Source organism: Pseudomonas sp. BRM28 (assembly GCF_002939405.1).
Taxonomy (GTDB): Bacteria; Pseudomonadota; Gammaproteobacteria; order Pseudomonadales; family Pseudomonadaceae; genus Aquipseudomonas; species Aquipseudomonas palmensis.
In genome coordinates, this window is the sequence record NZ_PEFV01000001.1 from 1947507 (window position 1) to 2175107 (window position 227601).

General features: G+C 64.4%; 203 protein-coding genes, 2 tRNA genes, 1 other RNA gene, 2 pseudogenes and 1 riboswitch (2 of these 209 running past the window's edge). Of the genes and pseudogenes, 122 read left to right on the plus strand and 86 right to left on the minus strand.

Features of this window, described 5'->3' with window-relative positions; genetic code table 11:
* From flgK to CR917_RS09455, 12 genes are all read left to right on the plus strand, one after another.
* Nucleotides 1-1164 carry the 3' portion of a flagellar hook-associated protein FlgK gene (flgK, locus tag CR917_RS09400; RefSeq protein ID WP_104572206.1) on the plus strand. It extends 876 nt beyond the left edge of the window, so 1164 of the gene's 2040 nt are visible here — the last part of the coding sequence; the start codon falls outside the window, past its left edge; its stop codon occupies nt 1162-1164.
* 13 nt (nt 1165-1177) lie between these two features.
* On the plus strand, nt 1178-2761 hold the full coding sequence (locus CR917_RS09405; RefSeq protein WP_104572207.1) for a flagellar hook-associated protein 3: 1584 nt from the start codon (nt 1178-1180) through the stop codon (nt 2759-2761).
* Nucleotides 2762-2831: 70 nt separating this feature from the next.
* On the plus strand, nt 2832-6386 hold the full coding sequence (locus CR917_RS09410; protein WP_104572208.1) for a glycosyltransferase: 3555 nt from the start codon (nt 2832-2834) through the stop codon (nt 6384-6386).
* Nucleotides 6387-6441: 55 nt separating this feature from the next.
* Entirely contained in the window at nt 6442-9171 is a 2730-nt protein-coding gene (locus tag CR917_RS09415) for a glycosyltransferase (RefSeq protein WP_104572209.1), read from the plus strand.
* A 138-nt stretch (nt 9172-9309) separates the two neighbouring features.
* The gene (locus CR917_RS09420; RefSeq protein ID WP_104572210.1) at nt 9310-10497 is read left to right on the plus strand and encodes a bifunctional 2-polyprenyl-6-hydroxyphenol methylase/3-demethylubiquinol 3-O-methyltransferase UbiG; all 1188 of its coding nucleotides are present in this window, start codon (nt 9310-9312) and stop codon (nt 10495-10497) included.
* Entirely contained in the window at nt 10494-10730 is a 237-nt protein-coding gene (locus CR917_RS09425; protein WP_104572211.1) for a hypothetical protein, read from the plus strand. Before CR917_RS09420 ends, CR917_RS09425 begins: the two co-directional genes overlap by 4 nt.
* A 447-nt stretch (nt 10731-11177) precedes the next feature.
* A complete protein-coding gene (locus tag CR917_RS09430; RefSeq protein ID WP_104572212.1) occupies nt 11178-12110 on the plus strand; it encodes a ketoacyl-ACP synthase III in 933 nt (310 codons plus the stop codon).
* A 268-nt stretch (nt 12111-12378) separates the two neighbouring features.
* On the plus strand, nt 12379-13227 hold the full coding sequence (locus tag CR917_RS09435; protein ID WP_104572213.1) for a flagellin domain-containing protein: 849 nt from the start codon (nt 12379-12381) through the stop codon (nt 13225-13227).
* A 72-nt stretch (nt 13228-13299) separates the two neighbouring features.
* Entirely contained in the window at nt 13300-13665 is a 366-nt protein-coding gene (locus CR917_RS09440; RefSeq protein WP_043861796.1) for a flagellar protein FlaG, read from the plus strand.
* 72 nt (nt 13666-13737) lie between these two features.
* On the plus strand, nt 13738-15147 hold the full coding sequence (gene fliD, locus CR917_RS09445) for a flagellar filament capping protein FliD (RefSeq protein ID WP_104572214.1): 1410 nt from the start codon (nt 13738-13740) through the stop codon (nt 15145-15147).
* A gap of 133 nt (nt 15148-15280) precedes the next feature.
* Nucleotides 15281-15676 carry a flagellar export chaperone FliS gene (fliS, locus tag CR917_RS09450; protein WP_043861798.1) on the plus strand — a complete coding sequence of 132 codons (396 nt, stop codon included), beginning with the start codon at nt 15281-15283 and terminating at the stop codon, nt 15674-15676.
* 9 nt (nt 15677-15685) lie between these two features.
* On the plus strand, nt 15686-15982 hold the full coding sequence (locus tag CR917_RS09455; RefSeq protein WP_043861799.1) for a flagellar assembly protein FliT: 297 nt from the start codon (nt 15686-15688) through the stop codon (nt 15980-15982).
* A 94-nt stretch (nt 15983-16076) separates the two neighbouring features.
* Here CR917_RS09455 and CR917_RS27670 read toward each other — a convergent pair whose 3' ends face one another.
* On the minus strand, nt 16077-16265 hold the full coding sequence (locus CR917_RS27670) for a hypothetical protein (RefSeq protein WP_229590459.1): 189 nt from the start codon (nt 16263-16265) through the stop codon (nt 16077-16079).
* Between CR917_RS27670 and fleQ the strand changes: the two genes are divergently transcribed.
* The 35 genes from fleQ to CR917_RS09630 all read left to right on the plus strand — a co-directional run bounded on the left by fleQ (nt 16212) and on the right by CR917_RS09630 (nt 50182).
* Nucleotides 16212-17630 carry a transcriptional regulator FleQ gene (gene fleQ / locus CR917_RS09460; protein WP_235384250.1) on the plus strand — a complete coding sequence of 473 codons (1419 nt, stop codon included), beginning with the start codon at nt 16212-16214 and terminating at the stop codon, nt 17628-17630. The genes CR917_RS27670 and fleQ overlap by 54 nt on opposite strands.
* 206 nt (nt 17631-17836) lie before the next feature.
* Entirely contained in the window at nt 17837-19045 is a 1209-nt protein-coding gene (locus tag CR917_RS09465; protein WP_054915635.1) for a PAS domain-containing sensor histidine kinase, read from the plus strand.
* Entirely contained in the window at nt 19042-20427 is a 1386-nt protein-coding gene (locus CR917_RS09470) for a sigma-54 dependent transcriptional regulator (RefSeq protein ID WP_104572215.1), read from the plus strand. The genes CR917_RS09465 and CR917_RS09470 overlap by 4 nt, the downstream gene beginning before the upstream one ends.
* A 116-nt stretch (nt 20428-20543) precedes the next feature.
* Nucleotides 20544-20870 (plus strand): flagellar hook-basal body complex protein FliE, encoded by a 327-nt coding sequence (gene fliE / locus CR917_RS09475; RefSeq protein WP_043861803.1) that lies wholly within the window; start codon nt 20544-20546, stop codon nt 20868-20870.
* 15 nt (nt 20871-20885) lie between these two features.
* Nucleotides 20886-22664 carry a flagellar basal-body MS-ring/collar protein FliF gene (gene fliF, locus CR917_RS09480; protein WP_043861804.1) on the plus strand — a complete coding sequence of 593 codons (1779 nt, stop codon included), beginning with the start codon at nt 20886-20888 and terminating at the stop codon, nt 22662-22664.
* Nucleotides 22657-23676, plus strand: a complete 1020-nt coding sequence (gene fliG, locus CR917_RS09485; protein WP_043861805.1) for a flagellar motor switch protein FliG — start codon at nt 22657-22659, stop codon at nt 23674-23676. The genes fliF and fliG overlap by 8 nt, the downstream gene beginning before the upstream one ends.
* 131 nt (nt 23677-23807) lie before the next feature.
* Nucleotides 23808-24590, plus strand: coding sequence for a flagellar assembly protein FliH (fliH, locus tag CR917_RS09490; protein WP_058542054.1), 783 nt, complete (start codon nt 23808-23810; stop codon nt 24588-24590).
* Complete coding sequence (fliI, locus tag CR917_RS09495) at nt 24580-25938, plus strand: flagellar protein export ATPase FliI (RefSeq protein WP_043861807.1); 1359 nt, start codon at nt 24580-24582, stop codon at nt 25936-25938. Before fliH ends, fliI begins: the two co-directional genes overlap by 11 nt.
* 6 nt (nt 25939-25944) lie before the next feature.
* A complete protein-coding gene (gene fliJ, locus CR917_RS09500) occupies nt 25945-26397 on the plus strand; it encodes a flagellar export protein FliJ (RefSeq protein WP_043861808.1) in 453 nt (150 codons plus the stop codon).
* A 90-nt stretch (nt 26398-26487) separates the two neighbouring features.
* Nucleotides 26488-26793 carry an STAS domain-containing protein gene (locus CR917_RS09505; protein WP_043861809.1) on the plus strand — a complete coding sequence of 102 codons (306 nt, stop codon included), beginning with the start codon at nt 26488-26490 and terminating at the stop codon, nt 26791-26793.
* Complete coding sequence (locus tag CR917_RS09510) at nt 26790-28505, plus strand: fused response regulator/phosphatase (protein WP_043861810.1); 1716 nt, start codon at nt 26790-26792, stop codon at nt 28503-28505. Before CR917_RS09505 ends, CR917_RS09510 begins: the two co-directional genes overlap by 4 nt.
* A 25-nt stretch (nt 28506-28530) precedes the next feature.
* On the plus strand, nt 28531-28896 hold the full coding sequence (locus CR917_RS09515) for an Hpt domain-containing protein (protein WP_043861811.1): 366 nt from the start codon (nt 28531-28533) through the stop codon (nt 28894-28896).
* A 71-nt stretch (nt 28897-28967) separates the two neighbouring features.
* Complete coding sequence (locus CR917_RS09520) at nt 28968-30284, plus strand: flagellar hook-length control protein FliK (RefSeq protein WP_043861812.1); 1317 nt, start codon at nt 28968-28970, stop codon at nt 30282-30284.
* Between the two features lie 173 nt (nt 30285-30457).
* Nucleotides 30458-30955: a flagellar basal body-associated protein FliL gene (gene fliL, locus CR917_RS09525; protein ID WP_054915630.1), complete on the plus strand. Its 498-nt coding sequence runs from the start codon at nt 30458-30460 to the stop codon at nt 30953-30955.
* Nucleotides 30956-30964: 9 nt separating this feature from the next.
* Nucleotides 30965-31933, plus strand: a complete 969-nt coding sequence (gene fliM / locus CR917_RS09530) for a flagellar motor switch protein FliM (protein WP_043861814.1) — start codon at nt 30965-30967, stop codon at nt 31931-31933.
* A 48-nt stretch (nt 31934-31981) separates the two neighbouring features.
* Complete coding sequence (gene fliN, locus CR917_RS09535; RefSeq protein ID WP_088515603.1) at nt 31982-32452, plus strand: flagellar motor switch protein FliN; 471 nt, start codon at nt 31982-31984, stop codon at nt 32450-32452.
* A 24-nt stretch (nt 32453-32476) separates the two neighbouring features.
* On the plus strand, nt 32477-32908 hold the full coding sequence (gene fliO / locus CR917_RS09540; protein ID WP_370409109.1) for a flagellar biosynthetic protein FliO: 432 nt from the start codon (nt 32477-32479) through the stop codon (nt 32906-32908).
* Nucleotides 32908-33660, plus strand: coding sequence for a flagellar type III secretion system pore protein FliP (fliP, locus tag CR917_RS09545; protein WP_104572216.1), 753 nt, complete (start codon nt 32908-32910; stop codon nt 33658-33660). Before fliO ends, fliP begins: the two co-directional genes overlap by 1 nt.
* Nucleotides 33661-33678: 18 nt before the next feature.
* A complete protein-coding gene (gene fliQ, locus CR917_RS09550) occupies nt 33679-33948 on the plus strand; it encodes a flagellar biosynthesis protein FliQ (protein ID WP_043861818.1) in 270 nt (89 codons plus the stop codon).
* 7 nt (nt 33949-33955) lie between these two features.
* Nucleotides 33956-34732, plus strand: coding sequence for a flagellar biosynthetic protein FliR (gene fliR / locus CR917_RS09555; RefSeq protein ID WP_054915627.1), 777 nt, complete (start codon nt 33956-33958; stop codon nt 34730-34732).
* Nucleotides 34733-34734: 2 nt separating this feature from the next.
* A complete protein-coding gene (gene flhB, locus CR917_RS09560) occupies nt 34735-35871 on the plus strand; it encodes a flagellar biosynthesis protein FlhB (RefSeq protein WP_104572217.1) in 1137 nt (378 codons plus the stop codon).
* A 164-nt stretch (nt 35872-36035) separates the two neighbouring features.
* Nucleotides 36036-38165 carry a flagellar biosynthesis protein FlhA gene (flhA, locus tag CR917_RS09565; protein WP_043861821.1) on the plus strand — a complete coding sequence of 710 codons (2130 nt, stop codon included), beginning with the start codon at nt 36036-36038 and terminating at the stop codon, nt 38163-38165.
* Between the two features lie 11 nt (nt 38166-38176).
* On the plus strand, nt 38177-39487 hold the full coding sequence (gene flhF / locus CR917_RS09570; protein WP_043861822.1) for a flagellar biosynthesis protein FlhF: 1311 nt from the start codon (nt 38177-38179) through the stop codon (nt 39485-39487).
* Between the two features lie 119 nt (nt 39488-39606).
* Nucleotides 39607-40440, plus strand: a complete 834-nt coding sequence (gene fleN, locus CR917_RS09575; protein WP_054915624.1) for a flagellar synthesis regulator FleN — start codon at nt 39607-39609, stop codon at nt 40438-40440.
* Nucleotides 40437-41177 carry an RNA polymerase sigma factor FliA gene (gene fliA, locus CR917_RS09580; protein WP_043861824.1) on the plus strand — a complete coding sequence of 247 codons (741 nt, stop codon included), beginning with the start codon at nt 40437-40439 and terminating at the stop codon, nt 41175-41177. Before fleN ends, fliA begins: the two co-directional genes overlap by 4 nt.
* Nucleotides 41178-41281: 104 nt before the next feature.
* Nucleotides 41282-41656, plus strand: coding sequence for a chemotaxis response regulator CheY (locus tag CR917_RS09585; protein ID WP_043861825.1), 375 nt, complete (start codon nt 41282-41284; stop codon nt 41654-41656).
* A gap of 20 nt (nt 41657-41676) precedes the next feature.
* A complete protein-coding gene (locus tag CR917_RS09590; protein ID WP_104572218.1) occupies nt 41677-42465 on the plus strand; it encodes a protein phosphatase CheZ in 789 nt (262 codons plus the stop codon).
* Nucleotides 42466-42477: 12 nt separating this feature from the next.
* Nucleotides 42478-44721, plus strand: coding sequence for a chemotaxis protein CheA (locus CR917_RS09595; protein ID WP_104572219.1), 2244 nt, complete (start codon nt 42478-42480; stop codon nt 44719-44721).
* A gap of 45 nt (nt 44722-44766) precedes the next feature.
* On the plus strand, nt 44767-45888 hold the full coding sequence (locus CR917_RS09600) for a chemotaxis response regulator protein-glutamate methylesterase (RefSeq protein ID WP_054915622.1): 1122 nt from the start codon (nt 44767-44769) through the stop codon (nt 45886-45888).
* A complete protein-coding gene (locus CR917_RS09605; protein ID WP_043861829.1) occupies nt 45888-46628 on the plus strand; it encodes a flagellar motor protein in 741 nt (246 codons plus the stop codon). The genes CR917_RS09600 and CR917_RS09605 overlap by 1 nt, the downstream gene beginning before the upstream one ends.
* A gap of 3 nt (nt 46629-46631) precedes the next feature.
* On the plus strand, nt 46632-47519 hold the full coding sequence (gene motD / locus CR917_RS09610; protein ID WP_043861830.1) for a flagellar motor protein MotD: 888 nt from the start codon (nt 46632-46634) through the stop codon (nt 47517-47519).
* Nucleotides 47520-47562: 43 nt separating this feature from the next.
* Nucleotides 47563-48351, plus strand: a complete 789-nt coding sequence (locus CR917_RS09615) for a ParA family protein (RefSeq protein WP_078480275.1) — start codon at nt 47563-47565, stop codon at nt 48349-48351.
* Nucleotides 48351-49244, plus strand: a complete 894-nt coding sequence (locus tag CR917_RS09620) for a CheW domain-containing protein (protein ID WP_043861832.1) — start codon at nt 48351-48353, stop codon at nt 49242-49244. The genes CR917_RS09615 and CR917_RS09620 overlap by 1 nt, the downstream gene beginning before the upstream one ends.
* A gap of 64 nt (nt 49245-49308) precedes the next feature.
* A complete protein-coding gene (locus tag CR917_RS09625; RefSeq protein WP_043861833.1) occupies nt 49309-49788 on the plus strand; it encodes a chemotaxis protein CheW in 480 nt (159 codons plus the stop codon).
* 1 nt (nt 49789) lies between these two features.
* Complete coding sequence (locus CR917_RS09630; RefSeq protein ID WP_043861834.1) at nt 49790-50182, plus strand: DUF2802 domain-containing protein; 393 nt, start codon at nt 49790-49792, stop codon at nt 50180-50182.
* A 25-nt stretch (nt 50183-50207) separates the two neighbouring features.
* On the opposite strand, the gene CR917_RS09635 is transcribed toward CR917_RS09630, so the two are convergent.
* Both CR917_RS09635 and CR917_RS09640 read right to left on the minus strand, forming a co-directional pair.
* Nucleotides 50208-50543, minus strand: coding sequence for an EscU/YscU/HrcU family type III secretion system export apparatus switch protein (locus CR917_RS09635; RefSeq protein ID WP_043861835.1), 336 nt, complete (start codon nt 50541-50543; stop codon nt 50208-50210).
* Nucleotides 50540-52111, minus strand: a complete 1572-nt coding sequence (locus CR917_RS09640; protein ID WP_104572220.1) for a flagellar hook-length control protein FliK — start codon at nt 52109-52111, stop codon at nt 50540-50542. The genes CR917_RS09635 and CR917_RS09640 overlap by 4 nt, the downstream gene beginning before the upstream one ends.
* Before the next feature lie 182 nt (nt 52112-52293).
* On the opposite strand from CR917_RS09640, the gene ccmA reads away from it, so the two are divergent.
* The 12 genes from ccmA to CR917_RS09700 all read left to right on the plus strand — a co-directional run bounded on the left by ccmA (nt 52294) and on the right by CR917_RS09700 (nt 61118).
* Nucleotides 52294-52926, plus strand: a complete 633-nt coding sequence (ccmA, locus tag CR917_RS09645) for a cytochrome c biogenesis heme-transporting ATPase CcmA (protein WP_104572221.1) — start codon at nt 52294-52296, stop codon at nt 52924-52926.
* Nucleotides 52923-53591 carry a heme exporter protein CcmB gene (gene ccmB, locus CR917_RS09650; protein WP_104572222.1) on the plus strand — a complete coding sequence of 223 codons (669 nt, stop codon included), beginning with the start codon at nt 52923-52925 and terminating at the stop codon, nt 53589-53591. The genes ccmA and ccmB overlap by 4 nt, the downstream gene beginning before the upstream one ends.
* Before the next feature lie 43 nt (nt 53592-53634).
* Complete coding sequence (locus tag CR917_RS09655; protein WP_043861839.1) at nt 53635-54411, plus strand: heme ABC transporter permease; 777 nt, start codon at nt 53635-53637, stop codon at nt 54409-54411.
* The gene (gene ccmD, locus CR917_RS09660) at nt 54408-54584 is read left to right on the plus strand and encodes a heme exporter protein CcmD (protein ID WP_043861840.1); all 177 of its coding nucleotides are present in this window, start codon (nt 54408-54410) and stop codon (nt 54582-54584) included. The genes CR917_RS09655 and ccmD overlap by 4 nt, the downstream gene beginning before the upstream one ends.
* Entirely contained in the window at nt 54581-55036 is a 456-nt protein-coding gene (gene ccmE / locus CR917_RS09665) for a cytochrome c maturation protein CcmE (RefSeq protein WP_058542048.1), read from the plus strand. Before ccmD ends, ccmE begins: the two co-directional genes overlap by 4 nt.
* A gap of 11 nt (nt 55037-55047) precedes the next feature.
* Complete coding sequence (locus CR917_RS09670) at nt 55048-57021, plus strand: heme lyase CcmF/NrfE family subunit (protein ID WP_167400228.1); 1974 nt, start codon at nt 55048-55050, stop codon at nt 57019-57021.
* Entirely contained in the window at nt 57018-57554 is a 537-nt protein-coding gene (locus tag CR917_RS09675; protein WP_043861843.1) for a DsbE family thiol:disulfide interchange protein, read from the plus strand. Before CR917_RS09670 ends, CR917_RS09675 begins: the two co-directional genes overlap by 4 nt.
* A complete protein-coding gene (locus CR917_RS09680) occupies nt 57551-58027 on the plus strand; it encodes a cytochrome c-type biogenesis protein (protein ID WP_043861844.1) in 477 nt (158 codons plus the stop codon). The genes CR917_RS09675 and CR917_RS09680 overlap by 4 nt, the downstream gene beginning before the upstream one ends.
* A complete protein-coding gene (gene ccmI, locus CR917_RS09685) occupies nt 58020-59204 on the plus strand; it encodes a c-type cytochrome biogenesis protein CcmI (protein ID WP_100634349.1) in 1185 nt (394 codons plus the stop codon). The genes CR917_RS09680 and ccmI overlap by 8 nt, the downstream gene beginning before the upstream one ends.
* A gap of 10 nt (nt 59205-59214) precedes the next feature.
* The gene (locus tag CR917_RS09690; RefSeq protein WP_104572223.1) at nt 59215-59625 is read left to right on the plus strand and encodes a hypothetical protein; all 411 of its coding nucleotides are present in this window, start codon (nt 59215-59217) and stop codon (nt 59623-59625) included.
* 49 nt (nt 59626-59674) lie between these two features.
* Nucleotides 59675-60613, plus strand: coding sequence for a 2-hydroxyacid dehydrogenase (locus CR917_RS09695; protein ID WP_104572224.1), 939 nt, complete (start codon nt 59675-59677; stop codon nt 60611-60613).
* Between the two features lie 91 nt (nt 60614-60704).
* Nucleotides 60705-61118, plus strand: a complete 414-nt coding sequence (locus CR917_RS09700) for a GFA family protein (RefSeq protein ID WP_043861848.1) — start codon at nt 60705-60707, stop codon at nt 61116-61118.
* Here the strand turns inward: CR917_RS09700 and CR917_RS09705 are convergent.
* Complete coding sequence (locus CR917_RS09705) at nt 61111-62004, minus strand: LysR substrate-binding domain-containing protein (protein WP_054915613.1); 894 nt, start codon at nt 62002-62004, stop codon at nt 61111-61113. The two genes, CR917_RS09700 and CR917_RS09705, sit on opposite strands and share 8 nt — an antisense overlap.
* Nucleotides 62005-62160: 156 nt before the next feature.
* On the opposite strand from CR917_RS09705, the gene CR917_RS09710 reads away from it, so the two are divergent.
* The 5 genes from CR917_RS09710 (at nt 62161) to CR917_RS09730 (ending at nt 65684) form a co-directional block, all read left to right on the plus strand.
* A complete protein-coding gene (locus tag CR917_RS09710; protein ID WP_043861850.1) occupies nt 62161-63093 on the plus strand; it encodes a DMT family transporter in 933 nt (310 codons plus the stop codon).
* 91 nt (nt 63094-63184) lie between these two features.
* On the plus strand, nt 63185-63523 hold the full coding sequence (locus tag CR917_RS09715) for an FKBP-type peptidyl-prolyl cis-trans isomerase (protein ID WP_043861851.1): 339 nt from the start codon (nt 63185-63187) through the stop codon (nt 63521-63523).
* A gap of 80 nt (nt 63524-63603) precedes the next feature.
* Nucleotides 63604-64215 (plus strand): hypothetical protein, encoded by a 612-nt coding sequence (locus tag CR917_RS09720; protein WP_043861852.1) that lies wholly within the window; start codon nt 63604-63606, stop codon nt 64213-64215.
* A gap of 13 nt (nt 64216-64228) precedes the next feature.
* Nucleotides 64229-64816 carry a hypothetical protein gene (locus tag CR917_RS09725; protein ID WP_043861853.1) on the plus strand — a complete coding sequence of 196 codons (588 nt, stop codon included), beginning with the start codon at nt 64229-64231 and terminating at the stop codon, nt 64814-64816.
* A 205-nt stretch (nt 64817-65021) separates the two neighbouring features.
* Nucleotides 65022-65684 (plus strand): hypothetical protein, encoded by a 663-nt coding sequence (locus CR917_RS09730; RefSeq protein WP_058542044.1) that lies wholly within the window; start codon nt 65022-65024, stop codon nt 65682-65684.
* Nucleotides 65685-65687: 3 nt separating this feature from the next.
* On the opposite strand, the gene CR917_RS09735 is transcribed toward CR917_RS09730, so the two are convergent.
* From CR917_RS09735 to CR917_RS09745, 3 genes are all read right to left on the minus strand, one after another.
* Nucleotides 65688-66365: a hypothetical protein gene (locus CR917_RS09735; protein WP_043861855.1), complete on the minus strand. Its 678-nt coding sequence runs from the start codon at nt 66363-66365 to the stop codon at nt 65688-65690.
* Nucleotides 66365-67261 carry a hypothetical protein gene (locus CR917_RS09740; protein ID WP_143516676.1) on the minus strand — a complete coding sequence of 299 codons (897 nt, stop codon included), beginning with the start codon at nt 67259-67261 and terminating at the stop codon, nt 66365-66367. The genes CR917_RS09735 and CR917_RS09740 overlap by 1 nt, the downstream gene beginning before the upstream one ends.
* 98 nt (nt 67262-67359) lie before the next feature.
* Nucleotides 67360-67797 carry an Lrp/AsnC family transcriptional regulator gene (locus CR917_RS09745; protein WP_043861856.1) on the minus strand — a complete coding sequence of 146 codons (438 nt, stop codon included), beginning with the start codon at nt 67795-67797 and terminating at the stop codon, nt 67360-67362.
* A 131-nt stretch (nt 67798-67928) separates the two neighbouring features.
* On the opposite strand from CR917_RS09745, the gene CR917_RS09750 reads away from it, so the two are divergent.
* On the plus strand, nt 67929-68834 hold the full coding sequence (locus CR917_RS09750) for a DMT family transporter (RefSeq protein WP_054915609.1): 906 nt from the start codon (nt 67929-67931) through the stop codon (nt 68832-68834).
* 81 nt (nt 68835-68915) lie between these two features.
* Nucleotides 68916-69836, plus strand: a complete 921-nt coding sequence (locus CR917_RS09755; protein ID WP_088515613.1) for a class I SAM-dependent methyltransferase — start codon at nt 68916-68918, stop codon at nt 69834-69836.
* Nucleotides 69837-69918: 82 nt separating this feature from the next.
* Here CR917_RS09755 and CR917_RS09760 read toward each other — a convergent pair whose 3' ends face one another.
* From CR917_RS09760 to gcl, 12 genes are all read right to left on the minus strand, one after another.
* Nucleotides 69919-71370, minus strand: coding sequence for a PepSY domain-containing protein (locus CR917_RS09760; protein ID WP_104572225.1), 1452 nt, complete (start codon nt 71368-71370; stop codon nt 69919-69921).
* A 48-nt stretch (nt 71371-71418) separates the two neighbouring features.
* Nucleotides 71419-73572 carry a TonB-dependent siderophore receptor gene (locus tag CR917_RS09765; RefSeq protein ID WP_104572226.1) on the minus strand — a complete coding sequence of 718 codons (2154 nt, stop codon included), beginning with the start codon at nt 73570-73572 and terminating at the stop codon, nt 71419-71421.
* Nucleotides 73573-73662: 90 nt separating this feature from the next.
* Nucleotides 73663-74049 carry a DUF2946 domain-containing protein gene (locus CR917_RS09770; RefSeq protein ID WP_043859887.1) on the minus strand — a complete coding sequence of 129 codons (387 nt, stop codon included), beginning with the start codon at nt 74047-74049 and terminating at the stop codon, nt 73663-73665.
* Between the two features lie 54 nt (nt 74050-74103).
* The gene (locus tag CR917_RS09775; protein ID WP_043859888.1) at nt 74104-76143 is read right to left on the minus strand and encodes a mechanosensitive ion channel family protein; all 2040 of its coding nucleotides are present in this window, start codon (nt 76141-76143) and stop codon (nt 74104-74106) included.
* Nucleotides 76144-76381: 238 nt separating this feature from the next.
* Complete coding sequence (locus tag CR917_RS09780) at nt 76382-77383, minus strand: sulfate ABC transporter substrate-binding protein (RefSeq protein WP_043859889.1); 1002 nt, start codon at nt 77381-77383, stop codon at nt 76382-76384.
* 92 nt (nt 77384-77475) lie between these two features.
* The gene (locus CR917_RS09785) at nt 77476-78300 is read right to left on the minus strand and encodes an ion transporter (protein ID WP_043859890.1); all 825 of its coding nucleotides are present in this window, start codon (nt 78298-78300) and stop codon (nt 77476-77478) included.
* Between the two features lie 31 nt (nt 78301-78331).
* Nucleotides 78332-79210 carry an urea transporter gene (locus CR917_RS09790; protein ID WP_058542041.1) on the minus strand — a complete coding sequence of 293 codons (879 nt, stop codon included), beginning with the start codon at nt 79208-79210 and terminating at the stop codon, nt 78332-78334.
* Nucleotides 79211-79379: 169 nt separating this feature from the next.
* On the minus strand, nt 79380-80795 hold the full coding sequence (gene pyk / locus CR917_RS09795) for a pyruvate kinase (protein WP_043859892.1): 1416 nt from the start codon (nt 80793-80795) through the stop codon (nt 79380-79382).
* Nucleotides 80785-82065 (minus strand): glycerate kinase, encoded by a 1281-nt coding sequence (locus tag CR917_RS09800; RefSeq protein WP_054915605.1) that lies wholly within the window; start codon nt 82063-82065, stop codon nt 80785-80787. Before CR917_RS09800 ends, pyk begins: the two co-directional genes overlap by 11 nt.
* 183 nt (nt 82066-82248) lie before the next feature.
* Complete coding sequence (locus tag CR917_RS09805; RefSeq protein WP_104572227.1) at nt 82249-83142, minus strand: 2-hydroxy-3-oxopropionate reductase; 894 nt, start codon at nt 83140-83142, stop codon at nt 82249-82251.
* Between the two features lie 119 nt (nt 83143-83261).
* A complete protein-coding gene (hyi, locus tag CR917_RS09810) occupies nt 83262-84044 on the minus strand; it encodes a hydroxypyruvate isomerase (protein WP_054915603.1) in 783 nt (260 codons plus the stop codon).
* Nucleotides 84045-84101: 57 nt separating this feature from the next.
* A complete protein-coding gene (gene gcl / locus CR917_RS09815; protein WP_043859896.1) occupies nt 84102-85877 on the minus strand; it encodes a glyoxylate carboligase in 1776 nt (591 codons plus the stop codon).
* 257 nt (nt 85878-86134) lie between these two features.
* On the opposite strand from gcl, the gene CR917_RS09820 reads away from it, so the two are divergent.
* Complete coding sequence (locus tag CR917_RS09820) at nt 86135-86575, plus strand: heme-binding protein (protein ID WP_054915601.1); 441 nt, start codon at nt 86135-86137, stop codon at nt 86573-86575.
* 90 nt (nt 86576-86665) lie between these two features.
* On the opposite strand, the gene CR917_RS09825 is transcribed toward CR917_RS09820, so the two are convergent.
* Complete coding sequence (locus CR917_RS09825; protein ID WP_043862341.1) at nt 86666-87274, minus strand: TetR/AcrR family transcriptional regulator; 609 nt, start codon at nt 87272-87274, stop codon at nt 86666-86668.
* 155 nt (nt 87275-87429) lie between these two features.
* Here CR917_RS09825 and CR917_RS09830 point away from each other — a divergent pair, with 155 nt between their 5' ends.
* The gene (locus CR917_RS09830) at nt 87430-88338 is read left to right on the plus strand and encodes a DUF808 domain-containing protein (RefSeq protein WP_054915600.1); all 909 of its coding nucleotides are present in this window, start codon (nt 87430-87432) and stop codon (nt 88336-88338) included.
* A gap of 83 nt (nt 88339-88421) precedes the next feature.
* On the opposite strand, the gene CR917_RS09835 is transcribed toward CR917_RS09830, so the two are convergent.
* The 7 genes from CR917_RS09835 to puuE form a co-directional block, all read right to left on the minus strand.
* Entirely contained in the window at nt 88422-89207 is a 786-nt protein-coding gene (locus CR917_RS09835) for an outer membrane protein OmpK (protein WP_104572228.1), read from the minus strand.
* A 353-nt stretch (nt 89208-89560) separates the two neighbouring features.
* A complete protein-coding gene (locus tag CR917_RS09840; RefSeq protein ID WP_043862345.1) occupies nt 89561-90346 on the minus strand; it encodes an outer membrane protein OmpK in 786 nt (261 codons plus the stop codon).
* Between the two features lie 136 nt (nt 90347-90482).
* Nucleotides 90483-91838, minus strand: coding sequence for a nucleobase:cation symporter-2 family protein (locus CR917_RS09845; protein ID WP_043862346.1), 1356 nt, complete (start codon nt 91836-91838; stop codon nt 90483-90485).
* Nucleotides 91839-91955: 117 nt separating this feature from the next.
* The gene (locus tag CR917_RS09850) at nt 91956-93281 is read right to left on the minus strand and encodes a urate hydroxylase PuuD (RefSeq protein WP_104572229.1); all 1326 of its coding nucleotides are present in this window, start codon (nt 93279-93281) and stop codon (nt 91956-91958) included.
* 47 nt (nt 93282-93328) lie between these two features.
* The gene (locus tag CR917_RS09855; RefSeq protein ID WP_043862348.1) at nt 93329-93832 is read right to left on the minus strand and encodes an ureidoglycolate lyase; all 504 of its coding nucleotides are present in this window, start codon (nt 93830-93832) and stop codon (nt 93329-93331) included.
* Nucleotides 93833-93907: 75 nt separating this feature from the next.
* The gene (uraD, locus tag CR917_RS09860) at nt 93908-94423 is read right to left on the minus strand and encodes a 2-oxo-4-hydroxy-4-carboxy-5-ureidoimidazoline decarboxylase (RefSeq protein ID WP_043862349.1); all 516 of its coding nucleotides are present in this window, start codon (nt 94421-94423) and stop codon (nt 93908-93910) included.
* Complete coding sequence (gene puuE / locus CR917_RS09865) at nt 94420-95349, minus strand: allantoinase PuuE (protein WP_043862350.1); 930 nt, start codon at nt 95347-95349, stop codon at nt 94420-94422. The genes uraD and puuE overlap by 4 nt, the downstream gene beginning before the upstream one ends.
* 383 nt (nt 95350-95732) lie before the next feature.
* Between puuE and uraH the strand changes: the two genes are divergently transcribed.
* Nucleotides 95733-96086, plus strand: coding sequence for a hydroxyisourate hydrolase (gene uraH, locus CR917_RS09870; protein WP_043862351.1), 354 nt, complete (start codon nt 95733-95735; stop codon nt 96084-96086).
* A gap of 162 nt (nt 96087-96248) precedes the next feature.
* On the opposite strand, the gene CR917_RS09875 is transcribed toward uraH, so the two are convergent.
* Nucleotides 96249-97598, minus strand: a complete 1350-nt coding sequence (locus tag CR917_RS09875) for an NCS2 family permease (RefSeq protein ID WP_054915598.1) — start codon at nt 97596-97598, stop codon at nt 96249-96251.
* A gap of 352 nt (nt 97599-97950) precedes the next feature.
* Here CR917_RS09875 and CR917_RS09880 point away from each other — a divergent pair, with 352 nt between their 5' ends.
* Both CR917_RS09880 and aqpZ read left to right on the plus strand, forming a co-directional pair.
* Nucleotides 97951-98718, plus strand: a complete 768-nt coding sequence (locus CR917_RS09880; protein WP_054915597.1) for a GntR family transcriptional regulator — start codon at nt 97951-97953, stop codon at nt 98716-98718.
* 204 nt (nt 98719-98922) lie between these two features.
* Nucleotides 98923-99621, plus strand: coding sequence for an aquaporin Z (gene aqpZ / locus CR917_RS09885; RefSeq protein ID WP_054915596.1), 699 nt, complete (start codon nt 98923-98925; stop codon nt 99619-99621).
* On the opposite strand, the gene guaD is transcribed toward aqpZ, so the two are convergent.
* From guaD to xdhA, 4 genes are all read right to left on the minus strand, one after another.
* Entirely contained in the window at nt 99618-100922 is a 1305-nt protein-coding gene (gene guaD / locus CR917_RS09890; RefSeq protein ID WP_058542039.1) for a guanine deaminase, read from the minus strand. The genes aqpZ and guaD overlap by 4 nt on opposite strands.
* Before the next feature lie 10 nt (nt 100923-100932).
* A complete protein-coding gene (xdhC, locus tag CR917_RS09895; protein ID WP_104572230.1) occupies nt 100933-101778 on the minus strand; it encodes a xanthine dehydrogenase accessory protein XdhC in 846 nt (281 codons plus the stop codon).
* A 103-nt stretch (nt 101779-101881) separates the two neighbouring features.
* A complete protein-coding gene (gene xdhB / locus CR917_RS09900) occupies nt 101882-104281 on the minus strand; it encodes a xanthine dehydrogenase molybdopterin binding subunit (protein WP_078480256.1) in 2400 nt (799 codons plus the stop codon).
* Nucleotides 104274-105728 carry a xanthine dehydrogenase small subunit gene (xdhA, locus tag CR917_RS09905; RefSeq protein WP_104572231.1) on the minus strand — a complete coding sequence of 485 codons (1455 nt, stop codon included), beginning with the start codon at nt 105726-105728 and terminating at the stop codon, nt 104274-104276. The genes xdhB and xdhA overlap by 8 nt, the downstream gene beginning before the upstream one ends.
* A gap of 279 nt (nt 105729-106007) precedes the next feature.
* On the opposite strand from xdhA, the gene CR917_RS09910 reads away from it, so the two are divergent.
* The 6 genes from CR917_RS09910 (at nt 106008) to ffs (ending at nt 115217) form a co-directional block, all read left to right on the plus strand.
* Complete coding sequence (locus CR917_RS09910) at nt 106008-106667, plus strand: GntR family transcriptional regulator (protein WP_043862359.1); 660 nt, start codon at nt 106008-106010, stop codon at nt 106665-106667.
* Between the two features lie 2 nt (nt 106668-106669).
* Nucleotides 106670-110158 carry a chromosome segregation protein SMC gene (gene smc / locus CR917_RS09915; RefSeq protein WP_104572232.1) on the plus strand — a complete coding sequence of 1163 codons (3489 nt, stop codon included), beginning with the start codon at nt 106670-106672 and terminating at the stop codon, nt 110156-110158.
* 203 nt (nt 110159-110361) lie between these two features.
* Nucleotides 110362-111231, plus strand: coding sequence for a cell division protein ZipA (zipA, locus tag CR917_RS09920; RefSeq protein ID WP_043862361.1), 870 nt, complete (start codon nt 110362-110364; stop codon nt 111229-111231).
* Between the two features lie 120 nt (nt 111232-111351).
* The gene (gene ligA / locus CR917_RS09925; RefSeq protein ID WP_054915589.1) at nt 111352-113706 is read left to right on the plus strand and encodes an NAD-dependent DNA ligase LigA; all 2355 of its coding nucleotides are present in this window, start codon (nt 111352-111354) and stop codon (nt 113704-113706) included.
* A 159-nt stretch (nt 113707-113865) separates the two neighbouring features.
* On the plus strand, nt 113866-115023 hold the full coding sequence (locus CR917_RS09930; protein ID WP_104572233.1) for a putative zinc-binding metallopeptidase: 1158 nt from the start codon (nt 113866-113868) through the stop codon (nt 115021-115023).
* 97 nt (nt 115024-115120) lie between these two features.
* An RNA gene (ffs, locus tag CR917_RS09935) (signal recognition particle sRNA small type) lies at nt 115121-115217 on the plus strand.
* Nucleotides 115218-115373: 156 nt separating this feature from the next.
* Here ffs and CR917_RS09940 read toward each other — a convergent pair.
* Nucleotides 115374-115700, minus strand: coding sequence for a hypothetical protein (locus tag CR917_RS09940; protein WP_104572234.1), 327 nt, complete (start codon nt 115698-115700; stop codon nt 115374-115376).
* 362 nt (nt 115701-116062) lie between these two features.
* Here CR917_RS09940 and CR917_RS09945 point away from each other — a divergent pair, with 362 nt between their 5' ends.
* On the plus strand, nt 116063-116395 hold the full coding sequence (locus CR917_RS09945; RefSeq protein ID WP_043862365.1) for a hypothetical protein: 333 nt from the start codon (nt 116063-116065) through the stop codon (nt 116393-116395).
* A 53-nt stretch (nt 116396-116448) separates the two neighbouring features.
* Here the strand turns inward: CR917_RS09945 and CR917_RS09950 are convergent, their stop codons facing one another.
* The 9 genes from CR917_RS09950 to bcsQ are packed head-to-tail and all read right to left on the minus strand — an operon-like array spanning nt 116449 to nt 131357.
* Complete coding sequence (locus CR917_RS09950; protein ID WP_146094996.1) at nt 116449-117612, minus strand: cell division protein FtsQ; 1164 nt, start codon at nt 117610-117612, stop codon at nt 116449-116451.
* A complete protein-coding gene (locus tag CR917_RS09955; protein ID WP_043862367.1) occupies nt 117612-119027 on the minus strand; it encodes an MBOAT family protein in 1416 nt (471 codons plus the stop codon). The genes CR917_RS09950 and CR917_RS09955 overlap by 1 nt, the downstream gene beginning before the upstream one ends.
* A gap of 18 nt (nt 119028-119045) precedes the next feature.
* The gene (locus CR917_RS09960; RefSeq protein WP_054915585.1) at nt 119046-119717 is read right to left on the minus strand and encodes an alginate O-acetyltransferase AlgF; all 672 of its coding nucleotides are present in this window, start codon (nt 119715-119717) and stop codon (nt 119046-119048) included.
* A complete protein-coding gene (locus tag CR917_RS09965; RefSeq protein WP_043862368.1) occupies nt 119714-120373 on the minus strand; it encodes an SGNH/GDSL hydrolase family protein in 660 nt (219 codons plus the stop codon). Before CR917_RS09965 ends, CR917_RS09960 begins: the two co-directional genes overlap by 4 nt.
* An 18-nt stretch (nt 120374-120391) precedes the next feature.
* Nucleotides 120392-124369 (minus strand): cellulose biosynthesis protein BcsC, encoded by a 3978-nt coding sequence (locus CR917_RS09970; protein WP_104572235.1) that lies wholly within the window; start codon nt 124367-124369, stop codon nt 120392-120394.
* The gene (gene bcsZ, locus CR917_RS09975) at nt 124345-125583 is read right to left on the minus strand and encodes a cellulose synthase complex periplasmic endoglucanase BcsZ (RefSeq protein WP_104572236.1); all 1239 of its coding nucleotides are present in this window, start codon (nt 125581-125583) and stop codon (nt 124345-124347) included. Before bcsZ ends, CR917_RS09970 begins: the two co-directional genes overlap by 25 nt.
* A 4-nt stretch (nt 125584-125587) precedes the next feature.
* A complete protein-coding gene (gene bcsB, locus CR917_RS09980; RefSeq protein WP_043862370.1) occupies nt 125588-127921 on the minus strand; it encodes a cellulose biosynthesis cyclic di-GMP-binding regulatory protein BcsB in 2334 nt (777 codons plus the stop codon).
* Complete coding sequence (gene bcsA, locus CR917_RS09985) at nt 127918-130146, minus strand: UDP-forming cellulose synthase catalytic subunit (RefSeq protein WP_043862371.1); 2229 nt, start codon at nt 130144-130146, stop codon at nt 127918-127920. Before bcsA ends, bcsB begins: the two co-directional genes overlap by 4 nt.
* Nucleotides 130143-131357: a cellulose biosynthesis protein BcsQ gene (gene bcsQ / locus CR917_RS09990; protein ID WP_104572237.1), complete on the minus strand. Its 1215-nt coding sequence runs from the start codon at nt 131355-131357 to the stop codon at nt 130143-130145. The genes bcsA and bcsQ overlap by 4 nt, the downstream gene beginning before the upstream one ends.
* Before the next feature lie 493 nt (nt 131358-131850).
* On the opposite strand from bcsQ, the gene dnaX reads away from it, so the two are divergent.
* The 3 genes from dnaX (at nt 131851) to recR (ending at nt 135007) form a co-directional block, all read left to right on the plus strand.
* Nucleotides 131851-133914 carry a DNA polymerase III subunit gamma/tau gene (gene dnaX / locus CR917_RS09995; RefSeq protein WP_104572238.1) on the plus strand — a complete coding sequence of 688 codons (2064 nt, stop codon included), beginning with the start codon at nt 131851-131853 and terminating at the stop codon, nt 133912-133914.
* A 65-nt stretch (nt 133915-133979) separates the two neighbouring features.
* On the plus strand, nt 133980-134306 hold the full coding sequence (locus CR917_RS10000; protein ID WP_010226011.1) for a YbaB/EbfC family nucleoid-associated protein: 327 nt from the start codon (nt 133980-133982) through the stop codon (nt 134304-134306).
* A 98-nt stretch (nt 134307-134404) separates the two neighbouring features.
* The gene (gene recR, locus CR917_RS10005; protein ID WP_043862374.1) at nt 134405-135007 is read left to right on the plus strand and encodes a recombination mediator RecR; all 603 of its coding nucleotides are present in this window, start codon (nt 134405-134407) and stop codon (nt 135005-135007) included.
* Between the two features lie 98 nt (nt 135008-135105).
* On the opposite strand, the gene CR917_RS10010 is transcribed toward recR, so the two are convergent.
* Both CR917_RS10010 and fnrA read right to left on the minus strand, forming a co-directional pair.
* Complete coding sequence (locus tag CR917_RS10010; RefSeq protein ID WP_058542026.1) at nt 135106-135654, minus strand: adenine phosphoribosyltransferase; 549 nt, start codon at nt 135652-135654, stop codon at nt 135106-135108.
* Between the two features lie 54 nt (nt 135655-135708).
* A complete protein-coding gene (fnrA, locus tag CR917_RS10015) occupies nt 135709-136443 on the minus strand; it encodes a Crp/Fnr family transcriptional regulator FnrA (RefSeq protein ID WP_043862376.1) in 735 nt (244 codons plus the stop codon).
* Between the two features lie 159 nt (nt 136444-136602).
* On the opposite strand from fnrA, the gene CR917_RS10020 reads away from it, so the two are divergent.
* Nucleotides 136603-137067, plus strand: coding sequence for a hypothetical protein (locus CR917_RS10020; RefSeq protein WP_043862377.1), 465 nt, complete (start codon nt 136603-136605; stop codon nt 137065-137067).
* 1 nt (nt 137068) lies between these two features.
* Here CR917_RS10020 and hemN read toward each other — a convergent pair whose 3' ends face one another.
* The 7 genes and pseudogenes from hemN to CR917_RS28030 form a co-directional block, all read right to left on the minus strand.
* Nucleotides 137069-138451: an oxygen-independent coproporphyrinogen III oxidase gene (hemN, locus tag CR917_RS10025; RefSeq protein ID WP_058542025.1), complete on the minus strand. Its 1383-nt coding sequence runs from the start codon at nt 138449-138451 to the stop codon at nt 137069-137071.
* A gap of 82 nt (nt 138452-138533) precedes the next feature.
* Nucleotides 138534-139217 (minus strand): sulfite exporter TauE/SafE family protein, encoded by a 684-nt coding sequence (locus CR917_RS10030; RefSeq protein ID WP_043862379.1) that lies wholly within the window; start codon nt 139215-139217, stop codon nt 138534-138536.
* Complete coding sequence (gene ccoS, locus CR917_RS10035) at nt 139210-139425, minus strand: cbb3-type cytochrome oxidase assembly protein CcoS (RefSeq protein WP_054915579.1); 216 nt, start codon at nt 139423-139425, stop codon at nt 139210-139212. The genes CR917_RS10030 and ccoS overlap by 8 nt, the downstream gene beginning before the upstream one ends.
* Nucleotides 139426-139437: 12 nt before the next feature.
* Nucleotides 139438-141891, minus strand: a complete 2454-nt coding sequence (locus CR917_RS10040) for a heavy metal translocating P-type ATPase (protein ID WP_104572239.1) — start codon at nt 141889-141891, stop codon at nt 139438-139440.
* Between the two features lie 112 nt (nt 141892-142003).
* Nucleotides 142004-142540: a FixH family protein gene (locus CR917_RS10045; RefSeq protein WP_043862382.1), complete on the minus strand. Its 537-nt coding sequence runs from the start codon at nt 142538-142540 to the stop codon at nt 142004-142006.
* 12 nt (nt 142541-142552) lie between these two features.
* Nucleotides 142553-143968, minus strand: a complete 1416-nt coding sequence (ccoG, locus tag CR917_RS10050) for a cytochrome c oxidase accessory protein CcoG (protein WP_058542067.1) — start codon at nt 143966-143968, stop codon at nt 142553-142555.
* Between the two features lie 293 nt (nt 143969-144261).
* A pseudogene (locus CR917_RS28030) lies at nt 144262-144360 on the minus strand (hypothetical protein); the annotation flags it as partial.
* On the opposite strand from CR917_RS28030, the gene CR917_RS10055 reads away from it, so the two are divergent.
* The 3 genes from CR917_RS10055 to CR917_RS28035 all read left to right on the plus strand — a co-directional run bounded on the left by CR917_RS10055 (nt 144325) and on the right by CR917_RS28035 (nt 146432).
* Nucleotides 144325-145503, plus strand: a complete 1179-nt coding sequence (locus tag CR917_RS10055; RefSeq protein WP_173925041.1) for a hypothetical protein — start codon at nt 144325-144327, stop codon at nt 145501-145503. The pseudogene CR917_RS28030 and the gene CR917_RS10055 overlap by 36 nt on opposite strands.
* Nucleotides 145500-145808 (plus strand): DUF3630 family protein, encoded by a 309-nt coding sequence (locus CR917_RS10060; RefSeq protein ID WP_054916223.1) that lies wholly within the window; start codon nt 145500-145502, stop codon nt 145806-145808. The genes CR917_RS10055 and CR917_RS10060 overlap by 4 nt, the downstream gene beginning before the upstream one ends.
* A gap of 354 nt (nt 145809-146162) precedes the next feature.
* Entirely contained in the window at nt 146163-146432 is a 270-nt protein-coding gene (locus tag CR917_RS28035; protein ID WP_353229557.1) for a toxin glutamine deamidase domain-containing protein, read from the plus strand.
* A gap of 490 nt (nt 146433-146922) precedes the next feature.
* On the opposite strand, the gene CR917_RS10070 is transcribed toward CR917_RS28035, so the two are convergent.
* From CR917_RS10070 to CR917_RS10110, 9 genes are all read right to left on the minus strand, one after another.
* Nucleotides 146923-147429 carry a GNAT family N-acetyltransferase gene (locus CR917_RS10070; RefSeq protein WP_054916224.1) on the minus strand — a complete coding sequence of 169 codons (507 nt, stop codon included), beginning with the start codon at nt 147427-147429 and terminating at the stop codon, nt 146923-146925.
* Nucleotides 147430-147707: 278 nt separating this feature from the next.
* Entirely contained in the window at nt 147708-149015 is a 1308-nt protein-coding gene (locus CR917_RS10075) for a carbohydrate porin (RefSeq protein ID WP_104572242.1), read from the minus strand.
* Between the two features lie 156 nt (nt 149016-149171).
* Nucleotides 149172-149864, minus strand: a complete 693-nt coding sequence (locus CR917_RS10080) for a sensor histidine kinase KdpD (protein ID WP_054916226.1) — start codon at nt 149862-149864, stop codon at nt 149172-149174.
* Nucleotides 149861-151468, minus strand: coding sequence for a tetratricopeptide repeat-containing response regulator (locus CR917_RS10085; RefSeq protein WP_043864364.1), 1608 nt, complete (start codon nt 151466-151468; stop codon nt 149861-149863). Before CR917_RS10085 ends, CR917_RS10080 begins: the two co-directional genes overlap by 4 nt.
* Before the next feature lie 251 nt (nt 151469-151719).
* Nucleotides 151720-154440, minus strand: a complete 2721-nt coding sequence (locus CR917_RS10090; protein ID WP_104572243.1) for a LuxR C-terminal-related transcriptional regulator — start codon at nt 154438-154440, stop codon at nt 151720-151722.
* Between the two features lie 252 nt (nt 154441-154692).
* Nucleotides 154693-156057, minus strand: coding sequence for a DUF1329 domain-containing protein (locus CR917_RS10095; RefSeq protein WP_043864362.1), 1365 nt, complete (start codon nt 156055-156057; stop codon nt 154693-154695).
* 25 nt (nt 156058-156082) lie between these two features.
* Entirely contained in the window at nt 156083-157966 is a 1884-nt protein-coding gene (locus tag CR917_RS10100) for a DUF1302 domain-containing protein (protein WP_043864361.1), read from the minus strand.
* A gap of 337 nt (nt 157967-158303) precedes the next feature.
* Nucleotides 158304-159986, minus strand: coding sequence for a fatty acid--CoA ligase (locus tag CR917_RS10105; protein WP_054916228.1), 1683 nt, complete (start codon nt 159984-159986; stop codon nt 158304-158306).
* A 132-nt stretch (nt 159987-160118) separates the two neighbouring features.
* Nucleotides 160119-160748, minus strand: coding sequence for a LysE family transporter (locus CR917_RS10110; RefSeq protein WP_043864359.1), 630 nt, complete (start codon nt 160746-160748; stop codon nt 160119-160121).
* A gap of 188 nt (nt 160749-160936) precedes the next feature.
* Here CR917_RS10110 and CR917_RS10115 point away from each other — a divergent pair, with 188 nt between their 5' ends.
* The 3 genes from CR917_RS10115 (at nt 160937) to CR917_RS10125 (ending at nt 163775) form a co-directional block, all read left to right on the plus strand.
* The gene (locus CR917_RS10115) at nt 160937-161899 is read left to right on the plus strand and encodes a 2-hydroxyacid dehydrogenase (RefSeq protein WP_104572244.1); all 963 of its coding nucleotides are present in this window, start codon (nt 160937-160939) and stop codon (nt 161897-161899) included.
* A gap of 42 nt (nt 161900-161941) precedes the next feature.
* Nucleotides 161942-162940: a class I SAM-dependent methyltransferase gene (locus tag CR917_RS10120; protein WP_043864357.1), complete on the plus strand. Its 999-nt coding sequence runs from the start codon at nt 161942-161944 to the stop codon at nt 162938-162940.
* Nucleotides 162941-162979: 39 nt separating this feature from the next.
* Nucleotides 162980-163099, plus strand: a riboswitch (yybP-ykoY riboswitch).
* An 88-nt stretch (nt 163100-163187) separates the two neighbouring features.
* Nucleotides 163188-163775 carry a TMEM165/GDT1 family protein gene (locus tag CR917_RS10125; RefSeq protein WP_043864356.1) on the plus strand — a complete coding sequence of 196 codons (588 nt, stop codon included), beginning with the start codon at nt 163188-163190 and terminating at the stop codon, nt 163773-163775.
* A gap of 87 nt (nt 163776-163862) precedes the next feature.
* Here CR917_RS10125 and CR917_RS10130 read toward each other — a convergent pair whose 3' ends face one another.
* The gene (locus CR917_RS10130) at nt 163863-164678 is read right to left on the minus strand and encodes a M48 family metallopeptidase (protein ID WP_043864476.1); all 816 of its coding nucleotides are present in this window, start codon (nt 164676-164678) and stop codon (nt 163863-163865) included.
* Nucleotides 164679-165915: 1237 nt separating this feature from the next.
* On the opposite strand from CR917_RS10130, the pseudogene CR917_RS28040 reads away from it, so the two are divergent.
* Nucleotides 165916-166119, plus strand: a pseudogene (locus CR917_RS28040) (HAMP domain-containing protein); the annotation flags it as partial.
* A 111-nt stretch (nt 166120-166230) separates the two neighbouring features.
* Nucleotides 166231-166974, plus strand: a complete 744-nt coding sequence (locus CR917_RS28045) for a methyl-accepting chemotaxis protein (protein WP_370409190.1) — start codon at nt 166231-166233, stop codon at nt 166972-166974.
* 85 nt (nt 166975-167059) lie between these two features.
* On the opposite strand, the gene CR917_RS10140 is transcribed toward CR917_RS28045, so the two are convergent.
* Genes CR917_RS10140 through CR917_RS10150 form a run of 3 tightly spaced genes read right to left on the minus strand, consistent with a single transcriptional unit; the run spans nt 167060 to nt 168132 of the window.
* Entirely contained in the window at nt 167060-167680 is a 621-nt protein-coding gene (locus CR917_RS10140) for an SOS response-associated peptidase (protein ID WP_043864354.1), read from the minus strand.
* 9 nt (nt 167681-167689) lie between these two features.
* Nucleotides 167690-167950, minus strand: coding sequence for a putative signal transducing protein (locus CR917_RS10145; RefSeq protein ID WP_043864353.1), 261 nt, complete (start codon nt 167948-167950; stop codon nt 167690-167692).
* A complete protein-coding gene (locus CR917_RS10150) occupies nt 167950-168132 on the minus strand; it encodes a CPXCG motif-containing cysteine-rich protein (RefSeq protein WP_104572245.1) in 183 nt (60 codons plus the stop codon). The genes CR917_RS10145 and CR917_RS10150 overlap by 1 nt, the downstream gene beginning before the upstream one ends.
* A gap of 123 nt (nt 168133-168255) precedes the next feature.
* Here CR917_RS10150 and CR917_RS10155 point away from each other — a divergent pair, with 123 nt between their 5' ends.
* Nucleotides 168256-169419 (plus strand): 1-acyl-sn-glycerol-3-phosphate acyltransferase, encoded by a 1164-nt coding sequence (locus CR917_RS10155; RefSeq protein WP_043864351.1) that lies wholly within the window; start codon nt 168256-168258, stop codon nt 169417-169419.
* A 107-nt stretch (nt 169420-169526) separates the two neighbouring features.
* Here CR917_RS10155 and CR917_RS10160 read toward each other — a convergent pair whose 3' ends face one another.
* Nucleotides 169527-169787 carry a hypothetical protein gene (locus CR917_RS10160; RefSeq protein ID WP_054916233.1) on the minus strand — a complete coding sequence of 87 codons (261 nt, stop codon included), beginning with the start codon at nt 169785-169787 and terminating at the stop codon, nt 169527-169529.
* A 163-nt stretch (nt 169788-169950) separates the two neighbouring features.
* On the opposite strand from CR917_RS10160, the gene CR917_RS10165 reads away from it, so the two are divergent.
* On the plus strand, nt 169951-170157 hold the full coding sequence (locus CR917_RS10165) for a hypothetical protein (protein ID WP_043864349.1): 207 nt from the start codon (nt 169951-169953) through the stop codon (nt 170155-170157).
* 72 nt (nt 170158-170229) lie between these two features.
* Here the strand turns inward: CR917_RS10165 and CR917_RS10170 are convergent, their stop codons facing one another.
* Nucleotides 170230-170814, minus strand: coding sequence for a YajG family lipoprotein (locus CR917_RS10170; RefSeq protein WP_043864348.1), 585 nt, complete (start codon nt 170812-170814; stop codon nt 170230-170232).
* Nucleotides 170815-171605: 791 nt separating this feature from the next.
* Here CR917_RS10170 and mqo point away from each other — a divergent pair.
* On the plus strand, nt 171606-173111 hold the full coding sequence (mqo, locus tag CR917_RS10175) for a malate dehydrogenase (quinone) (RefSeq protein ID WP_043864347.1): 1506 nt from the start codon (nt 171606-171608) through the stop codon (nt 173109-173111).
* 54 nt (nt 173112-173165) lie between these two features.
* On the opposite strand, the gene CR917_RS10180 is transcribed toward mqo, so the two are convergent.
* From CR917_RS10180 to CR917_RS10190, 3 genes are all read right to left on the minus strand, one after another.
* Nucleotides 173166-173453, minus strand: coding sequence for a PA4642 family protein (locus tag CR917_RS10180; protein ID WP_054916234.1), 288 nt, complete (start codon nt 173451-173453; stop codon nt 173166-173168).
* Nucleotides 173454-173524: 71 nt separating this feature from the next.
* On the minus strand, nt 173525-173992 hold the full coding sequence (locus CR917_RS10185; RefSeq protein WP_054916235.1) for a hypothetical protein: 468 nt from the start codon (nt 173990-173992) through the stop codon (nt 173525-173527).
* A gap of 154 nt (nt 173993-174146) precedes the next feature.
* Complete coding sequence (locus CR917_RS10190) at nt 174147-174704, minus strand: hypoxanthine-guanine phosphoribosyltransferase (protein ID WP_043864344.1); 558 nt, start codon at nt 174702-174704, stop codon at nt 174147-174149.
* 165 nt (nt 174705-174869) lie between these two features.
* Here CR917_RS10190 and upp point away from each other — a divergent pair, with 165 nt between their 5' ends.
* Together upp and CR917_RS10200 are read left to right on the plus strand one after the other, a co-directional pair.
* Nucleotides 174870-175508, plus strand: a complete 639-nt coding sequence (gene upp / locus CR917_RS10195) for a uracil phosphoribosyltransferase (RefSeq protein ID WP_054916236.1) — start codon at nt 174870-174872, stop codon at nt 175506-175508.
* Between the two features lie 2 nt (nt 175509-175510).
* On the plus strand, nt 175511-176785 hold the full coding sequence (locus CR917_RS10200; RefSeq protein ID WP_043864342.1) for a uracil-xanthine permease family protein: 1275 nt from the start codon (nt 175511-175513) through the stop codon (nt 176783-176785).
* 87 nt (nt 176786-176872) lie between these two features.
* On the opposite strand, the gene hemH is transcribed toward CR917_RS10200, so the two are convergent.
* Both hemH and CR917_RS10210 read right to left on the minus strand, forming a co-directional pair.
* The gene (hemH, locus tag CR917_RS10205; protein ID WP_104572246.1) at nt 176873-177889 is read right to left on the minus strand and encodes a ferrochelatase; all 1017 of its coding nucleotides are present in this window, start codon (nt 177887-177889) and stop codon (nt 176873-176875) included.
* A gap of 12 nt (nt 177890-177901) precedes the next feature.
* Nucleotides 177902-178804, minus strand: a complete 903-nt coding sequence (locus tag CR917_RS10210) for a TIGR01777 family oxidoreductase (protein ID WP_058540648.1) — start codon at nt 178802-178804, stop codon at nt 177902-177904.
* Nucleotides 178805-178989: 185 nt separating this feature from the next.
* Here CR917_RS10210 and CR917_RS10215 point away from each other — a divergent pair, with 185 nt between their 5' ends.
* The 5 genes from CR917_RS10215 to CR917_RS10235 all read left to right on the plus strand — a co-directional run bounded on the left by CR917_RS10215 (nt 178990) and on the right by CR917_RS10235 (nt 184093).
* Nucleotides 178990-179976 (plus strand): NAD(P)/FAD-dependent oxidoreductase, encoded by a 987-nt coding sequence (locus tag CR917_RS10215; RefSeq protein WP_043864339.1) that lies wholly within the window; start codon nt 178990-178992, stop codon nt 179974-179976.
* A gap of 112 nt (nt 179977-180088) precedes the next feature.
* The gene (locus tag CR917_RS10220; RefSeq protein ID WP_054916238.1) at nt 180089-181045 is read left to right on the plus strand and encodes a DUF523 and DUF1722 domain-containing protein; all 957 of its coding nucleotides are present in this window, start codon (nt 180089-180091) and stop codon (nt 181043-181045) included.
* On the plus strand, nt 181035-181925 hold the full coding sequence (locus tag CR917_RS10225) for a MerR family transcriptional regulator (RefSeq protein WP_104572247.1): 891 nt from the start codon (nt 181035-181037) through the stop codon (nt 181923-181925). Before CR917_RS10220 ends, CR917_RS10225 begins: the two co-directional genes overlap by 11 nt.
* Before the next feature lie 28 nt (nt 181926-181953).
* Complete coding sequence (gene phrB / locus CR917_RS10230; protein WP_104572248.1) at nt 181954-183381, plus strand: deoxyribodipyrimidine photo-lyase; 1428 nt, start codon at nt 181954-181956, stop codon at nt 183379-183381.
* Between the two features lie 10 nt (nt 183382-183391).
* Nucleotides 183392-184093 carry an SDR family oxidoreductase gene (locus CR917_RS10235; protein ID WP_158255585.1) on the plus strand — a complete coding sequence of 234 codons (702 nt, stop codon included), beginning with the start codon at nt 183392-183394 and terminating at the stop codon, nt 184091-184093.
* 57 nt (nt 184094-184150) lie between these two features.
* On the opposite strand, the gene CR917_RS10240 is transcribed toward CR917_RS10235, so the two are convergent.
* The 6 genes from CR917_RS10240 to hemA form a co-directional block, all read right to left on the minus strand.
* On the minus strand, nt 184151-184669 hold the full coding sequence (locus CR917_RS10240) for an acyloxyacyl hydrolase (RefSeq protein ID WP_043864335.1): 519 nt from the start codon (nt 184667-184669) through the stop codon (nt 184151-184153).
* 114 nt (nt 184670-184783) lie between these two features.
* Nucleotides 184784-185575 (minus strand): glutamate racemase, encoded by a 792-nt coding sequence (gene murI / locus CR917_RS10245; protein WP_104573154.1) that lies wholly within the window; start codon nt 185573-185575, stop codon nt 184784-184786.
* A complete protein-coding gene (locus tag CR917_RS10250; protein ID WP_054916242.1) occupies nt 185568-186323 on the minus strand; it encodes a molybdopterin-synthase adenylyltransferase MoeB in 756 nt (251 codons plus the stop codon). The genes murI and CR917_RS10250 overlap by 8 nt, the downstream gene beginning before the upstream one ends.
* A complete protein-coding gene (gene prmC, locus CR917_RS10255) occupies nt 186317-187147 on the minus strand; it encodes a peptide chain release factor N(5)-glutamine methyltransferase (RefSeq protein ID WP_058540645.1) in 831 nt (276 codons plus the stop codon). Before prmC ends, CR917_RS10250 begins: the two co-directional genes overlap by 7 nt.
* On the minus strand, nt 187148-188230 hold the full coding sequence (prfA, locus tag CR917_RS10260; protein ID WP_054916244.1) for a peptide chain release factor 1: 1083 nt from the start codon (nt 188228-188230) through the stop codon (nt 187148-187150).
* Complete coding sequence (hemA, locus tag CR917_RS10265; RefSeq protein WP_043864331.1) at nt 188227-189504, minus strand: glutamyl-tRNA reductase; 1278 nt, start codon at nt 189502-189504, stop codon at nt 188227-188229. Before hemA ends, prfA begins: the two co-directional genes overlap by 4 nt.
* A gap of 177 nt (nt 189505-189681) precedes the next feature.
* Here hemA and CR917_RS10270 point away from each other — a divergent pair, with 177 nt between their 5' ends.
* The 9 genes from CR917_RS10270 (at nt 189682) to CR917_RS10310 (ending at nt 198881) form a co-directional block, all read left to right on the plus strand.
* Entirely contained in the window at nt 189682-191412 is a 1731-nt protein-coding gene (locus CR917_RS10270) for a tetratricopeptide repeat protein (protein ID WP_054916245.1), read from the plus strand.
* Nucleotides 191413-191416: 4 nt separating this feature from the next.
* Nucleotides 191417-192034, plus strand: a complete 618-nt coding sequence (gene lolB / locus CR917_RS10275; RefSeq protein WP_043864329.1) for a lipoprotein insertase outer membrane protein LolB — start codon at nt 191417-191419, stop codon at nt 192032-192034.
* Nucleotides 192034-192882 (plus strand): 4-(cytidine 5'-diphospho)-2-C-methyl-D-erythritol kinase, encoded by an 849-nt coding sequence (ispE, locus tag CR917_RS10280; RefSeq protein ID WP_043864328.1) that lies wholly within the window; start codon nt 192034-192036, stop codon nt 192880-192882. Before lolB ends, ispE begins: the two co-directional genes overlap by 1 nt.
* 34 nt (nt 192883-192916) lie before the next feature.
* Nucleotides 192917-192991: transfer RNA gene (locus tag CR917_RS10285), tRNA-Gln, on the plus strand.
* Nucleotides 192992-193038: 47 nt separating this feature from the next.
* On the plus strand, nt 193039-193980 hold the full coding sequence (locus tag CR917_RS10290; RefSeq protein ID WP_010225730.1) for a ribose-phosphate pyrophosphokinase: 942 nt from the start codon (nt 193039-193041) through the stop codon (nt 193978-193980).
* Between the two features lie 138 nt (nt 193981-194118).
* Nucleotides 194119-194715 carry a 50S ribosomal protein L25/general stress protein Ctc gene (locus CR917_RS10295; protein WP_043864327.1) on the plus strand — a complete coding sequence of 199 codons (597 nt, stop codon included), beginning with the start codon at nt 194119-194121 and terminating at the stop codon, nt 194713-194715.
* 75 nt (nt 194716-194790) lie between these two features.
* Nucleotides 194791-195375: an aminoacyl-tRNA hydrolase gene (gene pth, locus CR917_RS10300; protein WP_043864326.1), complete on the plus strand. Its 585-nt coding sequence runs from the start codon at nt 194791-194793 to the stop codon at nt 195373-195375.
* A gap of 21 nt (nt 195376-195396) precedes the next feature.
* Nucleotides 195397-196497 (plus strand): redox-regulated ATPase YchF, encoded by a 1101-nt coding sequence (gene ychF / locus CR917_RS10305; RefSeq protein WP_054916246.1) that lies wholly within the window; start codon nt 195397-195399, stop codon nt 196495-196497.
* A 179-nt stretch (nt 196498-196676) separates the two neighbouring features.
* Entirely contained in the window at nt 196677-198881 is a 2205-nt protein-coding gene (locus CR917_RS10310; protein ID WP_058540633.1) for an OsmC domain/YcaO domain-containing protein, read from the plus strand.
* 99 nt (nt 198882-198980) lie between these two features.
* On the opposite strand, the gene metE is transcribed toward CR917_RS10310, so the two are convergent.
* Nucleotides 198981-201269, minus strand: a complete 2289-nt coding sequence (gene metE, locus CR917_RS10315) for a 5-methyltetrahydropteroyltriglutamate--homocysteine S-methyltransferase (RefSeq protein ID WP_078481513.1) — start codon at nt 201267-201269, stop codon at nt 198981-198983.
* A gap of 208 nt (nt 201270-201477) precedes the next feature.
* Between metE and CR917_RS10320 the strand changes: the two genes are divergently transcribed.
* The 5 genes from CR917_RS10320 (at nt 201478) to CR917_RS10340 (ending at nt 208090) form a co-directional block, all read left to right on the plus strand.
* The gene (locus tag CR917_RS10320; RefSeq protein ID WP_078481512.1) at nt 201478-202854 is read left to right on the plus strand and encodes a cystathionine beta-synthase; all 1377 of its coding nucleotides are present in this window, start codon (nt 201478-201480) and stop codon (nt 202852-202854) included.
* Complete coding sequence (locus CR917_RS10325; protein WP_104572250.1) at nt 202851-204017, plus strand: PLP-dependent aspartate aminotransferase family protein; 1167 nt, start codon at nt 202851-202853, stop codon at nt 204015-204017. The genes CR917_RS10320 and CR917_RS10325 overlap by 4 nt, the downstream gene beginning before the upstream one ends.
* 101 nt (nt 204018-204118) lie before the next feature.
* A complete protein-coding gene (locus tag CR917_RS10330) occupies nt 204119-204649 on the plus strand; it encodes a sigma-70 family RNA polymerase sigma factor (RefSeq protein ID WP_043864320.1) in 531 nt (176 codons plus the stop codon).
* Nucleotides 204646-205614, plus strand: a complete 969-nt coding sequence (locus tag CR917_RS10335; protein ID WP_256589645.1) for a FecR domain-containing protein — start codon at nt 204646-204648, stop codon at nt 205612-205614. The genes CR917_RS10330 and CR917_RS10335 overlap by 4 nt, the downstream gene beginning before the upstream one ends.
* Nucleotides 205615-205699: 85 nt before the next feature.
* Nucleotides 205700-208090 (plus strand): TonB-dependent receptor, encoded by a 2391-nt coding sequence (locus tag CR917_RS10340; protein WP_104572251.1) that lies wholly within the window; start codon nt 205700-205702, stop codon nt 208088-208090.
* Nucleotides 208091-208097: 7 nt separating this feature from the next.
* On the opposite strand, the gene CR917_RS10345 is transcribed toward CR917_RS10340, so the two are convergent.
* Both CR917_RS10345 and CR917_RS10350 read right to left on the minus strand, forming a co-directional pair.
* Nucleotides 208098-209453, minus strand: a complete 1356-nt coding sequence (locus CR917_RS10345) for an amidase (RefSeq protein WP_104572252.1) — start codon at nt 209451-209453, stop codon at nt 208098-208100.
* A 13-nt stretch (nt 209454-209466) separates the two neighbouring features.
* Nucleotides 209467-210798 (minus strand): MFS transporter, encoded by a 1332-nt coding sequence (locus CR917_RS10350; protein ID WP_043864317.1) that lies wholly within the window; start codon nt 210796-210798, stop codon nt 209467-209469.
* A 247-nt stretch (nt 210799-211045) separates the two neighbouring features.
* On the opposite strand from CR917_RS10350, the gene CR917_RS10355 reads away from it, so the two are divergent.
* From CR917_RS10355 to CR917_RS10370, 4 genes are all read left to right on the plus strand, one after another.
* A complete protein-coding gene (locus CR917_RS10355; RefSeq protein WP_229589130.1) occupies nt 211046-212044 on the plus strand; it encodes a LacI family DNA-binding transcriptional regulator in 999 nt (332 codons plus the stop codon).
* Between the two features lie 110 nt (nt 212045-212154).
* Complete coding sequence (locus tag CR917_RS10360) at nt 212155-212670, plus strand: sigma-70 family RNA polymerase sigma factor (RefSeq protein ID WP_043864315.1); 516 nt, start codon at nt 212155-212157, stop codon at nt 212668-212670.
* Nucleotides 212657-213613, plus strand: a complete 957-nt coding sequence (locus CR917_RS10365; RefSeq protein ID WP_104572253.1) for a FecR domain-containing protein — start codon at nt 212657-212659, stop codon at nt 213611-213613. Before CR917_RS10360 ends, CR917_RS10365 begins: the two co-directional genes overlap by 14 nt.
* 91 nt (nt 213614-213704) lie before the next feature.
* Nucleotides 213705-216161 (plus strand): TonB-dependent receptor, encoded by a 2457-nt coding sequence (locus CR917_RS10370; RefSeq protein WP_104572254.1) that lies wholly within the window; start codon nt 213705-213707, stop codon nt 216159-216161.
* A gap of 9 nt (nt 216162-216170) precedes the next feature.
* Here CR917_RS10370 and CR917_RS10375 read toward each other — a convergent pair whose 3' ends face one another.
* Together CR917_RS10375 and CR917_RS10380 are read right to left on the minus strand one after the other, a co-directional pair.
* Nucleotides 216171-217328: an MFS transporter gene (locus CR917_RS10375; protein WP_043864312.1), complete on the minus strand. Its 1158-nt coding sequence runs from the start codon at nt 217326-217328 to the stop codon at nt 216171-216173.
* A gap of 300 nt (nt 217329-217628) precedes the next feature.
* Nucleotides 217629-218849 carry an MFS transporter gene (locus CR917_RS10380; protein ID WP_078481506.1) on the minus strand — a complete coding sequence of 407 codons (1221 nt, stop codon included), beginning with the start codon at nt 218847-218849 and terminating at the stop codon, nt 217629-217631.
* A gap of 234 nt (nt 218850-219083) precedes the next feature.
* On the opposite strand from CR917_RS10380, the gene CR917_RS10385 reads away from it, so the two are divergent.
* From CR917_RS10385 to CR917_RS10400, 4 genes are all read left to right on the plus strand, one after another.
* Nucleotides 219084-219605: an RNA polymerase sigma factor gene (locus tag CR917_RS10385; RefSeq protein ID WP_054916253.1), complete on the plus strand. Its 522-nt coding sequence runs from the start codon at nt 219084-219086 to the stop codon at nt 219603-219605.
* The gene (locus CR917_RS10390; RefSeq protein ID WP_104572255.1) at nt 219602-220528 is read left to right on the plus strand and encodes a FecR domain-containing protein; all 927 of its coding nucleotides are present in this window, start codon (nt 219602-219604) and stop codon (nt 220526-220528) included. The genes CR917_RS10385 and CR917_RS10390 overlap by 4 nt, the downstream gene beginning before the upstream one ends.
* Nucleotides 220529-220624: 96 nt before the next feature.
* Nucleotides 220625-223036: a TonB-dependent receptor gene (locus tag CR917_RS10395; RefSeq protein WP_104572256.1), complete on the plus strand. Its 2412-nt coding sequence runs from the start codon at nt 220625-220627 to the stop codon at nt 223034-223036.
* A gap of 92 nt (nt 223037-223128) precedes the next feature.
* Nucleotides 223129-223205, plus strand: a tRNA-Met gene (locus CR917_RS10400).
* 116 nt (nt 223206-223321) lie between these two features.
* On the opposite strand, the gene CR917_RS10405 is transcribed toward CR917_RS10400, so the two are convergent.
* The 4 genes from CR917_RS10405 to CR917_RS10420 all read right to left on the minus strand — a co-directional run.
* Nucleotides 223322-225778, minus strand: coding sequence for a TonB-dependent receptor (locus CR917_RS10405; RefSeq protein WP_043864307.1), 2457 nt, complete (start codon nt 225776-225778; stop codon nt 223322-223324).
* Nucleotides 225779-225854: 76 nt separating this feature from the next.
* Nucleotides 225855-226796, minus strand: coding sequence for a FecR family protein (locus CR917_RS10410; protein WP_054916256.1), 942 nt, complete (start codon nt 226794-226796; stop codon nt 225855-225857).
* Nucleotides 226793-227308 (minus strand): sigma-70 family RNA polymerase sigma factor, encoded by a 516-nt coding sequence (locus CR917_RS10415; protein WP_043864306.1) that lies wholly within the window; start codon nt 227306-227308, stop codon nt 226793-226795. The genes CR917_RS10410 and CR917_RS10415 overlap by 4 nt, the downstream gene beginning before the upstream one ends.
* Nucleotides 227309-227420: 112 nt before the next feature.
* On the minus strand, nt 227421-227601 hold the end of the coding sequence (locus CR917_RS10420; protein WP_104572257.1) for a LysE family translocator. Its footprint extends 437 nt past the window's final position; only the last 181 of its 618 coding nucleotides appear in the window; its start codon lies off the right edge, out of view — the gene reads right to left on this strand; the stop codon is at nt 227421-227423.

Sequence of the window (227601 nt, forward strand, 5' to 3'; positions counted from 1 at the left end):
CTCGGCCGTGTGGCCCTGGTGGTGGCCGACCGGATCAACAGCCAGCTGGCGCAAGGTATCGACAAGAACGGTGACTTCGGCGCGACCCTGTTCAACGATATCAACAACGCCACCATGATGGCTCAGCGCAGCATCGCCAAGGCGGGCAACAACGCCGCCACCGGCAGCCTTAACGTCAACATCAAGGACACCGGCAAGCTGACCACCAGCGACTACCAGGTGACCTTTACCGACGACAACAACTACACCGTCACCCGGCTCCCGGGTGGTACTGCGATGGGCCCCTACAAGCTGGACGAAACCCCACCGCCGGTGATCGACGGCTTCACCCTGGAAATGAACGGCGGCCTGCCCAGCAAGGGCGACTCGTTCAAGATCACCCCGACCCGCGGCGCCGCGGGCAGCCTCGACACCGTGCTCACCGACCCCAAGCGCATCGCGCTGGCGGCGCCGCTGACCGGCACCAGCGGTGCAGGCAACCAGGGTACCGGCATCATCGGTCAGCCCAACCTGACTTCGATGATCGACATCTACGACTCGGCCCAGCGCATCGAGCTGCAGAACGGCCTGAAGTACTCGACGCCGGTCAAGCTGGTGTTCGGTGATGAAAGCACCAACCCGCAGACCTACAAGATCCACAACGCCCAGGGCGATGAAATCGGCAGCGGTACTATCATTCCGGGCCAGGAAAACAAGCTGCAGATCAACGTGCCGATGGTCGATGCCAGCGGCAACCCGGTGGGTACGCCACAAAAGAACATCACCTTTGAAATGACCGTGGCCGGTTCGCCCAAGCAGGGCGACAACTACACGGTGGGCATGACCGGTGCCGGCTCGGCCGACAACCGCAACGGCCAGGCGGTGATCGATCTGCAGACCAAGGCCACCGTCGACGTCGGTCCCAACGGCAAGGGCATCAGCCTGACCGATGCCTACGGCAAGCTGGTGGAGAACGTCGGCGGCAAGGCGGCCCAGGCCAAGCTCGATACCGAGGCCACCGGAGCCCTGCAGAAGTCTGCGGTAGCCGCCAGCGCTTCGGTGTCCGGCGTCGACCTGGACGAAGAAACCGGCAACCTGATCAAGTTCCAGCAGTACTACACGGCCTCCTCGCAGATCATCAAGATCGCGCAGGAAATTTTCACCACGCTGATCAACAGCCTTTAAGGAGTCGTAGATCGTGCGCATTTCCACCGCCCAGTTCTACCAGACCAGCACCTCCAACTATCAGGCTAACTTCGCCAAGGCCGTGGAGTCCCAGCAGCAGGCCAGTGACCAGTTGCGCGTACGTACCGCCGCGGACGACCCGGTCGGTGCCGCGCGCCTGCTGCAACTGGAACAGCAGAACAACCTGATCACCCAGTACAGTGGCAACATCTCCAGTGCACGCTCCAGCCTGGGCACCTCCGAGGCCACCCTCAACAGCATCACCAATGTGCTGTCGCGGGTGAAGGAGCTGGCGATCGGCGCCGGCAGCGGCAACATGACCGACAACGATCGCAAGGCCAACGAGCAGGAGTTGTCGCAGCTCGAAGAGCAACTGTTCAGTCTGATGAACAGCCGCGACGAGAACGGCAAGTACATCTTCTCGGGTTCGCGTGGTGACACCCAGCCGTTCGAACGCAATGCCGATGGCACCTACTCGTACAAGGGCGACCAGAGCACCACCAACCTGCAGGTCGGTGACATGCTCAGCGTGGCCACCAACGAGACCGGCTACGACGTGTTCCAGAAGGCGCTAAACACCAGCCGCAGCCAGACCACCATGACCGCGCCTGCCAACCCGGCCGACGTGCGTGTCAACCTGTCCAATGGCCAGGTCTCCGGCAGCTCGACCTACAACGACCTGTTCCGCAGCGGCGAGCCGTACAAGATCGAGTTCGTCAGCGCCACCGAATTCAAGATCACCGACGTCAACAACGTCGACCGTACCCTGGAAGCCACCAATGGCGGGGTCTTCAACCCGAAGGGCGGCAACACCACCATCAATTTCCGCGGCGTCGACATCCGCATGGAAGTCGGCCTGCAGGGCGACGAATTGACCGACCCCACCGCCGCTGACGACGCGGTGCGCGGGCACGAGTTCACCCTCGCTTCCAAGCCCGACGAAATCACCGGCACCCGCAGCCCCGGCAACGTGTCGCCCGACGGCCAGCTCAGCGGCCTGTCGATCGCGGACAAGGCAAAATACGACGCTGCGTTCCCCGGTGGCGGTGCGATCGTCAAGTTCACCAGCGACACCACGTTCGATGTCTATGCGCAGCCGATGACTGCCGACAGCCGTCCTGTGGGCAGCGGTGATACCACCGTCAGCCCGACCCGTGTGGCCGGCGTCGACTTCACCTTCACTGGTACTCCGAAAGATGGCGACCAGTACTCGGTGCAGGTCAACAACCACCAGAACCAGAACGTGCTCGACACCATCCATCAGTTGCGCACCGCGCTGCTGACACCTGTCGACAACGATCCGGCAGCCCGCCGCAACTTCCTCGCGTCGATGGATTCGGCTATCTCCAACCTGGCCAGTGCAGCGGACAAGATCGCCGAATCCATCAGCTCCATCGGTGGGCGCGGTGCGGCACTGGATGTGCAGGCAGAAACCAACGAAGCCTTGCAGTCGGCCAACACCATCACGCAGAACTCGATCCGTAACGCCGACCCTGCCGAGACGATGATCCGTCTCACGCTTCAGCAGAACATGCTGCAAGCCTCGCAACTGGCCTTCAGCAAGCTGGCCGCGCTCGGGCTGTTCAACCGGCTCTGATTGACCCTTTCTCGCACTACCCACCCGGGGGCGCTCAGCCGCCCCCGGGGTTTTCTCCAGGTCCAGCCCAATGAACGAACTGCCGCTCGTCAGCATCGCCATCCCCGCGTTCAACCCCGAGTTCTTCAGTCGTGCCCTGCACAGTGCCATTACCCAGCGTTATGCCAACGTGGAAGTGGTCGTGTGCGACGACAGCCAGGGTGACGAGATCAAGGCGATTTTCGACCTGTGGGCAGGCCAGGCCACGTGCGCGCTGCGGTATGTGCGCAACCCGTCGACGCTTGGCTTTTCGCGCAATGTGCTGATGTGCCTGGAGCAGGCGCAGGGTGAATTCATCAAGTTTCTCTGCGACGACGACTGGCTGGTGAGTGACTGCATCGCTCAGTCGGTACAGGTGATGCTCGACTGCCCGGATGTGAATGTGCTGGTTCACCATCGGCTGATCTGCGCGGCGGACGAGACGCTGCTGCCCATGCGCCCGGCCAACTGCATGATTTCCCCCAGCAGTGCGGTGATCAACGGCGGCGATTTGCTGGAGGCGCTGGAGAGCAGCCTGCCGAACCTGTTCGGTGGCATCAGCCATGCCCTGGTGCGCCGCGCCCAGGTTCAGGCATTGCTGCCGCAACTGGTGCAGGACGGCGAGGGCTTTCGCGCGCGTCTGGTCGAGGCACTGTTCATCTGCCTGCTGCGCCATGGCCATCTGGCTTATCTGAACACCATGCTCAGCCTGGAGCGCGTTCACCCCGGGCGCTTGAGCCATCACCCCAGCATGACCCTGGCTTTCGCTACCGAAAGCGAGTGGTTGCGCCAGATGCTCGCCTCGCGCACCAGTGAACCGGCGCCGGCCAGCGGTTGGGTGCGGCACATTCCACTGGAGCTCTACACCGTCGGCGCAGACAAGGCCTGGGAAGAGTTCGAGCTGACGCGCCTGTATGCGCGCCAGGTCGCCAGCTTTCAGCAACAGGTCGGCACCAGCAGCCTGAGCTTCACCGAGCTGTACGGCGAGTGGCTGGGGTGTCGGGTATTGTCGGCGGCGCAGCTTGACCTGCTGCCCAAGCGCATTGCGCAATGGCCGCGTCGCCCGCGCATCGACGTGCTGGTGCTCGCTGCCCAAGACGATGGCGTGGCACTCAAGGCCACGCTGGACAGCCTGGAGCAACAGTCCTATGCCGCTGCGGCCATTTGCGTGCTGGGCCCGGCAGCGCTGCAACCGTTGAACCCCAAGTTCGTGCAGGTGCACGCCCAGGGCCACGCCATCGAGCAGCTCAATGACTGCGTGGCCCGCGATGGGGCGGGTGACTGGGTGTTCCTGCTGCGTGCAGGCGACTGCCTGCACCCGCATGCGCTGGTCATCATGGCCGAGCGCATGGCATTGCAACCCGACTGCGCGTGCCTGTACACCGATGAAGGCACCCACGACAACCTGCAGCCCAGCCAGCCGATCTTCAAGCCGGACTTCAACCTGGACCTGATGCGCAGTGTTCCCTACGTAGGCAGGCTGCTGGCCTTCGATACCGCCCGGGTGCGTGAGCAGGGCGGTTTCGACCCGCAGTTCGAGTCGCTGGCTCCCCACGACATGCTCTGGAAACTGGTCGAGAGTCAAGGGTTGGGCGCGGTGGGGCATGTCGCCGAGCTGCTGGTGCAATGTCGCTACGGCTATGAGGCCTGGCAGCGGGAAGCGGCCTGTGCCGCACAGGCACCCAGGGTGCTGCGTGCGCATCTGGCACGCCTGGGCGTCGAGGCCGAGGTGGTCAGCGAAGGCTCGATGTTTGCCCATGTGCAGTATCGACATGCCGATACGCCGGCGGTGTCGATCATCGTTGCCGCAGGCGATGACGTAAAGGCACTGACGCGCTGCGTCGAATCGATTTTCGAGCACACCGCCTACCGCAACTACGAGATCCTGATTGCTGTCAGTGGTCGTGAGTCGATGCCGGTACAAGGCTGGCTGGCTGCAATGCAGGGGCTTGGCAGCGAGCAGTTGCGCATTGTGCCGGTAGCCTCGGCGAATGGCCCGGCGCTTTACAACCAGGCCAGCCTGCAGGCACGTGGCAGCTACCTGCTGTTGCTCGATTCGGACTGCGTGTTTTTCGACGCGCAATGGCTTGATGAACTGGTAGGTCAGGCCCAGCGCCCGGAGGTCGGCATCGTCGGGCCAAAATTGTGCAACCAGACTGGCAACGTGACCGGAGCAGGCCTGGTGCTGGGGCTGCACGGCCTTGCCAGCAGTCCGTTTTTCGGCCTGCCCGCAGACGCCAATGGCTACATGAATCGGTTGGCTTGCGTGCAGAACTACAGCGCTGTGAGTGGCGTCTGCCTGATGGTACGTCGCGAGCTGTTCGACCAGCTTGGCGGTCTGGACGGCGAAACCTTCTCGGCCGGCTTGAGTGATGCCGACCTTTGCCTGCGTATGCGCGACCATGGCTATCTGATCGTCTGGACTCCCTTTGCGGTGGTTGCCAAGGCCACCTCGCAGACGGTGGCCCTGGACGAGCAGCACAAGGACAGCTTCTACGAGCGCTGGCTGCCGCGCGTGGCCAATGACCCGGCGTACAACCACAACCTCAGCTTGCGCATGGCCAGTTTCAATCTGGAGCCGGGCCTGCGCGAGGGGTGGGTACCGTTCATCCAGCCGGTGCTGCCTTTTGTCATGGCCTTGCCAATCAACACCACTGCGGTCGGACACTATCGCGTCAGCCAGCCGTTCAAGGAGCTGGAACGGGCCGGCTGGATACAGGGACAGTTGAACTATGTGCTGCCGAACATGGTGGAGCTTGAGCGTTGCAAGCCCGATGTGATCATCCTGCAGTGCCGCTATACCACCGGTTCGATCGAGGAGATGGCGCGTATCCAGCGACTTTCTTCGGCTCGGCGCATCTACGAGATCGATGACTACATCATCGATGTGCCCGAGAAGAATGAACACCGGCGCAACATGCCCGGCAACATGCGCGAAATGGTCAGCCGCGGTATCGCACTGTGTGATCGGGTGGTGGTCTCCACCGAGCCGCTGGCCGACGCGCTGTCGAGCATGCACCGGGATATTCGCGTGGTCCCCAACATGCTCTCGCGCTCGTTGTGGGGCGGCCTGAAGGGGCGCCGCCAGACGTCGGCGCGTCCGCGTGTCGGCTGGGCGGGCGGCACCAGCCACCGCGGCGACCTCGAACTGCTGGCCGAGGTGGTCAAGACCTTGGCCAATGAGGTCGACTGGGTGTTCTTCGGCATGTGCCCGCAACTGCTGCGTCCCTACATCAAGGAGTTTCATGCCGGCGTGCCGCTGCACCTGTACCCGCAGAAGCTGGCGGGCCTGAACCTCGATCTGGCGCTGGCGCCGCTCGAGCAGAATCTGTTCAACGACTGCAAGAGCAACCTGCGCCTGCTGGAATACGGTGCTTGCGGTTTCCCGGTGATCTGCACTGAGACCAAGGCCTACGGTGGTTACCTGCCCTGTACGCGGGTACGCGAGAATTCGACCGAACAGTGGCTGGAGGCAATTCGCATGCATCTGTCTGACCCACAAGCCAGCTACCAGCAGGGTGATGCCCTGCGTGAAGCGGTACTGCGAGACTATCTGCTTACACAGCGGCACCTCCAGCATTGGGCAAATGCCTGGCTGGCGGACTGAATCCTGGCACTCGGTCACGCCGGGCGCCGACTCCATCATTTGAAACAGGTACGTTATGAACACAATTGGAACCGGGTCGCGCAGTGATGTAACGGTCGTTCTGCTTGGACATGAGCAGGTCGATCACCGTGCACGGGCACAGCACTTCTACCAGCAGGCCGGTGTGCCTTGCTTGCCATTGGAGTCATTGCTGGTCAGCAGCAGTCAGACCTGCAGCCAGAGGTTGGCTCAGGCACTGCAGCAGGTGACTACCCCATGGGTGGTGCTGTCGCTGGATTCCGATTTCATTTTGCCCGCAGCCCTGGATAACGCTGCAGTGTGTTTGAGCGCTACATCGCATTCAATTGGTGCTCAGGGTTACGCACTGGCGTATGCGGTAGCTAATGGGCAAGTGGCCTATCACAAGCTGGGTGCTGCTTTGGAACCCGTGTCTGCCGAGAGTGCCACCGCGCGCCTGGGCCAGTACGCTCAAGCCGCACAGTCTGCCTGGCGAGCGGTACTACAGGTCAGCGCCTTGCAGGTGGCACTGGCGCAGTTACCCGAGCACCTGGACTTTTCCGGCTGGAGGGTGGCGTTATCCTATGCATTGCTGGCGCAAGGTACGATCCAATCCCTTGATCAGACCGACGTAGTCTCGGAATACGCGCCTAGCGTGCTGCCACTTGCTGCTTTGGAAGAGCGCTTCACTCGAACTGCTCGCGCATTGCGGCAGTGGGATGCCGCCACCTTCGGGCTGTGCGTCGATGAGGCAGGCTTTGCGCTGCTCGATCGTTTTGTCCGCAACACCTATGCTCCACTGGAGCAACCGCTGCTCTTTACCTCATCCTGGATGAGTGTGACAGAGGCCCCAGAGCGTCTGTTTGAGCCGCGTCAGTTTGTCGAGCTGCCGTACTACAATGGTGCATTGTTCTCGTTTCTGACCGGGCTGGAGTTTCTCTGTCATGCCTGGCCTGTGGGTGAGCAGCAGCACAACACGCTGGAAGGCAGTTGGGTGCGCCAGCGCGAACTGTTGCTTGCTCACCCCAACGATGCACCCGAAACCCTTCAACATCGTTATTGGGAGGCGCTGGAACTGGGCCTTTTCAATCGTGAGGTCTGTCAGCGGCTGGCTGCTTCGTTGACCGGTGAAGACGATCAGGCCAGTGCGGCCGAAATGAATGACTGGTTGGAGCGGCTGGCCCAGATCCCTGCGCTTGATCCGCAGAAGGGGTTTGCCGCCACGCCCTCGGGCAAGGTGCTTGCGAAGCTGGCTGCCGCAACGCCGGATGATGCCGCGCGTGCGCGTGTCCTGGCGCGCCTGAAGCCTTCGCCGGCGACTCAGATTGCCTTTGTGGTGTTGGACCTGGCCGATAACGATATCGCGTTGCAAGCTACTTTCGACAGCCTGCTTGCCAGCGGCCTGCGCAATTTCAAGCTGCTGGTCCTCAAGGCTGGCAAGCCGCCGGTTATCACTACCGCGCGTGACACTTTGCATTTCATTCAGGTTACGCAGGACAACTGGGTCGCCCACCTCAATCATGCGGTGCGCCAGTTGCCGAGTGAGTGGCTGTTGCTGCTGCAGGCTGGCGAGCAACTGCTCGCGGGGGGCTTGCTGCATCTGTCACTGGAGTTGGCCGGCGCTTCGGCTTGTCAGGCTATTTGTGCCAACGAGGTTCAGCGCGATGAGCAAGGACGCCTGAACAGTGTGGTACGTCCAGGTGCCGACCTGGACCTGCTACGTGGGCAACCTGCACTGATGTCGCGCCACTGGCTGATGCGACGCCAGGCGGTGCTCGAGCTGGGAGGCTACAGCGACGCCCAGCGTGATGCCGTCGAGCTTGACCTGCTATTGCGTCTGGTCGAGACCCATGGTCTGGCTTGCCTGGCTCATCTGGATGATTATCTGGTGCTTGGCGAACAATCTTCGCCGGCATTGACTGCCCAGGCCAAGGTGGTGCTCGAACGGCATCTGGGGCAGTTGGGCTATCGTGGGCACGTTAGTGAAGGCAGCGTATCCGGCCTGCAGGTCGATTTTCGTCATGCCGGCACGCCATTGGTCAGCATCCTGGTGGCGGGCGAGGAGGGCAGTGCGTCCTTGCAGGCAAGTGTGGCCAGTGTGCTGCAACGTACGCGCTACCCGCGTTACGAAGTTATCGTAGCGTGCTCTGGCGATCAGATTACTCAAGAAGCGGCCGAGTTCCCCGGGTTGGGCAACCGGGTACGGGTGGTGAACGCATCCCCCGGCGCCTCGCGCAGCGACTTGCTCAACCTGGCAGCGAGCCAGGCCAAGGGCGAATATCTGGTGCTGTTGTCGGCGGGTGCAGATGTCATCAGCCCAGCCTGGCTAGAAGGGTTGCTCAACGAAGCCCAGCGCCCGGAAGTCGGCGTTGTGGGCGGCGCGCTGTACAGTGACGATTCGATCCTGGTCCATGCCGGTTATGGTCTACTGAGCGGCCCGCGGGTTGGCGCGCCTTGGCTGGGCACCGCGGATCAGTGGCAATCGGCCGTGCGTGGTTGCGCGGCTGTTTCCGGTGCCTGCCTGATGGTGAGCAAGGTTCTGCTGGAACAGTGTGGTGGATTGCAGGCAATGCCGGGGGCGGATATCGAGTTGTGCCTGCAAGTGCAGAGCGCAGGATTGGCGGTGGTGTGGACACCACAGGCCCAGGTGCGCGTCGTAAAGCAGTCGGTACCGGATACCAGCGTTGCCCTGGGGTTGGCTGAGCGGTGGCCGCAGGCTTTCACCGGTCGTGCATTCGACGAAGAGTTGAGCCCTGGGGGAGAGTTGGCCTGGGTGGCGAAGCTGTAAGCGTGTTGGTGTGATTTGCCCTGGGTCTCTCTGTGCTTGGAGGGGCTCGGATCGTGCTTCACTCGGTACCCGGTTCTGCGGATGCTGGTGCGTCGCTTACCGGGCAGCCTTGTCATAATTAAATAACTAAGTGCCTGCATGAAACCTATTCGAGTTGTATGTGGAACGCGCGTTTCCGAGCAGGAGTTCTCCACAAAGACCGCTCTTGGCCGATCCTTGCAGATCCACCAGGCGGCCAATCCTGTGGATATCCGGCTGTTTGCAGAGAATACCCAGGGGCTTTCGACGATTTACAACCGCGTCATTGATGAGGCCAGGGGCGATCCCGCCATTCTGGTGTTCGTTCATGACGACGTACACCTGTGCGACTTTATGTGGAGCGAGCGTGTACGCGAAGCGGTTGCAGCCTTCGATATTATCGGGCTGGCTGGTAACACTCGGCGTGTCGAGGGGCAGTCCGCGTGGGCTTTTATTGATGACAAGTTTACCTGGGATCAGAAGTGTTTCCTGAGCGGGATCGTCGGGCATGGCAAGGGTTTCCCTTGTGCGGTCTCCAATTTCGGGCCAGTGCCCCAGCCCTGCAAACTGCTCGATGGGCTGTTGCTTGCTGCGGACAGCGAGCGGCTGGAACAGGGCAATGTGCGCTTTGACGAGCAGTTTGAATTTCACTTTTACGACATGGATTTCTGTCGCTCGGCGGAGCTGAGCGGGTTGAGCATGGGCACGTGGCCGTTGAGCGTCGTTCATGAAAGCGGAGGGGCATTTGGCTCCCCCGCGTGGCGCGAGAGCTTTCGGCGCTACCAAGACAAGTATGCCGTAGCAGGCACTCGCAAGCCCCAGGAGGCCACTGTGCAAAAACAAACCCCGGTTCATCAGTTTCATAACCCGGACCTGCTCAAGCTGATGCCTGTCAATGCCAGGCGAGTTGTGGAGATCGGATGCAGTTCGGGTGCGCTCGCACGCGAATATAAAAAACTCAACCCGCACGTACATTACACGGGAATCGAGATCGATCCGAGCTATGCCGAGCTGGCCCGTGAACACTGTGATCGTGTTCTCGACATGAATATCGAAAACGCCTGCACTGAATTGCTCGCTGGCGATCTGGCGGCAGACTGTTGGGTCTTCGGGGATGTACTTGAACATCTGTACGACCCATGGCACCTGCTGCAGAAAATCCGTGAAGCCAGTGCGCCGGGCAGTTGTGTGGTGGCATGTATTCCGAATGCGCAACACTGGAGCGTGCAGGCTCGACTCAGTGTCGGTGACTTCCGCTACGAGGATTCCACCAAGATGTATGGAACGACTTCCTGGCGGTTTTCGTGAAAGATGAACGTTTCCTGCATCAGTACCCCAGCAGAATGATCAAGGCTGTCGAAAAGTTCGAGAACGGCAAGGTGTCAGGCAGTGATCAGATTTACAGCTTCACCCAGTTTCCGGAGGACATCCGTCGATTGAATGATGCCGTGCAGCGGTTGGCAGCTATGGAAGGGCGTGAAGCTGTGGTGAATGATGTGCTGGAGAAGTTGTTGACCTTCACCAAGGGGCAGGCGAGCTAGTAGCCGATGCTTCACGTTACCCGCTGCACCACAGGTGCGCGGTTGATTGCCGTCACTTCATTGAGGCCGGGCAATCTGTAATGGCCGCAACGAATCGATCGATTGCGGGTGCCAAGGGCGCTCCTATGCGCCCGAGTCGTGTATTTGTCATAGATGGGCACCCTTCCCGCTGGGAGATCAGGCTGGCTTCAACAGCACTGTTTCTCCCGGCGTACCCGGCGCCTGCACATACCCGGCTTCGGATGAGCCGCGTGCGGTATCTGATCGTATCGGCAACCGATTCGATAAAAGCGCGTGACTTGTGAGTCACGACGGGCATCTTCACTGTTATCATTCCCGTAACCGGGAGCAACTGAGCCTGCGGGTGGCACTGCCAGAAGCTTGGAATAGCTGGCGGGTCTTCGTGGAACACAGTGGAAATCTGCTTTTTCTGAATTGGGAAGCCATATGATTGGCATTAAAAGTATCGCCAGTTACGTGCCGGCTGAAGGGCTGGACAATTACGCTCAAGGCGCGAAATTCGGCAAGGATCAGGATTTCATCTTTGGCAAGATCGGCTCGACTTTCCTGCCGCGCAAGGGTGCTGGCCAGGAAACTTCCGATTTGTGTGTCGAGGCCGTCAAGGCCCTGTTCGCCAACAATCCCGCACTGACCCCGGCCTCTGTCGACGTCGTGATCGTTGTCACCCAGAATGGCGATGCTGAGGGCCTGCCGCACACAGCTGCCATCGTCCAGCACAAGCTGGGTCTGCCGACCAATGTCGCTGCTTTCGACATCTCTCTGGGATGTTCCGGCTATGTCTACGGCTTGTATGCCATGAAAGGCTTCATGGAGGCTGCCGGCTTGAAGAACGGGCTGTTGATCACTGCCGACCCGTATTCGAAGATTGTCGACCCCGAGGATCGCAATACCACCATGCTGTTTGGTGATGCTGCAACGGTGACATGGATGGGGGAGGAGGCAGACTGGCAGTTGGGCAAGTCTCTTTTCGGCACGGATGGCGCAGGCGCCGAGTTTCTGCGTACCACAGATGGCAAGTTCTTCATGAACGGTCGTCAGGTCTACAACTTCGCTCTGGTCAAGGTGCCTGCTCACTTGCAGCAGTTGCTGGACGTCAGCCATCTGCAGGCCGACGATATCGACCTGTACTGCCTGCACCAGGGAAGTGCCGCCATTGTCGATGCCGTTTCCCAGCGGTTCGAGGGCGGGGAGCCTGAGCGCTTCGTCAAGGACATGGCTGAGACGGGCAATACCGTTTCATCGAGCATTCCGCTACTGCTTGAAAAGCATGTGCTGGGTTCGCAGCACAAGCGCGTCGCACTCAGCGGCTTTGGTGTGGGCCTGTCGTGGGGTTCGGCTATCATCGAGCGTCAGGACTGAAAAGGCTTGCTGTACGCAGAAGCGCTGCCTTAAGGGTGGCGCTTTTTTTTGCCTTGAAGGGTTGCCACTGCTTGGGCTCTGGCGTAGTGGCCAGAAACCCGGCGTCAAACCCTTGATTTCATTGGAGTGGCAGGGTGCCAGTAAAAATTTTCAAAAAACCCCTAAAGCAACCTGCACAGACGACGATAACTATTACGAAGGTTCTCTAGGCCACACCCGGCGCTTGCCAGGGCCGGAAGCCGCAATACCCACAAACGAGGAATTCGTCATGGCATTAACCGTAAACACCAACGTCACGTCGCTGAACGTTCAGAAAAACCTGAACCGCGCTTCCGACGCCCTGAGCACCTCGATGACTCGCCTGTCTTCCGGCCTGAAAATCAACAGCGCCAAAGACGACGCCGCTGGCCTGCAGATCGCTACCCGTATGACCTCGCAGATCCGCGGTCAGACCATGGCGATCAAAAACGCCAACGACGGTATCTCGATCGCCCAGACCGCTGAAGGCGCGATGCAAGAGCAGGTCAACATCCTGCAGCGTATGCGTGAACTGGCTCTGCAAGCACGTAACGACTCGAACGACGCGGACAACCGTGTCTCGCTGAACGCTGAATTCGTTCAAATGCGTGACGAGCTGACCCGTATCGCTCAGTCCACCCAACTGAACGGCAAAAACTTGCTTGACGGCAAGGCCGGCGAAATGACCTTTCAGGTTGGTTCGGAAACTGGTGGCATTAACCAGATCAAAATCGACCTGACCCAAGAATACTTGGCCAGCGACCTGGGTATCACCGACGCCATCACCATCGTCGGTAGCGACAGCGCCGCTGCCGAGACCAACTTCTCGGCCGCAATGGACGCGATCGATGCCGCGGTCAAGACCATCGGTGAAGGCCGTGCTGCACTGGGTGCCGTTCAGAACCGTCTGACCAGCACCATCAACAACCTGCAGAACATCAACGAAAACGCCGACGCTGCCCGTGGTCGTGTACAAGATACCGACTTCGCTGCCGAGACCGCTCAGCTGACCAAGCAGCAGACTCTGCAACAAGCTTCGACTTCGGTTCTGGCCCAGGCCAACCAACTGCCATCCGCCGTACTGAAACTGCTTCAGTAATCGCCTGATGGTTATCGGCGGGGGAGTGCACCTGTGGCGCTCCCCCGCCTTTTGCATTGAGAGGTGGTTGGCATGGATATGAGCGTCAAGCTGAACCTGTCCTACCAGGCTGCAAAGCCTGTGGAGCAGCCCACCGAGCGCCCTGCGGTCAAGCCCGTGGAGGCTGTCGAATCCATCAAGCCAGCGAAGGAAAGCGCCGACAGCGGCCTGACCGAAGCTGAGAAGGTCAAGAACGCGCTCAAGGACATCGAGAAGTTTCTCGCCTCGTCGCGTCGCAATCTCGAATTTTCCACGGATGAAGAATCCGGCCGAATTGTAGTTAAAGTCATCGCCAGTGAAACCGGTGAGCTGATCCGCCAACTTCCTTCGGAAGAGGCGTTGAGAATTGCCCACAGTCTGAGCGATGTTAACAGCCTGCTGTTCAACGCCAAGGTCTGATGCTGGCGTCCGAGCAGCACGTTCGCTAGCCTTGATCGGCTAGGGGCGGCGCGCAACCAAGAGGGAATAGCAATGGCGAGTTCAATTTTACCGGGCACCGGTCTGGGTTCTGGGGTCGATATCAACAAGATCGTCAGCACGCTGGTGGCGTCTGAAACCGATCCGAAAGCCAACCAGATCAAACGCCAGACTGCCAACAACTCGGCCATGCTTTCTGGTGTCGCATCGCTCAAGAGCGCGCTGTCTGTCTATCAGGCGGCGATGAAGAAGCTCAATGATCCCCTCGCGCCGTCGTTCAATGCCTATGCGGCAACGTCCAGCAACGACGCCGCGATCAAGGCAACCTCTAACAATACCGCGGTGCCTGGTACCTACACGATCCGTGTCGACAACCTGGCCACCTCGTCCAAGGTGGCCAGCCAGAACTTCGACACCGGCGCCACCACGCCGATTCCCGAAGGCGACCTGCTGATTACCCAGGACGGTGTCACCCACACCGTCAAGGTCGGCCCTGGTGCAACCTTGCAGTCCGTGCGCGACACCATCAACTCGTCGCTGTCCGAGAAAGGCATCACTGCCAACCTGGTCAATGGTGCAGACGGTTCGCGCCTGGTGTTCAGTTCGACCAAGACCGGTGAGGGTACGGACATTTCCGTCGACGGCACCATCGACGCGCTCAAGATTGCGCCGGGCGTGGAGATGAATGGTGACGGTGCCGGCTACATCGGTAAGCCGGCCCAGGATGCAAAACTGTACGTCGACGGCCTGCCGGTCACGAGCAAGAGCAACACCGTCACCGGTGCCATCAGTGGCATCAGCCTGGACCTGCTTCAGGCAACCGGCACCGACGACAGCAAGGCTGTACAGGTTACGGTGGGCGAGAACACCGATGGCCTGAAAAAATCGGTGCAGGCCTATGTCGATGCCTATAACACCCTGATCAAGGCGGTCACCAACCTGACCTCCGTGAGCAAGGATGCCGATGGCAACACAGTGCTGGGCCCGTTGACCAACGACCCGACCACCCGTTCGCTGCTGAGCGACCTGCGCAGCCAATTGGCGACCGAGTCGGACGGTACCCGCCTGACCACCCTCAGCCAGCTGGGCATCAACACCCAGAAGGACGGTACCCTCGAGTTCAACTCCGTCAAGTACGACGCAGCGATGAAGGACAAGAAGCTCGGTGCCGACGTGCAGGAGCTCTTCACCGGTAAAAATGGCGTGTTCGCGCACATGAACAAGGCGATCGAACCGTACCTGCAGACCGGTGGCATTCTCGACTCGCGCAAGAACGGCCTGGACAGGCTGCAGAAAGACCTCGAGAACCAGCAGGAGGCCCTGGATCGGCGCATTGCGTCGCTGACCGAGTCGCTGACCAAACGCTACGTGGCCATGGATACCCTGGTCGGCAAGCTCGAGGCGCAGCGCAAGAACATTGCCTCGATGTTCGCCTCGATCGAAGCGCAGCAGAAGAACTCCTGATAGCAGGGGCCGCAAAAAAGCCCGGCAGCACCCCTTCGGGTGCTCCGGGCTTTTCGTTTTCGGGGTTAAAGTTTTTTGACCCGCAGGCGATACAGGCGGTATATGAACCTTTTCGTTTGTTACGAGGTAGAACATGAACCCTATGTTGGCCCTTCGGCAGTACCAGAAAGTCAACGGCGTGGCGCAGACCTCCGAGGCCAGCCCGCACCGTCTCGTGCAGATGCTCATGCAGGGCGGGCTGGATCGCATCGCGCAGGCCAAAGGTGCAATCGCGCGCAATGACCTGGCCCAGAAGGGCATCCTGATCGGCAAGGCCATCGGGATCATCGGCGGTCTGCGCGAAGGGCTCGACCTCGAAAACCAGGCCGAGGCGCTGGCCGACATCGATGGGCTGTACGCCTACATGAGCAGGCGCCTGGTCGAGGCCAACGTGCAGAACGACCCGGAGATCCTCAATGAAGTCGCACGCCTGCTGATTACCGTCAAGGAAGGTTGGGACGCGATCGGCGATCAGGTCGCCGACGTCTAGGAGAACGCCATGAGTGCCGTGCTCGAACGTATCGAACAAACCCGCGAAGCCCTGCTCGGGGCATTGGCCAGCCGCGACTGGGAAACGATCACCGAACTGGACCTGAGCTGCCGTGTTTGCGTCGAGGACGTACTGGCCGAGGCATCGACCAACGAACAGGTTCTGCGCACCAGTCTTGAGGAATTGCTCGACGTCTACCGCCAACTAATTGATGTTGCAAGTGGTGAACGTCAAACAATAGTCGACGAGATGACGCAGATCCGCCAAGCGAAAAACGCCGCAAAGGTATACCATCTGTTCAGCTGACGCTGGACGGTTCGAAAATGCAGTGCGCCATAAATTTGACTGTGTACGATTTTTTGACTTAACTAGTGGCTGTTTTCTAATTTCAGACGTCCGATCACTGACCGCTCCAGTCGGAATGGATGTCGAGCATGCCCACATTGGGTGTCGAGTTGACTAGGGAAGTTTCGATTGCATGTGGCGTGAAACCAAAATTCTCCTGATCGATGACGATGACGCTCGCCGCCGCGACCTGGCGGTGGTGCTGAATTTTCTTGGCGAAGAAAATCTTTCCTGCTCCAGCCACGATTGGCAGCAGGTCGTTCAGTCGTTGTCATCCAGCCGTGAAGTACTCTGTGTCCTGGTCGGCACCGTGAACGCTCCGGCAAGCCTTTTGGGCTTGCTTAAGACCGTGGCTGCCTGGGATGAGTTCCTTCCGGTATTGCTGTTGGGTGAAATATCTTCTGCCGAGTTGCCCGAGGACCTGCGCCGCCGGGTGCTTTCCAACCTGGAGATGCCGCCCAGCTACAGCAAGCTGCTCGATTCGCTGCACCGTGCCCAGGTGTATCGCGAGATGTACGACCAGGCCCGCGAGCGCGGTCGTCAGCGCGAGCCCAACCTGTTCCGTAGCCTGGTCGGTACCAGCCGCGCCATCCAGCATGTGCGCCAGATGATGCAGCAGGTGGCCGACACCGACGCCAGCGTGCTGATCCTCGGCGAGTCGGGTACCGGCAAGGAAGTGGTCGCGCGCAACCTGCACTACCATTCCAAGCGCCGTGAAGCGCCGTTTGTGCCGGTCAACTGCGGCGCGATCCCGGCCGAGCTGCTCGAAAGCGAACTGTTCGGTCACGAGAAGGGGGCGTTCACCGGCGCCATCACCAGCCGTGCCGGGCGTTTCGAGCTGGCCAATGGCGGCACCCTGTTCCTCGACGAAATCGGCGACATGCCGCTGCCGATGCAGGTCAAGCTGCTGCGCGTGCTGCAGGAACGCACCTTCGAGCGTGTGGGCAGCAACAAGACCCAGAGCATCGATGTGCGCATCATCGCCGCCACTCACAAGAACCTCGAGAGCATGATCGAGGTGGGCAGCTTTCGCGAAGACCTGTACTACCGCCTCAATGTGTTCCCGATCGAGATGGCCCCGCTGCGTGAGCGGGTCGAAGACATTCCGCTGCTGATGAACGAGTTGATCTCGCGCATGGAGCACGAGAAGCGGGGGTCGATCCGCTTCAATTCCGCCGCGATCATGTCGCTGTGCCGCCATGGCTGGCCGGGCAACGTGCGCGAGCTGGCGAACCTGGTGGAGCGCATGGCGATCATGCACCCGTATGGCGTGATCGGCGTGTCCGAGCTGCCGAAGAAGTTCCGCTACGTCGATGATGAAGACGAGCAACTGGTCGACAGCCTGCGCTCGGACCTGGAAGAGCGCGTGGCAATCAACGGCCATACGCCCAATTTCAGCAACCATGCGATGTTGCCGCCCGAAGGTCTCGACCTCAAGGACTACCTGGGCAGCCTCGAGCAGGGCCTGATCCAGCAGGCGCTGGACGATGCCAACGGTATCGTGGCGCGTGCCGCAGAGCGCCTGCGCATCCGCCGCACCACGCTGGTGGAAAAAATGCGCAAGTACGGCATGAGCCGTCGCGATGGAGACGAACAGGCGGAGGATTGACGCCTGCTTCCTGCCGGCAGGCCCCGACCGGGGCCTGCCGAACGCAATACCCCTATTTTCCACAGGGCTGTAAAGCCTGCCCTTGCTGGCTTTGGGCGGCGCGCCGCTGCTGCTGGCAACCCCCCGTCAAAGTATCCGGCACGTCTATTGCTATACCGCTGGCAACATACCGTTTTATGACGGTGAGCCATGCGAGAGAGCAACCCATGCCCCACGCCGCCCACATCCCCGCCGCCGAGCCCAGGCGTTCTGACGCCGCCGAACAGCAGAGTCGTCAGGGGCTCGAGCAGGCGTTTGCCCTGTTCGACCAGGTGTCGACCCAACTGAGCCAGTCCTACAACCTGCTCGAGGCCCGTGTCACCGAGCTCAAGGGGGAGTTGGCCGTGGTCAGTGCGCAGCGCATGGCGGAGCTGGCGGAGAAGGAGCGACTGGCCAACCGCCTGCAGAACCTGCTGTCGCTGTTGCCCGGCGGGGTGATCGTGATCGACGGCCAGGGCCGCGTGCGCGAGGCCAACCCGGCCGCCGTCGAACTGCTGGGTCAGCCGCTGGTGGGCGAGCTGTGGCGTCAGGTGATCGCCCGCAGCTTTGCGCCGCGCGAGGACGACGGCCACGAAGTGTCGCTGCGCGATGGTCGCCGCCTGTCGATCGCTACCCGCTCGCTGGATGCCGAGCCGGGCCAGCTGGTGCTGTTGACCGATCTCACCGAAACCCGCCACCTGCAAAGCCAGCTGGCTCGGCACGAGCGCCTGTCGACCCTGGGGCGGATGGTGGCCTCGCTGGCGCATCAGATCCGCACGCCACTGTCGGCCGCCTTGCTGTATGCCAGTCACCTGGCCGAGCAGGACCTGCCGCTGGACACCCGTCAGCGTTTTGCCGGCAGCCTTAAGGAGCGTCTGCACGAACTCGAGCACCAGGTACGCGACATGCTGGTGTTCGCCCGCGGCGAACTGCCGCTGACCGACCGCGTGACCCCCAAGGCGTTGTTCCAGGCGCTGCAGCAGGCCGCGCAGGTACATGTACAGGGGCATGCTGTGCGCTGGCAGTGCGACAGCCACCTGGGCGAATTGCTGTGCAACCGCGACACCCTGGTGGGGGCGCTGCTCAATCTCATTGAAAACGCCCTGCAGGCCGCGCCCGGCGCTGCTCGGCTCAAGGTACACCTGTATCGTCGCGGGCAAAGCCTGCGCCTGTGCATCAGCGATGCCGGGCCGGGCATCGACAGTGCATTGCTGGCGCGCCTGGGCGAGCCGTTCCTGACCACCAAGGCCACTGGCACCGGGCTTGGCCTGGCGGTGGTGATGGCGGTTGCCCGAGCACACCAGGGCACCGTGCAGCTACGCTCGCGCCCCGGGCGCGGTACCTGCGCGCTGGTGACCCTGCCGCTGATCGGCGCACCGCTGGAGGCAACGGCATGAGGGCGATCAAGGTTCTGCTGGTCGAGGATGACCGCGTACTGCGCCAGGCCCTGGCCGATACCCTGGAGCTGGGCGGTTTTGCCTATCATGCAGTGGGCTCGGCCGAAGAAGCGCTGGAAGTGGCGGCCAGTCAGCCCTTCAGCCTGGTGGTCAGCGACGTCAACATGCCGGGAATGGACGGCCACCAGTTGCTGGCCGCGTTGCGGGCCCGCCAGCCGCAGTTGCCGGTGCTGCTGATGACCGCGCACGCTGCCGTTGAGCGTGCAGTGGATGCGATGCGCCAGGGCGCTGCGGACTATCTGGTCAAGCCCTTCGAGCCACGCGCATTGCTCGACCTGGTGGCCCGTCATGCCCTTGGCGTTGCCAGCGGCGCGGACGCCGACGGTCCGGTGGCGCGCGAGCCTGCCAGTGCGCAGTTGCTCGAACTGGCCGCGCGGGTGGCGCGCAGTGATTCCACCGTGCTGATTTCCGGCGAATCGGGCACCGGCAAGGAGGTGCTGGCGCGCTACATTCACCAGCAGTCCCTGCGTGCCGACCAGCCATTCGTGGCCATCAACTGCGCCGCCATCCCCGACAACATGCTCGAAGCCACGTTGTTCGGACATGAAAAGGGCTCGTTCACCGGGGCGATAGCCGCCCAGCCAGGCAAGTTCGAGCAGGCCGACGGTGGCACGCTGCTGCTCGACGAGATTTCCGAAATGCCGCTGGGGCTGCAGGCCAAGCTGCTGCGAGTGCTGCAGGAGCGCGAGGTCGAGCGGGTAGGCGGGCGCAAGCCGATCGCGCTGGACATCCGCGTGGTCGCTACCACCAACCGCGACCTTGCCGGCGAAGTGGCGGCGGGGCGGTTTCGCGAAGACCTGTTCTATCGCCTGTCGGTGTTCCCGCTGGCCTGGCGACCGCTGCGCGAGCGCAGCGCCGACATTCTGCCGCTGGCCGAGCGTCTGCTGGCGCGACACGTCAATAAAATGAAGCATGCCCCCGTGCGCCTGTCGGCCCAGGCCCAGGCCTGCCTGCAAGGCTATCCGTGGCCGGGCAACGTGCGCGAGCTGGACAACGCCATCCAGCGGGCGCTGATCCTGCAGCAGGGCGGGGTGATCGAGGCGGCGGACTTCTGCCTGGCCGGGGTGCTGCCGCTGCTGGCGACATCGCCCGTAGAGCCGGTGCCGGTGCTGGCCGAGCCGTCCGAACCAGCCGGGCTGGGGGATGACCTGCGCCGCCACGAGTTCCAGGTGATCATCGATACCCTGCGCGCCGAGCGCGGGCGCCGCAAGGAGGCTGCCGAGCGTCTGGGCATCAGCCCGCGCACCTTGCGCTACAAGCTGGCACAGATGCGTGATGCCGGCCTGGATGTGGAGGCGAGTCTCTACGCCAGCGGCGTGTGACGCCGTAACCGGTCGTTTTTGTTGGTCCTGTGGGTAGAGCTGGCACTCTTGTTGCTAAGTTCTGCCTGTCCGCTGCGTAGTGTCAAAAAAATGCGGGTCGTCGGAGAGAAGAGTCAATGAGCCAAGGTGTTGAATTTAATCGATTGATGTTGGACATGCGGGCCATGCAGGCGGACGCCATGTCGATGTCGAAGGCTGCCCCTGCGCCAGAGCTTGGCTCGAGCGGTTTTGCCGACATGCTTGGCCAGGCCATCAACAAGGTCAGCGATACCCAGCAGGCGTCCACCCAGTTGGCCAACGCCTTCGAGATCGGCAAGAGCGGCGTCGACCTTACCGACGTGATGATCGCCTCGCAGAAGGCCAGCGTGTCGTTCCAGGCCTTGACCCAGGTGCGCAACAAGCTGGTGCAGGCGTATCAAGACATCATGCAGATGCCGGTATAAGGGCGAGATTGAGTCATGGCCGAAGCAGTCGTTGATAACGTGCCCGCCAAAGGCAGCCCGGCGCCCAAGCCGCCGCTGTTCGGCATGTCCTTTCTGGAAAACATCGCAGAGATGCCCATGCTGCGTCAGGTCGGCCTGCTGGTCGGGTTGGCGGCGAGCGTGGCGATCGGCTTTGCCGTGGTGCTGTGGTCGCAGCAGCCCGACTACCGCCCGCTGTACCCAAGCCTTGCCGGCATGGACACCAAGCAGGTCATGGACACCCTGTCCGCCGCCGACATCGCCTACAACGTCGAGCCCAGCTCCGGGGCGCTGCTGGTCAAGTCCGAAGACCTCTCCCGTGCGCGCCTGAAACTTGCCGCGGCCGGCGTGGCGCCAGGCGACGGCAACGTCGGCTTCGAACTGCTCGACAAGGAGCAGGGGCTGGGCACCAGCCAGTTCATGGAGGCCACCCGTTATCGTCGCGGCCTGGAAGGTGAACTGGCGCGTACCATCTCCAGCCTGAACAACGTCAAGGGTGCCCGCGTGCACCTGGCCATCCCGAAAAGCTCGGTGTTCGTGCGCGACGAGCGCAAGCCCAGTGCCTCGGTACTGGTCGAGCTGTATTCGGGGCGTGGCCTCGAGCCCGGCCAGGTGGCGGCCATCGTCAACCTGGTGGCGTCCAGCGTTCCGGAACTGAACAAGTCCCAGGTGACCGTGGTCGACCAGAAGGGCAACCTGCTGTCCGACCAGGGCGAGAACTCCGAGCTGACCATGGCCGGCAAGCAGTTCGACTACAGCCGCCGCATGGAAGGCATGCTCACCCAGCGCGTGCACAACATTCTGTTGCCGGTGCTGGGCAACGACCGCTACAAGGCCGAAGTCTCCGCCGACGTCGACTTCAGTGCGGTCGAGTCCACCTCCGAACAGTTCAACCCCGACCAGCCTGCCTTGCGCAGCGAGCAGTCGGTGAACGAACAACGCTCCAGCAGCATGGGCCCGCAGGGCGTGCCTGGTGCCCTGAGCAACCAGCCACCCGGCCCGGCCACTGCGCCACAGCAGACCGGTCAGGCACAGGCTGCCGCGGGCATGGTGCAACCAGGCCAGCCGCTGCTGGACGCCAACGGCCAGCAGATCATGGACCCGGCCACCGGCCAGCCGATGCTCGCACCGTACCCGGCCGACAAGCGTCAGCAGTCGACCAAGAACTTCGAACTGGACCGTTCCATCAGTCACACCCGCCAGCAGCAGGGGCGCCTGAGCCGCCTGTCGGTCGCGGTGGTGGTCGACGACCAGGTCAAGCTCGACCCGGCCACTGGCGAGTCGACCCGCGCCCCATGGGGGGCCGAAGACCTGGCGCGCTTCACGCGCCTGGTGCAGGACGCCGTCGGCTTCGATGCCAGCCGCGGTGACAGCGTCAGCGTGATCAACGTGCCATTCGCCGCCGACCGTGGCGAAGTGTTCACCGAGATTCCGTTCTACCAGCAACCGTGGTTCTGGGACATCATCAAGCAGGTCATGGGCGTGCTGTTCATCCTGGTGCTGGTGTTCGGCGTGCTGCGCCCGGTGCTCAACAACATCACCGGCAACGGCAAGCAGGGCGCCGGTGCCGATGGCGACATGGAACTGGGCGGCATGCTCGGTCTGGATGGCGATCTGGCCAACGACCGCGTCAGCCTGGGTGGTCCGCAAAGCATTCTGTTGCCTAGCCCGAGCGAGGGTTACGACGCTCAGCTGAACGCAATCAAGAGCCTGGTGGCCGAAGACCCGGGTCGTGTGGCCCAGGTCGTGAAAGAGTGGATCAACGCCGATGAGTGATAATCGAGCCCTTACCGCCAAACTGACCCGTGTCGACAAGGCGGCCATCCTGCTGCTGTCGCTGGGTGAAACCGATGCGGCGCAGGTGTTGCGCCACATGGGCCCCAAGGAAGTGCAGCGGGTCGGCGTGGCCATGGCGCAGATGGGCAACGTCCATCGCGAACAGGTCGAGCAGGTGATGAGCGAGTTCGTCGAGATCGTCGGCGACCAGACCAGCCTGGGTGTCGGCTCCGACGGCTACATCCGCAAGATGCTCACCCAGGCCCTGGGCGAGGACAAGGCCAACGGCCTGATCGACCGCATCCTGCTGGGTGGCAACACCAGCGGCCTGGACAGCCTGAAGTGGATGGAGCCGCGTGCCGTGGCCGACGTGATCCGCTACGAGCACCCGCAGATCCAGGCCATCGTGGTGGCCTACCTGGACCCCGACCAGGCCGGTGAGGTGCTGGGCAACTTCGATCACAAGGTGCGCCTGGACATCATCCTGCGCGTCTCCTCGCTCAACACCGTGCAGCCGGCGGCGCTCAAGGAGCTCAACCAGATTCTGGAGAAGCAGTTCTCGGGCAACTCCAACGCGGCGCGTACCACCCTGGGCGGTATCAAGCGCGCGGCCGACATCATGAACTTCCTCGACAGTTCGGTCGAAGGCCAGCTGATGGACGCGATTCGCGACGTCGACGGCGAGCTGTCCGAGCAGATCGAAGACCTCATGTTCGTCTTCAACAACCTGGCCGATGTCGACGACCGCGGTATCCAGGCGCTGTTGCGCGAAGTGTCCTCGGACGTGCTGGTGGTGTCGCTCAAGGGCGCCGACGAGAAGGTCAAGGACAAGATCTTCAAGAACATGTCCAAACGGGCTTCCGAGCTGCTGCGTGACGACCTCGAGGCCAAGGGCCCGGTGCGGGTCAGCGACGTGGAAACGGCGCAGAAAGAGATCCTCACCATTGCCCGGCGCATGGCCGAAGCCGGCGAGATCGTGCTTGGCGGCAAGGGCGCCGAAGAAATGATCTAAAGCCGTTCGCCGGTTCCGGCTCCTCCACAGGAGCCGGCCTTGCCGGCGGATGCCTCAACGCGGTACACGCCGGTGCCTGGCGGCCGCATCGCCGACCACCCCGGCGCCTACCCAATTGAACGCGTGGAATCATGTCGACCAACGAGCACCTGAGTGAACTGATCCCCGCCCGCGACGTCGAGGGCTTCGACCGCTGGGCGCTGCCCAGCTTCGACCCGGAGCCGGAACCCGAGCCCGAACCCGAGCCGGAAATCGTCGAGGAAGTCGAAGAAGTGCCGCTGGAAGAAGTCCAGCCGCTGACCCTCGAAGAGCTCGAAAGCATTCGCCAGGAAGCCTACAACGAAGGCTTTGCCACCGGCGAGCGCGAAGGGTTTCACAGCACCCAGCTCAAGGTCCGCCAGGAGGCCGAAGTGGCCCTGAGCGCCAAGCTGGCGAGCCTGGAGCAGTTGATGGGCCACCTGCTCGACCCGATCGCCGAGCAGGACAACCAGATCGAGAAGGCCCTGGTGCACATGGTCAGCCGCATCACCCGCGAGGTGATCGGGCGTGAGCTGGCCACCGACTCCAGCCAGATCACCCACGTGCTGCGCGAGGCCCTCAAGCTGCTGCCGATGGGCGCCGAAAACATCCGCATTCATGTCAATCCGCAGGACTTCGAGCTGGCCAAGGCCCTGCGCGAGCGTCATGAGGAAAACTGGCGCCTGCTCGAAGACGACGCACTGTTGCCCGGTGGTTGCCGCATCGAGACGTTGCACAGCCGTATCGACGCCACCGTCGAGACCCGCATCGAAAAGGCCATGACCCAGTTGTTCGACCAGTTGCATGACCAGGGCCTGCACCCTGCCGCACCAGACTTGCACGTCGACCTTGCTGGCGACCCGGGCACCCGCGAGGCCACGCCCGATGCGCCTTGACCGCACCAGCTTCGGCAAGCGCCTGGGCACCTATGCCGAGGCCGTGAGCCTGCCGGCGCAGCCGGTGGTGGAAGGGCGGTTGTTGCGCATGGTCGGCCTGACCCTGGAGGCCGAGGGCCTGCGCGCTGCCGTCGGCAGCCGCTGCCTGGTGATCAACGATGACAGCTACCATCCGGTGCAGGTCGAGGCCGAGGTCATGGGCTTTGCCGGTGACCGGGTATTTCTCATGCCGGTGGGCAGCGTTGCCGGCATCGCGCCCGGTGCGCGGGTGGTGCCGCTGGCCGAAAGCGGCCGCCTGCCGATGGGCATGAGCATGCTCGGTCGCGTGCTGGACGGTGCCGGTCGGGCACTGGATGGCAAGGGCGGGATGAAGGCCGAGGACTGGGTGCCGATGGATGGCCCCACCATCAACCCACTCAACCGCGACCCCATCAGCCAGCCGCTGGACGTGGGCATTCGCAGCATCAATGGCCTGCTGACGGTGGGCCGTGGCCAGCGCCTTGGCCTGTTCGCCGGTACCGGCGTGGGCAAGAGTGTGCTGCTGGGCATGATGACCCGTTTCACCGAGGCCGACATCATCGTGGTGGGGCTGATCGGTGAGCGGGGGCGTGAGGTCAAGGAGTTCATCGAGCACATCCTGGGCGAGGAGGGCATCAAGCGTTCGGTGGTGGTGGCATCCCCTGCCGATGATGCGCCGCTGATGCGCCTGCGCGCCGCCATGTACTGCACGCGGATCGCCGAGTACTTTCGCGACAAGGGCAAGAACGTGCTGTTGCTGATGGATTCGCTGACCCGTTTCGCCCAGGCCCAGCGGGAAATCGCCCTGGCCATCGGCGAGCCGCCAGCCACCAAGGGCTATCCGCCTTCCGTGTTCGCCAAGCTGCCCAAGCTGGTGGAGCGCGCCGGCAACGGCGAGGCCGGTGGTGGCTCGATCACCGCCTTCTACACCGTGTTGTCCGAAGGCGACGACCAGCAGGACCCGATTGCCGACTCCGCGCGGGGCGTACTCGACGGCCATATCGTGCTGTCCCGGCGCCTGGCCGAAGAGGGGCACTACCCGGCCATCGATATCGAGGCTTCGATCAGCCGGGTCATGCCGCAGGTGGTCAGCCCCGAGCAGATGACCCAGGCCCAGCAGTTCAAGCAGCTCTGGTCGCGCCTGTCGCAAAGCCGCGACCTGATCAGCGTGGGTGCCTATGTGGCTGGCGGCGACCGCGAGACGGACCTGGCGATTTCCCTGCAACCCAAGCTGGTGCAGTACCTGCGCCAGGGGCTCAATGAAAACGTCAGCCATGAGCAGAGCCGCGATGAACTGGCGGCGGTGTTCGCCCCAGCGGCTTCGGGCTGATAACCGATGGCCCTGCCAAGTCGTGCCGCGCGCCTGGTGCCGGTGGTGGAGATGGCCGAGGAGGCCGAGCGCAAGGCTGTGCAGCGCCTCGGGCATTTCCAGCAGCAGGTGAGCATGGCCGAAACCAAGCTCCGGGAACTGGACCAGTTTCGCAGCGAGTACCAGAACCAGTGGATGGAAAAGGGCGGCCAGGGCGTTTCAGGCAGCTGGCTGCTGGGCTATCAGCGCTTTCTCAGCCAGCTGGACACCGCCGTGGCCCAGCAACACCAGAGCCTGGTGTGGCACCAGACCAACCTCAACAACGCACGGGCCACCTGGCAGCAGGCCTACGCCCGGGTCGAGGGCCTGCGCAAGCTGGTACAGCGCTACCGCGATGAAGCCCGCATGCTCGAGGACAAGCGCGAGCAGAAGCTGCTCGACGAATTGTCCCAGCGATTGCCGCGCCACGATCGCTTCTAGCACGGCATTGGTCGGCGCAGGTTGCCCAGGGGCGGGCGGGCTGCTAAACCTGTGGTGTCTGCAATCGCCATGATCGAAGGAGTCGAGCATATGGCCGTGGAGCACGATCTATCGCCGGATGGGAACAGCCTGACGATCAGGGTCAAGGGACGGTTCGATTTCGGCAAGCACCAGGCGTTTCGTGAATGCTACGAGCGCGAGCCAGTACCTTCCAAGGGCGTGGTCGTCGACTTGAAGGACGCCACCTATCTCGACAGCTCCGCCCTGGGCATGCTCCTGCTGCTGCGTGACCACGCCGGCGGCGACGATGCGTATATACGGGTGATCAACGCCAGCTCCGACGTTCGCAAGATCCTCGCCATCTCCAATTTCGACAAGCTGTTCGAGATCACTTGAGCGACCTCGTGAACGAGCAGTCGTCGCTGACCGTGCTGATTGCCGAAGATGGCGCCACCGACCGCCTGTTGCTGGCGCGCATCGTGCGCGAGCAGGGGCATTCGGTGATCACGGCCGAGAACGGTGCGCAGGCAGTGGCGCTGTTTGCCGAGCTGCGTCCGCAACTGGTGCTGCTCGACGCGCTGATGCCGGTGATGGACGGCTTCGAGGCGGCTCGCCAGATCAAGCTGATGGCTGGCCAGGCGCTGGTGCCGATCATCTTTCTTACCTCGCTGAGTGAGGAGCAGGCCCTGGTGCGTTGCCTGGAGGCTGGTGGCGACGACTTTCTGCCCAAGCCTTATCGCCCGGTGATCCTGGCCGCCAAGATCAAGGCGATGGATCGCCTGCGTCGCCTGCAGGCGACCGTGCTGGAGCAGCGCGACGAGCTGGCGCGCCACCACGGTCACCTGCTCAACGAGCAGCGGGTGGCCAAGGCGGTGTTCGATCAGGTCACGCATTCGGGGTGCCTGAATGCGCCGAACATCCGCTACCTGCAATCTCCCTATGCGCTGTTCAACGGCGACCTGCTGCTGGCGGCGTTCACGCCGACCGGTGAAATGCATGTGCTGCTTGGCGACTTCACTGGCCATGGCCTGCCGGCTGCAGTGGGCGCCATGCCGTTGGCCGAGGTGTTCTACGGCATGACCGCCAAGGGCTACGGCCTGGCCGAAACCTTGCGCGAGATGAACGCCAAGCTCAAGCGCATCCTGCCGGTCGACATGTTCTGCTGCGCAATGATGCTCAGCCTGAGTTTCGAACGACGCCTGGCCGAGGTATGGAACGGCGGCATGCCGGACGGCTACCTGCTGCCCGCGGCCGGTGGCGAGCCCCAGGCGCTGGTGTCGCGGCACTTGCCCTTGGGGGTGCTGGCGCCGGAGCGTTTCGACGAGCACCCCGAGGTGGTATCGCTGGCGTTGGGGGATCGTCTGTTCCTGCTGTCCGATGGGGTGGTGGATACCTGCGACCAGGATGAGCAGCTGTTCGGGGTGGAACGCCTGCGCCAGGTGTTTGCGCGCAACCGTGCGCCGCAGCACCTGTTCGAGGATGTGCTGCAGGCGCTCGAAGACTTTCGCGGCCAGTCCCGCGACGATGTCAGCATGCTCGAGATCAGTGTGGTCGAGCCACAGACACTGGCCCCGCCGCCGCTTGTCTATTCGGACAGCGGCCAGTCCAGCCCACTGGACTGGTCGCTGTCGTTCGAGTTTCGCGCGCAGACCCTCAAACGCTTCAACCCCTTGCCCTATCTGTTGCAGGTACTGCAGGAAATACACGGCCTGCGCCCCCAGAGCGGTGCGCTGCACAGCGTGCTCAACGAGCTCTACACCAATGCACTGGAGCACGGTGTGCTGGCCCTCGACTCGGCCCTCAAGCGCGACGCCCAGGGGTTTGCCGCCTATTATCAGGAGCGCAGCCGACGCCTGCAGGCATTGCAGGAAGGTTACATACGCTTGCACCTTCAGGTTGAACCCGTAGCGGGTGGCGGGCGTCTGGTGATTGAGATCGAAGATAGCGGCAGTGGCTTCGATGTGGGTACAGTGCTGGCCCGACCGGTGTTGGAGCAGCGGTTGTGCGGGCGTGGCCTGAGCCTGATCCGGCGTTTGAGCCGTCACGCCGAATGGGCCGACGGAGGGCGCAGGGCCCGCGTGGAGTTCGCCTGGGTGGCTCTGGCATAATTGAACTTGATCAAGGAGTGAGCAAGTGTCCGATCAGCGTATCGATAACAAGGTAGTGGGCGAGTTGCGGGAGGTCATGGGTAGCCAGTATGCCGAGTTGCTGGAGACCTTCCTGGCCGATTGCGAAAAGCGCATGGTGCAACTGCGCGACGCCCGCTCCCCCCGGCAGCTGAGTGAGGCTGCCCACAGTTTCAAGGGTAGCTGCAGCAACATGGGCGCCACCGACCTGGCCGAGTTGTGTCGGCAGCTGGAAGTGCGCGTGATGGAGCAGCCGGCACACGGCATCGAGGACCTGATCAGCCAGATCAGGTGCGAGTACCTCGAAGTGCGTCCCTTCTATGTCGCCGAGTTGGAGCGCGTGTCGCCGCAGGCGGCCAGGCATCCTGTGTAGCGCAAACCTGGCGCGACTCTTGCAGTCTCTTCGCTATTCAAGTTCGCGCTTCTGTAGTGGAGACCCTTCCCATGCCTGTCGCTTCAAACCCGCTGCTGCAACCGTCCGCCGTGGCCAAGGCCTCGCGCACGGCTGCGCCAGCGCCCGAAAAGGTGCCCCAGGTCGCCAATGACAAGGCTGCGGGCTTCTCCAAGGTGTATGCCGATCAGTCCCGCGACAAGCTGCCGGCCAAGGCGGATGTGCCCAATGCCGACAAGGCGGGCGTTGCAGCCGGGGCGGCAAATGCCGGCAAGACGGCGACCGATCAGGAGCGCACTGTTGCCGACAGCGGCAATTCATTGCCTGAACAGAAGCCGGTATCGGACGAGTCGACGCCAGTTGCCGATGACCTTCAACTGCTCGATTCGAGCCTGGTGGCGGGTCAGGTTACTGACGCCCAGGCCGGTGCACAGCTGATCCAGGCTCAGGCCGAAGCGGTGGCCCCAGTGGTGCAGGCGGCTGCCGCACAGTTGCAGGCCCAGGTGCAGGCCCCGGCCGTCGCGCCGCAGCCACCGGCCCCGGAAGAACCCGCTTTCGACCCGGCCGGCGACGTGCTCGAGGACCTGCCGGCATTGCGCCTGGCCCTGGAGCAGAACGCCCAGGCCCAGGGCACCACCTCTGCCCATGCCAGCAAGCCGACCACGGCGCAACCCGAAGCCACCCAGGGCCAGCCTGCCGTCAATACCCTGGCGGCCATGCTCGACCCGCGTCAGGCCGATCCGGGCGACAGCGAGCCGGGCGAGAAGGGCTTCAGCAACCTGCTCGATGACGGCCTTAAGGACCTCAAGGGCGCCTCCAGCGATACCCGTGTCGATGACTTTGCCGAGCGCCTCAGCGCGCTGACCCAGGCTGCGACGCCCAAGACCGCCAATGCGGTGCCGGTGGCGATGCCGCTGAACCAGCCGCTGGCGATGCACCAGGGTGGCTGGACCGAAGGCCTGGTCAATCGCGTGATGTACCTGTCCAGCCAGAACCTGAAGTCGGCTGAAATCAAGCTGGAGCCAGCCGAGCTGGGGCGCTTGGACATTCGCGTGCACATGACACCCGAGCAGCAGGCGCAGATCACCTTCACCAGTGGCAACGTGGTGGTGCGCGAAGCGCTGGAAAACCAGGCCAGCCGGCTCAAGGAAATGTTCGCCGAACAGGGCCTGGCGCAACCTGACGTGAACGTGGCCGACCAGTCCCGCGAGCAGCAGCAGGGCTCGCAGGACGGCACCTCGAAGCTCAGCGGCGTGGCCGCGCGTCGCAATGAAGGCGCGGGCGGCGAAGAGGCCGACGCCGACGCGGCGGCCCAGCCGGTGGAGCGACCGGTGGTGCTGGGGTCCAGCGCGGTCGATTTCTACGCCTGATTGCACGGGTAGGGCTGGGCGTTGCGGGGCGGCTGCCCAGCCCTTCACGGATGAATCTGCCCCTGCGTTCGTCGCCTTCCTCAATCGGGCCGGTGTGGCCCGCAAATCTGGCATAACACTTGCTCAACCCTCGCCATGTGGGACAAACCTCTTGTGAGTGACGGATTATTGGCATGGCGAAGAGCGAAGCAGTGAAAGACCCCGCCGTAAAAGGCAAACTCAAGCTGATCCTGCTGCTGGTGCTGGCATTGCTGCTGGCCATCGGCTTGTCGGTGGGCGCCACCTGGTTCTTCCTGCAAAGGGGCGACAGCAAACCTCAGGTCGACCCGGCAACCGTCAGCAACGTCAGGCCTGCGGCCATCTACGAGCCGCTGGCGCCAGCCTTCGTCGTCAACTTCAACCAGAACGGTCGTCAGCGCTACATGCAGGTGAGCATCACCATGCAGGGGCGCGACCAGGCTGCGCTGGATGCGCTGAAAGTGCACATGCCGGTGATCCGCAACAACCTGGTGATGCTCTTCTCCGGCCAGCCGTTCGACTCCCTGGCGACCCCGGTCGGCCAGGAGATGCTGCGCCAGAAGGCCACCGCCAGCGTGCAGGAAGTGGCCCAGAAAGAAGTCGGCAAGCTGGTGATCGACCAGTTGCTGTTCACCAATTTCGTATTGCAGTAGGAGCCCAAGATGGCCATGCAGGACCTGCTGTCCCAGGATGAGATCGATGCCCTGCTGCACGGCGTCGACGACGGGCTGGTGCAAACCGATAGCGGCGCCGACCCCGGCAGCATCAAGAGCTACGACCTGACCAGCCAGGACCGGATCGTGCGCGGGCGCATGCCGACCCTGGAAATGATCAATGAACGTTTCGCCCGGTATACCCGCGTGAGCATGTTCAACCTGCTGCGCCGCTCGGCGGATGTGGCAGTGGGGGGCGTGCAGGTGATGAAGTTCGGTGAGTACGTGCACTCGCTGTACGTGCCCACCAGCCTCAACCTGGTGAAGATCAAGCCGTTGCGCGGCACCTCGCTGTTCATCCTCGATGCCAAGCTGGTGTTCAAGCTGGTGGACAATTTCTTCGGCGGTGACGGTCGTCACGCCAAGATCGAGGGCCGCGAGTTCACGCCCACCGAATTGCGCGTGGTGCGCATGGTGCTGGACCAGTGCTTCGTCGACCTCAAGGAAGCCTGGCAGGCGATCATGCCGGTCAACTTCGAGTACATCAACTCGGAGGTCAACCCGGCCATGGCCAACATCGTCGGCCCGAGCGAGGCGGTGGTGGTGTCCACCTTCCACATCGAACTCGATGGCGGTGGCGGCGACCTGCACGTGACCATGCCCTACTCGATGATCGAGCCGGTGCGCGAAATGCTCGACGCGGGCTTCCAGTCCGACCTGGACGACCAGGACGAACGCTGGATCAAGGCCCTGCGCGAAGACGTGCTGGACGTCAGCGTGCCGATCAGCGCCACCGTGGCACGCCGCGAGCTGCGCCTGCGCGACATCCTGCACATGCAGCCGGGTGATGTGATCCCGGTCGAACTGCCGGACGAGCTGGTACTGCGCGCCAATGGCGTACCGTCGTTCAAGGCCAAGTTGGGCTCGCACAAGGGCACGCTGGCATTGCAAGTAACCGAGCCGATCGAGCGCCGCTGATCGGTACCCTGGCTTTAACTCCGAATTGATTGCCCCGTCGAGGACAAGATGGCTGACGAAAACGATATCACCTCCATGGAAGACCAGGCCCTGGCCGATGAGTGGGCAGCAGCCCTGAGCGAGACCGGCGACGCCGGCCAGTCCGACATCGACGCGCTGTTGGCGGCTGACGGCGGCAGCAGTGCCGGCTCGCCCAACCGCTTGCCGATGGAAGAATTCGGCAGCTCGCCCAAGGGCAGCGATGCAGTGACCCTGGACGGCCCGAACCTGGACGTGATCCTGGATATTCCGGTGAGCATCTCGATGGAAGTGGGCAGCACCGAAATCAACATCCGCAACCTGCTGCAACTGAACCAGGGTTCGGTGATCGAGCTGGACCGCCTGGCCGGCGAGCCGCTGGACGTGCTGGTCAACGGCACCCTGATCGCGCACGGCGAGGTGGTGGTGGTGAACGAGAAGTTCGGCATCCGCCTGACCGACGTGATCAGCCCGAGCGAACGCATCAAGAAGCTGCGCTGAGTGAAGCGTCTTCTGCAAGCGGGGCTGACCGGGGTCGGCCTGCTCTGGCTCGACCTGGCACTGGCGGCACAGCCCGCGGCCACGACAGCCGCGGCGACCACGGCAGCAGCCGGCAGTGCCAGCGGGCAGTTGGGCCGTCTGGTGCTGGGGTTGTTGCTGGTGCTGGGCCTGATCTTCTTTCTCGCCTGGCTGCTGCGCCGGGTGCAGAACGTGACGCCGCGTGGCCAGCAGGTCATCGAGATCGTCGGCACGCGCGTGGTCGGCCCGCGTGATCGGCTGCTGCTGGTGCAGGTGGGCAACGAACAGATACTGATCGGTCATACGCCGGGCAGCCTTACCGCGTTGCATGTGCTGGCCGAGCCGGTGCAGGTACCGGCCAGCGCTCGCCAGGCTACGCCCGAATTCGCCCAGCGCCTGATGGAGCTGCTGGGCAAGGATCAAAAGGACAAGTCGTGATGGGCGCATTGCGCATGCTGTTGACCCTGCTGCTGATGTTCGCAGCGCCGCTGGCCCTGGCCGCCGACCCGCTGTCGATTCCGGCGATCACCCTGTCCAACGGGGCGGATGGGCAACAGGAGTACTCGGTCAGCTTGCAGATCCTGCTGATCATGACGGCGCTGAGCTTCATTCCGGCGTTCGTGATCCTGATGACCAGCTTCACCCGGATCATCATCGTGTTCTCGATCCTGCGCCAGGCCCTGGGCCTGCAGCAGACGCCGTCGAACCAGATCCTCACCGGCATGGCGCTGTTCCTGACCCTGTTCATCATGGCGCCGGTATTCGACCGGGTGAACAAGGATGCCCTGCAGCCGTACCTGGCCGAGACCCTGTCGGCCCAGGACGCGGTGGCCAAGGCCCAGGTGCCGCTCAAGGACTTCATGCTGGCGCAGACCCGCGAGAGCGATCTCGACCTGTTCATGCGCCTGTCCAAGCGTACCGATATCGCCACGGCGGACGAGGCGCCGTTGACCATCCTGGTACCGGCCTTCGTCACCTCCGAACTCAAGACCGCGTTCCAGATCGGCTTCATGATCTTCATCCCGTTCCTGATCATCGACCTGGTGGTGGCCAGTGTGCTGATGGCCATGGGTATGATGATGCTGTCGCCGCTGATCATCTCCCTGCCGTTCAAGATCATGCTGTTCGTGCTGGTGGATGGCTGGGCGTTGATCATGGGTACCCTGGCCGGCAGTTTCGGTGGCGTCTAGCGCGCCGAGGAGAACAACATGACCCCAGAAGTTGCTGTCGACCTGTTCCGCGATGCGCTGTGGCTGACCACCATGATCGTGGCCGTGCTGGTGGTACCGAGCCTGCTGGTGGGCCTGATGGTGGCCATGTTCCAGGCCGCCACCCAGATCAACGAACAGACCCTGAGCTTCCTGCCGCGCCTGCTGGTGATGCTGATCACGCTGATCGTGGCCGGGCCCTGGCTGGTGCAGAAGTTCATGGAATACATCCTGTCGTTGTACGGCAGCATTCCCCAGTTGATCGGCTGAGCGCGCGATGCTCCAGTTGACCGATGCGCAGATCGCCACCTGGGTGGCGAGCTTCATCCTGCCGCTGTTTCGCATTGCCGCCGTGCTGATGACCATGCCCATCATCGGGACCAAGATGGTGCCGGGGCGCATCCGCCTGTACCTGGCCCTGGCGATCACCGTGGTGGTGGTGCCGGGCCTGCCGCCGATGCCCGAAGTCAATCCGCTGTCGCTCAGCGGGCTGCTGCTGATTGCCGAGCAGATCCTCATCGGTGCGGTATTCGGCCTGTCGCTGCAACTGTTCTTCCAGATATTCGTAGTGGCCGGGCAGGTGGTGGCCATCCAGATGGGCATGGCCTTCGCCTCCATGGTCGACCCGGTCAACGGCGTCAACGTGGCGGTGGTCAGCCAGTTCCTGAGCATGCTGGTGACGCTGCTGTTCCTGTCGATGAACGGGCACCTGGTGGTGTTCGAGGTGATCACCGAGAGCTTCACCACCTTGCCGGTGGGCACCGGCCTGATGGTCAACCACTACTGGGACCTGGTCGGGCGGCTGAGCTGGGTGCTGGGCGCGGCGCTGCTGCTGGTGCTGCCGGCGATCACCGCGCTGCTGGTGGTGAACATCGCCTTCGGCGTGATGACCCGTGCAGCGCCGCAGCTGAACATCTTCTCCATCGGTTTCCCGTTGACCCTGGTGCTGGGGCTCGGGATTTTCTGGGTTGTCCTGGCCGACATCCTTTCCCATTACCAGGCGCTGGCCTCCGAGGCCCTGCAGTGGCTGCGTGAGCTGGCGAGGGCGAGCTGAGCATGGCAGAGAGCGAAAGCGGTCAGGACAAGACAGAAGACCCCACGGAGAAAAAGAAGAAGGACGCCCGCGAGAAGGGCGAGATCGCCCGTTCCAAGGAGCTCAACACGGTGGTGGTGACCCTGGCCGGGGCCGGTGGCCTGCTGGTGTTCGGTGGTGGCCTGGCCGAAGTGCTGATGGACATCATGCGCATCAACTTCACCCTGTCGCGCGACACGCTGATCGACGAGCGCTCGATGGGCACCTTCTTGCTGGCCTCGGGCAAGATGGCCCTGATGGCGCTGCAGCCGGTATTGCTGGTGGCGCTGATCGTGGCTTTCATCGGGCCGATCTCGCTGGGTGGCTGGCTGTTTGCCGGCGGCACCCTGGCGCCCAAGTTCAGCCGCATGAACCCGCTGTCGGGGATCAAGCGCATGTTTTCCCTGAACGCACTGACCGAGCTGCTCAAGGCCCTGGCGAAGTTCTTCGTGATCCTGATCGTGGCGCTGGTGGTGTTGTCGTCGGACCGTGACGACCTGCTGGCCATTGCCAACGAGCCGCTGGAGCAGGCGATCATCCACAGCGTGCAGGTGGTGGGCTGGAGTGCCCTGTGGATGGCCGCCGGCCTGTTGCTGATTGCCCTGGTGGACGTGCCGTTGCAGCTGTACCAGTCGCACAAGAAGCTGCTGATGACCAAGCAGGAGGTGCGCGACGAGTACAAGAACAGCGAGGGCAAGCCGGAGGTCAAGCAGCGTATTCGCCAGCTGCAGCGCGAGATGTCGCAGCGGCGCATGATGGCGGCGATCCCCGATGCCGACGTGATCATCACCAACCCGACCCACTATGCGGTGGCGCTCAAGTACGACCCCGAGAAGGGCAATGCGCCGACGCTGCTGGCCAAGGGCACCGATTTCCTGGCGCTGAAGATTCGCGAAATCGCCAATGCCCACAACATCCAGGTGCTGGAATCGCCTGAGCTGGCGCGTTCGATCTTCTACTCCACCGAGCTCGAGGAAGAGATCCCGGCCGGCCTCTACCTGGCCGTGGCCCAGGTGCTGGCCTACGTGTATCAGATTCGCCAGCACCGGGCGGGCAAGGGCAAGGCGCCGGAGCCGCTCAAGGATCTGCCTATTCCGCCGGAGCTGCGCCGCGATTCCTGAACCGTTTGAGCTCTTCCCGTCGGCGCCGAGGTGCCGGCCCCTTCGCTGCAGGAGCCGGCAGTGTCGGCGAAGGTCGCGTCACTGATCCAAAGTTGGAAAGCTTCTTGCAATAGCAGCGCCAAGCGCCCGCATGGCGTCAAAAGTTTGCTTGAAGAGGAATATCGGTGGATCGCTCTCAGTTAATCAACAGCGCCCGTAGCAACCTGTCCGGGCTCGGCCGGGGCAACCTGGGGGTGCCGCTGTTGCTGCTGGTGATGTTGGCAATGATGATGTTGCCGATCCCGCCGTTCCTGCTCGACGTGTTCTTCACCTTCAACATCGCCCTGTCCATCGTCGTGCTGCTGGTGTGCGTGTACGCCTTGCGCCCGCTGGATTTCGCCGTGTTTCCGACCATCCTGCTGGTGGCCACGCTGCTGCGCCTGGCGCTGAACGTGGCGTCCACGCGGGTGGTGATGCTCCACGGCCACGACGGCCACGAAGCCGCGGGCAAGGTGATCCAGGCCTTCGGCGAGGTGGTGATCGGCGGCAACTACGTGGTCGGTATCGTGGTGTTCGCGATCCTCATGATCATCAACTTCGTAGTGGTGACCAAGGGTGCGGGGCGCATTTCCGAGGTGAGCGCGCGCTTCACCCTCGACGCGATGCCCGGCAAGCAGATGGCCATCGACGCCGACCTCAACGCCGGCCTGATCGACCAGGCCCAGGCCAAGGCACGGCGTACCGAAGTGGCCCAGGAGGCCGAGTTCTACGGTTCGATGGACGGTGCCAGCAAGTTCGTGCGCGGTGACGCCATCGCCGGCCTGCTGATCCTGTTCATCAACCTGATCGGCGGCATGGCCGTGGGTATCTTCCAGCACGGCATGACCTTCGGCGACGCCGGTCGCGTGTATGCGCTGCTCACCATCGGTGACGGTTTGGTGGCGCAGTTGCCTTCGCTGCTGCTGTCCACCGCCGCCGCGATCATGGTTACCCGTGCCTCGGGCTCCGAGGAAATGGGCAAGCAGATCAACCGGCAGATGTTCGATTCGCCCAAGGCGCTGGCCGTGTCCGGCGGCCTGATGATCGTCATGGGGCTGGTGCCGGGCATGCCGCACGTGGCATTCCTCAGCCTCGGCCTGATGGCCGCGGGCGGCGCCTACCTGGTGTGGCGCAAGCAGAACCAGGCCAAGGTCAAGGCACAGCAGGAAGTGCAGCGCCAGCAGGACCTGCTGCCGTCGCCGCAGCGTGCTCAGGAAACCAAGGAGCTGGGCTGGGACGACGTTACCCCGATCGACATGATCGGCCTGGAAGTCGGCTACCGGCTGATCCCGCTGGTGGACCGCAACCAGGGTGGGCAGTTGCTGGCGCGGATCAAGGGGGTACGCAAGAAGCTGTCCCAGGACCTGGGCTTCCTGATGCCCACCGTGCACATCCGCGACAACCTCGACCTGGCCCCCAGCGCCTACCGCCTGACGCTGATGGGGGTGATCCTGGCCGAGGCCGAGATCTACCCCGACCGCGAACTGGCGATCAACCCGGGGCAGGTGTTCGGCAACCTCAACGGCATCGCCGCCAGGGACCCGGCCTTCGGCCTGGAGGCAGTGTGGATCGATGTGGCCCAGCGCAGCCAGGCGCAATCGCTGGGCTACACCGTGGTGGACGCGAGCACCGTGGTCGCCACCCACCTCAACCAGATCCTCTACAAGCATTGCCACGAGCTGATCGGTCACGAAGAGGTACAGCAACTGCTGCAGGTCCTGGCCAAGGGCTCGCCCAAGCTGGCCGAGGAACTGGTACCGGGGGTGCTGCCGCTGTCCGGTCTGCTCAAGGTGCTGCAGGCGTTGCTGGCCGAGCAGGTGCCGGTGCGCGACATCCGCACCATTGCCGAAGCCATCGCCAACAATGCCGCCAAGAGTCAAGATACCGCCGCGCTGGTGGCTTCGGTGCGCGTAGGATTGAGCCGCGCAATCGTGCAAAGCATTGTAGGAACTGAGTCCGAGCTGCCTGTGATCACGCTTGAGCCAAGGTTGGAACAGATTTTGCTCAATAGTTTGCAAAGGGCCGGGCAGGGTCAGGAAGATGGTGTTCTTCTTGAGCCGAGCATGGCCGAAAAGCTTCAGCGTTCGTTGATCGAGGCCGCCCAGCGTCAGGAGATGCAAGGGCAACCTGCAATCCTGCTGGTCGCAGGACCCGTTCGACAGATGCTGTCGCGTTTTGGCCGCCTGGCTGTACCGAATTTGCATGTTTTGGCGTATCAGGAAATACCTGACAACAAGCAAGTTACCATCGTTGCCACAGTAGGCCCCAACGGCTGAGGTAGTGGGATATGCAAGTTAAGCGTTTTTTCGCCGCTGATATGCGTCAGGCCATGAAGCTGGTTCGTGATGAGCTGGGGGCAGAGGCCGCCATCATCGGCAACCGACGGATTGCTGGCGGTGTCGAGCTGACGGCGGCGCTGGACTACAAGCTGTCCGCGCTTGCGCCGCGGGTGCCGAACGTCGAGCTCGAGGACGAACTGCGCAAGACCCAGTCGCGCATCGTCACCGCGCAGGCCGAGCTCAGCAGCCGGGTCGAAGGCGAGGAGGGCAACCGCCAGTTGTTCGCCGGCCTGCCGCTGACCGCCTCCGAGCCGCTGGTAGAGCCGCAGGTCGAGGCCCCCGTGCGGCCTCAGGCAGCGGCCCCGGCGCCGGTCGATCAGCGTCTGTTCGACTCCATGCGCTCGGAGCTCTCGGGCCTGCGCGAGCTGCTCGAAGTGCAGCTCGGCTCGCTGGCCTGGACCCAGCTGCAGGGCAGCAAGCCGCACCAGGCCAACCTCTGGCGCCGTCTGCAGCGTATCGGCATCGCCGGGCCGCTGGCCCGCGAGGTGCTGGACATCACTGCCGACATCGAAGAGCCCCGCCAGGCCTGGCGCATGCTGCTGGCGCACCTGGCCCGCATGATCCAGGTGCCGGAAATCGAGCCGATCGAAGAGGGCGGTGTGATCGCCATGGTCGGCCCGGCCGGCATGGGCAAGACCACCACCCTGGCCAAGCTGGCGGCGCGCTATGTGCTCAAGTACGGCGCGCAGAACATCGCGCTGGTGAGCATGGACAGCTTTCGCATCGGCGCCCAGGAACAACTCAAGACCCTGGGGCGCATCCTGAATGTGTCGGTGACCCACGTCGACCCCGGCCAGTCGCTGGCCCAGGCCCTGGACCCTCTGCTGCGCAAGCGCGTGGTGCTGATCGATACCGCCGGCCTGCAGGCCAGCGACCCGGCACTGCGCATGCAGCTCGAAACCCTGGCCGGGCGCGGCATCCAGGCCAAGAATTACCTGGTGCTGGCCACCACCAGCCAGAAGCAGGTGCTGACCGCTGCCTACCACAGCTACAAGCGCTGCGGGCTGGCCGGTTGCATCCTGACCAAGCTCGACGAAACGGCGTGCCTGGGCGAGGTGCTGAGCCTGGCCATCACGCATGAGTTGCCGGTGGCCTATCTGACCGATGGGCCGCGCATTCCGGACGATCTGCACTTGCCGCGCCGGCACCATCTGGTCAGTCGCGCGGTCAGTGTACAAATGCAGGACGATCCCAGCGAAGAGGCCATGGCCGACATGTTCGCCGATCTGTACCACAGCGACGGCAAGCGTGTCGGCTGAGGTAAATGTGTATACGTTGCAAAGTACCTACATCAATGGTCTGCCAGGCATTTTTCAGGTGTTGAAAGCGCAGCCAGTCATGTGGCCTCGGTCTAAGTAAGACAAGGTAAAGAACAAACATGGGCAGCATGCATCCCGTACAGGTGATCGCCGTGACAGGCGGCAAAGGTGGCGTCGGCAAGACCAACGTGTCAGTGAACTTGTCATTGGCGCTGGCTGAGCTTGGCCGTCGGGTCATGCTGCTGGACGCCGACCTGGGCCTGGCCAACGTCGACGTCTTGCTCGGCCTGACCCCCAAACGCACACTGGCCGATGTCATCGAGGGCCGCTGCGAGCTGCGCGACGTGCTGCTGCCGGGGCCTGGCGGGGTACGCATCGTGCCTGCGGCCTCCGGCACCCAGAGCATGGTGCACCTGGCGCCGGCCCAGCATGCCGGGCTGATCCAGGCGTTCAGCGAGATCGGCGACAACCTCGACGTGCTGGTCATCGACACCGCGGCCGGCATCGGCGATTCGGTCGTCAGCTTCGTGCGCGCGGCCCAGGAAGTGCTGCTGGTGGTGTGCGACGAGCCCACGTCCATCACTGACGCCTATGCCCTGATCAAGCTGCTGAACCGCGATTACGGCATGAACCGTTTCCGGGTGCTGGCCAACATGGCACAAAGCCCTCAGGAAGGTCGCAATCTGTTCGCCAAATTGACCAAGGTCACGGATCGCTTCCTGGATGTCGCCTTACAATACGTCGGTGCTGTGCCCTACGACGAATGTGTCCGCAAGGCAGTGCAGAAGCAGCGAGCAGTCTACGAAGCCTTTCCGCGTTCCAAGTGCGCGCTGGCCTTCAAGGCCATTGCTCAGAAGGTCGATAGCTGGCCGTTGCCTGCCAACCCGCGTGGTCATCTGGAGTTCTTCGTCGAACGGCTGGTGCAACCGACCAGTGCGGGACCAGTGCTATGAGTGCAAGCGGCTATCGGATGTACAGCAAGGCTTCGCGTGATGCCCAGTACGAGCTGATCGAGCGGTACGCACCCTTGGTCAAGCGCATTGCCTATCACCTGCTGGCGCGTCTGCCAGCCAGTGTGCAGGTGGAAGACCTGATCCAGGCCGGCATGATCGGCCTGCTCGAGGTCTCCAACAAGTACGACTCCAGCAAGGGTGCCAGTTTCGAGACCTATGCCGGTATCCGCATCCGTGGGGCCATGCTCGACGAGGTGCGCAAGGGGGATTGGGCGCCGCGTTCGGTACACCGCAATACCCGCATGGTGAGTGACGCGATTCGTGCAATTGAAGCAAAAACCGGTCGTGATGCTAAAGATCACGAGGTTGCTGCCGAACTTCAATTGAGTCTCGATGATTATTACGGGATTTTGAACGATACCTTGGGCAGTCGCCTGTTCAGTTTCGACGACCTGTTGCAGGACGGCGAACATGAAGGCCTGCACGAGGACGGCGCCAGTGCCCAGCTCGAGCCATCGCGCGATCTGGAAGACGAGCGCTTTCAGGCAGCCCTGGCGGATGCAATCGCCAACCTGCCCGAGCGCGAGCGCCTGGTGCTGGCGCTGTACTACGACGAAGAGCTGAACCTCAAGGAAATCGGCGAGGTGCTGGGGGTCAGCGAGTCGCGTGTCAGCCAGTTGCACAGCCAGTGCGCCGCACGCTTGCGCGGTCGCCTGGGGGAATGGCGGGCGCGTTGAGCAGCCGTTCCATACAGTCGTGAAATGTAGTGCCCGAATTGATTGAATGCGCGTTCAGCGCTGAGCGCGTTAAAGACTGCTTGGAGGTCTAATTGAACAAAGACATGAAAATCCTCATCGTCGACGATTTTTCGACGATGCGGCGGATCATCAAGAACCTGTTGCGTGACCTGGGCTTTACCAATACCCAGGAAGCCGACGACGGCAACACCGCGTTGCCGATGCTCGAAAGCGGTCACTTCGATTTCCTGGTGACCGACTGGAACATGCCCGGCATGTCCGGTATCGACCTGCTGCGCAAGGTACGTCTGGATGAGCGCCTCAAGCACCTGCCGGTGCTGATGGTGACGGCCGAAGCCAAACGCGAACAGATCATCGAAGCCGCCCAGGCGGGCGTCAACGGCTATGTGGTCAAACCGTTCACCGCCCAGGTGCTGAAAGAAAAGATCGAAAAGATCTTCGAGCGCGTCAATAGCTGAGGTACGCCACGGGGGCGCTTATGGAGCAAAAAAGATCATCTTTGGACGACTTCGAGTCGACTCTGAAGAAACATGCCCAGGAGCTGGTCAGCAGCCTTGAAAAAGGCAGGTTCGGCGACGCGGTGCAACTGATCCATCAGCTGAACCAGACCCGTGACCTTGGCCTGTACCAGGAAGTCGGCAAGCTTACCCGCGAGCTGCACAGTGCGATCGTCAGTTTCCAGATCGATCCGCACATGCCGCAGGCCGAGGAAGTCTCGCAGATTACCGACGCCACCGAACGCCTGTCGTACGTGGTCAAGCTGACCGAGGGCGCTGCCAACCGCACCATGGACCTGGTGGAGGCAAGCACGCCGGTACTCAACGACCTCAGTGCCGAGGCGGCCAGCCTGAGTGGCGACTGGCAGCGCTTCATGCGCCGCGAAATCGAGGCTCCGGAGTTTCGCGAGCTGGTCAAGCGCGTCGACAGTTTCCTGACGCACAGCGCCGAGGGCAACCGCAAGGTCGCCGGCCATCTCAACGACATTCTTCTGGCTCAGGACTACCAAGACCTGACCGGCCAGGTGATCAAGCGCGTCACGGCGCTGGTCACCGAAGTAGAAAGCAATCTTCTGAAGCTCGTGTTGATGGCGAGTCAGGTCGACCGGTTCGCCGGCATCGAGCATGACCACGACCAGCTGCGTGCCGAAAAAGATCAAGAAAAACATCCGACTCGGGGTGAAGGACCACAGATTCATGCCGATAAACGTGAAGACGTTGTGTCCGGTCAGGACGATGTCGACGATCTGCTGTCCAGCCTGGGTTTTTAGGGAGCACGTTTAATGAGCTTCGGCGCCGATGAAGAAATCCTCCAGGATTTTCTGGTAGAAGCCGGCGAAATTCTTGAGCAACTGTCCGAGCAACTGGTCGAGCTGGAAAGCCGCCCGGATGATGCCGACCTGCTCAATGCAATTTTTCGCGGTTTTCACACTGTAAAAGGGGGCGCCGGCTTCCTCCAGCTCAATGAGCTGGTGGAGTGCTGCCACATCGCCGAAAACGTCTTCGACATCCTGCGCAAGGGTGAACGACGTGTGGACGCCGAACTGATGGACGTGGTCCTGGAAGCCCTGGACACCGTCAACAGCATGTTCGGCCAGGTGCGCGAGCGCACCGACATCACCGCAGCCACTCCGGAACTGCTGGCCGCCCTGGCGCGCCTGGCCGAACCTGCCAGTGCCGAAGCGGCGGCGCCTGCGCCGGTGGCGGCGGTTGCCGAGCCGGAGCCTGAAGCCGAGGCGAGCGGGGGTGATATCACCGACAGCGAGTTCGAGCAGTTGCTCGACTCGCTCAATGCCGCCAAGGCCCAGGCCGAGGCGCCCGAGCCGGTGGCCGTGGACGCTGCCAGCGATGAAATCACCGACGCCGAGTTCGAGTCGTTGCTGGACCAGTTGCATGGCAAGGGCCAGTTCGCCCCCGACAGCGTGGCGGCGGCATCTGCTGCTGCACCTGGCGCGGACGCGGCGCCCAGCGGTGACATCACCGACGATGAATTCGAAGCACTGCTGGACCAGTTGCACGGCAAGGGCACCTTTGCCGCCGATGCACTGCCCGGCGCTGTAGCGGCCGCCGCACCGGCCGCTGCCGCACCCGCAGCGGCGGGTGACCATATTTCCGAACACGAATTCGAGGCCCTGCTCGACGAGTTGCACGGCAAGGGCAAGTTCGCGCCCGACGCCGTCAGCGGCGCTGGCGCTGCCAGCGCGCCTGCTACTGCGGCGACGGTTGCGGCCAAGCCGGCGGCCAAGCCCGCAGCGGCAGCCGCTGCACCGGCACCGGCACCGGCACCGGCCAAGGCACCCGCCCCCGCGCCAGCCCGTCAGGCGGCTCCCGCTGCCGACAAGCATCCGGCCAGCGAGGCCGAGACCACCGTGCGGGTCGACACCGCGCGCCTGGACGAGATCATGAACATGGTCGGCGAACTGGTGCTGGTGCGTAACCGCCTGGTGCGCCTGGGCCTGAACAGCGGCGATGAAGCCATGTCCAAGGCCGTCTCGAACCTGGACGTGGTGACCGCCGACCTGCAGACCGCGGTGATGAAGACCCGCATGCAGCCGATCAAGAAGGTCTTCGGGCGCTTCCCGCGTCTGGTTCGCGACCTGGCCCGCCAGCTCAAGAAAGAGATCAACCTGGAGCTGGTCGGCGAAGAGACCGACCTGGACAAGAACCTCGTCGAGGCCCTGGCCGACCCGCTGGTGCACTTGGTGCGCAACGCTGTCGACCATGGCGTGGAAACCCCGGAAGAGCGCGAAGCCGCCGGCAAGTCGCGCAATGGCAAGGTGATCCTCGCTGCCGAACAGGAAGGCGACCACATCCTGCTGTCGATCTCCGATGACGGCAAGGGCATGGATGCCAATGTCCTGCGCGCCATTGCGGTCAAGCGCGGGGTGATGGACAAGGACGCCGCCGATCGCCTCAGCGAAAGCGACTGCTACAACCTGATCTTCGCCCCGGGCTTCTCGACCAAGACCGAGATCTCCGACGTGTCCGGTCGCGGCGTGGGCATGGACGTGGTCAAGACCAAGATTTCCCAGCTCAACGGCTCGATCAACATCTACTCGACCAAGGGCCAGGGCTCGAAGATCGTCATCAAGGTGCCGCTGACCCTGGCGATCATGCCGACCCTGATGGTGATGCTCGGCAACCAGGCCTTCGCCTTCCCGCTGGTGAACGTCAACGAGATTTTCCACCTGGACCTGTCGCGCACCAACGTGGTCGACGGCCAGGAAGTGGTGATCGTGCGTGACAAGGCCTTGCCGCTGTTCTACCTCAAGCGCTGGCTGGTCAGCTCGGCAGCCCACGAGGAGCAGCGTGAAGGCCACGTGGTGATCCTGTCGGTGGGTACCCAGCGCATCGGCTTCGTGGTCGACCAGCTGGTGGGCCAGGAAGAGGTGGTCATCAAGCCGTTGGGCAAGATGCTGCAGGGCACCCCGGGCATGTCGGGCGCCACCATTACCGGTGACGGGCGCATTGCGCTGATCCTCGACGTGCCGAGCATGCTCAAGCGTTACGCCGCTCGGCGTATCTGATCCCGGTGGCGTGGCCAGGTGGCCGCGCCCCGTAATGGAGTGTTTATGGTAGTCAAGGTCCTGGTGGTGGATGATTCCGGTTTTTTCCGCCGCCGTGTCTCGGAAATTCTTTCAGCGGACCCGACTATCCAGGTGGTCGGTACCGCGACCAACGGCAAGGAAGCGATCGATCAGGCGCTGTCGCTCAAGCCCGACGTCATCACCATGGACTATGAAATGCCCATGATGGATGGCATCACCGCCGTGCGTCATATCATGCAGCGCTGCCCCACGCCTGTACTGATGTTCTCCTCGCTCACCCACGAAGGCGCCCGCGTCACCCTCGATGCACTGGACGCCGGTGCGGTGGACTACCTGCCGAAAAATTTCGAGGACATCTCGCGCAACCCCGAGAAGGTCAAGCAGATGCTGTGCGAAAAGGTGCATACCATTTCGCGCAGCAACCGTCGTTTCAGCAGCTATGCCAGCCCTGCACCGGCCGCAGCGCCTGCACCGTCGCACAGCGCCGGCAGCAGCGTCCCGGCAGCGTCCATGCGCGCCGCCCCGGTTGCCCCGCAAGCCCCTGCGCGGGCCGCTGCACCCAGCTCCCCGGCACCCAAGCGCAAGGCCTACAAGCTGCTCGCCATCGGTACCTCCACCGGTGGTCCGGTGGCGCTGCAGCGCGTGCTGACCCAGCTGCCGGCCAACTTCCCGGCGCCGATCGTGCTGATCCAGCACATGCCGGCGGCCTTCACCAAGGCCTTCGCCGAGCGCCTGGACAAGCTGTGCCGCATCAGCGTCAAGGAAGCCGAGGACGGCGACGTGCTGCGCCCCGGCCTGGCCCTGCTGGCACCGGGCGGTAAGCAGATGATGGTCGACGGGCGCGGCACGGTGAAGATCCTGCCGGGTGACGAACGCCTCAACTACAAGCCCTGCGTGGACATCACCTTCGGTTCGGCGGCCAAGTCGTATGGCGACAAGGTGCTGGCCGTGGTGCTGACCGGCATGGGCGCCGATGGCCGCGAAGGCGCGCGCCTGCTCAAGCAGGGCGGCAGCCAGGTGTGGGCCCAGGACGAAGCCAGCTGCGTGATCTATGGCATGCCCATGGCCATTGCCAAGGCCAACCTGGCCGATGCGGTGTACGGCCTGGACGAGATCGGCCGGCACCTGGTAGAGGCGTGCATCTGATGGACGTGTTGAGCCTTATCGGGATCATCCTGGCGTTCGTCGCCATCGTTGGCGGCAACTACCTCGAAGGCGGCCATCTGTCGGCGCTGATCAATGGCCCGGCGGCGCTGATCGTGATCGGCGGGACGCTGGCGGCCTCGCTGCTGCAGGCCCCCATGAGCGCGTTCAAGCGCGCGCTGCAGATCGTGCGCTGGATCCTCTTCCCGCCGCGGGTCGACCTGGCCGGCGGTATCGACCGGGTGGTCAACTGGAGCCTCACCGCACGCAAGGAAGGCCTGCTGGGCCTTGAGGGCGTGGCCGATGCCGAGCCCGACCCGTATGCCCGCAAGGGCCTGCAGCTGCTGGTCGACGGTGCCGAGCCCGAAGCCATCCGCAGCATTCTCGAGGTGGATTTCTACACCCAGGAAAGCCGCGACATCCAGGCTGCCAAGGTGTTCGAGAGCATGGGCGGCTATGCGCCGACCATCGGCATCATCGGCGCGGTGATGGGCCTGATCCACGTGATGGGCAACCTGGCCGACCCGACCCAGCTGGGCAGCGGTATCGCCGTGGCGTTCGTGGCCACCATCTACGGCGTGGCCAGTGCCAACCTGATCCTGTTGCCGATCGCCAACAAGCTCAAGGCCCTGGCCATGCGCCAGTCGCGCTATCGCGAAATGCTCCTGGAAGGCTTGCTGTCGATTGCCGAAGGCGAGAACCCACGTTCAATCGAACTGAAGCTTCAGGGCTTCATGGAGTAAGCCATGGCCCGTCGTCGTCAACCCGAGGAACATGAAAACCACGAACGCTGGCTGGTGTCGTATGCCGACTTCATCACCTTGCTGTTCGCCTTCTTCGTGGTCATGTATTCGATTTCCTCGATCAACGAGGGCAAGTACAAGGTCATCTCGCAGGCGCTGATCGGCGTGTTCAACGACCCCGAGCGCAGCATGAAGCCGATTCCGATAGGCGACGAGCGCCCCCTCAGCGTCAAGCCGGCCGAACCGCTGATCAAGGACAGCGAGCAGGTCGATGCGGGCCTGGGGCAAAGCTCCAGCGACCCGCTGCAGACCATTGCCGACGATGTGCGCGATGCCTTTGGCGACCTGATCAAGTCCGACCAGATGACCGTGCGCGGCAACGAACTGTGGATCGAGATCGAGCTCAATTCCTCCCTGTTGTTCGGCAGTGGCGATGCCATGCCCAGCGACAAGGCGTTCGACATCATCGACAAGGTGGCGCACATCATCAAGCCGTTCGCCAACCCGGTGCACGTCGAAGGCTTCACCGATGACCAGCCGATCCGCACGGCGCAGTACCCGACCAACTGGGAGCTTTCGTCGGCACGGGCGGCGAGCATCGTGCGCCTGCTGGCGATGGAAGGGGTCAACCCGGCACGCATGGCTTCTGTGGGCTACGGCGAGTTCCAGCCCATCGCCAGCAATGCCAGCCCTGAAGGGCGCGCGCAGAACCGCAGGGTGGTGCTGGTGATCTCGCGCAATCTGGAGGTGCGCCGCAGCCTGACCGGTACCGGCAGCGCCAATGCCACACCCGATGCGGCGCTCAAGCGTGCTGGCACACAAACTGCACCGCCAGCCGTAGCACCGACGGCCGGGCGCAATCCCGTCAATTCCCCGTCGTCGACCCTTTAATCGATCCCGGCAGGGTCCGACCCGACCGGGAGGAAGCAGCGCAATGAGAGTCTGGGCAGTAGCCAATCAAAAAGGTGGTGTCGGCAAGACCACCACATCCATCGCCCTGGCCGGCCTGCTGGCCGAGGCGGGCAAGCGCGTGGTCGTGGTCGACCTCGACCCGCACGGGTCCATGACCAGCTACTTCGGTCACAACCCGGACACCCTCGAGCACAGCAGCTACGACCTGTTCCTGCACAAGGGCACGGTGCCCGAAGGGCTGCCGGGCCAGCTGTTGCTGCCCACCAGCGACGAGCGCATCTCGCTGCTGCCTTCGAGCACCGCCCTGGCGGTGCTCGAGCGTCAGTCACCGGGCCAGAGTGGCCTGGGCCTGGTGATCGCCAAGAGTCTGGCGCAGCTGTGGCAGGATTTCGACTACGCGATCATCGACAGCCCGCCGTTGCTGGGCGTTCTGATGGTCAATGCGCTGGCAGCCAGCCAGCAACTGGTGATCCCGGTGCAGACCGAATACCTGGCGGTGAAAGGCCTCGAACGCATGGTCAGCACGCTGAGCATGGTCAATCGCTCGCGCAAGCAGGCCTTGCCGTACCACATCGTGCCGACCCTGTTCGACCGCCGTACCCAGGCCTCGATGGGCACCCTGCGGGTGCTGCGCGACGCTTATCCCGACACCATCTGGCAGGGCTACATTCCGGTCGATACGCGCCTGCGCGACGCCAGCCGTGCCGGGCTCACGCCGTCGCAGTTCGATGGCAGGAGCCGTGGCGTGATTGCCTACCGGGCATTGCTCAAGCATCTGCTGGCGCAGAATGCCGTTGCGCAGGTGGCCTGATGAACAGCCCGCAGCAGGTCACCATAAAGCCTCAACTGGCCTTGCAGTCGTACCTGGACGGCCTGTTGCAGGAGGCCACCGAAGAGCTGCAGCCATTGCCCCTGGCGGTGGCCGAACGCGTCGCAGTGGCCCCGGCCCCGGTGGTCGTCACGGCGCCTGAAGCGATCGACGAGTTCCAGGCCGCAGTGCTCGAAGAACAGGCCCGTGACGCCCGGCTCAAGACCGCGGCGCCGGCATTCGCCGAGCCGACGCGGCTGGTCATGCCGGTGATGGCGCCACCGGTGGTGGCCAAGGTGGTGGAGGCGGCCCCGGTGGTCGCCCCGGTCATCGCCGACGTGCCAACCCCGGTCGAGCCGCTGGTGCAGGTGCACCTGCCCGCAGCACCGGACCAGCCGGTGCCGCCGTTGACGGGCGACGGTCGCCCGGCCTGGGCCGCCGAGCCGTTCGAATGCCTGCTGTTCGACGTGGCCGGGCTGACCCTGGCGGTGCCGCTGGTGTGCCTGGGCTCGATCTACTCGCTGGCCGGCCAGGAGCTCACGCCGCTGTTCGGCCAGCCCGAGTGGTTCCTGGGCATCCTGCCGAGCCAGGCGGGTAACCTGAAGGTGCTCGACACGGCGCGCTGGGTCATGCCCGACCGCTACCGCGACGACTTCCGCCAGGGGCTGCAATACGTTATTTCGGTACAGGGCTACGAGTGGGGGCTGGCGGTGCATCAGGTCAGCCGCTCGCTGCGCCTGGACCCGAGCGAGATCAAGTGGCGCAGCCAGCGTGGTCAGCGCCCGTGGCTTGCCGGTACGGTCATCGAACACATGTGCGCGCTGCTGGATGTCGCCGAGCTGGCCGAGCTGATCGCCAGCGGCGCCGTCAAGCAGATGCACGGTACGCATAAATAATCGGTCGCAACTGCCGCGACCGCACTGAGTACACCGCCGAGAACGGCTTTTGAGGGTTAGGGGAATGAAAAACATGACTGCGCAGGGTTCCGACGATCCGATTCTGCAGTGGGTAACGTTCAAGCTGGACAACGAGTCCTACGGCATCAACGTGATGCAGGTCCAGGAAGTGCTGCGCTACACCGAAATCGCTCCGGTGCCGGGCGCGCCGAGCTATGTGCTGGGCATCATCAACCTGCGCGGCAATGTGGTGACCGTGATCGACACGCGCCAGCGCTTCGGCCTGATGTCTGCCGAAATCTCCGACAACAGCCGTATCGTGATCATCGAGGCGGACAAGCAGGTGGTCGGCATCCTGGTCGATAGCGTGGCCGAGGTCGTGTACCTGCGTCAGTCGGAGATCGAGACCGCGCCGAATGTCGGCAACGAGGAATCGGCCAAGTTCATCCAGGGCGTGTGCAACAAGAACAACGAACTGCTGATCCTGGTCGAGCTGGACAAGATGATGACCGAGGAAGAGTGGTCCGAGCTGGAGAATATCTGAGTTGATTCTCGAGGGTGCTGTCATATTTCTGGCGCTGGTCTGGATCCTCAGCCTGTGGCTGTTCTACGGCTACAGCAAGCGCCAGCGCGAGCTGGCCTCGCAGCAGGCTCAGGGCGATGCGCTGCGTGACCAGCGCATCAAGGACCTGGCCAAGCGTGTGGACGATTACCAGAACGGTACGGTGCGCATGGGCGACGCGTTGCACGAGCTGCGCGCCGTGGTGGCGCCGTTGCCGGACAAGCTGATGCAACTGGAGCAGCGCGATCCCAACAGCCTGTCGTTCGCCCAGGCGGCGCGGCTGGTGGGCATGGGCGCCAGCGTCGACGAGCTGACCCAGTCCTGCGGCCTGACCCAGGCCGAAGCCGAGCTGATGAGCAAGCTGCACCGCAGCTGATGCAAGGCACCCGGCCTGCGCGGCGTCAGTCCGGCGCAGGCAGGCTGTACAGGTTCGGGGTAATGTCGCGCTCCTGCGGGGCGTTGTCCACGAACCCCTCCGGCACCTGGCCCTTGAGCTGCCAGGCGAAGGCGATGATCTCGGCGATGGTCAGGTACAGCGCCTCCGGGATCTGATCGCCCAGCTCCATGCGCGCCAGCAGGCGTACCAGCTCGGCATTCTCGTAGATCGGCACTTCGTGTTCGCGGGCAATGGCCAGGATCGCCTCGGCCAGCTCGTCGTCGCCCTTGGCGCTCAAGGTCGGGGCCTGCTGGCCGTCGTAGGTCAGGGCAATGGCCTGACGTGGCGGGGTCTGGCTCATGCGTTTTCATCCACCCAGCGTTGTTCCAGATGCGTACGCGGCCCCTGTGGCGGCGTACCGTGATGGCACAGCAGTTCACCGACGTTGAGCCCGCGCTCTACCAACCGCGCGCGCAGCTTGCCGAGCTGGCTGTCGATCAGTTGCGCGGTGCTCGGCAGCTCCGCCCACAGCTGGCTGGACAGGTTGCCCTGGCTGATCTGCGCCTGCACCTGCAAGGGCCCCAGCGGGCTGAGGTCGAATGCCAGCTCCACGCGCCAGAGCATCTCCAGCGGGTCGCGCTGTTCGCGTTCCGGATCGGCCTGCTGCTCGGGGGTTTCCTCGCGCTGCAGCTTCACTTGCAGCGGCATGAACTCCTGACCATTGCGCACCGGTATCTCCAGTTGCCAGGTGGTCTGCAGGTTGCCGTCGGCGGTGGTGCGGGTTTGCTCCAGGCCAGCGAGCTGGTGGCTCTGCAGGCGTGAAATGGCTGCCGCTGCCAGGCGCAGCAGGTGTTCCAGGTCGCCTTCTTCGTCGCCACTTTGCAGCAACCGCGAGGGCAGCGGAAAGCTTCCCGGGGCCGGGCGCGGGCTTACCTGGCCGAGCATGCCCAGGGCGTTGCGCACCATGCCCGGCAGCACCTGGGCCAGGGTGCTGGCAGCCACGGCCGGGTTGAACTGGGTGCTGCCGGGGAGGCCGGGCAGCAACTGCGCCACCAGCCGGATCACCTGGGCCTTGAGGTCGGGGGCGAGGGCGGCGGGGGCGCCAGCCAGCAGCTTGGCTTCCAGAAACGCGCCGCTGTTGTTCAGGGCCTGGGCCAGGCCCTTGGCCGTGCCGAGCTGTTCCATGTCCGGCAGGCTGGCCAGCAGGGTGCTCACGCTGGCCCGCACATCGGCCGGCAGGCGCTGCTCGGCGCTCATCTGTTGCAGGCTGGCGAGCAGGCCCGGCAGCGAGGCCTGGCGGCTCAGCTGCGCGCTCAGGTGCTGGGTGATCGCCAGTTGTTCCTGGCGCCCGCTCAGGGGCACGAAGCTGATCGACTGTTCACCCTGTACCCGTGCGCTGAGCAGGCTGCCCAGCGCCAGTGGCCGAGGGCTGTCGATGTTCAGGGTGGCGCCGGCCTGGGCGGTGTTGAGCAGGGTCACCAACGAGCGGAACAAGGCCGGCTGCCCGGCAGCCTGGGGCAGCGTCTGGGTGGTCAGCACCTTGCCCTGCAGCAGGGTGCCCGGCGGCAACTGGCGGGTGTCGAGCTGGGTGAGGGTGGCCACGCTGCGCGCGATGGCCTGCTGCACGGTGATGCTCAGGTTGCCGGCATTGGGCTGGCTGACCGTCAGCTCGCTGCCCTGGGGCAGGGGCTGGCTGGCGCTGGTCTGCACGGTGGTCTGGCGCCCGTTGGTCTGGGTCAGTTGCAGCAGCAGCTGGAAGTCCTGACCGACCTGGCGCAACGACAGTACCTGCGCCTGCGCGGTCTCGCCCGGGGCGAGCAGGGCAGGCTGGGGCTGCAGCAGCTTGAGCAGTTCGCCGGTCATCGCCGCGCTGCGCGCCTGGGGGTTGGCCAGGGCCTGCGGGCCAAGGCTGTTGATTTCGCCTGTCATCACGTTGCAACCTGTGGAAATAGCCCTCTTTGCAGTAGGACATGCCATGTATAATGCCGCCCGTTCCTGGCGGGTGCGCACGTCCTGTGGCGTGCCCGATGCGACCGGCCATGCCGTACAGCTGTTGCTCAGTATAACGGCCAGGCCCGGACCGACTTGAGACCGAACCATAAGGCGAACCTGTGACCCCTCGACTCGAAGCTGTGGGCCTGGCCTGCGAGCGCGACTGGCGAATGCTTTTCGAACACCTCGAACTGCACCTGGCGGCCGGTGACATGCTGCAGATCAGCGGCCCCAATGGCAGCGGCAAGACCAGCCTGCTGCGCCTGCTCAGCGGGTTGATGCGGCCCACCAGCGGTGAAATCCGCCTGGACGGCAAGCCCTTGGCCGAGCAGGGCAGCGAACTGGCCAGGATGCTGCTGTGGATCGGTCATTCGGCCGGCATCAAGGACCTGCTCACCGCCGAGGAAAACCTGGCCTGGCTGTGCGCCCTGCATCAGCCTGCCAGCCGCGAGGCGATCTGGCAGGCACTGGCGGCCGTGGGCCTGCGCGGCTTCGAAGATGTTGCCTGCCATACCCTGTCGGCCGGCCAGCAGCGCCGCGTGGCGCTGGCGCGGCTGTACCTGGACAGCCCGCCGCTGTGGATTCTCGACGAACCCTTCACCGCCCTCGACAAGCAGGGCGTGGCCCAGCTCGAAGCGCACCTGGCGGCGCATTGCGAGCGCGGCGGCATGGTCGTGCTGACCACCCACCACACGCTGGCGCAGACGCCGTCCGGCTACCGAGAACTGAACCTGGGGCAGTACGCGGCATGAGTGTGTTCGTTCATTTGCTGCGCCGAGAAGCGCAGGTGCTGTGCCGCCGTCCGGCCGAACTTGCCAACCCATTGGTGTTCTTCGCGATCGTGATCGCGTTGTTCCCGTTGGCGGTCGGGCCGGAGACGCAATTGTTGCAAAAATTGTCCCCTGGGTTAGTCTGGGTGGCCGCCCTTTTATCCGTTCTGCTCTCGCTGGACGGGCTGTTTCGCAGTGATTTCGAGGACGGATCCCTCGAGCAGTGGGTCCTTTCGCCGCACCCCCTGGCGCTTCTGGTATTGGCAAAGGTGCTGGCACACTGGGCCTTTTCCGGTCTGGCACTGGTATTGTTGTCGCCGCTGCTGGCACTGATGCTCGGTTTGCCGGTGCAATGCCTGCCGGTACTGCTGGCCTCGCTGCTGCTCGGTACCCCGGTACTGAGCCTGCTGGGTGCAGTGGGCGCAGCCTTGACCGTGGGTTTGAAGCGCGGTGGCCTGCTGCTGGCACTGCTTATTTTGCCGTTATATATCCCGGTGTTGATCCTGGGCAGTGGCGCCTTGCAGGCGGCACTGCAAGCTATGCCGGCGACCGGTTACCTGCTCTGGCTTGGCAGCCTGACCGCCCTTGCAGTAACCCTGGCACCCTTTGCAATAGCGGCTGGCCTGAAGATCAGCGTCGGCGAATAATGAGGTCTGGGCCCCGCCCAGCAAAGACCCTGGATGTACCGTGATGAAAAGCAGCGCAATAAGCTGGACGTGGTTTCACAAGCTGGGTTCACCCAAATGGTTCTATGCCATCAGCGGCCGCATGCTGCCGTGGCTGAGCATCGCCGCCATCCTGCTGATCGCCGTGGGCGTGGTCTGGGGCCTGGCCTTCGCCCCGCAGGACTACCAGCAGGGCAACAGTTTCCGAATCATCTACATCCACGTGCCGGCGGCCATGCTGGCGCAGTCGTGCTACGTGATGCTGGCGGTGGCCGGCGTGGTCGGCCTGGTCTGGAAGATGAAGATCGCCGACGTGGCACTGCAATGCGCCGCGCCCATCGGCGCCTGGATGACCGTGGTGGCCCTGAGCACCGGTGCCATCTGGGGCAAGCCGACCTGGGGCAGCTGGTGGGTTTGGGATGCACGACTAACGTCGATGCTGATCCTGCTGTTTCTGTACTTCGGTCTGATTGCCCTGGGCCAGGCAATCAGCAATCGTGAGAGCGCGGCCAAGGCCTGCGCGGTACTGGCGATTGTCGGCGTGATCAACATTCCGATCATCAAGTACTCGGTGGAGTGGTGGAACACCCTGCACCAGGGCGCCACCTTCACCCTCACCGAAAAGCCGGCGATGCCTGCCGAGATGTGGCTGCCGCTGCTGCTGACCGTGCTGGGGTTCTATTGCTTCTTCGGGGCGGTGCTGCTGTTGCGCATGCGCCTTGAAGTGCTGCGGCGCGAGGCACGCGCCAGTTGGGTCAAGGATGAAGTGTTGGGCCACCTGGGGCGGGAGACCGCACGATGAGTTTTGCCAGCTTCAATGATTTCCTCGCCATGGGCCATCACGGCCTCTATGTCTGGTCGGCCTATGGCATCTGCCTGCTGGTGCTGGCCATCAATGTTGCCGCGCCCGTACTGAGCAAGCGCCGGTATCTGCAAGAAGAAGCGCGCCGCCTGCGCCGGGAGAAGTCCAAGTGAATCCGCAACGCAAGAAGCGTCTGTTCATCATCCTCGGCCTGCTGGTGGGTGTCGGCGTCGCCGTCGGCCTGGCCCTGAGCGCGCTGCAGCAGAACATCAACCTGTTCTATACCCCTACCCAGATCGCCAACGGCGAAGCCCCGCTCGATACCCGCATCCGGGCCGGCGGCATGGTCGAGGCCGGTTCCCTGCAACGCTCCGGCGACTCGCTGGACGTGCGTTTTGTGGTCACCGACTTCAACAAGTCGGTGCCCATCACCTACCGCGGCATCCTGCCCGACCTGTTCCGTGAAGGGCAGGGCATCGTCGCCCTGGGCAAGCTCAACGCCGAGGGCGTGGTGGTGGCCGACGAGGTGCTGGCCAAGCACGACGAAAAATACATGCCGCCCGAGGTCACCAAGGCCCTGAAGGAAAGCGGCCAGGTGTCCACCGACGGCGGAGCCAAGCCATGAATGCTGCACTGATGATTCCCGAGCTGGGCCAGTTGGCGATGATCCTGGCCATCTGTTTTGCCGGCGTTCAGGCCAGCGTGCCGCTGCTCGGCGCCTGGCGGGGCGACAGCCTGTGGATGAGCCTGGCACGCCCGGCGGCGTGGGGTCAGTTCGCCTTCCTGGCGTTTGCCTTCGCCTGCCTGACCCATGCCTTCATGACCGACAACTTCTCGGTGGCGTATGTGGCCAGCAACTCCAACAGCGCCTTGCCCTGGTACTACAAGTTCAGCGCCGTGTGGGGCGCCCACGAAGGCTCGCTGCTGCTGTGGGCGCTGATCCTGGGCGGCTGGACCTTCGCCGTGTCGATCTTCTCGCGCCAGTTGCCGCAGGTGATGCTGGCCCGGGTGCTGGCGGTGATGGGCATGATCAGCGTGGGCTTCCTGTCGTTTCTGATTGTTACCTCCAACCCGTTCCAGCGCCTGCTGCCGCAGGTGCCTGCCGATGGTCGCGACCTCAACCCCCTGCTGCAGGACATCGGCCTGATCGTACACCCGCCGATGCTCTACATGGGCTACGTGGGCTTCTCGGTGGCCTTCGCCTTCGCCATCGCCGCCTTGCTCGGCGGGCGCCTGGACGCGGCCTGGGCACGCTGGTCGCGGCCCTGGACCATCGTGGCCTGGGCGTTCCTGGGCATCGGCATCACCCTGGGCTCGTGGTGGGCCTACTACGAACTCGGCTGGGGTGGCTGGTGGTTCTGGGACCCGGTCGAAAACGCCTCGTTCATGCCGTGGCTGGTGGGCACCGCACTGATCCACTCGCTGGCCGTCACCGAGAAGCGCGGCGTGTTCAAGAGCTGGACCGTGCTGCTGGCGATCGCTGCATTTTCGCTGAGCCTGCTGGGCACCTTCCTGGTGCGTTCCGGCGTGCTGACCTCGGTGCACGCCTTTGCCGCCGACCCCGAGCGCGGCGTGTTCATCCTGATCTTCCTGCTGTTCGTGGTCGGCGGTTCGCTGACCCTGTTCGCCTTGCGCGCCCCGGTGGTCAAGAGCCAGGTCGGGTTCGCCCTGTGGTCGCGGGAAACCCTGCTGCTGGCCAACAACCTGGTGCTGGTGGTGGCGGCCTCGATGATCCTGCTGGGCACCCTGTACCCGCTGGTGCTCGATGCACTGACCGGGGCCAAGCTGTCGGTGGGGCCGCCTTACTTCGATGCGCTGTTCATCCCGCTGATGGCCCTGCTGATGGTGGTGATGGCGGTCGGCGTGATCGTGCGCTGGAAGGACACCCCGACGAAATGGCTGGTGAGCATGCTCACCCCGGTGGCGATCGGCAGCGTGGTGCTGGCACCCATCGGCGGGCTGCTGGTGGACGACTTCGACTGGCAGGTACTGACCACCTTCGCCCTGGCGGCGTGGATCCTGCTGGCCGGCGTGCGCGACCTGCTCGACAAGACCCGTCACAAGGGCCTGCTCAAGGGCATGCGCGGCCTGAGCCGCAGTTACTGGGGCATGCACGTGGCGCACCTGGGCATCGCGGTATGCGCCCTGGGCGTGGTGCTGTCGAGCAACAACAGCGCCGAACGCGACCTGCGCCTGGCGCCGGGCGAGTCGATGGAACTGGGCGGCTACCAGTTCGTGTTCGAAGGCGCCAAGCATTTCGAAGGACCGAACTTCACCTCCGACAAGGGCACCGTGCGCGTGCTGCGGGACGGTCGTGAAATCAGCGTGCTGCACCCGGAAAAACGCCTGTACACCGTGCAGCAGTCGGTGATGACCGAGGCCGGCATCGATGCCGGTTTCACCCGCGACCTGTACGTGGCGCTGGGCGAGTCGCTGGACAACGGCGCCTGGGCCGTGCGCGTGCACGTCAAGCCGTTCGTGCGCTGGATCTGGCTGGGCGGCCTGCTGACCGGCCTGGGCGGCCTGATGGCGGCGATGGACAAGCGGTATCGGGTCAAGGTGAAAAGCCGGGTACGTGAAGTACTGGGCATGTCGGGAGCAACTGCATGAAGCGTTGGATCATGGTGCTGCCGCTGGCGGTGTTTCTGCTGGTGGCGGTGTTTCTGTACCGGGGCCTGTACCTGGACCCGTCCGAGCTGCCCTCGGCGATGATCGGCAAACCCTTCCCGGCGTTCTCGCTGCCGACCGTGGAAGGCGACCGGACCCTGACCCGCGACGACCTGCTGGGCAAGCCGGCGCTGGTCAACGTGTGGGCCACCTGGTGCCCTTCGTGCAAGGTCGAGCACCCGGTGCTGAACAAGCTGGCCGAGCAGGGCGTGGTGATCTACGGGGTCAACTACAAGGACGAGAACGCGGCTGCGATCAAGTGGCTGACCGAGTTCCACAACCCCTACCAGATCGGCATCCGTGACGAGCACGGCACCCTCGGCCTGGACCTGGGTGTGTACGGCGCGCCGGAGACCTTCATTATCGACGCCAAGGGCATCATCCGGCACAAGTTCGTCGGCGTGGTCGACCAGACCGTGTGGCGCGAGCAACTGGCGCCGCTGTACCAGGGCCTGCTCGACGAGGCCGGCCAATGAGGCGCTGGCTGGCAGGCGCGCTGCTGGGCCTGAGCATCGCCGGCGTGGCCCACGCGGCCATCGACACCTATCAGTTCGCCGACGACGCCGAGCGCGAGCGTTACCACGTGCTGACCAAGGAACTGCGCTGCCCCAAGTGCCAGAACCAGGACATCGCCGACTCCAACGCACCGATTGCCGCCGACCTGCGCCGCGAGATCTTCCGCATGCTCGGCGAAGGCAAGGACAACCAGCAGATCATCGACTTCATGGTCGACCGCTATGGCGACTTCGTGCGCTACAAGCCGGCCCTGACGGCGCGTACCTGGCTGCTGTGGTTCGGCCCGGGCATCCTGCTGCTGGGCGGCTTCGGCATGCTGGCGCTGATCGTGCGCAAGCGCCGTACCCAGGCGGCGGGCGGCACCGTTGACCTTTCCCCCGAGGAGCGTGAGCGCCTCGCTAAACTGCTGGACAAAGAACGCACCCATGACTGAATTCTGGCTTCCCGCAGGCCTGCTGTTACTGGTAGCCCTGAGCTTTCTGCTGATCCCGGTGTTGCGCGTGCGTCGTGCGCAACAGGAAGAAGACCGTACCGCGTTGAACGTGGCCCTGTACCAGGAGCGCGTGGCCGAACTGCAGGCCCAGGGCGAGGCCGGTGTGCTCACCGCCGAGCAACTGGACCGTGGCCGCGACGAGGCCGCCCGCGAGCTGCTGGCCGACACCGACAACGCCGAGCCCGACCGCAGTGCGCGCCTGGGCAAGACCTTGCCGCTGCTGGCCGCGGTGCTGGTGCCGGTGATGGGCCTCGGGCTGTACCTGCACTTTGGCGCCAGCGACAAGGTCGAGCTGACCCGCGAGTTCGCCCAGGCGCCGCAGTCGGTGCAGGAGATGACCTCGCGCCTGGAGCGTGCGGTGCAGGCCCAGCCAGACTCGGCCGAAGGCCTGTACCTGCTGGGCCGTGCCTACATGGCCCAGGAACGCGCCGCCGATGCCGCCAAGGCCTTCGAACGCGCTGCCGCCCTGGCCGGGCGTCAGCCTGAGCTGCTTGGGCAATGGGCGCAGGCGCTGTACTTCGGTAACGGCAAGCAGTGGACAGCGCAGATGCAGGCGTTGACCGACGAAGCGCTCAAGGCCGATCCGGCGGAAGTCACCAGCCTGGGGCTGCTGGGTATCGCCGCGTTCGAGGACGGGCGCTACCAGCAGGCCATCGACTACTGGAACCGTCTGATTGCCCAGCTGCCCGAGGGCGATGCCTCGCGTGCCGCGCTGCAGGGCGGCATCGAGCGTGCTGGCGAACGGCTCAAGGCCGCGGGCCAGGCGCCGGCCACCAACGCACGCCTGACGGTGCGGGTCGAGCTGGCGCCGGCGCTCAAGGACAAGGTGCGTCCCGATGACAGCGTGTTCATCTTTGCCCGCGCCAGTTCCGGGCCGCCGATGCCGCTGGCGGCCAAGCGCGTGACCGTGGCCGACCTGCCGATCGAGGTTCAGCTCAGCGACAGCGATGCGATGATGCCGAACATGAAACTGTCGAGCTTCCCCGAAGTCCAACTGGTTGCGCGCGTCTCCCGTGCCGGCCAGCCGACCAAGGGCGAGTGGATCGGCCGTGGCAGCCCGCTGGCCAGCAGCACCGAGGCGCCGCAGCACCTGACCATCGACAGCCCGGACCCGTAGAGAGCTCACTATGAACAGCATCGCACGCCTCACCCTGATCGCCCTGGCCGTGGGCTTGAGTGCGTGTACGGTGCATCGGCCCAGCGAGCCCACCGTGCCGCCGATCGAAACCCTGCCGCCGACCGGGCCGGTGATCAAACCGGTGCCGGGGCCCAAGCCAAGTACCCCGGCCACGCTGCCGACGCCCAAGCCGATGCCACGCACCTCGGCAAGCTTCGCGCCGCCGCCGGGTGGCGCCAGCCACTGGGACCCTAAACTCGGGGTGTACGTGCTCGAAGGCAAGACCAACACCTTCTACCGCCAACGCACCTACTACCGCTTCAGCAATGGCTGGAGCTGGGCCACCAGCCCTGACGGCCCCTGGCAGGACACCGACAGCAGCGGCGTGCCGGGCGGCCTGGGACGGGCTTTCGCCCAGTAAGCCCAAGCCGGCATAATGCCCCTTTTTGCGAATGGCCAGGGGGCAGGGCATGACACACAAGGTACTGGTGCTGGTAGAAACGGTGGATGACTACCTGCCCTTGCTCGAACAGGCCGGCTTCGAGCTGATTCGGGCACAGACCCCGGCCCTGCGTGCCGAGGCCATCGCCCGCCACGGCGGCGCAATCGATGCGGTACTGACCCGCGGGCCGCTGGGCTTGCGAGCCGACGAAATCGCCGCCTTGCCCCATCTGAAAATCATCTGCGTCATCGGCGCCGGCTACGAGGAAGTGGACCTGGCAGCGGCTGCTGCGCGTGACATCACCGTGACCAATGGCGCCGGTGCCAACGCCACGGCGGTGGCCGACCATGCCCTGGCGCTGCTGTTCGCCATCGTGCGCGATATTACCCGTGCCGATGCCACCACCCGCCTGGGGCAGTGGAACCGTGTGATCAGCCCGTCGCTGAGCGGCAAGCGCCTCGGGGTACTGGGCCTTGGCGCGACGGGGTTGGCGATTGCCCGGCGTGCGGCGCTGGGCTTCGACATGCAGGTCAGCTACCACAACCGCCGGCCACGCACCGACGTGCCCTACACTTGGTGCGAAAGCCCGCTGGCGCTGGCGGGGGAGGTGGACTTTCTGATCGTTGCCACCCCGGGCGGGGCCGGTACGCGCCACCTGGTCGACGCGGCGGTACTGGACGCACTGGGGCCTCAGGGTTTTCTGGTGAACATTGCGCGGGCCAGCGTGGTGGACACCGATGCGATGGTGGCGGCGTTGCGCGAAGGGCGTATTGCCGGGGCCGGGCTGGATGTGTTCGATGCCGAGCCTGAAGTGCCGCAGGCACTCAAGGCGCTGGACAACGTGGTGCTGACCCCGCATGTGGCCGGACAGTCGCCGGAAGCGGCGCGCGATACGGTGGCGCTGGTGCTGCGCAACCTGCAGGCGTTCTTTGCCGGGGAACCGGTGTTGACCCCGGTGACGGCGTAATCCGCTGTAGGAGCCGGCCTTGCCGGCGAAAGGGCCGGGGCCGACTGCTGCTAGACTTCAGCCCTACCGCTCACCGCAAGGACCCTGCACCATGTCCCAACCCCAGGAAAAACACGGCAGCTGCCTGTGCGGCGCCATTCACCTCAGCGTCAGCCTCGACAACGCCAGCGTCAGCGCCTGCCATTGCAGCATGTGCCGCAAATGGTCCGGTGGCCCGTTGATGGTGGTGCACAGCACCCAGACCCTCAGGCTCAGCGGCGACACCCCGCGCATCTACGATTCCTCCGAGTGGGCCCAGCGCGGCTTCTGCGGCACCTGCGGCACCCACCTGTTCTATCGCCTCAAGGCCGGCGGCTTCGACGCCGTGCCGGTGGGCGTGCTCGATGGCGAGAGTGACTGGGCGCTGGAACTGCAGATCTACATCGATCAGAAGCCGGGTTACTACTGCTTCGCCAACCAGACCCGGACCCTCACCGGCGCCGAGGTGCAAGCGCAGTTCAGTTGAGCGCCAGCAACCAGTCCCTGAACACCTGGGCCGCCGGCGAGCACACACGCTGCCTGTCGTGCACCAGGTAGTCGGCCTGGCCGGTGTGCACGACGAATTCCGACACCGGCCGCACCTGCCCGCTGGCGATGCGCTCGCGGGCCATGAACTCCCAGCCCAACCCCACCCCCATACCCTGCATCACTGCGTCGAACACCAGGGTGATCTGATTGAATGTCACCGCATCGGCCGGCGCCTTGTAGCGCACCCCCAGGTGCGCGAACCAGTCGGGCCAATCCAGACAGTTCCAGGCCGAGGCATCCAGCTGGATCAGCGGCAGGGCCTGCAGCGCCGCCAGCGAATCGGCTGGCGGCAGGGCCCGCTGGGTGCTGACGATGGGGTAGATGCATTCATCGAACAGCTTGTCGGCCTGCAGTGAACTCCAGCGGCCATGGCCGTACAGCACGCCGAAGTCATAGTTGCCCACCACGCGTTCATCCATCTCGTTGCTGGCATGGATGTTCACTGTCAGCTCGGGGTGTTGTGCGTTGAAGCGCAGCAGCCGCGGGAACAACCAGTACTGTGCCACCGCATGGGTGCAGATCACGCTGACATTGCGGCTGCCGTGCCCGCTCTTGAGGCGCAATACGTTGGCCAGCAGGCTGTCGAGCATCGGCTCGACGATGGCATTGAAGCCACTGCCGGCGGCGGTCAGGGTGATGCCGCGGGCGCGGCGTTCGAACAGCGGCGCACCCAGGTGTTCTTCAAGCAGCTTGATCTGTTTGCTCACCGCGCTCTGGGTCAGCGACAGCTCGGCGGCGGCGCGGGTGAAGCTGCCGGTGCGTACCACCGCCTCGAAAGCGATCAGGGTATCCAGCGGGGGCAGGTGACGGCTGAAGCGGCTCATTGCGGTGTCTTCGGTTCAGGGAATGGCTGGATGGTAAACCCGGTGCTTTGCGCTTTAAAGGTATTCCCCATGGGAATGCCTGCATGCCGAATGATCTTTTGCCTGGACGCCTGCATTTGGCTAGCCTGCGTGCTCTGAAAAACGAGGAGCAGGCAAGTGAAACGGGGTGTGGCGTATGCCGGCGTGGCTGGTGCGATGTGGGGCATGGTGCTGATGGTGCCGCAACTGCTGCCGGAGTTCAGCCCGGTGCTGCTGGCCTGTGCGCGGTTCGTCCTGCTGGGGGCGGTATCGCTCGCGCTGCTGCTGCCAATGCGCAAGGCGCTGCGTCAGCTCGAACGGGCAGACGTGTGGATGCTGGCGCGCCTGGCGCTGATCGGCAACCTGCTGTACTTCATGTGCCTGGTGGCGGCGATCCAGCGCCTGGGCGTGGCGCCGGCATCGCTGATCGTTGGTGTGCTGCCGCTGACCATCACCCTGTACGGGCGCAATGACAGCGGCGCGGTGGCCCTGTCGCGCCTGGCCGGGCCGTTGGCGCTGATCCTGGCGGGCATGCTGTGCATCAACCTGCAGACCTTCGCGGTGGAGCCGGGGGCGGTGCAGGACAAGCTCGCCGGGCTGCTCTATGCGCTGGCCGCGCTGGCCTGCTGGACCTGGTACGCCACCTACAACAGCCGCTATCTCAAGCAGTGCCGGCACCTGGACAGCCATCAGTGGTCGGTGCTCACCGGGGTGGTGACCGGCGTGTTCAGCCTGGTGCTGGTGGCGCTGCTGTGGGTGTGGCAGCCGCAGCAGTTGCAGGTGCAGGCCACTGCTGAGCGCTGGCAGCTGTTCTGGGCGTTCAGCCTGGGTTGCGCGCTGTTTGGCTCGTGGCTGGCGGGGGTGTTGTGGAATGCGGCAGCCAAGCGCATGCCGCTGACCCTGAGCGGGCAGTTGATCGTGTTCGAGACCCTGTTTGCCTTGCTGTATGCGTTCATCTGGCGCCAGAGCGGGCCGAACCTGCTGGAGGGCGCGGCGATCGTGCTGGTGGTGGGCGGGGTGTGCTGGTCGATGCGCCAGCACGAGCCGGTGACAGCCGGCGCCACCTCATGATCCGCGTTCGCTCCCCACAGCCTTGCAAAACACGGCCATTGCTGCGAAAACGCATCGGCAGAAAACGTCCCATAGCCGTCAGAGATCACCCATGAGCAACGAACTTCAAATCATCGACCTCCAGTTGGGCGACGGCAAGGCGGCCGTCAAGGGGGCGCTGATCACCACCCAGTACACCGGCTGGCTGGACGATGGCAGCGTATTCGATTCCTCCCACCAACGCGGCAAGCCGTTCCAGTGCGTGATCGGCACCGGCCGCGTGATCAAGGGCTGGGACCAGGGCCTGATGGGCATGCAGGTGGGCGGCAAGCGCAAGCTGATCGTGCCGGCGCACCTGGGTTACGACGCGCGCAGCGTAGGCAGCATCCCGCCGAATTCGACCCTCACCTTCGAGATCGAGTTGCTCGAGGTCCTCACCCGCGACGATTGAGGGCTGAGTCATTCTCATTACAGTCTTTGGCCCTGATGCCGATAACAGCCTGTCTCTCACCCGAAGCAAGGACATTTTGCGTGCTGCGTACTTTCTGTTTTCTTTTCCTGGCCTGCCTCGGCCTTACCGGTTGCTACTCCTTCACACCGGTGGGCCCGATCGGCGAACCGGTCACCGTGGCCGACAACACTGCACAGCGGGGCGCCCAGATCGCCGACGTGGCCATCACCGCGCCCGACCTCAAGGATGACGTGCGCCTGAACATCAGCCGCCAGCTCACCGCACAGATCAGCCACTACGTCGACCGCGGCGAGTACTTCACCAAACTGGTGGAATTTCCCGCCACCCTGGGCGAGCAGGATGTAGTGCTCAAGTTCACCATCACCTCGCTCAAGGGCAAGCGCACCACGCACCCCGGTTACGTTCCCGGCGCGTTGGTGACGCTGACGTTCTGGATCTGGTTCAACGGCCCGATCTATGTCGACAAGTACGACCTGGCCGGCGAGCTGGTGATCGAAGACCGCGACGGCAAGCGCCTCACCCGCGTCACCGAGCAGGTCAAGCTCGACAACAATGTCGGCCTGTACGACAACGACTATGCCAACGGCAGCCTGGGGGGCGTGCAGTTGCGTCAGCTGATCACCAGGTTGCTCGACACCGCGACGGCTGCCCCGCAATTGGCCACTCACTGAAAGGAATTCAACCATGCGTCATTGCCTAATGGCCCTGTTGCTGGCCCTCAGCACGGCCCTGACCGGCTGCATCAGCTACTCCCAGCACCAGTTGCCGGTGGTCGAAGCCTGGCCGCCGCTGCCTGCCGCCGATGCGGCGCCCGCGCACAAGACCGCCTATGTGCGCTTCAACACACTGTACGAGTTCAACGGCCAGCCGCGCGCCAGCAACGCCAACCTGATGCGTTTCGAAAAGACCCTGGTGCAGAGCTATGAACAGAGCGAGCGCTTCACACGGGTGACCAGCGAGAAGGTCGACTCTGACGTGTACGCCTACGTCACACTCAGGAACAACGAGCAAGGCAACGTGCTGGCGGCGACGCTGACCGGTGCGACGCTGTTCATCATCCCGTCCACCTTCGACAACACCCTGACCCTGGAGACGCTGTACAAGGACCGTGAAGGCAAACTCATCGGCAAGGTCAGCAAGAGCGAAACCATCACCACCTGGATGCAATTGCTGTTGATCTTCGCGGTGCCGTTCAACGATTCGGGCGATGCCATCATCGAGCACCTGAGCCGCAGTTCGGTTGAAGAAGCGATCCGGCGCAAGCTGATCTGAGCGTCATCATCGCGAAACATCCCTGCGCCAGACTGGCGCGGGCTCAAGGCTGAGCCGGCACGGATGAACCAAACGGGTTTGCGACACTCTCAAGCACGCCCGTTTCCACGGATGGAACGACAGACAGGGATCACCCCGCAGCCTCGGCTGCGGGGTGGCACAGGCGGGTCAGCCTCAACCCTATTTGTCGCAAAGAGCCCGTGCCATGAAGTTGCCCTCCTTTTTTCGGCGTTATCGCCCTGCGCTGTTTTCCGTTCCGCTGGTCGTCGGCGCCACCCTGCTGACCTTCGAAGCGCTCGAAAGCCGAGCCCAGCCGGTGGACGGCACCCAGACCCTGGTCTTCCTGCGCCACGCAGAAAAGCCCGGCGAAGGCCTCGGGCAACTGAACTGCCAGGGCCTCAACCGCGCCCTGGACCTGGCCACTCTGCTCCCGGAAAAATTCGGCCCCGCCGACTACGTGTTTGCCGCCAACCCCAGCCGCGAAGTGGAGGAGGGCAGCAACGACAATGCCTACAGCTATATCCGTCCGCTGATGACCATCAGCCCGAGCGCGATCAAGCTCGGCCTGCCGGTGAACATCGACTTCGGCGCCAACGACACCGGCGACCTGGCCGACGAGCTGCTGCAGGACAAGTACCGCAACGCCACGGTCTACACAGCGTGGTCACACGGCTACCTGCCCGAGCTGATCAACACCGTGGCCGGCAAGGCGCTGGGCGAAAAACGCACCATCACCGACGACTGGGACGGCGAGGATTTCGACTCGCTGTATGTGCTGACCCTGACCTGGCACGACGGCAAGGCCAGCCTGCTCAGCCGCAACTACAAGCAGGGGCTGGACAACGGCGACCTCGCCTGCCCGAGCTGAGGGCTAGTTCACCACCTCGAAGCGTGCGCTGGCCTCGCGCCACTCGAACGTCTTGCCCAGGCAATACGGGCTGGAGGGGATGAGCACCTGGGTGGCGCCACCCTGCAGGCGTACCTGGACGGTGTCGATACCCTTGCTGCGACAGCCCGGCACCTTCACCTCCAGCGTCTGCTGCAGCTTGCCGGTGGCCTTGTCCATCACCTGGATGGTTTCGAGGGCGGCATAGTCCATGTCCATCGGCAACTGGAAGTAGAAGCGTTCGGTGGATGCGGCCTGGGGCAGTACCGCGCCCGGCGAGGGTGTCTGCAGGCCGATGTCGGCCACCAGCTTGAGCGTGAAGGGCAGCTGCTTGCCGCTGGCGTAGGCGGTCCAGGTGCCTTGCAGCGGCTGGGCACGGCTGCTGAAATCGGCTTTCTGGAAATGCAGACGCGCGGTGGGCAGGCCGCCGCTGTCCAGTTCGTCCATGGCGAAGTTGTAGGTATCGGTGTTGCGCGTGGGCTTGAGCCGGATCGGCGTGTGGTAGCGCTCGTAGTAGTAGATACCGGTCACGTAGTCGTTGGTGCGCTCGATCACCAGCGTCACCGGCAACCCGCCGAGTTTGCCCTGGTACACGGAATGGTAGGCCAGGGCATTGGCGCTCAGGCACAGCAGCAGGCAGGCGAACAGGGTACGAAACGGCATCAGAAAGGCTCCACGCTGTGGCGCTGCCACACCAGTTGCTTGGGGTCGACGAAGTGGTAGTACTGCCAGTCGCTGGTCCCGGTGTCGTAGTTGCTGCCCTGGCGCTGGGCTACCCAGCCGGGGGCGGGGAACTTGAGCGCGCCCTTGTCGCCCAGCGCTTCGAGTTCGGTGTGGCGTTGGTAGGTATTGCTGGTGGGCTGGTACAGGTAGAACTGGTCCGGCTCCTGGTTGGCGCCGCCGGTGGCGCGCTGGCCGATGGGCGAGGCCCTGAAGTCGATGATGCCGTCACCGTTGTAGTCGGCGAAGGTCAGGGTGCGGGTGCCGTTGAACGCCAGCGCCAGGTTGTCCAGCACCTGCAGTGTGCTGCCGCTGGCGAGGTCGATGATGGTGATGCGATCGACCTTGCCGGTGTATTCGCCCTCGGCCTTGCTGGCGTGCACATAGAAGCTCTTGCCGCGGTTCTGCGGCTGTTGCAGCAGCTCGCCTTGCCAGCTGGAGCGCTGCTCGTCGCTGAAGCGGGTCTGGCGCGTGAGGCTGAAGGGCACGCGTTCGCGGGTGCGCAGGTCGATCCATTCGCCACTGAAGTCGCGATCGTGCGTGAACACGAAGGGGCGCACCCGCAGTGCTGCGGCGGGCATGCGCGGGTTGTCCATGATGTTGATCAGCAGTGGCACGTCCTTGCTGTAGGGCGTCACTTCCAGTGGCTGGCTGGTGTGGTGCTCGGTGTCCAGCAGGTAGCCTTGCACGTACTCGTACTGCGAGGTGTATTGCAGGGCGACCTCGACCTTGCGCTCGCCGAGGGTGCCCTGGTACAGGTTGATCGGGTCGGTGGCGTGGGCGCTGGTGAAGGCCAGCGCCAGGCCCAGCATGCAGAGGGGCCTTGGGAAAGCGAACATGGTGACGGTGCGTCCTTGCGGGAGAGGGGCGCAAGGCTAGCATATGTGTGGAACGTGCCGTTGCTCTGCGAATCCCGCGCCGCCCGCCAGTATGGCGCTTATGCCATCGGCGGCAGCCGTCGCTTCACCGGGCTTTTCTTGACGATGGCGGTGTTGGTTTCGGCGTGGCTGTTGAGCTTGTCGAGCAAGGTGTCGAGCTGCTCCATCGAGCGTACATGCAGGCGCGCGATGAAGCAGTCGTCACCCGTGACCTTGTCGCACTCGGTGAACTCGGGGATGGCGATGATCTGGCGCTCCACCTCCTGCAACTGCCCCGGCAACGGACGAATGCGCACGATGGCCTGCAACTGGTACCCGAAGCTGCGCGGGTCGATGTCGACCGTGTAGCCCTTGAGCACGCCGCGTTCTTCCAGGCGACGCAGGCGCTCGCTGACGCTGGGCGCCGACAGCCCGCTCAGGTGCGCCAGCGCCTTGAGCGAACGCCGCGAGTCTTCCATCAGCGCCTTGATCAACAGCTGGTCGATATCGTCAGTCATGCAATCCTCGTCAGGCAGATCAATGAAATTGCCTTGATAAAAAAGGCAAGGCTTGAGTCTAGCCTTGTTTTTGCTATGGAGTGCCCTGGCTTCTTGCTCGCATAATCTGTCCATCGTCTGGGAGGTGAGAGATGGACAATTCAATACGCCGTGGGTCGTTGGAAATGGTCGCCGCGATGCTGATATCCGGCACCATCGGCTGGTTCGTGCTGGTGTCGGGGCAACCGGTGCTGGACGTGGTGTTCTGGCGCTGCGTGTTCGGCGCCGGCACGCTGTTGCTGGTGTGCGCCGTGCTGGGCTTTCTGCGGCCGGGCATCCTCACACGTGCCAGCTTTGCCCTGGCGGTACTCAGCGGGGTGGCCATCGTGGGCAACTGGGTGCTGCTGTTCGGCTCCTATTCACGGGCCTCGATTGCCATCGGTACGGCGGTGTACAACGTGCAGCCGTTCATGCTGGTGGGGCTGGCGGCGGTGTTTCTGGGTGAAAAGCTCAGTGTGCCCAAGCTGTTCTGGCTGGGGGTGTCGTTTGCCGGGATGCTGGCCATTGTGAGTGCCCACGGCAGCGGGCAGGGCAGTGGCGAGGATTACCTGCTGGGCATCGCGCTGGCGCTGGGCGCGGCGTTTCTGTACGCGGTGGCCGCGCTGATCATCAAGCGTCTGAGTGGCACGCCGCCGCACCTGATCGCGCTGATCCAGGTGAGCACCGGTATCCTGTTGCTGGCGCCCTTTGCCAATACCGGCGGCCTGCCGGGCACTGCGGGGGCGCTGGCCAGCCTGGTGACGCTGGGTATCGTGCACACCGGCCTGATGTACGTGCTGCTGTATGGCGCCATCCAGAAACTGCCGACCGCGTTGACCGGGGCGCTGTCGTTCATCTACCCGATTGCGGCGATCTTCGTCGACTGGTTTGCCTTTGGCCATCGCTTGAGCGCGCTGCAATGGCTGGGGGTGGCGGCGATTCTGCTGGCGGCTGCCGGCATGCAGCAGGGCTGGTGGTGGAGGGCGAGCGGCAAGTTGCACGCCACAAGCGACAAGTAAACAGGCGCCCGGCGCAAACTTGTCGCTTGCTGCGTGAAGCTTGCCGCTAAAATAGCCCTTTTTGTCCCAGTGAATCCTGCCATGCCGATTGCCACCCTTCACGCCCACCTGCTCGGTGCCCTGAACCCTGCGCCTGCCGAAACCCGGCGCCTGTTCCATGGGCGCGGGCGCTGCTGGCCGGGGCTCGAACAGATCACCGTGGACTGGCTGCAGGGCGTGCTGCTGGTCTCGCTGTTTCGCGAACCGCCCGAAGGGCAGCTGGCCACGCTGGAGCAGATGCTGCGCACCCTGGCCGCCAGCCCTGGCTGGCCCGGGCAGGCGATTCTGATTCAGCACCGCTACCTGCCCGATAGCCCCGGCCAGTGGTTGCTGGGCGAGCCGAGCGAGCACCGCGTGATCGACGAGGATGGCCTGCGCTATCAGCTGGACCTGGGCCTGAAGCAGAACACCGGGCTGTTCCTGGACATGCGCTATGGCCGGCGCTGGGTGCGGGAGCAGGCGGCGGGCAAGCGGGTGCTCAACCTGTTCGCCTACACCTGCGGGTTTTCGGTGGCAGCGATTGCCGGGGGGGCCGAGCAGGTGATCAACCTCGATATGGCGCGCTCGGCCCTGAGCCGCGGGCGCGACAACCATCGGCTCAACGGGCATGACCTGGGGCGGGTGGGGTTTCTGGGGCATGAGCTGTTCAAGTCATGGGGCAAGGTGCGCAAGAGCGGGCCGTATGACCTGATCATCATCGACCCGCCGACGTTCCAGAAGGGCAGCTTTGTGCTGACCCAGGACTACAGCAAGATCCTGCGCCGCCTGCCGGAGCTGTTGAGTGAAGGCGGCACGGTGCTGGCGTGCGTGAACGACCCGGCCATCGGGCCTGACTTTCTGATCGAGGGGATGGCAGCCGAGGCGCCGGGGCTGGTGTTCGTGGAGCGTCTGGCCAACCCACCGGAGTTTGCGGACAGTGATCCGGTGGGCGGGCTGAAGGCGCTGGTGTTTCGCCAGGGGTGACCGGGGTGGATTGTTCGCCGGCAAGGCCGGCTCCTACAGGGTTTGCGTTGTCTGTAGGAGCCGGCCTTGCCGGCGAATGAGGCTAGCGGCGCAAACGCCGCCACCCCATCACCACACCACTTACGCTCAGCACCAGCCCACCCAGGCTGAGCACAATCATCCACCCATCCCACAACGGCCGCCGCGTCAGCAGCGGTAGCCAGTCCCAGCTGTGCAGCAACGCGAACAGCCAGCGTGACGCGCGCCGTGGCTGGTCCAGCTGCCCCAGTACTTCACCGGTGTACAGGTCCAGATGCAGCCAGGTCTGCGCCGGGTCGTCGAAGCGCACCCGCAGCACCGGCAGACGCTTTTCAAGATGCCCGAGCATGCTCTGCTCGGCCCGCGCGTAGTAGTAGAAGTCGTAGGCCTCCAACTGCTGCACCTGCATCGCCGGCCCGATCGCCCGCGCCGCCTGCTCCAGCACCGCCCGTGGCAGACGCTGCAGCACCTGGCCGTCGTGCATCGACAGTACCCGCGTGCGTCCCGCGCCGTCCTGGCCCACCACATACCCCGCGCCACCGATCAGCCGCCACTCCAGCTCGCGGGCGGTGAAGCCCTGGTCGGCAAAGCGCGCCAGTGCCTGGGGCACCGACAGCGGGAACGCCGCCGCATTCAGCGGCCCGCCCTGATACGCCGAGGTATCCAGCGGCTGGGCACTGCTGAACAGCCGCCACGGGTTCATCGACATCAGCCCACTGAAAATCCAGGTGATGGCCAGGGCACCGAACAGCAACCCGCCCACATGGTGCCAGCGTGCCCAGCCCTTGTACGGCGAACGCGAACCGCTGCGGTAGGGCCGGCTGAAGCGCCAGCGCATCACACCCACCACCGCGCCCAGCAGCGCCATCACGCTGGCCGCCAGCGACAGGTAGATCACCAGGTTACTCCACAGCCCGTCCAGGCCGATGCCGCGCAACGGATACAGCCAGTGCAGCCAGGCGCCGATCAGGTTCCAGCCGCGCTCGCTGGCGCTGGCATCGCGCACCACTTCGCCGGTCTGGCCGCTGATGTACAGCAAGGTGCCGTCCGTATCGCTCAACTGCACGCGATGCAGCGGCCGGTGCGCATCCAGTGCGCGCGAATGGCTCCACAGGTCTTCCTGCACCGCGTCGCGATAGGTCAGCGGCGCATGCGGGTCGTGTTGCCCGGCACTGGCCAGCGCCCGTTCGCGGGTGGTGGGGGCGATGCGCTGGCCGCTAGTTGCGTCCACCGCCAGGGCCTTGCCGCTGGCATAGTCGAACAGGTAAAGCGCCTGCCCGGCCACGCTGCTCAGGCGTATGCGTGCAGGTTGCGGATCGGCCACCGCCAGCGCCTCGCCCAGCGAGACGCAACAGCCCTGCGCCGATAGCGCCGGCAGGTGCGCCAGGTGCTCGCGCGGGGTCAGCTTGGGGTAGCCCACGTACAGCATCACCATGCCCGAGACGAACCACAGCGCCATGAACACGCAGGTCACGATCCCCAGCCAGCGATGCCACAGATACAGATAACGCTTCATTGCAACGCTCCATCAGGGCCAAGGCGCGAACGCCCCGGCCCGGCCCAGTCAGAAGCGGGTCTGCACCGCCAGTTCGAAGGTGCGCGGTGCACCCAGGTAGAGCATGCTCGACGAGGTCCAGCGTGCGTACACCTCGTCGGTCAGGTTGCGCACCCGCGCGGTGATGCGCGTGTCGGCATCCACCTTGTAGCCGACGAAGGCCCCGAACAGGGTGTACGACGGCGCGTAGCGGGTGTTGGCCGCATCGGCGTACACCGACGACACATAGCGGCTGTCGCCGCCCACCTGCCACTGCGGGTCCAGGTCGTAGGTCAGCCACAGGTTGGCCACCCGGTCCGGGGTGTTGGTGGGGGTGTTGCCCTTGCGCGAGAACGACTGGCCGCCGACGTTTTCGTTGAACGCGTCGTACTGCGCATCGACATAGGCGAAGTTGCCTTCGGCCAGCAGTTGCGGGGTGACGCGCAGCGCCGCCGCCACCTCGATACCGCGTGACGACTGCTTGCCCACCGGCTGGGTGAAGCCGGGGTTGGCCGGGTCGGCGGTGGCCAGGTTGTCGCGCTCGATGCGGTAGGCGGCCACGGTGGCCGAACCGCGTCCGTCCAGAAAGTCGAACTTGCTGCCCACCTCCAGCTGCTTGCCGGTGCTCAGGTCGAAGTCGCGCACCTGGCCGAAGCTGGCGGTGGTGAGCATGCCGGCGGGCGGGTCGGCGGCGGTGCTGTACTGCACATACACGCTGGCCGACGGGGTCAGCTCGAACACCAGGCCCACACGCCCGGTGGTGGGCTGGTAGCGGCGTTTGAACTGCGCCGGGTTGGCCTCGTTGACGGCGCGGTAGTTGCGTACCTGCAGGTCGATGCTGTCGTGGCGCAGGCCCGTCAGCAGGGTCAGGCGATCGGTCAGGGTCAGGCGGTTCTCCAAAAAGCCGGCCCAGGTGTCGACCGTGTTCTGACGGTTCTTCTCGTAGCCGGGGAACATGCCCGGCAGGTCGTAGAAGTGTCCCGGGTCGAAGTGGTCGGGGTCGACGCTGCCGGCAGCGGTGCCCGAGCGCGGGTAGGTCATCTGCACGTTGTGGCTGTAGTCCAGGCCCGTCGACCACTGGCTGCGCAGGCCGAACAGCTGGCCGTCATGCAGCAGTTCCACGCGGTTGCCGTTGAGCTCCTGGTCGTGCCGTTGCAGCAGGCTGCCGGCGCGTTGCACGCGGCTGTTGTCGGCGTTGTAGGTGTAGGTCTCGAGATTGCGGAAGTTGCGCTCGGCGTTGTAGTGGTAAAGCGTATTGCGCAGCGAGGTGGCGTCGTCGAAACGGTACTCGGTGATCGAGCGCAGCCAGCGCACGCGCTGCTCGTAGCGCCCGTCCTCGACGTTGTAGTTCTCGAAGCGCCGGCTCTTGTCGACCTTCATCTGGCTGCCCAGCGGGTTGAGCACCGGGCTGCCCCAGTAGGGGCTGTCGACGCTCTCGTTCTGGTATTCGAGTGCCAGGGTGTGGGACAGCTGGTCGTTGATGTCGGTCAGCAGCGAGAACGCCACGCTCCATGCATCGCGCTCCTCGCGGTCGACGTAGCCATTGCTGCGGGTATGGCTGAAATCCAGGCGCGCATGGTTGGTGTCGTTGAGTGCGTGGTTGAAGCCGAACGAGGTCTCGCTGCTGTCGTAGCTGCCATAGCTGACGCGGCCTTCGTTGAAGTCTTCGTCGCGGTTGGCCAGCTTGGTGATGTAGTTGATCGAGCCGCCTACGGCGCCGGCGCCGAACAGGAAGCTGGACGGGCCGCCGACCGCTTCGACGCGGTCATAGATCCAGCTGTCGACCGGGCGTGCGGCGATCGAGTCGTACTGCACGCTGATGCCATTGAACAGCTGGGTGATCTGCGCCCCGGAAAAGCCCCGGTACGATACCGAGCCGGCCGAGCCGGGCGGGGAGGCGGCGTTCAGGCCGGGTACGCCGGCGAGCATGTCCTGGGTGGTCCTGGCGCCGCGCTGTTCGATCTGCTGGCGGTTGACGATGCTGATCGAGGCCGGGGTTTCGCGGGGCGTGAGGCCCAGGCGCGAACCGGTTTGCGAGGGGGTGTCGAGCAAAACGCCGTCCACCGGAATCGGCCGGTCGCTGACCAGTACATCGGGCAGCACGAGTGCCTCGTCGGCAACGGCGTTGAGCGACAGGGCGCAGAGCAGGGCAGTGCAGCCCTGCAAACGTGGGAAAGGGGTCATTGAGCGAACTCTGCAGGTGAGCCAACGGCACCCCCGCGCAGTGGCGCAGGCGTGTGCCGGTACGGGCAGCGGCAAGGCTGCCGGGTTGGATCAGGCCAGCAGGGGGGAGGCGCGCGGGTTGGCCGAGGGCCAGCAGTAGCGAGGTGGCGCCTTGCTGCGCAGTTCGCGGTGGTAGCGTCGCGTGCGGGTGAACGCCAGCAGCCAGCCGATCACCAGGCTCAGGGCCAGGCACACCACGGCCGCGGCACACACCGGGCAGGTTTGCAGGCTGTCCCAGCCGGCGATGGAGGCGTCGCTGTAATCGGTCTTGAGGGTCGGGCCCGGGGTGCCCATGGCCGAGCAGAAGGCTCCGCCGATGCCGTTGAGCTGCAGGCCCATCATCTGGCCGTGGCCGATACCGCAGGCGAACAGATTGAACAGGACGCTGAAGTACAGCGTCCAGGCAATCAGCGAGCGGTCGGCACGGGTAAATTTCATGGCGGCGACTTTAGCACCACCTTCCCATGCCGGGAAGGTTGAACGCCGCAGTGTCTACACCGTTTCGTCGCGTACGTGAGCCGGCTGCGGGTAATACTGCGCGAAGCTCACGTCGTCGGTCTGGTCCACGCGCTTTTTCAGGCGCTCGTTGAACGCCCGATTCACCGCGTACTGCCCGCCCGAGGTGGTGCGGAACTGGGCGGTGAGGGTGATGCCGTTGAGGTTCATGGCGTCCACCCCGAACACCTGCAGCGGCCCTTGCAGGCTGTGGCGCAGCACCGGGTCCTCGCTGATCGACTGGCCCACCTCGCGGATCAGGTGCAGGGCGCTGTCGACATCGGTCTGGTAGCTGAACTGCACCGAGAAGAACGCATAGGCGAACTGGCGCGACTGGTTGGTGACGGCCTTGATCTGGCCGAACGGTACCGAGTGCACGAAGCCCTTGCCGTCACGCAGGCGCAGGGTGCGGATGGTCAGGCTCTCGACGGTGCCGGCGTGGCCGGAGTCGAGCACCACCCAGTCGCCGATGGCGATGGTGTCCTCGATCAGGATGAACAGGCCGGTGATCACGTCCTGTACCAGCTGCTGCGAACCGAAACCGATGGCCAGGCCGACCACCCCGGCACCGGCCAGCAGCGGCGCCACGTTGATGCCCAGGTTGGCCATGGTGGTGATGGTGCAGATCACCACCAGCACGATCTTCACCGCGTTGCGCAGCATCGGCAGGATGGTGCGCACCCGTGTGCTGGGCTGGCGCGAAGCGCGCCGGCCGGCGCTGGGCTTGAGGGCTTCCTGGATGGCGGTGTCGATCACCACCCACAGCAGCCAGGTGACCAGCAAGATCAACCCGATGCTGCTCAGCGAATCGCTGATTGCCCGGCCCAGGCTGTTGCGCACGGCGAATTCGAGCACCGAAAAGCCCCAGATGCGCCCCAGCAGCTCGATGAAGGCGATGGCCATGCCGATGCGCAGCAGCGCGTGGGCGAGGTTGCGCACCAGTTCCTTGTAGGGGCGAAGACGCTGGCCGGGGTCGACCTCGCGGGACTTGAACAGGTGCTGCAGCACCGTGCTCAGGAACACCGTGCCCACCAGCAGCACCGTGGTCAGCAGGGCCTTTTGCAGGGCCTTCTGGCTTTCTTCGCCGGCGCCGATCAGGTTGATCGCCGATACCAGGATCATCATCAGGATCGGCAGGTACCACAGCCACGAGAAGATCCGCAGGGTTTCCTGCAGGGCGCGGTGCTGCAGGCGGTCGTGCAGGTCGCGGTTGCGGATCAGGTGGGCCACCGGGCGGCGCAGGCGGATTACCAGCGCGGCGAAGGCGAAGGTGGCCAGCAGGCCGGTGATCACCGCGATGCTGCTGGTGAGGTTGCCACCGATCTGGCGGGTGATCTGCGGGCTGGTCAGGGCGTCGGCCCAGGCGGCGAGAAAGCCGATCATGAACAACGGGCGTGGCGCGATCTTGCGGATGATGCGCACGGCGGTGCGCTTGTGGCCGGTGTCGAACACGGTGATCAGGCACAGGATGATCGACGTCGAGAACAGGCCGCTGCTGGTGGCGTAGGCCAGGCTCAGGCCCAGCGCGCGGCCGATCGAGGGGTCGAGCAGGCGCGTGCTGGCGTAGAGGGTGGCGGGCAGGCTGGCCAGGGCCGGCAGGGTGTAGGGCAGCAGGTAGCCGAGCAGTTTCTGCAACCGCGGACGTTCGCGCAGCGGGCGCCTGCGATTGATGTGGTGGGACAGCACGCGGCCCAGGCTGGTGAGCACGCCGAACACCACCAGCCAGGTGAGGCTGAGCAGGGCAAAGTCCACCAGCAGGTCGAAGGAGTCTTCGGCGTGGCGGTCGACCAGCTGGTTGGCCTCCTTGCTGGCGCGATTGGCGCGCAGGCGCCAGGCGTCGACCAGGTGACCGTCGACGTCGATTTCCTGGGTGACGCTGTCGAGGCTGTTGGCCAGGGCGCCGAGCAGGCCGCCCTGAACCACGGGTTCCGGGGCTTTTTCGGCGGTTTCGGCGCTGTCGGTGCCGGGGATGAGGCTGGCGGCGAGCAGTTGCGTGCTGAGCAGGCAACCGAGCAACAGGGTGAGCAATCGGGTCACTGGGCACTCCTTGAGCCGTGAATGACGGAAAGGGTAGTCCAAGGAACTGATCGGTATTTGCCGGGCAAGTTCGAAACCGAGGTGAATTCATCGCGGGTCAAGCCCGCTCCCACAGGTGCGACATCGCCCTTGAAATCGGCACATCACCTTGTGGCAGCGGGCTTGACCCGCGACAGGCCCGAACGCCGGCCACAAAAAATCCGGGGCCCGTCACAGGCCCCGGATTCGTCACCCGGCCTTACTGCCCGGTGTAGATCTGGTCGAAGATCCCGCCGTCGTTGAAGTGGGTCTTCTGCACGGTGCGCCAGTCACCGAAGGTCTTTTCCACCGACAGGAAGTCGACTTTGGGGAAGCGGTCGGTGTACTTGGCCAGCACGGTCGCATCGCGTGGGCGCAGGTAGTTGTTGGCGGCAATTTCCTGGGCTTCAGGCGACCACAGGTACTTCAGGTACTCCTCGGCGGTGGCACGGCTTTTCTTCTTGTCCACCACCTTGTCGACCACGCTCACCGGCGGCTCTGCTTCGGCCGACACGCTCGGGTAGATCACCTCGAACTGGTCGCGACCGAATTCGCGCGCGATCATCTCGGCTTCGTTCTCGAAGGTCACCAGCACGTCGCCGATCTGGTTGGTCATGAAGGTGGTGGTCGCGGCACGGCCACCGGTATCGAGCACCGGTGCCTGCTTGAACAGCTTGCCGACGAAGTCCTTGGCCTTGTTCTCGTCACCGCCGTTCTTGAGCACATAGCCCCATGCCGACAGGTAGGTGTAGCGGCCGTTGCCCGAGGTCTTGGGGTTGGGCACGATCACCTGTACGCCGTCCTTGAGCAGGTCGGGCCAGTCCTTCAGGGCCTTGGGGTTGCCCTTGCGCACGATGAACACGGTGGCGGAGGTGAAGGGCGCGCTGTTGTTGGGCAGGCGGGTGACCCAGTTGTCCGGCACCAGTTTGCCGTTGTCGGCCAGGGCATTGATGTCGGTGGCCATGTTCATGGTGATGACGTCGGCCGGCAGGCCGTCGATCACCGAGCGCGCCTGCTTGCTCGAACCGCCGAAGGACATCTGCACGTTGATCTTCTCTTTGTGCTCGGCTTCCCAGTGCTTCTGGAACGCGGCGTTGTAGTCCTTGTAGAAGTCGCGCATCACGTCGTAGGAGACGTTGAGCAGGGTGGTCGGGGCGGCCTGGGCGAGGTTGCCCAGGGCCAGGCCTGCGGCCAGAAGCGAGGCACCAAAGAGTTTTTTCACTGCGCATTCCTTGTTCGAGTTGGGAGAAAGGCATTATGCCAGCGACTATAGCGGCTCGGCCTTAGTCGCTTAAAGATTAAAAAGTGCTGTGGTTATTCCATTTTCTTGAACAGCGCATTGCCGCAGCGGGAACAGAACGCGGCGCTCTGCTCGTGGCTGCCCTTGTGGCAGGTGGGGCAGGCGTGCTGCAGCTGTTCGCCGCGCATGGCGTTGGCCAGCTCGGCAGTGAAGATGCCGGTGGGCACGGCAATGATCGAGTAGCCGGTGATCATCACCAGCGAGGAAATCACCTGGCCCAGCGGGGTCTTGGGCACGATGTCGCCAAAGCCCACGGTGGTCAGGGTCACGATGGCCCAGTAGATGCCCTTGGGGATGCTGGTGAAGCCGTGCTCCGGGCCTTCGACCACGTACATCAGGGTGCCGAACACCGTGACCAGGGTCGACACGCTGACCAGGAACACGATGATCTTCTGCTTGCTGCCGCGCAGCGCCGACATCAGGTAGTTGGCCTGCTTGAGGTACGGGCCGAGCTTGAGCACGCGGAAGATGCGCAGCATGCGGATCACGCGGATGATCAGCAGGTACTGCGCGTCACTGTAGTAGATGGCGATGATGCCCGGCACGATCGCCAGCAGGTCCACCAGCCCGTAGAAGCTGAAGGCATAGCGCAGCGGCTTGGGCGAGCAGTACAGGCGGGTGAGGTATTCGGCCAGGAAGATGGCGGTAAAGCCCCACTCGATCCAGGCCAGCAGCCCGGCGTAGCCCTGGTGGACCTCGTCGATGCTGTCGAGGATGACGGTGATCAGGCTGGCCAGGATGATCAGCAGCAGAATGCTGTCGAAGCGCCGGCCGGCCACGGTGTCGGCTTGAAAGACGATGACGTAGAGCCGCTCGCGCCAGCTCGAAGGGGTGCTCATGGGCGCTTTCCATTACAAGATGGAGCAGAGCCTAGGGGCTGGCCCGCAGCTGTGCAAGCGGGCGACGTCGGGCAGCGGTACCCAGTTGCAGCAGCCAGCAGGCGAGGATGAACGGCGCGGTCAGGCCCGGCACCGGCAACAGGCCCAGCAGCGGTTGCAGCACGATGGCCAGAACGATGGCCAGCAACGGCCGCCAGGGTTGTGCGCGGGTCTGGCTGAAGGCCAGCGCGGCCAGCGCCGCATTGAAGCCGTACAGGCCGTAGTAGCCGGCACCGGCCTCGCCACCGAGCAGCGCCACGCTGCCGCCCAGGGCGGCGCCCAGTAGCGCCCAGGCGGCGGCGTAGCGGTTGGCGATCAGCAGGCCCAGGGCAATCAGCAGGCCAGCCAGCGGCTGGTCGAGCAGGAAGATCTGGCCCAGGCCGCGGCCCAGGGCGAACAGCGGGTTGGCCGCGACCGGGGCGTAGCCGGCGCTGGAAGGCTCGGCCAGCGCCAGTACCGCCCAGCCGATCAGCACGAAGGGCGCGGTGTAGGCGGGCAGCAGGCGGGGGCTTTTGCGCTTGAGCCACTGGTGCACCAGCATGCTGCTCAGGCCCGCAGCGGCGATGATCAGCGGGGGCAGCAGGGCCGACCAGGGCAGTGCGTGGCTGAGCAGCAGGCCCAGCAGCACGCCGTTGTAGCTGTACAGGCCGGCCTGGCGGTCGGCGCGGTTGTAGCCGCGGCGCTGCGCGGTGAGCAGCCCGGCAAGGGCGCCCAGCAGCGCACCGCCGATGAGTTCGGGGGCGGTGATCAGGATGGCCAGCAGGCACAGCAGGCCGCACAGCGGGTTGCGCTGCAGCAGCACCTGACTGAAACCGTTGAGCAAGGCGGTGGCCCAGTCGGGGCACGGGTTGACGAAGTTCTTGGTGTACATGGCAGTGGGTCAGGGTGGGTGGAGTGGGGCGCCTCTTCGGGCTTTGTTGTCCCACGGTGTGGTGTGTCAGTGCGCCCATCGCGGGTCAAGCCCGCTCCCACAAGGGCCGATGTGATCCTTGTGGGAGCGGGCTTGACCCGCGATGGGCGGCGCAGCCGCCCCAATCAAATCAGAGCAGTGTTTCGATCCGCAGCGTATTGGTCGACCCCGGCTTGCCAAAAGGCACACCGGCAGTGATCAACAGGATGTCGCCACGGCTGGCCATGCCCTGGGCCTGGGCAATCTCCAGTGCCGTGGACACCACTTCGTCTACCTGGCGCAACCGATCGTTGACCACCGAATGCACGCCCCAGGCCACACTCAGGCGCCGTGCGGTGTTGAGGTTGGGGGTCAGGTTGAGGATCGGTGCACGCGGCCGTTCACGCGCTGCGCGCAGGGTCGAGTTGCCCGACTCGCTGTAGTTCACCAGCACCGCCACCGGCAGGATGCCGCTGATGCGACGGATCGCGCAGCTGATCGCATCCGACACGGTGGCCTCGGCCTGTGGCCGGCCCACGTCCAGCTGGGCCTGGTAGTCCGGGCCGCTTTCGACCTGGCGGATGATCTTGCTCATCATCTGCACCGCTTCGAGCGGGTAGTCGCCCGAGGCGGTCTCGGCCGACAGCATCACCGCATCGGCGCCCTCGGCCACGGCGTTGGCCACGTCGGTGACCTCGGCGCGGGTCGGGGCCGGGCTGAAGCGCATCGACTCGAGCATCTGCGTGGCCACCACCACCGGGCGGCCCAGCTGGCGGCAGGTGGTGATGATGCGCTGCTGGATCTGCGGCACGCTTTCGGCCGGCACTTCCACGCCCAGGTCGCCACGGGCAACCATGATCGCGTCGCTCAACTGGGCAATCTCGCGCAGTTGCGTGACCGCCGAGGGCTTCTCGATCTTGGCCATCAGGTAGGCCCGGTCGCCGATCAGCTGGCGCGCCTCGATGATGTCTTCAGGGCGCTGCACGAACGACAGGGCCACCCAGTCCACGCCCAGTTCCAGGCCGAAGGTCAGGTCGCGACGGTCCTTTTCGGTCAGCGGGCTGAGCTCGAGCAGCGCCTGGGGCACGTTCACGCCCTTGCGGTCGGACAGTTCGCCGCCGTTGAGCACCTCGGTGTCGATGGCGTCGGCGTGCTTGGCGGTCACGCGCAGGCGCAGTTTGCCGTCATCGAGCAGCAGGTCCATGCCCGGCTCCAGCGCGGCGATGATCTCCGGGTGGGGCAGGTTGACCCGCTGTGCATCGCCCGGTGTGGCATCCAGGTCCAGGCGCAGGGCCTGGCCGCGTTGCAGTTGCACCTTGCCTTCGGCAAAACGCCCGACACGCAGCTTGGGGCCCTGCAGGTCCATGAGGATGCCCAGCGGGTAGTTGAGCTGGCGCTCCACTTCGCGGATCCATTCGAAACGCATGGCGTGGTCGGCGTGCTCGCCGTGGCTGAAGTTCAGGCGAAAGATGTTCACCCCGGCTTCGACCAGCTGACGGATGTCGTCGATGCCTTTGGTCGCGGGGCCGAGGGTGGCGAGGATTTTGACTTTCTTGTCAGGCGTCATGTTGTGCGGTCTCGAGAATCAGGATGGCGCGAAAATCGTTGACGTTGGTGCGCGTGGGCTCGGTAACGATCAAGGCGTCGAGCGCGGCGAAATAACCGTAGCCATTGTTGTTGTCCAGCTCGTCTGCCGCCGACAGGCCCAGGGCCTGGGCACGCGCATAGCTGTCGGGGGTCATGAAGGCCCCGGCGTTGTCTTCGGAGCCGTCGATGCCGTCGGTGTCACCGGCCAGTGCGTACACGCCGGGCAACCCCTTCAGGCTTTCGGTGAGGCTGAGCAGGAACTCGGCGTTGCGCCCGCCGCGGCCATTGCCGCGCACGGTGACGGTGGTTTCGCCGCCCGACAGGATCACGCAGGGCGCCGCCAGTGGCTGGCCGTGCTGCACGATCTGGCGCGCGATGCCGGCATGCACCTTGGCCACTTCACGCGACTCACCTTCCAGGTCACCCAGGATCAGCGGGCTGAAGCCGGCCTGGCGCGCCTTTACCGCAGCGGCCTCCAGCGACTGCTGGGGGCGGGCGATCAGCTGGAAGTGGCTGCGGGCCAGTGCCGGGTCATCGGCCTTGACGGTTTCGGAGGCCGGGTTGTTCAGCCACGCGGTGACGGCGGCCGGGGCCTGGATGTTGTAGCGCTTGAGGATCGCCAGCGCTTCGGCCGAGGTGCTCGGGTCGGCCACGGTGGGGCCGGAGGCGATCACGGTGGCGAGGTCGCCGGGTACGTCGGAAATCGCGTAGGTGTACACCGTGGCCGGCCAGCAGGCCTTGGCCAGGCGGCCGCCCTTGATCGCCGAGAGGTGTTTGCGCACGCAGTTCATCTCGCCGATGGTGGCGCCGGATTTGAGCAGGGCCTTGTTGACCTGCTGCTTGTCGGCCAGGGTCAGGCCTTCGGCGGGCAGGGCCAGCAGGGCGGAACCACCGCCGGAGAGCAGGAAGATCACCCTGTCGTCGGCGCTGAGGTCGCTGACCATCGCCAGCACACGCTTGGCCACGGCCAGGCCGGCGGCGTCCGGTACCGGGTGGGCGGCTTCGACCACTTCGATCTTGCTGCAGCTGGCGCCGTGGCCGTAGCGGGTCACGACCAGGCCCGAGACTTCGCCCTGCCAGCTGCGCTCGACCACTTCGGCCATGGCGGCGGCGGCCTTGCCGGCGCCGATGACGATGACGCGGCCGCTGCGGTCGCTGGGCAGGTGGGCTTCGAGCACCTGGCGTGGATGCGCGGCATCGATGGCCGTGGCGAACAGCTCGCGCAGAAAGTGTTGCGGATCGACCGACATGGCAGGCTCCCAAATCTTATTGTTTTGCAGAATCGAAAACGCCCCTGGGCCTGCCTCCGTGCAGACGGGCCCAAGGGCGGGTGGTGCTCTTTAGCGCGGCAAGCTTCAGGCTACAAGCTGCAAGAGGCAGCGGACCGATGCGCGGTCTGCCGGTCTTGCCGCGTGAAACCTGCCGCTTGACGCTTACTTGTCGCCGCGGATCGAGAAGTTGGCCATGTGCTCAAGGCCCTTGACCAGCGCCGAGTGGTCCCAGTTGGCGCCACCGATGGCCGCGCAGGTGCTGAACACCTGTTGGGCATTGGCGGTGTTGGGCAGGTTGATGTTCAGCTCCTTGGCACCCTGCAGGGCCAGGTTCAGGTCCTTCTGGTGCAGGCTGATGCGAAAGCCCGGGTCGAAGGTGCCCTTGATCATGCGCTCACCGTGCACTTCGAGGATTTTCGAGGAGGCAAAGCCGCCCATCAGTGCTTCGCGCACCTTGGCCGGGTCGGCGCCGTTCTTGGCGGCGAACAGCAGGGCTTCGGCAACGGCCTGGATGTTCAGGGCCACGATGATCTGGTTGGCGACCTTGGCGGTCTGGCCGTCACCATTGCCACCCACGTGGGTGATGTTCTTGCCCATGGCCTGGAACAGCGGCTGGGCACGTTCGAAGGCTTTGGGGCAACCGCCGACCATGATGCTCAGGGTCGCGGCCTTGGCGCCGACTTCACCACCGGACACCGGGGCGTCGAGGTAGGTGGCGCCGGTGGCCTTGATCTTCTCGGCGAAGGCTTTGGTGGCGGTAGGGGAGATCGAGCTCATGTCGATCACCACCTTGTTCGGGCCAACGCCCTGGGCCACGCCGTTTTCACCGAACAGCACGGCTTCGACCTGGGGGGTGTCCGGCACCATGACGATGATGAATTCGGCTTCCTGGGCCACTTCCTTGGGGTTGGCCAGGGCCACGCCGCCGGCGGCGATCAGGTCGCTCGGCGCGGCGCCGTGGTGCGAGGAAAGGAACAGGCTGTGACCTGCCTTCTGCAGGTTCTGAGCCATTGGAAGGCCCATGATGCCGGTGCCGATGAATCCGATTTTAGCCATTACAATTACCTCTTGTTTTTGTACATGTAGGAGCCGGCCTTGCCGGCGAATGGGGCCATGAGGTGTTCGGTCAGGCCCCTTCGCCAGCAAGGCTGGCTCCTACAGGGGTTATGTGGGGTTCAGATCGCGTTGTGGGTCTTGAGCCAGCCAAGGCCCGCTTCGGTGGTGGTCAGCGGCTTGTATTCGCAGCCTACCCAGCCCTGGTAGCCGATACGGTCCAAGTGCTCGAACAGGAAGCGGTAGTTGATCTCGCCGGTGCCCGGCTCGTTGCGGCCCGGGTTGTCGGCCAGCTGGATGTGGTTGATCTTGGCCAGGTTGCCTTCCATCGTGCGGGCCAGGTCACCTTCCATGATCTGCATGTGGTAGATGTCGTACTGCAGGAACAGGTTGGTGCTGCCCACTTCGGCCTGGATCTCCAGCGCCTGCTTGGTGGTGTTCAGGTAGAAGCCCGGGATGTCGCGGGTGTTGATCATCTCCATCACCAGCTTGATGCCTGCTGCCTGCAGCTTGTCGGCGGCGAACTTCAGGTTGTCGACGAAGGTCTTGCGCACCGTGGCGCAGTCCGGGCCTTGTGGGCGAATACCGGCCAGGCAGTTGACCTGGGTGTTGCCCAGTACCTGGGCGTAGGCAATGGCCAGGTCCACGCCGGCACGGAATTCCTCGACACGGGACGGGTCGCAGGCGATGCCGCGATCACCCTTGGCCCAGTCGCCGGCCGGCAGGTTGAACAGCACCTGGGTCAGGCCGTTGCTGTCCAGGTGCTGCTTGATTTCAGCCGAGCTGAAATCGTACGGGAAGAGGTACTCGACCCCGCTGAAGCCGGCGTCGGCAGCAGCCTTGAAACGGGCGAGAAAGTCCTGCTCGGTGAACAGCATGGACAGGTTGGCGGCGAAACGAGGCATGGTTGTCTCCTTGCAAAAGTGGGCCCTGTGCGCGGGGCAGCAGGGCCGCTACAACAGTCAGTCGAGCAGCGAGATCGCGGTTGGCGCGTCGTTGCCGACCAGCGCCAGGTCTTCGAATTCGTTGACCGCGTTGATTTCGGTACCCATGGAAATATTGGTCACGCGCTCGAGGATCACCTCGACCACGACCGGCACCTTGAACTCTTCGGCCATCTGCTGGGCCTTGCGCAGGGCCGGCTGGATTTCTTCCGGCTTGAACACGCGCAGTGCCTTGCAACCCAGACCTTCTACAACCGCGACGTGGTCCACACCGTAGCCGTTCAGTTCCGGGGCGTTGAGGTTCTCGAACGCCAGCTGTACACAGTAATCCATCTCGAAGCCGCGTTGGGCCTGGCGGATCAGCCCCAGGTAGGAGTTGTTCACCACCACGTGGATGTACGGCAGGTTGAACTGCGCGCCCACCGCCAGCTCTTCGATCATGAACTGGAAGTCATAGTCGCCCGACAGTGCCACGACCTTGCGCGACGGGTCCGCCTTGACCACGCCCAGTGCCGCAGGAATGGTCCAGCCCAGCGGGCCGGCCTGGCCGCAGTTGATCCAGTGACGCGGCTTGTACACGTGCAGGAACTGCGCACCGGCGATCTGCGACAGGCCGATGGTGCTGACGTAGCAGGTGTCCTTGCCGAACACCTGGTTCATTTCCTGGTACACGCGCTGCGGTTTGACCGGCACGTTGTCGAAGTGGGTCTTGCGGTGCAGGCTGGCCTTGCGCTGCTGGCAGTCCTTGAGCCACTCGCCACGGTCCTTGAGCTTGCCGGCGGCTTTCCACTCGCGGGCCACTTCCAGGAACACGTCCAGTGCGGCGCCGGCGTCGGACACGATACCCAGGTCCGGGGTGAACACGCGGCCGATCTGGGTCGGTTCGATGTCGACGTGAATGAAGCGACGGCCTTCGGTGTACACATCCACCGAGCCGGTATGGCGGTTGGCCCAGCGGTTGCCGATGCCCAGCACCACGTCCGACTTGAGCATGGTCGCGTTGCCGTAGCGGTGCGAGGTCTGCAGGCCGACCATGCCCACCATCAGCGGGTGGTCGTCAGGGATGGTGCCCCAGCCCATCAGGGTCGGGATGACCGGGATACCGGTGAGTTCGGCGAATTCCACCAGCTTGTCGCTGGCATCGGCGTTGATGATGCCGCCACCGGCCACCAGCAGCGGACGCTCGGCGGAGTCGAGCATGGCCAGGGCCTTCTCGACCTGCACGCGGTTGGCCGACGGCTTGCTCACCGGCAGCGGCTGGTAGGCGTCGATGTCGAATTCGATCTCGGCCATCTGCACGTCGAACGGCAGGTCGATCAGTACCGGGCCAGGACGGCCGGTGCGCATTTCATAGAAGGCTTTCTGGAACGCATACGGCACCTGGCCAGGTTCGAGCACGGTGGTGGCCCACTTGGTGACCGGCTTGACGATGCTGGTGATGTCGACGGCCTGGAAGTCTTCCTTGTGCAGGCGCGAGCGGGGCGCCTGGCCGGTGATGCACAGAATCGGGATGGAGTCGGCCGAGGCGCTGTACAGGCCGGTGACCATGTCGGTGCCGGCAGGGCCGGAGGTGCCGATGCACACGCCGATGTTGCCGGCCTTGGTACGGGTGTAGCCCTCGGCCATGTGCGAGGCACCTTCCACGTGACGAGCAAGGACGTGATCGATGCCGCCGACTTTCTTCAGGGCCGAATACAGCGGGTTGATCGCGGCGCCCGGGATGCCGAATGCGGTGTCGACGCCTTCACGGCGCATGACCAGCACGGCTGCATCGATTGCTCTCATTTTGCTCATGGTTTTGTGCCTCTTAGATTTTGTAATTGTATACAAATTGCTTTTCGACAGAGTGTATTCACGGCAGGCGACTCTGGTCAATCCATTTTCATCCGCCACCGGGTGCTTTCGTCGTTACCCCGTAAAAAAGGGGTTGTGACGGGTTTTGGTCGGATGGAGTGAATTATTGTATACAAAAATATTCTTCATTGTGTTCTATTTGTTGTATTGGTTTTTCACTTGCCCACGTGGGCTTCTAACAACAAGAGGACCTTTGGATGAACGTTCTGAGCTTGAAAGTAGCGGTGAGCCTGGTGAATGGCGCGCTGGCGGCCGGCCGCAGGATTTCGGCGGCGCCGCTGACCGTGGTGGTGCTCGATGCCGGTGGGCACCTGCTGACCCTGCAGCGCGAGGACGGCGCCAGCCTGCTGCGTCCGCAGGTGGCGATGGGCAAGGCATGGGGCGCGATTGCGCTGGGCAAGGGCTCGCGCCTGCTGGCGCTGGACGCGCAGCAGCGTCCGGCGTTCTTCGCCGCGCTCAACGGGTTGGGCCAGAGCCCGGTGGTGCCGGCACCGGGTGGGGTGCTGATTCGGGATCAGAGCGGGGCAGTGCTGGGCGCGATCGGTATCAGTGGTGATACGTCGGATATCGACGAGCAGTGCGCGATCAGTGCGATCGAAGAGGCGGGGTTGACGGCGGATGCGGGGGTGGCGGCTTAAGGCCCTATCGCGGGTCAAGCCCGCTCCCACAAAGATCACTGGTGTTTTTGTGGGAGCGGGCTTGACCCGCGATGCAGTCGCCGCTATCTGTCAGGCGTCCGGCGCACAGCCCTTGAGCACCAGCCGGATGATGGTCTGCGCCGCCGCCTCGTAGTCGCTGTCCTCGAGCTTGGCCTTGCCGGTGACCACCGAGATCTGCCAGTCGAAATCGGCATAGGTCTGGGTTGCAGCCCAGATGCTGAACATCAGGTGGTGCGGGTCGACCGGGGCGATCAGGCCGCGTTCGATCCAGCCCTGGATGCATTCGATGTTGTGCCGTGCCTGCACGTTGAGCTGCTCGACCTGGCTGGCGCTAAGGTGCGGCGCGCCGTGCATGATCTCGCTGGCGAACACCTTGGACGCGAAGGGCAGGTCGCGGGAGATGCGCACCTTGGAGCGGATGTAGGCACTGAGCACCTCTTGCGGCTCACCGTCGGCATTGAACGGGGTGGAGGCCTGCATGATCGGCTCGATGATGCTTTCGAGCACCTCGCGGTAGAGGTTTTCCTTGGATTTGAAGTAGTAGTAGACGTTGGGCTTGGGCAGGCCGGCCTTGGCCGCGATGTCGCTGGTCTTGGTGGCTGCGAAGCCCTTGTCGGCGAACTCCTCGCTGGCGGCCCGCAGGATCAGTTCTTTGTTGCGCTCGCGAATGGTGCTCATGGTGGCGCTGTTCCTTGTATCTGGCCGCGTGCGGCAACAGGCCTGGGCAGGCGGTTGCGCATGGTAGCACCGCGTTCGCGAAGCGCTCAAGGTCGCCCCTTTTGCCCATCGACAGGCTAAGCTTGGCGCCATCTCACCTCAATGGAACATGAATCATGGCTGCAAGCAGTTTGCTGGTACTGATCGACGATATCGCCACGGTACTCGACGATGTCTCGGTCATGACCAAGGTCGCGGCCAAGAAGACCGCCGGCGTACTGGGTGATGATCTGGCACTCAATGCCCAGCAGGTCACGGGTGTGCGCGCCGAGCGGGAACTGCCGGTGGTGTGGGCGGTGGCCAAGGGCTCGTTCCTGAACAAGCTGATCCTGGTGCCGGCTGCGTTGCTGATCAGCGCATTCATCCCGTGGGCGGTAACCCCGCTGCTGATGCTCGGCGGCGCCTACCTGTGCTTCGAGGGGTTCGAAAAGCTCGCGCACAGGTTTCTGCACAGCGCCGAGGAGGCCAAGGCCGGGCATGCGGCATTGACCGAAGCAGTGGCCAACCCGGCGGTCGACCTGGTGACGTTCGAGAAAGACAAGATCAAGGGCGCGGTGCGTACCGACTTCATTCTCTCGGCCGAGATCATCGCCATCACGCTGGGCACCGTGGCCGATGCGCCACTGCCCCAGCAGATCATCGTGCTGTCGGGCATCGCGATCGTGATGACGATCGGCGTGTACGGGCTGGTGGCGGGGATCGTCAAGCTGGATGACCTGGGCCTGTGGCTGACGCAAAAGGCCTCGCGTGCAGCCAAGGCCATCGGCAACGGCATTTTGAGTGCGGCGCCCTACATGATGAAAAGCCTGTCGGTGATCGGCACCGCGGCGATGTTCCTGGTAGGTGGCGGGATTCTGGTGCATGGCATCGCGCCGCTGCATCATGCCATCGAGGCCTTCGGCGAAGGGCGTGGCGGGGCGCTGACGACGGCCTTGCTCAATGCCGGCGTGGGCGTAGTGGCGGGGGCTGCGGTGCTGGCGGTGGTTGCGGTGGTGGGCAAGCTCTGGAAGGCCATCCGGGGCTGATGGCCTCTTCGCCGGCAAGGCCGGCTCCTACAGGAGTGAGCCGTCTGTAGGAGTCGGCCTTGCCGGCGAAGAACGCAACCCGGTCAGAAGTGCACTTTCACCAGCAGGCTCGCGGTGTTCTGGTCGGTATCGAAGGCGTCGCTGTCCTTGATGCCGTACTTGTCTTTCCAGTAGTCGTATTCGAAACCGATGTACAGCTGTTTTTCGCCCAGGTTCAGGGCCTTGCCCAGGTCATACTTGATCTGCGGGTTGAAGTGCAGGTTGGAATGATAGGTGCCGCGACGCCGGGTTTCGTCGTTGTCCACCACCCAGTCCATGTAGCCGTCGATCAGGATGTCCGACTTGCCCACGGGAATGGTGTACGACCACACCGGGGTGATCTGCCATACGTTGTCACCGGCGCGGCTGCCCTCGGTGTGGCGCTGGTAGAAGTTGAGCTGGAAGTAGTCGAAGCCGGGGATGGCCAGGTCGAAGCCTGGGCCGATCAGGTACGACTCGTTGTCTCCCTCGCCAAACTCGTAGGTCATGGCCAGCAGCACATCCTTGACCGGGCCGAACTCCAGTTTCTGGTCGAAGATCTTGCCGAACGACAGGCGCGGGGTGAACTCGCCGTAGTAGGTGTTCGGGCCGACGTTGCCGTCCTTCTTGCCGTTGTAGAAGATCTTGTCGATGAACAGGAAGTTGTCGCCGTACTTCCAGGCATCGGCGTGCTCGAAAGTGAAGGTCTGCTGGATCTGCGGGTTGACCGTAAAGTCCTTGCCGTAGAGGTAAGTCAGGCTGTTGTTCTGCCACTGCAGCAGGTCACCGGCGGTGGCGGTACTTGCCGCCAGCAGGCCGCCTGCAAGCATCAGGCTGTTGGTAATGCGCATTGCGTGCTCCCTTGATTGATTCGGCACTCTGTGTCGGCGCCGTTCTGGTTCAACGTGTTGTCTTTTTGGTCAGCTTTTTTCGATCGGCCACAGCGCGTTCGCAAGAGCTGAGCCAACCTTGGCGGGTTGGCGCAACGGGCCTGCTCGACGTCTTTCTGAACAGTTGAACAAGGGGCGTGAGGCTGGCAATACGCTTACCAACCGCCCGAATTCATTGACTGAGCGGTCAGTAAACGCAGGTAGGAGGGGTCCTACCCTGAGCGAGGGGGCGCGCAGATTACTGGCTTGCGCGCCGTCCCTCAAGTGCTCCGTTATGGAGCGTGTGCGACAAAAACTGTGCGTTCGATCAGGTTTTAGAAGTGAACCTTGATCAGCGCACTGGTCACGCTCTGGTTGGTCTTGAGGCGATCGCTGTCCTCGATGCCGTATTTGTCCTTCCAGTAGCTGTATTCGATACCCACGTACAGCTGCTTGGCGCCGATGTTCAGCGCCTTGCCCAGGTCGTACTTGACCTGCGGGTTGAAGTGCAGGTTGGCGTGGTAGGTGCCGCGACGGCTTTCGTCGTTGTCCACCACCCAGTCCATGTAGCCATCGATCAGCAGGTCGGACCGGCCCATGGGGATGGTGTAGGAGAACGCCGGGGTGATCTGCCACACGCGATCACCCGGGCGGCTGCCTTCGGTGTTGCGCTGGTAGAAGTTGAGGGTGAAGTAGTTGAAGCCGGGGATGGCCAGGTCGAAGCCCGGACCGATCAGGTAGGCCTCGTTGTCGCCTTCACCGGTTTCGTAGGTCATGGCCAGCAGCACGTCCTTGATCGGGCCGAACTCCAGCTTCTGGTCGAAGATCTTGCCGAACGACAGGCGCGGGCTGATCTCGCTGTAGTAGGTGTTCTTGCCCTTGTTACGGTCTTGGCCGCCGTTGTAGAAAATCTTGTCGACGAACAGGAAGTTGTCGCCGTACTTCCATTTGTTGGCGTGCTCGAAAGTCACCGTCTGCTGGATCCGCGGGTTGACCTGAAAGTCCTTGCCGTACAGATACGTCAGGCTGTTGGTGTGCCAGAGCAGCAGGTCCTCCGCTACCGCAGGAAGCGTGGCCAGCAAGCTGCTGCCCAGCAAGAGGGAAGAGGTGATGCGTTTCATGTGGTTATTCCCGGCTATTGTTATTGTTGGATTGCGGTTTTTTCGGCGCAAACGCGCCCCGAGCGGCCCACTCCCAGGGGCCGACGGTACTGCGTGGTGCTCGGGTTGAGCGGGGCGGCAGGCGCCGCCCCGTGTATCAGTGCTGGTGCACGGCGTCGTTGTGCGCGGCGCGTTCGGCGCCGCCCAATACGTTGAACAGCAGGTTCAGTACCAGGGCACTGACGGTGGCCATGGCGATGCCGCTGTGGGTGATCGGCTCCATCCACTGCGGCATCTGAGCGAAGAACTCCGGACGTACCACCGGGATCAGGCCCATGCCGACGCTGACGGCCACCAGCAACTGGTTGCGCCGGTCGCCGATGTCGGCCTCCTGCAGGATCTTGATGCCGGTGGCCGCGACCATGCCGAACATGGCGATGGAGGCGCCGCCCAGCACCGCCGGCGGGATCGAGGCAATCAGGAATGCCGCCTTGGGCAGCAGGCTGAGCACGATCAGGAACAGCCCGGCCACCACGGTCACGTAGCGGCAGCGCACGCCGGTCATCTGGACCAGGCCGATGTTCTGTGCGAACGAGGAGTGGGTGAAGGTGTTGAAAAAGCCTGCCACGAACGAGGCGCCGGCGTCCCAGAACAGGCCGCGACGCAGCATGCCCGGGGTCACTTCACGCTCGGTGACCTTGCCCAGCGCCAGGAACATGCCGGTGGACTCGACGAAGATGATCACCACCACCAGGCACATCGACAGGATCGGCGCCAGGCTGAAGGTGGGCATGCCGAAGTGCAGCGGGGTGACCACCTGTACCCAGGGGGCCTGGGCCAGGCCGCTGAGGTCGACCATGCCGATGGCGCCGGCAATGATGTAGCCCAGGCCCATGCCGATCAGTACCGACACGTTCACCCAGAAGCCACGCATGAAGCGATTGATCAGCAGGATGGTGGTCAGCACCAGGCCGGCCACGGCCAGGTAGATCGGCGAGCCGAACGGCGCGGCCGCCGCGCCGCCGCCGGCCCAGTTGACGGCGACCGGGAACAGCGACAGACCGATGGAGGTAATCACCGTGCCGGTGACCAGTGGCGGGAAAAACCTCACCACCTTGGACATGAACGGGGCGATCAGCATGCCGAAGAAGCCGGCGGCGATGGTCGCGCCGAAAATCCCCTGCAGGCCCACGCCGGGCATGCCGGCCATGGCCACCATGCTGCCGACGGCGGCGAAGCTGGCGCCCATCATCACCGGCATGCGGATGCCCAGTGCGCCAATGCCGAGCGACTGGACCACGGTGGCGACACCGGCGACCAGCAGATCGGCATTGATCAGGAATGCGATTTCTTCACGAGAGAGCCCGGCGGCCTGCCCGATGATCAGCGGCACCGCAATGGCACCTCCGTACATCAGCAGAACATGTTGCAAACCCACCAGGATCAGTTGCAGCAGGGGCAGTGGCTGTCGTGGCGGCGCAACGGGGATGTACGCCTTGCGTGACTCGGACATGCAGCACCTCAGGTTTTGTTTTTATTCTGGGTAGCTGCAGGCTCAGGCGCCCTGCTTGCGAAGAAGCAGGAGGCCGCGCCTGGCTTGCAGCTTGTAGCTTGCCGCTTGAAGCTTGTATCAGTTGGTTGGCGCACCCTTGGCGATCCATGCACCAATCAGTTCACGTTCCTGCTGGGTCATCTGGGTGATGTTGCCCAGGGGCATGATCTGGCTGGCGACGGCCTGTGCCTGGATGCGTGGGGCCAGTTGCTGGATCTGTTGCGGGGTATCGAGCATCACGCCGGCCGGGGCGGCACTGAACAGCGGGCTGGTGGGCTTGGCCGAATGGCATACGGTGCAGCGTTCCTGGATGACGCTGTGGATCTTGTCGAAGTTGCCGCTGTCCGCCGCAGCGGTGGCAGTGGCGGGCGCTTCGGCCGGGGTGGCGGCAGGTGCCGGGTTGGCAGCCTGTTCGGCGGCTTTCTCGGCAGCGGTCTTGCCACCCAGTGCGGTTTCCGGCAGCGGCTGGTACTGGACCTTGGCAGCGGCCTGCTCAGGGGCGGTCGGCATCGGCTTGGGGCCGGTGACGTAGGCCAGGCAGATCATCGCCAGGGCGCCGACGGGCAGGGTCCAGGCGTACTTGGCGCTGTCGTGGCGGGTGTTGAAGTAGTGACGCACCAGCACCGCTGCAATCGCGATCCCGGCCAGGATCAGCCAGTTGTACTGGCTGCCGTAGGTGCTCGGGAAGTGGTTGCTGATCATGATGAACAGCACCGGCAGGGTGAAGTAGTTGTTGTGGCGCGAACGCAGCAGGCCCTTGGCCGGCAGGGTCGGGTCGGGGGTTTCGTTCTTCTCGATGGCGGCGACCAGTGCACGCTGAGCCGGCATGATGATGCGGAACACGTTGCCGACCATGATGGTGCCGATGATCGCGCCGGTGTGCAGGTACGCACCACGGCCGCTGAACACCTGGCTGAAGCCGTAGCAGGCCGCAATGATCAGCACGAACAGCACCAGGCCGAGCAGGCCGGGGCGCTTGCCCAGAGGCGAGTCGCACAGCACGTCGTAGATGAACCAGCCGGCGATCAGCGAACCGACGCCGATGGCGATGCCTTCACCACCGCTCAGGGTGCTGCCGGGGGCCAGCAGGTAGACGCTGGGGTTCCAGTAGAACACCAGGCACAGCAGGGCAATACCCGACATCCAGGTGAAGTAGGCTTCCCATTTGAACCAGTGCAGGTTCTCCGGCATTTTCGGCGGGGCCAGCTTGTACTTTTCCAGGTGGTAGATACCGCCACCGTGAATCGCCCAGAGGTCGCCCGACAGACCGTCGCGCGGGTTGGTCCGGTTGAGGTTGTTCTCCAGCCATACGAAATAGAACGACGCGCCGATCCAGGCCACGCCAGTGATCATGTGAACCCAGCGCACGCTCAGGTTCAGCCATTCCAACAGATGTGCTTCCACAGTCTTTACCTCTTGCCGGTCACCGCAGGCCAGTGACCGACCTTCTCTTATTGGTGGGGTGCGAGGATCAGTTGCTCATCCTCATTGAAGAAATGTTCGTCGCAGTTGTTGCCGGAACCGCTGCGATCAACCACCAGGAAGTCATCCCGCTTTTCGATCGTCAGCACCGGGTGGTGCCAGACGCCGCGATGGTAATTGATGCCCTGCCTGCCATTACTGACAAAGGCGCGGACAAGACCCGATACAGGTACATCGCCAACGGGCGCGACCACGATCAGAAAGGGATTGCCGAGCAGCGGGATGAAGGCCTGGCTGCCCAGCGGATGGCGCTCCAGCATGCGCACGGTCAGCGGCATGTCCTGCGCGTCGGCGCGGAAGATGCTGATGATGGCGGAGTCCTCGGGCTGGGCGGTTTCTACCGTGGCCAGCTTGTGGAAGCGCATGGTCGAACCGTTGTTGATCATGAAGTGGTCGCTGCCGTCGGTTTCGATCACGTCACCGAAAGGGGCGAAGGCTTCTTTGGTCAGGGGCTCAATCACTAAAGTGCGCATGCGGGTGTTCTCTAATTATGTGTTGTCGGGGCTTTGGCGAATGCCGGCAGGCCAGTGCCTGCCAAGGCGCGCCGGTTACAGCTGCTGCAGGCGGAACAGGGCGATCAGGTTGATCTGCGCCAGGGCTTCCTTGAACTCGGCTTCGACCGAGTTGTGGATGCGTTTCTCGAACGAGGCGAGGATCTGGTGCCGGTTGCTGCCTTTAACCGCCATGATGAACGGGAACTGGAACCTGGCCTTGTAGGCGTCGTTGAGTTCGGTGAAACGGGCGAACTCTTCGGCGGTGCACTGGTGGATGCCGGCGCCAGCCTGTTCGTTGGTGCTCGATTCGGTCAGTTCGCCCTGGACGGCGGCTTTGCCGGCCAGGTCCGGGTGAGCATTGATCAGGGCCAGCTGGCTGGCGTGATCGGCGCTGAGCAGGATGTCGCTCATGCGCTGGTGCAGGGCTTCGATCTGGTCCAGCTCGTGCAGTTGGCCCAGGTCGTAGGCTTTTTCGGCGACCCACGGCGAGTGCTCGTAGATGTCGGCGAAGGCGGCGACGAACGCGGCACGGTCCAGGGTCGAAGGCTTGAGGGTCTTGAAGTCGGTCATTTGGCGCTCTCGGCTTGGAAAGGGTGGGTGGCATGCCAGTGGCGGGCGATGTCCACGCGCCGGGCGAACCACACCTGCTCATGGCTCTTGGCGTACTCCACGAAGCGCTTGAGCGCGGCGATGCGTGCCGGGCGGCCGATCAGGCGGCAGTGCAGGCCGATCGAGAGCATCTTCGGCGCCTCGGCACCTTCGGCGTAGAGCACGTCGAAGGCGTCCTTGAGGTACTGGAAGAACTGCTCGCCACAATTGAAGCCCTGCACCTGGGTGAAGCGCATGTCGTTGGTGTCCAGGGTGTAGGGGATCACCAGGTGCGGCTTGCCGGTGGGGTTGTTGGGTTCCCAGTAGGGCAGGTCGTCGTCGTAGGTGTCGCTGTCGTAGAGGAAGCCGCCTTCCTCCATCACCAGCCGGCGGGTGTTGGGCCCGGTACGGCCGGTGTACCAGCCCAGCGGGCGCTCGCCGGTGAGGTCGGTGAGAATGCGGATGGCCTCGAGCATGTGCTCGCGCTCCTGGTTCTCGTCCATGTACTGGTAGTCGATCCAGCGGTAGCCGTGGCTGCAGATCTCATGGCCGGCGGCGACCATGGCGCGGATCACGTCGGGGTGGCGCTGGGCGGCCATGGCCACGGCAAACACGGTGAGCGGCACGCCGGTGTCTTCGAACAGCTTGAGCAGGCGCCATACACCGGCGCGGCTGCCATACTCGTAAAGCGATTCCATGCTCATGTTGCGGGCGCCCTGCAGGGGCTGCGCCGAGACCATCTCGGAAAGGAAGGCTTCGGATTCCTTGTCCCCGTGAAGAATGTTGCGTTCGCCACCTTCTTCATAGTTGAGCACGAAAGACAAAGCGATGCGGGCATTCCCCGGCCAGCGCGGATGGGGTGGGTTGTTGCCGTAACCGATCAGGTCGCGAGGATAATCAGCGCTCACTGCAGCCTTCCTTCTTGTACGTGAAAACGGGGGTGTGGTGTCTGAGTCAGGTCATCGGCCACAACGATGGAGTGATTGTATACAACTTTATTGACGATTTGTAAGCCTGTTTTTTCTCATTTCTTCCGCCATTCGCCCTTGAAAAAGGTTGCAAGAAACCTGCCTGATTGGTCAGTAAATGACGATAGCGTCCGCCAGGCGCGCGGCTTTGCGACTGATGGCGTATTTACAGGGCACGCTCGGCAGGCTAACAAAATCGTCGAATTTATTGTGTACAATTTTAGCTGAAAATGTCTTAATAATCCGACAGCCGCACGCTGCCCTGCTTCATCCCGGTGCCGTGCGGGTATTTTTTGCCCATAGATTGAAACGAGGCGCACGCAATGGGACGTTTGACCACGCATGTACTGGATGCCGCACATGGCTGCCCTGGCAGCTCGATCAAGGTCGAGCTGTACCGGGTCGAAGGCCAGCAGCTTGAGCTGGTGAACACGGCGCTGACCAACAGCGATGGCCGTTGCGATGCGCCACTGCTGCAGGGTGAGGATTACCGCAGCGGTGTGTACCAGCTGCAGTTCAGTGCCGGTGACTATTACCGTGCCCGTGGTGTGCAGTTGCCGGAGCCGGCGTTCCTGGATGTGGTGGTGCTGCGTTTCGGCATCAGCGCCGAGCAGGATCACTACCACGTGCCGTTGCTGATCTCGCCGTACAGTTACTCGACCTATCGCGGAAGCTAGTTGGTCGCTAGATGAATCTTCGTAGGTCCTTGCCCGCTCTCACTGGCGGGCTTTTTTTTGCCTCGGATTCGAGGGCGTGCCTGCAGGGCTGTTCGCTGGCAGAGCGGCACAGGCAACAAAAAGCCCCGCCCGAAGGCGAGGCTCCTTGAACCGACGCAGTGCTTACAGGAACACGAACTTGGCCACAAAGATCGCACACAGCACCCACAGGCTCGCCGAGATCTCCCTGTAGCGCCCGGTGCCGGCCTTGAGCACCACATAGGTGATGAAGCCCAGCGCAATGCCGTCCGCCACCGAGAATGTCAGCGGCATCATGATCGCCGTGACGATCGCCGGAATGCTGTCGGTGGCTTCATCCCAGTTGATGTGCGCCATGCTGCCCATCATCAGCATCGCCACATAGATCAGTGCGCCGGCGGTGGCATACGCCGGGATCATGCCCGCCAGCGGCGCAAAGAACATCGCCGCGACGAACAGCAGGCCGACCACCACGGCCGTGAGCCCCGTGCGCCCGCCGGCCGCCACACCTGCAGCACTTTCCACGTAGCTGGTTACCGGCGGCACACCCACCACTGCACCGAACACGCTCGATGCACTGTCGGCCTTGAGCGCCCGCGACAGGTTTTCGATGCGCCCCTCGGCGTTCACCAGGTTGGCGCGCTGGGCCACGCCCATCAAAGTGCCGGCGGTGTCGAACATGTGCACGAACAGAAATGCCAGTACCACGCTGATCATGCTGACGTTGAACACGCCCGCTACGTCCATGGCCATCCAGGTGGGCGCCAGGCTCGGCGGCAGGGAGAACACGCCGCCATATTCCACCAGGCCCAGGGCCCAGCCGGCCAGTGTCACGGCGATGATGCTGATCAGGATCGCGCCGAACACCCGGCGATAGCTGAGCACGGCAATCATCAGGAAGCACGCCGCCGCCAGCAGCGGGCCAGGCTCGTGCAGCGAGCCGAGCTTGATCAGGGTGGCTGGGCTGGCGACGATGATGCCGGCCGTCTTCAGCCCGATCACCCCGAGAAACAGCCCCACACCCGCGCCCATGGCGTGGCGCAGGCTCAGCGGGATGCTGTTGAGCAGCCATTCGCGCACCCGCGACAGCGTCAGCAGCATGAACAGCACACCCGATACGAACACCGCACCCAGCGCGGCCTCCCAGGTGTAGCCCATGGTGCCGACCACGGTGTAGGTGAAAAAGGCGTTCAGCCCCATGCCGGGTGCCAGGCCCACCGGCCAGTTGGCATACAGGCCCATCAGCAGGCAGCCGAGTGCCGCCGCGATGCAGGTGGCCACGAACGCGGCACCGTGGTCGATGCCGGCGTCGGCCATGATGTTGGGGTTGACGAAAATGATGTAGGCCATGGTGATGAAGGTGGTTACACCCGCGATCAGTTCGGTCCTGACAGTGGTGCCGTGCAGCTTGAGTTTGAAAATCCGCTCCAGCCAGCTCGTTTCGAGCGGTGGGGCAAGATCCAGCGTAGGGGCTTGGGGTTTGCGGCTTTCCACAGCGTGTACTCCTCACGTCTTTTCTTGTTGTTCAGAGCTTGTCCTGCGCGTTGACTGGGGGCTCTGCGAGGGGGAGGGCATGGCGACCGGACCTGTTGTTGACCTGCGGGTCAGGAAGTTGCACGGCTGGATTATGCGTTTGTATACAAATAATGCAAATAATGTTTTGTCGGTGTGTGCAGGTAAATTGTCGCCACGGCTATAACGTGATGGCACTCTGCAGAAATCGCCAAGCCTGTGTACAATGCGTCAATACCATGAACGTCTAATTTTCTATCCAGGACTTGCCATCGCCCTACTGGCTGGTATTACAGTCAGGGTCCGATAGGTGGATCTCCGTGCTCGAGCGCCCATGAACGAACAGCTGCAACCCCTCAAGAAACCCACGCGCACCGGCAAGGCCGGTCGTAGCGGCACCCAGGACGATATCGTTTACGCGCACATATTCGAGGCAATCCTCGAACAACGCCTGGCGCCGGGTACCAAGTTGAGTGAGGAAGCCCTGGGCGAGATCTTCGGCGTCAGCCGCACCATCATCCGGCGTGCGCTGTCGCGCCTGGCCCACGAAAGCGTGGTGCTGCTGCGCCCCAATCGCGGTGCGGTAGTGGCCAGCCCGACCGTCGAAGAGGCGCGTCAGGTGTTCTTTTCGCGGCGCATGGTCGAGCGTGCCATCACCGAACTTGCAGTGGAGCACGCCACCGCCGAGCAGTTGAATGAACTGCGCCAGATGGTGCGCGAGGAGCGCGACAGCTTCTCGCGCGGCGACCGGGGTGCCGGCATTCGCCTGTCTGGCGAGTTTCACCTCAAGCTGGCGGAAGCGGCGGGCAATGCACCGCTGATCAGCTTCCAGCGCAGCCTGGTATCGCAGACTTCGCTGATCATTGCCCAGTATGAAAGCGGCAACCGCTCGCACTGCTCGTATGACGAGCACATGCAACTGATCGACGCCATCGAGGCGCGTGATGCGGCCCAGGCGGTGAGCCTGATGATGCACCACATGGACCACATCGACAGCAAGCTCAACCTCGACGAGGAGAGTGCGTCGGATGACCTGCACGCGGTGTTCTCGCACCTGCTGCAAACCAAGAAGCGCGGCAGCTCGGTGCCGGCCAAGGGCTGATACCGCGTCGCCTGCAATCGCGGGTCGAGCCCGCTCCCACAGGATTGTCTCGGTCCTTGTGGGAGCGGGCTTGACCCGCGATGCTTTCAGGGCTGCTGGCACTTGAGCCAACCTCTGCTAGATTTCTATCTGTTGCACTCCCGCAAACCTTCATCAAGCAGTTGGGCTTGCGCTTCAGGCGTACCACTTCTTGAGGACTGACTGATGTCGATGCCCATGAGCAAACGCATGGGAGCTGAATTGATAGGGACGTTCTGGTTGGTGTTGGGGGGTTGTGGCAGCGCGGTACTGGCTGCGTCTTTTCCGATCGGCATTGGCCTGGTCGGTGTCTCCATGGCTTTCGGGCTGACTGTGCTGACCATGGCATTCGCCATCGGTCATATCTCCGGTTGTCACCTCAACCCTGCGGTATCGCTGGGCCTGGTCGTGGGCGGGCGGTTTCCGCTCAAGGACCTGGTGCCGTACGTGATCGCCCAGGTGGTGGGCGCCATCCTGGCTGCCGGCGTGATCTACCTCATCGCCAGCGGCAAGGCCGGCTTCGAGCTGTCGAACGGGCTTGCCTCGAACGGCTATGGCGAGCATTCGCCGGGGCAGTACTCGCTGGGGGCAGGTTTTGTCAGCGAGGTGGTGATGACCGCGATGTTCATTCTGATCATCATGGGCGCCACCGATTCGCGGGCGCCGGCCGGCTTTGCGCCGATCGCCATCGGGCTGGCGCTGACGCTGATCCACCTGGTGTCGATACCGGTTACCAACACGTCGGTGAACCCGGCACGCAGCACCGGGCCGGCGCTGTTCGTCGGTGGCTGGGCGCTGCATCAGCTGTGGCTGTTCTGGGTGGCGCCGCTGATCGGGGCAGTGATCGGCGGCGCGTTGTACCGCGGCCTGTTTCGAACGCCTTAGCGCTGGTGCACGCTGCGCCCGGCGGCAAAGGTTTCGCGAATGGTACGGTCGTCGCCCAGGGTGGTCAGCACGAACAGGGTCTCCTCGATGCTGCCGGACTGCTGGAGACGGTAGTCCAGCAGCGGGGTGGCCTTGTAATCGAGCACGATGAAGTCGGCGTCGCTGCCCGGTTGCAGGGTGCCGATGCGCTCCTCCAGGTTCAATGCCCGCGCACCGCCCAGGGTGGCCAGGTACAGCGACTTGAACGGGCTCAGGCGTGCGCCCTGCAACTGCATGACCTTGTAGGCTTCGTTCAGGGTGTACAGCAGCGAGAAGCTGGTGCCGGCGCCCACGTCGGTACCCAGGCCGACCTTGACCTTGTGCTGCTCGGCCTGGGGCAGGTTGAACAGGCCGCTGCCCAGGAACAGGTTGGAGGTCGGGCAGAACGCCACGGCCGAACCGGTCTCGGCCAGGCGCTGGCACTCGGCATCGCACAGGTGAACGGCGTGGGCGAACACCGAGCGCTCGCCCAGCAGTTCGAAATGGTCGTACACATCCAGGTAGCCGCTGCGCTCGGGGAACAGCGCCTTGACCCACTCGATCTCCTTGAGGTTTTCGCTCAGGTGGGTGTGCAGGTACAGGTCCGGGAACTCCTTGAGCAACTGGCCGGCCAGGGCCAGCTGTTGCGGGGTGCTGGTGGGCGCAAAGCGCGGGGTCACCGCGTAGTGCAGGCGGCCCTTGCCGTGCCAGCGCTGGATCAGCGCCTTGCTGTCGGCGTAGCCCGACTCGGCGGTGTCGGTCAGGTAGTCGGGGGCGTTGCGGTCCATCATCACCTTGCCGGCGATCAGGCGCAGGTCCAGGCGCTCGGCTTCCTCGAACAGGGCGTTGACCGAGGCAGGGTGCACGCTGCCGAACACCAGCGCCGAGGTGGTGCCGTTGCGCAGCAGCTCCTTGAGGAACAGCTTGGCCACCTTGTCGGCGTGAGCCTTGTCTTCGAACTGGCGCTCGCACGGGAAGGTGTAGGTGTTCAGCCAGTCCAGCAACTGCTCGCCGTAGGAGCCGATCATGCCGGTCTGCGGGAAGTGGATATGGGTATCGATGAACCCCGGGGTGATCAATGCGTCCTGGTAGTGCACCACTTCGATGTCGGCGTCCAGGCCTGGCAGCAGTTCGCTGGCGTGGCCGATGGCGCTGATCTTGCCCTGGTCGATGACCAGCAGGCCGTCTTCGAAATATTCATACGATGCTTCGACGCCCACCTCGGCAGGGTCGGCGAGGCTGTGCAGCAGGGCGGCACGGTAGGCTTTGCGGGTTGCGCTCATGTGGCTCTCGTCAAATGGCTTGGCTGCGCCGTGACGGCGGCAGCAGTTTGGCAATGGGTTGGGTGGTGGCCGAGCCGGTATGCTGGCCGAAGTTCGCGTTGTAGGTGGCGATGATTTCGGCGGCGATGGACACGGCGATCTCGATCGGCAGCTTGCCCTTGACCTCGGCCAGGCCCATCGGGCAGCGCATGCGTGCCAGGCTGTCGGCGGCAAAGCCGCGCTCGCGCAGGCGGTGCTCGAACTTCACGCGCTTGGTCCTGGAGCCGATCAGGCCGAACCAGGTGAAATCGTTGCGCTTGAGGATCGCGGCGGTCAGTTCCAGGTCCAGTTGATGATTGTGGGTCATGACGATGCAATAGCTGCCGGTGGGCAGTTCATCGACCTCGTCGACCGGTTCCTCGCTGACGACCTTGCTCACCCCCGTGGGGATGATGTCGGGGAATTCCTGCTCGCGCGAATCGATCCAGCGTACCCGGCAGGGCAGCGCGGCGAGCAAGGGTACCAGAGCGCGGCCGACATGGCCTGCGCCGAATACCGCGATCTGCGCCTGCACGCCGCCCATGGGCTCGAACAGCAGCACGGTGGCGCCGCCGCAGCACTGGCCAAGGCTGGCGCCGAGGCTGAAGCGCTCCAGGTGGGTGGTTTCGCGGCCTTCGGCAAGCATCTGCCGGGCGATGTGCATGGCCTTGTATTCCAGGTGCCCGCCGCCGATGGTGTCGAACAGCTGGGTCGCGCTGACGACCATCTTCGAGCCGGCATTGCGTGGGGTGGAGCCCAGCTCTTCGATGATGGTCACCAGCACGCAGGGTTCGCCCCGGGTGTGCAGGTCGGACAGGGCGTTGATCCAGGTGTGCATAGTCGGTTGCCTCTTGAGTGCCTGATCGGGCCTCTTCGCCGGCAAGGCCGGCTCCTACAGCAATCGCGCCCTGTAGGAGCCGGCCTTGCCGGCGAAAGGCGCACTACGGTGTAACGGTTTCCACCTCGGCAGCCGCCTGCCGGCCCGCCACCACCTTGCGCATCTGCTCGCAGCCCCACAGCACCCGCTCGGGGGTGGCCGGGGCATCGATCTGCGGTTGCTCGCGATAATCCGCCAGGCTGGCCACTGCATCCTTGATCGCGCACCACGGCGCGATCCCCAGCATGAACGGCGGCTCGCCCACCGCCTTGGAATGGAACACCGTGTCCTCGGGGTTCTTGCGGTTCTCCACCAGCTTCACCCGCAGGTCCACCGGCATGTCCGCCACCGCCGGGATCTTGTAGCTGGCCGGGCCGCTGGTCATCAGCTTGCCCTTGGCGTTCCACACCAGTTCCTCGGTGGTCAGCCACCCCATGCCCTGGATGAAACCGCCCTCCACCTGGCCAATGTCGATGGCCGGGTTCAGCGAGGCGCCCACGTCATGCAGGATGTCGGTGCGCAGCATCTTGTACTCGCCGGTCAGGGTGTCGACGATCACCTCGGCGCACGCCGCGCCGAAGGCGAAGTAGTAGAACGGGCGCCCGCGCGCCTGGCTGCGGTCGTAGTAGATCTTCGGGGTCTTGTAGAAGCCGGTGCTCGACAGCGACACCTGGGCAAAGTAGGCCTGCTGCACCAGGCTCTCGAAGGTGAGGATTTCATCGCGCACGCGCACGTGCCCGTTGCGAAACTCGACGTCTTCTTCACTGACCTTGTACTGGCGCGCGGCAAACTCCACCAGGCGCTGCTTGAGGATTTCGGCCGCGTTCTGCGCCGCCTTGCCGTTCAGGTCGGCGCCGCTGGACGCCGCCGTGGGCGAGGTGTTGGGCACCTTGTCGGTGTTGGTGGCGGTGATCTGTATGCGGCTGAAGTCCACCTGGAACACTTCGGCCACCACCTGGGCCACCTTGGTGTTCAGGCCCTGGCCCATCTCGGTGCCGCCGTGGTTGAGGTGGATGCTGCCATCGGTGTAGATGTGCACCAGCGCACCGGCCTGGTTGAGAAAGCTGGCGGTGAACGAGATGCCGAACTTCACCGGGGTCAGCGCCAGGCCCTTTTTCAGCACCGGGCTGTTGGCGTTGAAGCGGCGGATCGACTCGCGGCGCTGCTGGTAGTCGCTGCTGGCTTCGAGCTCGGCGGTGATTTCCTCGAGCATGTTGTGCTCGACTGTCTGGTAGTAGTGGGTGACGTTGCGCTCGGTCTTGCCGTAGTAGTTGGCCTTGCGTACCGCCAGCGGGTCCAGTGCCAGGTGGCGGGCGATGCGGTCCATCACCTCTTCGATGGCAACCATGCCCTGCGGGCCGCCAAAGCCGCGGTAGGCGGTATTGGAGGCGGTGTTGGTCTTGCAGCGGTGGCCGTTGATGGTGGCGTCGCCCAGGTAGTAGGCGTTGTCGGAGTGGAACATCGCACGGTCGACGATGGAGGCCGACAGGTCCGGCGAGCAGCCGCAGTTGCCGGCCAGTTCCAGGTTGATGCCATGCAGGCGGCCGCTGTCATCGAACCCCACGTCGTATTCGATATAGAAGGGGTGGCGCTTGCCGGTCATCAGCATGTCCTCGACCCGTGGCAGGCGCATCTTGGTCGGCTGCCCGGTCAGGCGCGCGATCACCGCGCACAGGCAGGCGGGGCTGGCGGCCTGGGTTTCCTTGCCGCCGAAGCCGCCGCCCATGCGGCGCATGTCCACCACGACCTTGTTCATCGGCACGTCCAGCACTTCGGCCACCAGCTTCTGCACCTCGGTGGGGTTCTGCGTGGAGCAGTACACGATCATGCCGCCATCCTCGGTGGGCATCACCGAGGAGATCTGGGTTTCGAGGTAGAAGTGCTCCTGGCCGCCGATATGCAGGGTGCCCTGTACCCGATGCGGGGCGCTGGCCAGCGCGGTGACCGAATCGCCGCGCTGGTGGGTGTGGCTGTCGAGCACGAAATGCTTCTTGCGCAGGGCCTGAACCACATCCAGCACCGGCTCCAGGTCTTCGTATTCGATGATCGCGGCCATCGCTGCGCGGCGGGCGGTGTCCAGGTCGCAGGCGGCCACGGCCAGCACCGGCTGGCCGACGAACTCGACGGTATCGATGGCCAGCAGCGGGTCGCCCGGCAGCAGCGGGCCGATGTCCTTCAGGCCCGGGATGTCTTCGTGGGTGATGGCGATGCGCACGCCTTCGATGGCGTAGCACGGGCGGGTGTCGATGCTCAGCACCCGTGCATGGGCGCGGTCCGACAAGCGAGCGTACACATGCAACTGGTTGGGGAATTCGAGGCGGTCATCGATATACACCGCCTCGCCGGACACATGCTTGTCGGCGCTGTCGTGCTTGATGCTGCGCCCGACGCCACTGGTCAGGCCCTGGGCGAACAGCTCGGCCAGTTCGGCCTGGCTCCTGGCCACGTGAGGATGGTTAGACATAGGCGGTCACCCGGGTTTCGATGTGCGGCGTGTGCAGTTCGATGAAGTACTTGCGCAGCAGGTTCTGCGCGCCGAGCAGGCGGTATTCCTTGCTGGCCCTGAAGTCCGACAGCGGGGTGAAGTCTTCGCCCAGCGCCTGGCAGGCGCGCTCGATGCCGGCCTGGTTGAACGGCTTGCCGAGCAGGGCGGCTTCACAGGCACGGGCGCGCTTGGGGATGGCGGCCATGCCGCCGAAGGCGATACGTGCCTCGGCCACCATGCCGTTGTCGATGCGCAGGTTGAAGGCGGCGCACACCGCCGAAATGTCGTCGTCCAGTCGCTTGGACACCTTGTAGGCCCGGAACGCCCAGGCCAGGTTGGCCCGCGGCACGATGATCTTCTCGATGAACTCGCTTTCCTGGCGTGCGGTGATGCGGTAGTCGATGAAATAGTCTTCCAGCGCCAGGGTGCGTGTGTCCTGACCCCGGCGCAGCACGATCTGCGCACCCAGGGCGATCAGCAGGGGCGGCGAATCGCCGATCGGCGAGGCGTTGCCGATGTTGCCGCCCAGGGTGCCCTGATTGCGGATCTGCAGCGAGGCGAAGCGGTGCAGCAGTTCGCCGAAGTCGGGGTATTCACGGCTCAGCGCGTCATAGCAGTCGGTGAGCGGTGTGGCGGCGCCGATTTCCAGGCGATCGTCAAAGGCCTCGACCCGCTTCATCTCGGCGACGTTGCCCACGTAGATCATCACCGGCAGGGTCTTGTGGAACTGCGTGACCTCCAGCGCCAGGTCGGTGCCGCCGGCCAGCAGGCGGGCTTCGGGGTGCGAGCCGTACAGCTCGGCCAGGTCGGCCACGGTCAGCGGCACCAGGCAGCGCTTGTCGCCGCTGTTGAGTTCGCCGGTTTCCTTGGGCGCAATCGCCTGGAGCCGGGCGATGGTCTGTGCCTGGGCGCTGTCGAACTGGTCGGGGGCGGCCTGGCAGCAGGCCTGCTCGGCGGCTGCCAGGATCGGCCGGTAGCCGGTGCAGCGGCACAGGTTGCCGGCCAGGGCCTCCTGGGCGCGGTGCAGGTCGGGGGCGTCGCTGTTCTTCTGCAGGGCAAACAGCGACATCACGAAGCCCGGGGTACAGAAGCCGCATTGCGAGCCATGGCAGTCGACCATGGCCTGCTGCACGCTGTGCAGCTTGCCCTGGTGCTTGAGCCCTTCGACGCTGATCAGCTGCTTGCCATGCAGCGACGAGACGAACGTCAGGCACGAATTGAGGCTGCGATAACGCAGGTGCTGCCGGCCGTGTTCATCTGCAGCCAGTTCACCGACCACGACGGTGCAGGCGCCGCAATCGCCGCTCGCGCAGCCTTCCTTGGTACCGGGTTTGCCCAGGTGCTCGCGCAGGTACTCGAGCACCGTCAGGTTGGGGTCCAGGGCATGCTCACTGCGCAGCTCCTGGTTGAGTAGAAACTGGATCACGGAAGGCCTCACAAGCGAATTATTGTTGTTGAGTGGACGGGGTCGACTGTAGGCAGACTTGACTTGCCGGTCAACTGCTTTCTGACTTCAAGGTCAGCTTTTTGTGCGTGCTGATCCTGTCATCCTCGATAGCCTCTGTATTCAGCATAGAACCGGGGCCGGGTTGACGATTGTTTTGCTTCAATCGTGCCAACTGCGTGCCTGTGCCGCTGCGCGAGGTGCAGGCAAGTGCGCTACAATCGGCGCTTGTGCACAGTTCAATGATTTTGAAGGAAAACCATGACGTTCAAGGCGCCGGACAGCCTCTCCGAGCAAATTGCCCATTACCTGGCCGAGCGGATCATCCGCGGTGAGCTCAAACCTGCCGAGCGCATCCAGGAACAGAAGGTCACCCAGGCGCTCAATGTCAGCCGTGGCTCGGTGCGCGAGGCACTGCTGATACTCGAGCGCCGGCACCTGGTGACCATCCTGCCGCGCCGTGGCGCGCAGGTTACGGCGCTCAACGAGCACAACGTGCGCAGCCTCTGCACCCTGATGAGCGAGCTGTACATCCTGCTGGGCAATGCCGTGGCCAGCGCGCCGCGCAGCGAAGCCGAACTTGCACCGTTTCTGGTCATCCAGCAGCGTCTGCACGCCGCCAGTGCGCGCCAGGACATCAAGGCCTTCGTCGAAGAGAGCTTCGCGGTGATGCGCGCCGCGTACCCGTTCGCCAACAACCCCTACCTGCAGGAAACCGTCGAGAACCTGCAGCCGGCCATGAGCCGCACCTATTACCTGGCGCTGGACCAGCGCAAGGCCAACATGAACGACTTCCTGGTGCTGTTCGCCCAACTGCTCGAAGCGGTGGTGGGTGGCGACCTGCCGCGTATCCGCGAGGTGCTGACGCAGTACTGCGAGCGCAGTTGCACGCTGGTGCTGTCCTCGCTGGTTGCTGGCTGAGCATGCGCCTCAAGTGCATTCGCCTGGCGGGGTTCAAGTCGTTCGTCGACCCGACTACCGTCAACTTCCCCAGCAACATGGCGGCCGTGGTCGGCCCCAATGGCTGCGGCAAGTCCAACATCATCGATGCGGTGCGCTGGGTGATGGGCGAAAGCTCGGCGAAAAACCTGCGTGGCGAGTCGATGACCGACGTCATCTTCAACGGCTCCACCAGCCGCAAGCCGGTCAGCCAGGCCAGTATCGAACTGGTGTTCGACAACAGTGACAACACCCTGGTGGGCGAGTATGCCGCCTATGCCGAGATCTCGATCCGGCGCAAGGTGACCCGCGACGCGCAGAACACCTATTACCTCAACGGCACCAAGTGCCGTCGGCGCGACATCACCGATATCTTCCTGGGTACCGGCCTGGGCCCGCGCAGCTACTCGATCATCGAGCAGGGCATGATCTCCAAGCTGATCGAGGCCAAGCCCGAAGAGTTGCGCAACTTCATCGAAGAGGCCGCCGGCATCTCCAAGTACAAGGAGCGCCGCCGCGAAACCGAAAACCGCATCCGCCGCACCCACGAGAACCTGGAGCGCCTGACCGACCTGCGCGAAGAGCTGGAACGTCAGCTCGAACGCCTGCACCGCCAGGCCCAGGCAGCGGAGAAGTACAAGGAATACAAGGCCGAGGAGCGTCAGCTCAAGGCCCAGCTGGCGGCCCTGCGTTGGCGTGCGCTGAACGATCAGGTGGGCCAGCGCGAGGCGATCATCGGCGACCAGGAAGTGGCCTTCGAGGCCCTGGTGGCCGAGCAGCGCAATGCCGATGCGAGCATCGAGCGCCTGCGCGACGGTCACCACGACCTGTCGGAGCGTTTCAACCTGGTCCAGGGGCGCTTCTACTCGGTAGGCGGCGACATCGCCCGGGTCGAGCAGAACATCCAGCACGGCCAGCAGCGCCTGCGCCAGTTGCAGGATGACTTCAAGGAAGCCGAACGCGCGCGTCTGGAAACCGAATCGCACCTGGGCCACGACCGCACCTTGCTGGCGACTCTGGGCGAAGAGCTGGAGATGATCGAGCCCGAGCAGGAACTGTCGCTGGCGGCAGCCGAGGAGGCCGCCGCGACTCTTGAGGAAGCCGAGACCACCATGCGTGGCTGGCAGGAGCAGTGGGACAGCTTCAACACCCGCTCCGCCGAGCCGCGCCGCCAGGCCGAGGTGCAGCAGTCGCGCATCCAGCAGCTGGAGCAGAGCCTGGAGCGCGTCTCGGAGCGCCAGCGCAAGCTGGGCGAAGAACGCGACCAGTTGAGCGCCGACCCTGAAGATGCGGCCATCCTGGAACTGAACGAACAACTGGCCAGCAGCGAATTGCTGCTCGAAGACCTGCACCTGGAAGAACAGCAGGTGATCGAGCGCCTCGACGCGCTGCGCGAGCAATTGCAGCAGGCCGCCCAGGCGCAGCAGCAGGCCCAGGGTGAACTGCAGCGCCTGGGTGGCCGGCTGGCATCGCTCGAAGCCTTGCAGCAGGCCGCGCTGGACCCAGGCAGCGGTACCCTCGACTGGTTGCGCGCGCAGGGCCTGGAGCAACGCCCACGCCTGGCTGAAGGCCTGCGCGTGGAGCCGGGTTGGGAGCTGGCGGTGGAAACCGTGCTGGGCGCCGACCTGCACGCGGTACTGGTGGACGACCTGGCCGGGCTCGACCTGACGGGCTTCGAGCAGGGCGAGTTGCGTCTGCTGGAGGCCGCCGGCACCGGCAAGCGTCTTGCCGGCAGCCTGCTGGACAAAGTACAGGGCGGCGTTGACCTGGCCCCCTGGCTGGGCCAGATCAAGCCGGTCGAGAGCCTCGAGCAGGCATTGAGCCTGCGCGGCCAGCTGGCCGACGGCCAAAGCCTGATCAGCCGCGACGGCTACTGGGTAGGGCGCCACTTTTTGCGGGTCAGCCGTGGCAACGATGCCCAGGGTGGCGTGCTGGCCCGTGGGCAGGAGCTTGAGCAACTGGGCCTGGAGCGTCTGGAGCAGGAAGCTGCCCTGGAGCAGCTCGAAGCGCAGTTGCTGGCCCTGCGTGAACAGCAGCGCGTGCAGGAAGACAGCCGTGAACAACTGCGTCGTCGCACCCAGGAAGAAGCCCGCCAGCAAGGTGAGCTCAAGGCCCGTCTGTCGGCCGGCAAGGCCCGCGCCGAGCAGCTGACGTTGCGCCGCCGGCGCCTTGAAGAAGAGCTGGCCGAGCTGCTGGAACAGCGCGCCATCGAACACGAAAGCCTGGGCGAGTCGCGCCTGCACCTGCAGGAAGCCCTCGACCTGATGGCCCACGACACCGAACAGCGCGAGGCCTTGCTGGCCCAGCGCGACAACCTGCGCGAACGCCTCGACCGCGTGCGCCAGGAAGCCCGCCAGCACAAGGACCACGCCCATCAGTTGGCGGTGCGCCTGGGCTCGCTGCGTGCCCAGCACGACTCCACGCGCCAGGCCCTCGAGCGCCTGGAGCTGCAGTCGGAGCGCCTGAACGAAAAGCGTGAACAACTGAGCCTGAACCTGGAGGAGGGCGAGGCGCCTCTCGAAGAGCTGCGCATGATGCTCGAGGCGCTGCTGGAAAAGCGCATGAGTGTCGACGAGGAAATGCGTCAGGCACGCCTGCACATGGACGAGGCCGACCGCGAACTGCGCGAGGCCGAAAAGCGTCGTACCCAGGCCGAACAGCAATCTCAGCTGCTGCGCGGTCAGCTCGAACAGCACCGCATGGAATGGCAGGGGCTGAGTGTGCGGCGCAAGGCCCTGCAGGAACAGTTGCAGGCTGACGGCTATGATCTGGAAGGCGTGTTGGCGACCTTGCTGGCCGAGGCCAGCGAGCAGGAGGCTGAACTTGAGCTGGAGCGCATCGATGCGCGCATCCAGCGCCTGGGCGCGATCAACCTGGCGGCCATCGACGAGTACCAGCAGCAGTCCGAGCGCAAGCGCTACCTCGACGCCCAGGATGCCGACCTGGTCGAGGCCCTCGATACCCTGGAAAACGTGATTCGCAAGATCGACAAGGAAACCCGCAACCGCTTCAAGGATACCTTTGATCAGATAAATGCCGGATTACAGGCACTTTTCCCAAAAGTTTTCGGTGGTGGCAGCGCTTATCTGGAACTGACGGGCGAAGATCTACTCGATACAGGGGTAACGATCATGGCGCGCCCGCCAGGCAAGAAGAACAGCACCATCCATCTGCTCTCGGGCGGCGAGAAGGCGCTGACGGCCCTGGCCCTGGTGTTTGCCATCTTCAAGTTGAACCCGGCACCGTTCTGCATGCTCGACGAGGTCGACGCGCCGCTGGACGATGCCAACGTCGGACGCTATGCGCGCCTGGTCAAGGAGATGAGCCAGACCGTGCAGTTCATCTATATCACCCACAACAAGATCGCCATGGAAATGGCCGATCAACTGATGGGGGTGACCATGCACGAGCCCGGTTGCTCGCGGCTGGTGGCGGTGGACGTGGAGGAGGCGATGGCCATGGTCGACGCCTGAAAAACGGATATAACGCACGAACTTGCAGCAAATGCCCCTGTCAGTTGCGACAGACGGTGTAAAGTTATCTTTGGTCGTGCTAGCTTAATGTAAATTTTTCTATGCGTGGGTAAAACGCCTGTCAGAACATAGAGTTGGCGCCACGTTTTAAAGGGGTTTAAACCCTTTATTTTTCAGCATTTTTCACAGAGGCACGGGATTACATGGAAATCGGTCTGCGCGAGTGGCTGATCGTCATCGGCATCATAGTCATTGCCGGTATTCTTTTTGACGGCTGGCGTCGCATGCGCGGCGGCAAGGGCAAGTTGAAATTCCGTCTGGACCGCAGCTTCTCCAACCTGCCGGACGAAGAGACCAGCGCCGAAGTGCTGGGCCCGCCGCGGGTGCTTGACGACCACAAGGAGCCCCAGCTCGACGAGCACGACCTGCCGTCGATGACGGCTGCGCGCGAGCAGCGCGAGCCGAAGGTGGGCAAGGGGTCCAAGCGCGCCAAACGTACCAGCGAGCCGCAGCAGGGCGACCTGAACCTGGCGGCCGAGCCACGCGAGCCTGACCTGTTCGGCAATGCCGACGACGACTTCCCGGACGAAAGCCCCAAGAGCACCGGCTTCGGTGCCAGCGAAGGCAAGGACCTGCCGCCGGTCGAGGAAGTGCTGGTGATCAGCGTGATTGCCCGCGACGAGAGCGGCTTCAAGGGCCCTGCGCTGCTGCAGAACATCCTGGAAAGCGGCCTGCGCTTTGGCGAGATGGACATCTTCCACCGTCACGAAAGCATGGCCGGCAATGGCGAAGTGCTGTTCTCCATGGCCAACGCGGTCAAGCCTGGGGTGTTCGACCTGGACGACATCGACCATTTCAGCACCCGTGCGGTCAGCTTCTTCCTTGGCCTGCCGGGCCCGCGCCATCCCAAGCAGGCGTTCGACGTGATGGTGGCGGCGGCGCGCAAGCTGGCCCATGAACTGAATGGCGAGCTTAAGGATGACCAGCGCAGCGTGATGACTGCGCAGACCATCGAACACTACCGCCAGCGCATCGTCGAATTCGAGCGCCGCGCCCTGACCCAGAAACGCTGACAGGTATGGCCGCTCCCTGCAGGAGCTGGCCTTGCCGGCGAAAGCTGCCCCGCCGATCCACCGATTTGAACGCCAAGAGCAGCCCCGAGCTGCTCTTTTGCTTTGCAAGAGACGACACACATGACCGCCCAAACCCGCATCCTCGAACTGCGTGCCGAACTCGACCAGCACAACTACCGCTACTACGTGCTCGACGAGCCAAGCGTCCCGGACGCCGAATACGATCGCCTGTTCCGCGAGCTGCAGGCCCTGGAGGCCGAACACCCCGAGCTGGTCACCCCCGATTCCCCCACCCAACGGGTGGGCGGCGCGGCGCTCTCGGCCTTCACCCAGGTGCGTCACGAGGTGCCGATGCTGAGCCTGGGCAACGCCTTCGAGGAAAATGACCTGCGCGAGTTCGACCGGCGCGTGGTCGAAGGCCTCGACCTGCCGACCGGCGACCTGTTCGGCGCAGGGGCGGCGGTGGACTACAGCTGCGAACCCAAGCTCGACGGCCTGGCGGTCAGCCTGTTGTACCGTGACGGCCTGCTGGTGCAGGGCGCCACCCGTGGCGACGGCACCACCGGCGAAGACATCAGCGTCAACGTGCGCACCATCCGCAACGTGCCGCTCAAGCTGCAGGGCAAGGGCTGGCCGGCAGTGCTGGAGGTGCGCGGCGAAGTGTTCATGAGCAAGGAGGGCTTCGAACGGCTGAACGCAGCCCAGGCCGAGATCGGCGGCAAGACCTTCGCCAACCCGCGCAACGCCGCCGCCGGCAGCCTGCGCCAGCTCGATTCGAAGATCACCGCCAGCCGCCCCCTGGAGTTCTGCTGCTATGGCGTGGGCCAGGTGTCCGAGGCCATCGCCGACACCCATATCGGCACCCTCGAAAAGCTCAAGGGCTGGGGCATGCCCATCAGTCGCGAACTGCGGCATGCCGCCGGTATCAAGGAATGCCTGGACTACTACCGTGACATCGGCGAGCGGCGCAACGCGCTGCCCTACGAGATCGACGGGGTGGTGTTCAAGGTCAACAGCCTGGCCTCGCAACGTGAACTGGGCTTTCGTGCCCGTGAGCCGCGCTGGGCGATAGCGCACAAGTTCCCGGCCATGGAAGAACTGACCGAGGTGCTCGACGTCGAGTTCCAGGTTGGTCGCACCGGTGCGGTAACGCCCGTCGCACGGCTCAAGCCGGTCAAGGTGGCCGGCGTGACCGTGGCCAATGCCACCTTGCACAACATGGACGAAGTGGCGCGCCTGGGGGTGATGATCGGCGATACGGTGATCATCCGCCGTGCCGGTGATGTGATCCCGCAGGTGATGCAGGTGGTCACCGAGCGTCGCCCGGCCGATGCGCGTGCGGTGCACATCCCTACCCAGTGCCCGGTGTGTGGCTCGCAGGTCGAGCGCACCCAGCTGGTCAAGCGCAGCAAGGGCAAGGAAACCGTCAGCGAAGGCGCGGTGTACCGCTGCGTCGGCCGCCTGGCCTGCCGCGCGCAGCTCAAGCAGGCGATCATCCACTACGTGTCGCGCCGCGCCATGGACATCGAGGGCCTGGGCGAGAAGAGCGTCGAGCAGTTGGTGGATGAAGGGCTGATTGCCTCGCCGGCAGACCTGTACCGCTTGAAATTCGAAGACATCGTCGACCTCGAAGGCTTTGCCGAGGTGTCCAGCAACAAGCTGCTGGCCGCCATTGCCGACAGCAAGCGCCCGAGCCTGGCACGCTTCATCTACGCCCTTGGCATCCCCGATGTGGGCGAGGAAACCGCCAAGGTGCTGGCGCGCTCGCTGGGCTCGTTGCAGCGCGTGATGGTGGCGTTGCCGCAGGTGCTGACCTACCTGCCGGATATCGGCCTGGAAGTGGCGCACGAGATCCACAACTTCTTCGAGGACGAACATAACCGCAGCGTCATCGCGCAACTGCTCGAGAACGGCCTGCAGTTGCAGGAGGAGGGCGAGCTGGCCGCCGAATTCGCGGCCAGTACGACCCTGGCCGGGTTGATCGCCAAGCTCGACATCCCTTCTGTCGGCCCGACGGGTGCCGAGAAGCTGGTGGCCAAGCTGCAAAGCCTTGAGCGCATCATTGCCGCCGACGGCATCGACCTGCGCCAGGCGCTGGCAGCCAAGCAGGCTGATGCGGTGCGCGAGTTCTTCCTGGTCGAGGCCAACCAGGCGCTGGCGCGCAGCGTCGAGGCGCAACTGCGCGAGTTCGGCATGCACTGGGAGAGCGAGAAGAAGGTTGCCCAGGGCTTGCCGCTGGCGGGGCAGACCTGGGTGCTGACCGGTTCGCTGGAGCGCATGAGCCGGGATGTCGCCAAGGACAAGCTGGAGAGCCTGGGGGCCAAGGTGGCGGGGTCTGTTTCGGCCAAGACCCACTGCGTGGTGGCGGGCCCGGGGGCAGGCTCCAAGTTGGCCAAGGCCACTGAGCTGGGGCTCAGGGTGTTGGATGAGGATGCGTTCGTGGCGTTTCTGTCGGAGCAGGGCATAGCGGTGTAGCGGTCACGCGGCCCGCTTCTGCCCGAAGGGCGTGGGAGCGGGCTTGACCCGCGATCGAGCGCGAAGCGCTCGCAACACCTGAGCGCACGGTGCGTCAGGCACACCGCAAGCGCTGTCACGCACATGGTGTAGGCTAGGCTCCAGCCAGGAGGTGGCCCCATGTACCCATTCTTCGAACAGCTCGTCGCCCGTATCGCCGCACCCTTCGTCAGCCAGGCACGCCGCAGCACGCGCGTGTGGCAATGCGAGTGCGGACAGTCCGTGTTCTTTCGCAACAGCCAATGCCTGGCCTGCCAGGCGTCGCTGGGCTACTGGCCCGATACCCACCATGTCGGTACCTTGCTGCCGGCCGCTGTGGACGGCCAGTGGTACCTGGACGGCCAGCCAGAACTCGGCCCGCTCAAGCGTTGCGCCAACCTCGACACCCCGGCTTGCTGCAACTGGCTGCTGGCTGTCGACGACCCCGAAGCGTTCTGCCTGGCCTGTCGCCTCAACCGCACCATCCCCGACCTGTCGTTCACCGAAAACCACCTGCGCTGGCGCAAGCTGGAAACCGCCAAGCGCCGCCTGATTGCGCAACTGCTGCACCTGGGGTTGCCGGTCACGCCCAAGCAAGGCGCAGCCGGCGAGGGCATCGCCTTCGACTTCATCGGCATCGACATTGCCGGCAATCCCCCCACCACCGGCCACGCTGGCGGCCTGATCACCCTGGATATCCGCGAAGCCGACGACGACTGGCGCGAGCAGGTGCGCGTGCAGCTTCAGGAGCCCTACCGGACCGTGCTGGGCCACCTGCGCCACGAGATCGGGCATTACTACTGGGACCGTCTGGTGGCCAACAGCGCCTGGCTGCAGGACTTCCGCCGCCTGTTCGGCGACGAGCGCGCCAGCTACGCCCAGGCCATGGAGCGCCACTACCAGCAAGGTGCTCCGCTGGACTGGGCCGTCGCCCACGTCAGCGCCTATGCCACCATGCACCCCTGGGAGGACTGGGCCGAAACCTGGGCGCACTACCTGCACATGACCGATGCGGTGGACACCGCCCTTGCGCTGGGCATGGACGCCTCGGTGATGGACCTGGACTATCCGCCGTTCGATGCCCGCAGCCTGTACCAGCCCGAGCACCCTGGGGCGCCTGCGTTCCTGGCGTTCATCAATGCCTGGGTGGAGCTGTCGGCGATGCTCAACGAGCTGTCACGCAGCATGGGCCAGACCGATTTCTACCCGTTCGTGCTGAGTGCGCCGGTGGTGGCCAAGCTGCACTTCATTCACTGCGTGATCCAGGGCGATGCCCCGGCGGCAGTCACAAGTCCTTGAGCCAGAGTGGTTTTTTCACGGTACAGAGGTTGTAACTTCGCGTCAGACCGGTACAATGGCCCCGCTCGCTGCCAGGCGAGCATCGTTATGGTGACCCCATCGGTCCCCCCGCAACGATTACCCGTAAACCTGGTCAGGCCCGGAAGGGAGCAGCCACAGCGGGAACATCGTGTGCCGGGGTGTGGCTGGTGGGGTTGCCTCCATAACGCAAGCCCTTGTCTGCCAGGGGCCGCCTCTATCCAGTTCCCTTTCCCCCGAATATGCATGCAGTGCACTGCTTTCCCTTCGCGCGCACGAAAAATGCCTGCGACCTTATCACTGTCGCAGACACCTCACTCTCTTCAGCGCTATCAGCAGGGCTCGTAAATGAACGCCTTGTAATCGCCACCCTCCCGGTAGATATAGCGCCCGATACATTCAATGTTGGCTATCTGTGCAACATAGGTAATACGGTCCGGTTTGAATTCCCGTGCCGCGGTGAGCAGCACTTTGGACAGGTCTCTTTTGACGCTTGTCACATGTTGCTCGTTGGTCTGGCTGAAATCATCATACTCGATGGCCCAGACGGTATTCACACCAGCCAACTTCTTCCATTGTTGTTCTGCCAGGAAGTTGTTGAAGTTGTCTCGTTCCGATTCCTTGTTGGTGAGGTCCAGCGAAAGCAATACCCTGATCATTGAGTCATTCCTTTGTGCGGTGCGCTAAGGGACGACGCTGCCCGCTGGCAGCGCCCGGCGGGCATGATTGCAGAAGCGCAGCGCTCGCTTCAAGACGCTGTAATTGCGCCGAAACGGCACGCCTTTGAATGTTTCTGTTTATTTTAAAGTGCCTGAAAGCCCTTTGTTCCATAAAAAGACTTTATAGCTCGTGTTTCTTTGCGTAGTAACTTTCCTACATGGCCTTGGCTAAGTTGTTTAGTTTCTGTTTTTTGGTAAATTCTTGAATTATTTTAACTCTCAGGTGATGGCCATTTAGCATTGATGGATGAAAAGCGAGTGACTAGGTTGCAAGGGAATTTCACTGCTTATGGGAGCCCACCATGACCCTCTGCCTGTTGTCCCTCGACCTGTCCAATACCGGCGAAGTTCAGCGCGTGGCCTTTTGCAAGGTGCTCAAGGACGATAACTGGAAGCGATTTCGCAATGCCGACGCCACCTGGGAGAAATCATACGAACTGGCCTACGACGCCCTTGTCGAAAAGCGCGTCAAGACCCTGCTCGAAGCTGCCGCCAATATGGCGGGTATCGAAGAACTGAGGTTCGTGGTGCAAGCCGGCGAGCAGGAGGGCTGGTGTTGCCAGCTGGAGAAGATCCACGGCATCTACCACTTCACCACGTTCGATTCAGCGGCAGATCTGAAAAAACTTGCCTGAGCATTCGCCAGCGCCCGCCGCGCCGTGTCAACGCGCGCAGCGGGCGTGGTGCCTCATGGCTTGGGGGGCAGCTGCACGTCACCCGCATAGGGCGTCTGCAGGTCGCGCTCGGGTATCTCCCAGATCACCAGCTGTGGCGGCGTCTGCCTGAACGCCGGGCTGTCGAAGTAGGCCTTGGCGGCCCCGGAGAATTCGCCGCCGTCCTTGGCGAAGTTGCCCACAGGCGCCGACAGCGCACGTTGCAGAAAGCCGACAAAGCTCGAGTTGCGCGAAAACGAGGTGCCGATCAGCGCGACGTTCGGCAGGTTGTCGTCGCCGAACAGGTCATCGAGGTTGTCGCCCGCATCGCTGACGGCCTCGGCCCGCTCGGTGATGACCGTTGGCGCCACCTGTTCCTGCGGCGGCTGCAAGGCCACTGACAGCCAATCGATGCCGGCCAGCCGCACCAGGTCCCCGGGGCGCGGTGCCAGAGGCTCCTGGCGGGTGTCGAAGGTCTTGCTGGGGGTGGCGCTCAAGCCCATGCCCTTGACCTGCTCGGCAATGGCCTGGGCAGCGGCCTGGGCGCCGGCTTCGCTCCAGTGGGTATCGGTACGCAGAAATGCACTGGCGCCCAGCGGCTGCAGGCTGGCAGTCAGGTCCAGGGTGGCCACGCCGGCCGCCTGGAGTTTCTGCACCCACTGCTGGATGCGCGCCTGCGAGACCGTGGGGCGAGTCAACCCGCACAGCTCGCTGGCGGCGATACGGCTCTTGTCCGGCACCACGCTCACCAGCAGGCGGATACCCCGTTGCTGCAAGCTGCGTTGCAGGGCGATCACCGCATCGGCCTTGGCCTGGGCGTTGTCGGCCGCGTGCCGGTCGAGCTTGAGTTCATCGCTCAGAAACAGCCACTGCGTGCAGCCCGGCCGCACCCGCGGCCCGGTGTCGCCCAGCAACAGCCAACTGCCGGCCCGTTCCAGGTCGGCGGCCTCGCTCGGCAGCGGCGCCTTGGCCAGCTCCTTGGCAATGCGGTGGGTGATTTCACCATGCAGCACCTGGCCATTGGACAGGTGCTTGTCGGGCATCAGCTCGAGCTTGCCGCTGGCCACCAGCCAGCCACACGACAGCAGGCCGGCACCCAGGAACAGCGCCAGGGTGACGCCGGCGATCGGGCTGGTGCGCAGGGCCAGTGCACTGGGGGGCGTGGGCGCTGTACTGGGAGGAGGTGTCTTCATCGTCATCAGAACTGGAAGTACAGGAAGGGGACCGAATCACGGCTGGCGATCAACGCGAACGACAGCACGAAGCCGGCCACGGGCCACAGGGCAGCGGCATGCACGAACCACGCGCGGCTGGCGAAGCGGTGCTCGGCGCGTGCCTGCCAGATCGGCAGGATGATGCACGCCACGCCCAGCAACGCCGCCAGACCGTGCACCGGGCGTACGGTGGCTGCCAGTGCCTCGCCCAGGGCAAAGCCGTGCAGGCCGAACTGGCCGGCGTACATCGACAGCGCCGTATGAAAGTCCGGGGCGCGGAACAGCGTCCAGGCCAGGCACACGAACAGCAGCGTCAGGGTGTGCGACAGCACCTTGGGGATCGCCGGCAGGCTGGAACGGCTCCAGGCCCGGTCGACGCACAGCGCGATACCGTGGGCCGAGCCCCACAGCAGGTAGTTCCAGCTGTCCCCGCCATGCCACAGGCCGGCAATGGCCATGGTCAGGAACAGGTTGCGGTAGGTGTTCCAGGTGCCGTGACGGTTGCCGCCCAGGGCGATGTACAGGTAGTCGCGCAGCCAGCTCGACAGCGACAGGTGCCAGCGCCGCCAGAAGTCCTGGATGCTGCTGGCCAGGTACGGCCGGTTGAAGTTCTCGGGAAAGTGGAAGCCCAGCATCAGGCCCAGGCCGATGGCCATGCAGCTGTAGCCGGCAAAGTCGAAGAACAGTTGCAGCGAATACGCCAGGCAGCCCAGCCACGCGTCCAGGAACGACGGGTTGTCCAGGTGGAAGGCCACGTCCACCAGCGGCGACAGGGTATCGGCCACCAGCACCTTCATGCACATGCCGATCATGAAGCGGCGCGCGCCCAGCGAGAAGTTCTGCCAGTTGAAGTAGCGCTGGTTGAGCTCGCGGCGTACCCAGTCGTAGCGGATGATCGGGCCGGCGATCGAGTGGCCGAACATCGAGATGTAGGTGGCGAAGTTCACGAAGCTGCGCTCTACCGGCACGGTATGGCGGTGCACATCCACCAGGTAGGAAATCGCCTGCAGCACGATGAACGACAGCCCCGCCGGCAACGCCACCCGCTGCCACTCCATCGGCAATGCACCGTAATAGGTGATCAGCTCGTTGTAGTTGGCGGCCAGGATGTTGGCGTACTTGTACCAGCACAGCACCAGCGTATTGAACACGATCAGCGCGGCCAGCAGGCGTATGCGCCCGCGCGAGTCCTCATGGCTGCGGTTCACCAGCAGCCCGCCAACCCACGCGACCACGGTCAGCGCCATGTGCAGCAGCAGGAACAGCGGGCTCAGCCAGCCATAGAACAGCCAGCTGCCGATCAGCAGTACGCCGTTGCGCCAGGCCGGACGGCTCAGCGCGTACACCAGCATGAAGATCGGCAAAAACAGCGTCAGGAACTCGAGTGAGGCGAATACCATGGTGGTGAAGACGTCCGATCAGTTGGAGAGCGTGTCCGTGACGGGCACAAGCTGCGGGCCGCTCGCCGTGGGCAGCAGCAATACGCTGTAGCGCTCGCCGGCCTTGAGTTCGCCCAGGTCCACCGGGCCGCCGACGTTGGCATTGGCGCACACCAGTTGCACCGACAGCTTCACCGGGTTGATCGATCTACGCTGCACGCTGGCCTCTGGCGCGTCCTTGAACAGGTCCGCCGTGCGCCCGGCAGGGCGCAGGCTTGCGCCCTGGCAGGAAGGGTCGAGGTTGACGAAGGCCAGCGAAGCCTTCAGCGCATTGAAGTCGTCGGGTTGCTCGCGTACCACGCGTTGCCGGATGCCGCTGGCGTCCTGCAGGGCGACTACCGTGGCGAATTCGCCAGGAGCAACGCTCAGCTGCAGGGCCGAGCGCTGGCCGTCACGGCTCAGGGTGCCCTTGATGGCCTTGTTGGCCGGTACCGGCAGGTACGCCGACACCGGTTTGGCCGCGTCCAGCTGCAGGCTGGCCCTGGAGCCGTCCGCCACCAGTTGCAGGGTGCCGGGGGCCGCGTTGACGAAGCGCAAGAACGCCGAGTCTTCGCTGGGGCCGGTGGGGTACAGCGCGATCTCGGCCTGGGCCAGGCCCGCGCCGAGGGCGGCGGGCAGGGCCAGCAGTACAGCGTGCAGGGCGCGCTTCATTTCTTGATGCTCGTCACGACCGGCGCCTTGACGATCTCTTCGCTGATCTTCTTGCTCCAGGCCAGGTAGCCCGGGGCGGTCAAATGCTGACCGTCGACCGTGGCCCACTCGCCTTGCTTGGAGAATTTGAGCGAGTCGACGTAGTCGCACGGCGCCACGTTGGCGGCGAGGAACTTGGAGGTCAGTTCGACGCGGGCGTAGGTCTTGCCGTACTTGCCGCCTTCGGTCCCCCAGTTGGGGCCGACCCATACGCACTTGGCCCCGGTGTTGGCGATTTCCTTGGCAAAGCTGGTGGTCTGCTGCCACAGCCAGGCCTTGGGGAAGGCCGGTTTGGTGTAGCTGGCCATGGTGTCGCCCATCACCACGACCACCAGGTCCGGCTTGTCGGCCTTGATCAGGTCGCCGATCGGCCGGGTGGCCGCCTTGCTGCCCAGTACCACGGGCTTTTCGGTGCCACGGCGCTCGGCACCGCCGCAGGTGCCAGGGGTGGCTTTGAGCCAGTCGCCGGCATTGGCGCCGCAGATACCCAGCGAGTGCACCTGGGCACCTTGCTGCACGAGGTTGTCGTGCAGGCTCTTGATCAGGTAATCGGGGGTCGCCAGGTGGCTGTCGCCGATCATCAGAATGGTCAGGCCTGCGAGAAGTGAACTAGCCATGGTTGATACTCCTGCAAATCAATTCGAATAAGGGGAACGGTACGGGTTGACGGGCAACGGCATGGCGCCGCGGCCGTCGTCGAACAGGTAGCGCAGGTACAGGCCACCGGTCCATTGCTGGTAGTCGCGGGCGTTGTCCACGCCCAGGGTGCCGCCGAAGAAGAACCCATCGCCCAGCCGGTATTCGCCACTGGCGCCCAGCGAGTAGCCGATGCCGGTCTTGCTCTGCGAGGCATAGGTGGTGCGCAGGGTCGTACCGTCCGTGGCAAAGGCCTGGGAAATTCGTTCCAGCGCCGCTTGTGACTGCCTGTCGCGGAAGTACGGTGCGCTGTCCTGCTCGATGTGCTGCATGCCCACCGAACCCTGCACCTGGTAGCTGAAGTTCGGTCCCCGCTGCGCCCAGCTGACCGGCACACCGATGGAGAAGAAGTTCTGCGGGCTGAAGTAGCCGCCGTGGCCGTAGGTGAAGAAGCTCTGGTTGTTCGCGTAATGCGCCCCGGACACGCTCAGGCCTGCGGTGAGGCGTTCATCCTGATTGTTGAGCAGGTACCAGTAGATGCCGCTGCCCAGTTCACTGCGGGTGTTGGACTCCACGTCGTGACCCAGCAGCTTGTGCCAGGAACCATAGCCGTACATGCCGTAGGTCTGATTGTCATAACCCAGTTGCAGACGACCACCGTTGGAGGTTACGCCACCCCATTGCAGGTCGGTGCGCTTGTCGCGGGCTCCGGCGAAGGAGGTCAGGCTGTCGGTGACCGAGCGCCGGGACAGGTTGAGGTTGTAGCGCCAGTTGCTGCCTTCTGCAAAGGGGCGATCCAGGCTGATGCCGCCCACGGCGGTGTTGTACAGGAAGCCTACCGGGCTCACGCCCAGGTCTGCCTTGAGGCCCTGCGACGGGCTCTCGTAGGCTACGGCCACGCCTACGCCGCTGTCCTTCTGCGAGCCGGGGCTGTCGATGTAGAAGTCCTCTGCTTCTGCAAGCAGGTCGGGTAGCGGCATGGCAAGTATGTTCCTGGCCATTTCGCTGGTGATCCCGCCAAAGCGCGAATTGGCGCTCAGCTCGTTTTTCACCCCCCCTGCGTTCAGCGACACTGGCGTGATGCGCAGGGCCAGTCGATCGTCGTTCCACGGCACGCTGATCTCCAGCGGCGCCTCCACATCGGTAATCTTGCCCAGCCCCGATTCGCTGTCGTTACCGCGGAAAGTGACGCCCTGCTTGATCTGCGGGCTGCGCGCCTCGCGAATCGTATCCAGCTCGGTCTGCAGCGCGGCGCGCGGGTCGACCGGTGCCGGCGTGGCGAGCTGCGGCGTGGCCTGGCTGGCCGTGCGCAGGCCAGGTTCGCTGTCGCGACTGGCCAGCAGCACCGGTGCGTCGAACGCCTCGCTGGCGCGGCTGCTGACCTGGGTCTGTGCCGGCTCGGGAATCTCGGCCAGCACCGTTTCGCTCAGGCGCGACTGCTTGCGCTGGCCCGGTTGGCCGACGAAGGGGTTGACGGCAATCGCCTGGCCGAAGGGGTTGAGCACGTTCTGATCCGGCGGCGCCTGCAAGGCCAGGGCCTGGGCATACAGCTGCTCGGCCTTGGCCAGCTTGCCGCGGCCACGGTAATAGCCGGCAGCACTGGTGAGAATCTGCGGGTTCTGCGGGGCCAGTTGCAGGGCCTTTTCAACGGCGCGCTCGGCCTTGTCGGCATCGCCGGCCTGTACGAAGGCCTGGGCGGCGCCCATCTGCACGTCGGCATTGTCCGGGTACTGGCGCAGCAGCGGGGTGAACAGCTCCACCGCCTTGGCCGGGTTGCGGTTGTCCAGGTACATGCGCGCCAGCGACGACACTGCCTGCGGGTCTTGCGGGCGTTGCGCCAGGGCCGGGGCGAGGGTGTCGTAGGCGGCCACCAGGTCTCCCTTTTCACGCAGCAGGTCGGCCTGGCGCACGGTGTACTGGAACACCAGGTCGTCGTAGCTGCGCTGGTCGCCGGTCTGCAGTGGCTGGCTGCGCAGCTCGCGCAGAATCTGGTTCACCTGCACGTCGTCGCCGGCCTTGAGCAGTGCGCCGGCATAGGCCAGGCGCAGGGACGGGGAGGGCGTGCTGCTCTGGGCAATGGCGGTGCGCAGCATGCCCAGCGCATGTTCGGTCTGGCCGATATCGATATAGGTCGCGGCCAGCGCCGAGAGCATGCCGGGGTTGTTGGCCGCTGCCGGTTCGGCGCGTTGCAGCAGCTTCATGGCCTGTTGGCGCTGGCCCTGTTTGGCCAGGTCTGCCGCCTGGCGGGTCAGCAGGTGCAGTTCGATCTCTTCGGCCAGGGTGTGCATGGCGGCGCTGCGCTGGGCCGTGGGCACCTGCGCCAGGCTGCGCTGGGCCGACTGCCACTCGCCCAGGCGGCTGGAGAACAGCGCGCTGGCATACAGCGCCTCGGCCCGCTGCGGGTTGGCCTTGAGCATCTCGTCGATGGTCTGGCGCGCCTTGCCGGAGGCATCGCTCTTGAGGTAGACCTGCGCCAGGTCGTAACGCGCCCACACGTTCTGCGGGTCGTTGCGCACGGCCTCTTCCAGCGCCTTGCGAGCGCCGGCCAGGTCGCCACTGCGCTCGGCGTCGCGGGCCTGGCCTACGGCGATGGCCGCGCGCAGCACGCGCAGGTCGCCCAGGCGTTCGCGCTGGGCATCGCTGAGCCCGTCGATCAGGCGCTGGCTTTCGCCCAGCTTGCCGTTCTGCGCCAGCACGCTGACCAGCCCGCGCAGCGCATCGGGGTTGCCGGCATCCAGGCTCAGGGCCTGGCGATAGGTGGTTTCGGCGCTGTCGAACTGACCCTGGGCGGCCTGCAGGTCGGCCAGGCTGATAGGCCCCTGCACCTGGCGCGGGTTCATCGCGATGGCGCGTTGCAGCAGCTCGCGGGCGTCTTGCGGATTGCCGGCGTCGCGGGCGGCATTGGCCTGGTCCAGCAGCACCCAGTAGCGGTTGCCTTGCAGGGCGCTTTGCCAGCGGCTGCTGTTGCCACGGCTGATGGCCTGCTTGAACAGTGCATCGGCGTCGCCCAGGCGGCCCTGGCGCTGGCGCACGATGCCCAGCCCGCCGAGGGCGTCGGCATCCTGCGCCTGCTCGCGCAAACGGGCCTGGAACGACTGCTCGGCCTGGGGCAGGTCGTTGGCGTCCAGCGCCTTGAAGCCGCGCACCAGGTGGCTGTTCTGGCGTTGGACGGCGCTGGCCTGGCTGGCACGGGCACCGCTCTTGAGCTGGTTGCGGATCTCTTCGTCGTCCGGGTAGGCCTTGAGGTAGGCATCGAACAACGGCACCTCGGCGGGGCGCGGCGCACCCAGCCAGGACAGGCCCTGGCGCCAGCCCTCGATCGATTCACTGCCGATCACCGGGTCGTTGGCATAGGACGCCAGCCGGCGAATGCCCTCCACCCGCGTGCTTTCGTTGCGCAGCAGCAGCTTGGCCAGGTTGAGCTTGATCTTGGGGTTGTCCGGCGACTGGCCCTGCAGGCGCTCCAGGCCCTGGCGCGCTTCCTGCCAGCCGGTGGCGGTGTAGCCCAGGTAGCTGTAGAACTCCAGGCCCAGTTCGCCCTGGGGTGCACTGCCACCGAACAGCGTGCGGTATGCCGCCACAGCCTGATCCAGCTCGCCCGATTCGGCGAGTTGGCGGGCCTGCTCCAGTTGCGCGGTGTTATCGGCGCTGTGCAGGGCGATCTCCTGTTGCAGCAACAGGGTCTGACGCTCGCCGGGGTGCGCCTGCCTGAGCTGGTCGAGGTAGCGCTTGGCGCCCTGCGGGCGATTGCCATCAAGCTCCAGCAGGCCAAGGCCGTACAACGCGTCGGCCTGCTGCGGATCGATCAGCAGCAGCTTGCGCCATGCCTCGGTGGCGCGGGTGGTGTCTTTGCGGGCCTGCCAGTATTGACCCTGTTCCAGCAGGACCTTGCCGTTCTCGCTGAGCTCGGCAAAGCTGCTGTTGTGGATCAGGGCGGCAAGCACCCCAATGGCTAGGGTTTGGCGGCGCGAGGGCATGAAGTCTCCCAGAGTGGTTGCAGCTTCCCGTCGTCGAGGAAGTGGTAACGATCATCCATGAAGCCGAGGGCGAACAGGCTCAGCACGAAGTCGTAGTAAGGGGGTTGTCTGGCCTGCAGCGCTTCGGGGCTCAGGCTTTTGCTCATCAGCTGGTCGACACGGGCACGCTGCTGTTCCTGCAGCCAGGGTTGCTGGCGCGCCTTGAAATACGGCAGCAGGGCGGCAGAAAAGCCGAACGGGCCATCGCCGCTGCTGGTGTTGGCCTGCACCTGCACTTTCTCTGGCGGTACGCCGTGGGTCGCGACACTGCGCGCCATGCCGTCGAGGCTGTCGAGGATCGGCTTGGCCAGTGGGTCCTTGGCCGGGGTCATGCCGGCCCACAGGTAGGTGCGGATGGCGTCGTAGCTGCCGGTTTCGCCCTTGACCGGGTCGATCACGAACAGGCCCTTGTCCGGGCCGGTGCCACGGTAGCCCACCCAGTCGGCCACATAGCCGTTGTGGCTCACGCCCTTGATCAGGCTGGCGGTGCTGCGGGCGATCTGGCTCCACGGCCCCTTGGGGTCGACCACCGCCAGGCGTCGCAGCACCGGCACCGGCAGGTAGCTGGGGTTGAGCTGCCAGAAGTGATCGGGCTTGGCAAAGCCCTCCACGCCGGGCAGCAGCATCATGCCCAGGCCCGGCAGCTCGGCCACTTCGCGGGCCTTGATATTGGCCAGCAGCTGGGCAGCCTGGGCGTTGTAGGCCGGGGTGTTCCACAGCCGCGCGGCCTCGCTCAGCGCGTAGGCGAACCACAGGTCGGCGTCCGAGGCCGAGTTGTGGTCCAGCAGGCGCCACTGGCCCTTGTCGTCCAGGCCCCAGATCCACCCCGGCAGGTTCTGCTTGATGTCGCCACCGGCAAGGTTGTTGCTGGCCCACAGCCAGAGCTTGTCGAAGCTGGCCTGGTCGTTGGCCACCAGGGCAAAGAACATCGCGTAGGACTGGCCTTCGGACGAGCTGTGCTGCTGCGGCGTGCTGGCATCGAGCACGCGCCCGTCGGGCTGCACGAAGTGCTGGCGAAACACCTGCCACAACGGCCAGGGGGCGGCCTGGCAGCTGTTGGCCTGGCTCACGCCGGGCAGCAGCAGGGTAAGGGCGCTGGCGCCCAGCAGGCGGCGCAGCAGCGAGCGCGGACGCCTGGCGGGCAACGGTGCGGTGTGTCCGGTTGGCAGAGGCATGCGATTACTCGATGTTGAGGCGACGTTTGGCCTGGGCGCGCAGCGAGAAGAACGCCACCAGGCTGACCAGGGCAACCCCCAGCAGGGTCAACAGCAGCAGCGCCGGTACATGCTGGGACAGCAGCCACTGGATGTAACGGAACGGCCCCAGGTGCCCCACGTAGTAGGCCTGCTCGGCCACCAGCGATTCGACATTCCTGCCGTTGATCACCACAAGGCTGCCTTGCAGTGCCTGGGTGTACTGCTCGCCGCCGATCAGGGCGTCGGTGACCTCCACCAGGTTCTGCGGCTGCGGGCTGGACAGCACCACCACGCTGCGCCCGCTCTTGAGCGGCGACTCGAACCCGGTGACGTACGAGCTGCGGTTCTCGCCGGTGAAGGTGAGCGCACCGCGCGCGGCGCGCAGGTTGGCCTTGGGATCGGGGCTGATCCATTCGCGCAGGCGCATCGGCAGGTCGGAGAACTCCACGTAATGCCTGGCGTCCTGGGTCCTGCTGGGCAGGTAGTCGGCCCAGGTCTTGAGCAGTGGCTGGTTGTCGCCGGAAGCCAGCACCAGCAGGTCCTTGTCGGCCAGGGCATCGACCTGGCCGGCCTGGGCCACGGTGACGGCGGTGGCCGGGTAGCCGGTGGAGTCGCCAAAGCGTCCGAGCACGGTGAGGTAGGCGCTCCAGTCGGCGCTGCCGGCGTTGTCGGGCAGTATCACCGCCGAGTCGGACAGGTCGGCCAGGCGCGTGAACGGGAAGCCGCTGTCCTTGAACACGCCCAGGTTGGGCATGGCGATGAAGTGGTCGTAGCCGCTCAGGTCCAGGGTGGAGTCCGGGTCGATGGCGCCGCGCATGTTGTCGATGATGATGTCGCGGCATTCACCCTGCTTGATGTAGTCGTACATGAAGCGGAACTGCAGGCGCGACTGCAGGGCGACCGAGTCCAGCGGCAGCAGCATGCTCGCCTCGCGGGCGATGCTGTCGTCTTTCTTCAGGGCTGCCAGCAGGCTGTCGCCGCCGCCCAGGCGCTCGATCGAGGGCAGGTTCATCGACTTGATGAAAGTGTCGTTGAAGCTCACCAGCAGCGAAGAGTTGGACGAGGTCTGCTGTGGGGTGTAGCGGTACTTGAGGTCCAGCCGGGCGCCCTGTTCGCGCCAGTTGAACAGGTCGGGTGGCAGGCGCACCGGCACGGTGATCATGCCGGGGTTGTAGCCCGACACATTGAGCTGACGCGGGTCGATCAGCTCGCCAAGGCGCACCGGGCGATCGGTCGGCAGCCAGTTGGGCGCGTCATACGGCTGGCGTGGCTGCAGCGCATTGACGGTGTCGATCTGCACGCTGGGGCCGGAGAAGCTGCGGTAGCCGATCACCAGGGCGGTGGCGGCGCGCTTGAGTTCGGCGCTGTCGCGTCCGGCGATGACCAGCAGCTTGCCGTGCGGGTCGTTGGGGTTGCTCACCAGCGACAGGGTCGGGCCCTTGAGGTCGGGCAGCGTCAGGCCCTCGACCTGGTTGGCCTCGGCGGTGTTGACCAGCACCACCGCGTTGCCGCTGGCGGGCAGGCTGTGCAGGTTGGTGGGGAAGTTTGCGCCACGGTAGCTGGCCAGTGCACCGATCCACGACGACACCGCGCCCGCCGCTTCGAGGGTGGTGTTGTCGGGGGCCACGGCAAACACGAACGGCAGGCTCAGGGCGCGTGGGTCGCGACGATCGAACAGCGGCAGCGGCAGCAGGGCCAGGTCGTTGGGCAGCACCACCGGCTTGACCTGCAGGCTCAACTGGCTTTCGTTGCTGATCTTGGCCCACAGGCTCGAATGCAGCGGGTCTTCGCACTGCATGGTGTAGTGGCCGATCAACTGCACGCCGAGCCGGTTGAACTCGGTGATCAGGTACGGCGGAATGTCGATCACCTGCTTTTGCAGGACGCCGGCGTTTTCCTTGGGCAACGGCAGGCTGGCGGCCACTTCGTCGTTGACCATGATGTTGATCTGCGAGAGGTCGCTGAGCAGCGCTGGCGAATAGGTGTATTGCAGGGTCAGTTGCGCGCCGGTCACCACCTCGTCGGCCCGCACGTCGAAGTTGACCGTGTCGGTCGACTCCACGCCACGCAGGCTCATGGTGTAGTTCTTGCCCAGCTGCTTGAGGCTGAGCTGGTACTTTTCGCCGGCCGCATCCGGTGCCGCCGGCGCCGTTTCGCTGGCGGCGGGCTCCGTGGCGGGCGCCGCTGCGCTGGCCGCGACCTCATCGGCCTGGGCAGGTTGCAGCAGGCTGCCCAGGCACAGCAGCGAGCCGGCGAGCAGACGGCGAGAACGGCGCGACAGGTTCACTTGTTGGTCGGTATGAAGCATGACGGTCATTGCGAGTCCAACGAAGGTTCGAGGTGGGTGGGGGCTTGCTTGCGCTTGTAGCGACGATGGCGCAAGGCGCTGAGGGTCGCCTGGGCCAGGTCCATGATGCCGCGCACGCCGATGCGGCTCACATCGTGCAGGGCGCTCAACGGGGTGTCGGGCTTGCTGCCACCCCAGGTTGCGGCCCAGGTGTCGGCCCGCGAGAAGGTCAGGCGCACGAAGTCGCTCTGCTGGCGCAAGGTCAGCGGCTTGAACTGCACCCCGACCATGGCGCCACGGCTGAACACCACGGTGGCCGGCAGTACGCAGGCCTGCTGCTTGCGCATCAGGATCACCTGGATGTCCTGGCCCTTGTGCAGGCTCTGGCCCTCGGGAAGCTTGAAGCCCACGCCCTTTTGCGAGAAGTCCACGGTGGTGCAGTCGATGGTGGTGCCGTCGGCGGTCTGCACCTGAATCGGCAGCTCGGCGCGCACGCGCGGCTCGGAACGCACCTGGCGGGTTTCACTGGCAACCGCAACGGCAGCGCTGGTGATGATCACGTTGTAGATCGTCCAGGCCAGGTTGATGATGATGGTGATGGCTGCGGCCGGGTCGCCCCAGATCAGTTGCACCACACCGAACACCATGCCGATCAGGTTCAGGGTCAGCAGGATGATGTAGGGGCGCGCCAGCTCCCAGTCGAAGTATTCCTTGTCGATGATGCCGCCCTTGTCGGTCACGTTGAAGCCGCCGAGCTTGGGGTTGATCAGCGCCACCAGTACCGGGCGCATGATGTACCAGGCCAGCACCGACTCGTAGACCTCGTTCCAGAACGAATGGCGAAAGCGCCCCTGGATACGCGAGTTGGTCAGGCTGGCGTGGAAGATGTGCGGCAGCACGTAGGCGGTGATCATCAGCGCCGAGGCGTGGAAGATCTGCGCGCCGAAGATCAGGTACGCCAGCGGCGCGGTCAGGAAGACCAGGCGCGGCAGGCCGTAGAAGAAGTGCAGCATGGCGTTCACGTAGCACACGCGTTGGCCGAAGCTCAGGCCCTTGCCGATGAACGGGTTGTCGGTACGGAAGATCTGCGCCATGCCGCGTGCCCAGCGGATGCGCTGGCTGATGTGCCGCGACAGGCTCTCGGTGGCCAGGCCCGCAGCCTGGGGGATCGCCAGGTACGCGGTGTTGTAGCCCTTGCGGTTGAGCTTGAGCGCGGTGTGCGCATCTTCGGTCACCGTCTCGATGGCCACGCCGCCCACTTCCAGCAGGTGGCTGCGGCGGATCACTGCACACGAGCCGCAGAAAAAGGTGGCGTTCCACAGGTCGTTGCCGTCCTGCACCAGGCCGTAGAACAGCTCGCCCTCGTTGGGCACCGAGCGGAACGTGTCGAGGTTCTTCTCGAACGGGTCGGGCGAAAAGAAGAAGTGCGGGGTCTGCAGCAGGGCCAGTTTCGGGTCCTTGAGGAACCAGCCCATCGCCACCTGCAGGAAGGAGCGCGTGGGCACGTGGTCGGCGTCGAAAATGGCGATGTACTCGCCGTCGGTGACTTTCAGGGCCTCGTTGAGGTTGCCGGCCTTGGCGTGGACGTTGTCGGCGCGCACGATGTAGTTGACCCCGATCTGCCGGCAGAACTCGCGAAAATCGTCGCGGCGGCCATCATCCAGCACGTGCACGCGCAGCTTGTCGCGCGGCCAGTCGATGGCCTGGGCGGCGAAGATCGTCAGCTTCACGATGCTCAGCGCTTCGTTGTAGGTGGGGATGAACACATCCACCGTGGGCCAGTCCTTGGGGTCCTGGGTAAGAATCTTGGGCTTGCGCTGCAAGGGCCAGGCGGTCTGCATGTAGCCGAACGCCAGCACCACCAGGGCATAGAACTCTGCTGCCACCAGGCCGTAGCCGAACACGATGTCCAGCCAGCTGTCGAAGCCCAGCGTGTCGGTGACGCGCCAGTACACATAACGCAGGGTGGCCACCAGCGACAACACCACCATGGCCAGCACTGGCAGGCGCCCGGGCAGCTTGCGCAGTATCAGCAGGCCGGCGAAGCACAGGGCGGCAAAGGCGAACTGGCGCTCCAGCTCCAGAGGTGCGGTGACCACGGCCACCAGCAGCAGGGCGCCGATCAGGCCGGCACCGATCTTCAGCGCGCGCAGCACCGGGGCGGGCCATTGCCCGAAGCGTTCGAGCCAGACATTCAAGCGCGCAACCGTGTTGGGCGCCTGCACTGCAGACGCCTGGTCTAAGGGGGCGGTCATGGGGTACCGGACTGTTGGTGGTGATGGGCGAGGTGGGCGCCAAGGGCATGCGCCACGTCGCGCAGGTCCTGGCAGGCAGGGCTGTCGGGCACCTTGACGAACGGATCGAATTCGAAGGCCTGGGCTTCGTCCAGGCTGTGGTCGAGACGGACCATGCCCAGCAGCTCGCGACCGATGCGCTGGCGCAGTACCTGGCACATGTCCAGGTCCAGCGCGCGGGTGGGGTCGACCTTGTTGATCAGGTAGCTGCAGCGCGGCGCGGGGCTGCGCTGGTGCAGGGGCGCAAGCCAGGCCTGCAGTTCATCCAGCACGCGGTAGGCGGCTGGAGTCGGCAGGGTCAGGGCCACCACCTGGTCGGCCATCTCCAGCACTGGCGCAAGCCATGGGGTGGCGCCGGTGGGCATGTCGATGATCAGTACGTCAGCGGGTGTCAGTGCCAGCGTTGCCAATTGCTGCAGCAGCCAGCCAGGCTGGTTGGCCAGGCGCTGCTCCAGGCTGCGCAACTGTGTGGCGTCGGCGTGCCCGAATGGCAGGCATTCGGCGGTCGAGTCGGGCACCGGGTGGCAGTGGATGCTCCAGGGTTCGTCGCTGTCGGTAGCCTGGCTCAGACCGGGGGCGGTACGCGGCAGCATCAGTTGGCTGGCGAGGCTGTTCTGCGGGTCCAGGTCCAGTGCCACCACGCGACCGTGCGGGCGCTCCAGCAGCTTGGCCAGCGCGGCGGCAAAGGTGGTCTTGCCCACACCACCCTTGGCCGAAACCACAGCGATGATGCTGGCCTGGGGGCGTGTCGGTGCCGGTTTGTGCATGGCATGCTCCAGTGCACCCTGATTCAGCCCCTGGGCCGTGGCATGGCGCAGGCGAGCCGCCGCTTCGAGTTGTTCACGCAGCGACAGGGGGGCGCCGGCGGGCTGTGCAGCCGGTTCGGGAGCGGGCGGTATACGCTTCACGGGCGCGGGCACCGCAACGACTGCCGGCGCAGGAGCTGGTGCCTGTACCGGCGCAGGCACCGATGCCAGGGTCGGCGGCAGCTTCAGGGCCGCCAGGGTCGCGGCCACCGGGGCAACCGGCTCGGGCGCGGCAGCAGGTGTGATCGGTTCAGCCACCGTCAGCGCGGGTTCGAGGTATTCGAACTCGGTGTCGATTTCTTTATAGCTGTCCGCACTTGCCCCAAACCTGGTGAACAGATTTCCAATGTCGTCTGCATGACTCATATGTGTAATCCCGGCCTACGGCTATCTGATCAACTGCTGGGGCAGATAAGGTCTGTCACACTGCTAGGATGCTAATGTGTGATATCAAACTGATAGTGTCAATATTTTGTTTATTTCTGGGCTGGTTTTTCGCATTTTCGCCGAGTTAAAAAAATACCGCCATAAGTTTGACTGTTTTGTCGCTGCCTGTGCAGCGCATCTGCACGATGGATGCCGTTCTTGAACAAGGTCGGCACGAACGGCATAAAGCTTAGCCTAGCTTGTAGGAAATGACTGATAAGTCGTGCTGACATATATCAGTTTGTTTCACGATTGGCACATAGGTTACCAAGCTTTGCCTGGCGCGTGTTCAGCCAGAGGACAGGCAACCGGCCAGCCCGGGCCGTTGTCCGATCAACGGTGACTGGCCGGCGTGCCCATGCACGGCGGATGCATTTTTGCCCCTGCTCCGCTAGGATTAGCGGTCTTTGGTCTATCTATCCGACGGTTTTCGATGAGTTATCAGGTTCTTGCACGTAAATGGCGTCCGCGCTCGTTCCGCGAAATGGTCGGCCAGACCCATGTGCTCAAGGCCCTGATCAACGCGCTGGACAACCAGCGGCTGCACCACGCCTACCTGTTCACCGGCACCCGCGGGGTGGGCAAGACCACCATCGCGCGCATCATCGCCAAATGCGTCAACTGTGAAACCGGCATTACCTCGACACCGTGCGGCACCTGTTCGGTGTGCCGCGAGATCGACGAGGGGCGCTTCGTCGACCTGATCGAGATCGACGCCGCCAGCCGCACCAAGGTCGAGGATACCCGCGAGCTGCTCGACAACGTGCAGTACGCGCCAAGCCGCGGGCGCTTCAAGGTCTACCTGATCGACGAAGTGCACATGCTCTCCAGCCACTCGTTCAACGCCTTGCTCAAGACGCTTGAAGAGCCGCCGCCCTACGTCAAGTTCATTCTTGCCACCACCGACCCGCAGAAGCTGCCCGCCACCATCCTGTCGCGCTGCCTGCAGTTCTCGCTCAAGAACATGACCCCCGAGCGGGTGGTCGAGCACCTGAGCCATGTGCTCGGGGTCGAGAACGTGCCGTTCGAAGACGACGCCCTGTGGTTGCTGGGCCGCGCCGCCGACGGTTCGATGCGCGATGCCATGAGCCTCACCGACCAGGCCATCGCCTTTGGCGAAGGCAAGGTGCTGGCGGCGGATGTGCGCGCCATGCTCGGCACCCTCGATCACGGCCAGGTCTATGGCGTGCTCCAGGCCCTGCTCGAAGGGGACGCACGAGCCCTGCTCGAAGCCGTGCGGCACCTGGCCGAGCAGGGGCCGGACTGGAGCGGCGTGCTGTCTGAAATGCTCAATGTGCTTCACCGCGTGGCGGTGGCCCAGGCGCTGCCCGAGGCGGTGGACAACGGCCAGGGTGATCGTGACCGCGTGCTGGCGCTGGCCGGCGCTCTGCCGGCCGAAGATGTGCAGTTCTATTACCAGATGGGCCTGATCGGCCGGCGCGATCTGCCGCTGGCCCCCGACCCGCGTGGCGGCTTCGAGATGGTGCTGTTGCGCATGTTGGCGTTCCGCCCGGCCGACACCGTCGATGCGCCGACACCGACGCTAAAGTCGACGGGGATCAGCCAGGCCACAGCTGACTCCCCACCCGCGGTGGCAGCGGTCGCCGCGCCGGTGGTGGCTGCACCGGTCGTGCCCACGCCCGTTGCCGAACCTGTTGCCCGCCCGCAGCCCGAACCCGAGCCGCCGGTGCAGGCTGCGCCAGTACTGCAAGCGCAGGTTGCCGAGCCGCCCGCGCCCGAGGTCGACCTGCCCTGGAACGAGCCGGCCGCGCCTGCGCCCGAGCTTGCTGCGGCGCCTGAACCCGAACCGGAGCCCGAGCCGCAACCCGAACCTGAACCCGAGGCGATTGCTGCGCCCGTGCCAGCCGCGCCCGCGCCGGCCATCGCGCATCACGATGAGCCACCGATCGCCGACCACGCCAGCTATAGCCCGGCGGGCATGGAGCGCGACGACGAGCCACCGCTGGACGAAGATTACTACGACGCCGAGATCGACCCGGTGGGCTACAGCTACCTGGACGAGCTGGCCAGCGAGACCGCGCCGGAGCCTGCACCGGAGCCCGAGCCAGAGCCTGCTGCGCAACCGGCCACCGGCCTGGCGTTGCAATGGCTGGAGATGTTCCCGCTGCTGCCGATTTCGGGCATGACCGGCAGCATCGCCGCCAACTGCACGCTGATCGCGATGGACGGCGACAACTGGCTGCTGCACCTGGACCCGGCGCACAGCGCCCTGTTCAACGCCACCCAGCAGCGGCGCCTGAACGATGCGCTCAACCAGCACCTTGGGCGTACCCTGAACCTGAGCATCGAGCTGATCCGCCCTGAGCAGGAAACCCCGGCCCAGGCCGCGTCGCGCAAGCGTGCCGACCGTCAGCGCGAGGCCGAGGCGTCGATCGAGAACGATCCGTTCATCCAGCAGATGATCCAGCAGTTCGGCGCCACCGTGCGTCACGATACTATTGAACCTGTCGACGCCCTGGTGGCCCAGGGCGACTAATCCGTTTACCCCAGCACCGCGGTCTGCCGCGGTGTGCCAAGTAACTTGATACCGAGGTGATTCCCATGATGAAAGGTGGCATGGCCGGCCTGATGAAGCAGGCACAGCAGATGCAGGAAAAAATGGCCAAGATGCAGGAAGAGCTGGCCAACGCCGAAGTGACCGGCCAATCGGGCGCCGGCCTGGTCAGCGTGGTGATGACCGGTCGCCATGACGTCAAGCGCATCAGCCTGGACGACAGCCTGATGCAGGAAGACAAGGAAGTGCTGGAAGACCTGATCGCTGCGGCCGTGAACGATGCGGTGCGCAAGGTCGAGGCCAACAGCCAGGAAAAGATGGGTGGCATGACCGCCGGCATGCAACTGCCGCCGGGCTTCAAGATGCCGTTCTGAGGCATTGCCTGCGTGACCCTCGGTGGGAGCACAGCCAGTCGGTTGTCGCTCCCATCGTCGTTTTTCCGTTCAACCGATGATCTGCCAGGCCTTTTACCATGAGCTTCAGCCCCTTGATTCGCCAACTGATCGACGCCTTGCGCACGCTGCCGGGTGTGGGTCAGAAAACCGCCCAGCGCATGGCCCTGCAACTGCTGGAGCGTGACCGCAGCGGCGGCGTGCGCCTGGCCCAGGCGTTGAGCCAGGCCATGGAGGGGGTGGGGCATTGCCGTCAGTGCCGCACCCTGACCGAGCAGGAGCTGTGCCCGCAGTGCGCCGACCCACGGCGTGACGACACCCTGCTGTGCGTGGTGGAGGGGCCGATGGACGTGTACGCGGTGGAGCAGACCGGTTATCGCGGCCGCTACTTCGTGCTCAAGGGGCATCTGTCGCCACTGGACGGCCTGGGGCCGGAGGCCATCGGGATTCCGCAGTTGCTGGCGCGCATTGCCGAGCAGGGCAGCTTCACCGAGGTGATCCTGGCCACCAACCCCACGGTGGAAGGGGAGGCCACGGCGCATTACATCGCGCAGCTGCTGGCGGACAAGGGGCTGGTGGCTTCACGCATCGCCCATGGTGTGCCGCTGGGCGGGGAGCTGGAACTGGTGGATGGCGGAACGCTGGCCCATTCGTTCGCGGGGCGCAAGCCGATCACGCTGTGACCGTGCCGGCCAATCGCGGGTCAAGCCCGCTCCTACAGGGGTTGCGTAACACCTTGTGGGAGCCGGCTTGACCCGCGATTGGCTGCGCAGCGGCCCCATCAATATTCGCTGAGCGAAAACTCGGTCAGGCAGAACGTCTGCACCCCTGCCGCCTGCAGCTTCTGCGAGCCGCCCAGCTCCGGCAGGTCGATGATCGCCGCCGCCTCGAACACGGCCGCCCCCATGCGCCGTATCAGCTTGGCCGCTGCCAGCAGGGTTCCGCCGGTGGCGATCAGGTCATCCATGATCAGCACCGCATCGCCCTCGCACAGGCTGTCGGCATGCACTTCCAGAAACGCCTCGCCATATTCGGTCTGGTAACCCTCGGCCAGCACATCGGCCGGCAGCTTGCCCTGCTTGCGAAACAGGATCAGCGGCTTGTTGAGCTGGTGGGCAATGATCGAGCCGATCAGGAAGCCGCGCGCATCCAGCGCCCCGACATGGCTGAAGTCAGCCTCGACATAGCGTTCGATGAATTGGTCGGCAACGTGGCGCAGGCCCCGAGGGGACTGGAACAGCGGGGTAATGTCGCGAAAGATCACCCCCGGCTTGGGAAAGTCCGTTACCGGGCGGATCAGGGATTTGAGGTCGAACGCATCGGTCGGCATGGGGCAGGTATCCTGAAGGGCAAACGCCAGCCAGTATACCTGCTGCGCCAGGTGTCAGCTGTCCAGCGAGCCGCCGGCCAGGGCGCACAGCTGAATCGGGTCGATGATGCGTACTTCCTTGCCTTCGGCCTCGATCAGGCCGTTCTGCTGGAAGCGCGTGAACACCCGTGACACGGTTTCCACCGCCAGGCCCAGGTAGTTGCCGATTTCGTTGCGCGACATGCTCAGGCGGAACTGGTTGGCCGAGTAGCCGCGTGCGCGAAAGCGCGCCGACAGGTTGACCAGGAAGGTGGCGATGCGCTCGTCCGCAGTCTTCTTGGACAGCAGCAGCATCATCTGCTGGTCGTCGCGAATCTCGCGGCTCATCACCCGCATCAGTTGGCGACGCAGCTGCGGCAGTTGCACCGACAGCTCGTCCAGGCGCTCGAAGGGGATCTCGCACACCGAAGTGGTTTCCTGGGCCTGCGCCGATACCGGGTAGGCCTCGGTGTCCATGCCCGACAGCCCGACCAGCTCGCTGGGCAGGTGGAAGCCGGTGATCTGCTCCTCGCCCGCGTCGCTCAGGCTGAAGGTCTTCAGGGCGCCGGAGCGCACGGCGTAAACCGAGCCGAAGTTGTCGCCCTGGCGGAACAGAAACTCGCCTTTTTTCAACGGACGCCCGCGCTTGACGATTTCGTCCAGTGCGTCCATGTCTTCCAGATTCAGCGAAAGAGGCAGGCACAAGGGCGCCAGGCTGCAATCCTTGCAATGGGCCTGGTTGTGAGGGCGCAGTTTAACTGGCTCGGACATTTTCATTCGATCCTTCTGGGGAAAGCACACATAAGCCGTAAGGGTAACTCAGACGGCCGGGTTCAGGCCAGCGTGCGCGCTTTTGGTGCGTGCTGGGCTCAAGATCGGCGATGTTTGGCCGATGACCTGGAATAGTGTCCTTAACAGGAAAGACTGTCCATGCTCTCTATCGATTCAAATCCTCTGAATAGCGCTGCAACCCAACTCAAACCCCCTGTCGCCAAGACCAATGTCGACGGTGCCCAGAGCGCCCAACCGGCCGAGGCTCCTGCCAAGGAGGGGGTCAGGGTCAACCTGTCCCTGGCGGGCCTGCAGGCGTCCAAAAGCAGCGGCGGCAACAAGGACATCGAGGAAAGCGGTCTGCCCCAGACCATCCAGCAGACCCTCAAGACCATCCGCAAGCTGCAGCAGCAACTGGCTGAAAAGATGCAGCAGATGCAGGCCGTCATGCGAGACAACTCCCTGACCCCCGAGCAGATGCGGCAAAAGGTCTCATCGCTGCAGGGTGAGATCGCCACGCTGACGGGGGCAATCACCACCGCCACCGCCAACCTGAACAAGGCAATGAAGCAGGAGAACCTGAGCCTTGATCAGGTCGCGAAGGTGTTCGAGTTGATGGGCTGATTCAAATCACCCGCGAAAACCGCTGGCGGTTGTGCAGGTCCAGGTAGGCATCGAACACCATGCATACCGAGCGTACCAGCAGGCGCCCCGCCGGCAACACCTTGATCCCGTTGGCATCCAGGCTGATCAGGCCGTCCTTGGCCATGCCCAGCAGGGCAGGCCACTGCGCGTTGAAGTAACCGCGAAAATCGAGGGTGAAGGCGCGCTCGATGGTCTCGAACTCCAGTTCGAAATGGCAGATCAGCTGCTGGATCACCGCGCGGCGGATGCGGTCGTCCTCGTTGCAGATCAGGCCGCGACTGGTGGGCAACTGCGAGGCGCCGAGGGTGTTCTGGTATTCGTTCAGATCACTGCTGTTCTGGCAGTACAGGTCGCCGATCTGGCTGATGGCCGACACGCCAAGGCCGATCAGGTCGCAGTGGCCGTGGGTGGTGTAGCCCTGGAAGTTGCGCTGCAGGGTCGACTCTTCCTGGGCAATGGCCAGTTCGTCGTCGGGCAGGGCGAAATGGTCCATGCCGATGTAGCGATAGCCTGCCTCGGTCAGCTGCTCGATGGTGTTGTGCAGCATTTCCAGTTTCAGCGCAGGCGCCGGCAGGTCGCTGCTGTCGATGCGCCGCTGGGGCATGAAACGCTCGGGCAGGTGCGCATAGTTGAACACCGAGAGGCGGTCGGGCTGCAGCTTGATCACTTCCTCGACGGTGCGTGCAAAGCCTTCGGTACTCTGCTTGGGCAGGCCGTAGATCAGGTCGAGGTTGATCGAGCGAAACTGCAGGGTGCGCGCCGCCTCGATGATCGCGCGGGTCTGCTCCAGGCTTTGCGGGCGGTTGATGGCCCGTTGCACCACCGGGTCGAGGTCTTGCACGCCCAGGCTGACACGGTTGAAGCCCAGTTCGCGCAGCAGCCCCATGGTCGACCAGTCGGCCTCGCGCGGGTCGATCTCGATGCCGTAGTCGCCCGAATCATCATCCAGCAGGTTGAAGTGCTGACGCAGGTGCGTCATCAGCTGGCGCAGTTCGGCGTGGCTGAGGAACGTCGGTGTACCGCCGCCCAGGTGCAGCTGCTCCACGGTCTGGCGCGGGTCCAGGTGGCAGGCGATCAGCTGGATTTCCTGCTCCAGGCGCTGCAGGTAGGGCTGGGCGCGGCCGCGGTCCTTGGTGATCACCTTGTTGCAGGCGCAGTAGTAGCAGATGTTGGCGCAGAACGGCACGTGCACGTACAGCGACAGCGGGCGCGCGGCGCGGCGGCTGTCACGCAGGGCGTGCAACAGGTCGAACGAGCCGACCTGGCTGTGCAGTTGCACGGCGGTCGGGTAGGAGGTGTAGCGCGGGCCCGCCAGATCGTAACGGCGAATAAGGTCGGGGTCCCAGTGGAGGGCGTCGAGCATGGTGGCAGTCCCTGGAATGGCGGCAGTGTCCGGAGTCTAGGGAGCGTTGTGTCAGGGCGTGTTGATTTGTATCAACGGGTGTTCAGTGCCCCATGAGCCAGTGCTGGTGCGGCCCCGGCAGGGTCCACAGGCCGAACAGGATCACCAGCAGGCCTCCCGTCACGCGTACCCCGCGCTTGCGCAGCAGGGCGCTGGTGCGCTCGGCAGCCAGCCCCGTGGCCAGCAGCACCGGCCAGGTGCCCAGGCCGAAGGCCAGCATCAGCAGGGCGCTGTGGGTGGCGTTGCCCTGGCTGGCGGCCCACAGCAGGGTGCTGTAGACAAGCCCGCACGGCAACCAGCCCCACAGCGCGCCCAGCAGCAGCGCGCGCGGCAGGCTCGACACCGGCAGCAGGCGATTGGCCACCGGCTGTATGTGCCGCCACAGGCCGCGCCCCAGGCTTTCGATGCGGGTCAGGCCGCTCCACCAGCCGGCCAGGTACAGGCCCATGCTGATCAGCAGCAGCGCCGCGAGCACGCGCATGCCGGTGGCCAGCGGGCCGCCCGCCACCGCCCAGCCGGCCAGGCCCAGCAGCAGGCCGGCAGCGGCATAGCTGAGGATGCGCCCCAGGTTGTACGCCAGCAGCAGCTGAAAGCGCCGGCTGCGCTGCGCCTTGGGGATGGCCAGGGTGAGTGCGCCCATCAGGCCGCCGCACATGCCCAGGCAGTGGCCGCCCCCCAGCAGGCCGAGGATCAGCGCCGAACTCAGCAGCGGCAACAGGTCAAGCATGGGGCGGGGCGCCGCTGTCGTCGGGCTTGCGCGGCTCGGCCTGGTCCAGGGCGGCCTGGTGCTTGGGGTCCTGGTCGTCGAACAGGATGCTGTGGGCCGGGCCTTCGAGGTCGTCGTACTGGCCGCTGTCCACGGCCCAGAAGAAGATGTACACGGCGATCGCGACGATCAGCAGCGCGGCGGGAATCATGACGTAGAGCGCGGGCATGGGGTCTCCGGGTCAGGCCGTCGCGGGGTGTGCGGCGTCGACGATAGGGGCGGTGGCAGGCAGCTCGCGGATGCGCGTAAGGCGCAGGGCGTTGAGCACCACGATCAGCGAACTGACCGACATGCCGACCGCCGCCCAGATCGGAGTGATCCAGCCCAGTGCGGCGAACGGCAGCATGAGGCCATTGTACAGGCCAGCCCACAGCAGGTTCTCGATGATTATCCGGCGCGTGCGGCGCGCCAGGCCGAAAGCCTGCACCAGCGCCTCCAGGCGGTTGGACAACAGCACCGCATCGGCGCTGGTCTTGGCCAGGTCGGTGGCCGAGCCCATGGCAATGCTGATGTCGGCCGCGGCCAGCACCGGCACGTCGTTGACCCCGTCACCCAGCATCAGCACCTTGTGTCCCTTGGCCTGCAGGGCCTTGAGCCGTTGCAGCTTGTCGTCCGGGCGCAGGCCGCCGACGGCCTGGTCGATGCGCAGCTCGGCGGCGACGCTGGCCACCATCGGCGAGCTGTCGCCCGACAGCAGCAGGGTCTGCCAGCCGCGGGCACGGCAGGCTGCCAGCAGGTCGGCGGCGTCGTGGCGCAGGCGGTCGTCGAGCACGAACCAGGCCAGCGGCCCGTGGCTGTCGCCCAGCAGCAGCCACTGCCCGGGTTCGTCGGGCATCGCCGGCACTGCGCTGTGGCTCAGGGCGCACACGAAGTCGGCCTGGCCGATGCGCAGGCGGCGGTTCTCCACCTGCCCCTCAAGGCCCAGCCCCGGCGTGCTCTGCACGTCGTCGGCGACCGTGATGGTGCGCCCGAAGGCGCGGGCGATCGGGTGCTCGGAGCGGCTTTCGAGGGCGGCGGCGAGGGTCAGGCACTGGTCGGCGTCCAGCGGGCCCAGCGGGCGGATGGCGCGCAATGTCAGGCGCCCCTCGGTGAGGGTGCCGGTCTTGTCGAAGATCACCGTGTCGATCTGGTTCAGGCCCTCCAGCACATGGCCGCGGGTGAGCAGCAGGCCGAGCTTGTGCAGCGTGCCGGTGGCCGCGGTGAGCGCGGTGGGGGTGGCCAGCGAGAGTGCGCAGGGGCAGGTGGCGACCAGCATGGCCAGCACGATCCAGAACGCCCGCGAGGGGTCCAGTTCCCACCACAGCAGGCCGATGGCTGCGGCGGCCACCAGCGAGAACAACAGGAACCACTGCGAGGCACGGTCGGCGATCTCGGCCAGGCGAGGTTTTTCCGACTGGGCGCGTTCGAGCAGGCGCACGATGGCCGACAGTCGGGTGTCCTGGCCCAGGGCCTGCACCTGCACGGTCAGTACGCTCTCGATGTTCAGCGTGCCGGCCGTCACCGCATCGCCGCGCTGGCGCGGTTGCGGCAGGTACTCGCCGGTCAGCAGCGATTCGTCGACGCTCGACTGGCCGTCGATGATGCGCCCGTCGGCGGGCAGCACCGCGCCCGGGTGTACCAGGACCCGGTCGCCGGTCTGCAGCTCGCGCAGCAGGATGCGCTGGCTGTTGCCGTCGGCATCCAGGCGCAGGCACGAGGCCGGCAGCAGGTTGACCAGTTGCGCGGTGGCTGCGGCGGTGCGCTCGCGGGCACGGCGTTCCAGGTAGCGCCCGGCCAGCAGGAACAGCGCGAACATGCCCACCGCATCGAAATACAGCTCGCCGCTGCCGGTGATGGCGGTCCAGATGCCGGCGAAGTAGGCCAGGCCGATGGCCAGCGACACCGAGACGTCCATGGTCAGGTGGCGGGTGCGCAGGTCGCGGGCGGCGCCCTTGAAGAACGGCGCGCAGCTGTAGAACACGATGGGCGTGGTGAGAAACAGTGCCACCCAGCGCAGGATGGTGTGCAGCTCCGGGCTCAGGTCGATGTTGAACTCGGGCCAGGTGGCCATGGTTGCCATCATGGCCTGGAACCACAGCAGGCCGGCCACGCCGAGCTGGCGCAGGGCGGTGCGGTTCTCGCTGGCCAGCTGCTCGGCGGCGCGGTCGGCCTGGTAGGGGTGGGCGGCGTAGCCGATATGGCGCAGTTCACCCAACAGTTGCGAGAGCGGCAGCTGGCTGTCGGCCCATTGCACCTGCAGGCGATGGTTGGACAGGTTCAGTCGCGCCTCGGCCACCGCCGGCAGGTTGCGCAGGTGCTTTTCGATCAGCCAGCCGCAGGCGGCGCAACTGATGCCTTCGATCATCAGGGTGGTTTCAGCGAGTTCGCCGGTGTGGCGCACAAAAGGCTTCTGCACGTCGCTGCGATCGTACAGGGCCAGTTCGTCGACCAGTTGCACGGGCAGCGCGTCGGGGTTGGCGCTGGCTTCGCTGCGGTGCTGGTAGTAGCTTTCCAGGTTGCCGGCGACGATGGCTTCGGCCACGGCCTGGCAGCCGGGGCAGCAGAATGCACGGGGTTCGCCGAGTACCACGGCGGTGAAGTGGCTGCCGGCCGGGACGGGCAGGGCGCAGTGGTAGCAAGGCGTGGGGCTGGTCATTGTTATCTATCGCAGATGGGTGGTGACCTTGTCGCGGGTCAAGCCCGCTCCCACAGGGTGTCTGAGCACCGAAAACCTGTGGGAGCGGGCTTGACCCGCGATTGCAGTCGACTCATTTCTCGAGGTGTTCAGCCCCTTGCAGCGCCTCGTCACCCAGCATCAGCGTGGTGTCGTGCGCCACTTGCTCTTCTTCGAACAGGCGCCATACCTGGCCCTTTTCGGTACCCAGCAGCTCGACGAAACGCCGGCCCTCGACCTTGTCGCTCAACTGCCCCAGGTAACGCCCGGGCTCGCTTTCGCTGCGGGTCAGCATGATCTTGCGGTCCTTCTCCGGCTGGGTCGGCGAGATCAGGTTCAGCTCCAGGGTCTGCGGCTGGCTGTCACCGCTCAGGCGCAGGTCCACTTCGCCGGTCAGCTCGTCCAGGTGCACGCTGGCCTTGAGCTTCAGGCTCTGCCCCAGCAGCTCGCGGTCCAGCGAGCGGTTGATGCCCTTGCCAGCCTCGTAGTAGTTGTCGTTGACCAGGTTGTCCGGGTTGTTCACCGCGATGGTCACCATGGTCAGGCTCAAGGTCACCGACGTGGCCAGCACGCCGATGATGATCCACGGCCAGAGGTGGTGGTGCCAGGGGCTGGAGGCGTTTGCAGGCATGTCTCTACTCTCTTAGCGAATGTTGGGGCCGATGAAACGGCTCTTGGCTTCGACCTGGGTGCCGTTGTCGTCGGCGTCCTTGAGGGTGAAGGTGACTTCGTTGGCAGTCGAAGGCAGATCTTCCGGTGCCATCGACAGTTGTACCGGCAGGCTGACGATATCGCCGGCCGCCACGCGGATCTCCCGCGCGCCTTCGAGCTTGAGGTCCGGCAGGCCGGAGGCATCGAGCACGTACACGTGGTCGCGCTGGTCCTTGTTCATCACCTTGAGGCTGTACACGTTCTCGATGCGGCCCTGGGCGTTCTCGCGGTACAGCACGCGGTCCTTGCTCACGTCGAAGCCCACCAGCGGGCGCATGAGGAAGGCGGTGGCCAGCAGGCCGATCATCACCAGCAGCACCACGAAGTAGCCGATCAGGCGTGGGCGCAGCATGTGCGTCTTCTGCCCCGACAGGTTGTGCTCGGTGGTGTAGCTGATCAGCCCGCGCGGGTACTCCATCTTGTCCATGATGGTGTCGCAGGCATCGATGCAGGCGGCGCAGCCGATGCACTCGATCTGCAGGCCGTCGCGGATGTCGATGCCGGTCGGGCACACCTGCACGCACATGGTGCAGTCGATGCAGTCGCCCAGGCCCTTGGCCTTGTAGTCCATGTCCTTCTTGCGCGGGCCGCGGGTTTCGCCGCGCCGCGGGTCGTACGACACGATCAGCGTATCCTTGTCGAACATCACGCTCTGGAAGCGCGCATACGGGCACATGTAGATGCACACCTGCTCACGCAGCCAGCCGGCGTTGCCGTAGGTGGCCAGGGTGAAGAAGCCGACCCAGAAGTAGGCCCAGCCGTCGGCCTGGCCGGTGAAGAATTCGATGCTCAGTTCGCGAATGGGGCTGAAGTAGCCGACGAAGGTCATGCCGGTGACGAAGCCGATGCTCAGCCACAGGCTGTGCTTGGCCAGCTTGCGCACCAGCTTGTTGGCGCTCATGGGCGCCTTGTCGAGCTTGATGCGCTGGTTGCGGTCGCCTTCGGTGACCTTCTCGCACCACATGAAGATCCAGGTCCACACGCTTTGCGGGCAGGTATAGCCGCACCACACGCGCCCGGCGAACACGGTGATGAAGAACAGGCCGAAGGCCGCGACGATCAGGATGCCCGAGAGCAGGATGAAGTCCTGGGGCCAGATGGTGGTGCCGAAGATGTAGAACTTGCGCTCGGGCAGGTTCCACCACACGGCCTGGTGCCCGCCCCAGTTCAGCCAGACGGTACCGAAGTACAGCAGAAACAGGAGGGCCCCGCCGGCCATGCGCAGGTTGCGGAACAGGCCGGTGAAGGCGCGGGTGTAGATCTTTTCCCGTGCGGCATAGAGGTCGACGCCGCCGGCATCTTTCTTGGCAGGTGGGGTGACGTCATGTACTGGAATCTGTTTGCTCATCATTGAGTCCCACGGCAGTGGAAAAGTGCCGCGGCCAGTACATGCCGACCGCAGTCAGAAGTTGTTGCTGCTCTAGGGCGCATGATACGCCTGTCATTGCGGTACAGGGTGCAGTGCGACCTTTGGTCGCGTTGGTTAGTGGCGGGCGATAGTGTAGTGGAGCTTGTCAATTGACCTGAGTCACGTGGGTGGCAGATCCGGCCCCTTGGCCGGCTAGCCGGCAGAAGGGGCCTGCGCCAATAAAAAGGCCCCGCCAGCAACACTGGCAGGGCCTTTTCACAGCCGGGGCATGTTCACTGCGCTTCGGCGGTTTTCTCTGGCTGGTGAGACAGGCTGTAGACATAGGCCGCCAGCAGGTGGACCTTGTCGTTGCCCTGAATGTCCTGCTGCGCGCTGCGGGCGTGAAGTTCGACGACAGCACCCTCGCCCACCTCGGGCAGGCGCTGGCGCCGCTCGGGGCGAACTATGCGACCACGGACAAAGGGGATGTGCCGAGCATCAGCGAACCGCACAAGGTGTATACCGCCTCGGAAACGTTGGCGTTGCTCAAGAACTACGAGATCAACCACGCGAACTTCTATGATCCGAAGGTGAATCAGGAATACCTGATCAACGACAGATTCCTTCAGAACTGGGAACAACTCGCCTATTACGACCGCAACCTCAATTACGGCAAAACCGATCTGCTGGGTGGTGGGATTGGCGTAGGGCAAGGCATTGCGGCGGCAGTGGCCGAGTCAGCCAAAAACATCTACGGCTTGGGTGAAGGGCTGGTCACGGACTTTAGTGGCACCAGTTCTCGTATCACCAACGGACTGATTCAGAAGGCCAGCAATCCGTACGAAGTCGCACAAGCCTTTGAGAGCGCCAAGCAGGACGCGAAAGTCCAGGCATTTGTTTTGCGCCTGCAAGGCCAGGAACAGGCTGCCCTGCGGGTGGAAATGCAGTGGGAGACCGAGTTCGCCCTGAGCTTTGCGGTGATCAACAAGGCAGGGAAGCTGGGGCAGGTTGCGAAAGCGCTTGGGGAGCGGGAGACGGCTTGGAAGGCGTCGAGCCTGGTGGACAACGCTGGTGGTAAAAATGGGCCACCTGGAAAGAATCCGAATTCGACAAGTGGTATAACGGATGCGGAGGCAGGGATGCCTTATGCGCATTCGGTGGGGGGTGCAAAAGGTACTCCTGCTTGGGACAACGCTATATCTAAAGCTGACGGAGACTTCGGGTATCTCCCACCTGTCCGACAAAACTATGTTAAAGATGTTTACGACTTGCAAGGTGCTGTGGACAAAATGCGTGCCGGCGGCGCTAGCGCAGAAGAAGTCGCAAAATATGCATATGGCGCAAGAAACGAGTTGAAAGTAAAGTATAGGGAGTATACGCCTCCGGATATGCTTGACGTAATCGATGCAAGAAATTTGGAGCGATATGGTAACAAGATCGGCCCTGCATTTGATGATTTAGTTAAAAAGGGAAAAACTTTTGATCAGATAATTGAGAGCTCTACGCGAGCTGGTGGTGGAGATCTTTTTCAATGAAAAAATTTATTGATGAAAAAGTGTTTTCTCTTGGCCGCATGAGGTCTGGGAGACTGTATGCGGAGCTGACTTCTGATGTGGGCTGGGAAGGCTTCCCTAATTATGCCGAAGAATTCGTTAAGTTATTTTCTGGAAAGATTATTAGCAGAAGTGATTCTGTTGATACTAGAGTGTGGGGGGTGATTATAAAAGACCGGCTCCTGCGATTGGTTTATGAAGACTTTCCTGTGATGATTAGTTTGGAGTCGCAAAGTGAGGAGGGGGATCGACTTATCGAGGAATTAAAAGAAATTTCTATTAAGTAGAATTAGTCCTTCGGTGCAAAAGGCGCAGGTGAGGTTGCCTCTATAGGCGGAAAGGCCTGTGTTTATAACTGCGTTATTGATGGCGTGACTCGTTACGTTGGAAACCGACGACATAGTTAAACGCAGTCAAGCTCACCTCAGACAAAAAGGTATAGTGGTTTCCGAAATCAGAGGGCTTGAGAATATTTCTCGTGCTGACGCTCGGGCAGTTGAGCAAACACTGATCGATTACGATGGCCTTGGTAAAGATGGCGGCACGTTAATCAATACTAACTCTACATAGTCCATCAAAAAACAGACCAAGTATGGTTTGTTTTGCGCCTGCAAGGCCAGGCGAAAGGTGTCCCGCTGAGTGTGTTTCAAAAACAATTTGGCTCTAAATTTGGCCCTATAACGGCGCCTGACAATATTGCGCAGCAAATGGCAAGCTCCGGAAATGGCGCTCGGGGAGTTGTGTTTGGTTCTTATGGGCTGGGTCAGCCAGGGCATGTTTTCAATGTGTTTAATCAGAATGGTGTTGTTAGATTCCTTGATGGGCAGACCGGGAAGCCAGCAAATCTCAGTAATTTCAAAATACTACGCAGTCTGGTGCGCTTCATGTTCTTGGAACAGCAAAGCCCTTAGAAAGTTATTTGGAGGACTACATAAAAGAGAAGGCCGTGAAATCTAGGTGATTTAACGGTGCAAAAGCAACTGGTGGCGCTGCCAGAAAGGTAGATGATCTAGCTACTAGTGGCTTAAGCTCAGCGTCAAACCTTCCAAGTGGAACAGGTCTTGGGCCACGCTTACGCACAGTGGTTTCCTGCTGCTGACCAAACAGCTCTTCGAGTTTGGTCGAAAGCAGTCGGGCCAGCTCTCATCGCTGGAATAATTGTCAATGCACGGCGGTATGGATCTCTGACATTCCGCACAAGGGCGGGTGGGCCGGGTGGCTCGCTCTGGCTGTGGGACGGTGACGAAGAGTATCGACCGGACAGGGCATTCAGCTCGCAAGAGCAGAAGTACCCCACCCGAGGATTAATCAGCGCGCCCTTGCTGGTCGAGCGCATCGAAAAAAACTACAGGGCCCAGCCCCATGAAGTCTGGTGAGGCTTGCCGCTGGTAGCCGGCCCTTTCAATGCATGACCGCCCGCGTAATCAAAAAGCTCAGCAACTCGCCCTCGTCATCCAGTTCGATGGCCTGCACCGGCCGTGGCAGGTTGTCGAGCACGCTGCGCCAGAACGCCTGTGAGGTTTCATCCTGGTCATAGAAGCGCACCAGCCAGTCCCCTTCCCCACTCATCAGCACCTGGGTAGCCAATGCCTGGCCGATGCCCTTGCGCCGGTAGCGCTTGAGAATGAACAGGTCGGCCAGCTCCTGTGCGTCCAGCCCTGCCAGTTCGCTGCGCTCGACCAGCAGGAAGCCGGCGATGTAGCCATCGACCAGAATCAGGTTGGCGCTCCACTGCGGCTCCTGCCAGTAGCGGGCCAGGTGTTCGTCGTGGATGTAGAAACGGCCGTCCACCTCGACGTCTTCCTGCTCCCAGTCCGAGGACTCGTAGGCATAGAACTGGTAGAGGTTGCGGATCAGCTCGATGTGTTCAGGGCCGGTCGGGATCAGTTCGACGGTGAGTTCACTCATGGCTACGGCAGGGGCTCGATGAAAAAGAGCGCGCAGTCAGCCACGATTCGCGTCACAACTCAACCCATTCGCCCTGCGAGTAGACGCTGAACCGGTTCGACTCGGGAAGGACAACAGAGCGAGGGCAAGCAGTGCAGTGCGAAGCATGAAGGCGAGGCCATCCTGGGCGATCTGGGCGCGGGATGATGTCATGCAGCCCTCTTCGCCAGCAAGGCTGGCTCCTACAGTCCTGTGCAGGGCTCAGCCTCCCGGCGAACAAGCGCATCGCGCTCACTCCATCAGAACTGCACCTTCACCTGTACGCCGGCCAGCAACGCGTCCTGGGTGTCCTTGCCGGAAAATGCACCCGGCTCCATCACGTACTGCACGCTCGGGCGCACCGTCAGCCAGCGGGTTACCTGGGCGGTGTAGCTCAGTTCCACCAACTGCTCGCCCATGTCCAGGTTGCTGACACTCTGCGCCTGGGCCAGGTCGCCACCGCGCTCCAGGTTGGCGATCTGGACATCGCGGCTGCGCGAGTTGAACACCGCACGGCCGTATGCCAACCCCACGTTGTCATGCTCGCGCGAAGCGAACGGTCGGCTCAGCACAGCTCCGGCCGCGTACCAGTGCGAGAACGGCGAAGTGGCCGTGTCGGTGTCGGTGGCCTGCGCGAACAGGCGTACGCTGCGCCCCCGGGTCGAATCCGAACGCCATACCATCTGGTCGACCAGGATATAGGCACCGTGACGCCCCGCCGCCTTGCTGTCGGGCTGGCCGATGCGCGCAGTGTCGGAGGTGTCGTAATACCAGCCGAACTTGTACTGCCCGTCATAGGTAGCCAGGTTGTTGTAGATCAGCTCCACCGGCAGGATGGCCCCGGTGGTGCCGCTGGAGGTCAGGTCGAAGGCCTTGGACGAGGCGCTGTTGGTCTCGGGATTCACGTTGAACCAGGCGGTCTGCACCGTCCACTCGGGGCTGATGCGGTATTTCAGCTCCATGCCCCAGTGCGCGGTGGGGTAGTTGCCCCAGCCACTGCCACCGGACATGCTCAGCGGGTGCGCGCAGAAACCTGCGTTGACGAAGTTGGTGAGGATGCCCATGCCGCCGAAGTCATTGCCCATGGCCATCCAGCCGAGCTTGACGTTCAGGTCGTCGGTGAACAGGCTGCGCGCATAGCTCAGCTCGCTCAGGCGCGTGTACAGCCCGCCGTAGATCTCCTGCACCGGCAGCCGGTTGCCCACCAGGTCTTGCGAGGCGCTGTTGCCGCGCCGGTCATTGATCGTCAGCTGGACCGTGCCTGCATCCGCCTCGCCCAGCAATGTCTCGAGGTCGAAGGTAGCGCCCAGGCGGACCTGCTGCGCATAGCGCGCACCGTGCTTGAGGCCACCGCTGACCAGGCCCATGGTTTCCGACACATACTCGCCGGTGAGCTTGACGCCGCTCGCCTCCAGGCGTGAGCGGCTGCCGCCCCAGTCGCCGGTCAGGGTCGGGCTGTCGACAAGGGTGTCGAATGCATCGGCCTGCACCGCACACGCCAGCAAGCTGGAAGAAAGGCCCACGGCAAACGCGAGGGGGCTGAACGGAAAACGCGAAAAGAGGCTCAAACGGCCCTCCCGAAAGACAATAGATCGCCACCCGGTCAGCGACGAAGGCGCGAACCGGGACACAAGAAATGCAGGTGGCCTATGTTACGGGATTTTATGTACTAACCGTTTAATTTGTAGACTTTGGTGCAACGCCCTGGCCGACCGGCGGCTGGCTCAGGGCAGGTACAGCTGGAACAGGCCGCCGCCCAGGGCACCGCCATTGGCGATCTCGATGCGCCCGCGCACACCGTTGCGCTCGTGCAGCGCAGCAATGCGTTCAGCGAAGTACAGGCCCAACCCGGTGCTGCCGGTGTGCAGGTTGATGCCCTGCACGTAGTCGGCCTGACGGTCGATCATGCCCTGTGGATAACCCGGGCCGTCGTCATTGATGCTCAGCACCAGTTGCTCGCCCTGCTCGGCCACCGTGACCAGCAAGGCGTGCCCGGCATAGCGGATGGCGTTGTTGATCACGTTGGAGATCACCGAACCGACCAGCTCGCGGTCGAAGAAGCCCAGCGGGTTGAAGGCATCGATCTCGTAGCGCGCAATGATCTCGCGGCTGTCGATGATCGGCTGATTGGAGGCCAGCAGGCCGCCGATGAAGTCGTCCAGGTCATGGTAGTCGGGGCACATGGGCAACTGATTGACCCCGAGTTTGTACAACCCCAGCAGCTGCACGAGCATGCCGTTGAGGTGCGCGAACTCGTGCTCCACCACCGCCTGCTCCGGGCCTTGCGCCTGGGCGGCCGGCAGGCGCGACAGCCACTGGCTGTGCGCCTGCATCAGCATCGCCAGGGAGTTCTTCATGTCGTGTACGGTGGAGGCGATCACCGTGGAAAAATCCAGCCCCTGGGAATCGTTGCTCATGAGCCCACCGCCCGGATACGCAGTTTTCGATAGCGCTCGTAGCGCGGATCGGTATTGGGAATGCCCGCCACCTTGGCCAGGCACGCGCGGCATTCCTCCAGCGCGGCGCTCGAGGGGTTTTCCCCGGCCATGCGCAGCAGCGCCTGGGCAGTGTTCAGCGCAATGCTGATGTTCTTGGGCTGCAACGCCAGCGCGCGCCGGAACTGCTCCAGCGCCTCGCCGACCTTGCCGGCCTGATAACTGCGCACGCCCTGGCGGTTGAGGTCGACGGCTTCGTTGCCGGCGCCCAGAATAGTCGGGTCGTCGGTCAGCTTGGCGATGCTCTGCATCACGCTCGCGTCGTCACCGTAGACTTCCACGCAGTTCTTGAGGATGGCCGTGCCCGCCGCCTCCTGACCCAGTTGCTGCAACTGCGCAGCCACTGCCAGGGCGGTTTCGGCCGAGAAGAACTGGTCCATGTTCTCCAGCCGCGCAACCGCCGCCTCGGTGAGCTTGGCGGCCGTCTCGGCATCGCCCGCCTGCGCCAGGCCGGTGGCCTTGATCAAGCGCGCACGTACCTGCAGGCCCTGGTCGTCGGTGTACTCCTTGGCCACATCGCCCAGCACCTGGTTCAGCTCCACGCGTGTGCGTGCATCCAGGCCGTTGCCCACGTTCTTCTGGATCAGCGCCTGGGCCAGACCCAGGTTGCTTTCAGGGTCTTTGAAACGCGAATTCTGGCCCTGGCTCACGGCCTGGCGATAGGCCCGCGACGAGGTGTCGAAGTCGGCGTTGCCCAGGGCCAGCTTGCCCAGTTGCATCTGCCGGCGGACCGCCAGCGGCGACAGGCGTACGGCCTCTTCGAGCACCGACTGGGCACGGCGGGTTTCACCTGCGGCAGCCAGCACGTCGGCCAAGCCGTCGTACAGGCCGGGCATCATCGAAAACGCCTTGATCGCCTGTTCGTAGATTTCCTTGGCCTGGACGGCCTGGCCGCGCTTGAACAGCAGCTTGCCCAGCGCCGCGTATGCCCATGGCGTAGGGCGATTGGCCAGGATCGCCTTGAGAAAGCGCTCCAGCTCTTCATGCCGGTTGAGGGCGCCCAGGGCGTCGGCACGGTAGCGCAGGCACAGCGGCGCAAAGCGCGGGTCCTGCTTACACAGGTTGTCGCAGGCCAGCAGCACTTCGGCCGGTCGGCCACGGTCCAGCGCCTGCAAGATAGGCTTGAGCAGGGTCTTGCGCTGTACCAGCTTGTCCAGGCGCTGGGTCAGCCCCAGGCGGTTGAAGGGCTTGGTCAGGTAGGCGTCCGGCTCGTGCTCCAGGGCACTGAGCACCACCGCCTGGCTGCTCTCGGCCGTCACCATGACAAAGATCGCCTCGTGGCTGATCAGCTTGTCGATCATCAGGTCTTCCAGCACCTGCTGGCCGTTCTTCTTGCCGTCGCCCAGGTGGAAGTCGTGCAGGATGAAGTCATAGCGCTTCTGCCCGCACATGCGAATCGCCGTCTCGCCGCTCTCGGCGGTATCGACGTCGCGGATACCCATTTCCCGCAACATCGAACGCACGGACGTGCGGAAGTCGGTGAAGTCATCGACGATCAGAAAACTTTTTTGGCTATACACCAACATCCACAAAACCTGACTTGGAAGAAAGAAGAGCGGCGCCAAGGCGCCTACAGGGACAGGCTCGGCTTCAGGACGCAAGCAGCGCGACGATCATCGCCAGCGCATGCTGCTTGGCAAGCAACGTCAACGGCTGCAGGCCTCGGAAAGGCTATCGGCAGCACGTGCACTTTGCTTGAGGCGCCGCAAGCATGCGGCACGAAGCCAACGCGCCAAGCGTGATGGCGCGATGCCATCATACTTGGCCGACTGCCGTGCTACAACAGGCCCAGCGCCTTGGCCCGGGCGACCGCCTGGGTGCGGCGCTCGACGCCGAGCTTGCTGTTGATGTGGCTGGCGTGGGTCTTGACGGTGTGCAACGAAATGAACAGTTGCTCGCTGATCTGCTGGTTGGAACACCCCAGCGCGATCAGCTTGAGCACCGACATCTCTCGCGCACTCAGGGCCTCGGTGCCCGCCCCGGGGGCCGGCGAGGTATCAACCACCGGCAACAGCGACAGCAGGCGCGCCTGCACCGGCCCCGCCGGCTGGGCCAGCAACTGCTCGCGTATCCACTCGGGGTGATCTTCCAGCAGCCGCTGGAAGGGTTGCAGCACGCCCCCCTGCGCGGCCTCCAGGGCCTGGGGCAGCAACACCACGGCCGCCTCTGCAGCACCGCTCGCCAGCAACAGGCCGATATGCTGACACACCGCGGTGGTGCCGAGCAGCTGGCCGCCATTGCTGCGCCCGTGCTCGGCCAGCGCCTGCAGGCGTTGTGCGGCCTGTGCGGTACGCCCCTGGGCCTGTTCCAGCAGGGCCTGCTGCAGTTCGATGTGCAAAGGCAGCAGCGGATGGAACTCCGGTGCGGCGGCGGCACGTTCGCCACCGTAGGTCTGGCCCAGGCGCAGCAGCCAGGATTCGGCCAGGTCCATGCGCCCCTGGGCCAGCCACAGCTCGCATTTGACCAGGGTGATCATGGCCAGGTAGAACACCGGCGGCACGTCCCAGATATGCATCAGGCGCTCGGCCTCGGCCAGCTCGCAGAAGGCCTCGGTAAAACGCCCCTCGCGCCCGTCCAGGGTGGCCAGCACGCAATGCCCGATCAGTACGCTGATGTCGCGACAGGCACGCGCTTCCACCAGCCCGGCGCGCAAGCGCGCACGCCCTTCCTGGGGCTGCAGCCCGGCGACCAGCAGGTAGCCTTCGTACAGCGCCAGGCGCGCACGCGCCGCGTACAGGCGCTGGGCCGACAGCCCTTGCAGGCGTTGCAGGCCGTGGCGCACCTCCTCCATCGAACGCAGGACCTCGCCACGGGCATGCAGCACCCGCGCGCGATCGTAGTGGGCCAGGGCCTCGAACAACGGGTTGCCGACCCGCCGTGCCAGCTCCAGCGCCTCGCGGTTCCAGCCACGGGCGTGCCAGAAATCGCCCTCGGCGATGGCCAGGTTGGACAACGTGGACAGGCACATCAGGCGCTGGCCGTAGCGCTTGGTGGGCAGGCTGCGCAGCGCCTGCTGGCAGTACGAGCGGGTTTTCAGACGATCGCCGCGACCGCGGGCGATGATTCCGCTCAGGGCCAGCCATTGCGCCAGCATGGACTTCTGCGCCGTGGCCGAAGGCGCCGGCAGGAACCGGCTGAGGTGGCTGACCAGTTCCTCGGCCGCGTCCAGCTGGCAGGCCAGCCCCAGCGCCCAGCTGTACAGCACGATCAGGCGCGGGGTGCTGATCAGCAGGCTGTCGGGCAGGTCCATCTTCCAGCGCAGCAGCATGCCGACGTTCTGTTCGGCCAGCAGTTGCTCTTCGGACAGGTTCTGCACCAGGTTGGCCGCCACGTCCAGGTGACCGGCGCGCAGGGCCTGCTCCACCGCCTCGTCGAGCAGGCCCTGGGCGTGGAACCAGCGGCACGCGCGCAGGTGCAGGCTGGCCAGCGGCTGGCTGGCCTGGCGGGTGCGCAGCAGGTCGGAGAACAGGTGGTGATAACGCAGCCATTGACCCTGCTCGTCCAGCGGTACCAGAAACACCTGGTGTGCCTTCAGGTAACGCAGTATCTGCGCGCTGTCGTGGCTTTCGCGCAGGGCATCGCACAGGTCGGCGCAAAAACGCTCCTGGCAGGCGGTGTCGTAGAGAAACGCCTGCACCTCGGGCGGCAGGCAGTCGATGACTTCTTCGAGCAGGTAGTCGCGGATCAGCCCTTCGCCGCCATGCAGGGCGTGGGGCAAGGCGCTGTCGACCCCCGCCTCGGAGGCGGCCAGCAGCCAGAAGCGCAGGCCGGCGACCCAGCCATCGCTGCGTTGAATCAGGTTGTCCAGGGCCTGGCCACGCAGCGTGGTGGGGTGCTGGTCGAGCACGGCCAGGGATTCCTCGGGGCTCAGACGCAGGTCCTGTTCGGTGAGCTCGAGCAACTGCTGCGACAGGCGCAGGCGCGCCAGGTGCCAGTCGGGACGCTGGCGGCTGGTGACCAGCAGCACCAGGCCAGGCGGCAAATGATTGAGGAAGAACTGCAGGCAGCGGTCGAGCACCGGGCCCTGGGCCAGATGGTAGTCATCGAGCACCAGCAGCAGCGGGTTCTGCGGGTGCAGGTGCAGGGCCAGTTCGTCGAGCAGGCTGTCGAGCCACTCCTCGAAGGCAAAAGGCTGGTGCCGCTGGCGCATCTTGAGCAGGCCCAGGGCCTGGTTGCCCAGGTCCGGGCAGAACTGCTGCAGCCCTTCGAGCAGGCGTTCCAGAAAGCGCCCGGGGTCGCTGTCGCGCTGGCTCAGCCCCAGCCACAGGCTGCCCCACGAGGCGGGCAGGCTCTGGCAGAACTCCACGGCCAGCGAGCTCTTGCCGAAACCGGCGGGCGCCGAAACCAGCAGCAGTCGACCGCTAAGGCCGGCGTGCAGGCGCTGGCATAGCCGCGGGCGCGGCACGTGCCCCTCGGGCAGTGGTGGACGGTAGAAGCGGCCCTCCACAGCGCTGATGGCCTGGCTGGCGAACCCTTGCATACGCGACAGATCAGTCATGGCCGGCTCGTTTTAGTTGGAAGTCTTCGGCAGAACAGACCCGCCGAGACTAGCGCTTTAAACGGCACATTTGAAGATGATTGGCGCAGAGGTCGGAAAAAAGACTACAACAAAAAGCGACAAAAACTCACGAAGCGCAGCATTGCGCGCACTTCATCCCGCATTGCCCCTCACGGCCTGTTGTCGGGCCACACACAGAAACGCCCCGGGCAAGCCGGGGCGTTCTGGGGATCACACGGAGGAGGTTCTAACTCAGCGCACACCATCCTGGCGCAGCGCTGCCGGCTGGAAGTCGGCCTTGCTGGCAGTGAAGTCGAAGTTGTAGGCCTTCTGCTCTTCGTTCTTCATGCCCAGCGCCAGGTAACGGCCCGACTGCAGGTCGTAGATGGCTTCCAGGGTGTACCACGGCACCTGCTTGTTGTAGTAGTCCTGGGCATGTGCCTCGGATACCCGCCACAGCTGGCCGCGGCCGTCGTACTGGTCGATCACGGCCGCTTGCCAGGTGTCTTCGTCGATGTAGAAGTCACGCTTGGCATAGATGTGCCGCTGGCCCGGTTTCAGGGTGCCCACCACATGCCACACGCGACGCAGCTCGTAACGGGTCAGGTCCTGGTTGATATGCCCCGGCTTGATGATGTCGGCATACTTGAGGCTCGTCGAATCGAGCTTGTAGCTGTTGGAGGCAATGTACATCTCCTTCTTGCCTTCCAGCTTCCAGTCGTAGCGGTCCGGCGCACCGTTGAACATGTCCAGGTTGTCGGAGGTACGCAGGCCGTCAGCGGCGGTACCCGGGCCGTCATACGACACTTGCGGGGCCTGGCGCACGCGGCGCTGGCCAGCGTTGTACATCCAGGCCTTGCGCGGCTCCTTGACCTGGTCGAGGGTCTCGTGAACCAGCAGCACGGTACCGGCCAGACGCGGCGGGGCGGTCACTTTCTGCTTGAAGTAGAACAGCACGTTGCCAGGGTTGGCCGGATCGAAATCCTTCAGGCGATCGCGGAACATGAACTGTTCCTCGAGCTTCACCATGCTGTAGCTGCCGTTCTGCTGCGGCGTGGCCTGGTTCACCACACGCGTGACGCCACCGCCACGGTAGCGGGTGATGTGGTTCCAGATCACCTCCACACCGCTTTTCGGGATCGGGAACGGAATCGCGATCTGGAAGTTCTCCAGCCCGTTGCCGCCAGCTACCAGGTTGGTGGTGGTGGCGTTCTTCTTGATGGCGGCGAACACCGAGTCCGGCACCGTGGAGCCACGCTGGGTCGGGTACACCGGCAGCTTGAAGGTGTCCGGATAGCGCTTGAACATGGCCAACTGGCCAGGGGACAGCTTGTCCTTGTACTGGTCGACGTTCTGCGCGGTGATGGTGAACTTGGGCTTGTCGTTGCCGTACGGGTCGGACAGGAAGCCCTTGGCATCGACCGAACCGGCCGTGGTGCTCAGGGGCTGCCAGGCGGTGATCGAACCGTCGGCATTGCCGGCCTTCTCGGCGCCCATCGGGGTCAGGCTGGTGCCCAGCTTGGCGGCTTCGTCGGCGGACACCGCCGCCATCACGCCGGTGGCGAGCAGCGACAGGCTCAGCACACCGATTTTCAACAGACTCTTGGTTGCTTTCATGATCTTGGTCTTCCCGGATCAGTGCTTAGAAGTTCACGCCGAAGCTGAGGGCGATGAAGTCGCGGTCATCCACGGTGGTGTACTTGCCATCGAAGAAGTTGGTGTACGACAGGCTCGCGGTGTAGGTGTTCTGGTATTCGGCGTCCAGGCCCAGGCTGACCGCCTTGCGCCCTTCCTCGAAGTTGCCGCCCGGGCCTGGCGAGTAGCCGGACACGTCATGCGACCAGGCCACGCTCGGCTTGAGGTTGACCCCGGCGAACACATCGTTGTAGTCCCAGATCACGCGGCCACGGTAGCCCCACGAGGTGCTGGTGGTGTAGCCGTCCTTTTCGCACTTGCGGCTGCGGTTGGCGGAGGAACCACCGCCAGGCGCGGCGCCACCGATGGTGCCGGCGTTGAGGATGTCCGAGCAGGTGTTGAGGCCGAAGGTATCCGGCAGCGGGCCAGGGCCATACACCGGATCGCGGCCGTAGCGCAGCTTGTCGGCGCTTTCCAGGCCGCCCACGTGGGTCACGCCCACTTCACCTACCACGGTCATGCGGCTGGCGCCCATCACCTGGTCGAAGAAGTGCGTCAGGGTGGTCTGGAACTGGGTGATTTCCTTGCGCTTGTAGCCGTGCAGGTCGGTATCGGCCTGGCCCTTGAGCAGCGAGGCATTGCCGAACGTGCCGCCCAGCTGGGTGACCCCGGCGTACAGGATGTCGGTGGTGTTCAGCTGCACCGGTGCGTTCGGCCGGTAGCTGATTTCACCGCTCCACGCGGTGCCGGTAGGCAGGGTGGTGGAGAAGCTCAGGCCGTACAGGCGGATGTCTTCGGGATACTCGACGAAGTACTTGGAGTTGCCCGCCACGATGGCGGCGCCGGTACGCGGGTCGACCATGCCGGCAATGGCGTAGGCCTGTGCAGAAGCCCCCGTGGCGCTGAAGATCGGCGCACGGCTGTGGTAGTTCATGGCGTAGGCGCCGAACTCGGTATTGAGCGGTTCGAACATGTAGCGCAGGGCAACACCGAACTGGCCGCTGTCACGGGCATCGCGGTCGGGGCCGCGCGCCACCTTGATGCCTTCCTCGTTCACGTCCACGCCGAAGTTGGCCAGGCCGGCGATCTGTGCCGGGGTCATGGTGCGGCTGCTGGACAATACGCGCAGGTTGTCGGTGCAACCGTCGGCGATGATGTCCGGCTGGGAGAAGAAGGTGCCGCAGTTGTCGACGACGGTCTGGTCCCATTCCAGCTGGTAGAAGGCTTCGGCCGACAGGTTGTCGGTCAGGCTCTGGGAGATGTAGAACATGTTGACCGGGATCAGGCCTTCCTTGATCTCGGCACCCGGGCGGCGGAACGCGGAAACGTCGATGGGGTTGATCGAGTTGATGCCACCACCGATGAAGGTACTTTCACCCCAGCTCACCACCTGCTTGCCGAAACGCACCGAACCCGGCAGTTCGCCAATCGAGTAGTTGTGGTAGACGAAGGCGTCGAGCAGCTCGGCACCGGACGACTTGGCGCCCTCTTTGCGGTTGGAGTCGCTGATGTCCTTGAACTGGCGGTGTTCGTCCTTGAGTTCGAAGTCGTACCAGTACTTGCCACGCACGAACACGCCGGTGTCGCCGTACTTGAGCTCCAGGTCGTGGATGCCCTTGAAGATCTTCGAGAAGGTCTCGCCGCGCTTGAAGTTCAGGTGGCCGTCGTCGGAGGTCTGCGACAGACCCTTGCCGCCGTTGTTGACGCCGATCAGGTTCTGGTTCGGCTTGGCCGTCGACCAGCTGGCCCCCACGGACAGCGACGAGTCGAACTGACCTTCGATTTCACCGATGTTGAAACTGACGCCGAATGCAGGGCCGGCGAGCGTAGAAGCGAGGCTGACGGCCAATGGCAATTTCGCCCGGCGCCAGAACAGATTTACTGATGTCATCGACGCTACTCCATGTACTTTATTTTTATGGCAGTGAGTCCTTTGAGAAACGCATCGAACGACCGACGTGAATACGCCTGCTGGTCGACCAACGTGGCAGTGCGCAGTCATTTGCGCGGGCCCCCGTCCCTAAAAATCCCCTGACCCGACTATAGCCAGCAGGTACCTGTGCTTGATCCCTCTAAAGTGTGATTTGCACGTTGGTACTACACCCAAAGAGCTGATTCGCTCGCCAACTGCGCGGGCAGCGGCAAGGATGGCCTATTTTTTCGCTTTGACAAGGCGCGCAGGTGTCTGGCGCAAGGGTCGCACCCGCCAGGGCGCGACCAGCCCGCCTTCAGAGGGTGGACAGAAATGCGCTGTTGCTGGCCTGCCAGTGGCTGATGTCGACGCGGATGCGCTTCTTGTCCAGCTTGCCCACGCTGGTCTTGGGAATTTCGGTAACAAGGGCGATCTGGCTGGGGATTGCCCACTTGTTGATCATGCCCAGCTCCACGTAGGGCTTGAGGTGCTCCTTGAGCTCGCGGGCGTCGATGCTGGTGCCGTCACGCACCACCAGCAGGGCAAACGGACGCTCGCCCCACTGCGGATCGGGTACACCCACCACCGCCACTTCGCGCACCGAGGGGTGGCGGCTGACGAGGTCTTCGAGGGCCAGCGACGACACCCACTCCCCGCCGGTCTTGATCACGTCCTTGATGCGATCGCGGATATCGACCACGCCCATGCTGTCGATGGTCGCCACATCCCCGGTGTGCAGCCAGCCGCCCTGCCACAGCTCGGCGCCTTTCTCCGGTTCGCGGAAGTACCCCATGCTCAGCCACGGCGCGCGCAGCACCAGTTCGCCCTGGGACTCGCCGTCAGCCGGCAGGAAGCCGCCCTCGGCATCCATAACCGCGGCCTCCACCAGCGGCACCGGCACGCCGGCCTTGATGCGGTAGCTGATGCATTCGTCGTCGCTGCCGGCCAGCAGCTCTTCGTTGAGGTGGGCACAGGCCACCAGCGGGCAGGTTTCCGACATGCCATAGGCCGCCGTGAGCTGGATGCCCTGGGCCTTGGCCGACTCATACAGGGCGCGGTTGAGCGAGCTGCCGCCGATGATGATCTTCCAGCCGCCGAAATCCTGGCCCTGCGCGCCCTTGGCGTTGAGCAGCATCTGCAGGATGGTCGGTACGCAGTGCGAGAAGGTGACCTTTTCGTCCCGCCACAGCTGACACAGCATCTCCGGCTCGTAGCGCCCCGGGTAGACCTGCTTGAGCCCGAGCATGGTGGCCACGTAGGGGATGCCCCAGGCGTGCACGTGGAACATCGGGGTGATGGGCATGTACACATCATCGGTGCCCAGCAGGCGGATGCTGTCGATGCTGCCGGTCACGGTAGCCACGCCCAGGGTGTGCAGCACCAGCTGGCGGTGGGTGAAATACACGCCCTTGGGGTTGCCGGTGGTACCGGTGGTGTAGAAGGTGGTGGCCACCGAGTTCTCGTCGAAGTCGGGGAAGTCGTAGGTGGTGGCCGCGCCCGCCAGCAGGTGCTCGTACTCGCCCACCAGGTTCGGCAGTTCGGCATGCTTGTCGGGGCCGTCGGTGAGCAGCAGGGTCTTCTCGACCGTGGTCAGTTGCGGCGCGATGGACTGATACAGCCCGATGAAATCGCTGTTGACCAGCACGAAGCGGTCTTCGGCGTGGTTCATGGTGTAGAGGATCTGCTCGGGCGACAGGCGCACGTTGATGGTGTGGGCCACCGCGCCGATCATCGGGATGGCGAACATGCACTCCAGGTAGCGATGGCTGTCCCAGTCCATCACCGCCACGGTGTCGCCGGCCTTGACCCCGGCTGCGGTGAGCACGTTGGCCAGGCGCGCGATGCGCTCGCTCAGGGTCAGGTAGTTGTAGCGCAGCTGATCGCGGTACACGATCTCGCGGGTTTTCTCGTAGCGGCTGCCCGACATCAGCAGGCGCTTGATCAGCAGCGGGTATTCGTAAGCGCCCGCAGCGGGGGCGATAATCCTGGTTTGCAGCATGGGAGTCCCTTTTTCGAGTACGCAGGCATGGCAATACGGCGCTTACTCTAGAACGGGACGGGAGCGCTCAAATCAGCCAAAGGAATGATTTGCGCGCCCTCAGGGATGACAGGCCAATGGCCATCAACCGCCTCAGTGCATCTCGGTGAAGGCGATCTTGATACCCAGCGCCACCAGCACCGCGCCCATGCCGCGATCGAACCAGTGGCCCATGCGCGCAAAGCCGGAGCGCACGCGGGCGTGGCTGAACAGCAGAGCCACCAGGCAGAACCACAGGCCGGTGGCCAGCGCCAGGTAGGCCCCGTAGCCGGCCTGTATCAGCAGCGGCGTGTGCGGGTTGATCACCACCGTGAACAGCGACAGGAAGAACAGCGTGGCCTTGGGGTTCAGGCCGTTGGTCATGAACCCTGCCACAAAGGCGGCACGCGGGGTGCGCGCCACGGTCGAGACCTGCACGCTCTCGCTGCCGGCAGGCGCCGGGCGGGCACGCAGGGCCTTGATGCCGATGTACACCAGGTAGGCCGCAGCCAGCCACTTGAGCACGTTGAACAGCATGATCGACTGCGACACGATCAGGCCGATGCCCAGCAGCGAATAGCCCACATGCAGGAAGATCGCCGTGCCCACGCCGAAGGCGGTCCAGGTACCGGCGCGCCGACCGTGGGTAACACTTTCGCGCACCACCACCGCAAAGTCCGGGCCGGGGCTGGCCACGGCCAGCAGGTGGATCAGCGCAACGGTGAGAAATTCTGCCCAGTACATGGGGTGACGCTCCTGGCAAACGATCGGGTGGCGTACCTTACCCACTGCCTGGCAGTTCTGAAAGATACAGTTACAAGTGAATCGGCACAGTCACCTCCCGTGCAGCCGGATGCCTGGCTTTACGCCCACGGCGATGCAGGCTCTAATGCCCCACTACCTGCTCAAACCACACCCCAGGAGCCTGCCCCATGACCTTGCGCCGCGCTGTATTCCTCGACCACAGCTCCCTGGACCTGGGCGACCTCGACCTGAGCCGCCTGCGCGGCTGCTTCGATGAACTGCAGTTGCACCCGACCACTGCCCCCCACGAAGTGGCCGAGCGCCTGCAGGGCGCGAGCGTGGCGATCACCAACAAGGTGCACCTGGACGCCGCCGCCCTCGCGGCCTGCCCCGACCTAAGGCTGATCCTGGTGTCGGCCACCGGCACCAACAACGTCGACCTGCAGGCCGCGCGCGCCCAGGGCATCGTGGTCAGCAACTGCCAGGGCTACGGCACGCCCTCGGTGGCGCAGCACACCCTGGCCCTGCTGCTGGCGCTGGCCACTCGCCTGCCCGATTACCAGCAGGCGGTGGCCGACGGCAAATGGGCCCAGGCCAGGCAGTTCTGCCTGCTCGACTTTCCCATCGTCGAACTGGAGGGCAAGACCCTCGGCCTGCTCGGCCACGGCGAACTTGGCGGTGCGGTGGCGCGCCTGGCCGAAGCCTTCGGCATGCGCGTGCTGTCCGGCCAGTTGCCCGGCCGCCCGGCCCGCGATGATCGCCTGAGCCTGGCCGAGCTGCTGCCGCAGGTGGATGCGCTGACCCTGCACTGCCCGCTCAACGACAGCACCCGCAACATGATCGGCGCCGCCGAGCTGGCCCTGCTCAAGCCCGGCGCGTTCGTGGTCAACACCGCCCGTGGCGGGCTGATCGACGAGCAGGCGCTGGCCGACGCACTGCGCAGCGGGCACCTGGGTGGCGCCGCCACCGACGTGCTCAGCGTGGAGCCTCCGGTCAATGGCAACCCCCTGCTGGCAGGCGATATCCCGCGCCTTGTGGTCACCCCGCACAGTGCCTGGGGCGCGGTCGAGGCGCGCCAGCGCATCGTCGGCCAACTGGCCGAGAACGCCGAAGCCTTCCTGCAGGGCAACCCGCGCCGAGTGGTCAGCTGAGTTCTGCTAGAATTCGCGACTTTTTGCAGAGGGGCGCCGACCATGGACCCGCGTAGTGAAGTGTTGCTCCGTCAGGCCGAGCTGTTCAAAGGCCCCGTGTTGCTGGCCGGCCTGCCCGCCGACGACCTGCTGGGCAGCCTGCCCGATGCCCGCGCCTGGAGCTGGCACGCCGGCGACCAGGCCGCGCTCGAGGCGCGATTTGCCGGGCGCAGTCACTATGGCGTGGAGGTGCCGCCGGTGGCTTTCGACGGCGCCGTGCTGTTTCTGCCCAAGTCCCGCGATCTGGCCAACTACCTGCTCAATGCCCTGGCCTCGCGCCTGGGTGGGCGCCAGCTGTACCTGGTGGGTGAAAAGCGCGGGGGTATCGAGGGTGCGGCCAAGCAGCTGCACGCCTTCGGCAAGCCGCGCAAGCTCGACAGTGCACGCCATTGCCAGCTGTGGCAGGTCACGGTGGACACCCCGCCAGAGGCGCAGCCGCTGGAAAGCCTGGCGCAACGATTCGAACTGCCACTGGCCGAAGGCCCGCTGCAGATCGTGAGCCTGCCCGGGGTCTTCAGCCATGGCCGGCTGGACCGCGGCAGCGCGCTGCTGCTGGACAACCTCGAGCAACTGCCCGTGGGCCATGTGCTGGACTTTGGCTGCGGTGCGGGCGTGCTCGGCGCGGCGATCAAGCGCCGCTACCCACAAAGCCGGGTAACGCTGCTGGACGTGGATGCCTTCGCCGTGGCCAGCAGCCGCCTGACCCTGGCCGCCAATGGCCTGGAGGGGGAGGTCATCGCCGGCGACGGCATCGATGCCGCGCCCCGCGAGCTGAACGTGATCCTGAGCAATCCGCCGTTTCACACCGGGGTTCACACCAACTACCACGCCTCGGAAACCTTGCTGAAAAAATCGGCCGATCATCTGAAAAAAGGCGGCGAACTTCGGCTTGTGGCCAACAGCTTCCTGCGGTACCAACCGCTCATCGAAGGCGCCTTGGGCAACTGCCTGATTCGCGACGAGGGACAAGGCTTTCGGATCTACCAGGCCACACGAACTTAAAAACTTCGCTTGCCCAAACGGTTTTGCCTAGGCAGAATCCGCTCCGTCCTAGGGGAGTAGTCTCCCGCGAGCACCCAGCTCGCCCGGTACGCGTCAACATACTTGGTCCTCAGACCATGGCGCGTACGACCCACGGTCCGCACAGACGGATCCAGGGTTTGACAAGACCTATGACACGCACACCTTACCCGGGGCGGGAAGGCTGTACGTGTCATAGCCGTGTCGACCCGCCCCCGTAGGAATCCTGATGCTGGAATCATTGCTGGTCCCCACCGCCATCGTTGCGCTCGCCGAAATCGGCGACAAGACGCAACTGCTCGCGCTCATCCTCGCTGCACGCTTTCGCAAACCCTGGCCGATCATCGCCGGTATCGTTGCCGCGACCCTGGCCAACCATGCGGCGGCCGGAGCAGTGGGTGCGTGGTTCGGCAGCTTCTTCTCGGAGGCCACGTTGCACTGGATCCTGGCCGCAAGCTTTGCCGCCACGGCCCTGTGGACCCTGGTGCCGGACAAGATGGATGACGATGAAGCCAGTACGGCGCGGCGCTTCGGCCCGTTCCTGACCACGCTGATCGCGTTCTTCATTGCCGAGATCGGCGACAAGACGCAGGTGGCCACGGTGATGCTGGCGGCGCAGTACCCGCACCTGATCATGGTGATCATCGGCACCACCCTGGGCATGCTGATTGCCAACGTACCGGTGGTGCTGGCGGGCAATTTTGCCGCCGAGAAGCTGCCGTTGACCCTGATCCGTCGCCTGGCGGCCACGGCATTCGTGGTGCTGGCGCTGGTGGCGGTGTATTCGGCGATGAAGGTCAGCGGGTGGGTGGGCTGATACCGGCTAGCGTATGAAGCATTCGCCGGCAAGGCCGGCTCCTACAGGTTCAGGTAGGAGCCGGCAGTGCCGGCGAAGGTCACGGCGCTATTTTCTGGCTTGCTCGTACAACGGCATCACCTTGGGAATCGCCGCCTGCAACGACGCGATACGGCTGCTCGAAGCCGGGTGAGTGCTCATGAACTCAGGCTGCGAACCACCCGACGCTTCGGTCATCTTGTTCCACAGGCTGATCGCCGCATTCGGGTTGTAGCCCGCACGCGCCGCCAGCTCCAGGCCGATCAGGTCGGCTTCGTTCTCGTTGCTGCGGCTGTTGGGCAAGGTCATGCTGTACTGCACCACGGTGTCGGCCAGCGCCAGGCTGTCCTGGCCCAGGCCGAACAGGGCACCTGCGCCCTGGCGCGCCATCTCCACACCATAGGCCTTGGACATCGCCTCGCGACCATGCTCGCGCAGGGCGTGGGCGATCTCGTGGCCCATCACCGCCGCGATCTCGTCGTCGGTCAGCTTGAGCTTGTCGATCAGGCCGGTATAGAAAATGATCTTGCCACCCGGGCCGCAGTTGGCATTGAGCTCGTCGCTCTTGATCAGGTTGACTTCCCATTTCCACTGCGCCGCATCGGGGCGGAACTTCGGCGCCTGCACGATCAGCCGATCGGCAATGGCCTGCACCCGCTTGGCGGTGGCACTGGTCTTGTCGAGCATACCCTTGGTGGATGCCTCACCCAGGGTCTGCTGGTACGACTGCGCGTACATCTGGTTGACCTCATCGGTCGACAGCATGCTGAACATGTACTGCTTGCGCTCCACGCCCACCGCTCCACCACTGGTGGTGTTCACGGCCTGGCAACCGGCCAGCAGCACACTGGCGCTCAAGGCACCGATAACAACTGATCTACGCATGAAAACACTCCCTTCGAACATGCGGCGTATCCTAGGCCGCGCATCATAAACGCGCTACAGCCGTTCGCGAAGAATTGCATCGCCACACTCATGCTTTGCCCCCGGCGCGCCGATAACGCCCAGACAGGCGACCCTCTTTGCGCTCGGAGCTCCCATGAAGTTCAAGTCGATCCAGTTTTCCGTGGCCGCGCTGGCCGGTGCCATCGTGCTGAGCATCGTTGCAGCACTGGTGCTATACGCAGTGTATTCCGGTGCCCGCACCCAGACGCTGGTGCACAACCGCACCCAGCAACAGTTCGAGGCAGTGATCGAGCAACGCCTGACGGCCCTGGCCCAGACCCAGGTCAGCCAGATCCAGCGCAGCCTCGAGGCGCCGCTGCTGATCGCCCGCGGCCTGGCCACCACCAATGCCCTGATCGGCATGCAGGATGCTGCCGGCAACCCGCAGCTCAAGCTCGAACGCGAACAGATGATCGCCCTGCTCAGGCAGACCGCCCTGGACAACCCGCTGCTGCTGGGCGTTTACGTGGGCTGGGAGCCCAACGCGCTGGACCACGACGATGCCCGCTATGCAGGCAGCACGCTGGCGGGCGTCAACCCGCAGAGCGGGCGCTTTCTGCCGTGGTGGTACCGTAACGACGACGGTAGCCTGACCCTCGACAAACTCCAGGATGTGGACGATCGTACCCTGCTGCCCACGGGCGTGCGCACCAGCGAGTACTACCTGTGTTCCAAGGAGACCGGCAAGGCCTGCGCCATCGACCCGGCCCCGTACCAGGTGGGCAACAAGACCGTGATGCTGGCCTCGTTCGTCGAGCCGATCATGGTCAACGGCCAGTTCCAGGGCATCGCCGCCGCCGACCTGTCGCTGAACTTCATCCAGGATATGCTCAAGGCCGCCGACGCCCAGCTGTATGACGGCGCGGGCGAGATGGCGCTGCTGTCCAACAACGGACGCGTGGTGGCCTACACCAAGGATGCGAGCACGTTCGGCAAAAAAGCCAGCGATGTGCTGCAACCCAATGAAGTGGCGGTGCTCGGCAACCTGTCGGGCAAGGCGCTGCACTACGAAATCGACCATGCCAGCGGACAGATCGAGCTGTTCGTGCCATTTGCCGTGGGCAACACCGCCTCGCGCTGGACCTTGCTGCTGCAACTGCCGGTCAGCGCGGTGATGGCCGACCTCGACGCGCTGCAGCGCGAAATGAGCGCCCAGCGTAGCACCGACCTCACCGGCATGATCGTGGTCGGCCTGGGCATCGCCGGGCTTGGCCTGCTGGTGATCTGGCTGCTGGCCCACGGCATCGCCCGGCCGCTGCGCCAGATGGTCGGCATGCTGGACGACATCGCCCAGGGCGAAGGTGACCTGACCCGGCGCCTGAGCAGTGATCGCGCCGACGAACTGGGCGCCATCGCCCGTGGCTTCAATACATTCCTGAGCAAGCTGCAGGCAATGATCAGCCAGGTGGTGGTGTCGGTGCAGAAGGTCAGCGACTCGTCCGAGCACACCGCCGACATCGCCATTCGCACCAACCAGGGCGTGCACAAGCAGATGGCCGAAATCGACCTGGTGGCCACTGCGGTGCATGAAATGACCGCGACCGCCCAGGACGTGGCGCGCAATGCCACCCATGCGGCGCAAGCGGCCAGCAATGCCGACCAGGCCGCCAACCAGGGCCTGGAGATCGTGCGCAACACCTCCACCTCGATCAGCGCCCTGGCCGAGGAGATCGGCCGTGCGGTGGGTGTGGTACAGGCCCTGGCGCGCGACAGCGAGAACATCAACGCGATCCTGGTGGCGATTCGTGCAATTGCCGAACAGACCAACCTGCTGGCGCTCAACGCGGCCATCGAGGCAGCGCGAGCCGGTGAACAGGGACGCGGGTTTGCCGTGGTGGCCGATGAAGTGCGCAACCTGGCGCAGAAGACCCAGCAGGCTACCGAAGAGATCCAGCAGATGATCCAGCAGTTGCAGCAGGGCACACGGGATGTGGTGCAGGTAATGGAGGACAGTCAGGGCAAGACCGAAGTCAGCGTGCAACAGGCGGCGCAGGCGGCCCAGGCGCTGGAGAGCATCACCCGGGCGGTGTCGGTGATCAACGACATGAACACCCAGATCGCCAGCGCGGCGGAGGAGCAGAGCGCAGTGGCCGAGGACATCAACCGCAACGTGATCAATATCGGTCAGGTGGCCAATGAAGTGGCTGGCGGGGCGGACGAGTCGAGCACAGCGAGCGCGGAGCTGACCAAGCTGGCGGAGCAGCAGCGCCGGTTGATCAATCAGTTTCGCGTCTGAGCCAGAAGCTTTGCCGGCAAGGCCGGCTCCTACAGGGGCATGCAGTGCCTGTAGGAACCGGCCTTGCCGGCGAAGGGCTCACCACTTACGCCGGGGTCAGGCACTCCGGCGCATTCAACTTCGGATCATTTACCAGGTTCGCCAGCACCCGCTCGCGCAAGGCGGCCTGCGGGCCAGCGAGCAATTCCTGCAACTTCACCAGCGGCGTCTGCGGGTCCAGCCACGCGGCCTGCCCTGCCGCATCCAGAATCAGCGGCCGGCGCTGGTTGACCGCGGCCTGGGTCACCACCGCCGTGCTCAGCCACACCTGGTCCTGCACCGGGTAGGCCTCCCACACGCCGGCAAAGAACAGCGAAGACCCCTCGCCCGGCGTCAGCCAGTACGGCCGCTTGCGCGCCGTGCCGCGCCACTCGTAGAAGCCGTTGGCCGGCAGCAGGCAACGGCGCAGGCGAAACGCTTCGCGAAACATCGGTTGCTCGGCCAGGGTCTCGGCGCGCGCCTGGGCCGGGGTGCGCGACAGGTCGGTCAGCCACGCCGGGGTCAGCCCCCAGCGCGCCCGCGCCAGCTCCAGCTGGCCTTCGCGCTGACGCTGGATCAGCACCGAGGCGCCGGGCGAGATGTTCCATTGCGCCTGCTGGTCAGGCGGGAACCCGGGCAGCGCGGCAAACGCCGAAGACCAGCGAAACAGGGCGTAACGTCCACACATGAGCAAAACCTAGCAAATCAGTATTCCCGGAAGGCTCTCCGGCTCGTCGCCAGGAAGCGGCTGGGCGCCATTGTACGCGGCGATCAGCTGGCGTGCGTATTCGGCCTGCGCATCGGGCACCGCCAGGCCCAGCAGCCCCTGCATCGGCAGCTCGCCCACGGCGCCCATCAGGTCGCGCCCACTCAGGTGCGCCTGGATCCCTTCGCTGCGCAGCATGCCGATCAGAAGCTCGGCCTCCAGCAGACTTTCCGGCTCGTAGATACGCTGCATCACTCGTCCTCGCGCTTGACGTCCAGCATCCACTCCTCGCCATGCACCTGCAGCACGAACACGATCGGCCGGCAACAGACCTGGCAGTCCTCGATATAGACCTGGTCGCCACCGGACAGGTCAACGGTGGTTTCCACTTGCTCATCGCAGTAAGGACAATCATAGAAAGCAGATTCCACCATCGCAGTCTCCCAGGTGACTTGTGCGTATAATTGCCGGTCTATTTACAGGCCTTGCCGGTGTCTGAGCCGTTTTTCAGTCCGCAGCCCTACTATTACCCTAGCCGTTTCCAACAAGAGAGCATGATGGGCGAATTCGATGCCATCCGACCGTACAACGACGCCGAGGTGCCCGCCGTGCTGGCGCGCCTGCTCAGCGACCCGGCATTTCTGGATATCCTCACCCACTTTCGCTTCCCGCGCATGGCCGGGGCTTTCGGCTGGTTGCTCAAGCCGCTGATCGCTCGGCGCCTGCGCAAGGAATTTGCCGGGGTCAGTTGCGTATCGACCCTGCAGGACAAGGTCGAATACTACGTCGACCACACCATCGACCGCGCCACCGACGGGGTGACCTACACCGGTGTCGAGCAGTTCAAGTCCGGCAGTGCCTACCTGTTCCTGGCCAACCACCGCGACATCGTGATGGACCCGGCCTTCGTCAACTATGCGGTGTACCACGCCGGCCTGCCGACCCCGCGCATCGCGATCGGCGACAACCTGCTGCAAAAGCCGTTCGTCAGCGACATGATGCGCCTGAACAAGAGCTTCATCGTGCACCGCTCGATCACCGGGCGGCGCGAAAAGCTGGCGGCCTATCAGCTGCTGTCGGCCTACATCAACCACTCGATCCGCAACGACTGCGCCTCGATCTGGATCGCCCAGGCCGAGGGGCGCGCCAAGGATGGTGACGACCGTACCGATTCGGCGATCCTCAAGATGTTCCACATGAGCCGCAAGGACGAACCGTTCGGCGCGGTGATCCAGTCGCTGAACCTGAGCCCGGTGTCGATCAGCTACGAGTACGACCCGTGCGACCAGGCCAAGGCCCGCGAGCTGTACATCCGCGCCACCACCGGCACCTACAGCAAGGCGCCTGGCGAGGATGACGTGAGCATCGCCCAGGGCATCACCGGCTACAAAGGCCGCGTGCACATCAACTTCGCCCCGCCGGTGAGCGAGTACTTCGAAGACACCAAGCAACTGGCGGCGGAAATCGATCGGCAGATACTGGGTGGCTACCGGTTGTTCCCGGTGCATTACCTGGCGTATGCACAGTGGGCCGATGCCGACCCGCAGTTGCAGGTGCCCAGGGCCGCCGAGGTGTTCCCGGCCGATGAGCTGGCCCGAGCCCAGGCCGAGTGGCAGCGGCGCCTGGATGCCTGCCCGGTGGAACACCAGCCGTACCTGGTGCTGCAGTATGCGATGCCGGTGCGCAACCAGTACCGCGTCAAGGCGGGGTTGGCGCTCTAGAGCGCGTCGCCCGTATCGCGGGTCAAGCCCGCTCCCACAGGGATATCACTGGCTTTGAGTACAGTGCAGAACATGTGGGAGCGGGCTTGACCCGCGATGGCTTCACCTCAGATCCAGGTACTGAACCACGACAGCAGCAGCGCCATCGCCAGGCACGAAAACCCCAGGATGTAGTAGAACCGGTTCACCCGCAGGTTCATCCCCTCCACCATCACCTCATCACGCGCCAGCCCCGCCAGCGCCTGCGCGCCACGACGCCGCGCCGCTTGCAACAGCAACCCGCCAGGGCAGGTAATCAACAAGGCCAGCACATTGATCAGCTTGGCCGGGTGGGCCGCCAGCAGCCCCCACATCACTTGCAACGACATCGCACAACCTCGATAAAAAACCAGACCTCGACACGCCGCGCATTCTACCCAAGCGCCAGCGGCTCTCTCGTACTTTGCGACCGATGACAATTAAATCCGGCCGTCACACGTTCGTCATCCCGACAAGCCACTCTATTGCCCTTCAACACTCAGGGAGCTTGTCATGCTGCACGCCGAAAACCAGGACCGCCTCTATCTGATCGCCCCCAGCGATGAACAACAGGCCTTGATCGACGGCCTGGCGTTCAACGTCCAGGACCGCCAGTGGCTGGTGTACTGCGCACTTGGCGGGCATGCCCACCATGACCTGCCGGAGGTCGACCAGGGCACCGGCATCAGCCTGCTGGACTTCTACGTCGAAGCCGCCTGAGCAGGTCACGCCCACTAAAAAGCCCGATGCCTGCAACGAGGCATCGGGCTTTTTCGTTTGCCGTCAGCGGGTTTACTCGCCCAGTACCTGACCGACCGTCGGGTCCTTGAACAGGCGGGTCAGGGCGTCGCTGAGCACGTCACCCACCAGCTTGGTGTTGGTTTCCTGGTTGGGCGCCATGCCGAAGCGCTGGTCCAGCGAGGCGCCGTAGCGACCACTGTAGCGGCGGTTGGCATTGGACACGTCGGCACGGAAGGTGGCGCCGATAGTGGCCTCGGTCACATACAGGCCTTCCTTGGGCGACTGGTACTTCAGCTCGGCCAGGGTCACGGTCAGCTGCGGGGCGTTGTAGGCGTTCGCCGTGGGCGTGAAGCCCAGCAGGCGCACCGCTGCCTCGGCCTGGGCCTGCAGCTTGGGCACGATGTCATTGCCGTTCACGGTGATGGCGCTGGTTTCCGGGTACAGCCCGCCGCGGGTACCCAGGGTTTGCGAAGGACGACCATCGACCACCTTGACCACCACCGGCTGGCCACGACCCACGGGCGCGAGCTGGGCAGTGAGTTTGGGTTGCGGGCTGAGTTGTTGCGGGCTGTGGGCACAACCGACCAGAGTCAGGCTGGTGACAGCGATCAAACCGAACAACAAACGTTGCAACATGCTCATCTCTCCAGGAATAGCAGCAAAGGTCGCCAGTATAACCACCCGGGATCACCCCAGCCATCGGGGCCAGCCACTGTCACAATCGTTTCATCATCGACCGCGTAGACTGCCCACCTGCGCCGGTGAACGCTCTGTTCAGCCGCCTGCCCCCTGCAGGCCAGCCCGCCACGGCGTGGCCGGCGAAGCAAAGCGCAACAAAAGTCGTTAATAAAGATCGTTTCTGCCCGCGACCTCGTTATAATCTCCCCCCGATTATAAGGACGTCTCCTGATCGGGCCTCGCAGCACCGCCAATGCCATTGCATCGGCATCCCCGAATCGCCCACAGAGAGCCGCCCACACAGGTCTTGCCAAGCTGGTGTGCCCGCGTTCCTTCGGCGCTCTGCTCTGCCTGAACCTGCCGGGTTTGCCATCGTGCACACCCTTTTTGAGGTTCACGACTCCAAAAGAGCGTGAAAAAACGGTTTTCACAACTTCACGAGAGTGTGGCGAGCAATGAACAGTCTGGCATGTGTAAAAGCAGCAACTGCGTCCCTGAAAGCCCCAAACAGCTGGCAACAGCACTCATCTGCGATGGGTGACTAAGGCCGGTCCATAGCGCACGATGGACACCTTGACCATAAGTCGAATTGCCGCACGGGCGGTAAAATGCGTTCATAGGCAACGCAAAGCCCGGTTGGTGGTGTCCGCGGAAGTTGAAAAACCTGCGAAGTAGCGGACATGGAAATCCCGGCCAAGCCTGGGAGCCATGCTGTCAATTTGGTGCTGAAGATTTTTGGAGACGCGTTAATGGCGCAGAACGAAGCAGTCGATGTAGTACTGGTAGGGGCCGGCATCATGAGTGCCACCCTGGCCGTACTGCTCAAGGAACTCGACCCGGCGATGAAGCTGGAAGTCGTCGAGTTGATGGATTCGGGTGCCGCGGAAAGTTCCAACCCGTGGAACAACGCCGGGACCGGCCATGCCGGGCTGTGTGAGCTGAACTACACGCCGCAGGCCGCCGACGGCAGCATCGACATCAAGAAAGCGGTGCACATCAATACCCAGTTCGAGGTATCCCGGCAGTTCTGGGCCTACCTGAGCAAAAAGGGCGCCTTCAAGAACCCGCGTGCCTTCATCAACCCGATCCCGCACCTGAGCTACGTCGAAGGTGACAAGGGCGTCGCGTTCCTGAAAAAGCGGTTTGAATCGCTCAAGCCTCACCACGCCTTCGCCGAGATGGAATACACCGAAGACAAGGCGCTGATGAACGAGTGGATGCCGCTGATGATGCCGGGCCGCCCCGCCGACCAGCACATCGCCGCCACCCGCGTGATGAAAGGCACCGACGTCAACTTCGGCGCCCTGACCAACAAGCTGCTCAAGCACCTGGCCGACACCCCCGAGTCGCAGGTCAAGTACAGCAAGAAGGTCACCGGCCTGCGCCGTAACGGCAGCGGCTGGACCGTCACCATCAAGGACGTCAACAGCGGCAGCAGCCGCGACGTCGATGCCCGCTTCGTGTTCCTCGGCGCCGGTGGCGCGGCCCTGCCGCTGCTGCAGCTGTCGGGCATCGAGGAGAGCAAGGGCTTCGGCGGTTTCCCGGTCAGCGGCCAGTGGCTGCGCTGCGACAACCCCGAGGTGGTCAAGCGCCACCAGGCCAAGGTCTACAGCCAGGCCGCCGTGGGTTCGCCGCCGATGTCGGTACCGCACCTGGATACCCGCGTCGTCGACGGCAAGACCTCGCTGCTGTTCGGCCCGTACGCCGGCTTCACCACCAAGTTCCTCAAGCACGGCTCGTTCCTCGACCTGCCGCTGTCGGTGCGCCTGGGCAATATCGGGCCGATGCTGGCCGTGGCCCGAGACAACTTCGACCTGACCAAGTACCTGGTCAGCGAGGTGATGCAGTCGATGGAACAGCGCCTGGAATCGCTGCGTCGCTTCTATCCTGAAGCCAAGGCCGAAGACTGGCGCCTGGAAGTGGCCGGGCAACGGGTGCAGATCATCAAGAAAGACCCGAAAAAAGGCGGCATCCTGCAGTTCGGTACCGAACTGGTGGCGGCCAAGGACGGCTCGCTGGCCGCCCTGCTGGGCGCCTCGCCGGGTGCTTCGGTCACCGTGTCGATCATGCTGGAACTGATCGAACGCTGCTTCCCCGAGCAGGCCAAAGGCGCCTGGGCGGCCAAGCTCAACGAGATCTTCCCGGCACGGGAGAAGGTCCTGGCGACCGACGCTGCGCTGTACCACAAGATCAGCGCGCAGAACGACGAGGCCCTGGGCCTGGTCGAGAACCAGCCGACGCAAAGCTACGCGTAAGCGTGATGCATGAAAAAACGCCCCTGGGGGCGTTTTTTCATGGCTGCGATGTACTCACTTGCGGGCGCTGTCGATGATCTCGATGTACTCGGGCGCATTGCGCTGGTCGCCGATCACCTGGGCGAAGGTGTTGCCGTGCTCGTCCTTGCCGTCCACATCGTATCCGGCCTCGACGAAGAAGCCGACGAAACGTTCGAAGTCATCGATGCGCAGGCCGCGATAGGCCTTGATCAGTTTGTGGTGCGAGGGCGAGCTGGCATCGGCCGGTTCGAACTGGAGAAACGACTTGATGTAGTCGTCGCTGATCTCATCACCAATCACTTGCTTCTTGTCTTTACGCATTGCCGACTCCAACTGAACCATCACGGACATTTTTCACGGGCCGGCAGTTTACCCCCCGGCAGCGCTGTGGCTCAACGCGCGCGTAGGGTGCCGGTGTGCACATCGGCCCAGATATGACCGTTGGCATAGCTGAGGAACTGCACGTACAGGGTGTCGTTGCGCAGCAGGTCGAGAATCACCCGGTACTGGCTGGCGGGATAGTTGAGGGTCAGGGTGCGGCTCTTGGCGTCGAACGCCGGCTTGCGCAGGCTCTTGCCTTCGCCGTCGAAGCTGATCAGCACCTCGCTGATGGTGGCGCCCTTGTTCAGGGGCTTGCCCTTGAGGCGCATCAGCACCGGTGCCGTGACCGGTATCGGTTGCTGGTTGGACTGACGCTGGTTGCCGACCACCACCGAATACTGGGTCACCTGCAGCAGTTGCTGGGCTTCGGGGGTTTCCTGGCGCAGGGTAAGGTCGTCGGGCGGCAGGAACTGGCTGTGCAGCGGCGCGGCGGCCAGGGGCAGGCTGGTCAGCAGCAGGAGGGCGAGGATGGCGCGCATGGCAGGCTCCTTGGGGGCGGCCTGGCACTCTAGCATGAGAAATGTACGAAGCTGATGGCCTCTTGTGGGAGCGGGCCTGACCCGCGATGCAGGCACCGCAAATAGCTGATACCGCATCGCCCCTTTCGCGGGCCAAGTCAGCTCCCACCCGGTTTTACATGCCCTTCACGGCATAGATACCCGCCGCATTGCGCCAGTAGCCCTTGTAGTCCATGCCGTAGCCGAACACATAGCGGTCAACGCAGCTCAAACCGCAGTAGTCGGCCTTCAGGTCAGGGCTGGCCTTGCGGTCGTGGTCCTTGTCCACCAGCACCGCGCTGTACACCGCCTTGGCACCGGCATGCTTGCAGAAGTCGATGATGGCGCTGAGGGTGTGCCCTTCGTCGAGGATGTCGTCGATGATCAGCACTTCTCGATCGATGAACGACACTTCGGGCTTGGCCTTCCAGAACAGGTCACCGCCGCTGGTCTGGTTGCGGTAGCGCGTGGCATGCAGGTAGGACGCCTCCAGCGGGAACTGCAAATGGGTCAGCAGCTTGCCGGAGAAGATCAGGCCACCGTTCATCACGCAGAACACCACCGGGTTGCGGTCGGCCAGGTCGGCGGTGATCTGCGCGCCCACACGGGCAATCGCCGCTTCGACTTCGGCTTCGCTGTGCAGGCAGTCTGCTTCACGCATGACTTGACGGATATGCTCGAGATCAGCGGACATGACGCTCTCCAGGGGGCTGCGGTTGAGAAAAGCGGGCAAAGGTACGCACCCTCACGCATCAGATCAAGCATTTATGGACTAACGTGCACAATGCCTATAGGACACCTGCGGCCGAATAGATTACTCTAGCGCGGTTTTTTTGCCCGCCCCCCGGAGCCTTTCCCTATGCCAACCCGTGAGATCCGCCATCCGCTGATCCGTCACAAGCTCGGCCTGATGCGCCGCGCCGATATCAGCACGAAGAATTTTCGCGAACTCGCCCAGGAAGTCGGCGCGCTCCTGACGTACGAGGCAACCAAGGATCTGCCGCTGGAAAGCTACGACATTCAAGGCTGGTGCGGCACCGTACAGGTCGAGAAGATCGCCGGCAAGAAGATCACCGTGGTGCCGATCTTGCGCGCCGGTATCGGCATGCTCGACGGCGTGCTCAGCCTGATCCCGGGCGCCAAGGTCAGCGCCGTGGGCGTTGCCCGCAACGAGGAAACCCTCGAAGCGCACACCTACCTGGAAAAACTGGTACCCGAGATCGACGAGCGCCTGGCCATGATCATCGACCCGATGCTGGCCACCGGCAGCTCCATGATCGCCACCATCGACCTGCTGAAGAAGGCCGGCTGCAAGGACATCCGCGCCATGGTGCTGGTGGCAGCGCCCGAAGGCATCGCGGCGGTCGAGGGTGCACACCCCGACGTGCACATCTACACCGCCTCGATCGATGAACGCCTGAACGAACACGGCTACATCATTCCCGGCCTGGGCGATGCAGGCGACAAGATCTTCGGCACCAAGCAGAAGGACACCTGAACATGCAGGACGAGTTCAACGACCCGCTCTGGCGCCAGGTCGTCTCCGGCGCGCAGATGCTCTTCGTGGCATTCGGCGCGCTGGTGCTGATGCCGCTGATTACCGGCCTCGACCCCAACGTTGCGCTGTTCACTGCGGGCCTGGGGACTCTGCTGTTCCAGGTGGTCACTGGCCGTCAGGTGCCGGTGTTCCTCGCCTCCAGTTTTGCCTTCATCACCCCCATCATTCTCGCCAAGGGCCAGTTCGGCCTGGCCGAGACCATGGGCGGGGTAATGGCGGCCGGGTTCGTCTACACCTTCCTGGGCCTGGCCGTGAAGATCAAGGGCACCGGCTTCATCGACCGCCTGCTGCCGCCGGTGGTGATCGGCCCGGTGATCATCTCGATCGGCCTGGCGATGGCGCCGATTGCCGCCAACATGGCCATGGGCAAGGCCGGTGACGGCGCCGAACTGCTGCCCTACAGCACCGCAATGATGATCTCGATGCCGGCGCTGCTCACCACCCTCATCGTGGCGGTGTTCGGCAAGGGCATCTTCCGCCTGGTGCCGATCATTGCCGGGGTGCTGGTGGGCTTTGGCCTGTCGTTCTACTTCGGTGTGGTCGACACCGCCAAGATCGCCGCCGCCCCCTGGCTGGCCCTGCCGCACTTCACCGCGCCGGCCTTCAACTGGCAGGCGATCCTGTTCATCGTACCGGTGGCCCTGGCCCCGGCGATCGAGCATATCGGCGGCGTGATTGCAGTGGGCAGCGTGACCGGTCGCGACTACCTGAAAAAGCCTGGCCTGCATCGCACCCTGCTGGGTGACGGCATCGCCACCACCACCGCCGGCCTGTTCGGCGGCCCGCCCAACACCACCTACGCCGAAGTGACCGGCGCGGTGATGCTGACCAAGAACTACAACCCCAAGATCATGACCTGGGCGGCCGTGTTCGCCATCAGCCTGGCCTTCGTCGGCAAGTTCGGCGCGTTGCTGCAGAGCATTCCGGTGCCGGTGATGGGCGGCATCCTGTGCCTGCTGTTCGGCTCGATCGCGGCAGTGGGCATGAACACCATGATCCGCCACAAGATCGACCTGAGCGAAGCGCGCAACCTGGTGATCGTCTCGGTGACCCTGGTGTTCGGGATTGGCGGTGTGCTGGTCGGCACCGGTACCGGCCCGGACGACTGGGGCCTGAAGGGTATCGCGCTGTGCGCCGTGGTGGCCATTGCGCTCAACCTGCTGCTGCCGGGCAATGACGGCTGGAAGAACAAGGTGCTGGACGACCATTTGCCTTGATCTGAAACGCTTCGCCGGCAAGGCCGGCTCCTACAGGGGTTCGCGCAAACCTGTAGGAGCCGGCCTTGCCGGCGAACGCTGCACTACCTAACCCGCCTGCTCACACAACTGCGTAAGCGCCTCCACCCACTGCGGGTGATCATTCAGGCACGGCACCAGCACCAGCTCTTGCCCGCCCGCCTCGACAAACTGCTCGCGACCGCGATCGCCGATTTCTTCCAGCGTCTCGATGCAGTCGGCCACGAACGCCGGGCACATCACCAGCAGCTTCTTGACGCCTGCCTTGCCCAGCTCGTCCAGGCGCGCCTCGGTGTAGGGTTCGATCCACTTGGCCCGGCCCAGCCGCGACTGGAACGACACCGACCATTGGCCCTCGGCCAGGCCCATCTTCTGCGCGAACAACTCTGCTGAACGCAGGCACTGCGCGCGATAACACACCGCCAGCACCTCGGGCGAAGCGTTGCGGCAGCAGTCGGCATTCTGGAAACAATGCGAACCGGTGGGGTCGAGTTTCTTCAGGTGCCGCTCGGGCAAACCGTGAAAGCTCAGCAGCAGGTGATCGAAGCCCTGCTCCAGGTACGGCCTGGCACTGGCCACCAGCGCGTCGATGTACAGCGGCTGGTCATAGAACGGACGCAGCACCGGCATCTGCAATGCCAGCTTGTGCTCGGCCACCACGGCCTTGGCCTGCTCGATCACGGTGGTCACGGTGCTGTCGGCAAACTGCGGGTACAACGGCGCCAGGGTCACCTTGGTGACGCCCTGGCCGGCCAGACGCTGCAACACCGTGGACAGCGAAGGCTCGCCATAGCGCATGGCGATTTCCACTGGGCCATGGGCCCAGTGCGCGCCCATGGCCTGCTGCAGGCGCCGGGTCAGCACCACCAGCGGCGAGCCTTCCTCCCACCAGATGGAAGCATAGGCGTGGGCCGACTGCTCCGGACGCTTGATCAGGATCAGCGAGACCAGCAGGCGACGCACCGGCCACGGCAGGTCGATCACATACGGGTCCATCAGAAACTGGTTGAGGTAACGACGCACGTCGGCGACGGAAGTGGAAGCCGGTGAACCCAGGTTGACCAGCAGCAGAGCATGATCGGTCATGCAACATCCTTTTCAGAGGCGCGCGGACAAGTCATCCAGCGCCGATTGCACATCGTTGTAACGGAACGTGAAGCCTGCCGCCAGCAAGCGCACCGGGCGCGCCCGCTGGCCACCCAGCAGCAATACCGACAGTTCGCCGAGCCCGGCGCGCAGCACCAGCGCCGGCAACGGCATGAACGCCGGGCGGTGCAGCGCGCGCCCCAGGCGTCGGGCAAATTCGCGGTTGCGCACCGGCTCCGGCGCACAGGCATTATAAGGACCGCTGGCATCCTCGCGCTGCAACAGAAAATCAATCAGGGCGATTTGGTCGTCCAGATGGACCCACGGCATCCACTGGCGACCACTGCCAATCGGCCCGCCCAGCCCGAGCTTGAACGGCAGGCGCAGGCGCGACAAAAAGCCGCCCTCGGCCGCCAGCACCAGCCCGGTACGCACCAGCACCACCCGCATGCCCAGGGCCTCGGCGCGCAGCGCGGTTTCTTCCCAGGCAATGCACAGCTGGCTGGCAAAGTCCTCCTTGACCGGCTGCGACAGCTCGGTCAGCTCGCGCTCACCACCATCGCCATACCACCCTACCGCCGACCCCGAGATCAGCACCGCAGGGCGCTGCTGCCGGCCTTGCAGCCAGGCAATCAACTGCTCGGTGAGGGTGATGCGGCTAGCCCATAGCAGCGCGCGTCGGTGCGACGTCCAGGGGCGATCGGCAATCGGCGCACCGGCCAGGTTGACCACGGCGTCCACCGGCTCCTCGCCCAGTTCGTCGAGCCGGGCAATGCCGCGCACCCCTGCCCCGCACACCTGAGCGACCTGCGCCGGACGCCGGCTCCACACCGTCAGGCGATAACCCCTGTCCAGCCAGAAGCGGCAAAGGTGTCTGCCGATCAGGCCCGTACCACCGGTCAGCAATATATGCATGGCTGTGTCCTCACATGGCGCGCGCTGGTCTATTTTTAAGTTCAAGGCACTTTTTTGACCGAACGCTCTCGGATAAACATAGGCCAACCTGCAACGTCGAGCGGAATCATCTTATACAAGCTGGAGATATTGTACAGGCTTGTCGGGCAGCGTAGGCTGTTTCCAAAAGGTTCGAAGAGGCCATCATGACTGTTCCTATCGCAATCATCGGTGCCGGCATCGCCGGCCTGTCCGCCGCCCAGGCCCTGCAGAAGGCCGGGCACACCGTGCACCTGTTCGACAAGGGCCACGGCAGTGGCGGACGCATGGCCAGCAAACGCAGCGAAGCCGGCGCCCTGGACCTGGGCGCGCAGTACTTCACGGCCCGCGACCGACGTTTCGTCGAACAGGTCCAGGCCTGGCAGGCCAAGGGCTGGGCGGCCGAATGGAAGCCGCAACTGTACAACTACCGCGAAGGTCAGCTGACCCCCTCGCCGGACGAGCAGATCCGCTGGGTGGGTGTACCGCGCATGAGCGCCATCACCCGCGGCCTGCTCAAGGATGTCACCGTCAACTTCAATTGCCGCATTGCCGAGGTGTTCCGCGGCAAGCAGTACTGGCACCTGCAGGACACCGAGGGCGGCAGCCACGGGCCGTTCAGTCGCGTCATCATTGCGGTGCCGGCGCCCCAGGCCACGCAGCTGCTCAGCGCCACCACCAAGCTGGCCGGCATGGCCGCCAGCGTGCAGATGGAGCCCACCTGGGCCATTGCGCTGGGCTTCGATACGCCCCTGGACACCCCCATGCAGGGCTGCTTCGTGCAGGGCTGCGACCTCGACTGGCTGGCGCGCAACCGCAGCAAGCCCGGGCGTGACGAAAAACTCGACACCTGGGTTCTGCACGCCACCGCCAGCTGGAGCAAGCAACACATCGACCTGTCGCGCGAGGCCGTGATCGAGCACCTGCTGGGCAACTTCGCCGAACTGGTGGGCTGCGCCGTGCCGGCCCCCACCTTCACCCTGGCCCATCGCTGGTTGTATGCCCGCCCGAGCAGCAGCCATGAATGGGGCGCGCTGGCCGATGCCGACCTGGGCCTGTACGCCTGCGGCGACTGGTGCATGTCGGGGCGCGTCGAGGGCGCATGGCTCAGCGGCCAGGAAGCGGCGCGGCGCCTGCTCGAACACCTGGAATGACCCCTGCACCGGCTGAAGCTGTACAGAACATTTGACTTGTACAACGCGTTATCTATGATGAGCGAAGCTGTACATAATTTTGTTTCTGTACAAATTTCAGTCGAGAGCGACCATGGCGGCCACCAGACCAAAGATTGCCATCAGTGCATGCCTGACCGGCGAAGAGGTCCGCTACAACGGCGGGCACAAGGCCTCGCGCCTGTGCAATGAAGTGCTGGCCGAGCACTTCGACTTCATCGGCATCTGCCCCGAGGTTGCCATCGGCCTGGGCACACCTCGCCAGGCCATCCGCCTGACCGGTGACCCGGCCAACCCCAGGGCCGTGGGTAGCCGCGATGCCAGCCTGGACGTCAGCCAGGCACTGGATGCCTACGGCGCAGAAATGGCCGGGCAACTGACCGACATCTGCGGCTACATCTTCATGCAGAAATCGCCATCCTGCGGCCTGGAACGGGTCAAGGTGTACCAGGCCAACGGCTACCCGGCCACCGAAGGCGGTCGCGGCCTGTACGCCGCACGGTTCTGCGCCCAGCGCCCCGACCTGCCGGTCGAAGAGGATGGCCGGCTGTGCGATCCGGTACTGCGGGAAAACTTCATCACCCGCGTGTATGCCTACGCCGACTGGCAGCAACTGCTGGCAGGCGGGCTCAGTCGGCATGCCCTCATCGCCTTCCACTCGCGCTACAAGTACCAGTTGATGGCGCACAACCCCCAGCAGTACAAGGTGCTGGGCAAGTTGCTGGGCAGCATGCAGCGCCAGGACGACCCCACCCAGATCGGCCCACGGTATTTCAGCCAGCTGATGAGCGCCCTGAGCCGCTGCGCCAGTCGCGGCACCCACGGCAACGTGCTGATGCACCTGAGCGGCTACCTGCGCCGGTTTCTCGACCCCCGCGACAAACAGGAAATCCGCGCCCTGATCGAGCAGTACCAGGCCGGCATCGTCCCGCTGGTGGTGCCGCTGACCCTGCTCAAGCACCACCTGCGCCGCCACCCCGATCCCTACCTCATGCAGCAGGTCTATCTGCAACCGCACCCGGAAAACCTGAGCCTGCGCAATGCCATCTGAAGACGACCTGCTGCCCATTCGTGAAGTCACCCGCCTGACCGGGGTCAACCCCGTGACCCTGCGCGCGTGGGAGCGTCGCTACGGGCTGATCGTGCCGCAGCGCACCGGCAAGGGTCACCGGCTCTACAGCGCCGCACACGTGCAGCGCATCCAGCAGATTCTGCAATGGCTCAACCGCGGAATCGCGGTGGGCCAGGTCAAGCCGCTGCTCGACACCTCCCCAGCAGTGCAACCCGCACCCGGCAACGACGACTGGCACACCCTGCGCCTGCAACTGGTCGACTGCATCGCGCAACTGGCCGAACGCCGACTCGACCAGCTGTTCAACCAGGCCATGGCCCTCTACCCCGCCGCCACCCTGTGCGAGCAACTGTTGCTGCCGTTGCTGCAAGAACTCGACACCCGCTGGCACGGGCACTTTGCCGCCCGCATGGAGCAGGTGTTCTTCCATACCTGGCTGCGCAGCAAACTTGGCGTGCGGGTGTATCACAACAACCGTCAGCTGAACGCCGCGCCCGCCCTGCTGGTCAACGCCTCGGCCCTGCCATTCGACCCGCAGCTGTGGCTGTGCGCCTGGCTGCTCAGTGATGCCGGCTGCGCGGTCGAGGTATTCGACTGGCCGCTGCCACCTCGAGAGCTGGCGTTTGCCGTGCAGCAGGTCAAACCCTGTGCGTTGGTGATGTGCCTGAACGCAGCGCTCGATCCGCGTGAACTGCAGCGCAGCCTCAATGCGATCGATCTGCCGACCCTGCTGCTGGGCAGCATGGCCGCGCTCTACAAGGAGCATGCCGAGGCGGCGGGCCTGCAGGCAGGCAACGTGCATCTGCCGTCCTCTGTGGTGGCGCTGCCCGCCCTGTTGCTGGGCCTGCTGGCCACCTGACGTCTCCCCCACATTCACAGGATTTCGTATGCAACTGATCTGGCTGCGCAACGACTTGCGCGTTCACGACAACACTGCGCTGGCCGCTGCCTGCTCGCGCGGCCCCACCCTGGCGGTGTGGCTGGTAAGCCCCGGGCAGTGGCTCGCCCACGACGACGCCCCGTGCAAGGTGGACTTCTGGCTGCGCAACCTGCACAGCCTGCGCCAGTCACTGGACGCCCTGAACATTCCCCTGCTGATTGTGCCTGCCGACCAGTGGGCCGATGCACCTCGGGTGCTGCTCGCGCTGTGCAGGCAACATGCGGTCAGTACCGTGCACCTGAACGAGGAATACGGGGTACACGAACAACGTCGCGATCAGGCCGTGCAGCAGGCATTGCGCCAGGCCGACATCCAGGTGCACAGCTACCTGGACCAGTTGCTGTTCAAGCCCGGCAGCATCCTGACCCGCAGCGGCGGTTACTTCCAGGTGTTCAGCCAGTTTCGCAAGGTGTGCTACGAACGCCTTCACCTGGGGCTTCCCTCACGGGTAGCGGCGCCGGCAGCCCAGGCCCGGCTGGCCATTGCCAGCGACACCGTCCCCACCCAGGTGGCCGGCTTCGAGACGCCGCCCGACGCGTTGCGCACGCTGTGGCCGGCAGGCGAGGATGAAGCCGCGCGCCGCCTGGCGCGCTTTGTCGACGAGGCCATCGAGGATTATCCGGTACAGCGCGACCTTCCTGCCGTGCCTGGCACCAGCCAGCTGTCGGCCTACCTCGCCGCCGGGGTGATCTCCCCCCGCCAGTGCCTGCATGCCGCCCTGGCCTGCAACTTCGGCGAATTCGACAGCGGGAATGCCGGCGCCATCACCTGGATCAACGAACTGCTGTGGCGCGAGTTCTACAAGCACATCCTGGTGGGCTACCCGCAGGTTTCCCGCCACCGTGCCTTCAGGTCACATACCGAAGCCCTGCCCTGGCGCAACGCGCCACAGGACCTGCTGGCCTGGCAACAGGGCCGCACCGGCATCCCTATCGTGGATGCGGCCATGCGCCAGTTGCTCGCCACAGGCTGGATGCACAATCGCCTGCGCATGGTCACGGCCATGTTTCTGACCAAGAACCTGCTGATCGACTGGCGTGAAGGCGAACGCTTCTTCATGCGCCACCTGATCGACGGCGACCTGGCCGCCAACAACGGCGGCTGGCAGTGGAGCGCCTCGACCGGTACCGACGCCGTGCCCTACTTTCGGATCTTCAATCCGGTGAGCCAGTCGCAACGCTTCGACCCTGCAGGGCGATTTCTGAAGCACTGGCTGCCTGAACGCGGCAACCTGGACCACAAGGCCGTCCATTTACCCAATGTCCAGAACGATTTGTTTGCAATAGATGTCTATCCTCATGCAATTGTAGACTTAAGTTCTAGTCGACAACGCGCACTGGATGCGTTCAAACACCTACCTAAACGCAACGATTGAGGAAAGGATCTTGAGCAGTGATCGACCTCGGCGCATCTGGATTACCGGTGCCAGCAACGGACTTGGGCATGCCTTGGCAGAGGCGCTGCTTGAACAGGGCTGCAAGGTGGCGCTCAGTGTTCGCAATCGCGACGATGCACACCCCCTTGAGACCGACTATCCCGGTAGGGTCCTTGTGCTTGCCGGCGACCTGCACCAGTTGCCGCAGGCCAGGCGCGCCTGCGCCACCCTGACCGAACAATGGCAGGCCATCGACGGCCTGATCGTCAACGCCGGCACCTGCGACTACCTGCCGTTGCCGATTACCCAGACACTGCTGCAGGACGTGGTGCGAAGCAACCTGGCCGCCGCCTCGCACTGCCTCGATGGCGCGCTCCCCCTTCTGGACAAGGGGCGCGCCCCGCAGGTGGTGGGGATTCTCAGTGCGTACTCTGCCCTGCAGCTGGGCGAGCCCGGCCAGCCGCGGCGCCCTGCCAACAGCATCGCGTCACTGTTCGAAGACGCCCGCCCCCTGCTGGTCGCACACGGCATCGACCTGACCATCGTGGCCCCTCAGACACCTGCACAGGGCATGAACACACCCACTGCCATCCCGGATGAGTGGGACGCCAGTTCGGCTGCCAGCGCCATCCTGCAACGCCTGGGCGAACGCCCGCAGCAGTTGACCCTGCAGGCGCTGGCGGTCAATGAGCTGTGGCCGCTGCCAAAATGAAAAAAGGCCCTGACGCAAGTCAGGGCCTTTTTCGTGGTGCAGGGTACCGGCCGACCGTCAGAGCGGCATGCGGTAGTGCAGCGAATAGCTTTCCACGCCATCGTTGGGGCTTTGCAGGCCCGCGTTCGAATAGTGGATGGCGCGCACGCCTACCTCGTGTCCGCCCGCGAAGCGCAAGCCGAACCCGATGCGGTCTTCGAACTGGAACGACGAGCCGAGCTTGTTGGTTTCAAGCTTGGTGCTGGAGAAGGCCGCTACACCGATACCCGCCTCGATGTAGGGTTTGACCGACTCACCGGCGAACTCGTAGACGAACACGGGCGCGAACGAGAGGCTGTGGTTGCTGGAAGTCTTGTCGCCGTCCCAGTAGGTGTAGGCACCGTCCCAGTAGCCGGTCACGCGGCCGACGCTGGTCTGCCACCAGCTGGCGTCCCAGTTGGACTGCAGCCCAAGGCGATAGACCATGGTCGAGTCACCGGTCTGCCCTACGGAAAACGAGGCGTCAGCGGCGTTTGCGGTGAAAGAGTGCCCCAGGGTAACGGCTGCAATCGCAGCCAAGCAAAGCAGTTTCTTCATGAGAAACGTCCCTTTTCCTAAATGCTGTTGTGGTTTTGTGTCTCATCAGACGATTGAATAGAAATCGGCAGTAGTACGATAGTTCAGGAAAAAAATGCATTTTTCACAGTTTTTTTACAAGTCGAAGCTTCGCACACTGTCAGATTTATTCCACAACATCGGCAGAATCTTTACCAAATGTGCCGGACTGCCGCTGGTCCAGAAATGCGCAGGCTGCGCCGGGCCGTGGGCCAGCAGGTCCCGTTCACCCAGCAAACGCTGGAGTTGCCGGGCCACCGCAGCGCCGGTATCGATGATGGCCACGGCCGGCGGCACCATGTGCGCCAGCAGCGGTTTCAGGAAGGGGTAATGGGTGCAGCCCAGGATCAGGGTGTCGCAGCCGGCGGCCAGCAGCGGCTCGACATAGCCCTGCAGCAACTGGCGCAGTGCGGGGCTGTCCAGGTCGCCCGCCTCGATCAGTTCCACCAGCCCCGGGCACGGCTGGGTAACTACACGAACGTCGCTGGCAAAGCGATCCAGCAACGCGGCGAACTTGGCGCTCTGCAGGGTGCCGGTGGTTGCCAGCACCCCTACCACGCCACTGCGGGTGGCCGCTGCCGCCGGCTTTACCGCCGGCTCCATGCCCACCAGCGGCCAGTGCGGGTAGCGCTCGCGCAGATCGGCCACCGCCGCCACGGTGGCGGTGTTGCAGGCCAGCACCATGGCCTTGGCGCCCTGTTGCTGAAAGAACTCGGCTACCAGGCGGCAGCGCTGGCGGATGAACTCGGGCGACTTCTCGCCATAGGGAATATGCCCGCAGTCCGCCACATACAGCAGCGACTCGTCGGGCAGCAGGCGGCTGATTTCCGCCAGCACCGACAGCCCGCCCACGCCGGAATCGAACACCCCGACAGGCGCTTCACGCATGGCCGGCGCCACACACGCTGCAGGCCGGGTCGCGCTTGACCCGCAGCTCGCGAAACCGCGTTCCCAGGGCATCGACAAGCAGCAGGCGACCCACCAGCGGCTCGCCAAACCCGGCCAGCAGCTTCAAGGCCTCCAGCGCCTGCAGGCTGCCCACCAGGCCTACCAGCGGGCCGAGCACACCGGCTTCGCTGCAGGTCAGCTCGGCTTCGCTGCCATGCCCGTACAGGCAGTGGTAGCAGGGGCTGAGCGGGTTGCGCGGATCGAACACCGACAGCTGGCCTTCCAGGCGAATGGCCGCACCGCTGACCAGCGGCTTGCCGGCCGCGACGCAGGCAGCGTTCACCGCCTCGCGGGTGGCAAAGTTGTCACAGCAGTCCAGTACCAGGTCGACCGCCCCCACCGCCTGGGCCAGGGAGTCGTCATCCAGGGCCTGGCGATGGGCAACCAGGGCGACCTGCGGGTTGATCGCCTGCAGCCGGGCCATGGCCGAATCGACCTTGCTCAGGCCCACGGCGGCCGTGTCGTGCATCACCTGGCGTTGCAGGTTGGTCAGGTCGACCGTGTCGAAGTCGGCCAGGTGCAGCTCGCCGACCCCGGCCGCCGCCAGGTACAGCGCCACCGGCGAACCCAGGCCGCCCAGGCCGACGATCAGTACCCGGCTGCCCTTGAGGCGCAACTGCCCGTCGATATCCACCTGGGCCAACAGGATCTGCCGGCTGTAGCGCAACAGCTCCTCGTCGTTCAGCATGCCAGGCGCCCGAGGCTGATGCGCTCATGGCCGCCAAGGTCGGTGCGGCTCTGGATCTGCTCGAACCCGTGTCGCGCCAGCAGTTCGCGCACCGCTGCAGCCTGGTCATAGCCATGTTCCAGCAGCAGCCAGCCGCCGGGCAGCAGGTGCTGCGGGGCCTGTGTGATGATCTGGCGCAGGTCGTCGAGCCCGTCGCTGCCGGCCACCAGCGCACTGCTGGGCTCGAAGCGCACGTCGCCGGCCGCCAGGTGCGGGTCCTGCTCGGCGATGTAGGGCGGATTGCTGACGATCAGCGCAAAGCGCTGCCCTTGCAGGGCGTCGAACCAGTGGCTGGCAAGCACCTTGGCGTTGTCCAGCTGCAAACGCTGGCGGTTGCGCTCGGCCAGGGCCACGGCTTCGGGCACCCGGTCGACGGCCGTCACCTGCCAGCCGCCGCGCTCGCTGGCCAGGGCCAGGGCGATGGCGCCGCTGCCGGTGCCCAGGTCGAGCACCTGCAATGGCGTTGCCGGCAGCAGCTCAAGGGCGACCTCCACCAGCAGCTCGGTGTCCGGCCGCGGGATCAGCGTGTGCGGGGCCACTTCCAGGTCAAGCTTCCAGAAGCCCTGCTGGCCGAGGATATAGGCCACCGGCTCGCCTTCGCTGCGCCGCTGCAGGTAGGTGGCGAAGGTTGCGGCCGCTTCGCTGCTGACGATGCGCTCGGGCCAGGTGTGCAGGTAGCTGCGCGATTTGCCGATGGCCGCAGCCAGCAGCAGCTCGATATCCAGGCGCGCGGTGGGCGAGTCGGGTAGCTGCGCCCCGCGCAGCAGGCTGGCAATGATGGTCATTTACTCACCCAGTGCGGCCAGTTGATCGGCCTGGTATTCGGACAGCAGCGGCTCGATGATCGCATCGACGCCGCCCGCCAGTACTTCATCCAGCGAATACAGGGTCAGGTTGATGCGGTGATCGGTCACCCGGCCCTGTGGATAGTTGTAGGTACGGATACGCTCGGAGCGGTCACCCGAGCCCACCAGCAGCTTGCGCTCGCTGGCGATCGCGTTCTGCGCGGCACTGGTCTGCATGTCGTTGAGCCTGGCCGACAGCCAGGACATCGCACGGGCGCGGTTCTTGTGCTGCGAGCGCTCTTCCTGGCATTCGACCACGATGCCGGTGGGCAAGTGGGTGATGCGGATGGCCGAGTCGGTCTTGTTCACGTGCTGGCCGCCCGCGCCGGAGGAGCGGTAGGTGTCCACCCGCAGGTCGGCCGGGTTGATCTCGATGGCCACCTGCTCGTCGGGCTCGGGCAGCACCGCCACGGTGCACGCGGAGGTGTGGATGCGGCCCTGGGACTCGGTTTCCGGCACCCGCTGCACGCGGTGTGCGCCAGACTCGAACTTGAGCTTGCCGTACACGCTGTCGCCCTCGACGCGGGCGATGATTTCCTTGTAGCCGCCGTGCTCGCCCTCGTTCTCGGAGAGGATTTCCAGGCGCCAGCCGCGACGCTCGGCATAACGCGAGTACATGCGAAACAGATCGCCGGAGAAGATCGCCGCCTCGTCGCCACCCGTGCCGGCACGGATCTCGAGGAACACGTTGCGCCCGTCGTTGGGGTCCTTGGGCAGCAGCATGCGTTGCAGTTGCCCTTCGATAGCGGCCAGTTGCTCCTTGGCCTCGCGTACTTCTTCGACCGCCATTTCGCGCAGGTCCGGGTCGCTGTCCTTGAGCAAGGCCTGGGCACCCTCCAGGTCAGCCTGCACCTTGCGCCACTGCGCGTAGGTCTGTGCCACGGGCTCGACCTCGGCATATTCGCGCGAGTAGGCACGGAAGCGCGTCTGGTCCGAAATCACTTCGGCGTCACCCAGCAGGGCGGTCAATTCCTCGAAACGGTCCTGGAGCGTGTCCAGTTTATTCAGCAGTGACGCTTTCATTGCGGGGTTTTATCCGTGGAGCCCTCGTTGAGGGCAAAGAGTTCCTGGGCCATGGCCAGCGCATCGAGGCGGCCTTCGGCAGACAGCTTTTTCAGTTGCACGCTCGGCGCGTGCAGCAACTTGTTGGTCAGGCCGCGGGCCAGCTGCGCCAGCACCTCTTCGGCGTTGCTGCCGTTGGCCAGCAGGCGCTGGGCCTTTTGCAGCTCTTCGTCGCGCAGGCGCTCGCTCTGCTGGCGGTAGGCCTTGAGCACATCCACCGCAGCCAGCTCGCGCAGGCGCAGCATGAAGTCCTCGGCGCCCACGGTGACCAGCTCTTCGGCGGCCTGGGCGGCGCCCTGGCGGCTCTTGAGGTTTTCGGCCACCACATCGTGCAGGTCGTCGACGGTGTACAGGTACACGTCGTCCAGCTCGCCCACCTGCGCCTCGATGTCGCGGGGCACGGCGATGTCGACCATGAAGATCGGCTTGTGCCGGCGCTGCTTGAGCGCACTCTCGACCGCGCCCTTGCCCAGGATCGGCAACTGGCTGGCAGTGGAACTGATCACGATATCGCTGTTGACCAGCTCCTGCGGGATGTCCGACAGCAGCACCGCATGGGCACCGAACTGCTCGGCCAGGGTGCTGGCGCGCTCCAGCGTGCGGTTGGCCACCACGATGCGGCGCACGCCCTGTTCGTGCAGGTGTCGCGCCACCAGCGTGATGGTTTCGCCGGCACCGATCAGCAGGGCCTGGCTGCGGCCCAGGTCGCTGAAGATCTGCTTGGCCAGGCTCACGGCGGCAAATGCTACCGACACCGGGTTTTCACCGATGGCGGTATCGGTACGCACCTGCTTGGCGGCGCTGAAGGTCGCCTGGAACAGGCGCCCCAGCAGCGGGCCGATGGTGCCGGCCTCGCGCGCCACGGCATAGGCCGATTTCATCTGGCCGAGGATCTGCGGCTCGCCCAGCACCAGCGAGTCGAGCCCGGAGGCCACCCGCATCATGTGCCGCACGGCGCCATCATCTTCATGGATATAGGCGCAGGCGCGCAGTTCATCCAGGCTCAGCTTGTGATAATCGGCCAGCCAGCGCAGTACGCTGTCCGCCGCCAGGTGATCCTGTTCGATGTACAGTTCGCTGCGATTGCAGGTCGAAAGGATCGCAGCTTCGCGGCTGGCGGTCAGTCGACACAGCTGCTGCAAGGCTTCGACCAGCTGCTCGGGCGTAAACGCCACGCGCTCGCGTACGTCTACCGAGGCAGTCTTATGGTTGATACCGAGGGCAAGAAAGGCCATTCAAGGTCGCTGATTGTGACGAGAAGCCGATAATTGTCCTACTTCGCCGGATAGAGAACAACCACCGCTCGTTATTGTCTCTTATAGTCTGTATCCAAAAGCCCCATCGACGATGGGTTTGCCATGATCCTTGTGTCATGATGATCCGACCGCAGGTAAGCCGCCCAAATCCTCCCTATGAATAGATCTTCCGCGTTATTCCTCGCCTTTGCCTTGCTCCAGGGTTGCCAGACGCTGACCCCGGGCGCCCGGGACGCCACGGCGCCTGCCGACGATGCGGCCACGGTCGCCGAGGCCAAGAAGCCCACGGTGTACGGCTCGTTCACCCAGGACACGGTGTACAGCCTGTTGACCGCCGAGCTCGCCGGGCAGCGCAACCGCTTCGATATCGCCCTGGACAACTACGTCACCCAGGCGATCAAGACCCAGGACGCGGGCATTTCCGAGCGGGCATTTCGCATTGCCGAGTACCTGGGCGCCGATCAGGCCGCCCTCGATACCGCACTGATATGGGCCAGGAACGACCCCGAGAACCTCGACGCACAACGCGCCGCCGCCATCCAGCTGGCGCGCAGCGGACGCTATGACGATTCGATGGTGTTCATGGAGAAGGTGCTGCAGGGTCAGGGCGACACGCATTTCGACTTTCTCGCGCTGTCGGCGGCCGAAACCGACCAGGACACCCGCGACGGCCTGCAGAAAAGTTTCGACCGCCTGCTGGTAAAGTACCCCGACAACAGCCAGCTGGTGTTCGGCAAGGCCCTGCTGCTGCAGCAGGACGGCAAGTCCGAGGCCGCCTTGGCGCTGCTCGAAGCCCACCCGCCGGCGGACGGTGAAATTGCCCCGATCCTGTTGCGCGCGCGCCTGCTGCAATCGCTCGACCGTGGCCCCGAAGCCCTGCCGCTGCTGCGCAAGGCCATCGCCCGCAACCCCGACGACAAGCGCCTGCGCCTGACCTACGCGCGCACCCTGGTGGAGCAGGACCGCATCGACGACGCCAAGGTCGAGTTCGCCAACCTGCTGCAGCAATACCCCGAAGACGACGAACTGCGCTATTCGCTGGCGCTGGTGAGCATCGAGGCCAAGGCGCTCGACGAAGCCACCAGTTACCTGCAGGAACTGATCGAGCGCGACAGCCACGTGGATGCGGCGCACCTGAACCTGGGGCGCATCTTCGAAGAGCGCAACGATTCCGAAGCGGCCCTGACCGAGTACGCCCTGGTCGGCCCTGGCAACGACTACCTGCCCGCGCAACTGCGCCAGGCCGACATCCTGATTGCCAACGGGCGCACCGACGAGGCCAGCCGGCGCCTTGCCGAAGCCCGCGAGGCGCAGCCGGACTACGCGATCCAGCTGTACCTGATCGAGGCCGAAACCCTTGGCAACAATGACAAGGACGCCCAGGCCATGCAGGTGTTGCAGGCAGCGATCCGGCAGTACCCGGACGACCTGAGCCTGCTGTACAGCCGTGCCATGCTCGCCGAGAAGCGCGACGACCTGGCCCAGATGGAAAGGGACCTGCGCAGCATCCTGCAGCGCGAACCGGAAAACGCCATGGCGCTCAATGCGCTGGGCTACACCCTGGCCGACCGTACCACCCGCTATGCCGAAGCCAAGGGCCTGATCGAGAAAGCCCTGCAGATCAACCCCGAAGACCCGGCCGTGCTCGACAGCCTGGGCTGGGTCAACTACCGCATGGGCAACCTGGACGAGGCCGAGCGCCTGCTGCGCCAGGCCCTGGAGCGCTTCCCCGACCACGAGGTCGCGGCGCACCTGGGCGAAGTGCTGTGGGCCAACGGCAAGCGTCGTGAAGCCCGCCAGGTTTGGGCCAAGGCCTTCGAAGGCCAGCCCGACAGCCCTATTCTGCGCAAGACCGTCTTGCGCCTGACCGGATCCGAGACTCTATAAGCTTATGTTACTGCGCCATTTCATCACCTTCAGCCTGATCGCCGTGCTTGCCGGCTGTTCCAGCTTCGGCTCCCGCGAGGCCGTGCAGGGCCAGGGCAACGCGCAACTGTGGCGTGAACACAAACAGCAGTTGAGTACCCTCGACGGCTGGCAGATCAACGGCAAGGTGGGCATCCGCGCACCGAAAGACTCCGGCAGTGGCACCCTCTTCTGGCTGCAACGCCAGGACTACTACGACATTCGCCTGTCCGGCCCGCTGGGTCGCGGCGCCGCACGGCTCACCGGCCGTCCGGGCCAGGTGGTGCTGGAAGTGGCCAACCAGGGCCGTTTCGAGGCACAAAGCCCGGAAAGCCTGCTGGCCGAGCAACTGGGCTGGGAACTGCCGGTGTCGCACCTGGTGTGGTGGGTACGCGGCCTGCCCGCCCCCGACAGCAAGAGCCAGCTGACCCTGGACGGCGACAGCCGCCTGGCCAGCCTCAAGCAGGACGGCTGGAGCGTCGAGTACCTGAGCTACACCGAACAGAACGGCTACTGGCTGCCCGAACGCCTCAAGCTGCACGGTCAGGACCTCGACGTGACCGTGGTGGTCAAGGAATGGCAACCGCGCCAGCTGGGGCATTGATGATGAGCCGATTGACCCTGCCGGCCCCGGCCAAGCTCAACCTGATGCTGCACATTCTCGGCCGCCGCGACGACGGCTACCACGAGCTGCAGACGCTGTTCCAGTTTCTGGACCATGCCGACGAACTGAGTTTCGACCTGCGCGACGACGGCCAGGTCATCCTGCACAGCGACCTCAAGGATGTGCCCCACGAGAGCAACCTGATCGTGCGCGCGGCGCGCAAGCTGCAGCAACTGACCGGCTGCCCCCTGGGCGTGGACATCTACCTGAAGAAGGTACTGCCCATGGGCGGAGGCATCGGCGGTGGCAGTTCGGATGCCGCCACCACCCTGCTCGGTCTCAACCACCTCTGGCAGCTTGGCTGCAGCGAAGACCAGCTGGCCGAGCTGGGCCTGACACTGGGCGCCGACGTGCCGGTTTTCGTGCGCGGGCACGCGGCGTTTGCCGAAGGCGTGGGCGAGAAGCTCACCCCCGTCGACCCCGAGGAACCCTGGTACGTCGTGCTGGTACCGCAAGTATTTGTAAGTACAGCAGAAATTTTTTCGCATCCGTTGTTGACACGTAATTCACCGCCCATTAAGATGCGCCCCGTTCCCAAGGGAAACAGTCGTAATGACTGCCAACCGGTAGTAGAGCAGAGTTACCCGGAAGTACGTAACTCACTGAATTTACTAGGTAAGTTCACGGATGCTAGGCTAACCGGAACTGGAAGTTGTGTGTTTGGGGCCTTCCCAAGCAAAGCTGAAGCTGATAAAGTTTTGGCCCTTCTTACAGAGACCCAAACAGGGTTTGTGGCTAAAGGAAGCAACATCTCAATGTTGCATCGCACGCTGCAAGGTCTGCTCTAGGAATCGAGTATCAGGTACTCGCAGCAACAGATACAGGGGCGTCGCCAAGCGGTAAGGCAGCAGGTTTTGATCCTGCCATGCGTTGGTTCGAATCCAGCCGCCCCTGCCATTTTCCTATACTCATCCAGGTATACCCTCAGCCTTCAGGTACTGCGCGTGTCCAAGATGATGGTCTTTACGGGGAACGCTAACCCCGATCTGGCTCGGCGTGTCGTACGTCAGCTGCATATCCCTCTCGGTGACGTCTCTGTCGGTAAGTTCTCCGACGGCGAAATCAGCACTGAGATCAATGAAAATGTTCGTGGTAAAGACGTTTTCATTATTCAGCCGACTTGCGCGCCAACCAACGATAACCTGATGGAACTGGTAGTGATGGCCGATGCCTTCCGCCGCTCCTCAGCGTCTCGAATCACTGCCGTGATTCCTTACTTCGGATATGCCCGCCAGGATCGCCGTCCGCGTTCGGCGCGTGTAGCTATCAGCGCCAAAGTGGTTGCCGACATGCTCACCGTCGTCGGGATCGACCGTGTTCTCACCGTCGACCTGCACGCTGACCAGATCCAGGGTTTCTTCGATATTCCGGTAGATAACATCTACGGCTCCCCCGTTCTGGTGGATGACATCGAAGACCAGCGTTTCGAGAACCTCATGATCGTGTCCCCGGACATCGGCGGCGTCGTGCGTGCACGTGCTGTTGCCAAGTCCCTGGGCGTCGATCTGGGTATCATCGACAAACGCCGCGAGAAGGCCAATCACTCCGAAGTGATGCACATCATCGGCGACGTCGAAGGACGTACGTGTATTCTCGTCGACGACATGGTCGACACCGCCGGCACCCTGTGCCACGCGGCCAAGGCCCTGAAAGAACACGGCGCGGCAAAGGTTTACGCCTACTGCACGCACCCTGTCCTGTCGGGTCGTGCGATCGAGAATATCGAAAACTCCGTGCTGGACGCACTGGTGGTGACCAACACCATCCCGCTGTCCGCTGCAGCACAAGCCTGTGACCGTATCCGTCAACTGGATATCGCACCGGTCGTGGCCGAAGCGGTTCGCCGCATCAGCAACGAAGAATCGATCAGCGCGATGTTCCGCTGAGGGCCTGGCCCTCGCGAGATCACGTTGACGTAAAGCGCCCCGCCCCAGCACTGGTTGTTGGGGCGGGGCTTTTTTGCCCTCCCCGGTTTGGCGCTGGTCGCAAACGCCGCCGGGGTCTGGCTATTTTGGAGAAACAACATGACTGATTTCACTCTGAACGCCCAAGCGCGTACCGACCTGGGGAAAGGTGCGAGCCGCCGCCTGCGTCGTCTCGCCGCCCAGATCCCTGCCGTTGTCTACGGTGGTGACAAAGAAGCGCAATCCCTGACCATCGTGGCCAAGGAAATCGCCAAGCTGTTCGAAAACGAAGCTGCCTTCAGCCACGTGATCGAACTGAACGTTGACGGCACCAAGCAGAACGTCATCGTCAAGGCCCTGCAGCGTCACCCAGCCAAGCAGTTCATCATGCACGCCGACTTCGTGCGCGTTGTTGCTGGCCAGAAACTGACCGCTATCGTTCCTGTGCACTTCGTCAACGAAGAAGCACCGGTCAAGAAAGGCGGCGAAATCTCCCACGTAGTGTCGGAGATCGAAGTTTCCTGCGAAGCCAAAGACCTGCCTGAGTTCATCGAAGTCGACCTGGCCAAGGCCGAAATCGGCACCATCATCCACCTGTCGGACCTCAAAGCTCCGAAAGGCGTAGAGTTCGTCGCTCTGGCCCACGGTGATGACAAGGCTGTTGCAAACGTTCACGCTCCGCGTGTTGCGCCTGAAGCAGAAGGCGCTGCCGAGTAATCCACTCGACACGCCGGCGTTGACCGGGTTGCAGCCCCGCGCTGCAACCCACAACTCCAAGGAAGAGCCCCTGACGTGACCGCCATCCAACTGATCGTCGGCCTGGGAAATCCCGGCCCCGAATACGAACAGACCCGGCATAACGCAGGGGCTCTTTTCGTGGAACGCATTGCCAGCGCCCAGCGCGTCAACCTGACCGCTGACCGCAAGTATTTCGGCCTGACGGCTAAATTCAGCCATCAGGGCCAGGACGTTCGTCTGCTGATCCCCACCACCTACATGAACCGCAGCGGCCAGGCCGTTGCTGCACTGGCGAACTTCTTCCGCATCCCGCCAGATGCCATCCTGGTGGCCCACGACGAACTCGACCTGCCCCCCGGCGTCGCCAAGCTCAAGAAAGGCGGCGGCCATGGCGGGCACAACGGCCTGCGCGACATCATCGCGCAGCTGGGCAACAACAAAGACTTTCACCGTCTGCGGCTTGGCATCGGCCACCCGGGTGACAGCACCAAGGTGTCCGGTTTTGTCCTTGGCAAGGCGCCCCGCGCCGAGCAGGAAAAACTCGATGCCAGTATCGATTTTGCCCTCGGCGTGCTGCCGGACATCCTCGCCGGCGATTGGACGCGTGCGATGAGAGAGCTGCACAGCCAAAAGGCCTGACTCCACGAAGAGGGATTCACCATGGGTTTCAATTGCGGCATCGTCGGCCTGCCCAACGTCGGCAAGTCCACCCTGTTCAACGCCTTGACCAAATCCGGCATCGCGGCAGAAAACTTCCCCTTCTGCACCATCGAGCCGAACAGCGGCATCGTGCCGATGCCCGACCCACGTCTGGATGCCCTAGCTGCGATCGTCAAGCCCAACCGCGTGCTGCCGACCACCATGGAGTTCGTCGACATCGCCGGCCTGGTGGCAGGTGCGTCCAAGGGTGAAGGCCTGGGCAACAAGTTCCTGGCCAACATCCGTGAAACCGATGCCATCGCCCACGTGGTCCGCTGCTTCGAAGACGAGAACGTGATTCACGTCTCCAACAGCGTCGACCCCAAGCGCGACATCGAGATCATCGACCTGGAACTGATCTTCGCCGACCTGGACAGCTGCGAGAAGCAACTGCAGAAGGTCGCGCGCAACGCCAAGGGCGGCGACAAGGATGCCCTGGCACAAAAGGCCATCCTCGAGAAGTTGATTGCGCACTTCACCGAAGGCAAGCCGGCGCGCAGCCTGATGAAGACCATGGCCGACGACGAGAAGGCGCTGGTACGCGGTTTCCACCTGCTGACCAGCAAGCCGGTGATGTACATCGCCAACGTTGCCGAAGACGGCTTCGAAGACAACCCGCACCTGGACGTGGTCAAGGCCATTGCCGAGGAAGAGGGCGCGATCGTGGTACCGGTCTGCAACAAGATCGAAGCCGAGATCGCCGAGCTGGAAGACGGTGAAGAGAAAGACATGTTCCTCGAAGCCCTGGGCCTCGAAGAGCCAGGCCTGAACCGCGTGATCCGTGCCGGTTACTCGCTGCTCAACCTGCAGACCTACTTCACGGCCGGCGTGCAGGAAGTGCGGGCCTGGACCGTTCGCGTGGGCGCCACCGCGCCTCAGGCGGCCGGCGTGATCCACACCGACTTCGAAAAGGGCTTCATCCGTGCCGAAGTGGTCGCCTACGACGACTTCATCCAGTACAACGGTGAAAGCGGCGCGAAGGAAGCCGGCAAATGGCGTCTGGAAGGCAAGGACTACATCGTCAAGGATGGCGACGTGATGCACTTCCGCTTCAACGTCTAAGCCCCGAGCCGGGTCGCCACGACGCCCGACGCACACCAAACCCCTTGAGCGTTTACGCCTCAGGGGGTTTTGTTTTTACCGGTGTCGGTCACGCCTTCGGGTGACATGCCAAGACTTCCGGGCAAAAAGCCGGATAATGGCGGCCAATTCGTTTCGCACTTTCAGCACGGTATTCCCGCATGGAAATCAAGGTCAATTTTCTCGACAACCTTCGACTTGAAGCCAAGTTCGATGACTTCACGGTGGTGGCCGACCAACCCATCCGCTACAAGGGCGATGGTTCGGCACCCGGCCCGTTCGACTATTTCCTGGCCTCCTCGGCCCTGTGCGCGGCCTACTTCGTCAAGCTGTACTGCGAAACGCGCAACATCCCCACCGACAACATTCGCCTGTCGCAGAACAACATCGTCGACCCGGAAAACCGCTACAACCAGATCTTCAAGATCCAGGTCGAGCTGCCGGCCGACATCTCGGCCAAGGACCGCCAGGGCATCCTGCGTTCCATCGACCGCTGCACCGTGAAGAAGGTGGTGCAGACCGGTCCCGAGTTCGTGATCGAGGAAGTCGACAACCTCGATGCCGACGCCCAGGCCCTGCTGATGCTGGACGCCCAGGCGCAGACGCGTACCGTGATCGCCGGCAAGGACCTGCCGCTGGAACAGACCATCGCCAACATGTCGGGCATCCTCGCCAGGCTGGGGATGAAGATAGAGATCGCCTCGTGGCGCAACATCGTGCCCAACGTCTGGTCGCTGCACATCCGCGATGCGCATTCGCCCATGTGCTTCACCAACGGCAAGGGCGCAACCAAGGAAGGCGCACTGGCCTCGGCACTGGGCGAGTTCATCGAACGCCTGAACTGCAACTTCTTCTACAACGACCAGTTCTGGGGCGAGGACATCGCCAACGCCGACTTCGTGCACTACCCCGACGAGCGCTGGTTCAAGCCGGGCCGCAAGGACGCGCTGCCGGCCGAGATCCTCGACGCCCACTGCCGCGACATCTACAACCCCGACGGCGAACTGCGTGGCTCGCACCTGTACGACACCAACTCGGGCAACACCGAGCGTGGCATCTGCGCCCTGCCCTTCGTGCGCCAGTCCGATGGCGAGGTGGTGTACTTCCCGTCCAACCTGATCGAAAACCTGTACCTGAGCAACGGCATGAGCGCCGGCAACACGCTGGCCGAGGCGCAGGTGCAATGCCTGTCGGAGATCTTCGAGCGCGCGGTCAAGCGCGAGATCCTCGAAGGCGAGCTGGCCCTGCCCGACGTGCCGCAGGACGTCATCGCCAAGTACCCCGGCATCCTCGCCGGCATCCAGGGCCTGGAGGCCCAGGGCTTCCCGGTGCTGGTCAAGGATGCGTCGCTGGGCGGTGAGTTCCCGGTGATGTGCGTGACCCTGATGAACCCGCGCACCGGCGGCGTGTTCGCCTCGTTCGGCGCGCACCCAAGCCTTGAAGTGGCGCTGGAGCGCAGCCTCACCGAGCTGCTGCAAGGGCGCAGCTTCGAGGGTCTGAATGACCTGCCGCAGCCGACCTTCGAAAGCCAGGCGGTGACCGAGCCGAACAACTTCGTCGAGCACTTCATCGACTCCAGCGGCGTGGTGTCGTGGCGCTTCTTCAGTGCCAGGGCCGACTTCGAGTTCGTCGAGTGGGACTTCTCCGGCCAGGGTGAAAACTCCAACGCCGAAGAAGCTGCCACCCTGTTCGGCATCCTCGAAGGCATGGACAAGGAAGTGTACATGGCGGTGTACGAGCACCTGGGTGCCACCGCCTGCCGCATCCTGGTACCAGGCTACTCGGAGATCTACCCGGTCGACGACCTGGTGTGGGACAACACCAACAAGGCGCTGCTGTTCCGTGCCGACATCCTCAACCTGCACCGCCTGGACGATGACGCCCTGCAAGCGCTGGTCGAGCGACTCGAAGACAGCGAACTGGACGACTACACCGACATCACCACACTGATCGGCATCGAGTTCGACGACAACACGGTGTGGGGTCAGTTGACCATCCTGGAGCTCAAGCTGCTGATTCACCTGGCGCTGGAGCGTTTCGAGGAGGCCAAGGAGCTGGTGGAGACCTTCCTGCAGTACAACGACAACACCGTCGAGCGCGGGTTGTTCTACCAGGCGTTGAACGTGGTGCTGGAAGTGGTGCTGGACGACGAGATGGCGCTTGAAGACTACGCCGTCAACTTCCGGCGCATGTTCGGGGACGAGCGCATGGATGCCGTACTGGGCTCGGTGGATGGCAGCGTGCGTTTCTACGGCCTGACCCCCACCAGCATGAAGCTCGAAGGTCTGGACCGTCACCTGCGCCTGATCGACAGCTACAAGAAGCTGCACGCGGCACGTGCCCGTGCGGTAGCGGGCACACGCTGATACAACGCCGATCCTGCAGGCCATGGCCTGCAGGATCGGCGTTGCCAGGCTTGTTCGTTCACCAACAGGTCGTGGTGGCGGCCAACAAGCCTCGAACGATCACCCCAGCTCGTTGCGCAACAAGCGGGCAGCACTCACCATGTTCGCCAGCGCCGCCTCGGTTTCCGGCCAGCCGCGGGTCTTCAGGCCGCAGTCCGGGTTGACCCACAGGCGCTCGACCGGAATGCGCCGGGCAGCCTTGCGCAGCAGCTCGGCCATTTCCGAAGCCTCCGGCACCCGGGGCGAGTGAATGTCGTAAACCCCCGGGCCGATCTCGTTCGGGTAGTGGAAGGCTTCGAATGCCTCCAGCAGTTCCATGTCCGAACGCGAGGTTTCGAGGGTGATCACGTCGGCATCCATGGCGGCAATCGATTCGATCACATCGTTGAACTCGCTGTAGCACATGTGGGTGTGGATCTGGGTTTCGTCACGCACGCCCGAGGCGCACAGGCGAAACACTTCGGTAGCCCAGTCAAGGTACTGCTGCCACTGCGCCCGGCGCAGCGGCAGGCCCTCGCGAAACGCCGCCTCGTCGATCTGCACGATCTTGATGCCGGCCGCCTCCAGGTCCACCACTTCATCGCGGATGGCCAGCGCCAGTTGCCGCGCCTGCACCTCGCGCGACACATCTTCACGCGGGAACGACCACATCAGCAGGGTCACCGGCCCTGTCAGCATGCCCTTCATCACCTTGTCGGTCAGGCCCTGTGCGTAGCGGATCCACTCCACCGTCATGGCATGCGGTCGACTCAGGTCGCCGAAGATCACCGCCGGTTTCACACAGCGCGAACCGTAGCTCTGCACCCAGCCGAAGCGGGTGAACACGTACCCATCGAGCTGCTCGGCAAAGTACTCGACCATGTCGTTGCGCTCGGCTTCACCGTGCACCAGCACGTCCAGGCCCAGGCGCTCCTGCACCTGCACGGCGTGGCGAATCTCGCTGTGCATCGCCTCCACGTATTGGCCCTCGCTCAGCTTGCCCTGCCTGAACGACTGGCGTGCCAGGCGAATCGAACCGGTCTGCGGGAACGAACCGATAGTGGTGGTCGGCAACAGCGGCAGGTTCAGGCGGGCACGCTGGCGGGCGATTCGCGTGGCAAAGGGCGAGTGGCGCTGGCTGTCCTTCTCGCTGATGGCGGCCACACGGGCCTGCACCGCCGGCTTGTGGATGCGCGTGGAGGCAGCGCGGCTGGCCTGCACTGCACGGCTGCGGGCCAGGGCCTGCACCACCGGGGCCGCCTCGGGCTGGTCGAGGGCATGGGCCAGGATCGCGACTTCCTCGCACTTCTGCACGGCAAAGGCCAGCCAGCTCTTGAGCTCGGCATCGAGGGCGTCTTCACGGCCCAGGTCTACCGGGCTGTGCAGCAGCGAGCACGACGGCGCCACCCACAGGCGCTCGCCCAGGCGTTCATGGGCGTGCTGCAGCACGGCCAGGGCCTTGTCCAGGTCGCAGCGCCACACGTTGCGGCCGTTGACCACACCCAGCGACAGCACCTTGTAGGCCGGCAGGCGGTCGAGAATGGTCGGGTACTGCTCGGGGGCGCGCACCAGGTCGATGTGCAATCCGTCGACCGGCAGGTTGGCCGCCAGCCCCAGGTTCTCCTCCAGGCCACCGAAGTAGGTGGCAACCAGCTTTTTCAGCGGGTCGCGCTGGATCAGGTTGTAGGCACGCTCGAAGGCGTTCTTCCACGCCTGCGGCAGGTCCAGCGCCAGGATCGGCTCGTCGATCTGCACCCACTCCACACCCTGTGCCGCCAGGCGCTGGAAAATCTCGCCGTACAGCGGCAGCAGGCGCTCGAGCAGCTCGAGCTTGTCGAAGTCGCCGCCCTTGGTCTTGCCCAGCCACAAATAGGTCAGCGGGCCGATCACCACCGGCTTGACGTCGTGGCCCAGGGCCCTGGCCTCGGCCACTTCCTCGAACAATTGTTCCCAGCCCAGGCTGAACTGCTGGTCGGCGCTGAATTCAGGCACCAGGTAGTGGTAGTTGGTGTCGAACCACTTGGTCATCTCCTGGGCATGCGCACCGCCACAGCAGCTGTCGCTGACGCCACGCGCCATGCCGAACAGTGTCTGCAGGGTGGCCTTGCCGTGCTGCGGGCGAAAGCGCTCGGGCACCACGCCGAACATCAGCGAATGGGTCAGTACCTGGTCGTACCAGGCAAAATCGCCCACCGGCAGCAACTGGATGCCGGCCTGGCGCTGCAGGGCCCAGTGGGCCTTGCGCAGTTCGCTGCCCACAGCACGCAGGCCCGCCTCGTCCAGCTCGCCTTTCCAGAACGCTTCCTGCGCCTTTTTCAGTTCGCGGTCGCGACCGATACGGGGGAATCCGAGTGAGTGGGCCAATGCCATGACAATGCTCTCCTTAGGGGGTGATGGCAGCCATTGTCGGCAGGCCCGCAGAATGAGACAAACTCATTTAATTTCACATCAAATCAAGTTCTGCTCATGTAAAGACATCGACAGCGCTGCGCCTGGAGGCGCAACCGGCTGGCCGGCCAGGGTTGCGAGGCCCCTGATCTGCGCCTAAGGTCAAACGACCCCGAAGCGAGATGACGTCATGCCCAACGCCTCGAACCCCGCCGTACTTGCCCTGATCGGCAACACCCCGATGGTGCAGGTGAGCCGCTTCGATACCGGCCCCTGCACACTGTTCCTCAAACTCGAATCACAGAACCCCGGCGGCTCGATCAAGGACCGCATCGGCCTGGCCATGATCGATGCCGCCGAGCGCGACGGGCGCCTGCGCCCCGGCGGCACCATCGTCGAGGCCACCGCCGGCAACACCGGCCTGGGCCTGGCGCTGGTCGGGCGGGCCAAGGGCTACCGGGTGGTGCTGGTGGTGCCCGACAAGATGTCCACCGAGAAGGTGCTGCACCTCAAGGCCATGGGCGCCGAGGTGCACATCACCCGCTCCGACGTCGGCAAGGGCCACCCCGACTATTACCAGGACGTGGCCGCACGGCTGGCGGCGGACATCCCCGATGCGTTCTTCGCCGACCAGTTCAACAACCCCGCCAACCCGCTGGCCCACGAGACCAGCACCGCCCCGGAAATCTGGGCGCAGACCCAGCACGATGTGGACGCCATCGTGGTCGGCGTGGGCTCGGCCGGCACCCTTACCGGGCTGACCCGTTTCTTCAAGCGCGTGCAGCCGGGCCTGGCCATGGTGCTGGCCGACCCGGTGGGCTCGGTGATGGCCGAGTACAGCCGCAGCGGCACCCTGATCACGCCTGGGGCGTGGGCGGTAGAAGGCATCGGCGAGGACTTCGTGCCCTCGATCGCCGACCTCTCCAGCGTGCGCCAGGCCTACTCGATCAGCGACGAAGAAAGCTTCGAGCATGCGCGTCAGCTGCTGCGCGCCGAAGGCATTCCGGGCGGCTCCTCCACCGGCACCCTGCTGGCCGCCGCGCTGCGCTACTGCCGCGAGCAGACCGAACCCAAGCGGGTGGTCAGCTTTGTGTGCGACACCGGCACGCGCTACCTGTCCAAGGTCTACAACGACCAGTGGATGACCGACCAGGGCCTGCTGCAGCGCACCCGCTACGGCGACCTGCGCGACCTCATCGCGCGGCGCTTCGAGGATGGCCGGGTGATCAGCGTGCGCCCCGACGACACCCTGCTCACTGCCTTCCAGCGCATGCGCCTGGCCGACGTGTCGCAATTGCCGGTGCTGGTCGACGGCCAGCGCCTGGTGGGCGTGATCGATGAATCCGACATCCTGCTGGGCATGCATGAAGACCCGTCGCACTTCTCCCTGAGCGTAGCCAGCGCCATGACCGACCAGCTGGAAACCCTGCCGCCGTCTGCCAGCCTGGCGGCGCTGCAGGCCGAACTGGACCGAGGCCTGGTGGCGATCATTGCCGACGCCACGGGCTTTCACGGCCTGATCACCCGTGTCGATATGCTTAACCACTTGCGCAGAGCACTCCCATGACCCAGCACGACAAGACCGCCTTCGCCACCCGCGTGATCCATGCAGGGCAATCGCCCGACCCATCCACCGGCGCGCTGATGCCGCCGATCTATGCCAACTCCACCTACATCCAGCAGAGCCCCGGCGTGCACAAGGGCCTGGACTACGGGCGCTCGCACAACCCCACGCGCTGGGCACTGGAGCGCTGCGTGGCCGATCTGGAGGGCGGCACCCAGGCGTTCGCCTTCGCCTCCGGGCTGGCGGCGATCTCGGCGGTGCTCGAACTGCTGGATGCCGGCTCCCACATCGTTTCGGGCAATGACCTGTACGGCGGCACCTTCCGCCTGTTCGAACGGGTGCGTCGGCGCAGCGCCGGGCACCGCTTCAGCTTCGTCGACCTGTCCGACCTTGCCGCGTTCGAGGCAGCGTTGCAGGACGACACGCGCATGGTGTGCATCGAAACCCCGAGCAACCCGCTGCTGCGCCTGAGCGACCTGGCGGCCATCGCACGCCTCTGCCGCGCACGCGGCATCCTCTGCGTGGCCGACAACACCTTTGCCAGCCCATGGATCCAGCGCCCGCTGGAACTGGGTTTCGACATCGTGGTGCACTCGAGCACCAAGTACCTCAACGGGCATTCGGACGTGATCGGCGGCATTGCCGTGGTGGGTGACAACGCCGAGCTGGCCGAGCGCCTGGGCTTCATACAGAACGCGGTGGGCGCCATCGCCGGCCCGTTCGATGCCTTCCTCACCTTGCGCGGGGTCAAGACCCTGGCCCTGCGCATGGAGCGCCACTGCAGCAATGCCCTGGCACTGGCGCAGTGGCTCGAACAGCAACCGCAGGTGGCGCGTGTGTACTATCCCGGCTTGCCTTCGCACCCGCAGCACGCCCTGGCGCGCCAGCAGATGCACGGTTTTGGCGGGATGATCTCGCTCGACCTGGCTACCGACCTGGCCGGTGCCCGACGCTTCCTGGAACAGGTACAGATCTTTGCCCTGGCCGAAAGCCTGGGCGGTGTGGAAAGCCTGATCGAGCACCCGGCGATCATGACCCATGCCACCATCCCCGAGCAGACGCGCGCGCAACTGGGCATTGGCGACGCCCTGGTGCGCCTGTCGGTAGGCGTGGAAGACTTCGATGACCTGCGCGCAGACCTGGCCCAGGCACTCGCACGTATCTGACCCCCATCAGCGCAAGCCAGCCCCTTGCTTGCGCTGATTGCTCAATGCCCGCCGGCTGAATATACTTGATAACTATTCTCATTCGGTGCGGGCGCCACACGATGACCTCCCCTCCTTGCGGCTACCGTACCAACGTGGCCAGCCTCTACAGCGACAATCACGGCTGGATCCAGCAGTGGCTGGCGCGGCGTCTGGGCAACGTGCACGATGCCGCAGAGCTGGCCCACGACGTATTCCTGCGCCTGCTCGCGCAACCGCGCGAGTTCAGTAGCGACGGGCATGCGCGGGCCTACCTGAGTACGGTGTCCAAACACCTGTATGTGGATTTCCAGCGCCGCAAGCAGGTCGAGCGTGCGTGGCAGCAGACGCTGGCCAACCAGCCGCAACGCATCGCCCCCTCCGAAGAGCACCAGGCGTTGATCCTGGAGACTCTGGGCCAATTGCAGGCCATGCTCGAACGCTTGCCGGCACCTGTGGCCGAAGCCTTTTGCCTGGCGCAACTGCAGGGCCTGAACTATCGCCAGATCGCCACGCAGCTGGGTGTAAGCGAACGCACAGTCACCAAGTACATGGCCCAGGCCATGCTCCAATGCCTGCTGCTGGAAGTGGAGCTGGACGGGGCCTTGCTGTGAGCGCGGCCCTGGACTCTGCCACCCTGGAGCAGGCCGCCGACTGGTTCGCACGCCTGCGCGCCGCGCCAGCCGATGCGGCCTTGCGGGGCCAGTGGCAACAGTGGCTGGAACAACAGGAACAGCATCGTATCGCCTGGACCTACGTGGAGCGCATCAGCCAGCGCTTCGACAGCCTGCAACCGCAAGCCGGGGCGGCGCATCAGACGCTCGCCAGCCTGCGGCGCACGCAACGCTCCCGCCGCCAGGTGCTAAGCAGCCTGTGCGTGCTCAGCGGTGGGGTGACGCTGGGCTGGCTGGGCTGGCAACGCCACTGGGTGGACGACCTGCAAGCGCTCACTGCCGGCACCACCACCGCAGTGGGCGAGGTACGTCGCCAGGTGCTGGCCGACGGCACCCTCCTGTGGCTCAACAGCGCCACCGCCCTGGATGTACAACTGGACGGGCAGCGCCGGCTGCTGACCCTGTACAGCGGTGAAGTGCTGATCGAGACCGCCGCTGAGGCGCGGCCCTTCCAGGTGCAGACCCGGGCCGGCAGCCTGGTGCCCCTGGGTACGCGCTTCAGTGTGCGCCAGCAGGGCGCCCGCACCCTGCTCAACGTGTACGACGGCGCGGTACGCGCCACCTGTGCCGCCAGCGCAATTCAGCGGGTGGCCAATGCGGGCCAGGGCCTGGGCTTCGATGCCAGCACCATGGCCGCCACCACGCCGGCCTGCGCCCAACGCCAGGCCTGGAGTCAAGGCCTGCTGGTGGCGCAGGACATGCCACTGGGGGATTTCATTGCAGAGCTGGCCGACCATCGGCGCGGGCACCTGGCGGTGAACCCGCTGATCGCATCGTTAAGGGTCATGGGCACCTACCCGCTCAACGATACCGACCAGGTGCTTGCCATGCTCGAAAGCGCCTTGCCGGTGCGAGTTTCGCGACGCTTCGACTGGTGGGTGACCCTGGAGCCTGCAGAAAAATAAAAAGCGTCAGGTGCTTCCGGTTTTTGCGGCTCATTCGAATTAGAGGAGAACACCCTTTCACCCCTGTGCGCCCGAAGGATTCTGCATGCCACTCGCCTCTGCCCCTGCCCTGTTGAAACGCCCCCTGGCCCTGCTCATTGCACTCGCCAGCGGCGCCGCCACCGCCGCGCCACTGGACATCCCTGCCGGCCCCCTGGCCAGCCAGTTGAACCAGCTGGCAAGCCAGGCCGGTATCTACCTGGCCAGCGACGCCGCCCTGACCGCCGGCAAACAGAGCCGGCCCGTGACCGGTGCAAGTACCCCTGAGCAGGCCCTGCACGGCATGCTTGCCGGCACGGGCCTGAGCGTGGTGCGCACTGGCGAAAACCGCTACCAGCTGATCACCGCCCCCACCGGCAACGCCGTGGAACTGGGCGCCACCAGCATCAACGGCGCAGGCCTGGGCGAGACCACCGAGAACACCGGCGCCTACACCACCGGCCAGACCCGCACCGCCACCAAGCTCGGCCTGTCATTGCGCCAAACCCCGCAGTCGGTCACCGTGATCCCGCGCCAGGTACTGGACGACCACAAGCTTGCCTCGCTCGACGATGTGGTCAAGTTCACCCCCGGCCTGTCGAGCAACCACCGCGACAGCGACCGCTATACCTTCTACTCGCGCGGTTTCCAGATCCAGAACATACAGTACGACGGCATCCCGACCCAGGTGGCCAACGAGTCGCAGCAATTCACCAGCACCCTGTCGGACATGGCGATCTACGACCGTGTCGAAGTGGTGCGCGGTGCCACCGGCCTGCTCAGCGGTGCGGGCTCGCCCTCGGCCACCCTGAACCTGGTGCGCAAGCGGCCCACGGCGGACTTCCAGGGCTACGTCTCGGGAGAAGCCGGGGCCTGGGACCGCTACCGGGGCGAATTCGACGTCGCCGGCCCGCTGACCGACTCGGGTACGGTGCGCGGCCGCCTGGTCAGCGCCTATGAAACCGCCAACTCGTTCGTCGACTGGTACAAGACCGACAAGCGCGTGATCTACGGCGCACTGGATTTCGACCTGAGCGAAAGCACCCTGCTGCGCGTGAGCCTGGATTACCAGAACAACAACTCCGACGGGGTCAGCTTCGGGCACATTCCGCTGTTCAACAACAATGGCAGCGCGACGAACTTTTCCCGCTCGTTCAACCCCGGAGCCCGCTGGAGCTACCTGGACAACACCCAGTACAACTTCACCAGCGTGCTGGAGCAGAAACTCGCCAACGACTGGAGCCTCAAGGCGTCCTACAGCCACCAGTACGCCTACCGCCGCGGCGTGACCGGTTCGGCCAGTGCCGGGGCGCCCGACCCGCAGACCGGCGCCGGCGTGTCGATGTACATCAACCGCCTGGACAGCTACCAGACCCAGGACAACGCCGACCTTTACGCCAGCGGCCCGTTCGAGCTGGGTGGGCGCGAGCATGAACTGGTGGTGGGTGCCAACATCGCCTACACCCACCTCAACTACCCGACCTATCAACGTGCCAACCCGGCGGTCGACGATATCAACCAGTGGGATGGCAACCCGGGCGGCAAGCCGCACCTGTCCAAGACCGAAGAAAGCCTGACCCGCCTGAGCCAGTCGGGCACCTACACGGCCCTGCGCCTCAAACCCTATGACCCGCTGTCGATCATCCTCGGCACCCGGGTCAGTTGGTGGGACCAGAAAGACGACAGCAGCGACGAACTGACCGGCGCCAGCACCAGCCGCGACCGTACCAGAAAATCCGGCGTGGTCACCCCGTATGCCGGTGTGGTGCTGGACCTGAACGACACCTTCTCGGTGTACGCCAGCTACACCAACATCTTCCAGCCGCAGACCTACTACAAGACTGCCAGCAACACCTCGCTGGAGCCGCTGCAAGGCGACAACTACGAACTGGGCATCAAGGGCGAGTTCTACGACGGTGCGCTGAATGCGAGCCTGGCACTGTTCGAAGTGCAGCAGAAGAACACCCCGCAGTACGTTGGCGAGTCGCCCCAAGGGCGCGAAATCTACCGGGCCATTGCCGGTACCACCACGCGCGGCATCGAAACCGAAGTGTCCGGCGAAGTACTGCCGGGCTGGAACATCATCGGCGGCTATACCTACCGTGAATCCCACGACAAGGACGGCAATCGGGTCGAAACCAACCAGCCGATGAACCTGTTCAAGCTCGGCACCACCTACCGCCTGCCGGGGCAGCTGAACCGCCTGACCGTGGGCGGCAACCTGGTCTGGCAGAGCGACATCTACGCGGTCAACGGCACCTACGGCACCAAGGCACACCAGGGTGACTACGGGGTGGTCGGGTTGCTGGCCAACTATGCGGTGGATGAACACCTCACGGTCGGCCTGAACCTCAACAACCTGTTCGACACCCATTACTACGACGGCCTGGGCACCTTCAACTCAGGCTCCTACGGCGAACCGCGCAATGCCATGGTGAATGCCAAGTGGACGTTCTGAGGCTGCATCAAGTGCGAACGTAGCGCTGCGCCAGCAACTGCAGCAGCTGATCGTCGGCACCCGCCGCACCGATCACCTGCAGCCCCACCGGCATGCCCCGCACCTGCCCTGCCGGCAGGCTGATGGCCGGCAGGCCGGTGAGGTTCCAGGCACTGGTGTAACTGAGCACTGCAGCACGCACGTCGATACGTTGCTCACCCACCTGTACCTCGCGTGCATCCACCGGCGTCGCGGTGATCGGCACGCTGGCCGAGACCAGGAAGTCATAACGCTCGAACAGCCGCGCCATCGCCGCCTTGAGCCGAGCCTGGCCGGCCTGCGCGCGAATGTACTGCCAGCCCCTGACCTCGCGTGACAGCTCAAGGCGTTCGCGCACCTCCTGCTCGAACAGCTGCGGCGCCGTCTGCATGCGCTCGGCATGCACGTCGTAGGCCTCGGCGCGCTGCAGGGTGAGCAAGGTGTCCTTGAGCTGCGCCACCAACGGCTCCAGCTCGCCGGTCTGCTCCAGTGCATCGCCAAACAGCTGCTGCGCAGCCTGGTACACCTGCCCCTGAACGTCGGCGTCCAATGGCCCGAAAGTGCCCGGCTCGATCCAGCCTACACGCAGCGGGCGACGCAGCGTGGCCGGCGCGCAGGTACGCGCGGCGATCACTTCGAACACTACTCGGGCATCGTCCACATGGTTGGCAATCGGGCCCACGTGGTCGAGGCTCGACGACAGCGGGAACACCCCCTCCAGCGGCACGGCAGCGAACGACGGCTTGAAGCCGACCGCGCCGCACAAGGCCGCCGGAATGCGGATCGAGCCGCCGGTGTCGGTGCCCAGCGCCAGCGGCACCATGCCGCTGGCCACCGCCGCTGCACTGCCAGCGCTCGAACCGCCGGTGATGCAGCGCGCATCCCACGGGTTGCGCGCCGCGCCCTGCAGCGAGCGGTCGCCGGTGGGGCCATAGGCGAACTCGTGGGTCAGGGTCTTGCCCACGATTACCGCGCCGCCCTCGCGCAGGCGCTGCACGCACAGGGCGTCCTGCGTGGGGCGAAAGCCTTCGAAGTGCGCCGAACCATAGGTGGTCACGTGGTCGAAGGTGTCGATGTTGTCCTTGATCGCTACCGGTATGCCGTGCAGCGGGCCCAGGTCCAGGCCCTGGGCAAACAGTTCGTCGGCCTTGCGCGCCTGCGCCAGCGACACTTCGGCATCCACGGCGACAAAGGCATTCAGTGCCGGGTTCAGGCGCTCGATGCTGTCGAGCGCGGCCTGGGTCAGCTCGACACTCGTCAGGCTGCCGGCGCGCAGGCGCCGCGCCAGGTCGCCGACCGACAGGCCAAAAAAGTATCCAGTGTGGGTTGGCTTGGCCAGGTTCATACAGGCAACTCCATCAAACCGTTGCAGGTGTAGGGGAAGGGACAACCTGCCGGCTGCCGGGGCGCACCATCAGCATCGCGCTCATGCCCAGGGCCGTGGCCACGGCGGCGGCCACGAACATCGACGAGTAGCCATAGCGCACGGTCAGGTAGCCGGTGAGCATCGGCGCGATGAACGAGGCGGTGTTGGCGATGAAGTGGGTCATGCCGCTGTAGGCACCGACGCGGTTGGATGGCGCGGTGTCGATGACCACGGCCCAGTAGACCGAGTTGGGCAGCGCGTTGAGGGCGTTGGCCAGGGTCATCAGGGCGATCACGCCCCACACGGTCTGGGCCTGCGACACCAGCATGAAGCACAGCGTGGTCAGCAGCAGGCAGGTTGCGGCCAGCCAGCTGCGCGCCACCTTCAGGTTGCCGGTGCGACGCAGCAGCAGGTCGGAGATCTTGCCGCCCAGCAGCACGGTGAAGCAGGCGCCGGTCCACGGGATCATGCCCATGTACCACAGCGACGACAGGTTGTAGTGGAACTCGTCCTGCAGGTACTTGGGGGTCCAGGTCAGCAGCAGGAAGGTGACGTACACGAACGAGAAGTAGCCCACCGCATTGAGCAGCAGGTCCTTGTTCTTGAAGAAGTGCCAGATCGGCGCGACGCTGGTGGTCGGGGTGCTGGCGTTGGCGGCAGCGGCGCGCTCCTGGCGCAGGAACTCGCGCTCGGCCTCGGACACCCGCGGGTTTTCATCCGGGGTGTTGGTGAAGCGGGTCATGAAGAAGATCAGCAGCGCCAGGCTGACCACGCCCAGTACCACGAACATGCTGCGCCAGTCGCCGGTCAGGGTCTGCAGGCCGACCGCCACCGGGGCGGTGAGCAAGGCGCCCAGCGGTGTGCTGAGCAGGCCCACCGAGACCACGAAGCCGCGTTCCTTGGGCGTGGCCCAGTTGGCCACGCTCTTGTTGATCACCGAGTACGCCGGGCCTTCGGCAAAGCCGAACAGCACGCGGATGGTGGCAAAGCCGGCCATGGCCGAACCGCCCATGAAGGCCAGGCCCATGTCGCCGGCAAAGGCGGTGGCGATCTCGAAGATCGACCAGGTTCCGCCGGCGATCAGCCATACGCGCTTGGCGCCGAAACGGTCGGCCAGGATGCCGCCGATCAACGCACCGACGATGTAGCCGTAGCCGAAATAGCCCAGCACGTTGCCCCAGTCGGCCTTGTCGAAACCGTACTCGGGGAGAATGCTGGCCGAGGCATACGAAATGGCACCGCGATCGATGTAGTTGAGCAGCGCCATCAGCATGATCAGGAAGAAAATCTGGTAGCGAAAGCGCGGAACGGGTGGGTTGTTCATAGGGATCTGACTCTTCAAGTGATGGCAGAAGTCAAAAATGCGGCCGCGTCCGGCGTATTTTTATTGTGTTGCCCAAACGTTTGGGTTGAGCGAATGTATTCACACAAAAACATTTAGTCAATCGTTTGGGTAAAGGTTGTTTGCCGAGACAAGCCGTCGATTGGGTTAGAATCGCGCCCCGAAATCAGCCACGGTTGGAAGCCCCTCGAACATGCCCACTCCATCACGCCCTGCCACCTTGAAGTCCATGGCAACCGCCCTCGGGGTGCACGTTTCCACCGTGTCGCGGGTGCTCAATGGCGACCCTGCCGGGGTCGAGCGCGCGGCATCGGCCGAGGTGGTGGCGCGTATTCGGGCGTTGGCGAAAGAGCTGGATTATCGGCCGAACACGCAGGCATCCAACCTGAAGTTGCGCAAAAGCCAGGAGATCTGCGTGCTCATGCCGCGCCTTACCGATCTGGTGATGGCGACCATCTACGACAGCATCGACGCCGCCGCCGAACAGGCTGGCTACCTGACCTTCGTGTCCAATACCGACGATCAGCAACCCCGCCAGCTGGCGCGGGCCGAGCATGCCCTGCGCCGCTCGGTGGCGGGGTTGATCGTGGGCGACTCGCACGTGGGCGAGCAGCAGCCACTGCTGGAGCTGCTGGGGCGCAAGCACATCCCTTACGTGCTGGTCAGCCGGCAGATTGCCGGGCACCTCACGGCGGGCAGCGATGACGAGTTGGGCGGCTGGCTGGCGGCCGAGCACCTGTACCGCCTGGGCTGTCGCGACGTGGCGATCCTGGCGGGCGAGCGGCACGCCTCCACCGGTGCCGACCGCACCCGCGGCTTTACCCGGTACTACCGCGAACAGGGCATTACCCTGCGCCCGGAGTGGACGCTCAATGGCCCGTTCGACAGCCTCACCGGGCACAAGCAGGGCGAGTACCTGCTGGGGTTGAACCCGCGCCCCCAGGCGTTTTTCGCGGTGAACGACTTTCTGGCCATCGGCCTGATGGGCGCCGCGCGGGACAAGGGCCTGGAGCCGGGCAAGGACATCGCCGTGGTGGGTTTCAACGACACACCATTGGCCAACGAACTGATCGTGCCGCTGACCAGCGTGCGCCTGCCGCTGGCCGAGATGGGTCGGCATGCGGTGGAGTTGCTGCTCAAGCGCATCAAGGGTGAAGCGGTGGAGTCGATCATTCTGGCGCCGCAGTTGCAGGTGCGGGCGAGCTCGGGATTGCGGGTGGCTGGCTGAAGAACGGCTGGCGAAGAGGCCCGCACGCCCACCAATTGCATCGCGCCCTGCTCCCCGCATAGAATGCGAACGATTCACAATCACTTCTTGCGCGCAGGCCCCGACCGACGATGCCCACCAGCGACACGCTCCCTCCGTCCGAGGTCGACCTGCTCTACCGTACCCACCACTCCTGGCTCAACACCTGGCTGCAGCGCCGCGTTGGCTGTCACGCCCACGCCGCCGACCTGGCCCAGGACACCTTCGTGCGCCTGCTCAAGGCTCGCCACGCGCACCCGCTCAAGCAGCCGCGTGCCTACCTGAGCAGCATCGCCCGCGGCCTGATGATCGACCAGTTCCGCCGCCGCGCGCTGGAACAGGCCTACCTCGAAAGCCTGGCCCACCTGCCCGCCGCGCACGCGCCCAGCGAAGAACAGCGCTGGATGATCCTCGATACCCTGCAACGCCTCGACCGCCTGCTGATGCAGCTCAAGCCACGGGTGCGCCAGGTGTTTCTGCACGCGCAACTGGACGACATGAGCTGCCCGAAAATCGCCGAACAGCTGGGTGTGTCCCGCGCCACGGTGGAGCGCGACCTGGCCAAGGCCATGGGCGTCTGCTATCGGTTGCGCCATGCCCGGGGCTGAGCCAGCACCGGGCCAGGCCCACGTCGACCAGGCCATCGAATGGCTGGTGCAACTGCGCTACAACACGCCCACCGTACAGGCCGAACAGGCCTTTGGTCGCTGGCTCGACCAGCACCCGCACAACGCCCTGGCCTGGGCCCAGGTCCAGGCCATGAGCGAGGAGTTCAGCAGCCTGCCCCGCGAGCTCAGTCGGCGCACCCTGGAGGGCACGCAGCGACGCAGCATCAGCCGGCGCGACAGCCTCAAGCTGCTGGGCCTGCTCGGCGCCGCCGGCGCCCTGGGCTGGGTCGGTCGCGAGCCGCTCGGGCTGCCCACCCTGCTGGCCGACAAGCACACCGCCACCGGTGAGCGGCGCACCTTCCACAACAACGACGGCAGCGTGATCCAGCTCAACACCGCCAGCGCCATCGACCTGCGCTTCGCGGCCGACCTGCGCGCGCTGAGCCTGATCCAGGGCGAGGTGTCCATCGATACCGGCAACGACCCACGCCCACTGCGCGTGACCACCCGTGACGGTGTACTGCAAACGCAAGGCTCGCAATTGCTGGTACGCGAACGTACCGACGGCACCCTGCTGGCGGTGCGCCAGGGCAGTGTGACGCTGTACCCCGGCAACGGCACCGCGCCGCGCATCGCCCGCCCCGGCGAGCAACTGCTGTTCAGCGCCAGCGGCCAGGTCGGCCCGGCCGTGACTCACGCCGACCCGTGGGGCTGGCGCGAAGGCGTGCTCAGCGTGCAGCGGATGCCCCTGGGCGAGTTCATCGCCGAGCTGTCGCGCTACCGCCCCGGCGTGCTGCGCTGCGCCGAGGCGGTGGCCGGGTTGAAGGTGTTCGGCACCTATCAGCTGGCCGACACCGACCAGATCCTGGCGCTGGTGGCCGAAGCACTGCCGATTCGCATCGACTACCGCACCCGCTACTGGGTCAGTGTCAGCCCGGCTTGAATCTGTTTGAAAAATAAATGAGGTGGTTTCTCATTCAGCTTCGGCCTGTAGGGATAAAGGCGAAACGTCTGTCTCTTCTCAGGAGCCCCGAATGATCCACCCCAGTGTTGCCCGCCCCGATCCCCTTCAGCGCGCCGTGCGTGGCGCCTTGCTCGGCCTGGCCCTGAGCGCCGCCGCTGCGCCGTTGCTGGGCGCTGCCGCACCTGCGGCCACCCAGCAGGTGCAACGCTGGAACATTCCCGCAGGGCCCCTGGACGCAGCGCTTGAGCAGATGGCCCGCCAGGGTGGGCTGAACCTGTCGTATGACGCCGCCAGCCTGCAGGGCAAGACCACCGCCGGCGTGTCCGGCAGCCACGACAACGCCCAGGCCCTGGCGCTGCTATTGCAGGGCAGCGGCGTGCAGGTGCAGCAGAAGTCGGCCAACAGCTTCCTGCTGCTGCCGGCGGTGGACATCGGCGACGCCCTGGAGCTGGGCGCCACCAGCATCTCCAGCGACCGCCTGGGCGAAACCACCGAGCACAGCGGCTCGTACACCACCGGTGCGGTGACCATCGGCAAGATGCCCCAGACCCTGCGCCACACGCCGCAATCGGTGTCGGTGCTGACCCGCCAGCGCCTGGACGACCAGAACATCACCAACCTCACCACCCTGATGGAGCAGACCCCGGGTGTGGTGGTCGACTACGTCGACAGCGAGCGCGTCACCTACTACTCGCGCGGCTACCAGATCGACGCCATCCAGTATGACGGCGCCACCGTGGTGCAAGGCAGTGGCGGCGGCTCGTTCATCCAGAGTGACTCGGCGATCATCGACCGCGCCGAGATCCTGCGCGGCGCCACCGGCATGCTGCGCGGCGCGGGCAACCCCTCGGGCACCGTCAACCTGGTGCGCAAGCGCCCTACCCGGGACTTCCAGGCCTCGGCCAGCGTCACCGCCGGCTCCTGGGATGCGCAGCGCTATGTGGCCGACCTGTCAGGCGCGCTGACCGACAACGGCGCGATCCGTGGCCGCATGATCGCCGTGCACGATGACAAGGACTCGTTCCAGGACAGCCGCATGGAGCGCAAGAACGTGTTCTACGGCGTGCTGGCCGCCGACCTGGGCGAACGCACCACACTCACCGGTGGCATCGAATATACCGAGCTGGAGGCCACCGGCTCGTGGGGCGGCCTGCCAGCCAACTTCGATGGCTCGCCGCTGAAGCTCTCGCGCAGCACCTACCTGGGCGCCGACTGGAACCGCTGGAACCGCAGCAACCTGCAGACCTTCGCCGAGCTCGAGCATGTGTTCGACAACGACTGGACGCTCAAGGTATCGGGCACCCGCACGCAGTTTCGCCTCGACGACCACGGCTTCAAGCAGACCTACTTCACCCGCGCCAGCACCACCAACCCCTACCTGATGAACTACCAGGTGACCGAGGGCGACGGCGGCGAAAGCGAGCAGACCAACCTCAGCGCCACCCTCAACGGCCCCTTCCAGCTGCTGGGCCGCGAGCACGAACTGATGGTGGGCGTGGAGCGCATCCGCAACGACTCCACTGCCTCGGCCACCAACTTCACGGCCTCCGGGGTGTTCGACATTCGCGAATGGGACCCCAAGACCAGCCTGCCCGAGCCGTCGATCAACATCAGCGCAAAGCCGGTGATGACCCGCACCACCCAGCAGGCGGCGCACGCCACCTGGCGCATCTCGCTGGCCGACCCGCTGACCGCGGTGATCGGCGCGCGCATCAACTGGTACGACTACAAGCAGGAAAACAACCTCAAGACCTCAGGCAAGTACAGCGTCGACCGCGAGATCGTGCCGTATGCGGCGCTGATCTACGACCTGAACAGCAACCTGAGCCTGTACGGCAGCTACACCGAGATCTTCAACCCGCAAAGCGCCACCGATGCGTCCAACGCGGTGCTCGACCCGGTCACTGGCGAAGCCTACGAGCTGGGCGTGAAGGGCGAGTTCTACGATGGCAGGCTCAACACCTCGCTGGCGGTGTTCCGCATCTACCAGGTGGGCAACGCCCTGGATGACCTGGGCAGCCCCGACCCGTGCCTGCCCAACTACACCAGCGGCCACTGCAAGGTGGCCGCCGGCAAGAACCGCAGCGAAGGGTTCGAACTGGAAGTGACCGGCGAAGTGCTGCCCGGCTGGCAGGTGTCGGGGGGCTACACCTACACCACCACCGAGTACCTCAAGGACACCCTCAGCAACACCGGCAACGTGCTGCGCCCCACCGACCCCAAGCGCCAGTTGAAGCTGTTCACCAGCTACCGCCTGCCGGGGGCATACGACGCCTGGACCGTGGGTGGCGGGGTCAGTGCGCAAAGCGACATCTACTCGCGCAACGGCAATGCCGTGGCCTCGCAAAGCGGCTATGCGGTGTACAGCGCGCTGCTGGGCTACCGCTTCAACCAGCACTATTCGCTGCAGGTCAACGCCAACAACCTGTTCGACAAGCACTACTACAAGAAGGTGGGCGCCACGGCCACGGGGTACTACTACGGCGACCCGCGCAACGTCTCGCTGACCCTGCGCGCAAGCTTCTGAGGCCGGCCGCTACTGCGCGGTGCGGGCCGCATAGGCCTTGCGCCGCGAGCTACGGGCAAAGCACACGAACAGCGCGGCCATCGCCGCCAGTGCCATCGGCAGGCCATGGGGGGCGACGTCCATGGCCGCGCCACTGACCAGCGGCCCCACCAGGCTGCCCACACCCCACAACAGGCCGACGCTGGCATTGGCCGTGACCAGGTCCTGGCCCTTGAACTGCTGGCCGATCAGCACCAGCGCCAGGGTATACACCCCGCCCGCCACCGCCCCCAGCAGCACCAGCGCCGGCCACAGCAGCCACTGCACCTGGATCAGCCACGGCAGCGCCAGGCCGATCAGCATCGCCACCACGCCGCACACCAGGTGCACCGTGGTGCGCTCGCAGCGGTCGGCCAGCCAGCCCAGCGGCAACTGGAACAGCATGTCGCCGGTCAGGATCACCGTGACCATCAGCGCCGCCACGCCCACCGCATAGGCGTGGTTGGTGGCGTACACCGGCAGCAGCGAGAGAATCACCGCATCGAAGAACGAGAAGAACAGCACGCCCATGCACAGGGCCGGTGCCACACGAAAGAAGCCGCCCAGCGTAAAACTCTTCTCGCCGTCGTCACCGTGCTCCACATAGTCGTTGGGCACTGTCCACACGATGCTCGCCAGGGCCAGGGCATAGCAGCCGCTGACCACGATGATCACCCAAGGGCTATGGGTGCCGAACAGCGCAAGCATGGTCGGGCCGAGCATCTGGCAACCGGTGAAGGCGGTGGCGTACAGCGCCATGACCTTGCCGCGGTTGTGCTCTTCGCTCAGTTCGTTGACCCAGGATTCGCCCAGGATGATCGCGATCCCCATGCCCACGCCCATGCCCAGGCGCAGCAGGCCGAGCAGCCAGGTGGAGTCGAACGCCCACTCGATCAGCCCCACGCTCAGGGCGCACAGGCCGAAGCTGAGCAGGTAGATGGTGCGCCGGGTGAGGTGGCGGCAGCAGGCGTCCACCAGGAACGCCGAGAGCATCATGCCGGCAGCGGGCGCGGCCGACAGGATGCCAATGTGCAGGGTGCTGGCCCCGGCATCGAGCAGGCGCAGGGAAACCAGTGGCAGGGTGGCGCCCAGGCTCAACCCTACGATCGAAACGGCGAACAGAAGGCCCGCCAGCAAACGCGTGTTCATCTACAACTCCGAAACCCGCCGACGCGCACATGCGCGCAGGCATCAACATGACTGTGTTCTGAAAGCGACGGTCAGTTCAGGCGCGCGGAGGAGAAAAGGTGAAGGCGAACAGGACGCTGCGCCGACGCTTGAGCACCGTATCGCACGGCCAGTCGCACAGCAGGGCCTGGACTACCGGCGGCTTTGCTGCGCAAGGACGGGAGAAACGTTTCATGGGTCGACTACAGGAAAAGGAAGGCCGGCACTCTAGGTGAAACCCCGGCCAGGCGTCAATCGCATCGACGCCTGGCCGGCGCGCTGTCAGCGCTTGCGCGTGGACGGCAGCAGAATCGCCAGCAGCCCGAACAGCGGCAGGTACGAACACAACGTGTACACGTACTCGATGCCGTGAATGTCTGCCAGGTAGCCCAGCAGCGCCGCGCCGATACCGCCAAAGCCGAACATCAGGCCGAAGAAGATCCCCGCGATCATGCCCACGTTGCCCGGCACCAGCTCCTGCGCGTACACCACGATGGCCGAGAACGCCGAAGCCAGGATGAAGCCGATGATCACGCTGAGCACGCTGGTCCAGAACAGGTCGGCATACGGCAGCGCCAGGGTGAACGGCGCCACGCCCAGAATCGAGAACCAGATCACCGCCTTGCGCCCGATGCGATCGCCGATCGGCCCGCCGAAGAAGGTCCCGGCAGCCACCGCCCCCAGGAACAGGAACAGGTACAGCTGCGAACTGGCCACCGACAGGTCGAACTTCTCGATCAGGTAGAAGGTGAAGTAGCTGGTCAGGCTGGCCATGTAGAAGTACTTGGAGAACACCAGCAGGCCCAGCACCACCAGCGCGCCGATCACCCGGTTGCGGCTCAGGCCGTGGGTGGCGGCCTGGCCGGCCTTGGCCTTGAACAGCGCCAGGTGGCCGCGGTACCAGCGGCTCAGGCCGTAGGTGACGATCACTGCAAACAGCGCGAACAGGCCGAACCACACCACGTTGCCCTGGCCGAACGGGATGATGATGGCGGCAGCCAGCAGCGGCCCGAACGCCGAGCCGGCATTGCCGCCGACCTGGAAGGTCGACTGCGCCAGGCCGAAGCGCCCGCCCGAGGCCAGGCGCGCGATGCGCGAGGTTTCCGGGTGGAAGGTCGAGGAGCCGATGCCCACCAGTGCCGCAGCCAGCAGAATCATCGGGAAGCTGCCGACATACGCCAGCATCACGATGCCCACCAGGGTGCACAGGGTGCCCAGGGGCAGCAGGTTGGGCATCGGCTTGCGGTCGGTATAGAAACCGACGGCCGGTTGCAGCAGCGAGGCGGTGATCTGGAAGGTCAGGGTAATCAGCCCCACCTGGGTGAAGCTCAGCCCGTAGTTGGCCTTGAGCAGCGGGTAGATCGACGGCAGCACCGCCTGGATGAGGTCGTTGATCAGGTGCGCCAGCGCACAGGCAGCGATGATGCGCATCACCAGCGGGCTGCTCTGGCTGGGCGCGCCGTTGCTGGCGTGCGTACTTGACGGGGCGGTGCTCAAGGCCATGGGAAAACGTCCATCGGGTGGTCGGGATCCAATTATCCAGAATTCGTTAGCAAGCGCACTATTCTTTTCAGTGAGTGGGCTACTTGTTAATAATTCTCAGTAACGCTAGCATCGCGAGCACTTGTGGGAGCGGGCTTGACCCGCGATTGCATCGCCGCGGAGCCAAGCACATGCGCGGTGACTGCATCGCGGGTCAAGCCCGCTCCCACACCCATAGCGAGCCCCGACCACTCCATGCCCGACAATCAGGAAGACCGAAGCCTGACGCTGCTCTACCAGCGTCACCGCAACGAGCTGCTGGCCTTTCTCACCCGTCGGGTGCGCTGCCGGGAGACCGCGCGCGACCTCTTGCAGGACGCCTTCGTGCGCCTGATGCACAGCGAGCGCAGCGAGGTCGGCAACCTGCGCGCCTTCCTCTACCGCATCGCCAGCAACCTGAGCATCGACCACGCGCGCCGCAACCAGGTGCGCGGGGTCAGCGACGAGCAGGCCCTCGACCAGTTGCTCACCGACACCAGCCCCGAGCGCAGCGCCGTGGCCGGCAATACCCTCGACCATCTGGAGCGCCTGATCGACGGCCTGCCCTCGCCCACCCGCGAGGTGTTTCTGCTGGCCCGGGTCGAGCAAATGAGCTACAAGGACATCGCCGCACGCCTGGGCCTGGAGCCCCGCGCCGTGGAGCGCCACCTGAACAAAGCCCTGAGCCACTGCGCGGCCGCCGCCCTGCACGCGCGCCAGCCGAACGAAGCCGAATGACGCCCGATCACTCCCCCAGCGCTGAACGCGAACAGCAGGCCTTGCACTGGTTTACCCGGCGCCGTGCCGATGACCTCACGCCCACTGAACGCGACGCCTTCGACGCCTGGGTGCACGACGCACAGAACGCCGCCGCGCTGACCGCCGTCGAACAGCTCTGGCAGACCCTGGAGCTGCCCGCCCACCGGGTGCGCAAGGCCGACCGGCACCGCGCCAAGAAAAGCCGTTGGCCGCTGTATGCGGCCGCCGCCAGCCTGCTGCTGGGCTCCGGCCTGAGCTGGTTGCTGGTGCCCTCGCTACACACCCTGGGCAGCGACTACGCCACCGCCGCCGGCGAGCGCCGCGAGGTGCAACTGGCCGACGGTTCGCGCCTGCGCCTGGACAGTGCCAGCGCGGTGGACATCGACCTCGACGGCGACACCCGCACCGTGCGCCTGCGCCAGGGCCGGGTGTTCGCCGACGTGGTGCACGACGGCAGGCCCTTCGTAGTGGAGGTCGACCAGGCCCGGGTGCAGGTGCTGGGCACTCGCTTTTCGGTCAGCCGTGGCGAGCACGATGACGTGGTGCTGCTCAGCGGCAGCGTCGAGGTCAGCACCACCAGCCAGCGCCAGCGCCTGAGCCCCGGCCAGCGCCTGACCCTGCACGGCGAACGGCTCGATGCGCCGCAGACGGTGGATGCCGAACGCCTGCTGGCCTGGCGCGACGGTCAGCTGCGGGTGCGCGATGTGCCGTTGCAGCAGGTGCTCGAACAGCTGGCCACCTACAAGGGCACCCGCCTGGTGCTGCTCAACGAGGCCGCCGGCCAGCGACGGGTCAGCGGCAGCTTCAACCTGGACCAGGCCGACAGCGCCCTCGATGCCCTGCTCAGCAGCCAGAAACTGCGTGCCGATGCCGTGTTGGGGCACTGGCTGATCGTGCGCTGAAAATATTTTGCCGACGGCGCGGTAATTCCCGTTTCTGCTGCGTCACACCCCCAACATAAGAAGCATTACCATTTGCACCTTCTTGGGGGAGGAACCATGCAGTACCCACGTGACGTCGCATTCACCCGTCGACCCTTGGCCAGCGCGATCCTGGCCGCCAGCCTGCTGGCGTTGCTGCCAGGCGCCGCCGTGCAGGCCGCCGAGGCCACTCAGGCCCAGACGCAACGCATCGATTTCCATATCTCGACGCAGTCGCTGGTCGATGCCATCGAGCTGTTCAGCGCGCAAAGTGGCTACCAGGTGATCTATGACGCCAACCAGGTAGCGGGCATCGTGTCCCCCGAGGTGCAGGGCCACTACACCGCCGAACAGGCGCTGCGCACCCTCACCGGCAGCAGCGCACGGCTGAGCCAGCCCAACCCCAACAGCTTCCTGATCGAGCTGCCGGTGGATCTGGGCAGCGGCCTGCAACTGGATGCCGTGAGCATTTCGGGCAAGGCGCCAGGCTCGACCACCGAAGGCACCGGGCTGTACACCACCTACTCCTCCAGCAGTTCGACGCGCCTGAACCTCACGCCCAGGGAAACCCCGCAGGCGCTGACCGTGATGACCCGCCAGCGCCTGGACGACCAGCGCCTGAGCACCCTGACCGACACCCTGGAAGCCACCCCGGGCATCATCGTCACCCGTGACGGCCTGGGCGCCGAGAGCGACAGCTACTATTCGCGCGGCTTCGTGATCCAGAACTACGAAGTGGACGGCGTGCCTACCACCACGCGCATGGACAACTACACCCAGAGCATGGCGATGTACGACCGGGTGGAGATCGTGCGCGGCGCCAGCGGCCTGATCAGCGGCATGGGCAGCCCGTCGGCGACCATCAACCTGATCCGCAAGCGCCCCACCTACGAGGGCCAGGCCAGCATCACCGGCTCGGCCGGCACCTGGGACCGCTACGGCAGCGGCTTCGACGTGTCCGGCCCGCTGACCGAAAGCGGCAACGTGCGCGGCCGCCTGGTGGCCGACTACAAGACCGAAAAGGCCTGGGTCGACCGCTACAAGCAGGACACCCAACTGCTGTACGGCATCACCGAATTCGACCTGAGCGAAGACACCCTGCTGACCCTGGGCTTGAGCTACCTGCGCACCGACGTCGACTCCCCGCTGCGCAGCGGCCTGCCCACCCGGTTCAGCAACGGTGAGCGCAGCAACCTCAGCCGCTCGATCAACAGCGCACCCACCTGGTCGTACAACGACCACGAACAGACCAGCTACTTCGCCTCGGTGGAGCAGCAACTGGGCAACGGCTGGAGCGGCAAGCTCGAGTACAGCCACTCGGAAAACAAGTTCGACGAGCTGTTCGGCTTCGTCATGGGCGATCTGAACCCGGACGGCAGCGGCATGAGCCAGCTGCCGGTGCGCTTCTCGGGCACCCCGCGCCAGGACAACCTGGACCTGTACGTGACCGGCCCGTTCAGCCTGTTCGAGCGCGAGCACGAACTGATCGGCGGCGTGACCCTGTCGCAGTTCAGCCAGAGCGTGCCCGAGTGGGGCGGCTGGCGCTACGACTACAACGCCACCCCGGGTGCGTCGATCGACAACATCTTCGACTGGGACGGCAAGCAGCCCAAGCCGGCGTTTACCGAAAGCGGCAAGTCGTCACAGGAAGAAAACCAGTACGCCGCCTACCTCACCACCCGCCTGCACCTGAGCGACGACCTGAACCTGATCCTGGGCAGCCGCCTGATCGACTGGGAGCGCAAGACCGAGGACCGCCCCTATGGCGCGGCCAGCAGCAACACCGACCGCAAGGAAACCGGCGTGTTCATCCCCTATGCCGGGGTGGTGTACGACCTGAACGACACCTGGTCGCTGTATGCCAGCTACACCAAGATCTTCAACCCGCAGGGGTCGTGGGTGCAGGACGCGCAATTCAAGCCCATCGACCCGATGCAGGGCATCGGCTACGAGATGGGCATCAAGGGCAGTCACTTCGACGGCAAGCTGAACTCCAGCGTGGCGGTGTTCAAGCTCGAACAGGACAACCTGGCGATCTGGCAGCACGACAACGTGTACGAGGCCAAGCAGGACACCACCTCCAAAGGCATCGAGATGGAGATCAACGGCGAACTGGCCGAGGGTTGGCAGGCGTCGGCGGGGTATGCCTATACCCTGACCACCGACAACCAGGACGAGCGCATCAACACCGTGCTGCCGCGTCACAGCCTCAAGACCTTCACCAGCTATCGCCTGCCGGGGGTGCTGGACAAGGTGACCGTGGGCGGTGGCGTGAACTGGCAGAGCAAGGTGGGCAACGACCTGCACACCTTCACCCAGGGCAGCTATGCCATCGCCAACCTGATGGCGCGCTACGACATCAACGAGCACCTGGAAGCCTCGGTGAACCTGAACAACCTGTTCGACCGCGAGTACTACAGCATGGCCGGCCTGTACGGCACCTACGGCGCACCACGCAACGTGATGACCAACTTCACCTACAGGTTCTGAGGGGTTTTTGGCTAAGCGGTTGATCGGGCGTTAAATTTTTTGAAATTGGGTGTTGACACAACATCGTTTCGAGCGAATAATGCGCGCCACTTGGCTACATAGCTCAGTTGGTTAGAGCATAGCATTCATAATGCTGGGGTCCGGGGTTCAAGTCCCTGTGTAGCCACCAAGTACTAAAAAGGGCTTACCGAAAGGTAGGCCCTTTTTTCATGCCTGAAGAAAAGTGCCGGCCGCTTCGCCGGCAAGGCCGGCCCCTGCACGCCCGCAGGAGCCGGCCTGATCCTTTCAGAGCGACCAGCGCAACGTCAGCATCGCATTGCGTGGGTCACCGTAGAAGTTGCCGCCATACACCGTGTTGGTGGCAATGCTCTGGTAGTACCTGGTGTCGAACACGTTGTTCACGTTCAGGCGAACGTCCAGGTGCTCGGAGGCCTTGTAGCTGAGCATCAGGTCGACCAAGGTGTAGGCATCCTGCTCGATGCGGTAGGTGCTGTCGGTGGCGTACCAGTTGTCACCCTTGTTGTAGATCGCATTCTGCCGGTACACCCCGCCGCCGACCTTCCAGCGCTCGAACTCGCCCGGCAGCTGGTAGGTGGTGAACGCCTTGAACACGTGCCGCGGGATGTCGGTGTCGAACAGCCGTCCCTCGTTGGCCGGGTCGCCGTCCTTCACGTACTTGACCTGAGCGAAGGTGTAGCCCGCGCCCAGTTCCCAGCCCGGCAGCACGGTGCCGTTCACTTCCAGCTCGATACCCTCGCTGCGCAGCTTGCCCGCCGCCTCGGAGCAGCTGGGCACCAGGTCGGAGCACTGGTAGCGCTCCAGGGTCTTGGCGCGATTCTCCTGGTCGATGCGAAACACCGCGGCACTGGCATTCAATGCGCCGTCGAAGTACTCGCCCTTGATCCCCACCTCGTAGTTCTTGCCCTCGATCGGCTTGAGTTCGCTGCCGCTGGCGTCCTGCTCGGACTGCGGCTTGAAGATGTCGGTGTAGCTCACGTACACCGAATGCTGCGCATCCAGGTCGTAGATCACCCCGGCGTAGCGGGTCAGGTTGCGCGTGACGCTCACGTTGACAGGCTTGCCCAGGCGCGTGCCGTTGCGGGTCTGGGATTCGCTGTCGTACCAGTCCAGGCGCCCGCCCACGATCAGCTTCAGGTCGTCGGCCAGGTTGAAGCGCGACGTGACGTAGGTGCCGGTCTGTGAGGTTTCGCGGTCCTGGTGCCAGTAGTTCAGGTCCAGGCGACGCTTGGGCAGGCTGCCGGGGTCCCAGGCATGGATGTTCATGCCGATCAGGTCGTCGCTGTAGTTGCCCTTGCCCTCGAAGGTCAGCTCGCGGCGGCTGGCCCCGACTACCAGTTCGTGTGTACGCCCCAGCAACTGGTACGGCCCGGTGGCATAGGCGTCATAGCTGCTCTGCTCGTCGTCGTAGTGATACTGCCCCAGGTACTGGCCGAACACCTCGCCCTCATCGCCCATGCGCTCGGTCATGCTGCCGAGCATCTTGAGCTTCGACCAGGTGCGGCTGGCCGCCAGCAGCAGCTTCCAGTCGTTGTCCAGGCGATAGTCCAGGCGGCTGAACAGGGTGGTGTTGTCCTGGTCCCAGTATTCCCAGTCGTTGCCCAGGTAGGTGGAGCGCGAAAGGTGCAGGTCGCTGCCGTCGATGCCAGTGGGCAGGCCGCCCCAGGTGGAGGTGTTGTTGACGCTCTGGTTCGACAGCCCCAGGGTGAAGGTGCTGTTGTCGCTCAGGTCGGCCTCGCCGATGGCATAGAACACCGAGCGCTCGGTATCGGCCACGTCCTGGAAGCTGTTGCGGGTCTGGTAGGCGGTGACCATCCGGCCGCGCAGGGTGCCGCTGTCGTTGAGCGCGCCGGAGCCGTCGACCTCGGTACGGTAGTTGTCCCAGCTGCCGGCACTGCCGGTGATGCTCAGGCGCGGGTCGGCCGTGGGGCGCTTGCGCACCATGTTGATCGCCGCCGACGGCGTGCCCGAGCCCTGCATCAGGCCGGTGGCGCCGCGCACCACCTCGACGTGGTCGTAGATCGCCATGTCGGGCGTGGAGTTCATGTCCCGCGAGAGGTAATGCGACAGGTCGTTGGAGAGCCCGTCGTTCATCAGGTTCTCGACGGTGAAGCCGCGAGCATAGAAGGTCGGGCGCTGCGGGCCGTCCTTGGTCATGGACATGCCGGGGGTGTTCTTGAGCACATCTTCCAGGCTCTGCATGTCCTGGTCGTCCATGCGCTGGCGGGTGATCACACTCACCGACTGCGGGGTTTCGCGGATGCTCAGGGGCAGCTTGGTGGCCGTCTGCATCGGCCCGGTGGTGTAGGAGCCGGTACCCTCGGTGGTGCTCCCCAGCACCTGCCCGTTGATACTGGTGGCGCCCAGCTCCACCGCGCCGTTGGCCGCCGGCAGCGCCACCAGCACGTAGCCGTCGCTGCTGGCCTGGGCCTGCAGGCCGTGGCCGTACAGCAGCGCGGCGAAGCCGTCCTGCAGGGCATAGTTGCCCTGCAGCCCGGCGCTGGACAGGTTGGCGACCTGGCCGGCATTGAACGAAATGGCCACCCCCGACTCGCGGGCATAACGGCTCAGCACGTCGCCCAGCGCCCCGGCCGGGATGGCATAGCGCTGCACCTGCTGTTGCGCATGCGCCGGCTGCAGGGCCAGCAGCGGCAGCGTGCCGAGGGCTAGATGAACCGCCAGCGCCAGGGCGCGGCTGGGCTTGAGGGGCTTGTGTGAAGGCATGTTCCCGACTCTCCGATGTATTGGCTAATACAAGGACGCACAGGTAACGGGAACTGGAAGCGTTTGATAAGGATTTCTATTCAAGAGTGACTCGCGTGACCCACGGGGTGTAGTGCTGCACCCGGATCGGGAAGCTGCGCGCCAGCAGGCGCAACGCCCGCTCGCTGTCGTCGGCGGGCAACACGGCGGTCACGTTCAGGTGCGCCAGCGCCTTGGCATCGAACAGCAGGTAGCCGCCGTGATTGCGTGCCAGGCGCTCCAGCACCTCGCCCAGCGGCTGCTCCTTGACCATCATCTGGTGGCTGGCCCAGGCCTGCTCCAGCCCGGCGGCGTCGACCGCCTGGAGTGGCTGGATGCCAGTGGCGTCGAAGCGCACCTGCTGGCCGGCGCTGACCGTGCGGCTGCTGCCGGCGCTCTTGACCTCGGTGCTCGACTCGAGCATGGCCAGGCGTGTGCTGTGCTCGCTGCGCTCGACCATGAAGCGGGTGCCCAGGGCACGGATGCTGCCGTGTTCGGTGACCACGCGGAACGGGCGACTGGCGTCCTTGGCCACATCCAGCAGGATCTCGCCGCTGAGCAGGCGCAGGGTGCGCGATTGGGCGTCGAACTGCAGGTCGACCGCCGACCGGCCATCCAGGCTGATGCGGCTGCCGTCCGGCAATTGCTGTGTAGCCCACTGGCCGCTGCCGGTACGGATATCGGCCATCAGATAAGCCGGCGGATAGTGCTGCAGCACCAGGCCGGCCGGCAGCAGCAGGCCCAGGCTGATTGCCAGCGCCTTGAGCGCGCGCTTGCCACGGGGTTGCGGCGCAATGCGCTTGAGCGCCGCGCGGGCCGGCGCACGGGGCAGTTCACGCAGTGGCGCGAGGCTGCCCTGCAACTGGCGCACGGCCTCCAGGTGCTGCGGGTCGCTGGCCAGCCATGCCTCGAAGGCCTGCTGGTCGCCGGCACTGGCGCTGTCGTCCAGGCGCACCAGCCATTCGGCAGCCTTGCGCAGCGTGGCCGCAGGCAGGTTCACAGGGCAGGATCCGTGGCAGCGTGGCAGTGCAGCAGGGCCTGCACCAGGTGGTTCTGCACCGTCTTGGTCGAGACGTTCAGGCGTGCGGCGATCTCGGCATGGCTGAGCCCTTCGAGGTGACGCAGGATGAACACTTCGCGGGCGCGCACGCTCATCAGGTCGAGGGCACGGGCGATGTGCTCCAGGGCCTGGAGCGCGGCCAGCATCTGCTCGGGAGAAGGTGCCTGGTCGAGGTACTCGACGTGCCGGGCGAGCGCTTCGCGGTAGGCCTGTTCGAGCTTCTGCCGGCGCCCGCGGTCGATCAGCAGACGCCGCGCCACGGTAGCCAGGAACGCCCGCGGCTCGCGCGGGGCCACATAGCTGCCGGCGCTGAGCAGGCGCATGAAAGTGTCCTGGGCCGTGTCGGCAGCGTTGTGCGGGCAGTCCAGGCGTTGGCGCAGCCACACCAGCAGCCAACCGTGGTAGCCCTTGTACAACGAAGCGAGACTGTCGGCGGGTGGGGTGGCTTTCATGTCGGCGGCACTAAATGAGAATGGTTATATCTTATGGCGCCGCTGGTGGGAGATGCAATGGCGGGATCGGTGGTGCGCCTTTCGCTGGCAAGCCAGCGCAGCGGCCAGGCGCTCAGCGCACATTCACGAACACCACCGCCCCCCCCAGGCCGATCAACGCCACCCCGATCACCCGGTCCACCATGCGCTGGCGGCGCAGCATCGCCTGGCGCAACGCCTCCCGCGAAAAGAACAGCGCCACCAGGCTGAACCACACCCAATGCGCCAGCGACATGAACGCCCCATAGGCAAAG

Excerpts from the sequence above, each read along its gene's own strand:
- CR917_RS09410 (WP_104572208.1), top strand. The coding sequence starts at position 2,832 with ATGAACGAACTGCCGCTCGTCAGCATCGCCATCCCCGCGTTCAACCCC.
- CR917_RS09415 (WP_104572209.1), top strand. The coding sequence starts at position 6,442 with ATGAACACAATTGGAACCGGGTCGCGCAGTGATGTAACGGTCGTTCTG.
- CR917_RS09420 (WP_104572210.1), top strand. The coding sequence starts at position 9,310 with ATGAAACCTATTCGAGTTGTATGTGGAACGCGCGTTTCCGAGCAGGAG.
- CR917_RS09430 (WP_104572212.1), top strand. The coding sequence starts at position 11,178 with ATGATTGGCATTAAAAGTATCGCCAGTTACGTGCCGGCTGAAGGGCTG.
- CR917_RS09435 (WP_104572213.1), top strand. The coding sequence starts at position 12,379 with ATGGCATTAACCGTAAACACCAACGTCACGTCGCTGAACGTTCAGAAA.
- CR917_RS09440 (WP_043861796.1), top strand. The coding sequence starts at position 13,300 with ATGGATATGAGCGTCAAGCTGAACCTGTCCTACCAGGCTGCAAAGCCT.
- fliD (WP_104572214.1), top strand. The coding sequence starts at position 13,738 with ATGGCGAGTTCAATTTTACCGGGCACCGGTCTGGGTTCTGGGGTCGAT.
- fliS (WP_043861798.1), top strand. The coding sequence starts at position 15,281 with ATGAACCCTATGTTGGCCCTTCGGCAGTACCAGAAAGTCAACGGCGTG.
- CR917_RS09455 (WP_043861799.1), top strand. The coding sequence starts at position 15,686 with ATGAGTGCCGTGCTCGAACGTATCGAACAAACCCGCGAAGCCCTGCTC.
- CR917_RS09465 (WP_054915635.1), top strand. The coding sequence starts at position 17,837 with ATGCCCCACGCCGCCCACATCCCCGCCGCCGAGCCCAGGCGTTCTGAC.
- CR917_RS09470 (WP_104572215.1), top strand. The coding sequence starts at position 19,042 with ATGAGGGCGATCAAGGTTCTGCTGGTCGAGGATGACCGCGTACTGCGC.
- fliE (WP_043861803.1), top strand. The coding sequence starts at position 20,544 with ATGAGCCAAGGTGTTGAATTTAATCGATTGATGTTGGACATGCGGGCC.
- fliF (WP_043861804.1), top strand. The coding sequence starts at position 20,886 with ATGGCCGAAGCAGTCGTTGATAACGTGCCCGCCAAAGGCAGCCCGGCG.
- fliG (WP_043861805.1), top strand. The coding sequence starts at position 22,657 with ATGAGTGATAATCGAGCCCTTACCGCCAAACTGACCCGTGTCGACAAG.
- fliH (WP_058542054.1), top strand. The coding sequence starts at position 23,808 with ATGTCGACCAACGAGCACCTGAGTGAACTGATCCCCGCCCGCGACGTC.
- fliI (WP_043861807.1), top strand. The coding sequence starts at position 24,580 with ATGCGCCTTGACCGCACCAGCTTCGGCAAGCGCCTGGGCACCTATGCC.
- fliJ (WP_043861808.1), top strand. The coding sequence starts at position 25,945 with ATGGCCCTGCCAAGTCGTGCCGCGCGCCTGGTGCCGGTGGTGGAGATG.
- CR917_RS09505 (WP_043861809.1), top strand. The coding sequence starts at position 26,488 with ATGGCCGTGGAGCACGATCTATCGCCGGATGGGAACAGCCTGACGATC.
- CR917_RS09520 (WP_043861812.1), top strand. The coding sequence starts at position 28,968 with ATGCCTGTCGCTTCAAACCCGCTGCTGCAACCGTCCGCCGTGGCCAAG.
- fliL (WP_054915630.1), top strand. The coding sequence starts at position 30,458 with ATGGCGAAGAGCGAAGCAGTGAAAGACCCCGCCGTAAAAGGCAAACTC.
- fliM (WP_043861814.1), top strand. The coding sequence starts at position 30,965 with ATGGCCATGCAGGACCTGCTGTCCCAGGATGAGATCGATGCCCTGCTG.
- fliN (WP_088515603.1), top strand. The coding sequence starts at position 31,982 with ATGGCTGACGAAAACGATATCACCTCCATGGAAGACCAGGCCCTGGCC.
- fliP (WP_104572216.1), top strand. The coding sequence starts at position 32,908 with ATGGGCGCATTGCGCATGCTGTTGACCCTGCTGCTGATGTTCGCAGCG.
- fliQ (WP_043861818.1), top strand. The coding sequence starts at position 33,679 with ATGACCCCAGAAGTTGCTGTCGACCTGTTCCGCGATGCGCTGTGGCTG.
- fliR (WP_054915627.1), top strand. The coding sequence starts at position 33,956 with ATGCTCCAGTTGACCGATGCGCAGATCGCCACCTGGGTGGCGAGCTTC.
- flhB (WP_104572217.1), top strand. The coding sequence starts at position 34,735 with ATGGCAGAGAGCGAAAGCGGTCAGGACAAGACAGAAGACCCCACGGAG.
- flhF (WP_043861822.1), top strand. The coding sequence starts at position 38,177 with ATGCAAGTTAAGCGTTTTTTCGCCGCTGATATGCGTCAGGCCATGAAG.
- fleN (WP_054915624.1), top strand. The coding sequence starts at position 39,607 with ATGGGCAGCATGCATCCCGTACAGGTGATCGCCGTGACAGGCGGCAAA.
- fliA (WP_043861824.1), top strand. The coding sequence starts at position 40,437 with ATGAGTGCAAGCGGCTATCGGATGTACAGCAAGGCTTCGCGTGATGCC.
- CR917_RS09585 (WP_043861825.1), top strand. The coding sequence starts at position 41,282 with ATGAAAATCCTCATCGTCGACGATTTTTCGACGATGCGGCGGATCATC.
- CR917_RS09590 (WP_104572218.1), top strand. The coding sequence starts at position 41,677 with ATGGAGCAAAAAAGATCATCTTTGGACGACTTCGAGTCGACTCTGAAG.
- CR917_RS09595 (WP_104572219.1), top strand. The coding sequence starts at position 42,478 with ATGAGCTTCGGCGCCGATGAAGAAATCCTCCAGGATTTTCTGGTAGAA.
- CR917_RS09600 (WP_054915622.1), top strand. The coding sequence starts at position 44,767 with ATGGTAGTCAAGGTCCTGGTGGTGGATGATTCCGGTTTTTTCCGCCGC.
- CR917_RS09605 (WP_043861829.1), top strand. The coding sequence starts at position 45,888 with ATGGACGTGTTGAGCCTTATCGGGATCATCCTGGCGTTCGTCGCCATC.
- motD (WP_043861830.1), top strand. The coding sequence starts at position 46,632 with ATGGCCCGTCGTCGTCAACCCGAGGAACATGAAAACCACGAACGCTGG.
- CR917_RS09615 (WP_078480275.1), top strand. The coding sequence starts at position 47,563 with ATGAGAGTCTGGGCAGTAGCCAATCAAAAAGGTGGTGTCGGCAAGACC.
- CR917_RS09620 (WP_043861832.1), top strand. The coding sequence starts at position 48,351 with ATGAACAGCCCGCAGCAGGTCACCATAAAGCCTCAACTGGCCTTGCAG.
- CR917_RS09625 (WP_043861833.1), top strand. The coding sequence starts at position 49,309 with ATGAAAAACATGACTGCGCAGGGTTCCGACGATCCGATTCTGCAGTGG.
- CR917_RS09635 (WP_043861835.1), bottom strand. The coding sequence starts at position 50,543 with ATGAGCCAGACCCCGCCACGTCAGGCCATTGCCCTGACCTACGACGGC.
- CR917_RS09640 (WP_104572220.1), bottom strand. The coding sequence starts at position 52,111 with ATGACAGGCGAAATCAACAGCCTTGGCCCGCAGGCCCTGGCCAACCCC.
- ccmB (WP_104572222.1), top strand. The coding sequence starts at position 52,923 with ATGAGTGTGTTCGTTCATTTGCTGCGCCGAGAAGCGCAGGTGCTGTGC.
- CR917_RS09655 (WP_043861839.1), top strand. The coding sequence starts at position 53,635 with ATGAAAAGCAGCGCAATAAGCTGGACGTGGTTTCACAAGCTGGGTTCA.
- ccmD (WP_043861840.1), top strand. The coding sequence starts at position 54,408 with ATGAGTTTTGCCAGCTTCAATGATTTCCTCGCCATGGGCCATCACGGC.
- CR917_RS09670 (WP_167400228.1), top strand. The coding sequence starts at position 55,048 with ATGATTCCCGAGCTGGGCCAGTTGGCGATGATCCTGGCCATCTGTTTT.
- CR917_RS09675 (WP_043861843.1), top strand. The coding sequence starts at position 57,018 with ATGAAGCGTTGGATCATGGTGCTGCCGCTGGCGGTGTTTCTGCTGGTG.
- CR917_RS09680 (WP_043861844.1), top strand. The coding sequence starts at position 57,551 with ATGAGGCGCTGGCTGGCAGGCGCGCTGCTGGGCCTGAGCATCGCCGGC.
- ccmI (WP_100634349.1), top strand. The coding sequence starts at position 58,020 with ATGACTGAATTCTGGCTTCCCGCAGGCCTGCTGTTACTGGTAGCCCTG.
- CR917_RS09690 (WP_104572223.1), top strand. The coding sequence starts at position 59,215 with ATGAACAGCATCGCACGCCTCACCCTGATCGCCCTGGCCGTGGGCTTG.
- CR917_RS09695 (WP_104572224.1), top strand. The coding sequence starts at position 59,675 with ATGACACACAAGGTACTGGTGCTGGTAGAAACGGTGGATGACTACCTG.
- CR917_RS09700 (WP_043861848.1), top strand. The coding sequence starts at position 60,705 with ATGTCCCAACCCCAGGAAAAACACGGCAGCTGCCTGTGCGGCGCCATT.
- CR917_RS09705 (WP_054915613.1), bottom strand. The coding sequence starts at position 62,004 with ATGAGCCGCTTCAGCCGTCACCTGCCCCCGCTGGATACCCTGATCGCT.
- CR917_RS09715 (WP_043861851.1), top strand. The coding sequence starts at position 63,185 with ATGAGCAACGAACTTCAAATCATCGACCTCCAGTTGGGCGACGGCAAG.
- CR917_RS09725 (WP_043861853.1), top strand. The coding sequence starts at position 64,229 with ATGCGTCATTGCCTAATGGCCCTGTTGCTGGCCCTCAGCACGGCCCTG.
- CR917_RS09730 (WP_058542044.1), top strand. The coding sequence starts at position 65,022 with ATGAAGTTGCCCTCCTTTTTTCGGCGTTATCGCCCTGCGCTGTTTTCC.
- CR917_RS09735 (WP_043861855.1), bottom strand. The coding sequence starts at position 66,365 with ATGCCGTTTCGTACCCTGTTCGCCTGCCTGCTGCTGTGCCTGAGCGCC.
- CR917_RS09740 (WP_143516676.1), bottom strand. The coding sequence starts at position 67,261 with ATGTTCGCTTTCCCAAGGCCCCTCTGCATGCTGGGCCTGGCGCTGGCC.
- CR917_RS09745 (WP_043861856.1), bottom strand. The coding sequence starts at position 67,797 with ATGACTGACGATATCGACCAGCTGTTGATCAAGGCGCTGATGGAAGAC.
- CR917_RS09750 (WP_054915609.1), top strand. The coding sequence starts at position 67,929 with ATGGACAATTCAATACGCCGTGGGTCGTTGGAAATGGTCGCCGCGATG.
- CR917_RS09755 (WP_088515613.1), top strand. The coding sequence starts at position 68,916 with ATGCCGATTGCCACCCTTCACGCCCACCTGCTCGGTGCCCTGAACCCT.
- CR917_RS09760 (WP_104572225.1), bottom strand. The coding sequence starts at position 71,370 with ATGAAGCGTTATCTGTATCTGTGGCATCGCTGGCTGGGGATCGTGACC.
- CR917_RS09765 (WP_104572226.1), bottom strand. The coding sequence starts at position 73,572 with ATGACCCCTTTCCCACGTTTGCAGGGCTGCACTGCCCTGCTCTGCGCC.
- CR917_RS09770 (WP_043859887.1), bottom strand. The coding sequence starts at position 74,049 with ATGAAATTTACCCGTGCCGACCGCTCGCTGATTGCCTGGACGCTGTAC.
- CR917_RS09785 (WP_043859890.1), bottom strand. The coding sequence starts at position 78,300 with ATGAGCACCCCTTCGAGCTGGCGCGAGCGGCTCTACGTCATCGTCTTT.
- CR917_RS09790 (WP_058542041.1), bottom strand. The coding sequence starts at position 79,210 with ATGTACACCAAGAACTTCGTCAACCCGTGCCCCGACTGGGCCACCGCC.
- pyk (WP_043859892.1), bottom strand. The coding sequence starts at position 80,795 with ATGACGCCTGACAAGAAAGTCAAAATCCTCGCCACCCTCGGCCCCGCG.
- CR917_RS09800 (WP_054915605.1), bottom strand. The coding sequence starts at position 82,065 with ATGTCGGTCGATCCGCAACACTTTCTGCGCGAGCTGTTCGCCACGGCC.
- CR917_RS09805 (WP_104572227.1), bottom strand. The coding sequence starts at position 83,142 with ATGGCTAAAATCGGATTCATCGGCACCGGCATCATGGGCCTTCCAATG.
- hyi (WP_054915603.1), bottom strand. The coding sequence starts at position 84,044 with ATGCCTCGTTTCGCCGCCAACCTGTCCATGCTGTTCACCGAGCAGGAC.
- gcl (WP_043859896.1), bottom strand. The coding sequence starts at position 85,877 with ATGAGCAAAATGAGAGCAATCGATGCAGCCGTGCTGGTCATGCGCCGT.
- CR917_RS09820 (WP_054915601.1), top strand. The coding sequence starts at position 86,135 with ATGAACGTTCTGAGCTTGAAAGTAGCGGTGAGCCTGGTGAATGGCGCG.
- CR917_RS09825 (WP_043862341.1), bottom strand. The coding sequence starts at position 87,274 with ATGAGCACCATTCGCGAGCGCAACAAAGAACTGATCCTGCGGGCCGCC.
- CR917_RS09830 (WP_054915600.1), top strand. The coding sequence starts at position 87,430 with ATGGCTGCAAGCAGTTTGCTGGTACTGATCGACGATATCGCCACGGTA.
- CR917_RS09835 (WP_104572228.1), bottom strand. The coding sequence starts at position 89,207 with ATGCGCATTACCAACAGCCTGATGCTTGCAGGCGGCCTGCTGGCGGCA.
- CR917_RS09840 (WP_043862345.1), bottom strand. The coding sequence starts at position 90,346 with ATGAAACGCATCACCTCTTCCCTCTTGCTGGGCAGCAGCTTGCTGGCC.
- CR917_RS09845 (WP_043862346.1), bottom strand. The coding sequence starts at position 91,838 with ATGTCCGAGTCACGCAAGGCGTACATCCCCGTTGCGCCGCCACGACAG.
- CR917_RS09855 (WP_043862348.1), bottom strand. The coding sequence starts at position 93,832 with ATGCGCACTTTAGTGATTGAGCCCCTGACCAAAGAAGCCTTCGCCCCT.
- uraD (WP_043862349.1), bottom strand. The coding sequence starts at position 94,423 with ATGACCGACTTCAAGACCCTCAAGCCTTCGACCCTGGACCGTGCCGCG.
- uraH (WP_043862351.1), top strand. The coding sequence starts at position 95,733 with ATGGGACGTTTGACCACGCATGTACTGGATGCCGCACATGGCTGCCCT.
- CR917_RS09880 (WP_054915597.1), top strand. The coding sequence starts at position 97,951 with ATGAACGAACAGCTGCAACCCCTCAAGAAACCCACGCGCACCGGCAAG.
- aqpZ (WP_054915596.1), top strand. The coding sequence starts at position 98,923 with ATGTCGATGCCCATGAGCAAACGCATGGGAGCTGAATTGATAGGGACG.
- guaD (WP_058542039.1), bottom strand. The coding sequence starts at position 100,922 with ATGAGCGCAACCCGCAAAGCCTACCGTGCCGCCCTGCTGCACAGCCTC.
- xdhC (WP_104572230.1), bottom strand. The coding sequence starts at position 101,778 with ATGCACACCTGGATCAACGCCCTGTCCGACCTGCACACCCGGGGCGAA.
- xdhB (WP_078480256.1), bottom strand. The coding sequence starts at position 104,281 with ATGTCTAACCATCCTCACGTGGCCAGGAGCCAGGCCGAACTGGCCGAG.
- CR917_RS09910 (WP_043862359.1), top strand. The coding sequence starts at position 106,008 with ATGACGTTCAAGGCGCCGGACAGCCTCTCCGAGCAAATTGCCCATTAC.
- smc (WP_104572232.1), top strand. The coding sequence starts at position 106,670 with ATGCGCCTCAAGTGCATTCGCCTGGCGGGGTTCAAGTCGTTCGTCGAC.
- zipA (WP_043862361.1), top strand. The coding sequence starts at position 110,362 with ATGGAAATCGGTCTGCGCGAGTGGCTGATCGTCATCGGCATCATAGTC.
- ligA (WP_054915589.1), top strand. The coding sequence starts at position 111,352 with ATGACCGCCCAAACCCGCATCCTCGAACTGCGTGCCGAACTCGACCAG.
- CR917_RS09930 (WP_104572233.1), top strand. The coding sequence starts at position 113,866 with ATGTACCCATTCTTCGAACAGCTCGTCGCCCGTATCGCCGCACCCTTC.
- CR917_RS09940 (WP_104572234.1), bottom strand. The coding sequence starts at position 115,700 with ATGATCAGGGTATTGCTTTCGCTGGACCTCACCAACAAGGAATCGGAA.
- CR917_RS09945 (WP_043862365.1), top strand. The coding sequence starts at position 116,063 with ATGACCCTCTGCCTGTTGTCCCTCGACCTGTCCAATACCGGCGAAGTT.
- CR917_RS09950 (WP_146094996.1), bottom strand. The coding sequence starts at position 117,612 with ATGACGATGAAGACACCTCCTCCCAGTACAGCGCCCACGCCCCCCAGT.
- CR917_RS09955 (WP_043862367.1), bottom strand. The coding sequence starts at position 119,027 with ATGGTATTCGCCTCACTCGAGTTCCTGACGCTGTTTTTGCCGATCTTC.
- CR917_RS09960 (WP_054915585.1), bottom strand. The coding sequence starts at position 119,717 with ATGAAGCGCGCCCTGCACGCTGTACTGCTGGCCCTGCCCGCCGCCCTC.
- CR917_RS09965 (WP_043862368.1), bottom strand. The coding sequence starts at position 120,373 with ATGGCTAGTTCACTTCTCGCAGGCCTGACCATTCTGATGATCGGCGAC.
- CR917_RS09970 (WP_104572235.1), bottom strand. The coding sequence starts at position 124,369 with ATGCCCTCGCGCCGCCAAACCCTAGCCATTGGGGTGCTTGCCGCCCTG.
- bcsZ (WP_104572236.1), bottom strand. The coding sequence starts at position 125,583 with ATGCCTCTGCCAACCGGACACACCGCACCGTTGCCCGCCAGGCGTCCG.
- bcsB (WP_043862370.1), bottom strand. The coding sequence starts at position 127,921 with ATGACCGTCATGCTTCATACCGACCAACAAGTGAACCTGTCGCGCCGT.
- bcsA (WP_043862371.1), bottom strand. The coding sequence starts at position 130,146 with ATGACCGCCCCCTTAGACCAGGCGTCTGCAGTGCAGGCGCCCAACACG.
- bcsQ (WP_104572237.1), bottom strand. The coding sequence starts at position 131,357 with ATGAGTCATGCAGACGACATTGGAAATCTGTTCACCAGGTTTGGGGCA.
- dnaX (WP_104572238.1), top strand. The coding sequence starts at position 131,851 with ATGAGTTATCAGGTTCTTGCACGTAAATGGCGTCCGCGCTCGTTCCGC.
- CR917_RS10000 (WP_010226011.1), top strand. The coding sequence starts at position 133,980 with ATGATGAAAGGTGGCATGGCCGGCCTGATGAAGCAGGCACAGCAGATG.
- recR (WP_043862374.1), top strand. The coding sequence starts at position 134,405 with ATGAGCTTCAGCCCCTTGATTCGCCAACTGATCGACGCCTTGCGCACG.
- CR917_RS10010 (WP_058542026.1), bottom strand. The coding sequence starts at position 135,654 with ATGCCGACCGATGCGTTCGACCTCAAATCCCTGATCCGCCCGGTAACG.
- fnrA (WP_043862376.1), bottom strand. The coding sequence starts at position 136,443 with ATGTCCGAGCCAGTTAAACTGCGCCCTCACAACCAGGCCCATTGCAAG.
- CR917_RS10020 (WP_043862377.1), top strand. The coding sequence starts at position 136,603 with ATGCTCTCTATCGATTCAAATCCTCTGAATAGCGCTGCAACCCAACTC.
- hemN (WP_058542025.1), bottom strand. The coding sequence starts at position 138,451 with ATGCTCGACGCCCTCCACTGGGACCCCGACCTTATTCGCCGTTACGAT.
- CR917_RS10030 (WP_043862379.1), bottom strand. The coding sequence starts at position 139,217 with ATGCTTGACCTGTTGCCGCTGCTGAGTTCGGCGCTGATCCTCGGCCTG.
- ccoS (WP_054915579.1), bottom strand. The coding sequence starts at position 139,425 with ATGCCCGCGCTCTACGTCATGATTCCCGCCGCGCTGCTGATCGTCGCG.
- CR917_RS10040 (WP_104572239.1), bottom strand. The coding sequence starts at position 141,891 with ATGACCAGCCCCACGCCTTGCTACCACTGCGCCCTGCCCGTCCCGGCC.
- CR917_RS10045 (WP_043862382.1), bottom strand. The coding sequence starts at position 142,540 with ATGCCTGCAAACGCCTCCAGCCCCTGGCACCACCACCTCTGGCCGTGG.
- ccoG (WP_058542067.1), bottom strand. The coding sequence starts at position 143,968 with ATGAGCAAACAGATTCCAGTACATGACGTCACCCCACCTGCCAAGAAA.
- CR917_RS10060 (WP_054916223.1), top strand. The coding sequence starts at position 145,500 with ATGAAAAAATTTATTGATGAAAAAGTGTTTTCTCTTGGCCGCATGAGG.
- CR917_RS10070 (WP_054916224.1), bottom strand. The coding sequence starts at position 147,429 with ATGAGTGAACTCACCGTCGAACTGATCCCGACCGGCCCTGAACACATC.
- CR917_RS10080 (WP_054916226.1), bottom strand. The coding sequence starts at position 149,864 with ATGAGCAACGATTCCCAGGGGCTGGATTTTTCCACGGTGATCGCCTCC.
- CR917_RS10085 (WP_043864364.1), bottom strand. The coding sequence starts at position 151,468 with ATGTTGGTGTATAGCCAAAAAAGTTTTCTGATCGTCGATGACTTCACC.
- CR917_RS10090 (WP_104572243.1), bottom strand. The coding sequence starts at position 154,440 with ATGACTGATCTGTCGCGTATGCAAGGGTTCGCCAGCCAGGCCATCAGC.
- CR917_RS10095 (WP_043864362.1), bottom strand. The coding sequence starts at position 156,057 with ATGAAAGCAACCAAGAGTCTGTTGAAAATCGGTGTGCTGAGCCTGTCG.
- CR917_RS10100 (WP_043864361.1), bottom strand. The coding sequence starts at position 157,966 with ATGACATCAGTAAATCTGTTCTGGCGCCGGGCGAAATTGCCATTGGCC.
- CR917_RS10105 (WP_054916228.1), bottom strand. The coding sequence starts at position 159,986 with ATGCTGCAAACCAGGATTATCGCCCCCGCTGCGGGCGCTTACGAATAC.
- CR917_RS10110 (WP_043864359.1), bottom strand. The coding sequence starts at position 160,748 with ATGTACTGGGCAGAATTTCTCACCGTTGCGCTGATCCACCTGCTGGCC.
- CR917_RS10115 (WP_104572244.1), top strand. The coding sequence starts at position 160,937 with ATGACCTTGCGCCGCGCTGTATTCCTCGACCACAGCTCCCTGGACCTG.
- CR917_RS10120 (WP_043864357.1), top strand. The coding sequence starts at position 161,942 with ATGGACCCGCGTAGTGAAGTGTTGCTCCGTCAGGCCGAGCTGTTCAAA.
- CR917_RS10125 (WP_043864356.1), top strand. The coding sequence starts at position 163,188 with ATGCTGGAATCATTGCTGGTCCCCACCGCCATCGTTGCGCTCGCCGAA.
- CR917_RS10130 (WP_043864476.1), bottom strand. The coding sequence starts at position 164,678 with ATGCGTAGATCAGTTGTTATCGGTGCCTTGAGCGCCAGTGTGCTGCTG.
- CR917_RS28045 (WP_370409190.1), top strand. The coding sequence starts at position 166,231 with ATGGCCGAAATCGACCTGGTGGCCACTGCGGTGCATGAAATGACCGCG.
- CR917_RS10140 (WP_043864354.1), bottom strand. The coding sequence starts at position 167,680 with ATGTGTGGACGTTACGCCCTGTTTCGCTGGTCTTCGGCGTTTGCCGCG.
- CR917_RS10145 (WP_043864353.1), bottom strand. The coding sequence starts at position 167,950 with ATGCAGCGTATCTACGAGCCGGAAAGTCTGCTGGAGGCCGAGCTTCTG.
- CR917_RS10150 (WP_104572245.1), bottom strand. The coding sequence starts at position 168,132 with ATGGTGGAATCTGCTTTCTATGATTGTCCTTACTGCGATGAGCAAGTG.
- CR917_RS10155 (WP_043864351.1), top strand. The coding sequence starts at position 168,256 with ATGGGCGAATTCGATGCCATCCGACCGTACAACGACGCCGAGGTGCCC.
- CR917_RS10160 (WP_054916233.1), bottom strand. The coding sequence starts at position 169,787 with ATGTCGTTGCAAGTGATGTGGGGGCTGCTGGCGGCCCACCCGGCCAAG.
- CR917_RS10165 (WP_043864349.1), top strand. The coding sequence starts at position 169,951 with ATGCTGCACGCCGAAAACCAGGACCGCCTCTATCTGATCGCCCCCAGC.
- CR917_RS10170 (WP_043864348.1), bottom strand. The coding sequence starts at position 170,814 with ATGTTGCAACGTTTGTTGTTCGGTTTGATCGCTGTCACCAGCCTGACT.
- mqo (WP_043864347.1), top strand. The coding sequence starts at position 171,606 with ATGGCGCAGAACGAAGCAGTCGATGTAGTACTGGTAGGGGCCGGCATC.
- CR917_RS10180 (WP_054916234.1), bottom strand. The coding sequence starts at position 173,453 with ATGCGTAAAGACAAGAAGCAAGTGATTGGTGATGAGATCAGCGACGAC.
- CR917_RS10185 (WP_054916235.1), bottom strand. The coding sequence starts at position 173,992 with ATGCGCGCCATCCTCGCCCTCCTGCTGCTGACCAGCCTGCCCCTGGCC.
- CR917_RS10190 (WP_043864344.1), bottom strand. The coding sequence starts at position 174,704 with ATGTCCGCTGATCTCGAGCATATCCGTCAAGTCATGCGTGAAGCAGAC.
- upp (WP_054916236.1), top strand. The coding sequence starts at position 174,870 with ATGCCAACCCGTGAGATCCGCCATCCGCTGATCCGTCACAAGCTCGGC.
- CR917_RS10200 (WP_043864342.1), top strand. The coding sequence starts at position 175,511 with ATGCAGGACGAGTTCAACGACCCGCTCTGGCGCCAGGTCGTCTCCGGC.
- hemH (WP_104572246.1), bottom strand. The coding sequence starts at position 177,889 with ATGACCGATCATGCTCTGCTGCTGGTCAACCTGGGTTCACCGGCTTCC.
- CR917_RS10210 (WP_058540648.1), bottom strand. The coding sequence starts at position 178,804 with ATGCATATATTGCTGACCGGTGGTACGGGCCTGATCGGCAGACACCTT.
- CR917_RS10215 (WP_043864339.1), top strand. The coding sequence starts at position 178,990 with ATGACTGTTCCTATCGCAATCATCGGTGCCGGCATCGCCGGCCTGTCC.
- CR917_RS10220 (WP_054916238.1), top strand. The coding sequence starts at position 180,089 with ATGGCGGCCACCAGACCAAAGATTGCCATCAGTGCATGCCTGACCGGC.
- CR917_RS10225 (WP_104572247.1), top strand. The coding sequence starts at position 181,035 with ATGCCATCTGAAGACGACCTGCTGCCCATTCGTGAAGTCACCCGCCTG.
- phrB (WP_104572248.1), top strand. The coding sequence starts at position 181,954 with ATGCAACTGATCTGGCTGCGCAACGACTTGCGCGTTCACGACAACACT.
- CR917_RS10240 (WP_043864335.1), bottom strand. The coding sequence starts at position 184,669 with ATGAAGAAACTGCTTTGCTTGGCTGCGATTGCAGCCGTTACCCTGGGG.
- murI (WP_104573154.1), bottom strand. The coding sequence starts at position 185,575 with ATGCGTGAAGCGCCTGTCGGGGTGTTCGATTCCGGCGTGGGCGGGCTG.
- CR917_RS10250 (WP_054916242.1), bottom strand. The coding sequence starts at position 186,323 with ATGCTGAACGACGAGGAGCTGTTGCGCTACAGCCGGCAGATCCTGTTG.
- prmC (WP_058540645.1), bottom strand. The coding sequence starts at position 187,147 with ATGACCATCATTGCCAGCCTGCTGCGCGGGGCGCAGCTACCCGACTCG.
- prfA (WP_054916244.1), bottom strand. The coding sequence starts at position 188,230 with ATGAAAGCGTCACTGCTGAATAAACTGGACACGCTCCAGGACCGTTTC.
- hemA (WP_043864331.1), bottom strand. The coding sequence starts at position 189,504 with ATGGCCTTTCTTGCCCTCGGTATCAACCATAAGACTGCCTCGGTAGAC.
- CR917_RS10270 (WP_054916245.1), top strand. The coding sequence starts at position 189,682 with ATGAATAGATCTTCCGCGTTATTCCTCGCCTTTGCCTTGCTCCAGGGT.
- lolB (WP_043864329.1), top strand. The coding sequence starts at position 191,417 with ATGTTACTGCGCCATTTCATCACCTTCAGCCTGATCGCCGTGCTTGCC.
- ispE (WP_043864328.1), top strand. The coding sequence starts at position 192,034 with ATGATGAGCCGATTGACCCTGCCGGCCCCGGCCAAGCTCAACCTGATG.
- CR917_RS10295 (WP_043864327.1), top strand. The coding sequence starts at position 194,119 with ATGACTGATTTCACTCTGAACGCCCAAGCGCGTACCGACCTGGGGAAA.
- ychF (WP_054916246.1), top strand. The coding sequence starts at position 195,397 with ATGGGTTTCAATTGCGGCATCGTCGGCCTGCCCAACGTCGGCAAGTCC.
- CR917_RS10310 (WP_058540633.1), top strand. The coding sequence starts at position 196,677 with ATGGAAATCAAGGTCAATTTTCTCGACAACCTTCGACTTGAAGCCAAG.
- metE (WP_078481513.1), bottom strand. The coding sequence starts at position 201,269 with ATGGCATTGGCCCACTCACTCGGATTCCCCCGTATCGGTCGCGACCGC.
- CR917_RS10320 (WP_078481512.1), top strand. The coding sequence starts at position 201,478 with ATGCCCAACGCCTCGAACCCCGCCGTACTTGCCCTGATCGGCAACACC.
- CR917_RS10325 (WP_104572250.1), top strand. The coding sequence starts at position 202,851 with ATGACCCAGCACGACAAGACCGCCTTCGCCACCCGCGTGATCCATGCA.
- CR917_RS10330 (WP_043864320.1), top strand. The coding sequence starts at position 204,119 with ATGACCTCCCCTCCTTGCGGCTACCGTACCAACGTGGCCAGCCTCTAC.
- CR917_RS10340 (WP_104572251.1), top strand. The coding sequence starts at position 205,700 with ATGCCACTCGCCTCTGCCCCTGCCCTGTTGAAACGCCCCCTGGCCCTG.
- CR917_RS10345 (WP_104572252.1), bottom strand. The coding sequence starts at position 209,453 with ATGAACCTGGCCAAGCCAACCCACACTGGATACTTTTTTGGCCTGTCG.
- CR917_RS10350 (WP_043864317.1), bottom strand. The coding sequence starts at position 210,798 with ATGAACAACCCACCCGTTCCGCGCTTTCGCTACCAGATTTTCTTCCTG.
- CR917_RS10355 (WP_229589130.1), top strand. The coding sequence starts at position 211,046 with ATGGCAACCGCCCTCGGGGTGCACGTTTCCACCGTGTCGCGGGTGCTC.
- CR917_RS10360 (WP_043864315.1), top strand. The coding sequence starts at position 212,155 with ATGCCCACCAGCGACACGCTCCCTCCGTCCGAGGTCGACCTGCTCTAC.
- CR917_RS10365 (WP_104572253.1), top strand. The coding sequence starts at position 212,657 with ATGCCCGGGGCTGAGCCAGCACCGGGCCAGGCCCACGTCGACCAGGCC.
- CR917_RS10370 (WP_104572254.1), top strand. The coding sequence starts at position 213,705 with ATGATCCACCCCAGTGTTGCCCGCCCCGATCCCCTTCAGCGCGCCGTG.
- CR917_RS10375 (WP_043864312.1), bottom strand. The coding sequence starts at position 217,328 with ATGAACACGCGTTTGCTGGCGGGCCTTCTGTTCGCCGTTTCGATCGTA.
- CR917_RS10380 (WP_078481506.1), bottom strand. The coding sequence starts at position 218,849 with ATGGCCTTGAGCACCGCCCCGTCAAGTACGCACGCCAGCAACGGCGCG.
- CR917_RS10385 (WP_054916253.1), top strand. The coding sequence starts at position 219,084 with ATGCCCGACAATCAGGAAGACCGAAGCCTGACGCTGCTCTACCAGCGT.
- CR917_RS10390 (WP_104572255.1), top strand. The coding sequence starts at position 219,602 with ATGACGCCCGATCACTCCCCCAGCGCTGAACGCGAACAGCAGGCCTTG.
- CR917_RS10395 (WP_104572256.1), top strand. The coding sequence starts at position 220,625 with ATGCAGTACCCACGTGACGTCGCATTCACCCGTCGACCCTTGGCCAGC.
- CR917_RS10405 (WP_043864307.1), bottom strand. The coding sequence starts at position 225,778 with ATGCCTTCACACAAGCCCCTCAAGCCCAGCCGCGCCCTGGCGCTGGCG.
- CR917_RS10415 (WP_043864306.1), bottom strand. The coding sequence starts at position 227,308 with ATGAAAGCCACCCCACCCGCCGACAGTCTCGCTTCGTTGTACAAGGGC.